Origin of the sequence: Bradyrhizobium sp. NBAIM14, assembly GCF_020193895.1 — a bacterium.
GTDB classification, from domain to species: domain Bacteria; phylum Pseudomonadota; class Alphaproteobacteria; order Rhizobiales; family Xanthobacteraceae; genus Bradyrhizobium; species Bradyrhizobium yuanmingense.
Genome location: NZ_JADYVQ010000011.1, coordinates 1 through 211166 on the forward strand (window position 1 = coordinate 1; position 211166 = coordinate 211166).

The 211166-nt window shown below is 65.1% G+C and carries 197 protein-coding genes, 1 pseudogene and 3 riboswitches; of the genes and pseudogenes, 128 read left to right on the top strand and 70 right to left on the bottom strand.

Going from position 1 to position 211166, the window contains the following annotated elements; translation table 11 throughout:
• The first annotated feature begins 364 nt into the window (after nt 1-364).
• From I6F28_RS23560 to I6F28_RS23575, 4 genes are all read left to right on the top strand, one after another.
• The gene (locus I6F28_RS23560) at nt 365-1087 is read left to right on the top strand and encodes a hypothetical protein (RefSeq protein WP_225128827.1); all 723 of its coding nucleotides are present in this window, start codon (nt 365-367) and stop codon (nt 1085-1087) included.
• 661 nt (nt 1088-1748) lie between these two features.
• On the top strand, nt 1749-2135 hold the full coding sequence (locus I6F28_RS23565) for an alpha/beta hydrolase (protein WP_050995893.1): 387 nt from the start codon (nt 1749-1751) through the stop codon (nt 2133-2135).
• 245 nt (nt 2136-2380) lie between these two features.
• Nucleotides 2381-3253, top strand: a complete 873-nt coding sequence (locus I6F28_RS23570; RefSeq protein ID WP_225141312.1) for an ABC transporter substrate-binding protein — start codon at nt 2381-2383, stop codon at nt 3251-3253.
• Between the two features lie 204 nt (nt 3254-3457).
• A complete protein-coding gene (locus tag I6F28_RS23575; RefSeq protein WP_225141313.1) occupies nt 3458-4021 on the top strand; it encodes a group I truncated hemoglobin in 564 nt (187 codons plus the stop codon).
• 432 nt (nt 4022-4453) lie between these two features.
• Here the strand turns inward: I6F28_RS23575 and frc are convergent, their stop codons facing one another.
• The 3 genes from frc to I6F28_RS23590 all read right to left on the bottom strand — a co-directional run bounded on the left by frc (nt 4454) and on the right by I6F28_RS23590 (nt 8297).
• Entirely contained in the window at nt 4454-5731 is a 1278-nt protein-coding gene (gene frc / locus I6F28_RS23580) for a formyl-CoA transferase (RefSeq protein WP_036005670.1), read from the bottom strand.
• Between the two features lie 62 nt (nt 5732-5793).
• Nucleotides 5794-7527, bottom strand: coding sequence for an oxalyl-CoA decarboxylase (gene oxc, locus I6F28_RS23585; RefSeq protein ID WP_225111776.1), 1734 nt, complete (start codon nt 7525-7527; stop codon nt 5794-5796).
• A gap of 74 nt (nt 7528-7601) precedes the next feature.
• Nucleotides 7602-8297, bottom strand: coding sequence for a GntR family transcriptional regulator (locus I6F28_RS23590; protein ID WP_157282741.1), 696 nt, complete (start codon nt 8295-8297; stop codon nt 7602-7604).
• Nucleotides 8298-8648: 351 nt separating this feature from the next.
• On the opposite strand from I6F28_RS23590, the gene I6F28_RS23595 reads away from it, so the two are divergent.
• The 10 genes from I6F28_RS23595 (at nt 8649) to I6F28_RS23640 (ending at nt 21014) form a co-directional block, all read left to right on the top strand.
• The gene (locus I6F28_RS23595) at nt 8649-10778 is read left to right on the top strand and encodes an acetate--CoA ligase family protein (RefSeq protein ID WP_036005664.1); all 2130 of its coding nucleotides are present in this window, start codon (nt 8649-8651) and stop codon (nt 10776-10778) included.
• 195 nt (nt 10779-10973) lie between these two features.
• Nucleotides 10974-11816 (top strand): IclR family transcriptional regulator, encoded by an 843-nt coding sequence (locus I6F28_RS23600; protein ID WP_225141472.1) that lies wholly within the window; start codon nt 10974-10976, stop codon nt 11814-11816.
• A gap of 105 nt (nt 11817-11921) precedes the next feature.
• Nucleotides 11922-12890, top strand: coding sequence for a Bug family tripartite tricarboxylate transporter substrate binding protein (locus tag I6F28_RS23605; protein WP_036023339.1), 969 nt, complete (start codon nt 11922-11924; stop codon nt 12888-12890).
• Nucleotides 12887-13372 (top strand): tripartite tricarboxylate transporter TctB family protein, encoded by a 486-nt coding sequence (locus tag I6F28_RS23610; protein WP_225141314.1) that lies wholly within the window; start codon nt 12887-12889, stop codon nt 13370-13372. Before I6F28_RS23605 ends, I6F28_RS23610 begins: the two co-directional genes overlap by 4 nt.
• Nucleotides 13372-14871: a tripartite tricarboxylate transporter permease gene (locus I6F28_RS23615; RefSeq protein WP_036023341.1), complete on the top strand. Its 1500-nt coding sequence runs from the start codon at nt 13372-13374 to the stop codon at nt 14869-14871. Before I6F28_RS23610 ends, I6F28_RS23615 begins: the two co-directional genes overlap by 1 nt.
• A gap of 120 nt (nt 14872-14991) precedes the next feature.
• Nucleotides 14992-16794: an adenine deaminase C-terminal domain-containing protein gene (locus tag I6F28_RS23620; protein ID WP_225141315.1), complete on the top strand. Its 1803-nt coding sequence runs from the start codon at nt 14992-14994 to the stop codon at nt 16792-16794.
• A 152-nt stretch (nt 16795-16946) separates the two neighbouring features.
• Entirely contained in the window at nt 16947-18731 is a 1785-nt protein-coding gene (gene gcl / locus I6F28_RS23625) for a glyoxylate carboligase (RefSeq protein WP_225141316.1), read from the top strand.
• Between the two features lie 13 nt (nt 18732-18744).
• Nucleotides 18745-19530, top strand: a complete 786-nt coding sequence (gene hyi / locus I6F28_RS23630; RefSeq protein ID WP_036005630.1) for a hydroxypyruvate isomerase — start codon at nt 18745-18747, stop codon at nt 19528-19530.
• A gap of 100 nt (nt 19531-19630) precedes the next feature.
• Nucleotides 19631-20518, top strand: a complete 888-nt coding sequence (locus tag I6F28_RS23635; protein ID WP_225141317.1) for a 2-hydroxy-3-oxopropionate reductase — start codon at nt 19631-19633, stop codon at nt 20516-20518.
• 112 nt (nt 20519-20630) lie between these two features.
• The gene (locus tag I6F28_RS23640; RefSeq protein WP_036005622.1) at nt 20631-21014 is read left to right on the top strand and encodes a DUF1236 domain-containing protein; all 384 of its coding nucleotides are present in this window, start codon (nt 20631-20633) and stop codon (nt 21012-21014) included.
• A gap of 38 nt (nt 21015-21052) precedes the next feature.
• Here I6F28_RS23640 and I6F28_RS23645 read toward each other — a convergent pair whose 3' ends face one another.
• The 3 genes from I6F28_RS23645 to I6F28_RS23655 form a co-directional block, all read right to left on the bottom strand.
• The gene (locus I6F28_RS23645; protein ID WP_036005619.1) at nt 21053-21424 is read right to left on the bottom strand and encodes a VanZ family protein; all 372 of its coding nucleotides are present in this window, start codon (nt 21422-21424) and stop codon (nt 21053-21055) included.
• Between the two features lie 77 nt (nt 21425-21501).
• On the bottom strand, nt 21502-22098 hold the full coding sequence (locus tag I6F28_RS23650) for a thiamine pyrophosphate-dependent enzyme (RefSeq protein WP_225141318.1): 597 nt from the start codon (nt 22096-22098) through the stop codon (nt 21502-21504).
• Nucleotides 22099-22106: 8 nt separating this feature from the next.
• Complete coding sequence (locus I6F28_RS23655) at nt 22107-22658, bottom strand: thiamine pyrophosphate-binding protein (RefSeq protein ID WP_225141319.1); 552 nt, start codon at nt 22656-22658, stop codon at nt 22107-22109.
• Between the two features lie 242 nt (nt 22659-22900).
• On the opposite strand from I6F28_RS23655, the gene I6F28_RS23660 reads away from it, so the two are divergent.
• Together I6F28_RS23660 and I6F28_RS23665 are read left to right on the top strand one after the other, a co-directional pair.
• Nucleotides 22901-23950, top strand: coding sequence for a hydroxyacid dehydrogenase (locus tag I6F28_RS23660; RefSeq protein WP_036035094.1), 1050 nt, complete (start codon nt 22901-22903; stop codon nt 23948-23950).
• A 116-nt stretch (nt 23951-24066) separates the two neighbouring features.
• Entirely contained in the window at nt 24067-24507 is a 441-nt protein-coding gene (locus I6F28_RS23665; protein WP_036005608.1) for a flagellar basal body rod protein FlgC, read from the top strand.
• Nucleotides 24508-24543: 36 nt separating this feature from the next.
• Here I6F28_RS23665 and I6F28_RS23670 read toward each other — a convergent pair whose 3' ends face one another.
• Nucleotides 24544-25485: an ornithine cyclodeaminase family protein gene (locus I6F28_RS23670; protein ID WP_225141320.1), complete on the bottom strand. Its 942-nt coding sequence runs from the start codon at nt 25483-25485 to the stop codon at nt 24544-24546.
• A 164-nt stretch (nt 25486-25649) separates the two neighbouring features.
• On the opposite strand from I6F28_RS23670, the gene I6F28_RS23675 reads away from it, so the two are divergent.
• Nucleotides 25650-25862: a hypothetical protein gene (locus I6F28_RS23675; protein WP_036005605.1), complete on the top strand. Its 213-nt coding sequence runs from the start codon at nt 25650-25652 to the stop codon at nt 25860-25862.
• Between the two features lie 3 nt (nt 25863-25865).
• Here I6F28_RS23675 and I6F28_RS23680 read toward each other — a convergent pair whose 3' ends face one another.
• From I6F28_RS23680 to I6F28_RS23705, 6 genes are all read right to left on the bottom strand, one after another.
• Complete coding sequence (locus I6F28_RS23680; RefSeq protein ID WP_036023349.1) at nt 25866-26441, bottom strand: GNAT family N-acetyltransferase; 576 nt, start codon at nt 26439-26441, stop codon at nt 25866-25868.
• Between the two features lie 6 nt (nt 26442-26447).
• Nucleotides 26448-28805, bottom strand: coding sequence for an Orn/Lys/Arg family decarboxylase (locus I6F28_RS23685; protein WP_036023350.1), 2358 nt, complete (start codon nt 28803-28805; stop codon nt 26448-26450).
• Nucleotides 28806-28901: 96 nt separating this feature from the next.
• On the bottom strand, nt 28902-31106 hold the full coding sequence (locus I6F28_RS23690) for a xanthine dehydrogenase family protein molybdopterin-binding subunit (RefSeq protein ID WP_225141321.1): 2205 nt from the start codon (nt 31104-31106) through the stop codon (nt 28902-28904).
• Nucleotides 31107-31113: 7 nt separating this feature from the next.
• A complete protein-coding gene (locus tag I6F28_RS23695; RefSeq protein WP_225141323.1) occupies nt 31114-32130 on the bottom strand; it encodes an FAD binding domain-containing protein in 1017 nt (338 codons plus the stop codon).
• Entirely contained in the window at nt 32127-32612 is a 486-nt protein-coding gene (locus tag I6F28_RS23700) for a (2Fe-2S)-binding protein (protein ID WP_225141474.1), read from the bottom strand. Before I6F28_RS23700 ends, I6F28_RS23695 begins: the two co-directional genes overlap by 4 nt.
• Nucleotides 32613-32752: 140 nt before the next feature.
• Complete coding sequence (locus I6F28_RS23705; RefSeq protein ID WP_025035213.1) at nt 32753-33232, bottom strand: Lrp/AsnC family transcriptional regulator; 480 nt, start codon at nt 33230-33232, stop codon at nt 32753-32755.
• Between the two features lie 143 nt (nt 33233-33375).
• Here I6F28_RS23705 and ald point away from each other — a divergent pair, with 143 nt between their 5' ends.
• From ald to I6F28_RS23720, 3 genes are all read left to right on the top strand, one after another.
• Nucleotides 33376-34491 carry an alanine dehydrogenase gene (gene ald / locus I6F28_RS23710; protein ID WP_225141325.1) on the top strand — a complete coding sequence of 372 codons (1116 nt, stop codon included), beginning with the start codon at nt 33376-33378 and terminating at the stop codon, nt 34489-34491.
• Nucleotides 34492-34759: 268 nt separating this feature from the next.
• Nucleotides 34760-34978 carry a hypothetical protein gene (locus I6F28_RS23715; RefSeq protein WP_225141327.1) on the top strand — a complete coding sequence of 73 codons (219 nt, stop codon included), beginning with the start codon at nt 34760-34762 and terminating at the stop codon, nt 34976-34978.
• Nucleotides 34979-35089: 111 nt separating this feature from the next.
• Complete coding sequence (locus tag I6F28_RS23720) at nt 35090-36148, top strand: YeiH family protein (RefSeq protein WP_225141329.1); 1059 nt, start codon at nt 35090-35092, stop codon at nt 36146-36148.
• Nucleotides 36149-36280: 132 nt separating this feature from the next.
• Here I6F28_RS23720 and I6F28_RS23725 read toward each other — a convergent pair whose 3' ends face one another.
• The 5 genes from I6F28_RS23725 to I6F28_RS23745 form a co-directional block, all read right to left on the bottom strand.
• Nucleotides 36281-37153, bottom strand: a complete 873-nt coding sequence (locus I6F28_RS23725; protein WP_036005639.1) for an ABC transporter ATP-binding protein — start codon at nt 37151-37153, stop codon at nt 36281-36283.
• On the bottom strand, nt 37150-38061 hold the full coding sequence (locus I6F28_RS23730; RefSeq protein WP_036005583.1) for an ABC transporter permease: 912 nt from the start codon (nt 38059-38061) through the stop codon (nt 37150-37152). The genes I6F28_RS23725 and I6F28_RS23730 overlap by 4 nt, the downstream gene beginning before the upstream one ends.
• A complete protein-coding gene (locus I6F28_RS23735) occupies nt 38058-39479 on the bottom strand; it encodes an ABC transporter substrate-binding protein (RefSeq protein WP_225141331.1) in 1422 nt (473 codons plus the stop codon). The genes I6F28_RS23730 and I6F28_RS23735 overlap by 4 nt, the downstream gene beginning before the upstream one ends.
• A 182-nt stretch (nt 39480-39661) precedes the next feature.
• The gene (locus tag I6F28_RS23740; RefSeq protein ID WP_036023359.1) at nt 39662-40435 is read right to left on the bottom strand and encodes a Crp/Fnr family transcriptional regulator; all 774 of its coding nucleotides are present in this window, start codon (nt 40433-40435) and stop codon (nt 39662-39664) included.
• Between the two features lie 99 nt (nt 40436-40534).
• Nucleotides 40535-40831: a gamma-butyrobetaine hydroxylase-like domain-containing protein gene (locus I6F28_RS23745; protein WP_036023361.1), complete on the bottom strand. Its 297-nt coding sequence runs from the start codon at nt 40829-40831 to the stop codon at nt 40535-40537.
• Nucleotides 40832-41036: 205 nt separating this feature from the next.
• Here I6F28_RS23745 and I6F28_RS23750 point away from each other — a divergent pair, with 205 nt between their 5' ends.
• The 13 genes and pseudogenes from I6F28_RS23750 (at nt 41037) to mmsB (ending at nt 54576) form a co-directional block, all read left to right on the top strand.
• Nucleotides 41037-41810, top strand: a complete 774-nt coding sequence (locus I6F28_RS23750) for a ferredoxin--NADP reductase (RefSeq protein WP_036035046.1) — start codon at nt 41037-41039, stop codon at nt 41808-41810.
• Between the two features lie 101 nt (nt 41811-41911).
• Nucleotides 41912-43654, top strand: coding sequence for a fumarate reductase/succinate dehydrogenase flavoprotein subunit (locus I6F28_RS23755; protein WP_225141333.1), 1743 nt, complete (start codon nt 41912-41914; stop codon nt 43652-43654).
• A gap of 32 nt (nt 43655-43686) precedes the next feature.
• Nucleotides 43687-43920, top strand: coding sequence for a 4Fe-4S dicluster domain-containing protein (locus I6F28_RS23760; protein WP_007593252.1), 234 nt, complete (start codon nt 43687-43689; stop codon nt 43918-43920).
• A gap of 2 nt (nt 43921-43922) precedes the next feature.
• Complete coding sequence (locus I6F28_RS23765) at nt 43923-44900, top strand: HEAT repeat domain-containing protein (protein ID WP_036023369.1); 978 nt, start codon at nt 43923-43925, stop codon at nt 44898-44900.
• 112 nt (nt 44901-45012) lie between these two features.
• Entirely contained in the window at nt 45013-46185 is a 1173-nt protein-coding gene (locus I6F28_RS23770; RefSeq protein WP_225141335.1) for a fumarylacetoacetate hydrolase family protein, read from the top strand.
• 332 nt (nt 46186-46517) lie between these two features.
• Nucleotides 46518-46622: pseudogene (locus I6F28_RS23775) on the top strand (sugar ABC transporter substrate-binding protein); the annotation flags it as partial.
• A 145-nt stretch (nt 46623-46767) separates the two neighbouring features.
• Complete coding sequence (locus I6F28_RS23780; RefSeq protein WP_036005559.1) at nt 46768-47544, top strand: FadR/GntR family transcriptional regulator; 777 nt, start codon at nt 46768-46770, stop codon at nt 47542-47544.
• Nucleotides 47541-48467 carry a Gfo/Idh/MocA family protein gene (locus I6F28_RS23785; RefSeq protein ID WP_225141337.1) on the top strand — a complete coding sequence of 309 codons (927 nt, stop codon included), beginning with the start codon at nt 47541-47543 and terminating at the stop codon, nt 48465-48467. The genes I6F28_RS23780 and I6F28_RS23785 overlap by 4 nt, the downstream gene beginning before the upstream one ends.
• 2 nt (nt 48468-48469) lie before the next feature.
• Nucleotides 48470-49546 carry an aldose epimerase family protein gene (locus tag I6F28_RS23790; RefSeq protein ID WP_225128864.1) on the top strand — a complete coding sequence of 359 codons (1077 nt, stop codon included), beginning with the start codon at nt 48470-48472 and terminating at the stop codon, nt 49544-49546.
• Nucleotides 49546-50424, top strand: a complete 879-nt coding sequence (locus I6F28_RS23795) for an SMP-30/gluconolactonase/LRE family protein (protein ID WP_225141476.1) — start codon at nt 49546-49548, stop codon at nt 50422-50424. Before I6F28_RS23790 ends, I6F28_RS23795 begins: the two co-directional genes overlap by 1 nt.
• A gap of 71 nt (nt 50425-50495) precedes the next feature.
• On the top strand, nt 50496-51566 hold the full coding sequence (gene chvE / locus I6F28_RS23800; RefSeq protein WP_036005529.1) for a multiple monosaccharide ABC transporter substrate-binding protein: 1071 nt from the start codon (nt 50496-50498) through the stop codon (nt 51564-51566).
• Nucleotides 51567-51811: 245 nt separating this feature from the next.
• Nucleotides 51812-53389, top strand: a complete 1578-nt coding sequence (gene mmsA / locus I6F28_RS23805) for a multiple monosaccharide ABC transporter ATP-binding protein (RefSeq protein WP_225141340.1) — start codon at nt 51812-51814, stop codon at nt 53387-53389.
• Complete coding sequence (gene mmsB, locus I6F28_RS23810; protein WP_036005525.1) at nt 53386-54576, top strand: multiple monosaccharide ABC transporter permease; 1191 nt, start codon at nt 53386-53388, stop codon at nt 54574-54576. The genes mmsA and mmsB overlap by 4 nt, the downstream gene beginning before the upstream one ends.
• Nucleotides 54577-54676: 100 nt before the next feature.
• On the opposite strand, the gene I6F28_RS23815 is transcribed toward mmsB, so the two are convergent.
• Nucleotides 54677-54844 carry a hypothetical protein gene (locus I6F28_RS23815; protein WP_085974376.1) on the bottom strand — a complete coding sequence of 56 codons (168 nt, stop codon included), beginning with the start codon at nt 54842-54844 and terminating at the stop codon, nt 54677-54679.
• A 170-nt stretch (nt 54845-55014) separates the two neighbouring features.
• Between I6F28_RS23815 and I6F28_RS23820 the strand changes: the two genes are divergently transcribed.
• The 15 genes from I6F28_RS23820 (at nt 55015) to I6F28_RS23890 (ending at nt 70044) form a co-directional block, all read left to right on the top strand.
• Nucleotides 55015-55590, top strand: a complete 576-nt coding sequence (locus I6F28_RS23820; RefSeq protein ID WP_225111792.1) for a cytochrome c oxidase subunit 3 family protein — start codon at nt 55015-55017, stop codon at nt 55588-55590.
• Nucleotides 55591-55592: 2 nt separating this feature from the next.
• Nucleotides 55593-55853 (top strand): cytochrome C oxidase subunit IV family protein, encoded by a 261-nt coding sequence (locus tag I6F28_RS23825; protein WP_225141342.1) that lies wholly within the window; start codon nt 55593-55595, stop codon nt 55851-55853.
• 95 nt (nt 55854-55948) lie between these two features.
• Nucleotides 55949-56401: a c-type cytochrome gene (locus tag I6F28_RS23830; protein WP_036005521.1), complete on the top strand. Its 453-nt coding sequence runs from the start codon at nt 55949-55951 to the stop codon at nt 56399-56401.
• A 41-nt stretch (nt 56402-56442) separates the two neighbouring features.
• A complete protein-coding gene (locus I6F28_RS23835) occupies nt 56443-57789 on the top strand; it encodes a cbb3-type cytochrome c oxidase subunit I (protein WP_036023400.1) in 1347 nt (448 codons plus the stop codon).
• Between the two features lie 63 nt (nt 57790-57852).
• Entirely contained in the window at nt 57853-58665 is an 813-nt protein-coding gene (locus I6F28_RS23840; protein ID WP_225133530.1) for a CbbQ/NirQ/NorQ/GpvN family protein, read from the top strand.
• A gap of 10 nt (nt 58666-58675) precedes the next feature.
• On the top strand, nt 58676-60592 hold the full coding sequence (locus I6F28_RS23845; RefSeq protein WP_225141344.1) for a nitric oxide reductase activation protein NorD: 1917 nt from the start codon (nt 58676-58678) through the stop codon (nt 60590-60592).
• A gap of 64 nt (nt 60593-60656) precedes the next feature.
• A complete protein-coding gene (locus I6F28_RS23850; RefSeq protein WP_225111795.1) occupies nt 60657-61319 on the top strand; it encodes an HAD family hydrolase in 663 nt (220 codons plus the stop codon).
• 6 nt (nt 61320-61325) lie between these two features.
• Nucleotides 61326-62276 (top strand): sugar-binding transcriptional regulator, encoded by a 951-nt coding sequence (locus I6F28_RS23855; RefSeq protein ID WP_057030032.1) that lies wholly within the window; start codon nt 61326-61328, stop codon nt 62274-62276.
• A gap of 216 nt (nt 62277-62492) precedes the next feature.
• On the top strand, nt 62493-63806 hold the full coding sequence (locus tag I6F28_RS23860; protein WP_225141346.1) for an ABC transporter substrate-binding protein: 1314 nt from the start codon (nt 62493-62495) through the stop codon (nt 63804-63806).
• 84 nt (nt 63807-63890) lie between these two features.
• Nucleotides 63891-64763, top strand: coding sequence for a carbohydrate ABC transporter permease (locus tag I6F28_RS23865; protein ID WP_225141348.1), 873 nt, complete (start codon nt 63891-63893; stop codon nt 64761-64763).
• A 1-nt stretch (nt 64764) separates the two neighbouring features.
• Nucleotides 64765-65595 carry a carbohydrate ABC transporter permease gene (locus I6F28_RS23870; RefSeq protein ID WP_036005504.1) on the top strand — a complete coding sequence of 277 codons (831 nt, stop codon included), beginning with the start codon at nt 64765-64767 and terminating at the stop codon, nt 65593-65595.
• Between the two features lie 14 nt (nt 65596-65609).
• Nucleotides 65610-66617 (top strand): ABC transporter ATP-binding protein, encoded by a 1008-nt coding sequence (locus I6F28_RS23875; protein WP_036005503.1) that lies wholly within the window; start codon nt 65610-65612, stop codon nt 66615-66617.
• 31 nt (nt 66618-66648) lie between these two features.
• Nucleotides 66649-67422: an SDR family NAD(P)-dependent oxidoreductase gene (locus I6F28_RS23880; RefSeq protein WP_036023419.1), complete on the top strand. Its 774-nt coding sequence runs from the start codon at nt 66649-66651 to the stop codon at nt 67420-67422.
• 34 nt (nt 67423-67456) lie between these two features.
• The gene (locus I6F28_RS23885) at nt 67457-69103 is read left to right on the top strand and encodes an FGGY-family carbohydrate kinase (protein WP_225141350.1); all 1647 of its coding nucleotides are present in this window, start codon (nt 67457-67459) and stop codon (nt 69101-69103) included.
• A 5-nt stretch (nt 69104-69108) separates the two neighbouring features.
• Nucleotides 69109-70044, top strand: coding sequence for a carbohydrate kinase family protein (locus I6F28_RS23890; RefSeq protein WP_225141352.1), 936 nt, complete (start codon nt 69109-69111; stop codon nt 70042-70044).
• A gap of 6 nt (nt 70045-70050) precedes the next feature.
• Here the strand turns inward: I6F28_RS23890 and I6F28_RS23895 are convergent, their stop codons facing one another.
• Nucleotides 70051-70938: a LysR family transcriptional regulator gene (locus I6F28_RS23895; protein WP_225141478.1), complete on the bottom strand. Its 888-nt coding sequence runs from the start codon at nt 70936-70938 to the stop codon at nt 70051-70053.
• Nucleotides 70939-71062: 124 nt separating this feature from the next.
• On the opposite strand from I6F28_RS23895, the gene I6F28_RS23900 reads away from it, so the two are divergent.
• The 8 genes from I6F28_RS23900 (at nt 71063) to I6F28_RS23935 (ending at nt 80437) form a co-directional block, all read left to right on the top strand.
• Complete coding sequence (locus tag I6F28_RS23900) at nt 71063-72484, top strand: amidase (protein WP_225141353.1); 1422 nt, start codon at nt 71063-71065, stop codon at nt 72482-72484.
• 84 nt (nt 72485-72568) lie between these two features.
• A complete protein-coding gene (locus I6F28_RS23905) occupies nt 72569-73519 on the top strand; it encodes an ABC transporter permease (protein WP_036005490.1) in 951 nt (316 codons plus the stop codon).
• Nucleotides 73516-74403 (top strand): ABC transporter permease, encoded by an 888-nt coding sequence (locus I6F28_RS23910; protein WP_036005488.1) that lies wholly within the window; start codon nt 73516-73518, stop codon nt 74401-74403. The genes I6F28_RS23905 and I6F28_RS23910 overlap by 4 nt, the downstream gene beginning before the upstream one ends.
• A gap of 2 nt (nt 74404-74405) precedes the next feature.
• A complete protein-coding gene (locus I6F28_RS23915; protein WP_225141354.1) occupies nt 74406-75419 on the top strand; it encodes an ABC transporter ATP-binding protein in 1014 nt (337 codons plus the stop codon).
• Nucleotides 75416-76420, top strand: coding sequence for an ABC transporter ATP-binding protein (locus I6F28_RS23920; RefSeq protein ID WP_225128876.1), 1005 nt, complete (start codon nt 75416-75418; stop codon nt 76418-76420). The genes I6F28_RS23915 and I6F28_RS23920 overlap by 4 nt, the downstream gene beginning before the upstream one ends.
• Nucleotides 76421-76476: 56 nt before the next feature.
• Nucleotides 76477-77973, top strand: a complete 1497-nt coding sequence (locus I6F28_RS23925) for an ABC transporter substrate-binding protein (protein ID WP_225141355.1) — start codon at nt 76477-76479, stop codon at nt 77971-77973.
• 226 nt (nt 77974-78199) lie between these two features.
• Nucleotides 78200-79840, top strand: coding sequence for an amidase family protein (locus tag I6F28_RS23930; protein WP_225141356.1), 1641 nt, complete (start codon nt 78200-78202; stop codon nt 79838-79840).
• Between the two features lie 210 nt (nt 79841-80050).
• On the top strand, nt 80051-80437 hold the full coding sequence (locus I6F28_RS23935) for a nuclear transport factor 2 family protein (protein ID WP_036035076.1): 387 nt from the start codon (nt 80051-80053) through the stop codon (nt 80435-80437).
• A gap of 136 nt (nt 80438-80573) precedes the next feature.
• On the opposite strand, the gene I6F28_RS23940 is transcribed toward I6F28_RS23935, so the two are convergent.
• On the bottom strand, nt 80574-80816 hold the full coding sequence (locus I6F28_RS23940; protein WP_051056887.1) for a hypothetical protein: 243 nt from the start codon (nt 80814-80816) through the stop codon (nt 80574-80576).
• Nucleotides 80817-81280: 464 nt separating this feature from the next.
• Nucleotides 81281-82177 carry a LysR family transcriptional regulator gene (locus I6F28_RS23945; protein ID WP_225141357.1) on the bottom strand — a complete coding sequence of 299 codons (897 nt, stop codon included), beginning with the start codon at nt 82175-82177 and terminating at the stop codon, nt 81281-81283.
• Between the two features lie 92 nt (nt 82178-82269).
• On the opposite strand from I6F28_RS23945, the gene styA reads away from it, so the two are divergent.
• The 3 genes from styA (at nt 82270) to I6F28_RS23960 (ending at nt 84419) form a co-directional block, all read left to right on the top strand.
• The gene (gene styA, locus I6F28_RS23950; protein WP_225141358.1) at nt 82270-83520 is read left to right on the top strand and encodes a styrene monooxygenase subunit StyA; all 1251 of its coding nucleotides are present in this window, start codon (nt 82270-82272) and stop codon (nt 83518-83520) included.
• A 69-nt stretch (nt 83521-83589) separates the two neighbouring features.
• The gene (locus tag I6F28_RS23955; protein ID WP_225141359.1) at nt 83590-83892 is read left to right on the top strand and encodes an EthD family reductase; all 303 of its coding nucleotides are present in this window, start codon (nt 83590-83592) and stop codon (nt 83890-83892) included.
• The gene (locus I6F28_RS23960; protein WP_225141360.1) at nt 83892-84419 is read left to right on the top strand and encodes a flavin reductase family protein; all 528 of its coding nucleotides are present in this window, start codon (nt 83892-83894) and stop codon (nt 84417-84419) included. The genes I6F28_RS23955 and I6F28_RS23960 overlap by 1 nt, the downstream gene beginning before the upstream one ends.
• 27 nt (nt 84420-84446) lie before the next feature.
• Here the strand turns inward: I6F28_RS23960 and I6F28_RS23965 are convergent, their stop codons facing one another.
• Nucleotides 84447-85466: an arginase family protein gene (locus I6F28_RS23965; RefSeq protein ID WP_225141361.1), complete on the bottom strand. Its 1020-nt coding sequence runs from the start codon at nt 85464-85466 to the stop codon at nt 84447-84449.
• 84 nt (nt 85467-85550) lie between these two features.
• Between I6F28_RS23965 and I6F28_RS23970 the strand changes: the two genes are divergently transcribed.
• Complete coding sequence (locus tag I6F28_RS23970) at nt 85551-86525, top strand: magnesium transporter CorA family protein (RefSeq protein WP_036005440.1); 975 nt, start codon at nt 85551-85553, stop codon at nt 86523-86525.
• A 40-nt stretch (nt 86526-86565) separates the two neighbouring features.
• On the opposite strand, the gene I6F28_RS23975 is transcribed toward I6F28_RS23970, so the two are convergent.
• Together I6F28_RS23975 and I6F28_RS23980 are read right to left on the bottom strand one after the other, a co-directional pair.
• Complete coding sequence (locus tag I6F28_RS23975; protein WP_225141363.1) at nt 86566-87192, bottom strand: alpha/beta hydrolase; 627 nt, start codon at nt 87190-87192, stop codon at nt 86566-86568.
• Nucleotides 87189-88127 (bottom strand): ring-cleaving dioxygenase, encoded by a 939-nt coding sequence (locus I6F28_RS23980; RefSeq protein WP_057030006.1) that lies wholly within the window; start codon nt 88125-88127, stop codon nt 87189-87191. Before I6F28_RS23980 ends, I6F28_RS23975 begins: the two co-directional genes overlap by 4 nt.
• Nucleotides 88128-88255: 128 nt before the next feature.
• Here I6F28_RS23980 and I6F28_RS23985 point away from each other — a divergent pair, with 128 nt between their 5' ends.
• Nucleotides 88256-89185 carry a LysR family transcriptional regulator gene (locus tag I6F28_RS23985; RefSeq protein ID WP_225141365.1) on the top strand — a complete coding sequence of 310 codons (930 nt, stop codon included), beginning with the start codon at nt 88256-88258 and terminating at the stop codon, nt 89183-89185.
• A 358-nt stretch (nt 89186-89543) separates the two neighbouring features.
• Nucleotides 89544-90071: a DUF3224 domain-containing protein gene (locus I6F28_RS23990; protein ID WP_225141367.1), complete on the top strand. Its 528-nt coding sequence runs from the start codon at nt 89544-89546 to the stop codon at nt 90069-90071.
• 189 nt (nt 90072-90260) lie between these two features.
• On the opposite strand, the gene I6F28_RS23995 is transcribed toward I6F28_RS23990, so the two are convergent.
• From I6F28_RS23995 to cobU, 5 genes are all read right to left on the bottom strand, one after another.
• Nucleotides 90261-92954, bottom strand: a complete 2694-nt coding sequence (locus I6F28_RS23995; RefSeq protein WP_225111816.1) for a hybrid sensor histidine kinase/response regulator — start codon at nt 92952-92954, stop codon at nt 90261-90263.
• Nucleotides 92951-93985 (bottom strand): ABC transporter substrate-binding protein, encoded by a 1035-nt coding sequence (locus tag I6F28_RS24000; RefSeq protein WP_225141369.1) that lies wholly within the window; start codon nt 93983-93985, stop codon nt 92951-92953. The genes I6F28_RS23995 and I6F28_RS24000 overlap by 4 nt, the downstream gene beginning before the upstream one ends.
• A 121-nt stretch (nt 93986-94106) precedes the next feature.
• Complete coding sequence (gene bluB, locus I6F28_RS24005) at nt 94107-94739, bottom strand: 5,6-dimethylbenzimidazole synthase (RefSeq protein WP_036034966.1); 633 nt, start codon at nt 94737-94739, stop codon at nt 94107-94109.
• A 4-nt stretch (nt 94740-94743) separates the two neighbouring features.
• Nucleotides 94744-95526: an adenosylcobinamide-GDP ribazoletransferase gene (cobS, locus tag I6F28_RS24010; protein WP_225141371.1), complete on the bottom strand. Its 783-nt coding sequence runs from the start codon at nt 95524-95526 to the stop codon at nt 94744-94746.
• Nucleotides 95523-96026, bottom strand: coding sequence for a bifunctional adenosylcobinamide kinase/adenosylcobinamide-phosphate guanylyltransferase (gene cobU / locus I6F28_RS24015; protein ID WP_036035070.1), 504 nt, complete (start codon nt 96024-96026; stop codon nt 95523-95525). Before cobU ends, cobS begins: the two co-directional genes overlap by 4 nt.
• Nucleotides 96027-96146: 120 nt before the next feature.
• On the opposite strand from cobU, the gene cbiB reads away from it, so the two are divergent.
• Both cbiB and cobD read left to right on the top strand, forming a co-directional pair.
• Nucleotides 96147-97088 carry an adenosylcobinamide-phosphate synthase CbiB gene (gene cbiB, locus I6F28_RS24020; protein ID WP_225141373.1) on the top strand — a complete coding sequence of 314 codons (942 nt, stop codon included), beginning with the start codon at nt 96147-96149 and terminating at the stop codon, nt 97086-97088.
• 11 nt (nt 97089-97099) lie between these two features.
• Nucleotides 97100-98065 carry a threonine-phosphate decarboxylase CobD gene (gene cobD / locus I6F28_RS24025; protein WP_225141375.1) on the top strand — a complete coding sequence of 322 codons (966 nt, stop codon included), beginning with the start codon at nt 97100-97102 and terminating at the stop codon, nt 98063-98065.
• Here cobD and I6F28_RS24030 read toward each other — a convergent pair.
• Both I6F28_RS24030 and cobO read right to left on the bottom strand, forming a co-directional pair.
• The gene (locus I6F28_RS24030; protein WP_225141377.1) at nt 98054-99502 is read right to left on the bottom strand and encodes a cobyric acid synthase; all 1449 of its coding nucleotides are present in this window, start codon (nt 99500-99502) and stop codon (nt 98054-98056) included. The two genes, cobD and I6F28_RS24030, sit on opposite strands and share 12 nt — an antisense overlap.
• Nucleotides 99503-99507: 5 nt before the next feature.
• Nucleotides 99508-100143 carry a cob(I)yrinic acid a,c-diamide adenosyltransferase gene (gene cobO, locus I6F28_RS24035; RefSeq protein ID WP_225141378.1) on the bottom strand — a complete coding sequence of 212 codons (636 nt, stop codon included), beginning with the start codon at nt 100141-100143 and terminating at the stop codon, nt 99508-99510.
• A gap of 40 nt (nt 100144-100183) precedes the next feature.
• Nucleotides 100184-100405: riboswitch (cobalamin riboswitch) on the top strand.
• Nucleotides 100406-100499: 94 nt separating this feature from the next.
• On the opposite strand from cobO, the gene I6F28_RS24040 reads away from it, so the two are divergent.
• The 7 genes from I6F28_RS24040 to cobJ are packed head-to-tail and all read left to right on the top strand — an operon-like array spanning nt 100500 to nt 108419.
• Nucleotides 100500-100874 carry a DUF1636 family protein gene (locus I6F28_RS24040; protein WP_036005458.1) on the top strand — a complete coding sequence of 125 codons (375 nt, stop codon included), beginning with the start codon at nt 100500-100502 and terminating at the stop codon, nt 100872-100874.
• Nucleotides 100871-101920, top strand: a complete 1050-nt coding sequence (gene cobW, locus I6F28_RS24045) for a cobalamin biosynthesis protein CobW (RefSeq protein ID WP_109144295.1) — start codon at nt 100871-100873, stop codon at nt 101918-101920. Before I6F28_RS24040 ends, cobW begins: the two co-directional genes overlap by 4 nt.
• Nucleotides 101920-105165 carry a cobaltochelatase subunit CobN gene (cobN, locus tag I6F28_RS24050; RefSeq protein WP_225141380.1) on the top strand — a complete coding sequence of 1082 codons (3246 nt, stop codon included), beginning with the start codon at nt 101920-101922 and terminating at the stop codon, nt 105163-105165. Before cobW ends, cobN begins: the two co-directional genes overlap by 1 nt.
• The gene (gene cobG / locus I6F28_RS24055) at nt 105162-106325 is read left to right on the top strand and encodes a precorrin-3B synthase (protein ID WP_225141382.1); all 1164 of its coding nucleotides are present in this window, start codon (nt 105162-105164) and stop codon (nt 106323-106325) included. Before cobN ends, cobG begins: the two co-directional genes overlap by 4 nt.
• The gene (locus tag I6F28_RS24060) at nt 106325-106954 is read left to right on the top strand and encodes a precorrin-8X methylmutase (RefSeq protein ID WP_036005374.1); all 630 of its coding nucleotides are present in this window, start codon (nt 106325-106327) and stop codon (nt 106952-106954) included. The genes cobG and I6F28_RS24060 overlap by 1 nt, the downstream gene beginning before the upstream one ends.
• A gap of 2 nt (nt 106955-106956) precedes the next feature.
• Nucleotides 106957-107688 carry a precorrin-2 C(20)-methyltransferase gene (locus tag I6F28_RS24065; protein ID WP_036023524.1) on the top strand — a complete coding sequence of 244 codons (732 nt, stop codon included), beginning with the start codon at nt 106957-106959 and terminating at the stop codon, nt 107686-107688.
• Nucleotides 107685-108419: a precorrin-3B C(17)-methyltransferase gene (cobJ, locus tag I6F28_RS24070; protein ID WP_225141383.1), complete on the top strand. Its 735-nt coding sequence runs from the start codon at nt 107685-107687 to the stop codon at nt 108417-108419. Before I6F28_RS24065 ends, cobJ begins: the two co-directional genes overlap by 4 nt.
• On the opposite strand, the gene I6F28_RS24075 is transcribed toward cobJ, so the two are convergent.
• Complete coding sequence (locus I6F28_RS24075; protein WP_225141384.1) at nt 108395-109141, bottom strand: cobalt-precorrin-6A reductase; 747 nt, start codon at nt 109139-109141, stop codon at nt 108395-108397. The two genes, cobJ and I6F28_RS24075, sit on opposite strands and share 25 nt — an antisense overlap.
• Here I6F28_RS24075 and cbiE point away from each other — a divergent pair.
• The 8 genes from cbiE to cobT all read left to right on the top strand — a co-directional run bounded on the left by cbiE (nt 109140) and on the right by cobT (nt 116335).
• Complete coding sequence (gene cbiE / locus I6F28_RS24080) at nt 109140-110321, top strand: precorrin-6y C5,15-methyltransferase (decarboxylating) subunit CbiE (protein WP_225141385.1); 1182 nt, start codon at nt 109140-109142, stop codon at nt 110319-110321. The genes I6F28_RS24075 and cbiE overlap by 2 nt on opposite strands.
• On the top strand, nt 110318-110686 hold the full coding sequence (locus I6F28_RS24085) for a cobalamin biosynthesis protein (protein ID WP_036023534.1): 369 nt from the start codon (nt 110318-110320) through the stop codon (nt 110684-110686). Before cbiE ends, I6F28_RS24085 begins: the two co-directional genes overlap by 4 nt.
• Nucleotides 110683-111465, top strand: a complete 783-nt coding sequence (cobM, locus tag I6F28_RS24090; protein ID WP_036023536.1) for a precorrin-4 C(11)-methyltransferase — start codon at nt 110683-110685, stop codon at nt 111463-111465. Before I6F28_RS24085 ends, cobM begins: the two co-directional genes overlap by 4 nt.
• Nucleotides 111465-112775: a cobyrinic acid a,c-diamide synthase CobB gene (locus I6F28_RS24095; RefSeq protein ID WP_225141386.1), complete on the top strand. Its 1311-nt coding sequence runs from the start codon at nt 111465-111467 to the stop codon at nt 112773-112775. The genes cobM and I6F28_RS24095 overlap by 1 nt, the downstream gene beginning before the upstream one ends.
• A complete protein-coding gene (gene cobA, locus I6F28_RS24100) occupies nt 112772-113503 on the top strand; it encodes a uroporphyrinogen-III C-methyltransferase (RefSeq protein ID WP_036005341.1) in 732 nt (243 codons plus the stop codon). The genes I6F28_RS24095 and cobA overlap by 4 nt, the downstream gene beginning before the upstream one ends.
• Nucleotides 113504-113548: 45 nt before the next feature.
• Nucleotides 113549-113767, top strand: a riboswitch (cobalamin riboswitch).
• 37 nt (nt 113768-113804) lie between these two features.
• On the top strand, nt 113805-114482 hold the full coding sequence (locus I6F28_RS24105; RefSeq protein ID WP_036023541.1) for an energy-coupling factor ABC transporter permease: 678 nt from the start codon (nt 113805-113807) through the stop codon (nt 114480-114482).
• 45 nt (nt 114483-114527) lie between these two features.
• Complete coding sequence (gene cobF / locus I6F28_RS24110; protein ID WP_225141387.1) at nt 114528-115277, top strand: precorrin-6A synthase (deacetylating); 750 nt, start codon at nt 114528-114530, stop codon at nt 115275-115277.
• 5 nt (nt 115278-115282) lie between these two features.
• On the top strand, nt 115283-116335 hold the full coding sequence (gene cobT, locus I6F28_RS24115; RefSeq protein WP_225141388.1) for a nicotinate-nucleotide--dimethylbenzimidazole phosphoribosyltransferase: 1053 nt from the start codon (nt 115283-115285) through the stop codon (nt 116333-116335).
• Nucleotides 116336-116341: 6 nt separating this feature from the next.
• Here the strand turns inward: cobT and I6F28_RS24120 are convergent, their stop codons facing one another.
• Complete coding sequence (locus I6F28_RS24120; protein WP_225111830.1) at nt 116342-116914, bottom strand: histidine phosphatase family protein; 573 nt, start codon at nt 116912-116914, stop codon at nt 116342-116344.
• Between the two features lie 72 nt (nt 116915-116986).
• Nucleotides 116987-117189: riboswitch (cobalamin riboswitch) on the top strand.
• Between the two features lie 113 nt (nt 117190-117302).
• On the opposite strand from I6F28_RS24120, the gene I6F28_RS24125 reads away from it, so the two are divergent.
• From I6F28_RS24125 to I6F28_RS24160, 8 genes are all read left to right on the top strand, one after another.
• Nucleotides 117303-119660: a TonB-dependent receptor gene (locus I6F28_RS24125; protein WP_225141389.1), complete on the top strand. Its 2358-nt coding sequence runs from the start codon at nt 117303-117305 to the stop codon at nt 119658-119660.
• A gap of 12 nt (nt 119661-119672) precedes the next feature.
• On the top strand, nt 119673-121109 hold the full coding sequence (locus I6F28_RS24130; RefSeq protein WP_225141390.1) for a PepSY domain-containing protein: 1437 nt from the start codon (nt 119673-119675) through the stop codon (nt 121107-121109).
• A 463-nt stretch (nt 121110-121572) separates the two neighbouring features.
• Nucleotides 121573-123582, top strand: coding sequence for a hydantoinase/oxoprolinase family protein (locus I6F28_RS24135; protein ID WP_225141391.1), 2010 nt, complete (start codon nt 121573-121575; stop codon nt 123580-123582).
• Nucleotides 123579-125159, top strand: a complete 1581-nt coding sequence (locus I6F28_RS24140; protein WP_225141392.1) for a hydantoinase B/oxoprolinase family protein — start codon at nt 123579-123581, stop codon at nt 125157-125159. The genes I6F28_RS24135 and I6F28_RS24140 overlap by 4 nt, the downstream gene beginning before the upstream one ends.
• Before the next feature lie 10 nt (nt 125160-125169).
• The gene (locus I6F28_RS24145) at nt 125170-126465 is read left to right on the top strand and encodes an aminotransferase class III-fold pyridoxal phosphate-dependent enzyme (protein WP_225141394.1); all 1296 of its coding nucleotides are present in this window, start codon (nt 125170-125172) and stop codon (nt 126463-126465) included.
• Complete coding sequence (locus I6F28_RS24150) at nt 126462-128144, top strand: long-chain-fatty-acid--CoA ligase (protein ID WP_225141396.1); 1683 nt, start codon at nt 126462-126464, stop codon at nt 128142-128144. The genes I6F28_RS24145 and I6F28_RS24150 overlap by 4 nt, the downstream gene beginning before the upstream one ends.
• A gap of 103 nt (nt 128145-128247) precedes the next feature.
• On the top strand, nt 128248-129180 hold the full coding sequence (locus I6F28_RS24155; protein WP_225141398.1) for an N-carbamoyl-D-amino-acid hydrolase: 933 nt from the start codon (nt 128248-128250) through the stop codon (nt 129178-129180).
• A gap of 4 nt (nt 129181-129184) precedes the next feature.
• Nucleotides 129185-129844, top strand: a complete 660-nt coding sequence (locus I6F28_RS24160; protein ID WP_225141400.1) for a flavin reductase family protein — start codon at nt 129185-129187, stop codon at nt 129842-129844.
• On the opposite strand, the gene I6F28_RS24165 is transcribed toward I6F28_RS24160, so the two are convergent.
• Nucleotides 129841-130503 (bottom strand): aspartate/glutamate racemase family protein, encoded by a 663-nt coding sequence (locus I6F28_RS24165; protein WP_225141402.1) that lies wholly within the window; start codon nt 130501-130503, stop codon nt 129841-129843. The genes I6F28_RS24160 and I6F28_RS24165 overlap by 4 nt on opposite strands.
• Nucleotides 130504-130559: 56 nt before the next feature.
• On the opposite strand from I6F28_RS24165, the gene hydA reads away from it, so the two are divergent.
• The 13 genes from hydA to I6F28_RS24230 all read left to right on the top strand — a co-directional run bounded on the left by hydA (nt 130560) and on the right by I6F28_RS24230 (nt 146161).
• On the top strand, nt 130560-132029 hold the full coding sequence (hydA, locus tag I6F28_RS24170; protein WP_225141404.1) for a dihydropyrimidinase: 1470 nt from the start codon (nt 130560-130562) through the stop codon (nt 132027-132029).
• Between the two features lie 16 nt (nt 132030-132045).
• The gene (locus tag I6F28_RS24175; RefSeq protein ID WP_036023563.1) at nt 132046-133020 is read left to right on the top strand and encodes an NAD-dependent epimerase/dehydratase family protein; all 975 of its coding nucleotides are present in this window, start codon (nt 132046-132048) and stop codon (nt 133018-133020) included.
• Between the two features lies 1 nt (nt 133021).
• Nucleotides 133022-133771 (top strand): SDR family oxidoreductase, encoded by a 750-nt coding sequence (locus tag I6F28_RS24180; protein ID WP_036023565.1) that lies wholly within the window; start codon nt 133022-133024, stop codon nt 133769-133771.
• Nucleotides 133768-135204, top strand: a complete 1437-nt coding sequence (locus tag I6F28_RS24185) for an NAD(P)-binding domain-containing protein (protein WP_225141406.1) — start codon at nt 133768-133770, stop codon at nt 135202-135204. The genes I6F28_RS24180 and I6F28_RS24185 overlap by 4 nt, the downstream gene beginning before the upstream one ends.
• A gap of 118 nt (nt 135205-135322) precedes the next feature.
• Nucleotides 135323-136942, top strand: a complete 1620-nt coding sequence (locus tag I6F28_RS24190; RefSeq protein WP_225141408.1) for an ABC transporter substrate-binding protein — start codon at nt 135323-135325, stop codon at nt 136940-136942.
• 28 nt (nt 136943-136970) lie between these two features.
• On the top strand, nt 136971-138005 hold the full coding sequence (locus tag I6F28_RS24195) for an ABC transporter permease (protein WP_036005288.1): 1035 nt from the start codon (nt 136971-136973) through the stop codon (nt 138003-138005).
• Nucleotides 138002-138850 (top strand): ABC transporter permease, encoded by an 849-nt coding sequence (locus I6F28_RS24200; RefSeq protein ID WP_036005271.1) that lies wholly within the window; start codon nt 138002-138004, stop codon nt 138848-138850. The genes I6F28_RS24195 and I6F28_RS24200 overlap by 4 nt, the downstream gene beginning before the upstream one ends.
• Nucleotides 138847-140517 (top strand): nickel ABC transporter ATP-binding protein NikE, encoded by a 1671-nt coding sequence (nikE, locus tag I6F28_RS24205; protein WP_057029970.1) that lies wholly within the window; start codon nt 138847-138849, stop codon nt 140515-140517. The genes I6F28_RS24200 and nikE overlap by 4 nt, the downstream gene beginning before the upstream one ends.
• Before the next feature lie 150 nt (nt 140518-140667).
• Nucleotides 140668-142272, top strand: coding sequence for an ABC transporter substrate-binding protein (locus I6F28_RS24210; RefSeq protein ID WP_225127728.1), 1605 nt, complete (start codon nt 140668-140670; stop codon nt 142270-142272).
• 17 nt (nt 142273-142289) lie between these two features.
• Nucleotides 142290-143231 carry an ABC transporter permease gene (locus I6F28_RS24215; protein WP_225141410.1) on the top strand — a complete coding sequence of 314 codons (942 nt, stop codon included), beginning with the start codon at nt 142290-142292 and terminating at the stop codon, nt 143229-143231.
• Nucleotides 143228-144151 carry an ABC transporter permease gene (locus tag I6F28_RS24220; protein ID WP_036034858.1) on the top strand — a complete coding sequence of 308 codons (924 nt, stop codon included), beginning with the start codon at nt 143228-143230 and terminating at the stop codon, nt 144149-144151. The genes I6F28_RS24215 and I6F28_RS24220 overlap by 4 nt, the downstream gene beginning before the upstream one ends.
• A 31-nt stretch (nt 144152-144182) precedes the next feature.
• The gene (locus I6F28_RS24225) at nt 144183-145172 is read left to right on the top strand and encodes an ABC transporter ATP-binding protein (protein WP_192893254.1); all 990 of its coding nucleotides are present in this window, start codon (nt 144183-144185) and stop codon (nt 145170-145172) included.
• Nucleotides 145169-146161, top strand: coding sequence for an ABC transporter ATP-binding protein (locus tag I6F28_RS24230; RefSeq protein ID WP_225141412.1), 993 nt, complete (start codon nt 145169-145171; stop codon nt 146159-146161). Before I6F28_RS24225 ends, I6F28_RS24230 begins: the two co-directional genes overlap by 4 nt.
• Before the next feature lie 249 nt (nt 146162-146410).
• Here I6F28_RS24230 and I6F28_RS24235 read toward each other — a convergent pair whose 3' ends face one another.
• The 11 genes from I6F28_RS24235 to I6F28_RS24285 form a co-directional block, all read right to left on the bottom strand.
• The gene (locus I6F28_RS24235; RefSeq protein WP_036005205.1) at nt 146411-146698 is read right to left on the bottom strand and encodes a YciI family protein; all 288 of its coding nucleotides are present in this window, start codon (nt 146696-146698) and stop codon (nt 146411-146413) included.
• A 76-nt stretch (nt 146699-146774) separates the two neighbouring features.
• Nucleotides 146775-147749: a sugar ABC transporter substrate-binding protein gene (locus I6F28_RS24240; RefSeq protein ID WP_036005202.1), complete on the bottom strand. Its 975-nt coding sequence runs from the start codon at nt 147747-147749 to the stop codon at nt 146775-146777.
• A gap of 41 nt (nt 147750-147790) precedes the next feature.
• Complete coding sequence (locus I6F28_RS24245; RefSeq protein ID WP_036005199.1) at nt 147791-148768, bottom strand: ABC transporter permease; 978 nt, start codon at nt 148766-148768, stop codon at nt 147791-147793.
• The gene (locus tag I6F28_RS24250) at nt 148765-149715 is read right to left on the bottom strand and encodes an ABC transporter permease (protein WP_109144269.1); all 951 of its coding nucleotides are present in this window, start codon (nt 149713-149715) and stop codon (nt 148765-148767) included. The genes I6F28_RS24245 and I6F28_RS24250 overlap by 4 nt, the downstream gene beginning before the upstream one ends.
• Complete coding sequence (locus I6F28_RS24255; protein ID WP_109144268.1) at nt 149708-151231, bottom strand: sugar ABC transporter ATP-binding protein; 1524 nt, start codon at nt 151229-151231, stop codon at nt 149708-149710. The genes I6F28_RS24250 and I6F28_RS24255 overlap by 8 nt, the downstream gene beginning before the upstream one ends.
• Before the next feature lie 10 nt (nt 151232-151241).
• Nucleotides 151242-152636: an FAD-linked oxidase C-terminal domain-containing protein gene (locus tag I6F28_RS24260; RefSeq protein ID WP_225141414.1), complete on the bottom strand. Its 1395-nt coding sequence runs from the start codon at nt 152634-152636 to the stop codon at nt 151242-151244.
• 55 nt (nt 152637-152691) lie between these two features.
• Complete coding sequence (locus I6F28_RS24265; RefSeq protein WP_225127740.1) at nt 152692-153576, bottom strand: intradiol ring-cleavage dioxygenase; 885 nt, start codon at nt 153574-153576, stop codon at nt 152692-152694.
• 14 nt (nt 153577-153590) lie between these two features.
• Nucleotides 153591-154493 carry an NAD(P)-dependent oxidoreductase gene (locus I6F28_RS24270; protein WP_225141416.1) on the bottom strand — a complete coding sequence of 301 codons (903 nt, stop codon included), beginning with the start codon at nt 154491-154493 and terminating at the stop codon, nt 153591-153593.
• Nucleotides 154494-154513: 20 nt separating this feature from the next.
• Nucleotides 154514-155878, bottom strand: a complete 1365-nt coding sequence (locus I6F28_RS24275; RefSeq protein ID WP_225141418.1) for an amidohydrolase family protein — start codon at nt 155876-155878, stop codon at nt 154514-154516.
• Nucleotides 155879-155882: 4 nt separating this feature from the next.
• Nucleotides 155883-156962 (bottom strand): maleylacetate reductase, encoded by a 1080-nt coding sequence (locus I6F28_RS24280; protein WP_225141420.1) that lies wholly within the window; start codon nt 156960-156962, stop codon nt 155883-155885.
• Nucleotides 156959-157282, bottom strand: a complete 324-nt coding sequence (locus tag I6F28_RS24285) for a Dabb family protein (RefSeq protein WP_036005173.1) — start codon at nt 157280-157282, stop codon at nt 156959-156961. Before I6F28_RS24285 ends, I6F28_RS24280 begins: the two co-directional genes overlap by 4 nt.
• Nucleotides 157283-157389: 107 nt before the next feature.
• Here I6F28_RS24285 and I6F28_RS24290 point away from each other — a divergent pair, with 107 nt between their 5' ends.
• The 7 genes from I6F28_RS24290 to I6F28_RS24320 all read left to right on the top strand — a co-directional run bounded on the left by I6F28_RS24290 (nt 157390) and on the right by I6F28_RS24320 (nt 165908).
• Entirely contained in the window at nt 157390-158313 is a 924-nt protein-coding gene (locus I6F28_RS24290) for a LysR family transcriptional regulator (RefSeq protein ID WP_036023604.1), read from the top strand.
• A gap of 13 nt (nt 158314-158326) precedes the next feature.
• Nucleotides 158327-159772 carry a xylulokinase gene (gene xylB / locus I6F28_RS24295; protein ID WP_225141422.1) on the top strand — a complete coding sequence of 482 codons (1446 nt, stop codon included), beginning with the start codon at nt 158327-158329 and terminating at the stop codon, nt 159770-159772.
• A gap of 138 nt (nt 159773-159910) precedes the next feature.
• The gene (locus I6F28_RS24300) at nt 159911-161434 is read left to right on the top strand and encodes a sugar ABC transporter ATP-binding protein (RefSeq protein ID WP_225141424.1); all 1524 of its coding nucleotides are present in this window, start codon (nt 159911-159913) and stop codon (nt 161432-161434) included.
• Nucleotides 161427-162467 (top strand): ABC transporter permease subunit, encoded by a 1041-nt coding sequence (locus tag I6F28_RS24305; RefSeq protein WP_036005162.1) that lies wholly within the window; start codon nt 161427-161429, stop codon nt 162465-162467. The genes I6F28_RS24300 and I6F28_RS24305 overlap by 8 nt, the downstream gene beginning before the upstream one ends.
• A gap of 101 nt (nt 162468-162568) precedes the next feature.
• On the top strand, nt 162569-163516 hold the full coding sequence (locus tag I6F28_RS24310) for an ABC transporter substrate-binding protein (protein ID WP_036023609.1): 948 nt from the start codon (nt 162569-162571) through the stop codon (nt 163514-163516).
• Nucleotides 163517-163666: 150 nt separating this feature from the next.
• Nucleotides 163667-164134, top strand: coding sequence for a MarR family winged helix-turn-helix transcriptional regulator (locus tag I6F28_RS24315; protein ID WP_036005156.1), 468 nt, complete (start codon nt 163667-163669; stop codon nt 164132-164134).
• A 67-nt stretch (nt 164135-164201) separates the two neighbouring features.
• Complete coding sequence (locus I6F28_RS24320) at nt 164202-165908, top strand: FAD-dependent oxidoreductase (RefSeq protein WP_225141426.1); 1707 nt, start codon at nt 164202-164204, stop codon at nt 165906-165908.
• Here the strand turns inward: I6F28_RS24320 and I6F28_RS24325 are convergent.
• The 3 genes from I6F28_RS24325 to I6F28_RS24335 all read right to left on the bottom strand — a co-directional run bounded on the left by I6F28_RS24325 (nt 165873) and on the right by I6F28_RS24335 (nt 170166).
• Entirely contained in the window at nt 165873-167408 is a 1536-nt protein-coding gene (locus I6F28_RS24325) for a glucosamine inositolphosphorylceramide transferase family protein (protein WP_225141427.1), read from the bottom strand. The genes I6F28_RS24320 and I6F28_RS24325 overlap by 36 nt on opposite strands.
• Before the next feature lie 29 nt (nt 167409-167437).
• Complete coding sequence (locus I6F28_RS24330; protein WP_109144259.1) at nt 167438-168613, bottom strand: glycosyltransferase family 4 protein; 1176 nt, start codon at nt 168611-168613, stop codon at nt 167438-167440.
• A gap of 206 nt (nt 168614-168819) precedes the next feature.
• A complete protein-coding gene (locus I6F28_RS24335; RefSeq protein ID WP_225141429.1) occupies nt 168820-170166 on the bottom strand; it encodes a lipopolysaccharide biosynthesis protein in 1347 nt (448 codons plus the stop codon).
• Nucleotides 170167-170575: 409 nt separating this feature from the next.
• Here I6F28_RS24335 and I6F28_RS24340 point away from each other — a divergent pair, with 409 nt between their 5' ends.
• On the top strand, nt 170576-171793 hold the full coding sequence (locus tag I6F28_RS24340; RefSeq protein WP_225141431.1) for an FAD-dependent oxidoreductase: 1218 nt from the start codon (nt 170576-170578) through the stop codon (nt 171791-171793).
• Between the two features lie 20 nt (nt 171794-171813).
• Here I6F28_RS24340 and I6F28_RS24345 read toward each other — a convergent pair whose 3' ends face one another.
• On the bottom strand, nt 171814-172950 hold the full coding sequence (locus I6F28_RS24345; protein ID WP_225141433.1) for a GNAT family N-acetyltransferase: 1137 nt from the start codon (nt 172948-172950) through the stop codon (nt 171814-171816).
• A 313-nt stretch (nt 172951-173263) separates the two neighbouring features.
• Nucleotides 173264-173386 (bottom strand): hypothetical protein, encoded by a 123-nt coding sequence (locus I6F28_RS37530; RefSeq protein ID WP_260346694.1) that lies wholly within the window; start codon nt 173384-173386, stop codon nt 173264-173266.
• Between the two features lie 236 nt (nt 173387-173622).
• Here I6F28_RS37530 and I6F28_RS24350 point away from each other — a divergent pair, with 236 nt between their 5' ends.
• On the top strand, nt 173623-173883 hold the full coding sequence (locus tag I6F28_RS24350; RefSeq protein WP_128262436.1) for a hypothetical protein: 261 nt from the start codon (nt 173623-173625) through the stop codon (nt 173881-173883).
• A 136-nt stretch (nt 173884-174019) separates the two neighbouring features.
• Nucleotides 174020-175261 (top strand): WD40 repeat domain-containing c-type cytochrome, encoded by a 1242-nt coding sequence (locus tag I6F28_RS24355; protein WP_225141480.1) that lies wholly within the window; start codon nt 174020-174022, stop codon nt 175259-175261.
• Nucleotides 175262-175291: 30 nt separating this feature from the next.
• Here I6F28_RS24355 and I6F28_RS24360 read toward each other — a convergent pair whose 3' ends face one another.
• Complete coding sequence (locus I6F28_RS24360; RefSeq protein ID WP_225141435.1) at nt 175292-177262, bottom strand: 4Fe-4S binding protein; 1971 nt, start codon at nt 177260-177262, stop codon at nt 175292-175294.
• Nucleotides 177263-177426: 164 nt separating this feature from the next.
• On the opposite strand from I6F28_RS24360, the gene I6F28_RS24365 reads away from it, so the two are divergent.
• The 10 genes from I6F28_RS24365 (at nt 177427) to I6F28_RS24410 (ending at nt 186597) form a co-directional block, all read left to right on the top strand.
• A complete protein-coding gene (locus I6F28_RS24365; RefSeq protein WP_225141437.1) occupies nt 177427-178167 on the top strand; it encodes a biotin/lipoate--protein ligase family protein in 741 nt (246 codons plus the stop codon).
• Nucleotides 178164-178703 carry a DUF6505 family protein gene (locus I6F28_RS24370; RefSeq protein ID WP_036005125.1) on the top strand — a complete coding sequence of 180 codons (540 nt, stop codon included), beginning with the start codon at nt 178164-178166 and terminating at the stop codon, nt 178701-178703. The genes I6F28_RS24365 and I6F28_RS24370 overlap by 4 nt, the downstream gene beginning before the upstream one ends.
• Entirely contained in the window at nt 178700-179707 is a 1008-nt protein-coding gene (locus tag I6F28_RS24375) for a DUF6352 family protein (protein ID WP_036005122.1), read from the top strand. Before I6F28_RS24370 ends, I6F28_RS24375 begins: the two co-directional genes overlap by 4 nt.
• Nucleotides 179704-180219, top strand: coding sequence for a DUF3305 domain-containing protein (locus I6F28_RS24380; RefSeq protein WP_036005120.1), 516 nt, complete (start codon nt 179704-179706; stop codon nt 180217-180219). Before I6F28_RS24375 ends, I6F28_RS24380 begins: the two co-directional genes overlap by 4 nt.
• Nucleotides 180216-180839 (top strand): DUF3306 domain-containing protein, encoded by a 624-nt coding sequence (locus I6F28_RS24385; RefSeq protein WP_225133613.1) that lies wholly within the window; start codon nt 180216-180218, stop codon nt 180837-180839. The genes I6F28_RS24380 and I6F28_RS24385 overlap by 4 nt, the downstream gene beginning before the upstream one ends.
• 129 nt (nt 180840-180968) lie before the next feature.
• Nucleotides 180969-181748 (top strand): molecular chaperone TorD family protein, encoded by a 780-nt coding sequence (locus I6F28_RS24390; protein ID WP_225111858.1) that lies wholly within the window; start codon nt 180969-180971, stop codon nt 181746-181748.
• A gap of 30 nt (nt 181749-181778) precedes the next feature.
• The gene (locus I6F28_RS24395) at nt 181779-181988 is read left to right on the top strand and encodes a twin-arginine translocation signal domain-containing protein (protein ID WP_225141439.1); all 210 of its coding nucleotides are present in this window, start codon (nt 181779-181781) and stop codon (nt 181986-181988) included.
• Nucleotides 181989-182002: 14 nt separating this feature from the next.
• Complete coding sequence (locus I6F28_RS24400; RefSeq protein WP_158284415.1) at nt 182003-184945, top strand: formate dehydrogenase subunit alpha; 2943 nt, start codon at nt 182003-182005, stop codon at nt 184943-184945.
• A gap of 13 nt (nt 184946-184958) precedes the next feature.
• Nucleotides 184959-185555: a formate dehydrogenase FDH3 subunit beta gene (fdh3B, locus tag I6F28_RS24405; protein ID WP_036005105.1), complete on the top strand. Its 597-nt coding sequence runs from the start codon at nt 184959-184961 to the stop codon at nt 185553-185555.
• Nucleotides 185556-185595: 40 nt separating this feature from the next.
• Complete coding sequence (locus I6F28_RS24410; RefSeq protein ID WP_225141441.1) at nt 185596-186597, top strand: formate dehydrogenase subunit gamma; 1002 nt, start codon at nt 185596-185598, stop codon at nt 186595-186597.
• A 15-nt stretch (nt 186598-186612) separates the two neighbouring features.
• On the opposite strand, the gene I6F28_RS24415 is transcribed toward I6F28_RS24410, so the two are convergent.
• Both I6F28_RS24415 and I6F28_RS24420 read right to left on the bottom strand, forming a co-directional pair.
• Nucleotides 186613-186813, bottom strand: a complete 201-nt coding sequence (locus I6F28_RS24415) for a hypothetical protein (protein ID WP_225111860.1) — start codon at nt 186811-186813, stop codon at nt 186613-186615.
• Between the two features lie 72 nt (nt 186814-186885).
• Nucleotides 186886-187038 (bottom strand): hypothetical protein, encoded by a 153-nt coding sequence (locus I6F28_RS24420; protein ID WP_225141442.1) that lies wholly within the window; start codon nt 187036-187038, stop codon nt 186886-186888.
• A 108-nt stretch (nt 187039-187146) separates the two neighbouring features.
• Between I6F28_RS24420 and I6F28_RS24425 the strand changes: the two genes are divergently transcribed.
• Both I6F28_RS24425 and I6F28_RS24430 read left to right on the top strand, forming a co-directional pair.
• A complete protein-coding gene (locus I6F28_RS24425) occupies nt 187147-188226 on the top strand; it encodes a HoxN/HupN/NixA family nickel/cobalt transporter (protein ID WP_225141446.1) in 1080 nt (359 codons plus the stop codon).
• Complete coding sequence (locus tag I6F28_RS24430) at nt 188207-190519, top strand: TonB-dependent receptor (RefSeq protein ID WP_225141447.1); 2313 nt, start codon at nt 188207-188209, stop codon at nt 190517-190519. The genes I6F28_RS24425 and I6F28_RS24430 overlap by 20 nt, the downstream gene beginning before the upstream one ends.
• A 48-nt stretch (nt 190520-190567) precedes the next feature.
• Here the strand turns inward: I6F28_RS24430 and I6F28_RS24435 are convergent, their stop codons facing one another.
• From I6F28_RS24435 to I6F28_RS24505, 15 genes are all read right to left on the bottom strand, one after another.
• A complete protein-coding gene (locus tag I6F28_RS24435) occupies nt 190568-191632 on the bottom strand; it encodes a UDP-glucuronic acid decarboxylase family protein (protein ID WP_036034790.1) in 1065 nt (354 codons plus the stop codon).
• A gap of 11 nt (nt 191633-191643) precedes the next feature.
• Nucleotides 191644-192768, bottom strand: coding sequence for a CgeB family protein (locus I6F28_RS24440; RefSeq protein WP_225141449.1), 1125 nt, complete (start codon nt 192766-192768; stop codon nt 191644-191646).
• A complete protein-coding gene (locus I6F28_RS24445) occupies nt 192765-193853 on the bottom strand; it encodes a CgeB family protein (RefSeq protein ID WP_225141451.1) in 1089 nt (362 codons plus the stop codon). Before I6F28_RS24445 ends, I6F28_RS24440 begins: the two co-directional genes overlap by 4 nt.
• On the bottom strand, nt 193850-194980 hold the full coding sequence (locus tag I6F28_RS24450; RefSeq protein ID WP_225141453.1) for a CgeB family protein: 1131 nt from the start codon (nt 194978-194980) through the stop codon (nt 193850-193852). The genes I6F28_RS24445 and I6F28_RS24450 overlap by 4 nt, the downstream gene beginning before the upstream one ends.
• A complete protein-coding gene (locus tag I6F28_RS24455) occupies nt 194977-196089 on the bottom strand; it encodes a glycosyltransferase family 4 protein (RefSeq protein ID WP_225141456.1) in 1113 nt (370 codons plus the stop codon). Before I6F28_RS24455 ends, I6F28_RS24450 begins: the two co-directional genes overlap by 4 nt.
• The gene (locus tag I6F28_RS24460) at nt 196086-197372 is read right to left on the bottom strand and encodes a TIGR04295 family B12-binding domain-containing radical SAM protein (protein WP_225141458.1); all 1287 of its coding nucleotides are present in this window, start codon (nt 197370-197372) and stop codon (nt 196086-196088) included. Before I6F28_RS24460 ends, I6F28_RS24455 begins: the two co-directional genes overlap by 4 nt.
• Nucleotides 197369-198430, bottom strand: coding sequence for an SDR family NAD(P)-dependent oxidoreductase (locus I6F28_RS24465; RefSeq protein ID WP_225111869.1), 1062 nt, complete (start codon nt 198428-198430; stop codon nt 197369-197371). Before I6F28_RS24465 ends, I6F28_RS24460 begins: the two co-directional genes overlap by 4 nt.
• The gene (locus I6F28_RS24470) at nt 198430-199542 is read right to left on the bottom strand and encodes an NAD-dependent epimerase/dehydratase family protein (RefSeq protein WP_036023669.1); all 1113 of its coding nucleotides are present in this window, start codon (nt 199540-199542) and stop codon (nt 198430-198432) included. The genes I6F28_RS24465 and I6F28_RS24470 overlap by 1 nt, the downstream gene beginning before the upstream one ends.
• Nucleotides 199543-199751: 209 nt before the next feature.
• Nucleotides 199752-200957, bottom strand: a complete 1206-nt coding sequence (locus I6F28_RS24475) for a phosphopentomutase (RefSeq protein WP_225128989.1) — start codon at nt 200955-200957, stop codon at nt 199752-199754.
• Entirely contained in the window at nt 200945-201895 is a 951-nt protein-coding gene (locus I6F28_RS24480) for a glycoside hydrolase 5 family protein (RefSeq protein ID WP_225141460.1), read from the bottom strand. The genes I6F28_RS24475 and I6F28_RS24480 overlap by 13 nt, the downstream gene beginning before the upstream one ends.
• A complete protein-coding gene (locus I6F28_RS24485; RefSeq protein ID WP_074448197.1) occupies nt 201892-202659 on the bottom strand; it encodes a TIGR04290 family methyltransferase in 768 nt (255 codons plus the stop codon). Before I6F28_RS24485 ends, I6F28_RS24480 begins: the two co-directional genes overlap by 4 nt.
• Nucleotides 202656-203456 carry a nucleotidyltransferase family protein gene (locus I6F28_RS24490; protein WP_036023674.1) on the bottom strand — a complete coding sequence of 267 codons (801 nt, stop codon included), beginning with the start codon at nt 203454-203456 and terminating at the stop codon, nt 202656-202658. The genes I6F28_RS24485 and I6F28_RS24490 overlap by 4 nt, the downstream gene beginning before the upstream one ends.
• A gap of 2 nt (nt 203457-203458) precedes the next feature.
• Nucleotides 203459-204562 (bottom strand): CgeB family protein, encoded by a 1104-nt coding sequence (locus I6F28_RS24495; protein ID WP_225141462.1) that lies wholly within the window; start codon nt 204560-204562, stop codon nt 203459-203461.
• The gene (locus I6F28_RS24500; RefSeq protein ID WP_225141464.1) at nt 204559-205155 is read right to left on the bottom strand and encodes a histidine phosphatase family protein; all 597 of its coding nucleotides are present in this window, start codon (nt 205153-205155) and stop codon (nt 204559-204561) included. Before I6F28_RS24500 ends, I6F28_RS24495 begins: the two co-directional genes overlap by 4 nt.
• Nucleotides 205155-206255 carry an inositol-3-phosphate synthase gene (locus I6F28_RS24505; RefSeq protein ID WP_225111874.1) on the bottom strand — a complete coding sequence of 367 codons (1101 nt, stop codon included), beginning with the start codon at nt 206253-206255 and terminating at the stop codon, nt 205155-205157. The genes I6F28_RS24500 and I6F28_RS24505 overlap by 1 nt, the downstream gene beginning before the upstream one ends.
• A gap of 340 nt (nt 206256-206595) precedes the next feature.
• Between I6F28_RS24505 and I6F28_RS24510 the strand changes: the two genes are divergently transcribed.
• The 5 genes from I6F28_RS24510 (at nt 206596) to I6F28_RS24530 (ending at nt 210510) form a co-directional block, all read left to right on the top strand.
• Nucleotides 206596-206883, top strand: a complete 288-nt coding sequence (locus tag I6F28_RS24510) for a hypothetical protein (RefSeq protein ID WP_057029924.1) — start codon at nt 206596-206598, stop codon at nt 206881-206883.
• Between the two features lie 10 nt (nt 206884-206893).
• A complete protein-coding gene (locus tag I6F28_RS24515; protein ID WP_225141466.1) occupies nt 206894-207811 on the top strand; it encodes a glycosyltransferase family protein in 918 nt (305 codons plus the stop codon).
• 87 nt (nt 207812-207898) lie between these two features.
• Nucleotides 207899-209665, top strand: a complete 1767-nt coding sequence (locus I6F28_RS24520) for an SDR family oxidoreductase (RefSeq protein WP_225141468.1) — start codon at nt 207899-207901, stop codon at nt 209663-209665.
• A 126-nt stretch (nt 209666-209791) separates the two neighbouring features.
• On the top strand, nt 209792-210010 hold the full coding sequence (locus I6F28_RS24525) for a DUF6894 family protein (protein ID WP_036005044.1): 219 nt from the start codon (nt 209792-209794) through the stop codon (nt 210008-210010).
• A 14-nt stretch (nt 210011-210024) separates the two neighbouring features.
• Nucleotides 210025-210510 carry a metallophosphoesterase family protein gene (locus I6F28_RS24530; RefSeq protein ID WP_225141470.1) on the top strand — a complete coding sequence of 162 codons (486 nt, stop codon included), beginning with the start codon at nt 210025-210027 and terminating at the stop codon, nt 210508-210510.
• Here the strand turns inward: I6F28_RS24530 and I6F28_RS24535 are convergent.
• A complete protein-coding gene (locus I6F28_RS24535; RefSeq protein WP_036005037.1) occupies nt 210507-210695 on the bottom strand; it encodes a hypothetical protein in 189 nt (62 codons plus the stop codon). The genes I6F28_RS24530 and I6F28_RS24535 overlap by 4 nt on opposite strands.
• 184 nt (nt 210696-210879) lie before the next feature.
• On the opposite strand from I6F28_RS24535, the gene I6F28_RS24540 reads away from it, so the two are divergent.
• Nucleotides 210880-211053, top strand: a complete 174-nt coding sequence (locus I6F28_RS24540) for a hypothetical protein (protein ID WP_192893250.1) — start codon at nt 210880-210882, stop codon at nt 211051-211053.
• The last annotated feature ends 113 nt before the right edge of the window (nt 211054-211166 follow it).

Genomic DNA, 211166 nt, shown 5'->3' on the forward strand with positions numbered 1-211166 from the left:
GCTGGACGTTCAAGGCCGAGTACATCTACATCAATCTCGGAAAGTCGAACGGCAATGCTCTTGCATTCCCCGGCGCGTCCTTCACGGACACCGAGGTTCAGCTTCATACGGCCAAGGGCGGCATCAATTATCGGTTTTGACTGAATGGATTTTGTGGTGCTTAGTGGTGGTAACGCAGGCGCGGCCAGTAGCGAACCACGGGCAGGGCAGAGCAAGTCTGCTCTGCCCCGAACTCAGACGTCAACTTGTTCGGCTATCGCGAGGGCGTCATCGACCCCGATGTCGAAATAATCGAACGGTACTCTCGGTCTTCCGAGACTAGCCGCTGAGCAAAAGAGGAGTCCGAGTCAATCGGTGGTGCCGGATGAACGAGTTATCAAGCACTTTCGACGGCCTCTTCAAAAGTGAATTCTCGATCAATCAAATGGTTGGCCGGAGCGTCACGTATGTGCGCCGGGGCAAGTTGCTGGGCGGCAATTCAGGGTTTGCTCATATCGGGAATTACCATGTCGAGGGGGACTCAATCCGTGTCGATGTGACCAGCCGACGACACAATTTTGGCGCTGATCATCAGTCTTTGCTGGGTTCCGATGTCTCGTCAATTTCCGTCGTTGGAAGAGCCGTTGGCAAGGCGTTTCACTTCGAGGGCAGTTCCCCGCAGGTGCCGGGTGCCGTCTTTCGATCCATCATGACCCCGCTGGATGAAAGCGACCTTCCGGCGCCCGGGATGATTGGTGAAGGTGGCATTTCCAACGGATTGTACTCCATCCATCTCAAAATCTTGGACGGCGTCCCCGGCGGCCTGACTGGAGTGATGCTATTGAACAACGGCCGTATCCTGGGTGGCGATGCCTTCTTCTACTATCTGGGGTCATATTCCTCCTCCAGCGGTCGATGGAGAGGGCAGATGGTCAATCAAGAGCATACGCCGGCGCGAGGGGAAGACCCGGTATTCGGCGGACACGAGATTGGAATTGGTTTTTCCGGGACGTGCGATGCCGAGGGCGGTTTCCTCGAGGGCACGGCGCTTGCGGGCAAGCGCAGCATCAGGTTCGAAGCTGATCTGAAATTGATCTGCGCTGCTTAGGGAGCGCGAAAGCCGAGGGCGCAGTTGCCGGGCGACGCTAGAAGATCGGTTTCGCTCGGAGTTGGTCCGTCCGCGTCAATAGCACTGAGCCCTGCAAGGGAGGCGAGAAGTGCACTCAAAGAAAAAACGAGCACTACTCTATGGACGCTGATCTTAATACTCGTCTCAATCTGGGGGGGCGCCTGGATTGAGGAGAAGCTGTTCGGCCACACGACCCACTTAGGCACCTTTATCGGGTGGATTGTCGGACTGACGATCCACTATGGCATAGATCACTTCCGAAATTCGAAACGGGACGCCATCGAGGGGGAGCGCCGGGGAGCCGGAGAGCAATGAACGTCAGGCTGAAGGGAATGCATCAGCTCCCCTGAGAGGAGTGACGGCGAGTGAAAATCGCCTATGGGCTCGTCGCTGACGTCCTTGCGCCTCGCGAGCCTGCGATGCCGCCGCCAAAGCTCGCGGCGATCCGGCACTGGCTGCGCAGCATGCAGAGATGATGCGGCATCATCTTTGTCGACCAGGGTGTCGGCGCATTGAGCCGGTCGAGATAGCCAACGAGCACGGACGCCGATGAACCTCATCCTGAGGAGGCGCGTGAGCGCCGTCTCGAAGGACGAGGCGTGCGCGCAGGCCGGCACCAGTCAATGCGAAGGACAGGGCCGTGATCGATCCTGCAAGGGTCGGCTTTGTCGGTTTCTCGCTCGGCGGGGCGACCGGCCTCGTGCTGATGGGGATCAAGCCGGATTTCGCCAGGGTCGCCAGCCTCTGCAAGGAGACGACCGGCATGTGCGCACAGCTTCACAACGGCGAGACGCCGCCCGAGCCGATACAGGACGCGCGCATTCGCGCCGCCGTCATCGTTGATCCCGCACCGGCGACCCTGACGCGAGACACCGCGGACGGTGTAATGCTAAGGGACACGACGAGCGACCATGGTGCGAGCTACGATCTGATTGCAATTAAGCCGGACCGCGCCCCAGTTGACCTCGCCTCCGTGCTGCCGCCGGCCCGTTTATTTGTGCGTGCCACCTGGGGAATACCTGATTAGTTCGGCTGTACTTCTTCCGCTTCTGGCCCTTGGCAGACCTATTGCGGCTTCGTGTTCGACAGCAGCTTTTGACCCGAAGCAGTCATTGCACCCGGTATAGTCTCACGAAAAAAGTGCTAAGCTGATCTTCCCACAGGCGTGATCCCTAGAGGGGAGCGACGCATGCGACGGCGGGAATTCATAGCCTTCAGCGGTGCCGTAGCAATCCTCCCATATACTGCGGGGCTCAGGCCCAAGTCCGCCGCGTGGGTGCGCTCCTAGCTAGCCCTCTAAGCAGGCCAATTCTCGAAAGAGTATTGAAGGAGAAAGGATGGCTGTTGGGTCAGAACCTGCTCATAGACTATTGCATAAGCGATGGCGATACTGAGGAGAGCCGCAAGTGCGCGCGCGAATTGATCTCGTTGAAGCCTGATGTCTTGTTCGCGGTTACCAACCCGTCGATGGCGTCACTGCAAGCTGAGGGGTCTAACATCCCGACCGTATTCGCGATGGTCAGCGATCCGATTGGAATGCGCTATGTCGAGACTTTCGCGCGGCCCGGTCGTAATGTTACCGGCTTCACTGCCTTTGTACCATCTCTCGGGGGTAAGTGGGTCTCCCTGCTGAAGGAAATCGCGCCGCAGATTGAGCGGATCGGCGCGATCTACAACCCAGAACCAGGGAATAACTCTGCTGCGTTTCTCGCTTCGATAAAGGCCGCCGCACAAACCTCCGGAGTGGTTTCGGTGGAGACGCCCCACGGCGATAGCTCCAGCATCGAACGGCTAATCGTATCTCTCCAAGACACGCGGAACGCTGGTCTTGTTTTTCTACCTGACGCACTGACTGCCGCACGACGGAAGGAAATGACCGCGCTTGTTGCTAAGTGCAGGTTGCCCGCGATCTACTTCCTACGACTATTCTGCGATGTAGGGGGTCTTGTTTCGTATGGAGTAAACCTCAATAAAATATATGCAGGCGCGGCATCCTACGTTGATCGAATTTTGCGCGGCGCCAATCCGGCAGACCTGCCAGTGCAAGCTCCGACCGAATTCGAATTCATCATCAACACCGCGAGAGTGCTCGGCTTGGAATTACCCGAAAGCCTCCTAGCCCGCGCCGATGAAATTATCGAATAGAGAGCCGACTTCCGCTTGTGGCCCATCGCAGACGTCCCGAGCGGCCATACGCGCCAATGTGCGGTGAATCGTTCTTAGCGTGTAACCCCGACGCTTCCATCTTAATCCATCGACCTAAAATTTAATGCCGGAAGAAAGTGACGAATTCTGACCGGCGGCATGCTCCCAACGGATTATCCTGTTGCCTCACCAGAGGAGGTGACCATGGTACAATTTATTCCGACTTCCATCACACGACGAAGCATGGTCGCAGGAATGGCGCTGACCGCCGCCCCGACGACTGCATTGCAGGGAGCGAGTAAGGCATACGCGCAGGCCCAGCAAACCTCGCCTGAGAAAAGTCTGTATGAGCGGCTGGGCGGCGTTTTTGCTATTGCGGCCGTGGTGGATCACTTCAGCGACGCTGTCGTGAAGAATCCCGTCGTGGGCCAGAAGTCCAAGAATCCGCAACTACGAGAATGGCACACCAAGAACCTGACAAGGTTGCCGGGCCTCAAGTTCATGCGGACGCTGTGGGTCTGCGACGTTTCGGGCGGGCCCCTTAAGTTCGCGGCCACCAAGCCTGGCGCGACGCCGCTCGGACTTGAGGAAGCGCACCGCAATCTCAGAATATCGCCGGCAGAGTTCGATGAGGTCGCGGCGGAACTCGGGCGGAGCCTCGACTTTGCCAAGCTCCCTAAGCGCGAGAAAGCCGAGGTGCTGGCTGCGTTTGCCGCGCACAAGGACGAGGTTACCGCCGGGTCTGCGACGGTCGGCAAGCGCGGCTGAAGGGTGATCTTCCCGGTCTTCGCTAGCACCGACTGGCTCCGGCTGGGCGGGCACGTTGGATCGCGCCGCGATCCGTCCAGTTGTGGCCCATGCTGACGTCCCTCAGGCTGACGTCCGATAAGCGCCCTTGGACTCCAGATCTCTGCAGCCCCTTCCGCGAACAGCGTGTGGTCGGGATCCGCTCCGATGTGCAGCAGCCAGCGCCTGATGTGCGCTCCCGGCATGATAGCCACGATGGCATAATACCCCTGTTTTGCCCGACGGGTCAGAAGTGTTTCGTCGAATCAGAAATATCGTTGCGTGCCAACGGGATGGCTACTGTGCATGGGGTTGTTTTCCAGTTTTGATTTTGAGCCTGCGATTGCACGCCTTCACAAGCAAAAGGGGCCGCCCCTTCGGACGGCCCCTTTGGTCTCGTGAAATGTGGTCCGCTTACTCCGCGGCCTGCTTCTGCGGCGGGTCGAGCGCGCCCGACTTGTGGATCTCGGCGACCTGGTGATCGCTGAAGCCGAGCACCGAGCGCAGGATCTCGTCGGTGTGCTCGCCGAGCAGCGGCGATCGCGTCACGTCTGCCGGGCTATCCGACAGCTTGATCGGGTTGCCGACCGAGACGTACTTGCCGCGGGTGGGGTGGTCGACCTCGACCACCGTGCCGGTGGCGCGCAGCGACTGGTCTTCCGCGATCTCCTTCATCGACAGGATCGGGCCGCACGGGATGTCGTCCTTGTTGAGGATCTCCATCGCCTCGAACTTTGTCTTCGTCATCGTCCACTGCTCGATGCGGGCGAAGATCTCGTTGAGGCGCGGCAGGCGCGCCGCCGGCTTGGCGTAGTTCGGATCGGTCTTCCAGGTGGGTTCGCCGATCACATCGCAGATCTTCTCCCAGACCGGGGCCTGGGTGATGAAGTAGATGTAGGCGTTGGGATCGGTCTCCCAGCCCTTGCACTTCAGGATGCGGCCGGGCTGGCCGCCGCCGGAATCGTTGCCGGCGCGCGGCACGGCGTCGCCGAACGGCACGCCTTCGCCGAACTGGCTGTATTCCTTCAGCGGGCCGTGGGCGAGGCGCTGCTGGTCGCGCAGCTTGACGCGGCAGAGGTTGAGCACGCCGTCCTGCATCGCGGCAGTGACGCGCTGGCCCTTGCCGCTGTGGGTGCGCTGGTAGAGCGCGGTGACGATGCCGAGCGCGAGGTGCAGGCCGGTGCCGCTATCGCCGATCTGCGCGCCGGTGACGAGCGGGACGCCGTCGCGGAAGCCGGTGGTGGAGGCGGCGCCGCCGGTGCACTGGGCGACGTTCTCATAGACCTTGCAGTCTTCATACGGTCCGGGGCCAAAACCCTTGATCGAGGCGACGATCATCTTCGGGTTGATCGCCTGGATCTTCTCCCAAGGAAAGCCCATGCGGTCGAGCACGCCGGGGCCGAAATTCTCCACCAGCACGTCGCACTTCTTGATCAACTCGGTGAGGACTTCCTTGCCCTTGGGGTTTTTGGTGTCGAGCGTGATCGAGCGCTTGTTGTGGTTGAGCATGGTGAAATACAGGCTGTCCACGTTCGGGATGTCCTGCAGCTGGCCGCGGGTGATGTCACCCACGCCCGGGCGTTCCACCTTGATCACGTCGGCGCCGAACCAGGCCAGCAGCTGCGTGCAGGTCGGTCCTGACTGGACGTGGGTGAAGTCGAGAATGCGAACGCCCTCGAGCGCTTTGGTCATCGTATTGCTCCGTACTCTGTCTGCCCCTGCACCCGGCAGGGAATAAGGGTTGAGGGGTGGACTTACTTCTTCTTCTGCAGAACGCTCTGTGGATTGAGGTTGCCGATGCGGCCGCTCTCCGAGCCGGCGGCCGGATCGATCACGGCGTTGATGAGCGTCGGCTTACCGGACTTCATGGCGTCGTTGACGGCACGCTTCAGCTCGTCCGGCGAGGTCGCGTTGACGCCGACGCCGCCGAAGGCTTCCATCATCTTGTCGTAGCGCGCGCCCTTGACGAACACGGTCGTTGCCGGATCGGAGTTGGCGCCGTTGACGTCGGTGCCGCGATAGATGCCGTCATTGTTGAAGATGACGACGCAGATCGGCAAATTGTAGCGGCAGATGGTCTCGACCTCCATGCCGGAGAAGCCGAACGCCGAGTCGCCTTCCACGGCCAGCACGGGGTGACCGGTCTCGAGCGCGGCCGCGATCGCCTGGCCCATGCCGATGCCCATCACGCCCCAGGTGCCGACGTCGAGACGCTTGCGGGGCTTGTACATGTCGATGACGCCGCGGGCGAGGTCGAGTGTGTTGGCGCCTTCGTTGACGAGGATCGCCTCGGGATAGTCCTTGATGACGTTCTTCAGCACACCGAGCGCGCCGTGATAATCCATCGGCGATTTGTTGTTCATGAGCTTCGGCGCCATCTTGGCGACGTTCTCTTCGCGCTTGGACGAGACCGCCTTGGTCCATTCGGCCGGCGGGGCGGTCCAGGATGATCCCATCGCCTGGTTGAAGGCGGAGACGACCGAGCCGATGTCGCCGACGACGGGCGCGACGATCTCGACGTTGGAATCCATCTCCTTCGGCTCGATGTCGACCTGGATGAACTTCTTCGGCGCCTCGCCCCAGCTCTTGCCCTTGCCGTGCGACAGCAGCCAGTTCAGCCGCGCGCCGATCAGCATGACGACGTCGGAGTCCTTCAGCACCGTCGAGCGGGCGGCGCCGGCGCATTGCGGATGGGTGTCGGGGAGCAGGCCCTTGGCCATGCTCATGGGCAGGAACGGAACGCCGCTCTTCTCGACGAAGCTCTTGATCTCCTCATCGGCCTGCGCGTAGGCCGCGCCCTTGCCGAGGATGATGAGGGGGCGCTTGGCGCTCTTGAGCACGTCGAGCGCGCGCTTCACGGATGCGGGCGAGGGGATCTGCGCGGGCGCCGCGTCTATCACCTTGACCAGCGACTTCTGGCCGGCCTCGGCGTTCATGACTTGGCCGAACAGTTTTGCCGGCAGGTCGAGATAGACGCCGCCCGGACGGCCTGAGACCGCAGCGCGGATGGCGCGGGCGAAGCCGATGCCGATGTCCTGGGCGTGCAGCACGCGATAGGCCGCCTTGCACAGCGGCTTTGCGATCGCAAGCTGGTCCATCTCCTCGTAGTCGCCCTGCTGGAGGTCGACGATCTCGCGCTCGGAAGAGCCGGAGACCAGGATCATCGGATAGCAATTGGTGGTGGCGTGGGCGAGGGCGGTGAGACCATTGAGGAAGCCGGGCGCCGACACCGTGAGGCAGACGCCGGGCTTCTTGGTGAGATAGCCGGCGATGCCGGCGGCGTAGCCGGCGTTCTGCTCGTGACGGAACGAGATCACGCGAATACCCGCGGCCTGCGCCATGCGGCCCAAATCCGTGATCGGGATGCCCGGCACATTATAGATGGTGTTGATGCCGTTCAGCTTGAGCGCGTCGATGACGAGATGGAAGCCATCCGTCAGTTCCTGCTCGGTGCCCGGTGCTTCGGACTTGGTCGCGGTATTCAGCATGGGCCTTGTCTCCCTGGTCTCAAGGTGCGGGGCGAATTGTTCGCCCTTCTGGTGAACGTTGCTTAAGTGAACAGTTACGTAAACAGTTCTTGGCCGTGCGCTTCGACGTAAGCGGCAAGGCCGAGGGTGTGATCGCGGGCGCGCTTCTCGGCAAGCTCGGTGTCGCGCGCTTCCAGCGCTTCGATAATGCCGAGATGCTCGGGCAGTGACGTCGCGGTGCGGTCCTTGCGTCCGATGGTCAACTGGCGATAGCCGCGCACGTGCAAGAGCAGGTCGTTGGTGAGATCGACCAGCACGGGGGATTCCGACAGCGAGATCAGCGCCTGGTGGAAGGCGATGTTGGCGCGCGAATATTCCTCGACGTGATCCTCGGGCAGTCGGTCCTTGCCGAAATCCTTGAAATAGTCGCGCAGCGCCGTGATGTCCTTCTTGCGCGCGGTGGTGGTGATGAGGCGGGCGGCCATGCTCTCCAGCGCCGCCCAGGCGCGGATCATGTCGACGATCTCGCTCTTGGTCCTGCGCACCACCATGATGCCGCGGCGGGGCACGGTCTTCACGAAACCGTCCTGCTCCAGCATCGCGATGGCCTCGCGGATCGGCGTGCGGCTGACGCCAAGCCTCTCAGACAATGCGCGCTCGTCGAGCATCACCGGCTCGGGCGTCGAGTAGATGTCCATCTTGAGGATGGCTTCCTTTAAGGCGTCATACGCCTTGTTCTTGAAGCTGCTCTCCGGGGCAATACGAACGATTGCGATGTCTGCCTCGGCCATGTTCGGCAACGCCTTGGTTGGTTTCCGTAGTGACACGACGAATCTCCTCCAGTGGGGAGTCGTCTTTTACAGGAATATTAACTGGAAAGTTTTTGGCATACCACATGCCAGAATGTCAAGCTGCCTATTTTTTGCGGCCTTCTAGGCCATGCACCAGCTTGACAAGTTGGCTTCTGGCATACCAAATGCCATCGCCAGCCATTTTTGATCCATGCCGGCGGAGTAGTCTTGAGGCTTATGCCACTCCGTACCGCCGCATGGAACAGAGCGCGGCGAATGGCAAGCATCATGGGCAGCCGCAAACACGCGCGCGCTTTGAAAAGAACGAACTGAGGTCAAGGGAGAAGCCACATGTCCAATTCCAAAGATGCCGTCCGCAAGGTGCTTGACCAGGTCAAGGCGGACAATCGCACCAGCCTGACGGCCCCGGAAGGCAAGCTGGTCTGCGACGCCTACGGCATTCCGGTGCCGAAGGAGGGCGTGGCCAAGTCGGCGGGCGAGGCCGGCAAGATGGCTTCGTCCATGGGCTTCCCCGTCGTGATGAAGATCGTCTCGCCGGACATTCTCCACAAAACCGAAGCCGGCGGCGTCATCGTCGGCCTCAAGACGACCGAGGAGGCCGAGAAGGCCTACGAGACCATCCTCGGCAACGCAAAGAAATATAAGTCCGATGCCAAGATCGAAGGTGTGCAGGTGCAGCAGATGTTGGCCGGCGGAACCGAGGTCATCGTCGGCTCGATCACCGACGGCTCGTTCGGCAAGCTGGTCGCCTTCGGCCTCGGCGGCGTGCTGGTCGAGGTGCTCAAGGACATCACCTTCCGCCTCGCGCCGGCGACCAAGGAAGACGCGCTCTCGATGCTCGACGGCATCCAGGCGCACGAGATCCTGAAAGGCGTGCGCGGCGGCGAGCCGGTGAACCGCAACGCGCTCGCCGACGTCATCGTCAAGGTCTCGCAGCTCGTCACCGATTTCCCTGAGATCGTCGAGCTCGACCTCAACCCGGTGTTCGCGACGCCGAAGGATGCCACGGCCGCAGACGTCCGCATCGTGGTCGACTTCGCCTACAAGCCCAAGCCGAAGCCGCGTCCGACCGATGAGATCGTCGCGGCGATGAACCGCATCATGCAGCCGAAGGCGGTCGCCGTGGTCGGCGCCTCCGCGGAGGACGGCAAGATCGGCAATTCCGTGATGAAGAACCTCATCAACGGCGGCTACAAGGGTGAGATCTATCCGATCCATCCCAAGGCCGCCGAGATCCTCGGCTACAAGGCCTACAAGAGCGTCAAGGACGTGCCTGGTGTGATCGACGTCGCGGTGTTCGCAATCCCCGCGAAATTCGTCGCGGCCGCGCTGACCGAATGCGGCGAGAAGAAGATCCCCGGCGCGGTGCTGATCCCGTCGGGCTTCGCTGAAGCCGGTGCGCCGGAGCTGCAGGCCGAGATCGTCGAGGTCGGCAAGAAGTACGACATCCGTCTGATGGGGCCGAACATCTACGGCTTCTATTATACGCCCGCCAATCTCTGCGCGACCTTCTGCACCGCCTATGACGTCAAGGGCCATGCGGCGCTGTCGTCGCAGTCGGGCGGCATCGGCATGGCCATCATCGGCTTCTCGCGCTCGGCCAAGATGGGCGTGTCCGCGATCGTCGGCCTCGGCAACAAGTCCGATATCGACGAGGACGATCTGCTCGCCTTCTTCGAGCAGGACCCGAACACCAATCTGATCGCCCAGCACTGCGAAGACCTCAAGGACGGCCGCGCCTTCGCGGAAGCCGCAAAGCGCGTGTCCAAGAAGAAGCCGGTGGTGGTGCTCAAGGCCGGCCGGACCTCGGCCGGCGCGAAGGCGGCGTCGTCCCACACCGGCGCGCTCGCCGGCAACGATCGCATCTATGAGGACGTGTTCAAGCAGTCCGGCGTGATCCGTGCCCGCTCACTTCGCCAGTTGCTCGAATTCGCCCGCGGCGTACCGGTGCTGCCGACGCCGAAGGGTGAGAACGTTCTCATCATCACCGGTGCCGGCGGCTCGGGCGTGCTGCTGTCGGACTCCTGCGTCGATAACGGCCTGTCGCTGATGTCGATGCCGCCGGATCTCGATGCGGCCTTCCGCAAGTTCATCCCGCCGTTTGGAGCGGCCGGCAATCCCGTGGATATCACCGGCGGCGAGCCGCCGATCACCTACGTCAACACCGTGAAGCTCGGCCTGTCGGATGAGCGCATCCACGCGCTGATCCTCGGCTATTGGCACACCATCGTCACGCCGCCGATGGTGTTCGCTCGCAACATGGTCGAGGTGAAGAAGGAGATGGAGGCCAAGGGTTTTGTGAAGCCGATGGTTGCCTCGCTCGCTGGCGACGTCGAGGTCGAGGAGGCCGCCGAATATCTCTATCAGAACGGCATCCCGGCTTACGCCTATTCGACCGAGCTACCGGTCGAGGTGCTTGGCGCCAAGTACAAGTGGGCGCGCGGGGCAGGGCTGCTCTGAGCTTGCGTTCACCTCTCCCCGCTTGCGGGGAGAGGCCGGAATTTGCACAGCAAATTCCGAGCGAGGGGGAGCTTCCGCGAGTCCAATTGCCACTGTCCTTGCGGAAGCTCCCTCTCACCCTGACCCTTTCAGAGCGAGCGTTGCTCGTCTCGGCCCCGCAAGCGGGAGAGGGGAAGAGAAGAAATGCAGGTCGCGATGAGCAAGAACGTGATCCGGCGCAAATCGCTCGAGCCCAAATCGGCCTCGGAGGCCGATCACGAGAGCCGCGAGGGTGGCGTGCAATCGGTCGACCGCGCGCTGTCGATCATCGAGACGCTGGCCGAGGACGACGAAGGCTATCGTCTGAGCGATCTCGCGATCCGCACCGGCCTGTCGGCGTCCACCGTGCACCGGCTGCTCGCAACGCTCGAAAGCCGCCGCTTCGTGCAGTTCGACCGTGGCGAATCCAAATGGCATGTCGGGGTGCGCAGCTTCACGGTCGGCGCCAGCTTTGCGCGGCGACGCAATTTCTCCGCACAGGCGATTCCATATTTGCGCAAGCTGCGCGATCTCACCCGCGAGACGGCCAATCTCGCCGTGGTCGACGATGAGTTCATCATCGTGCTGACCCGTATGGAAAGCCGCGAGATCATGCGCTCGCTGACCAAGGTCGGCGGCCGCGTCCCCATGGTGACCTCCGGCGTCGGCAAAGCGGTGCTCGCAACCTATTCAGACGAGGATGTCGGCGCCGTCATCCGTCATCACGGCATGCCCCGCCTGACCGAGAAGTCGATCGTGCGCCCGAGCGACCTGTTCAGGGAGCTCGAGAAAATCCGCAAACAGGGCTTTGCCGTCGACGATGAGGAGGCGCAGATCGGCCTGCGCTGCGTCGCCGCGGTGGTATACAACGCGCTGGCCGAACCGCTTGCGGCGATCTCTGTTTCCGGCCTGACGAGCCGCGTCACCGACGAACGGTTGCCGGAGATCGGCCAGATCGTCCGGGACGTCGCGGCGGAACTGACTGCCGCGCTCCGCGGGGTGATCCCGGCGCCCCGCTGACCAAAAACCCTGAGGCATGTCACTGGACAGCATCGGCCGTTTTGGTTGATATGCGACCAAACGACACAATGCGGCAAACGTCCGCATGAGCCTGGAGATGCCCTAATGTTCCGATTTCCCGTGCGCCTTGTCGGCGCAGCCGTCGCGTTGACTCTGGCGGCAGCCAATCCGGGCTTTGCCCAGCAGCTCGAGCTCAAGTTGATGGCGCCGGCGGCTCCGGGCGGAGGCTGGGACCAGACCGCGCGCTCGATGCAGCAGGCGCTGGTGGCTGCGGGCGTCGCCCGCAGCGTGCAGGTCACCAATGTTCCCGGTGCAGGTGGCAGCGTCGGCATCGCGCAGTTCGTCAACGGCGCCAAGGGCGACGGCAACCAGATGATGGTCAACGGCTTCGTCATGGTCGGCGCGCTCGCCATGAACAAGTCGCCAGTGACGCTGGAGCAGGTGACGCCGATCGCGCGCCTGACCGAGGAAATCCAGGTGATCGTGGTTCCCGCGAACTCACCGATCAAGACTGCGCAGGATCTGGCCGCCGCGGTGAAGGCCGATATCGCCAAGGTCACCTTTGCCGGCGGTTCGGCCGGCGGCGTCGACCATGTGATGGCGGCCTTGTTCGCTGGCGCCGTCGGTGCCGACGCCAAGAAGATCAATTACATCCCGTTCTCCGGCGGCGGCGAGTCGCTGGCGGCGATCCTCGGTGGCAAGGTCACCGCGGGCATTTCGGGGCTCAGCGAATATGAAGGGCAGATCAAGTCCGGCAAGCTGCGCGCGATCGGCGTGACCTCGGAGAAGCGCATCGCAGGCAGCGACATCCCCACGTTCAAGGAGCAGGGCATCGACCTCGTGATCGCCAATTGGCGTTCGGTGGTCGCGCCTCCCGGCATCACGCCGGAGCAGCGCAAGACCTTGAGCGATGCGGTCGAGAAGATGGTGAAGTCTGACGCCTGGAAAGAGATCCTCAAGCAGAAGGGCTGGGAGGATGCCTATCTCGGCGGCGATGCTTTTGCCGACTTCCTGAAGAAGGAAACGGCCCGTGTCACCGACGTGCTGAAATCGGTCGGCTTGGTCAAATCATGACCTCGGGCGATCCCGTCCAGCCGCCGCGGCGCGTCGACCGCGCCGGTCTCGTCATCGCGGCATCGCTTGCGGTGCTCGCGGTCGTGCTGGTCTGGGACGCGCGCGGCCTGCAATCTGCCGCGATGTACGGGATGGGGCCGGAGGCGATGCCGGTCGTGGTCGCCTGCGGCCTTGCGCTGCTTGCGATCGGCAATTTCGTCGATGCACTGCGCGGCAATCTGCCGGCACGCGAAAGCGCCGATCCCGTGCCTGTGGTTCTGATCCTCGTCGGTCTGGCGCTGCTGATCGCCATCATCGGCTTTGGCGGCGGCTTCATCCTAGCGACCTCGGCCCTGTTCGTGACGACCTCGACGGCCTTCGGGCGCCGTGCCATCCTCATCGACGCCATCATCGCTCTCGTGATGTCGACCCTCATCTATCTCGCGTTCGACCGGTTGTTGACGCTGAGCCTGCCTGCCGGCCCGCTGGAGCGACTGCTGTGATGGATACCTTTGCCGCGCTGGCTCACGGCATGGCGGTCGCCGTCCAGCCGATGAACCTGCTTTACGCGCTGATCGGCGTGTTCCTCGGCACGGCCGTGGGCGTTCTGCCCGGCATCGGCCCGGCATTGACGGTCGCGCTGCTGCTGCCAGTGACCTACAAGCTCGACCCCGGCGGTTCGCTGATCATGTTCGCCGGCATCTATTATGGCGGCATGTACGGCGGATCGACCACAGCGATCCTCATCAACACGCCGGGTGAAAGCGCCTCGATGGCGACCGCGCTCGAAGGCAACAAGATGGCCAAGGCCGGCCGCGGCGGGCCGGCGCTTGCGACCTCCGCAATCGGTTCCTTCGTCGCCGGCACCATCGCCACCATTGGCTTGGCTTTCCTTGCGCCATGGCTGGTCGATGTCGCCGTGCGCTTCGGTCCGGAGGATTATTTCGCGCTGATGTGCGTTGCCTTCGTCACGGTGTCGGCGACCTTCGGCGATTCCCCAATCCGCGGCCTGACCAGCCTGTTCATCGGTTTGACGCTCGGTCTCGTCGGCATCGACAAGTTGACCGGTCAGGCGCGGCTTGCGTTCGGCGTTCCTGAATTGCTCGACGGCGTTGAAGTCACAACGCTCGCGGTCGGCCTGTTCGCGGTGGGCGAGGCACTCTACGTCGCATCGCGCCGCCACCACACCGAGGAGAAGCTGGAGCCGGTGCGCGGCTCGCTGTGGATGACCAAGGAGGACTGGAAGCGGTCTTGGAAGCCATGGCTGCGCGGGACCATGTTCGGTTTCCCGATCGGTGCGCTCCCGGCCGGCGGCGCGGAGATCCCGACCTTCCTGTCCTATTCGACCGAGAAGCGGCTGACGAAGCATCCCGAAGAATTCGGCAAGGGCGCGATCGAAGGGGTCGCCGGCCCCGAAGCTGCCAACAACGCCTCCGCTGCCGGCACGCTGGTGCCGCTCTTGACGCTGGGCCTGCCGACCTCGGCGACCGCCGCGATGATGCTGGCGGGCTTCCAGCAATATGGTCTCAATCCGGGCCCGCTGCTGTTCGCCGAGCGGCCCGACCTCGTGTGGGGCCTGATCGCAAGTCTTTTCATCGCCAACATGATGCTGCTGGTGCTCAATCTGCCGCTGGTCGGCCTGTGGGTGCGGCTGCTCGCGATCCCGCAGCCCTGGCTCTATGCCGGCATCCTCGTGTTCGCGACCATGGGCACCATCGCGGCAAAGCCGTCGGTGGTGGAACTGTCGATGCTCGCCGGTTTCGGCGTGCTCGGCTTCCTGATGCGCCGGTTCGATTTCCCGATCGCGCCCGTCGTGGTCGGCCTGATCCTGGGCCCGATTGCCGAAAGCCAGCTGCGCCGCGCGCTCGCGATCAGCCTCGGCGATCCCATGACGCTGCTGCAGAGCCCGATCTCGGCAACGCTCCTCGGCGTCGCGCTGATCGCGCTGGTGGCGCCCTTCGTCTTGAAGGGGCTCGGGCGGTTCAAGGCGAATGAGGACTAGCGGAACTCATCAACGGCCAGTTTGCCCAATGCGTAAGCAAAGGTGCCGTTTTATTTGAGTTGCCCCTGCCGCCGTCGGGGGCAACCATCGCTGGGCTGTCCAATATCCGTGAGAGCCCCGATGACCAAACTCACCCGCTTCACCGTTGCTCCCCTGCACAGCATGACGCGGCGCTTGGCCGATGTTGCGTCGGCCCGCGTCGCGCCGGATCTCGTCGTCACGGGGGCGCGGGTGCTCTCGACCTATTCGGAGCGCATTCATCAGGGGCGGGAAGTCTGGATCACAGGCGGCCGCATCGCGGCGGTGAAACCGGCAGGCACAGCCAAGAAAGCCTGGAGCGATGTTCCGCTGTATGACGCCGCCGGTGGCATCATCGCGCCCGGCCTCGTCGATCCGCACATCCACATCGAATCCTCGATGGTGACGGCCTGCGCCTATGCCGAGGCTGCGTTGCTGAACGGCACCACCACGATCTTCTGCGACAGCCACGAGATCGGCAACGTCATGGACGTCGCCGGTGTGGAGGCGATGCTGGAAGATGCGCGCGAGGCGCCGCTGTCGATCTTCTTGACCGTGCCGAGCACGGTTCCCGCGACCTCGGCTGAACTGGAGACGGCGGGCGGCGACCTCACGCCGGACAAGATCGCCGGTCTGTTCGATCGCTGGCCCGAAGCGGTGGCGCTTGGCGAGAAGATGGATTTCGTGCCTGTCACGATGGGCGACGAGCGCAGCCATGCCATCCTCTCCGCAGCCTTAAAGCGGGGGCGTCCCGTTTCCGGGCATGTCTACGGCCGCGAATTCGTTGCGGCCTATGCAGCATCCGGCGTCACCGACACCCATGAGGCGATCGACCGCGACATCGCCGATGACCTGCTCGATGCCGGCGTTTGGGTGTTTTTGCGCGGGGGACCGCCGACCACGCCCTGGCATTCGCTGCCGCAAGCGATCCGAACGATCACCGAGCTCGGGGCCTCGCACAAGCGCACCACCGTTTGCACCGACGATCGCGATGCCGACGATCTCCTGCTGTTCGGTCTCGACTGGGTGGTGCGCGAGGCCGTGAAGGCGGGGATGTCGCCCGAGCAGGCCTGGTCAATGGGCTCTCTGCATGGAGCGACCCGCTTCGGGATGGAAGGCGATATCGGCGGGCTTGGCGGCGGCCGCCGCGCCGATCTCGTGCTGATGGACGATCAGCTCGAGCCACAATGCACCTGGTATGGTGGCGAGCTCGTGGTCGAGCACGGCAAGATCACCCCGCGTCTCGATCAGGCGCTGTCGCATCGCTACCAATATCCCAAGGGAGCCTATGCGACCGTCAAGCTGCCGCAGACGATGAAGCTGACGCCCGAATTGCCCGCGAAGGCCTGCACCGTCAACGCCATCAAGACCGCGCTGCCTGGCATCACGCTGATCCACGAGAAAGTGGAGATCGAACCCGCAAAAGACTGGCCGTCGCTGTTCGCGCGCTACGGTCTCTGCTTCGTCGCCGTGGTCGAGCGTCATGGCAAATCCGCCGGGAACGTTGCCCATGGGCTCCTGAAGGATTTCGGCCTGAAGCGCGGCGCGGTCGCCTCCAGCGTCGGACACGACAGCCACAATCTCATCGTCGCTGGCACCAACGAGGGCGACATGCAGGTCGCCATCGCCGCCATCAAGGAGCGGCAGGGCGGCGTCTGCGTCGTCGCCGACGGCGAGGTGAGGGCGCTGGTTCCGCTGCCGATCGCAGGACTCCTGTCCGACAAACGTGTCACCGAAGTGGCGGAAGAGGTGAAGGTGCTGAAGAAGGAATGGGCCGAGGCCGGCTGCACCATCCCGTACATGGGCTTCAATTTGATTCCGCTATCGGTCATTCCGGAAATTCGCATCACCGATAAGGGACTCGTGCTGGTGCCGCAGATGCAGCTGGTGCCGCTGTTCGAGTGAGCTGCTTTCACGCATCTGTTGATCTAACCGATTGACACGTCCACGATTTTCTCGTGGTTGCCGCATCGTGGAAAATAAAATCGGTCTCGTTGAGATCGGCTTCTGCGTATCTGATGATCTCGCTCGCTGACGCAATTTGAGCGAGGTCCGATATGGCGAAGATGCGAGCTGTCGATGCGGCCGTGCGTATCCTGGAGAAGGAAGGTATATCGACGGCCTTCGGTGTTCCCGGCGCTGCAATCAATCCGCTTTACTCGGCGCTGAAGAAGCGCGGCTCGATCCGCCACATCCTGGCGCGCCATGTCGAGGGCGCTTCGCACATGGCCGAAGGCTATACACGCGCCAAGGCCGGCAATATCGGGGTCTGTATCGGCACCTCCGGGCCGGCTGGCACCGACATGATCACCGGTCTTTACTCCGCGATCGCCGATTCCATCCCGATCCTCTGCATTACGGGGCAGGCGCCGCGCGCGCGGCTCTACAAGGAGGATTTCCAGGCGGTCGACATCGAGTCGATTGCAAAGCCTGTCACGAAGTGGGCACTGACGGTACGTGAGCCGGCGCTGGTGCCGCGTGTGTTCAGCCAAGCCTTTCACGTGATGCGCTCAGGCAGGCCGGGGCCGGTGCTGATCGACATGCCCCTCGACGTACAGCTCGCCGAGATCGAATTCGATGACGAGACCTACGAGCCGCTGCCGGTCTATAAGCCCGCCGCGACGCGCAAGCAGGTCGAGAAGGCGCTGGAGATGCTCAACGCCGCCGAACGGCCGCTGATCGTCGCGGGCGGCGGCATCATCAACGCCGACGCCTCGGACCTGCTGGTCGAGTTCGCCGAAATCGCCAACATACCCGTCGTGCCGACGCTGATGGGATGGGGCGCGATCCCCGATGATCACGTGCTGATGGCCGGCATGGTGGGTCTCCAGACCAGCCACCGCTATGGTAATGCCACGCTGCTGGAGTCCGACTTCGTGCTCGGCATCGGCAATCGCTGGGCCAACCGCCACACCGGCTCGGTCGAGACCTACACCAAGGGTCGCAAATTCGTTCACGTGGACATCGAGCCGACGCAGATCGGGCGCGTGTTCAATCCCGATCTCGGCATCGTCTCGGACGCAAAGGCCGCGCTCGAACTGTTCGTCGCCGTCGCCAGGGAGTGGCGGCGGTCAGGCAGGCTCCGCGAGCGCCAGGCGTGGCCTGCGGCCTGCCGCGACCGCAAGAAGACGATGCTGCGCAAGAGCCATTTCGACAACGTCCCGATCAAGCCGCAGCGCGTCTACGAGGAAATGAACAAGGCGTTCGGCCGCGACACCACCTATGTCACCGTGATCGGCCTGTCGCAGATCGCCGGCGCGCAGTTCCTCGGCGTCTACAAGCCCCGCAACTGGATCAATGCCGGGCAGGCGGGGCCGCTCGGCTGGACGCTGCCGGCCGCGCTCGGCGTGCGCGCGGCGTGCCCGGAGCGCGAGATCGTCGCGCTCTCCGGCGACTACGATTTCCAGTTCCTGATCGAGGAGCTCGCGGTCGGCGCGCAGTTCAATCTGCCCTACATCCACGTCGTCGTGAACAATTCCTATCTCGGCCTGATCCGACAGGCCCAGCGCGGCTTCGACATGGACTATCACGTCCAGCTCTCCTTCGAGAACATCAACGCGCCCGAGATCGGCGTCTACGGCGTCGACCATGTCGCGGTCGCCGAAGGCCTCGGCTGCAAGGCCATCCGCGTCACCGACTCGAAGGACACGCAGGCAGCGTTTGCGACCGCCCGCGAATTGATGGCCAAGCACCGCGTGCCTGTGGTGGTCGAGTTCATCCTCGAACGGGTCACCAACATCGCGATGGGCACGGAGATCGACAACATCGTCGAGTTCGAGGAGGTGCTGGACCTTCCGCTCGACGAAGTCGAGACCACGCGCGTGCTGCAGCCGGCGGAATAGGGGAAGAAGCACCATGCCGAAATTTGCCGCCAATCTCACCATGCTCTTCAACGAGATGCCGTTCCTCGACCGCTTTGCGGCGGCGAAGGCGGCGGGCTTTGCCGGGGTCGAATATCTCTTCCCCTATGATTTCGACAAGGCGCAGCTGCGCGAGCAGCTCGAGGCGCATGGCTTGACTCAGGTGCTGCACAATCTCCCCGCCGGCAACTGGGCGGGGGGCGAGCGCGGCATTGCGATCCTGCCCGACCGCATCGCCGAATTCCGCGACGGCGTGTTCCGCGCGATCGATTATGCCAGGGCGCTCGATTGCGAGCAGCTCAACTGCCTCGTCGGCATCGCCCCTGTCGACGCCGATCCGCACGAGCTTCGGGAGACGCTGGTCGGGAATCTGCGTTTTGCAGCTTCGTCGCTGGCGCGAGAGAACATCAAGCTATTGGTCGAGCCCATCAACACGCTCGACATTCCCGGCTTCTTCCTCAACGGCACCGAGCAGGCGGTGCAGCTGATCTCCGAGGTGAGATCGAACAACCTCTTCATCCAGTACGACATCTACCACATGCAGATCATGGAAGGCGATCTCGCCCGCACCATGCAGGAATATCTGCCTCAGATTGCTCACGTCCAACTTGCCGACAATCCCGGCCGTCACGAGCCCGGCACCGGCGAGATCAACTATCCCTTCCTGTTCCGCCACCTCGACGCGATCGGCTATCGCGGCTGGATCGGCTGCGAATACAAGCCGCGCACCACGACGCTGGAGGGCCTGTCGTGGCATGCGGCACAGACGTTTGAGACCTGAGAATATTGCCACGTCGGCGGTGCGCTCCCTCTCCCGCTAGCGGGAGAGGTGCACCGAGTGCGCGGATGAATTTTGCTACTTCAACTGTGAGAAATCAAACATGACCAACATCGGCTTCATCGGACTTGGCACCATGGGACGGCCGATGGCCGGCCATCTCCTGGCCGCGGGCCATCGCGTTCTCCTGCATGACGTTGCGCCGATCGCGCCAGAGCTGATGTCCGCGGGCGGCATCGCCTGCACATCCGCCAGCAAGGTCGCGGAGCAGGCGGACGCGGTCATCATCATGGTGCCGGATACGCCGCATGTGGAGGCCGTGCTGTTCGGCAAGGAGGGTGTCGCTAGCGGCATCTCCAAGGGCAAGATCGTCGTCGACATGAGCTCGATCTCGCCGCTGGCGACGAAGGAGTTTGCGAGGAAGATCGAGGCGCTCGGCGCCGATTATCTCGATGCGCCGGTGTCGGGCGGGGAGGTCGGCGCCAAGGCGGCGAGCCTCACCATCATGGTCGGCGGGCCCGAGCGGGCCTTTGGCACCATGAAGCCGATCTTCGACAAGATGGGCAAGAACGTCACGCATGTCGGCGCCAACGGCGACGGGCAGACGACAAAGGTTGCCAACCAGATCATCGTCGCGCTCACCATCGAAGCCGTGAGCGAGGCCCTGTTGTTCGCATCCAAGGCCGGTGCGAATCCCGCGCTGGTGCGCAAGGCGCTGATGGGCGGCTTCGCGTCCTCGCGAATTCTGGAGGTGCATGGCGAGCGCATGGTGAAGCGCAATTTCGATCCTGGCTTCCGCATCGAGCTGCACCAGAAGGATCTCAATCTCGCGCTCGAAGGTGCGCGTGCACTCGGCCTGTCGCTGCCGAGCACGGCGGTGGCGCAGCAATTGTTCTCGTCCTGCACTGCACATGGCGGCAAGGCCTGGGATCACTCCGCCATGGTGCGGGCGCTGGAACTGATGGCGGGGCATGAGATCGCCAGGGCCTGAACTGTTACGCGGTAACACTGTCCAGTGATGCATCTTTCGTCGCAGGGGAACCGGAACAATGCTCCGGCCCCGCGGGTTGAAGGCGCAGGACAATCACTGGAGACAAAACACCATGAAAACCCGTCTTGCGATTACGTTGGCTGCAGCGTCGCTGCTGGCGTCGAGCGCAGCCTTTGCTCAGTCGACGACCGAACAGGGCGCCAGGGACGGCGCGCGTGCAGGTGGCGACATCGGCGGCCCGATCGGTGCAATGGTTGGCGGCACCGTGGGTGCAGCCGTCGGCGCCGGTCTCGAAATTCCGAATGCGGTCCTCGGCGGAATTCCTCGCAGCGACTCCGTCGTGGTCCAGGAGCGCGTCGTGGTCGGCGAGCCGCTGCCTCCGACCGTGGTGCTGCGGCCCGTGCCGAACTACACCGAATATCGCTATGCGGTCGTGAACGATCGCCGGGTGATCGTCGAGCCGCGCACACGCCGCGTGGTCAAGATCATCGACTGATCGACGCAATTTTGTGCTGAGCAGGGCCCTGCGGAGCATCACTCCGCGGGGCCTTCGCTTGTCATGGCGGAGCTGGTGCGAAAGCGCGAGAGTAGCCGGTCTGCGGCGGCGGCGAGTGCAAAGCCGAGGCACGCGGTGGCAGCATCGACCAAAAAATCCACCAGCCGCGCGTGACGGCCGGGTGCCCAAAATTGCATCAGCTCGAGAACGCCGATCAGGACGACCGCGGCCGCTGCGCTCAGCAGGCGCCGGCGTGGATAGGCGAGGCCGAAGGCCAATCCCACCATGACGAAGGCAAGCGCATGTTCGCCGTCCTGACCGAGGTCGGAATGGGGGCGAAGGCCGGGAGGACCGAGGGTGGCGAACGTAACGGCAGCGGCGAGCAGCCAGGCAAAGGTACGAATGAACATCCGGGTCGCTTAGCACGAATTTGGTCGGGTTGTCGCGAGGCTCGTATCAGATCGCCGTGTAGTTAATGACAAAAATGTTAAAGCGGATAGCGCACGCCGAGGCCATGCATGAAGCGTTCCCGGATCTGCACGGGGTCGCGCCGGGTGGTGCCCACGCCGGGCTTGTCGTCAATCCTGACCGCGATCAGGCTCGGCTCGGAAGCGGCCATGGCGTCGTCGACCAGCCGCTCGAAATCTTCCTCGTCCGCGGCCCAGGCGCTGCTCGCAAGACCAGAGCCAATGGCAATGGCGACGATGTCGGCAACGTTCGCTGCCGGCGTCGGCTGCGCCCCGGTGATTTGGTAGATGCCGTTGTCCATCACGATCATCGTGAGGTTCTTCGGCTTCAAGGCTGCAATCGTCGAGAGCGCACCGAGCTGCATCAGGAGCGAGCCGTCGCCTTCCAGCGCGAAGACGCGGCGGTCGGGCTGCGCCAGCGCGACGCCGAGCGCGATCGGAAAGGCGAGTCCCATGCTGCCCAGCATGTAGAAGTTCTGCGGGCGGTGGCCGGCGGCCCACAGGTCGAAATTGGTGTTGCCGATGCCGCCGATCACGGCTTCCTCGTGCTTCAGCTTCGCGATCAGCCGCGAGGTGACGTCGAAACGGTTCATCACCTTGGTGTTGCCAGTGTTCATCGCCGGCCTCACTTGTCGAAGACCTTGCCGCCCGTCAGCAGCGGGTTGAGGATCAACGCCACCGGCGCCTGCGTGGTGACGGCCTGCTTGATCGAGCGGTCGGTGATGAATTCGAGCTCGTCGAGCCGGGTGATGGTGTGATGCTCCAGCGCCAGCGAATTCAGCACCGGTCGCATGGTGCGGCAGACCAGGGACTGGCCGTAGTTGAATTCGCCGAGCGTGCCGCGCTCAGAGACGAGCATGATCAGCGGAATCTGGTAGGGCACTGCGAGCGAGGCCAGCACGTTTGCGAGCGTCGCAAAGCCGGAGGTCTGCATCAGCACCGCGCCGCGCCGACCGCCCATCCAGGCGCCGGCGACGATGCCGACGGCCTCTTCCTCACGGGCGGTCGCGAAAGTGGTGAAGAAGGGATCGGCGTGCAGGTTCTTGATCAGCGGCGTCAGCACGCGGTCCGGCACGTAAGGGATCAGGTTGATCTCGTTCCGCTTCAAGGTTTGCAGGACGATGCCGTGCCAGCTTCCGTCGCTGCTCCCCTGCGGCTGCTGTTCCGCAATCGCCATCGCGCTCTCCCTAGGGCCGCGCATACTTCTTGGTTCTTGCCGTCGCGGCGGTCTGCCGAACTTGACGCGGGCAGCGGGATTGTCAACATGTCCGCCCCGTCACCGTGATCTGCGCCAGCAGGCCTGCCGTGGCCGGCACCGCCATGGCATAAGCGGCGACAACCAGAACACGGGAGGGGCATAGGAGGGCGCGCATCGCGCTGACCTTGCGGATCTCCCGCGAACGAGCCGGAAGGGTCCTGATGTCCGTCAACAACAAGCGCGTCGTCTACTCCAATTATTTGGCCAATCCGATCTATATCGATATCCTGAAGGCCCGGCCCGACGTCCGGCTCGATCGCATCGAAAATGGAAGCCCCGAGGATGTTTATGGCCCGCTCCTCGGCGCTGCCCACGTCTACCAGGTCGGCGCCGCCCGCGATGAGCTCGCCCCGCATTTCCATGTCGATGCCGCCTTCCTGAAGCGGACGCCGAATTTGCTGCTGGTCTCCAGCAATGGTGCCGGCTTCGATCCCGTCGACGTCGAGGCCTGCACGGAGGCAGGCGTCGTAGTCGTCAACCAGTCCGGCGGCAACGCCCATTCGGTCGCCGAGCACGCGCTGGCGATGATGCTGACGCTGTCCAAGCGCATCATCCAGTCGGATCGCCGGCTGCGCCGCGAGCGCGACGTGAACCGCAACGATCTCGTCGGCAACGAGGTCGAGGGCAAGACCGTCGGCATCATCGGCCTCGGTAATGTCGGCCGGCGCATCGCCGCCTTGTGCAAGGGCCTGCTCGGCATGACAGTGCTTGCCTACGATCCGTATTTGTCGGCTGAGGTGATGGCCGAGCGGGGCGGGGAGAAGGTCGAGCTCGACGAGCTGTTGCGCCGCGCCGATTTCGTCTCGATCTCATGCCCGCTCAACAAGGGCAGCCGCAACTTGATCAGCACACGCGAATTCGCGCTGATGCAGCCGCATGCCTATTTCATCACCACCGCACGCGGCTTCATTCACGACGAGGACGCGCTGCTGCAGGCGCTGCGCGACAAGCGCATCGCCGGTGCCGGCCTCGACGTCTGGTCCAAGGAGCCGCCGCCGCCGGAGCATCCGCTGCTCCAGTTCGACAACGTGCTGGCGAGCCCGCACACGGCAGGCGTCACCATCGAGGCGCGCCAGAACATGGGCCGGATCGCCGCCGAGCAGGTGCTGGATGTGCTCGACGGGAAGCGCCCGCCGCGCATCATCAATCCCGAAGCCTGGCCGCGCTATGCCGAGCGCTTCAAGCAGGCTTTTGGCGTGACGCCGGGGTAGGGCGCGCGAAGCCCAGTCGCGCGCCGATACTTGGTTATCAGGATGAAAACGGAGCGCGGTGGATTTTACTGATGGCGTGAATGAACGCGTATGACCTCTCCTGTAGATCAGGGAGCATGAGCATACTTTCGATTGCGACATCCGGACTTTCTGCGGCGAGTTTGCGCGTGAACGTGGCGGCGAGCAATATCGCCAACATCAGCACGACCGGCCCACTACCCGCGTCAGGCGGGTCGAGCGCATCGGCCGGTGCGGGCATTGCTCCAACGTTTCCTGCAGCCTACGTGCCCTTGCGGGTCGATCAGGTCTCCCAGTCGAGCGGTTCGACGCCGGGCGGTACGGTTGCGACCGTATCGACGGTATCGCCGAGCTATACCGCGCAATCCGACCCGAGCGCTCCCTTCGCAAACCAGGACGGCCTGGTGGCAGCGCCGAATGTCGATCTTGCTAGCGAATTCGCTCAGCTGGTGACCGCAAAATACAGCTTCGTTGCCAATGCGAAGGTCATTCAGGCCTACGCCGAGACGCAAGACACGCTCCTCGACATCAAGGCGTGAGGGCTGACGTCGGCCGTGTCTCGCCAGCCTGGGCCACTACCCCAGCTTTGCGCCGAGCTGCTGGAACACGGCCTCGCAGGTCATGAGGTCGAGATGGCCGCCGCCCGCGTTCTTGAAGAACGTGATGTCGGACGGTGACGTTCGCCCCTGCACAAGGCCGCCGACGAGGTCGTAGAGGTCGCCGAGGACGTCTGCCTCGCTGATCGCGCCGCTCGCGATCGGCTGCAGGATGTCGCCGACGCCGTGGAAGGCGGATTCCCGCCGGTCCACGAAGACGCGGGAGCGCTTGGCCGCCTCGTCATCAGCCTCCCGGGTTTGCGGTGTGTAGCCGCCGACGAGGTCCAGATGCGTGCCCGGCCGCAGATTGAGGCCCTTGATCAGCGGCTGATGCGCGCGGGTGCAGGTGGTAATGACATCGGCCTCGCGCGTCGCGGCGTCGAGATCCGTGATTGCTTCCGCCTTGATGCCGGCCTTCGCCAAGCGCTGAGCGAGATCCACGCCCCGGTCCGGGCTGCGATTCCAGATCAGCACGCGCTCCAGTGACGGCCGCACGGTGCGATGACCCCGGATCAGCCATTCGGACATCTCGCCGGCCCCGACGCAGAGCAGCGTCTCGGGATTGGGCGGGGCGAGCAGTTTCGTGGCCAACGCGGAGTCGGCTGCGGTGCGCCAATGCGTGATCTCGGTCCCGTCCATCGCCGCCAGCGGCCGGCCGTTGGTGCCGTCGAACAGCACGCACACGGCCTGCACCGCCGGCATCCTGCCTTCGGCCAGATTGGCTGGAAAGCTGGTGAACATCTTGCTGGCCATGTATCGGCCGGGATCGACGGCGCTGCGGATGACGTATTGCCCCCTCTCGTCTCCAAGGAAGGCGTCCAGCACCTCCATCTTCGGCCGGCGATGCGCTTCTTCGAGGGCCTCAATCAGGATCGGAAAGGTCAGAGCCTTCGTGACTTCGGTATCGGAGAAAAAGTGCAAGGCAAGTTCCTCATTGGCGACCGGCATTTGCCCATAAACCCGCGCGGCAGGTTCCGCAACGAATCTTCCGCCGGGACTGGACAAGCCTTGATCCGCGTCAAAATCTCCTTTCCCCGTCCGGCCTAAATGGGACTAGAGTGCCGGCGGGCAGGCAGGGAGGTCCCATGTCAACTTATGTCGTCAGGTTCATGAAGGACGTGCTCGGCGAATACGGCCGGCAATGCGAGGTCTGCCAAGGCACGCTCGAGATCGACGCCGCCGACGAGGACGAGGCCAGGGAACGGGCGAAAGCGAGGTTCTGCAAGGACCAGGCGTTGCATCACTGGTCACTGCATGCCGACCGCATCCATGTCAGACCCGCCGACTTCCCGTCGTAGCGACTAGCGCCCGGGTGCCGTGACGGGCGGGGGCGTCGTCGTCCCCGCGCCGAGCGAGCGTTGCACCATGACGGTGTCGGACCAGCGGCCGTGGCGGTAGGCAACGCCGCTGAGCAGGCCGGCGCGTGCGAAACCGAACCGCTCGTGCAGCGCCAGCGAGGGCGCGTTATCTGCATCGATATAGCCGATCATCTGGCGGAAGCCGGCCGCCGCGCAGGCGTCGATCAATTCCTGCAGCAACAGCCGTCCGACCCCGCGGCCGAGATGGGCGTGGTGGACGTAGATCGAGTGCTTGGCGGTGTAGCGATAGGCCGGCCTTTTGCGGAACAGCACGGCATAGGCATAGCCGACGACCTCGCCGCGCCAGGTCGCAACCAGATGCGGCAGGCGGGTCTGCTTCAGGTTCTTGCGCCGGTCGCGCAGATCGTCCGGCTCCGGCGCACCGGTTCCTTCGACATCGCGCGGCACGCCGCTGCGGACGTGATGGCGGTAGATCGCCAGCATCGCCTCGATGTCGCTTTCGCGTGATGGCCGAACCAGGACGGGTTCATCGCTCGCGCGCGCAGCTGCTTCGTTCATCGGCACCTACTCGGTCACGACATAAGTGTAGAGCCCGATGCGCCCATTCGCATCGACCTCCTTGTAGACGCCCTGGATCTCGACGTCGAAGCCCGGAAATGTGTTGAAGCAGGTCTCGAACATCTTGAGATAATCGATCATGGGCTTGGCTCGTTCCGTCAGCCGCTCGCCGGGCACGATGGTGGCGATGCCGGGCGGGTAGACCACGAACGGCGTGGTCGCGATTCGGCCGGCGATCGCCTCGATCGGGAGGTAGTCGACGTCGTTCTTGAACAGATAGCGCGCGGCATCGCGGGGCGACATCGCGATCTCGGGCATATGCTCGGGCATGAACTGCCGCGCCTGGAGCGCGCTGACATCGGCGGTGCGGAAGAAACGGTGCATCTCGCCGCAGAGGTCACGCAGCCGTGCACCGGCGTAGCGCGCCTGCCGCCTCTGATAGAATTCGGGGATGACGTCGGCGAGCAGCGCATTGTCGTCGTGCAGTCGCTTGAACGCGACGAGGCCGGAGATCAGCGTGCCCGCCTTGCTCGCCTCGACGCCGGGCGTGAGCAGGAAGAGCAGGGAGTTGAGGTCGTTCTTCTCGGGGACGATGCGGTTCTCGCGCAGATATTGCGCGACGACCGGCGCGGGAATGCCGTGCTCGGCATAAGCTCCCGTCGCACGATCGAACCCGGGCGTGAGCAGCGTCAGCTTGTTCGGATCGGTCATGGCAAAGCCTTCCGCGAGATCGGGAAAGCCGTGCCAGTTGGTATCCGGGGAGAGCTGCCACAGCGCGGGGTTGGTGGCGAGCTCGTCGGTCGAGAGGGTCTCCCAGGCGACGTTATGCGCCGCGCCGGGACGGCTGACATCGGCAATGGCGACGCGATCGGGAACGAAGGGCTCGAAGAACCAGCGGCGATCCGGGTTCTGCTCCTTCTCCTCGAACTCCTGGCGCATCGCGCGGATCTTCTTGCGCAGCTCGATGCCGAGCCGGATCGTGTCGTCCCACAGCACTTCGCCGGAGCGGCCCTTCATCATCTGTGCGCCGACGTCGAGCGAGGCGAACAGCGGGTAGAACGGCGAGGTCGAGGCGTGCTGCATGAAGCTCTCGTTGAAGCGGCGGTGCTCGACGCGACGCTTCTGGCCGCGGATATGGCGGTCCTTGATGTGGATCTGCGAGGCCTGCGAGAAGCTTGCCAGCTGCTTGTGGGTCGACTGCGTCGCGATGATGCCGGGGGCGTCGGGCGAGAGATTTACCAGCCCCATGGCGAAGCGGCCGGCATAAAGGGGGTGGAATTTCATGAAGCCGGCCCAAGCCTCGTCGAACAGGATGTAGTCGCAGAGATGGCCGATACGCTTGATGATCATCTCGGCGCTGTGGATCGAGCCGTCATATGTGCACTGCTCGACCACGGCGACACGGAACGGCCGCTCCTTGCGCCAAGCGTCGCGATCGTTCACCAGGGGATGGTTGCGGATCGCCTCGCGCAAGCTCTTCTCTTCGAGCCGGTCCCAGCGCATCGGGCCGATCAGTCCCCAGGCGTTGCGAACGGTCGGCACATAGACCGGGATGCCGCCATTGATCATCAGCGCGCCGTGATGGGCGGCCTTGTGGTTGTTGCGGTCGAACAGCACGAGATCGCCGTCGGTGACGAGGGCGCCCAGCGCGACCTTGTTCGAGGTCGAGGTGCCGTTGAGCACGAAATAGGTCTTTTCCGCCCCGAAGATCGCCGCCGCTTCTTTCTGCGCCCTCAGCGCCGGGCCCTCATGGGTGAGGAGGTCGCCGAGGTCGAGCACGGAATTGTCGAGGTCGTCGCGGAACACGGACTCGCCGAGATGCTCGACGAACACGCGCCCGATCGGGCTGCGGTTGTAGAACACGCCGCCATTGTGGCCCGGGCAGGTCCAGAGCTGGTTGCCTTCCTCGGCATAGTCGACCAGCGCGCCGAAGAACGGCGTCTTCAGCGTCTCGGCATATTGCTTCAGCCGGCTGATCAGGTTCTTTGCGATGAAGGTTGGCGTCTCCTCGGACAGGAAGACATAGCCATCGATGAAATCGAGCACCTCGACCGGCAAATCCTCGAACCGCTTGCGACGGATCAGCAGGATGATCGGGAAGTCGAGGCCGCGGCGGCGCATCAGATTGATCAGCGCCGAGGTCTTGCCTTCCAGGCCCTTCTTGCCCCAGTCCACCACCATGCAGCCGATCGCGGCATCGGTCTGCACCGCCATCTCGGCATCCTCCAGCTTGCGGGCCCGGACCACCTCGAAGCCGGAGCGCTGGATCTCCTCGATGATCTGGTTGAAGCGGACGCCTTCGAGATCGTCGGCATCGAACACAGGGGCGGCGAACAGGAAGTTGAAGCGCTTGAAATAGTCCATGGCAGGTCCCGAATGTGCAGGAAGATACAGCTCTCTGCACATTCGATGACATCTGGATGACATGCCCGAGTGCTGCGGCAAGGTTAGCCTGACGCTTCACTCCAGCAGCTTGTCCAGTGTGATCGGGAAGCGCCGGATGCGCTTGCCGGTGGCATGATAGACGGCGTTCGCAATTGCGGCCGGGACGCCGACGATGCCGATCTCGCCGAGCCCCTTGATTCCCAACCGGTTGATGCGGTCGTCGGGCTCGTCGACGAAAATGACGTCAATGTCGTGGACGTCGGCGTTCACGGGAATGTGGTATTCGGCAATGTTCGCGTTCATGATGCGGCCGAAGCGGTGATCCATCACCGTTTCCTCGTGCAGCGCCATTCCAATACCCCAGACCACCCCGCCCATGATCTGGCTGCGGCCGGTCTTGGTGTTCAGGATGCGCCCGGCCGCGACCGCATTCACGATCCGGGTGACGCGGATAATTCCCAGCTCCTCGTCGATCTTCACCTCCGCGAAGACCGCCGAATGTGTGTTGCGGGCATGCGATTTATCCTCCGCGAATTGGTTGAGCTTCTCCTTTTCGATCCGCTCGAGCTTGCTGTGGCGCATGACATCCGCAATCGAGACAGCGGCCCCGCGACCGTCGCTGCTGGCGATCATGCCGTCAGTCAGGGTGACGTCGGCGGCGTCGAGGTCAGCGAGCGGTGTGCCCGGCATGGCCTTGGCAAGACGTGCGAGTTCCCAGCGAATTTCTTCGGCCGCTCCCAAGACCGCATGCGCGCTTGATGCCGCCATCCAGGAGCCGCCCTCGACGGGGGCTTGCGGCAAGGTCGAATCGGCGAGCCGGACGCTGATATTCTCGATCGGCAGCCCGAGAGCATCGGCCGCGACCTGCGCCACGATGGTGTAGGTGCCGGTGCCGATATCGGACGCGGCGCAGGAGACCTCGGCATGGCCGTTGGCCGTCAGCACGATGCGGACGGCGACCGGCATCTGCAGCGCCTCCCACACCCCGGTCGCCATGCCCCAGCCGACCAGTTCCTTGCCGTCTCGCATGGAACGCGGCGCCGGATTACGCCGGCTCCAGCCGAACGCTTCGACGCCGCGGGCGTAGCATTCGCGCAGCTGCTTGCTGGTGTAAGGCAGGCCTTGGCTCTGGTCGCGATCCGAGTAGCACCTCAGGCGCAGCTCGACCGGATCGAGCTTCAGCGCGACGGCCAATTCGTCCATGGCGCATTCGAGCGCGCAGACGCCCGTGGCCGCACCCGGCGCGCGCATGTCGCAGGGTGTCGAAACGTCGAGGTCCACCAGCTTATGGGAAAAGTTGCTGTTAGGACTCTTGTAAAGCTGCTCGGCCCAGCCCGTATCGTTGCGCGAAAAATCCTCATAACGTGAGGTCACGGCAACGGCTTCGTGGGTGATCGCATCGAGCGTGCCGTCCGGCTTTGCACCGAGCGCAACGCGCTCGATGGTCATGGGACGATAGCCCAGGCCATACATTTGTTGCCTCGTCAGCACGACGCGGACGGACCGCTTCAGTGCGAGCGCGGCAAGGGTTGCCAGCACCACCTGGTGCTGCGGCCGCAGGCCCGAGCCGAAGGCGCCGCCGACATAAGGCGAGATCACGCGGATGTCGTCCGGTTCCTTGCCGAAAACACTGCAGAGAAACTTCTGGACGTTCTGGACGCCCTGCGTCTTGTCGTAGACCGTGAGCCCGCCACTGCCGTTCCAGACGGCTGTCGTCGCGAAGAGCTCCATGGGGTTGTGGTGCTCGGTCGGAATGACGTAATCCGCCTCGTGGCGCACGGCCGCGCGCGTCAGGGCTGCTGCGGCATCACCACGCGGCTTGTGCGGTTGATCCACTTTTTCGGCCTTGCCGCGTTCGGATTCAAGATCGGTCGAAAACGCCTCCTGCTCATATTCGACGCGAACGCGGGTTGCGGCGAACTTGGCGATCTCCCAGTCCTCCGCGACGACCAGTGCGATCGGCTGGCCGTTGAACTTGACCCTCTCATCATAGAGCGGCCGGAACGGCGAGCCCTTCTCCGGCGCCACCTCATCCTTCCAGGCTTCGTCCTTGTCGGCGAGGGGCGGCCGATGTTCATGCGTGAGCACGTCGACCACGCCCTTCACCTTCAGCGCCTCGCTGGTATCGAGACGAGCGACGCGCCCACGCGCGATGCTGGCCTCGACGACGAAGCCGTGAAGGAGACCGTCTGCTGCGAATTCGCCAGCATATTTGGCGGCCCCGGTGACCTTGGCGCGGCCGTCGACGCGCGACGTTGGTGTTCCGACATAGGCGTTCATCGGGTCCTCATGCGATCTTCTTGTGAGCTTGTGATTGCGGCGTGGCGCTTGCGGCCTGCATCAGCGCACGCACGACGGCTCGGCGCGCCAGGTCGATCTTGAACCCGTTGTGGAAGCGTGCCGTCGCTCCCTGCAGCAGCAGGTCGGCGGCGCGCCCGAAATGATCCGGTGTTGCCGCCTGACCGCGCAATGCGGCTTCGGCCTCGAGGCTTCGCCAGGGCTTGTGGGCCACGCCACCGAGCGCAAGGCGCGCTTCGCTGATCGCGTTGCCCTCCAGGTCGACCGCGGCCGCGACCGAGACCAGAGCAAAGGCGTAGGACAGCCGGTCGCGGATCTTCAGATAGCTGTAGTTCCGGGCAAAGCCGTTCGGCGGCAGCTCGATGGCGATAATGATCTCGCCGCTGCCGAGATTGGTATCGAGATGAGGCTTGTCCTCGGGAAGCCGATGGAAATCCGTCAGCGCGATGGTGCGCTGCCCCGAGGGGCGTGCGATATGTACGAGCGCGCCGAGCGCGGCCAGCGCCACGCTCATGTCGGATGGATTGGTCGCGATGCAGGAGTTGCTGGTGCCGAGGATGGCATGGTTGCGGTTGAGGCCATCGACGGCCGAGCAGCCCGTGCCGGGGCTTCGCTTGTTGCAGGGTGTCGTGGTGTCATAGAAGTAGGGGCAGCGCGTACGTTGCATCAGATTGCCGCCGACCGAGGCCATGTTGCGCAGTTGCGCGGAGGCGCCGGCCAGGATGGCGCTGGCAAGGAGGGGATAGCGCTGCTCGATCAACGGATGGTAGGCGAGGTCCGAATTCGGCACCAAGGCGCCGATGCGCAGACCGCCGTCCGCTGTCTCCTCGACGTCGCGGAGCGGAAGGCGAGAGATGTCGATCAGCCGGGAGGGCCGTTCGACGTTCTCCTTCATCAGATCGATCAGGTTGGTGCCGCCGGCGATCAACTTCGCACCGGGATCGGCGGCGAGCAGGCGGATGGCGTCGGCAACATCGCTTGCGCGGGAATATTGGAAGTTGTTCATGACCGGCTCATTGCCTGCTCGATCGCAGCCACGATGTTGGTGTAGGCACCGCAGCGACAGAGGTTTCCGCTCATCAGCTCCCGGATCTCATCCGCATCGCGCGCACGGCCTTCGGCCAACAGGCCCGCGGCAGAGCAAATCTGCCCCGGCGTGCAATAACCGCACTGAAAGGCATCGTGGTCGATGAAGGCCTGTTGCAGGGGATGCAGCGCGCCGTCCCTGGCCAAGCCTTCGATAGTCGTGATCTCGGCGCCATCCTTCATGACGGCCAGGGTCAGGCAGGAATTGACCCGTCTTCCGTCGATCAGCACGGTACAGGCGCCGCATTGGCCGTGATCGCAGCCTTTCTTGGTGCCGGTCAGCTGCAGACGGTCACGCAGCGCATCCAGAAGCGTGGTCCATGGCACGACCTCGAGCGCGCGGCTTTCGCCATTGACGACGAGGTTGATCGGAATGCGTTCGGGGATCGTAAGGTCGGCCATGGTGTATTTCCCTGCGGAAAGGCCGAGCCGGGCAAATTGTGCAAATGACGCGAGACTGCGTTGCCGCCGCTGGCCGATAGCGCCCAACGGATGACGAGTTGCTTGGTTCCCAATCGGTTCTCCCGATTGGATTTACGAGATCAGCGCTTGGTCTCGCCGAACACCACGGTCGGCACCGCGCGGTTGACGATCTCGCGCAGCGCGAAGCTCGATTGCACCCGCGCGACGCGGGGCAGGCGGGACAGCTCGGTGCGATGGATGCGCTCGAAATCCTGGATGTCGCGGGCGAGCACGATCAGGATGTAGTCGTCCGTCCCCGACATCAGGAAGCAGCGCACGACAGAGGGGCATTTCGTCACCTCTGCCTCGAACGCCTTCAGTGCCTCGTCGCTCTGGCTCTCCAGCGCGATGCGAACCAGCACCGTGGTGGTGAGGCCGAACTGGGCCAGGTCGAGCGCGGCCTGGTAGGCCTGGATGTAGCCGTCATCCTCCAGCGCCTTCTGCCGCCGCGCCAGCGCCGTGCTCGACAAGCCGATCTTGTTGGCAAGCTCGGTGTGGCTGGCTCGCGCATTGGTCGTGAGTTCCGCGAGGATGGCGAGGTCTTTCCGGTCGAGGGCCAAGGTTTCGTTTCCAGCGTCAAAGGACCATTTCGCGCCGGAAACCGGCGCGGGCGCTGCCAAGGTAGCGGATATTTGCACGAAACCAAACCGACCCTCTCGCTACGATCAACAATGGAATCAAAGCATTGGCGAGGGAGATCAAGATGCGCGTCGGAGTCCCGAAGGAAATCAAGGTGCAGGAATATCGGGTCGGGCTCACCCCAGGTGCGGTCCGCGAATACGTTGCCGCCGGGCACCAGGTGACGGTCGAGAGCGGCGCCGGCAGCGGCATCGGTGCGTCCGACGAGGTGTACCGGCGGGCAGGGGCGTCCATTGCCGAGACCGCTCCCGAGATCTTTGCAAAGTCCGACATGATCGTGAAGGTGAAGGAGCCGCAGAAGAGCGAATGGGCTCAGCTTCGCGAAGGCCAGATCCTTTTTACTTACCTTCATCTTGCGCCGGATCCCGACCAGGCCAAGGGCCTGCTTGCTTCCGGCTGCACCGCAATCGCCTATGAAACCGTCACGGACGCGAGCGGTCACCTCCCGCTGCTCGCCCCGATGAGCGAAGTCGCCGGCCGCCTGGCCATCGAGGCCGCCGGCGCCGCGCTCAAGCGTTCCAGCGGCGGCCGCGGCCTGCTGCTCGGCGGCGTGCCCGGCGTGCAGCCGGCACGCGTCATCGTGCTCGGCGGCGGCGTGGTCGGAACGCAGGCGGCACGCATGGCCGCCGGCTTAGGTGCCGAAGTCACCGTGATCGACCGCTCGATCCCGCGCCTGCGCGAACTAGACGATCTGTTTGTTGGACGCGTACGCACCCGTTTCTCCACCATCGAGGCGGTCGAGGACGAGGTGTTCGCCGCCGACGTCGTGATCGGTGCAGTGCTGGTGCCTGGCGCCAGCGCGCCGAAGCTCGTCACCCGTGCGATGCTGAAATCGATGCGGCCGGGAGCCGTGCTGGTCGACGTCGCGATCGACCAGGGCGGCTGCTTCGAGACCTCGCACCCGACCACGCACGCGGAGCCGACCTACGAGGTCGACGGCGTCGTTCACTATTGCGTCGCCAACATGCCGGGAGCCGTGCCGGTGACCTCGAGCCAAGCCCTGAACAACGCCACGCTGCCGTTCGGCCTGATGCTCGCCAACAAGGGATTTGCGGCCATCTTGGAGAATCCGCATCTGCGCAACGGGCTCAACGTGCATCGCGGCCGGGTGACGAACAAGGCGGTGGCGGAGAGTCTGGGGCTGGAGTTTGCGCCAGTAGAGAGCGGACTGGCGGCGTAGCGAGATGGGCCATCGTCGGTGCGGCGCCATCAACCGACTGGAAGATGGCGCTGCCGCCGTGCTCCCGAGCCCTCGGGGAATCCCGACGCGGTGAAGGCGTTGTGACCGGAGCGGCGGTGTCCAAATAGGCGGAAAGAAGAAAACTATTGCCGTGGTCCTGTCAGGAGGAAGGAGTTTCCCCTTCCGAGCGCAAAAACGCCAATCGCTTCCATTGCTGTTTGCAGCCGAAACGACGACATTTCCGCCAGAAATTGGTGGATCGGCAGCCATGGAACGCACTGGATTTGAGCCCTTCGGCGAGCAACTGGTGTCCGCAACGGACACACAGCCGAAGTCGCGCGCCTCGAAGCTCCTGCTGCGGGCCGGCACCACCGTGTTCTGGTCGCTGGTCGCGGGCATCGTGCTGGCCCGTGCAGCCTTTTTCGAGCCCGGCATCTATGACGGTTTCAGCCGCGTCGCCTCGCTGGCCAAGAACCTGATCTTCTGAGGCCGTTTATTCCGGTCCGAGGACAGAACTTCTCTCGGCCCTGATATGTCGAAAACATATTTCCCAATCGGGTCGTGGTGCGTATAAATCTTTCTCCTTGGGGAGAGATTTGTGTCGCAGAATCAAGCATCCAGCCCGGCCGATTCCAAGCCGGTCACCACCGCGGGCCGTATTGCGGCGCTGATTCCGGGCATCCTCCTCTGCGTTCTCGTGGCCGGTGTGTCGGCCCTGCTCGAGCGGGCCGAACTGGGCATGTTCGAGCACCCCTATGTCGAGGCGCTGGTCATGGCGATTCTGCTCGGCATGGCGGTGCGCAGCTTCTGGAAGCCGGCCCCGCGGTGGCAGGCCGGCATCGCCTTCAGCGCCAAGCAACTGCTGGAAGTCGCGGTGATGCTGCTCGGGGCCTCCATCAGCTTTGCCGCGATCGCGGCTTCCGGCATTGCGCTGCTCGCCTCCATCGCCGCGGTCGTCGTGGTCGCGCTCTGCGTCTCCTTCGGCCTCAGCCGGCTACTCGGCCTGTCGACGCGGCTGTCGATCCTGATCGCCTGCGGCAACTCGATCTGCGGCAATTCCGCCATCGCCGCGGTGGCGCCCATCATCGGCGCCAGCAACGACGAGATTGCATCCTCGATCTCCTTTACGGCGATCCTTGGCGTGATGATGGTGCTGGGCCTGCCGCTGCTGATCCCGCTGCTCCAATTGTCCGCAACGCAGTACGGCATTCTCGCCGGGCTCACCGTTTACGCAGTGCCGCAGGTGCTCGCCGCGACGGTGCCGGCAGGTCTCGTCTCAACCCAGATCGGCACGCTGGTGAAGCTGATGCGTGTCCTGATGCTCGGCCCGGTCGTCGTCGGCCTGTCGCTGGTCGCTTCGCGCTGGCAGAGCGATGCCAAGAAAACCAGCGTCGGCTTCTTCCGCCTGGTCCCCTGGTTCATCCTCGGCTTCCTTGCGCTTGCGACCCTGCGCTCGCTGGAGATCGTGCCGGCGACGGTGGTTGGCCCCGTGACGACGATCACGAGCTTTCTCACGGTGGTCTCGATGGCCGCCCTCGGCCTTGGCGTCGACGTGCGCGTGCTCGCCAATGTCGGCGGCCGGGTGACGGCGGCCGTGACGCTGTCGCTGCTGCTGCTGCTGGGGATCAGCATCGCGCTGGTGCACTGGTTCAAGTGATCAGGGCAAAGCTGCAGTAGGGTGGGCAAAGGGGCGCAAGCGCCGTGCCGACGGTTCTATAAGAGACGGAGAACCGTGGGCACGCTTTCGCTTTGCCCACCCTACGAGACCGTCATTGCTGCGAGCGGTAAGCTAAATCACGTCCGCGAGCGAGTGGCCGTGCAGCTCGATGTTCAGCCCCTGCATGCCCAAGTCGTTGATCTCGCCGCCCATCGCCTTCAGGCTCTCTTCGCGGATCAGCGACATCAGCCCGCGGCGGAGCGCCAAGAATTCCGACGACATCATCATCGATTGCTGCCGCGGCCGCTCCAGCGGGATCGGGATCTCCGCCTTGATCGAGCCCGGCCGCGCGGTCATGCAATAGACGCGGTCGGACAGGAAGATGGCTTCGTCAATGTCGTGGGTGACAAACAGCACCGAGATCTTCAGCCGCTGCCACATATTGGTGAGGATCTGCTGCATGATGACGCGCGTCTGCGCGTCGAGCGCGCCGAAGGGCTCGTCCAGCAACAGCACTTTCGGTCCCGTCGCGAGCGCGCGGACGATGCCGACGCGCTGCTTCATGCCGCCGGAGAGCTTTTCCGGATAATGCTTTTCGAACGCTTCGAGTCCCGCAAGCCCCAACAGCGTGCGCGCGGCGCGTTCGCGCTGCGAGCGCGGCATGCCGCGCATCTTCAGGCCGAACTCGACGTTCTCGCGCACGGTTTTCCACGGAAAAAGAGAATATTGCTGAAACACCATGCCGCGTTCGGCGCTCGGACCGTTTACCCGCTCGCCGTCGACGGTAACTACACCGGTCGTCGGCTTGAGGAAGCCTGCGACCGCATTGAGCAGCGTCGACTTTCCGCAGCCGGACGGGCCGACGATCGACACGAACTCGCCGGGCCGCACATGGATCTGCGTGTCGGTGACAGCCTGCACCGCGCCCTCGATGGTCTCGTAGGCGAGGGAGAAGTTCTTGACTTCGATGTGGCCTTTTGGGCTGTTCGCTAGCACCTCGCTCATGTCGATCTCCACGGCATCACCAATTGCCCCGCGCCCCGGATCAGCAGGCTCGATCCGAGGCCGAGCACCCCGATCGCGATCATGCCGAGCGCGATGTCGGCATATTGGACCAGCGAATAAGCTTCCCAGGTGAAGTAACCGATGCCGTACTGACCGGAGATCATCTCGGCCGCGATCAGCGACACCCAGGCGACGCCCATGCCGACGGTGAGGCCGGTGAAGATGTGCGGCAGCGAGGCTGGGAAATAGACCTCCCGAAAGATCGAGCGTTCGCGCGCGCCGAGACATTGTGCGGCGCGTACCAGCACGGGGTCGACCAGCGACATGCCGTGCAGGGTGTTGACGAGAATCGGGAAGAACGAACCGAGGAAGGTGATGTAGACGATGCTCTGCTCGTTGGTCGGCCACAGCATGATCGCCATCGGCACCCAGGCGATTGCCGGGATCGGCCGCAGCACTTCGGCGACTGGGAAAATCACCTCATGCACCAGCTTGAAGCGCCCCATGATCAGGCCGAGCGGCACGCCGACGATCGCCGCGAGCGAGAATCCGATGAAGATGCGCCGGCAACTGAGCAGGATGTGCATCAGGAATTTAGGATCGTGAATCGCCTTTATGAAGCTGTCATAGACCGCGAGCGGCGAGGGCACGTTGGTGAAGCGCACGAAGAACACGACCCGATAGGTCGTGAGCAGATGCCAGACCAGCAGAAAGGCGAGCAGCGAAATCACGCCGATTGCCGCCGCGCGCAGACCTGCCCGATTGAGCCGGTACCAGCGCAACCCCAGTGTGGCGAAGGAAGGCGGCGTCGAAGGCCGGATGATGGCGGCGGGCGCGGAGCCCGCCTCAGCAAGTGCTGTTGCCGGCATGCTGTCCTCGGGCTGTCTGACGAGGGCGGGGCTGCTCACGTCTTGCCTCCGCCGACGGCGGCCTTCATCGCTTCATCGAAGCCGAGCACCTTGCCGCTGATCTTGGCAGCGTAGGCTTCGGCGTCCTTCTTCAGCAGGAACGGGGCGACCTCGCTATTGCCGACCGCGAAGAAGGCCTGATCGGCGAACAGCTTGATGCCGCGCGTGGTGTCGAAGACGTAGGCGACGTTGATCTTCTTGCCCTTGGCCTTGTAGTCGGCATAGGCGCCGAGCGTGCAGCTGGCGGACGAGAAGGGCATGATGCCGGCACCGTCGACCCAAACTTCGCCCGCCTTGCGCGGATCGGTGATGGGCTTCTTGCAGAAGCTGTCCTCGCCCGAGATCTCATAGTTGCTGGTGCTCGCGAGCTGGGCGTCGTAGTCGAGCTTCATTTCGGCATAGGCCTTGCGGATGTATTTGTCGTCGACCCATTTCTTCGGATCGAACTCCTTCATGCGGCCGAGATTCTGTAGCACCTTGACGTCGGTCGTGGCCGCATCGATCAGCGCTGGCTTGATCGTCGGATCGGTCGTCATATTGCCGCTGGGCCCTAAGAAGATGTAGACGACCTCCTTGTTGATGCCGGTCCATTCCTGGATCTTCTCGGCGGCCAGCTTGGGATCCGCGCGCAGCCACTGATTGGCGGCGATTAGCGCCTTGAAATAGGCGACGACGACCTCGGGATATTTTTCGGCGAAGTCGGTGCGAACCACGATGCCGTGGAAGGTCGGCAAGTTCGTTTCGACGCCGTCGAAGATCTTCCGCGCGAAGCCGCGGAACGGCAACAGCTCGGCGAAGGGGACGAAATCGGCGTGCCCGTCGATCTTCTTCTCCTGCAGATTGGTCGAGCCGACCTCCGGGCTCTGGCTGACGAGCTGGAAGAAATCGGACGCATAGCCGCGATCCTGCATCGCTTTCAGCACCATGCCGTGCGCGGCGGAGCCGAAAGGCACGCTGACGAGCTTACCCTTGAGATCGGCGAGGTCGTAATAGGGTGAGTCCTTGTGGACGACGAGGCCGTTGCCCGAGCCGGACAGGCTGTAGGCGGCGATGCCGACGAGGCGGCTCTTGCTCTCCGGATTGCTCTCGAAGGTGAATCCGTTCACGATGAGCGGGTAGTCGCCCATCATCCCGATCTGCAGCTTGTTCGCCATCATCGCGTTGGTGACGGGCGGACCGGAGGTGAAGTTCTGCCATTCGAGCTCGAACTTGATGTTGGCGTATTTGCCGTCCTTCGGCAGGTACTTCTCGAGCAGTTGCAATTGGCGGATGACGACGCCTGCGGTGACCGTGTTGGTCGTGGTATCCTGCGTTCCGATGCCGAGCTTGACGGTTTCCGCAGAAGCCGGCTGCGCGACGAGCAGCGCCAGCGACGTCACCGACATCGCGATCGAGAGCGTGGGAAGATGGCGGACCATTCTCATCCTCATTCGGTTGGATGTGCTGTGGGTGCCATGATTGGGGGAGGGCGCAAGCAGGGCAAATCCGGAGTGGCCGCCGCAGTCGATTAGTTGCCGGGAAAAGCTGATTGCATACTCCTTGGGCAGTCCTGCACTATAAAGCCGCTTGCCTGTGCATCGGCCATGGTCGCGGGCCCCCTTCAATCCGTCGCCTGGCCGCGCATCTCCTCGAGAATGTCGGTCCGGCAGACCACGATCTGCGACCGTTTGGTCAGCACGATTCCCTTCTCCTGCATCCGCTTCAGGCTGATCGTGACCCATTGCCTGGTGGCGCCGACCATGTGGGCGATGTCGGCGTGGGTGAAGGCCGCGGCGATCACCGTGCCGTCGGCATCCTCGACGCCGTAGAGCTCGACGAGATGCAGCAAGAGATGGGCGAGACGTTGCGTGATCGAGCGCGTCCCCAGCATCTGGGCCAGCGCCGAATAGCATTTGCCCTTGAACGTCAGGCCTTCGATCAGGCCAATCGCGAGGTTCGGGATCTCTGTAGCAAGGGACCGCAGTTCCTTTCCGGGCAGGTGCACGACGCTGCAATTACTGGAGGCAACGCCGGACCATTGATGTACGGTGCCTTCGAACACTTCGGGACCGCCGACGAAATTGCCAACATGCCAATAGGCCAGCGTGATTTCGCGTCCAAGTGGCGAGGTGTAGAACACGCGGATGCGGCCGCTCTCGATCAGCCAGATGCCGTCATGCTTGCCGCCCTGGCTGAACAGCGTCTGGCCGCGGTTGAGGACCTTGCGGCGGCCCTGCTTTAGCACCAACTCGCGCTCGCGAGGTGAGAGCTTGTCCATCAACGGTGGTGGACCGCCGATCCATTGCTGGTTCTCGGTGAGCAGTAGCGAGGAGCTGCCGGCAGGCCGTATCGCTGCGGGAACAGCCCCGCGCACCGCATTCGCCGCCTGCAACATCGCCTGCCTCCCGAACGTTCAAATCGTTCTAAAGAGGAGCAATGTCCGTGCCAGATGGGGGCAGACGCCTCGCGCGGGGAAATGACACCGAAGACCGGGTCACCGCCCCGCCAAGTTCAGCAGATACGACTTCGGATATATTCCCCGGTTGTGCCCATCCGAGAACGAGATGTTCAGCCCATAGCCGAGATCGCCGATGTCGGTGATCGCAATTCCCGGAAACGCTTTGGGGAAGCGGCCGTCGAAGCGGGCGCGGGTGCAATGGGCGCATTTGCAGGAGAGGCGGAGTGTTTCGGCAGAAACGCTGAGCGCGTCGTCCTGCGCCGTGCGGACCAGGAGCGAAGCGAGATCGGCGCTGGCTTCGTAGCCGGCAACGGTCGGTGCCACCAATGTCATTATCATGACGAACCTCTGACTTCATTCTACGTCGAGACGGGAACGCACGAATAGCAACTAATTGCCGGTGCGGGCGGGATCGCGAGCCTGTTCTTCGAGCAACCCACGCGAAATGTGAAACTAATCCACCGGGAATTTCACTTCAGAATTGCCGGACTCTCCTCTCTCCGAAACCTTGCGCGTCATCGATGACCAAGGAGAGACGATGAGTGCATTTCAGAAGGAAACGGTTCTGTCGGTCAGGCACTGGACCGATTCCCTGTTCAGCTTCACCGCGACGCGCGATCCCGGCTTCCGCTTCCAGAACGGCCAGTTCGCAATGATTGGTCTGGAGGTCGGGGGCAAGCCGTTGATGCGGGCCTACAGCATGGCCAGCGCCAATCACGAGGAGGCGCTCGAATTCTTCTCGATCAAGGTGCAGGACGGCCCGCTCACCTCTCGCCTTCAGAAGATAAGGGAAGGCGACATCATCCTGGTCGGTCGCAAGGCGACGGGCACGCTGATCACCGGCAACCTCATTCCGGGAAAACGCCTGCTGCTGCTTTCAACTGGAACGGGCCTGGCGCCCTTCGCCAGCCTGATCAAGGACCCCGACGTCTATGAGAATTACGAGACCATCGTGCTCGCCCATGGCTGCCGCCAGGTCTCGGAACTCGCCTATGGCGAGCACCTCGTCGAGGACCTGCGCAATCACGAATTCTTCGGCCCCTTGATCCGCGACAAGCTCGTCTACTACCCGACCGTCACCCGCGAGCCGTTCCGGAATCGCGGCCGCATCACCGACCTGATCGCCTCGAACCAGCTCTTCGAGGATATCGGACAAGCGAGCCTCGACATCGAAACTGACCGCATCATGCTGTGCGGCAGCCCGGCGATGCTCGAGGAACTCCACGCGATGTTCGCGGCGCGCGGCTTTGTCGAGGGCAACCATAGCCAGCCCGGCCATTTCGTCATCGAAAAAGCCTTCGTCGAGCGCTGAGCTACAAATCGCGTCCCAGCGACAACTAATTGCTATCGCGGCGACGCCCCCTGAACAAATCTGACGCAAAGGCGCCGGGATCGGCGAACCAGGAGCAAGCGATGGCACTAGATCAGATCGTCGACGGACTTTCGGAAGTTTCCTGCGATGTGCTGGTGATCGGCGGCGGCACAGCCGGCCCGATGGCGGCACTGAAGGCGAAGCTGAAGAACCCGAAGGCCAATGTCGTCCTGCTCGAGAAGGCGAACGTCAAGCGCTCCGGCGCGATCTCGATGGGTATGGATGGGCTCAACAACGCCGTCATCCCCGGTTACGCGACGCCCGAGCAGTACACCAAGGAAATCACCATCGCCAATGACGGCATCGTCGACCAGAAGGCGGTCTATAAATACGCGCAGAACTGCTACAGCATCATCGAGGAGCTCGACAGTTTCGGCATCCGCTTCCTGAAGAACGAGAACGGCGACTATGCCGTCAAGAAGGTGCACCACATCGGCACTTACGTTCTGCCCATGCCGAACGGCGAGACCGTGAAGAAGGCGCTGTACCGTCAGCTCCGCCGCGCCCGCATCCTCATTTCCAACCGCTACATGGCGACGCGCCTGGTCAAATCGGCCGACGGCCGCATCGCCGGGGCCATCAGCGTCAATACGCGGACCGCCGAGATGCTGGTGATCAAGGCCAAGGCCGTGATCCTCTGCATGGGCGCCGCCGGTCGCCTCGGTCTGCCGACGTCCGGCTACATGTTCGGCACCTACGAGAACGCCGCCAATTCCGGCGACGGTTACGCCATGGCCTATCACGCCGGCGCAGCGCTCGCGAACCTCGAATGCTTCCAGATCAACCCGCTGATCAAGGACTATAACGGCCCGGCCTGCGCCTATGTCGCCGGCCCGTTCGGCGCATATACGGCAAACAACGAAGGCTCGCGCTTCATCGAATGCGACTACTGGTCCGGCCAGATGATGCTGGAGTTCTACAACGAGCTCCTCTCGGGCAAGGGTCCGGTGTTCCTCCAGCTCAAGCATCTCCACCCCGACACGATTTCCGAGATCGAATCCACGCTGCACAAGGTCGAGCGTCCGACGCGCGGCCTGTTCCAGCAGGGGCGCGGGGTCGACTACCGCAGTGAGTCCATCGAGATGCATATCTCCGAGATCGGCTTCTGCTCCGGCCACAGCGCGTCAGGCGTGTTCGTCGACGACAATGCCCGCACCACCGTACCCGGCCTCTATGCCGCCGGCGACATGGCGAGCGTCCCGCACAATTACATGCTCGGCGCCTTCACCAACGGCTCGGTCGCAGGCATCGACGCGATGGAGTTCGCCGACAACCATGATTTCGCGGAGTTCGACGCGGCCGAGGTCGCCATGGAACGCGACCGCGTGATGGCGCCGACCAAGCGCGAGGACGGCATTCCGCCGAACCAGATCGAGTACAAGACCCGCCGCCTGGTCAACGACTACCTCCAGCCGCCAAAGGTCACGCGCAAATATGAGCTCGGCATGCGGCGGCTCGCCGAAGCGCGTGAGGATATGCAGGAGCGCATGATCGCGCGCAACGCGCACGAATTGCTGCGCGCGCTCGAAGTGCAGTCGATCCTGGACTGCGCCGATATGGCCGCACACGCTTCGCTCTATCGCGAAGAGAGCCGCTGGGGTCTCTATCACTGGCGGACGGACTTCCCGGAGAAGGACAATGAGAACTGGTTTTGCCACACGCTGCTGTCCAAGCAGGACGGCAGGATGACCAGCGAGAAGCGCGCAGTCGAGCCCTATGTCGTGCCGATCGCGGACGACGAGAAGGACCTCTACGACAAGCAGCGCATTCGCGCCTCGGCCTGATCCACCAGAACATAGCCAACAGGAGACATCACATGCCTCTCGCGTCCTATCAGACATCGGTTCCGGTGGTGGTCGACGACGCCAAATGCATCGCGGACAAGGGCTGCACGGTGTGCGTCGATGTCTGCCCGCTCGACGTGCTGCGCATCAGCGACATGACCAACAAGGCCTACATGGCCTATGACGAGTGCTGGTATTGCATGCCCTGCGAAGCGGATTGTCCGACCGGCGCCGTCACCGTCAACATTCCCTATCTGTTGAGGTGATCATGTCGAGCCCGTTCGAATCCTATGACGATCTCGAAGACGCCGACGAGCGGCTGCAGGCGGCCGATCCCGCCGAACGCCGCGTCGCCATCATTGCACTCGGTCATTCCGGCGATCCCGCCGCGGTCGCACATCTCGCCAAAATGGTCACCGATCCCGATGCCGGTGTGCGCCAGCAGGTCGCGATGGCGCTCGGCGAGTTCGACGGACCGGAGGCAGCAAGCGCGCTGGTGAAGCTGCTCGTCGATCCCGAGAGGATCGTCGCGGCGGCTGCGGCCGACAGCATGGCTGAATTCAAGGATCCCGCCTGCGCCGACGCGATCCTGCCGCTGGTCAGGCATACCCACGCTTTCGTCCGCATGGGCGCTCTGCGCGCGCTGAAGGAACTGCGCCGCAGGGATACACTCAAGCCCGCGCTGGAAGCGCTCCAGGACCCTGACGCCGCCGTCCGTGTGCAGGCGATCGGCGTGATCGGCTTTCTCAAGCTGGAAGAATCCATTCCGGCGCTAACCGCGCTGATCAACGATCCCGATGCCCATGTGCGCCGCGCCGCCGTGAGCGCATTGGCCTTTTCGCAGATGAAGCCGGCGGCGGAGACCATCACCCGCGCGCTGAAGGATGCCGACTGGATGGTCCGCGAGATGGCAGCGGAGACGCTGGGTCTCAACGTGAATGGTGCAATCGCGGCTGATCAGCTCGTCGGCTGCCTCGCGGACGAGTTCTGGCAGGTGCGGCTGAAGGCGATCCGCAGCCTTGGCAAGATGAAGATCGAACGCGCGGTGCGGCCGATCGGCAATTGCGTCAATCACGACCAGGCGAATTTGCGCAAAGAGGCCGCCGCCGCGCTAGGTGAGATCGGCCACCCTGACGGCGAGGCATTCCTGGCCGTGATCGCCGACGATCCTGATCCTGATGTCCGCAAGAATGCGCGCTGGGCACTGCACCAGATTGCAGCGCGAAAGGCGCGGGCAGGGGCATAATTGCACGGCGCGTCGCCGCTCTGGACTTCCAGCGCCAGACGTTTATTGGTCTTCGCTCACGGGAACGGCCGCTGCGAATGCGGCCGTTCCTTAGAACAGCGAGGACGCGGCCATGACGACATTGACTGTAAAGGACCTTCTCCCCGAGGACGGCACGAAGGGAACGCTGGTCGGCCGCGTCTGGCTGCCGCAGGTCAACGGTCCGGCCATCGTCGCCGTGCGCGGTGACGGCGTGTATGACGTCACAGCAAAATTTCCGACCATCAGCGCGCTCTGCGAGATGGACGATCCCGCCAAGGCGCTTGCCGCCACCAAGGGCGAGCGCATCGGTGATCTCGAGGCGATCGTGGCCAACACCCCGCCGGACGGGCGCGATCCCCAAAAGGCCTGGCTGCTCGCGCCCGTCGATCTCCAGACGCTGAAGGCCGCCGGGGTCACCTTTGCGATCTCGATGCTCGAACGTGTCATCGAAGAGCGCGCCAAGGGCAATCCGGCCTCGGCCGAAGCGATCCGGAAAGAAGTGACGCGCCTGATCGGCGACGATCTGTCAAAGCTCAAGCCGGGCTCGGATCAGGCGATGCACCTGAAGCAAGTGCTGATCGATCAGAATGCCTGGAGCCAATATCTTGAGGTCGGCATCGGTCCGGATGCCGAGGTTTTCACCAAGGCGCCCACCTTGTCGTCGGTCGGCACCGGCATGGATGCCGGCCTGCACCCGAAATCGACCTGGAACAATCCCGAGCCCGAGCTCGTGCTGTTCGTGTCGAGCCGCGGCGAGATCGTCGGGGGCGCGCTCGGCAACGACGTGAACCTGCGCGACTTCGAGGGCCGCTCGGCGCTGCTGTTGTCGAAGGCCAAGGACAACAACGCGTCCTGCTCGATCGGCCCGCTGCTGCGCCTGTTCGACGACACCTTCACGCTCGACGACGCGCGCAGGCTGGACATCAGCCTGAATGTCACGGGCGCGGACGGCTTCGTTCTCGACGGCCATTCCTCGATCAGCAAGATCAGCCGCGATCCGACCGATCTCGTCGCGCAGACCATCGGCAAGGTGCATCAATATCCTGACGGCTTCGTGCTGTTCCTCGGCACCATGTTCGCACCCGTGAAGGATCGCGATGCGCCGGGGCAGGGATTCACCCACAAGCGCGACGACATTGTCACTATCGCAGCGCCTCAGCTCGGCAAGCTCGTCAACCGCATGCGCACCAGCGACGAGTGCGAGCCCTGGACGTTCGGCATCGGCGCACTGATGAAGAACCTGGCGCAGCGGAAGCTGATCTAGCGCTGCTGCCCTTCGCCTCCCGCAAGCGGGGGCGCACCTTCGCCCCGCTGACAGCTGAGGCTCCATCGCGCCGCCTAATTTTTTCATCCCTCCGTTGCATGAAGGGAGCAAAATCGCGCTGAACGTGTCATAACTCAGCTCGCCCCACCTCGCCTGCTTTGCTCCAAATAGTCAAATAATATGACTAGTCGGAACTCAACTTCCGTGAAATAGTGCCCGCCGCTGGTGCGAAGGCCGGCCTGTGGGTGCCATGCTACCAATCGGCGCCCCCGGATAAAACATCTTGGGAGACGCGCCTGATGCCCCCTAAAGCTCTCTGTGCGGCCAGCGCCATGGCCGCCTTGTTGCTCGCGACGCCGGCCAGCGCCCAGCTCACGATCGGCTTCTCGCAGATTGGATCGGAATCCGGCTGGCGCGCGGCCGAAACGTCCGTCTCAGCATGAAGTCGACCTCCTGCACCGCGCCAAAGCTCTTGCTGATCCCCCGCACCTCGGGCGTGCTTCTATTCGCCTTCATTGTCCTGCTGCAGGGGCTGGTCGCGCTTGCGCGCCGGCCGGCGGCGAAGCATGCGGGAGCGGCGTCATGACCTCGCGGATCGTCGTCATCCCGACGCGGCGGGCCCATTCCAACCATGCGGAGGTGGCGCGTTCGATCGGCGTCGACATCATCGCCGGCCGCTATGCGGAAGGCACGCGCCTGCCGGGGGATGCCGAGATGATCGCAATGTTCGGCGTGTCGCGGCCGGTGCTGCGCGAGAGCGTCAAGACGCTGGTCGCCAAGGGCCTGCTCACCACCAAGGCGCGGGTCGGCACCGTCGTGCGCGAGCGAGGTGCCTGGAACATGTTCGACGCAGACGTGCTGGCCTGGCACCTCGATGCCGGCATCGACAAGCGCTTCCTTGACGACCTCGCCGAGATCCGTCTCGCCGTGGAGCCGCGCGCGGCGATGCTGGCGGCAACACAGCGATCCGAGCAAGACATCAGCGAGCTGCGCCGCAGCATGGATCGGATGCGGCATGAAGCGTCCGACTCGGTCGGTTTTGCAGATGCAGATCTCGCGCTTCATGTTGCCGTGGCGCGTGCCTCGGGCAATCTGTTCATGCGCTCGATTGGGCATGTCATTGAAGCAGCGCTGCGCGCCTCTTTCCTGCTCAGCGCTCCGGTCGAGCCGGAGGATCGCGATACCGTGCTGCTCTGGCATCAGAAGATCGTCGATGCCATCGTCGCGGGCGATGCCCATGCCGCATCCGAGGCCATGGTCTATGTCATTCACAACGGCATGCGCCGCCATGACAGTACGGCGATCGAAACCGCCCCGGCCGAGCCGCCACCGTCGGCCGACACTGGAGAACAAGCGTGACAGACCTTCGCATCGCCATCGTCGGCTTCGGCAAGATCGCGCGGGACCAGCATGTGGCGGCGATCGCCGCCACACCGGGCGCAACGCTTGCCGCCGTGGCGAGCCGCAACGCCTCGCTGCAGGGGGTGCCGCATTTTGCGACCATCGAGGAATTGCTTCAGAAGGGGCCGCCGATCGACGCGGTCTCGCTCTGCACGCCGCCGCAGGTGCGACGGGCCCAGGCCGCGGCGGCGCTCGCCGCCGGCAAGCACGTCATGCTGGAGAAGCCGCCGGGCAACGGCGTTGCCGAGCTTGATCCGTTGATCGCGATGGCGGCGGGTGCGAAGCGGACATTGTTTGCGACCTGGCATTCGCGCTATGCGCCGGCGGTGGAGCCGGCCCGGCAATGGCTCACTGATCGGCACATCAAATCCGTTCACATCAGCTGGAAGGAAGACGTGCGTGTCTGGCATCCCGGGCAGGGCTGGATCTGGGAGCCCGGCGGCCTCGGCGTGTTCGATCCGGGCATCAATGCGCTGTCGATCCTGACCAGGATTCTGCCGAAGCCCGTGTTCGTCACCGCGGCCGAGCTGGCCTTTCCAGCCAATTGCCAGGCGCCGATCGCGGCGAACGTGAACCTGACGGATATCAGCGGCCTGCCCGTGACCGCCGAGTTCGACTTCCGCCAGACCGGGCCGCAGAGCTGGGATATCCTCGTCGAAACCGATCAGGGCCGGCTGACGCTGTCCAGCGGTGGCGCGCGCATGGCCGTCGACGGCAAGGTGCTTGTCGAAGGGCCCGATGAGGAATATCGCGGGCTCTACCGACGCTTCGTCGCGCTCGCAGCAACCGGCGCAAGTGACGTCGATCTGACGCCGCTCCGTCTCGTCGCCGACGCCTTCCTGCTCGGCAAGCGCACGATCGTCGAACCGTTTGTGGATTGAGCATGGCCGCATCAACAATCACAAGAGACGTGTTCGGGACGCTGCCCGACGGCCGCGAGGTCGAGCGCGTCGTGCTGCGCGGGGAGGGCGGCTTCGAGGCGCGCATCATCAGCTACGGCGCGGTGCTGCAGGCGTTGATCGCGCCGGATGCCAACGGCGGATATGACGACGTCGTGCTTGGCCATGATGCCTTCGCCGGCTATCTCGCCGAACGGAAGTTTCTGGGCGCCACCGTCGGCCGCTATGCCAACCGCATCGCCAAGGGACAGTTTTCGCTTCAAGGCGAGACGGTGCAGCTAGCGGTCAACAACGGTCCGAATGCGTTGCACGGCGGGCTCGAGGGTTTTGATCGCAAGCTCTGGGAGATCGCGGAGATCGACGGAGGCGCCGAGCCCGCGGTGACGCTCACCTATGTCAGCCCGCACGGGGAGGAGAGTTATCCCGGTAGGCTCGACGTTCGCGTGACCTATCGCATCACCGGGCCGACCGAGCTGTCGCTGCTGATGGAAGCGCGGACCGACCGGCCGACCGTCGTCAATTTGACCAACCACAGCTTCTTCAATCTCGAGGGTGCGACGTCAGAGACGTCCATTCTCGACCACCGCCTGATGGTCGCCGCCGAGCAATTCCTCGCCATAGATGCCACCGCCATTCCGCTGCCGGAGTCGCCGCGCAGCGTGGCCGGCACGCCGTTCGATTTCCGCAAACCGTGGCCGGTGGGCGAGCGCATCCGCGAAGGCGACCCGCAATTGCAAAACGGCAGGGGCTACGACCACACCTATTGTCTCGGGCGCGACGGCAAGCTTGCGCTCGCGGCGCGGCTGGAGGCGCCGCGCTCCGGGCGCATCATGGAGCTGCTCACCGATCAGCCCGGACTTCAGGTCTATTCGGGCAATTATCTCGACGGTACGATGTCCGGCAAGGGCGGCAAGCTGATCCGGCAATCGGACGCCATGTGCCTGGAGCCGCACATCTGGCCCGACGCGCCGAACCGGCCGGATTTCCCGAGCCCGCGCCTCTATCCCGGAGGGGTCTATCGCCATCACACGGTCTATCGCTTTTCAGTGAGGTCGCCATGATGGAGCAGGTGCCAACGACTGTCCTCTCGGATCATCCTTGCCATCTCGGCGAAGGTCCGACCTATGACGTGACCACCGACACGGCCTGGTGGTTCGACATTCGCGAAGGCAAGCTGTTCGAGGCGCAACTCGGCACCGGCACTGTCCGCAGCCACGCGCTCGGGCGGATGGCGAGCGCGCTGGGGCGTATCGACGCCGAGCGGCAGCTGATCGTCGCCGAAGATGGCCTCTACATTCGCAAGCTCGCTGATGGTTCGATGACGCTGTTCTGTCCGCTCGAAGCGGACAATCCGATGACGCGCTCAAACGATTGCCGCGTGCATCAATCGGGTACGTTCTGGATCGGCACTATGGGCAAGAAAGCCGAGCCGAAGGCGGGCGCGATCTACGCGCTTCATCGCGGCAAGATCTCGACGCTGTTTCCCGGCATCAGCATTCCCAATTCGATCTGCTTCTCGCCCGACGGCGCCACCGGCTACTTCACCGACACGCCGCGTGCGGTGCTCTATGCCGTGCCGCTCAACCCCGCGACCGGCCTGCCGCGCGGCGAGCCGGAGGTGCTGTTGCGCCACAGCGGCATCGGCGGTCTCGACGGTTCGGTATGCGACGCCGACGGGCAGATCTGGAATGCGTGCTGGGGCGCGAGCCGGATCGACGTCTACTCGCCGCAAGGCGAGCGCCTGCGTTCGCTTAGCGTGCCGGCGAAGCAGGCGAGCTGCCCCGCCTTCGTCGGCCCCGACCTGTCGCGCCTGCTCGTCACGTCGGCCTGGCAGGATATGGACACGGCGGCACGCGCTGCCGATCCGCAAGCCGGCTGCACCTTTCTGCTCGAAGCAGCCGCGCGCGGACGCGCGGAACCCGACGTCAAGCTGGCATAGGAGGCCCAAGCCGTACACGACCGTCGTTCTCGACACCACGAAGAAAGTCTGACACCCAAAGGGAGTGAAACATGCTGAAACTGAAGACAACATTTCTCGCGCTGGCGTTGGCCAGTGCCGCCACGATGGCCACAGGCGTCGCTGCCTTCGCCCAGAAGGCGACGGTCGGCATCGCCATGCCGACGAAGTCCTCGGCGCGCTGGATCGACGACGGCAATAACATGGTCAAGGTGCTGAAGGAGCGCGGCTACAACACCGACCTGCAATATGCCGAGGACGACATCCCGAACCAGCTCTCCCAGGTCGAGAACATGGTGACCAAGGGCGCCAAGGCGCTGGTGATCGCCGCGATCGACGGTACCACCTTGTCCGACGTGCTCAAGCAGGCGAAAGCAAAAGGCATCACCGTGATCGCCTATGACCGCCTGATCCGCGGCACGCCGAACGTCGACTATTACGCGACCTTCGACAACTTCCAGGTCGGCGTGCTCCAGGCGGAGTCGATCGTGCAAGGTCTCGGCCTGAAGGACGGCAAGGGCCCCTTCAACATCGAGCTGTTCGGCGGCTCGCCCGACGACAACAATGCCTACTTCTTCTACAACGGCGCCATGAGCGTGCTGAAGCCGTATATCGACAGCGGCAAGCTCGTCGTCGTGTCCGGCCAGATGGGCATGGATAAGGTCGCGACCCTGCGCTGGGACGGCGCCACGGCGCAGGCCCGCATGGACAACCTGCTCAGCGCCTACTACGGCAACAAGAAGGTCAACGCCGTGCTGTCGCCCTATGACGGCCTCTCGATCGGCATCATCTCCTCGCTGAAGGGCGTCGGCTACGGGAGTGCCGGCCAGCCGATGCCCATCATCTCGGGCCAGGATGCCGAAGTGCCCTCGATCAAGGCCATGCTGCGCGGCGACCAGTACTCGACCATCTTCAAGGACACCCGCGACCTCGCCAAGGTGACCGCTGACATGGTCGACGCCGCGCTCGCCGGCAAGCAGGTCACCGTCAACGACACCAAGACCTACGAGAACGGTGTCAAGACCGTGCCGTCCTATCTGCTGAAGCCGGTTGTGGTCTACAAGGACAATTGGGAGAAGACCCTGGTCGACAGCGGCTACTACAAGAAGTCGCAGTTCCAGTAAGACTCTCTCTTTTTCCCCTCTCCACGCTTGCGGGGAGAGGGTTAGGGTGAGGGGCCTCTTTCCATACGGGCAGTGGTTGGTATGCACTCCGTCATTGCGAGCGCAGCGAAGCAATCCAGTCTGCCACCGCGGAAATTGTCTGGATTGCTTCGCTGCGCTCGCAATGACGATGTGGATGCAGCGATATCAGTCAACCTCTCCCCGCACGCGGGGAGAGACGAAGTAACGCAAGGGACACCAAAGCCATGACCGCCATGCTGGAGATGCGCAACGTCAGCAAGAGCTTTGCCGGCGTGCAGGCATTGCGCGACGTCAACTTCTCGGTTCGCGCCGGGCAGATCCATGCGCTCGTCGGCGAGAACGGCGCCGGCAAGTCGACGCTGATGAAGGTGCTGAGCGGGGTCTATCCGCACGGCAGCTACGAGGGCACCATCGTCTTCGAGGGCGAGGAGCGCCGCTTCCGCGACATCAATGATTCCGAGGCGCTGGGCATCATCATCATCCATCAGGAGCTGGCGCTGATCCCGCTGATGTCGATCGCGGAGAACATCTTCCTGTCGCATCCGCCGTCGAAGTTGGGGGTGATCGACCGCGACGAGGTCTACCGGCGCACGCGCGAGCTGCTGGCGCAGGTCGGCCTGAAGGAATCGCCGGATACGCTGATCACCGATCTCGGCGTCGGCAAGCAGCAGCTCGTCGAGATCGCCAAGGCGCTGTCCAAGCGGGTGCGGATGCTGATCCTGGACGAGCCGACCGCGAGCCTTAACGAGGCCGACAGCGCCGCGCTGCTCGAACGCCTGATGACCTTCCGCGAGCAGGGCATCGGCTCGATCCTGATCTCACACAAGCTGAACGAGGTCGCCAAGGTCGCCGACCACATCACCGTGCTGCGCGATGGCCGCACGGTGGACAGCATCGACTGCCATGCCGAGCCGATCCAGGAAGACCGCATCATCCGCAGCATGGTCAACCGCGATATGGCGCACCGCTTCCCGGAGCGCAACGTGAAGATCGGCGAGCCCGTGCTCGACGTCGAGAACTGGTCGGTCTATCACCCCATCCATCCCGAGCGGCAGGTGATCAAGAACGTCAGTTTCGGTGTCAAGCGCGGCGAGGTCGTGGGCATTGCCGGGCTTATGGGGGCAGGGCGCACCGAGTTCGCCATGAGCCTGTTCGGCCGCTCCTGGGGCACCAATATCAGCGGCACTATCCGGCTCGAAGGCCGTGAGATCGCGCTGCCGAGCGTCGCCGCCGCGATCGACGCCGGCCTAGCCTACGTCACCGAGGACCGCAAGCAGCTCGGCCTGATCCTTGCCGACGACGTCCGCAAGAACATTACGCTGGCGAGCCTCGACCAGGTTGCACCTGGCAGGGTGATCGACGACATCGCCGAGCTCAAGGTCGCCAGCGACTACCGCAACCGCATGCGCATCCGCTGCTCCGACGTCTACCAGGAGACCGGCCAGCTCTCCGGCGGCAACCAGCAAAAGGTCGTGCTGTCGAAATGGCTGATGACCGACCCGAAGGTCCTGATCCTGGACGAGCCGACCAGGGGTATCGACGTCGGTGCCAAATATGAGATTTACTGTATCATCAACGAGCTTGCGGAAGCCGGCCGCGGCGTCGTGGTGATCTCCTCGGAGATGCCCGAGCTGCTCGGCATCTGCGATCGCATCTGCGTCATGAACGACGGCGCCTTCGTCGGCGAGTTCAAGGGCTCAGAGGCGACACAGGAAAAGATCATGCGCGCCATCATGCGCAACGAACGAAGCATTGGGAACGCCGCGCCCGCGGCCGCGGAGATGGGAGGATCGCAGCTATGACCGACAAGACGGTTTCGCTGCCCGAGGAGCGCCGGCACGGCAGCTTCATCAAGAACAATTTGCGCAATTACGGCATGTTGATGTCGCTGGTTGCAATTATGCTGTTCTTCCAGGTCGTGACCGGCGGCACGCTGCTGCAGCCGCTCAACCTCACCAACTTGGTGCTGCAGAACAGCTACATCGTCATCATGGCGCTGGGCATGCTGCTGGTCATCGTCACTGGCCATATCGACCTTTCGGTCGGCTCGGTCGCAGGCTTCATCGGCGCCGTGGCGGCCTTGCTGATGGTGACCTACAAGGTCGATTATACGCTCGCCTTCATCGCTTGCCTCGCGCTCGGTGGCGCGATCGGTGCGGCGCAGGGCTATTGGGTGGCCTATTTCAAGATCCCCTCCTTCATCGTGACGTTGGCGGGCATGCTGGTGTTCAAGGGCCTAGCGCTCGCGGTGTTGCAGGGCCAGTCGCTCGGGCCGTTCCCGGCCACCTTCCAGAAGCTGTCCTCGGGTTTCATTCCGGAACTGCTGCCCGAGGCCGGCACGCTGCATCCGACCTCGATGCTGATCGGCGCCGTTCTCGCGCTCGGGCTCGTCTATGCCAGCGCCAAGGGAAGGTCGCGCGAGCAGTCGCACGGCATCGAGGTCGAACCCTATGCGTTCTTCCTCGGCAAGAGCATCTTGCTCGCCTGCGCCGTGCTGTATTTCACCTATCTGATCGCCTCGCATCGCGGCCTGCCGAACGTGCTGGTGATCATGACCGCGCTGATCGCGCTCTACGGCTTCGTCACCCGCCGCACCGTGATTGGCCGGCAGATCTACGCCGTCGGCGGCAACGCCAAGGCGGCGAGCCTGTCGGGCATCAAGACGGAGCGCCTGACCTTCCTCACCTTCGTCAACATGGGCGTGCTCGCCGCGCTTGCCGGCCTCGTCTTCGCCGCGCGGCTCAACACGGCGACTCCGAAGGCCGGCCTCGGCTTCGAGCTCGACGTCATTGCCGCCTGCTTCATCGGCGGCGCCTCGGCCTATGGCGGTGTCGGGCGAGTCGGCGGTGCCGTGGTCGGCGCCATGATCATGGGCGTGATGAACAACGGCATGTCCATCCTCGGCATCGGCATCGACTATCAGCAGGTCATCAAGGGCCTGGTGCTGCTGGGCGCGGTGTGCATCGACGTGTACAATCAGCGGCGGTAGCGCTTCGTAGCCCGGATGCAGCGCAGCGTAATCCGGGTCTCTGCGCTTGGTGAGATTTCCCGGATTGCGCTGCGCTGCATCCGGGCTACGGTCCTAAGCACTACGGCAGCGGTGATTGCGTCGTGAACAGCACGGTCGCGATCCCGATCGAGAGCCCCACCGCCGATACGGTTCCCACCGTCGACAGCACGCCCATGCGCCTGAGCGCGATGGCGAAGGCAATGATGATGGGTGTTGCGGTCATCAGCCCGATCTGTGCATCGCTCATGGGATCGTCCGGCGCTCCGTGAAGCTCTGAGCCGGTTCGTACCGCGAAACGGCTGGCTGAACGTTGTGTCGGCGCAAACAGGAGCCCTGCAGTCCTCCAGTTTGTCCGGCAACAAATTCGGAACCGGGTGGCCGAGCTAAGTCTGACCGGTGTCCTGATCCGGAAAGACGATGTCGACGGCCGAGTGCGAACAGCAGGAAACAGGCTGGGGAATCCTGCAGGATCTCCCCGGCGATCCCATGATCTGGGTGCTGATCTTCAGCGAACTCGTCGCCTTCGGCCTGCTCCTCGGCGCCTTCTCTGTCGCCCGCGCGATTCACCCCGCGATGTTCGCGGCCGGGCAGGCCACGCTCGATTCGCATCTCGCCGGCCTCAATACCGTCGTGCTGGTGACCAGCGGCTGGGCGGCGGCCCGGGCGACCAAGGCCGTGCGGAATGGACAACGGGCAACGACACGATACTGGCTTCTCGGCGCCATGGCGCTCGGCTGCCTTTTCATCGCGATCAAGCTCGCAGAGTACGCCGAAGAAACCGGGCGCGGGGTCGGGCTTGAGACCAATCCCTTCTTCACGCTCTACTTCCTGCTGACCGGCTTTCATCTCCTGCACGTTGGCCTCGGCATCATCATTCTCGCCGTGGTCTGCCGCCGAGCCGGGATATCAGGCGTCGAGACGGGAACGGCCTTCTGGCACATGGTCGATCTGGTCTGGATCGTGATGTTCCCGATCCTGTATCTGGTGAAATGACGATGCCAGATCGTGTCGACGTCACCTGGATCGCCTTGATCGGCCTTGCGCTTGCGACCGTCCTGCTGCCGCCGCTGATACCACGGACGCTGCTCGGCAACGCTCTGCTGCTTGCCTTCGCCGCGCTCAAGGGGCATCGCATCGCGCTCGACTTCATGGATCTTCGCGCCGTCCTCGCACTCTGGCGTGGTCTCGTCGCGAGCTGGATCCTCATCGTGCTGCTGCTTGCCTGGCTCGCCTCGGCGCTCGTCGCCCTGATCTGACGCGCTCATTGCGCCCTGACAAAGAACGGGCCGGGCAAAGCGGCAATAAATCACACCATCGCAATTTCGCAGGAATCAACCGGAAAGGATTGGCAATGGCTGAACGCCTGACCAAGTCGGCCGCTCGAAACGTCTTCTACGGCGGCTCGGCCTTTTTCTTCGCCATCTTCATAGGGCTAACGGCGCACAGCCATTACTACATGGCCACGACATCGACCGACGCAGCCACGCTGACGTCTTCGGTTGCCCGCGGCAAGCACGTCTGGGAGAAGAATTCTTGCATCAACTGTCATACCCTGCTGGGCGAGGGCGCCTACTTTGCGCCTGAAGTCGGCAATGTCTGGGATCGCTGGGGTGGCAACGAGGATCCGGCCGCCGCGCGCGAGACATTGAAGGCCTGGATGCAGTCGCAGCCTTCGGGCGCACCGGGCCGCCGGCAGATGCCTCAATTCAACCTCACCGACCAGGAGCTCGATGATCTCGCCGACTTCCTGCAATGGACCAGCAAGATCAAGCGCCAAGAGTGGCCGCCGAACAAGGCGGGCTGAGCGCATCGCTTCCTGAAATCCCTCAAGACAGAGAGCCTGAGATGAAATATCAGACCCAGAAAGTCGCGATGCTGTATTTCTACGGCGCGCTGACCCTGTTCGTGGCGCAGGTCCTATTCGGCCTCGTCGCTGGAACGATCTACGTCCTGCCCAACACGCTGTCGACCCTGCTGCCGTTCAACGTCGTCAGGATGATCCACACCAACGCGCTGATCGTGTGGTCGTTGATCGGCTTCATGGGCGCGACCTACTTCCTGCTGCCCGAGGAAACCGAGACAGAGCTCTACAGCCCGCTGCTGGCCAAGATCCAGTTCTGGATGTTTTTCGGTGCTGCGGGTGTAGCTGTGGTCGGTTATCTCTTCCAATACCACGAGGGCCGCGAATTCCTCGAACAGCCCTTCATCATCAAGGTCGGCATCGTCGTCGTCTGCCTGATGTTCCTGTTCAACGTCACCATGACGGCGCTGAAGGGCCGTAAGACCACGATCACCAACATCCTGCTATTCGGGCTGTGGGGCGTTGCGATCTTCTTCCTGTTCGCCTTTTACAACCCGGTAAATCTCGCGGTCGACAAGATGTACTGGTGGTATGTTGTTCATCTCTGGGTCGAGGGCGTCTGGGAGCTGATCATGGCCTCCGTGCTCGCTTATCTCATGATCAAGCTCAACGGCATCGACCGCGAAGTGGTCGAGAAGTGGCTCTACGTCATCATCGGGCTGGCGCTGTTCTCCGGCATCCTCGGCACCGGCCATCATTTCTACTGGATCGGCGCGCCCGGTTACTGGCAGTGGATCGGCTCGCTGTTCTCCACGCTCGAGGTCGCGCCGTTCTTCACCATGGTGATCTTCACGGTGCAGATGACCTGGAAGGCCGGCCGCAAGCACCCGAACCGCGCTGCATTGTTGTGGTCGGTCGGCTGCTCGGTCATGGCGTTCCTCGGCGCCGGTGTCTGGGGTTTCCTGCACACCCTGTCCTCGGTCAACTACTACACCCACGGCACCCAGGTTACCGCCGCGCACGGCCATCTCGCCTTCTTCGGCGCCTATGTGATGCTGAACCTGTCCGTGATGGCCTATGCGATCCCACAGATCAGAGGGCGTGCGCCCTACAATCAATGGCTCTCCATGGCGAGCTTCTGGATCATGTGCACCGCCATGATGGTGATGACCTTCGCGCTGACCTTCGCCGGCGTGGTCCAGGTCCATCTCCAGCGCGTGCTCGGCCAGGGCTACATGGACGTGCAGGACCAACTCGCGATGTTTTACTGGGTCCGGCTGGGGTCCGGCGTGTTCGTCGCGATCTCCGCGCTGATGTTCGTGTGGGCCGTGCTTGTGCCCGGTCGCGCCCGTCAGCCGGTCATCCCCGGCGCGTTGCAGCCGGCCGAGTGAGCGCCCAAAGGCGGCCGTGGCTCGCTGCGGCCGCCGTCACTATGTGAATTCCGGAGAAAGACCATGAATGCAGCACTTCTCGCCGTGGCGAAGCCCGAACCTCAGCCGCCCGCCTATATTGCCAGTGGCAACGAATGCGCGCTGTTCGAGCACGCTTGGCGCAATCAGCTGCCGGTGCTGCTGAAGGGGCCGACCGGCTGCGGCAAGACGCGCTTCGTCACGCATATGGCGGCGCGGCTGGGATTGCCGCTGCACACCGTCGCCTGCCACGACGATCTCACCGCGGCCGATCTCACCGGCCGCTATCTGCTCAGGGGCGGCGATACCGTGTGGAGCGATGGCCCGTTGACGCGGGCGGTGCGCGAGGGCGGCATCTGCTATCTCGACGAGGTCGTGGAGGCGCGCAAGGACGTAACGGTGGTGCTGCATCCCCTGACCGACGATCGCCGCATCCTGCCTCTGGAGCGTACCGGCGAGCAGCTTGCTGCGCCGAACAGCTTCATGCTCGTCGTCTCCTACAATCCAGGCTATCAGACGCTGCTCAAGGCGCTCAAGCCGTCGACGCGGCAGCGCTTTGTCGCGATCGAGTTCGGCTTCCTGCCGCCGGAGCAGGAGATTGCGGTGGTCGCCGCCGAGAGCGGACTATCGCCGGAGCGCGTGCGGCCGCTGGTCGGGCTGGCTGGCCGGCTGCGCGCGCTGAAGGGCCACGACCTGGAGGAGGGTGTCTCGACCCGGCTCGTCGTCTATTGCGCGACCCTGATTGCGGCCGGCATGCCGACGGCCGATGCCGTGCTCGCTGGCATGATCGAGCCGCTGACCGACGATGCCGATGTCAAGGCGGCGCTGCTGGACGTCGCGCGTGCCGTGATCGGCTGAGGCGGCTCCGATGCTCGATTTCCTCGAACTGGAAGAGACCGTCGGCCGCGCCTGGCACCGCATGGTCGGTGGCACCGCCAGCTATCCGGTTCATGCCGAGCATGCGGTCTCGCTTGCGGAAATGAGAAACAGGCTCGCGGTGATGTTCCGCGCGCTGGGCGGTGAGGCGGGTGTGCAGATCGCCGGTGCCGGCGCGCGCAAGTCCGGGCATCGGCTCGGCTGGCGGCAACGCATCGGTCTCGGTGACGAGCGCCTGGAGCAGCCGGGCCGCGATGCCACCTCCATCTTCCTTCCTGAAAGCATCGCGATCTTTCCCGACAACGCGCTGAATGCAGCGCTCTATCGCTGGCTCGCGACATGGTTCGCAGCCGCGCCGATCGAAACCATCACCGAATCCGATCCGCTGCGGCGGGATCTTCTGGTGTTGCGCCGGGCCAGCGAGACGGCGGTCTTCGTGCTCGCGCAATTTCCCGGCCTCGTCGACGACTATGCGCAACTCGCCGCAGCAACTGCCGAAGCCAGGCCGCGTCGCCCCTTGCCGCGCATCGAGCAGGAGGTCGAGCAGATCGTGCTGGGGCTACTCGGAACCGGAAAGGCGCCTGCGGGCAAGCTGTGGCCCGCGATGATGGGAACGGAGCCGCTGCTGGTCAAGGCGCCGCCTGGCTATCGCTCGATGCTTCCGTGCCGGCTGTGGGGCGATTGCTGGACCCGCGAGCTGTCGCCTGCGCATGCGGGCGTGGATGAATGCGCCGATGGTGCGGAGGCCGCGAGCGAGGACAATCGCAAGCACTTTGCCGTGCGCGAGCGCGAGGACGGCGCCAATCGCCGCGATCCCTTCGTACTCAACCGCTTCGAGAAAATTCTCGCGATGGCCGAGATGGTCAATGTCGACCGCCCCACCGATGACAGTGAGGAGGAGGATGCGCAGAAGGCGGCGGACGATCTCGAGGAGATAACGCTCAGCCGCCGCAGCGGCAAGCCGGCGGGCCGGTTCAAGTTTGATCTCGACCTCCCGCCGGAGGCCCTCGATGCCTCGCGCTTGACTGCGGACCTGACCTATCCGGAGTGGGATTATCGCAGCGGCTCCTATTTGCCGGATCATTGCCGCGTACTCGCATCTGCCGCCCCCGAGAATGGGGAAAGCTGGACGCCCAACGAGACCATGCGCCGGCACATCCGCCAGGTGCGCCGCCGCTTCGAGGTCCTGCGGCCGCGCCATGAGTTGATGCGGGCTCAGGCCGACGGGCATGATCTGGATCTAGACGCGCTGGTGCGTGCGCGGTGCGATCTCCGCGCCGGCAGCAGCAGCGGTCTTGATCGCGTCCATTTGGCGATGCGCCCGCAAGGTCACGATCTCGCTGTCACGCTGCTGGTCGACGTCTCGCTCTCCACGGACGCCTGGGCCAATGGCTACCGCGTGCTCGACGTCGAGAAGGAGGCGCTGCTCGTGCTTGCCCACGGCCTATCCGCCTGCGGCGATCACCACAACATCCTGACCTTCACCTCGCGCCGGCGCTCCTGGGTGCGGCTCGAGACGGTTAAGGCGTTCGGCGAGCCGATGAGTGACGTGGTCGAGCGCTGCATTGGCGCGCTCAAGCCCGGCTATTACACGCGGATCGGTGCGGCGGTACGGCATGCCGCCGCCGAGCTTGCACGCCAGCCGCAGCGCAAGAAGCTGCTGCTCGTCCTCACCGACGGCAAACCGAACGACGTCGACCACTATGAAGGGCGCTTTGCGGTCGAAGACACCAGAAAGTCCGTGCAGGAAGCGCGCCGGCTCGGGATCACGGTGTTCGGCGTAACGATCGACGCGGGGGCGCAATCCTATTTTCCGGCCCTGTTCGGGCGCAGCGGCTATGCGATCGTCGGCAACATCAAACGATTGCCCGCGGCACTGCCGGCGATCTACCGGCAGGTGGCACACTGATGCGGTTCATGCAACTGGGCGTTGGGCTATTGCTCAAGGCTTGGGTATATGATCGAATGGCCGGATGGAGCAGGGCCGGCCAAATCCCGATCTGATCATCTTCGACTGTGATGGTGTGCTCGTCGACAGCGAACTCTTGAGCTGCCGCTGCCTGTCCGAGGTCCTGGCGGAATTCGGTCTCGTGCTCAGCGAGGAGCAGGCGCTCGAGCTGTTTCTCGGACGCAGCACCAAGGCCGTCGAGCAGCATTATCGCGATCTCGGGCACTCGCTGACGGACGCCTTCCCGCCCCGACTGAAGTCGCGTGTGCTGGAGAATTTTGCCGCCTCGCTCGCGCCGATTCCCGGGGTGGAGGCGGCGATCTCCGGACTGACCGTGCCGTTCTGCGTGGCCTCGTCGAGCGATCTCGACCGCGTCTCGCTCTCGCTCGACGTCACCAGTCTTCGGGCATATTTCGGCGATCGGATCTACACCGCGCAGATGGTCAGGCACGGCAAGCCGGCGCCTGATCTCTTTCTTCATGCGGCCGAGAGCATGCGCACGCCGCCATCGCGCACGCTGGTGATCGAGGATAGCGTCAGCGGCGTGCAGGCGGGTAAGGCGGCCGGCATGACCGTCTGGGGATTTGTCGGCGGCGGCCATTATCGCAGCCGCGATGGCCGGGCTATATTATCGGCCGCCGGGGCCGATCGGGTCTTTACACATATGAGCGATCTCTGGGAGGTGTGAGCGCGCATGGCCGCCGAGAACGACAAGTCGAGACTCGACGACGCCGCGCGCGCCGGCTGGCTCTATTTCATTGCCGGTCACACACAGGACGAGATCGCAAAGATGCTTCAGGTGTCGCGGGCTTCGGCGCAGCGGCTGGTCTCGTTGTGCCTCGCCGAGCGGCTCATCACCTTCCGGCTCGAGCACCCCATCGCAGCCTGCATGGAGCTGGCGGCGCGCTTGAAGCAACGGTTCGACCTCGTTCATTGCGAGGTGGTGCCGGCCGATCCGGCCGCGCCGCAGGCGGTGGCTGGAATCGCCGAGCGCTGCGCCAATTTGCTCGATTCCACGCTGCGTTCGGAGACGCCCGTGATCGTCGCGCTCGGCACGGGCCGGGCGGTGCGTGCCGCCGTCGAGCGCGTCACGCCGATCGAGCGGCCCAATCACCAGATCGTCTCGCTGGTCGGCAATATCTCCGCCGACGGCTCGGCGAGCTTCTACGACACCGTCGGCCGGCTCGCCGACCGCACCGGCGCGCGGCACTATCCGATGCCGCTGCCGTTCCTGATGTCGTCGGAAGACGAGCGCAACAGGATGGTGCGCATCGAGCCGATCGCGAAGGTGAAGGCGGTCGCGGCAAGGGCTGACTTGCGCCTCGTCGGCATCGGCCAGATGGATCAGAAGGCGCAGGTGCACGTCGACGGCTTCGTCACCCGCGACGAATTGTTCGAGATGATGCGGCTTGGCGCCATCGGCGAGATCACCGGCTGGGCCTATGACGCCAAGGGGCGCCTGCTCAAGGCCGGCACCAACAAGCGCCTCACCAGCATTCCGCCGGAAGTGCCGGCGAAGACCACGACCATCGGTGCGGCGGTGGGCGCAGCCAAGGTGGCGGCGATTGCAGCCGCGCTGAGCGGCGGGCTGATCAACGGATTGATCACGGACGAGGCGACGGCAAGAGCGATTCTGGAGCGGTAAAGCGCTCACGCTTCGCGTGCCTACCACACTGGATGCTCCGCGTTCGCGGAGCACGACAGCCGTGGGTGAAGCAAAACCTCCCCATCCTTCCCGCACCGCAGCACTCACAAGTTGCTGGAATGCCCACGCGCCTGCTTGACAACGTGCCGCCCTTGCGCTGAACATACGCCCAACGCGTGGGCATATGCCCAAAACGCGAATTGAGGGGAGGTCACCGTGAAACATGTCCTGGGCGCCGTCTGCGGCGCGTCTTGCCTGCTACTGGCCGTCCCGGCGATGGCCGAAACGACCCTGACGATCGCCACCGTCAACAATGGCGACATGATCCGCATGCAGGGGCTGACGGGTGAGTTCACCAAGAAGAACCCTGACATCACCGTGAAATGGGTGACGCTGGAGGAGAACGTGCTGCGCCAGCGCGTCACCACCGATATCGCCACCAAGGGTGGCCAGTTCGATGTCCTCACCATCGGCACCTACGAGGTGCCGATCTGGGCCAAGAAGGGCTGGCTGGTACCGCTCGCCAACCTCGGCGCCGATTACGACGTCGCCGACCTCCTGCCCAAGATCAAGGACGCGGTCTCCGCCGACGGCAAGCTCTACGCCGCGCCGTTCTACGGCGAGAGTTCGATGGTGATGTACCGCACCGATCTGTTCGAGAAGGCCGGCCTGAAGATGCCGGAAAAGCCGAGCTGGGATTTCGTGATCGATGCGGCCAAGAAGCTGACCGACAAGAGCGCCGGCACCTACGGCATCTGCCTGCGCGGCAAGGCAGGCTGGGGCGAGAACATGGCGTTCCTCTCGGCAATGGCCAATTCCTATGGCGCGCGCTGGTTCGACGAAAAGTGGCAGCCGCAGTTCAACACGCCGGAATGGAAGACGACACTCACCACCTACGTCAACCTGATGAAGGAAGCCGGGCCTCCCGGCGCCAGCTCCAACGGCTTCAACGAGAATCTGGCGCTATTCAACGCCGGCAAATGCGCGATGTGGATCGACGCCACGGTCGCGGCGTCCTTCGTCACCAACCCCAAGGAGTCCAAGGTCGCCGACAAGGTCGGCTTCGCGCTCGCGCCCAACACCGGGCTCGGCAAGAACGCCAACTGGCTGTGGGCCTGGAATCTCGCAATCCCTGCCGGCTCCAAGAAGACGGAAGCAGCCGAGAAGTTCATCGCCTGGGCCACCAGCAAGGACTACACCAAGCTGGTGGCCTCGAAGGAGGGCTGGGCCAACGTGCCGCCGGGCACGCGTACCTCGCTCTACCAGAACGATGAGTACCTGAAGGTCGCGCCGTTTGCGAAACTGACGCTGGCCTCGATCAACGCCGCCGATCCCAACAAGCCGACGGTGAAGCCCGTTCCCTACGTCGGCGTGCAATACGCCGCCATCCCTGAATTCCAGGGCATCGGCACGCAGGTGGGCCAGCAGTTCTCGGCGGCGCTTGCGGGATCGATGACGGTCGATGCGGCGCTCACGGCTGCGCAGTCCGCTACCGAGCGCGAGATGAAGCGCGCCGGCTACATCAAGTGAACCCGGGCTCTCCCTGAGCTCAAACTTGCGGCCATCCATCCTTGCTGGATGGCCGCCCTTCTTCCTCCGAGCGGAGCGCCAAGAATGGCAACCCGGCAGACGCAGCTTCTTGCGCGGTCGCTCCTGACCCCGGCCGTCGGACTGCTGTTCATCTGGATGATCGTCCCGCTGGCGCTGACGATCTACTTCTCGACGCTGCATTACAGCCTGCTCGATCCCGGCTCGGAATCGTTCGTCGGCCTTGAAAACTTCCGCTACTTCCTCACCGATCCTGCCTTCCTCGCCTCGCTTCAGAACACGCTGGTGCTGGTCGGCTCGGTGCTGGCGCTGACCATCCTGCTCGGCATTCCCCTGGCGCTGCTGATGGACCAACCCGTGGTCGGCCGCAATTTCGTGCGGCTGATGGTGATTGCGCCGTTCTTCGTGATGCCCACGGTGAGCGCGCTGGTCTGGAAGAACCTGTTGATGCATCCGGTGTCGGGATTGTTCGCCTGGCTCGCTTCGCTGTTCGGCCTGACGCCGATCGATTGGTTCAACGACGTGCCGCTGTTTGCGGTGATTTTGATCGTGACCTGGCAATGGCTGCCGTTCGCGACCCTGATCCTGCTCACCGCGCTGCAATCGCTCGACGAAGAGCAGAAGGAAGCCGCCGAGATGGACGGCGCCAGCGCCGTCTCGACCTTCATCTACATCACGCTGCCGCACCTCGCGCGTCCCATCACGGTGGTGATCCTGATCGAGACCATCTTCCTGCTCACGGTGTTCGCCGAGATCTTCGTCACCACCGGCGGCGGGCCGGGCCTGCAAACCACCAACATCGCCTTCCTGATCTATTCGCAGGCGCTGATCCAGTTCGACGTCGGCAGCGCCTCGGCGGGCGGGCTCGTCGCGGTGGTCATCGCCAACATCGTCGCCTTCTTCCTGGTCCGCATCGTCGGCCGCAACCTGGAGGCCTGACATGGCACGGATGGCGACGACGCGGCGGGTGATGATATCGACGGCGGCGGCCTGGCTGTTCGGCTTCCTGATCTTCTTTCCGATCCTGTGGATGGGGCTGGCGAGCTTCAAGACTGAGCTCGAGGCCTTCGCGATCCCGCCATCCTTCCTGTTCTTCCACTGGACCACCGAAAACTACGCGACCGTGCAGGAACGCAGCGATTATCTGCACCACGCGATGAACTCGATCATCATCGCCGGCGGCTCGACGCTCATTGCGCTGCTGATCGCCATTCCGGCGGCCTGGTCGATGGCGTTCTCGCCAACCAAGCGCACCAAGGACATCCTGCTCTGGATGCTCTCGACCAAGATGATGCCGCCGGTCGGCGTGTTGGTGCCGATCTACCTGATCTACAAGAGCCTCGGGCTGCTCGATTCCCGCATCGGCCTCGTCTTCATCCTCTGCCTCGGGAATCTGCCGATCGTCATCTGGATGCTCTTCACATATTTCAAGGAGATCCCGCGCGACATCTTAGAGGCCGCGCGCATGGACGGCGCCACGATCGGCCGCGAGCTGGTCTATGTGCTGACGCCGATGGCGATCCCGGGACTGGCGTCCACGCTGTTGCTCAATCTGATCCTGGCCTGGAACGAGGCGTTCTGGACGCTGAACCTGTCCACCTCGAGCGCTGCGCCGCTCACCACGTTCATCGCCTCCTATTCGAGCCCCGAAGGGCTGTTCTGGGCAAAACTGTCGGCGGCGTCCACGCTGGCGATCGCGCCCATTCTCGTCCTGGGTTGGTTCAGCCAGAAGCAGCTCGTGCGCGGGCTCACCTTTGGCGCGGTGAAATAGGGGGCTGCCGGATCATGGGTCAGATCACACTTCAGGGCGTGCAGAAATCCTTCGGCCCCGTGCACATCATCAAGGGCGCCGACCTCGAGATCGCCGATGGCTCCTTCGTGGTGTTCGTCGGTCCCTCCGGCTGCGGCAAGACCACGCTGCTGCGGCTGATCGCGGGGCTCGAGGACGTCAGCGGCGGCAAGATCCTGATCGACGGCAAGAACGTCGTCGATACGCCGCCCGCCAAGCGCGGGCTGTCGATGGTGTTCCAGTCCTACGCGCTCTATCCGCATATGAGCGTGCGCGGCAATATCGGCTTCGGCCTCAAGATGGCGGGCTTGCCGAAGGACGAGATCAACCGCAAGGTCGAGGCGGCCGCCGCGACGCTGAATCTCACGCCCTACCTCGACCGCAAGCCGCGCGAGCTCTCCGGCGGCCAGCGCCAGCGCGTCGCGATCGGCCGCGCCATCGTCCGCGAGCCCAAGGCATTCCTGTTCGACGAGCCGCTCTCCAACCTCGACGCCGCGCTGCGCGTGCAGATGCGCATCGAGGTGACGCGACTTCAGAAGCAGCTCGGCACCACCGCGATCTACGTCACCCACGACCAGGTCGAGGCCATGACCATGGCAGACAAGATCGTCGTGCTCAACGGCGGCAAGATCGAGCAATATGGCTCGCCGCTGGAACTTTACGAGCGACCCGCCAATCTCTTCGTCGCCGGCTTCATCGGCTCGCCCAAGATGAATTTCGTCACCGGCGAGCCCGCTTTGCAGAAGGGGGCAGCGACGATCGGCGTCCGGCCGGAGCATCTGAAGATCGAGCGCGACGGCGGTGGCGGCTGGCAGGGCACCATTGCGGTGGCCGAGCATCTCGGCAGTGACACCTTCCTCTACGTCGACGCCGGTGCGCTCGGCATGCTGACGGCGCGCTACATCGGCGAATTGAGCCTGCATGCCGGCGACCGGGTGTCGCTGATGCCCGACCCTGCACGCATTCACCGCTTCGACGAGAGCGGCAACGCTCTTCGGGGCTGACAAGAAACGGCAAGAAGACGGAAAGACGACCATGTATCTGGAAAAATTCAGGCTGAGCGGCAAGACCGCGTTCATCACCGGCGGCGGCCAGGGCATCGGCCTCGCCTGCGCGGAGGCGCTGGCCGAGGCCGGCGCGAAGGTCATCATCGGCGACCGCGACGGCAAGGTCGCCGACGGCGCCAAAGCCAGCCTGAGGGCGAAGGGCTACGACATCGAGACCGCAATCATGGACGTCACCAACACCACACGCGTGGCGGAGGTGGCAAATGATCTCGTCGCCCGCCATGGCAAGGTCGACATCCTCGTCAACAATGCCGGCATCGCGCGGAGCGAGACGCCGGCCGAGACCGTTACCGACGAGCACTGGCTCAACGTCATCGACGTCAATCTCAACGGCACCTTCTGGTGCTGCCGCGAGTTCGGCAAGCACATGTTGAAGGCTGGAAGCGGCGCCATCGTCAATGTCGGCTCGATGAGCGGCTTCATCGTCAACAAACCGCAGGAGCAGTGCTTCTACAACGCCTCCAAGGCCGCCGTGCACCATCTGACCAAGTCGCTGGCCGCCGAATGGGGCGCGCGCGGCATCCGCGTCAACGCGGTGGCGCCGACCTATATCGAGACGCCGCTCAACGCCTTCGTGAAGAGCAATCCGAAAATGTATGACGCCTGGATCGGTGGAACTCCGATGGCGCGCATGGGGCAGGTCGAGGAGATCGCCTCCGTCGTGCTGTTCCTCTCGTCCGAGGCCGCGAGCCTGATGACTGGCAGCATCGTGCTGGTGGATGGCGGCTACACTTGCTGGTAGGCTCACCGTCAAAACGGACGGACCGGGAGAGACCATGCCGCGAGCGTATATCGGCGTCGACGTGGGGACCACGAGCACGCGGGCAGGGGTGTTTGACGAGGCCGGCACGCTGCTCGCGACGGCCCGGCATCCGATCAGGATCTGGCACGAGGCCGGCGACATCGTCGAGCAGTCGTCGGAGGACATCTGGCAGGCCTGCGCCAAATCGGTGCGCGCGGCGATGTCGGAAGCAGCGATTACGCCGGGCAGCATCGGCGGCATCGGTTTCGACGCCACCTGTTCCCTCGTGGTGCTCGATCCGCAAGGCGTGCCGCTCACCGTCAGCACCTCCGGCGAGGCGCAGCGCAACGTCATCGTCTGGATGGACCATCGCGCCACGGCCGAAGCGCGGCTGATCAACGAGACCGAGGATGCCGTGCTGCGCTATGTCGGCGGCTCGATCTCGCCGGAGATGGAGATGCCGAAGCTGCTATGGCTGAAGCGGCATCTGCGCGCGAGTTTCGATGCCGCCGGTCACTTCTTCGACCTGGCCGATTATCTGACCTGGCGGGCGACCGGCGCGCTGCAGCGCTCGACCTGCACCGTCACCTGCAAGTGGAACTATCTCGCCCATGACGGCGGCGGCTGGAGCGCGCCGTTCTTCAAGCGCATCGGCCTGTCCGACTTCGTCGCCGAAAAATATGCGCGCATCGGCACCGAAATCGTTGCGCCCGGTACGCGCCTCGGCGTCGGGCTCACGCCGGCAGCAGCATTCGAGCTCGGCCTTCCTCCCGGCACCCCGGTCGGCGCCTCCCTGATCGACGCCCATGCCGGCGGTATCGGTGCGATTGGCGGCCGTGACGGGGCAGGCGGCCCGAGCGATGTCGGCGATCGTCTCGCCTACATCATGGGAACGTCGGCCTGCATCATGGCGACGACGAAGGAGCCGTGCTTCGTGCCGGGCGTGTGGGGTCCCTATTATTCCGGCATGGTGCCGGAGTTCTGGCTCAATGAAGGCGGGCAGTCCGCCGCGGGCGCTGCGATCGATCATCTCCTCAAGTCGCATCCCGGCCATGGCGAGGCGAGCGCGGCGGCACGCAGCGAAGGCCTCGATCTCATCGATTTCCTCGAGCGCCGCATCATCGCGCGCGCCGGCGGTGCCAGCCGCGCCGCGCTGCTGGCGCGCGACGTCCACGTGCTGCCGGAATTCATTGGCAACCGCTCGCCCTATGCCGATCCCGACACGCGCGCGGTGATCGCGGGCCTTGATCTCGACACCGACATCGCCGCGATGGAACGGCTGTTCGTCGCCGGCCTCTGCGGTCTTGCCTACGGGCTTGCGGAGGTCATCGAGGCTTTTGCCGCGCATGGGGTCCGCTCCAGCATCATGATCATGGGTGGCGGTGCCAGCCGCAGTCCTTTGGTGCGGCAGATCATGGCGGATACCACCGGTCTCACGGTCGCGTTGCCGCAGACGAAGGAGCCGGTGCTGCTGGGCGCCGCGATGCTAGGGGCGGTCGCCGGTGGCGCCTATGCCTCGATCGGTGAGACCATGGCCAAAATGTCGGCGCTGGGACGCAAGAGCGAGCCGACCGCGCCTGATATGGCCGCGTTTCACGCCCGCAAGCGCGAGGTCTACAAGCTGCTGCGCGAGCTCGATCGCGGCAGCCGTGCCGCGATGCGCAGCGTCGCGAGAGGTTGAAGGACATGCTGATTGCCTGCGGCGACGCGCTGATCGATTTCGTGCCGATGCGAAACGTCGAAGGGCGCGAAGCGGTGATGCCCGCGGTCGGCGGCTCCTGCCTCAACGTCGCGATCGGCATGGCGCGGCTGGGCGCGCCGACTGGTTTCGTCGGCGGCATCTCGACCGACCTGTTCGGGCGCATGATCGCCGACCATGCCTCCGCATCGAAGGTTGCACTCGATCTCGCCACCCGCAGCGACCACCAGACCACGCTCGCCTTTGTCCGCATTGTCGAGGGCGAGTCGCACTACGCCTTCTACGATGCCGAGACCGCGACGCGGAACTGGACTTACCGGCATGGGTCCATTCCGTTCGATACTGTCGAGGCCGTCCATGTCGGCTCGACCACGCTGGTCAACGACCAGGGTGCGGCCGAGACCAAGGCGCTGATCGCAGACGCGCGGGCGTCGTCCACGATCTCCTTCGATCCGAACTGCCGACCGAACCTCGTCAAGGACAAGCCAACCTATCTCGGCCGAATGGCCGAGTTCGCCGGAAGCGCCGATCTCATCAAGATGTCGGACGTCGATTTCGCCTATCTCTTCGGCGAGGAGCCGTATCAGCAGCGCGCGAGCACATTGCTGGGGCAGGGGACGAGCCTCGTCGTCATCACCCGCGGCAACAACGGTGCCATAGCCTGGCATGCGCAAGCAGGGCAGATCGAAGTGCAAGCACCGAAGGTCGAGGTGGCGGACACTATTGGCGCCGGCGACAGCTTTCAGGCGGCGCTGCTGTTGGCACTTTACAAGCAGGATCGCATCGCCCGGCCGAGATTGAAGGACATCGGCGCGGACGAGCTCCGCCGTGCGCTTTCCTTCGCCGCCAATTGTGCCGGCCTGACCTGCACCCGTCCGGGCGCCGATCCGCCTTGGAGCCACGAGATCAATTGGGACTGGTAGCCCACGTCACATCCGCGCGACGGCCTTCTCGGCACATTTGAGGAAGGTTCCGATCAACGGACTGTGGGAGTCCCGCCGCCAACAGACTGCGATGTCGAGGGAATCGGCGACGTCACGCAGGGGTCTGAACACGACTCCGCGTGGCGCGCCGAGCTGTGCGCAGGCCGGCAGGATGGCGAGACCTTCGCCGGCCAGGACCAGGCTCATCGCCGAATGCACCGTCTCCACCCGGCTGGCGATCGGCATCACCACCTGGTGCCGACGCAATAAAGGGACGACCGCGGAGGAGGCGGGCCCATGGTCCGGATGCGGGAGTGCGATCAGCGGGCGGCCCTGCAGCCGGGCCATCGGCACCGAACTCAAGCGGGCGAGTGGCGAGCGGATCGGCATGGCCAGCATGAAAGGCTGTGCACCGATCTTTGCCACCTGTATCTCGGGATGATTGATTGCGGGCATACACAGCGCGACTGTGACGCTGCGGTCGAGCACGCGGGCCTCGCGCGTCGAGGCGCTCAGCTCAACGAAGCTGAGATCGACGCCGGGAACTGCGCGGCGCAGTTCGGGGATGAGTCGCGGCAACATCGCATTCGCCAGCACGAACATGTAACCGACTGACAGCCGGCCGCGCCGTCCCGAAGCAACCGCGCGTGCGGCTTCGGCGCCGTCCGCTGCCAACGCCAGCGCTTCGCTGGCGCGCGCCAGCAATGCCTGGCCGGCCTCGGTCAGATCCATGCCACGGGTGCCGCGGCGGAACAGCGGCGCGCCGATCTCGGCCTCGAGCTTGCGGATCTGGACCGAGAGCGGCGGCTGCGCCATCCGGAGCTGCTCGGCCGCCTTGCCGATGCTGCGCGCCTCGGCGACGGCGACAAAATAGCGGAGCCGGCGAAGATCCATTGGCATACCGAGAGCGTATGGGTTGGCGATAAAAATGGTATTGGACGGCGAGTTAACAAAACTGTCATTCTCGCTGTCAATGTCTTCGGGCCAATGGCGGCCCGCTTCGGAGCGTGATGTGACGATGAACGGCGATCCCTGTCTGTTGTCCGCGACCGAGCTGCTCGGTCTCGTCGCGGCAAAGCGGATTTCGCCAGTCGAGCTCACCCGCGCTGTGCTTGCCCGCGCCGAGGCCCTCCAGCCCGAATTGAACTGCTTCATCACGTTGTGCGGCGACGAGGCGACCGCAGCGGCGCGCGAAGCCGAGCGCAAGGTGATGGCGGGCGAACCGCTCGGCCTGCTGCACGGCATCCCCGTAACCGTCAAGGACATCGTCAATACCAAGGGGGTCAAGACCACCTTCGGCGCCGTTCCCTACAAGGATAATGTGCCGGCCGAGGATGCCGTCGCCGTCGCGCGGTTGCGCAGCGAAGGCGCGATCCTGATCGGCAAGACCACGACGCCGGAGTTCGGCAGCAAGTGCCTCACCGATTCACCCTTGTTCGGCCGGACCCGCAATGCGTGGGACGCCTGCCGTTCCTCCGGCGGCTCCAGCGGCGGCGCGGCGGTCGCTGTGGCGAGCGGCATCGCGCCGCTCGCTATTGCGACCGACGGCGGCGGCTCGACACGAATTCCGGCCGCCTGCAACGGCGTGGTGGGCCTGAAGCAGAGCAACGGCGTGATCCCGCACAGCCAGGCGCTCGACGTGTTCGGCAACCAGACATATGTCACGCCGACCACCCGGACCGTCGCCGATACTGCGCTGATGATGCAGGCGATGGCGGGCGAAGATCCTATCGATCCCTGGTCGATCGGCGTGCCCGTGCCCGACTTCATCGGCACCGCCGCCCCGCATGGTGATTTGCGCGGGCTGAGGATCCTGTACTGCCTGACGCCGCCGGGCCGTCCGGTATCCGCCGAAGTCGCCGCCAATTTCAAGGTGAGCCTCGACCGGCTGGCCGGGTTAGGGGCCGAGCTCGAGGAATTCTCCGGTGAGGGGTTCGACATCGAGCCGATCTGGCGCGCCATCAACCACACCGTCTGGCGCACGCGCTTTGCCAAGCTTGCGGCCGAGCATCGGGACGAACTGAGCGAGGCCTTCCTCAAGCAGCTCGCGCTCGCCAGCGAAGTCAGCGGCATCGACTATCAGGAGGCGATGTTCGCGCGCACCGCGTTGTTCCGCCGCGTGCAATCGCTGCTTGCGCGCGGTCACCTGCTGGCGATGCCGACGCTGACGCGCACCGCGCTGCCGATCAAGCAGGACCTGTTCGGCAATATCGAGATCGACGGCAGGCATTACGACAGCGTCCGGCCGCATTGGTTCCCCTGGACAATGCCGTTCAACATGACCGGTCACCCCGCGATCAGCCTTCCCTCGGGCTTTGCCCGCGACGGGCTGCCGATCGGGCTCCAACTGGTCGGCCGTTTCCGGGCCGATGCGGAATTGCTGCGCGTGAGCGCTCTGTTCGAGGCGTCAAGCGACCTTCTGTCCCGCTGGCCGTCTTGAGGAGATGGAGATGCAGCAAAGAGCTTGCTTAAGGCGTCCGGACATGTTGATCGTGGCCTGGGTGAGCCCTGAAGCCGAGCGCGCATGAGCGTCTTTGTCCTCCGACGTCTGTTGACTCTGCTGGCGACGCTGGTCGGCGCATCGCTGATCATCTTCCTGGTGCTGGACGCGCTGCCCGGCAACGCAGCGCAGATGCTAATGGGCGCCGATGCTTCGCCCGACGCGGTGCGCGCGCTCACCGTCAAGCTCGGGCTCGACCAGCCGCTGGCGGTTCGCTATTTGCAGTGGATCAAGGGCCTCCTCGTCGGCGATCTCGGCAATTCCTACGTCTACGGCACCCCGGTCGGCAGCCTGATCGCCGAGCGGCTGGTGCTGACCATTCCGCTCGCGATCATGGCCATGACGATCACGGTGACGCTGGCGCTCTCGGCCGGTATCTACACCGCCGCCAACCACAACAAGCTCGGCGATGTCGGCGTGATGTCGTTGACCCAAGTGGGCATCGCGCTGCCGAATTTCTGGTTCGCGATTCTCCTGGTGCTGCTGTTCTCGGTGCGGCTGCAATGGCTTTCGGCCGGTGGCTTTGCCGGCTGGGAGGACGGCATCTGGCCGGGGATCAGGTCGCTGCTGTTGCCTGCGATCTCGCTCGCGGTGGTGCAGGCCGCGATCCTCGCGCGCGTCACGCGTTCGGCCGTGCTCGAAGTGCTGCGCGAGGATTTCGTCCGCACCGCCCGCGCAAAGGGCCTCGGCAAGCGCGAGGTGCTGTGGAGCCACGTGCTGCGGAATGCCATGATCCCCGTGATGACCGTGATGGGCCTGCAATTCGCCAATCTGCTCGCCGGCACCATCGTGATCGAGAACGTGTTCTACCTGCCGGGCCTCGGCCGCCTGATCTTCCAGTCGATCGCCAACCGCGACCTGATCGTGGTGCGCAATTGCGTGATGTTGCTCGCCGCGATGGTGGTGATCGTCAATTTCGTGGTCGATGTGCTCTATGCCTTCATCGATCCCCGCATCAAGGTGCACGACCTGTGAGCGCGCCCATCACCATCGACGCGCCCGTCGCAACGCGTCCGCTGCCGGCGCGCACGTTCTGGCGCCGCGCGCTGCGCCACCGCAGCTTCGTCCTCGGTGGCACGCTGAGCCTTCTGGTGCTGGCTTCGGCACTGTTGTCGCTGGTATGGACGCCGTGGTCGCCTTACGAAATCGACATCGCCGCAAAGCTCCGCCCGCCCTCGGCGGCGCATTGGCTCGGCACCGATTCCTTCGGCCGCGACATCGTCTCGCTGCTGCTTGCGGGCGCCCGATCCACCATCATGGTCGGTGTCATCGCCGTCAGCATCGGTCTTACCTTCGGCGTCACTCTGGGTCTGATCGCCTCGGCCCGGCGCGGCTGGACGGAGGAGATCATCATGCGCTTTTCCGATTTCACCTTCGCCTTTCCGGCCGTGCTGTCCGCGATCATGCTCGCCGCCGTCGTGGGGCCGGGCATGGTGACCTCGATCGTCGCGATCGGCATCTTCCAGATCCCGACCTTGACCCGGCTGACGCGCGGCTCGGCCAATGCGATCTGGGCGCGTGAATTCGTGCTGGCGGCACGGGCGGCGGGCAAGGGGCGCTTCCGCATCACCATCGAGCATGTGCTGCCGAACATCCTGTCGATCCTGATCGTGCAGGTCACCATCCAGTTCGCGCTCGCCATTCTCGCCGAGGCCGCGCTGTCCTATCTCGGCCTCGGCACGCAGCCGCCGCAGCCATCCTGGGGACGGATGCTGAACGATGCGCAGACGTTGCTGTTCCAGTCGCCGATGCTCGCGGTCTATCCGGGCGTTGCGATCGCAATCTCGGTGCTCGGCCTCAACCTGCTCGGTGACGGATTGCGCGACCTGCTCGATCCCCGGCTGGCGCGGGAGCGATGACGATGGCCGAGCGCTCCAACATGCCGCTAATCGAGGTCGACAATCTCGGTGTCCGCCTCAACACCAGCCGCGGGCCGGCGCAGGCCGTGCGCGGTGTCAGCTTTGCGCTGACGCGCGGCGAGACGCTCGGGCTCGTGGGCGAGTCCGGCTGCGGCAAGTCGGTCACGGCGTTGTCGTTGATGGGGTTGCTGCCGGACAGTGCCGTCGTGACCGGCAGCATCAAGCTGGACGGCGATGAACTCGTCGGACTTCCGGATTCCGACTATTGCCGCCTGCGCGGCAACCGCATCAGCATGATCTTCCAGGAGCCGATGACAGCGCTCAATCCGATGCACACGATCGGCACCCAGGTCGCCGAGCCGCTGCGCCGTCACAAGAATTATTCGGCGGCGCAGGCTCGTCGGGAAGCAATCGCCTTGCTCGACCGCGTCGGGCTGCCCGACCCCGCGCGTCGTGTCGATGCCTATCCGCATCAGTTCTCCGGCGGCCAGCGCCAGCGCGTCACCATCGCGATGGCGCTCGCGTGCGAGCCGGACCTGTTGATCGCGGACGAGCCGACCACCGCGCTCGACGTCACCATCCAGGGCCAGATCCTCGACCTCATCGCCGATCTCGTCGAGGAGCGCGGCATGTCCATGATCCTGATCTCGCACGATCTCGGCGTCATTGCAGAGAACGTCCAGCGCATGATGGTGATGTATGGCGGCACCGTCGTCGAGAGCGGCCCGACCGACGAGGTGTTCCGTCGCATGGGCCATCCCTACACGCAGGGCCTGTTCCGTGCCCGGCCCAAGCTCGGCGCGCGTAAGGGGACGCGGCTGAAGACGATCGCGGGCACGGTGCCGGAGCTCGCCGATCTGCCGTCCGGCTGCACCTTCTCCGATCGCTGCCCGCTGGTGATCGACCAATGCCGCGTCGCGCTGCCGCCGATGGTGGACGTCGGGCCCGGCCATTTTGCGCGCTGCATAAGAACGGACGTGTCGATGGCCGAACGCGTCGGAGCGCTGACCGCATGAGCACCGCGCCGCTTCTCGACGTCAGGGATCTCGAACAGCGCTACACGCTCCCGCGCGAGAGCCTGTTCCGTCCGCCGGGGCAGGTGCGCGCGCTCAACGGCGTCAGTGTGCAGGTCCGAGCCGGCAAGAGCCTCGGCATCGTCGGCGAGTCCGGCTCCGGCAAGTCCACCTTCGCGCGCGTCGTGATGGCGCTGGAGCGGCCGACCGCAGGACAGGTCGCGCTGCTCGGGCGCGATCTCAACCGCTTGCCGGCCGACGAGCTGCGCCGCGCCCGGCGTGATTTCCAGATGGTGTTCCAGGATCCCTACGGCTCGCTCGATCCGCGGCAGACCATCGCGCGGATCGTCGCCGAGCCGCTGACCGTGCTGGAAGGTGCCGACCGCACCACGTTCCGCGACCGCGTCGCCGCGGTGCTGCGCCAGGTCGGCTTGCGCGATGCGGACATGGAAAAATATCCGCACGAATTCTCCGGCGGCCAGCGCCAGCGCATCGCGATTGCGCGTGCGCTGATCACCCAGCCGAAGCTGATCGTTGCCGACGAGCCGGTCTCGGCGCTCGACGTCTCCGTGCAGGCCCAGGTGCTGAACCTGATGCAGGACCTCCAGGAGCAGTTCGGCCTGAGCTACATCCTGATCAGCCATGACCTCGCCGTGGTCGACTATCTCTGCGACGAGGTCGCGGTGATGTATCTCGGCCGCATCGTCGAGCAGGGGCGGCCAGAGGATTTGTTCGAGCGCTGCGCCCATCCCTATACGCGGGCGCTGCTGGAGGCGGTGCCGCGGGCTCGCGCCGGGGGTGGCCGCCGCCGGCGCGGGGCCCAGGCGATCGCCTCGCACTCGGCGGTGACGACCGGATGCCCCTATGCATCGCGCTGCCCGCTTGCCGACCAGCATTGCCGCGAGGTTCCGCCTGCGTTACGCAAGGTGGGCGAGGGGCACCTTGCCGCCTGCCACAAGGCCGAGGCTGTGATGGCGTTGCCGCAGGCGGCCATGGAAGGTTAGTGTCCGGGGCAGGATTGGCGTTAAGCTGGAAACAGGATTGGCAGGGGAGTTTGCGCATGTTCAGGAAACTATCGATCGTCGCCTTTGCCGCTGCGCTCGTCGCGGCGCCCTTGCCGGTGCTGGCGCAGAGCAAGAAGGACAGCGTCGTCATGGCGATGGCGCTGGAGCCGCCGGGGCTCGACCCGACCAATGCGGCCGCCGCCGCGATCGCCGAGGTCACGCTCTACAACATCTATGAGACGCTGACCAAGATCAACGAGGACGGCTCGGTCTCGCCGCTGCTGGCCGAGAGCTGGACCGCTTCGCCCGATCTGAAGACCTATACGTTCAAGCTGCGCAAGGGCGTCAAATTCCACAATGGCGAAGCGTTCGATTCCGCTGCGGTGAAGTTCTCGTTCGAGCGCAACGCGGCGCCGACCAGCACCAACAAGGACAAGAGCCTGTACCAGGCCTTCGAGAAGGTCGAGACGCCCGATGCCGACACCGTCGTGATCACCGTGAAATATTCCGAGCCGAACCTGCCGTTCCTGCTCGGGCAGGCGGGCGGCTCGATCGTCGAACCGAAGAGCGCGGGCACCAATGTCACGCAGCCGGTCGGGACCGGACCGTACCAGCTTGGCGGCTGGGCTAAGGGCTCTTCGCTCACGCTGACCAAATGGGCCGACTACCGCAACGCCTCCGCGATCAAGCTGTCCAAGGTGACGATTCGCTTCATCTCGGATCCGGCGGCGCAGGTGGCGGCGCTGCTGTCGGGTGACGTCGATGCATTCCCGCGCGTCGCCGCGGCGCGCGCCTTGGCACAGTTCAAGGCGGATCCGCGCTTCACGGTGCTGGTCGGCGGCTCCCGGGCCAAGACCATCGTCGCCATCAACCACCGCAAGAAGCCGCTGGACGACGTCCGCGTCCGCCGCGCCATCCTTGCCGCGATCGACCGCAAGGCCATGATCGACGGCGCCGTCGACGGCTTCGGCACGCCGATCGGCAGCTTCTACGTGCCGGGCGCGCTCGGCTATGTCGACACCACCGGCATCAACCCCTATGACCCCGAGAAGGCCAAGAAGCTGCTCGCGGAGGCCGGCGTCACCACGCCGCTCGAATTGTCGCTCAAGCTGCCGCCGCCGTCCTATGCGCGGCAGGGCGGCGAGATCGCCGCGGCCCAGCTCGCCAAGGTCGGTATCATCGCCAAGATCGAGAACGTCGAATGGGCGCAGTGGCTGTCGCAGGTGTTCGCCGGCAATGGTCCGCACAATTTCGATCTCACCATCGTCAGCCATGTCGAGCCGTTCGACCTCGTCAAGATCACCGAGCCGGACTACTACCTCGGTTACAACAACGAGAAGTTCAACGCGCTCTACAAGCAGATCGTCTCGACGCCGGACGAAGCCGGCCGCGCCAAGCTGCTTGGCGATGCCCAGCGCATGCTGGCGACCGATGCGGTCTCCGCCTACCTGTTCCAGCCGCAGCTCATCACCATCACCAACAAGAAGCTGAAGGGCGTCTGGAAGGAAGTCCCGCAATTCGAGAACGACTTCTCCGCCTGGTATTGGGAATAGGCGGCGTCCATTGCTGTGCCCTCTCCACGCGTTGGAGAGGGCAGCTCCAAACAAAACCTGAAAAACAACCCCATGCACAGTAGCCGGGGTCAGTCATTTCAATGGTTTACACGTCGCGCCTGTACGATCGACGCGATTCGCCTAGAAGTTGACCCGTCGGGCAAAACACTGGCATGATGGCATGCTCGCGTCTCGTGGTGGAGATGCGCCGTCGGGCGAGGCAGAAGTGCAGAAATCATCCCGCCGCGATGCAGGCATTGCCGCGGCGGCCATCACCGCCGAGGCGCCGATCTCCTTGAAGCTCGATCATGCGCCGATGAGCGATATCACTCATGCCTTGGCCAGTGGGCATGTCACGGCCACGGCGCTGGTCGAAGCCTATCTCGCGCGCATCGAAGCCTACGACCGCGACGGGCCCAAGCTCAACGCGGTCCGCGCGCTCAATCCCGACGCGCTCGCGATCGCGGGCAGGCTCGACGGCGCCGAGCCGTCGGCCGAGCGGCCGCTGGCCGGCATCTCGATCCTGGTGAAGGACAACATCGCAACCGGCGACGCGCAGCCGACCACGGCGGGCTCGCTGGCGCTGGAAGGCGCACGCGCACGCGACGATGCGACGCTCGTCAAGCTGCTGCGCGAGGCCGGCGCGGTGATCCTCGGCAAGGCGAATCTGACCGAGTTCTCCAACATGCTCGCGGTCGACATGCCTTCCGGCTATTCGTCGCTGGGCGGTCAGGTCAAGAATCCCTATGCGCCGGCGCTGGCCGACGATCACGGCATCCCCGTCGTGTCCCCGGGCGGCTCGAGCGCGGGTTCGGCGGTCGCGGTGGCGGCGGGCTTGTGTGCGGCCTCGATCGGCACGGAGACCTCGGGCTCGCTGCTCTTTCCCGCCAGCCAGAATGGCCTCGTCACCGTGAAGCCGACGGTCGGGCTCATCAGCCGTGCCGGCATCGTGCCGATCTCGCATAGTCAGGACACCGCGGGGCCGATGACGCGGACCGTGCGCGACGCGGCGCTGCTGCTCAACGCGCTCGCGGCCAAGGACCCGCTCGATCCGGCGACGCAAAAGCAGCGGCGGCCGGCCGATTACACCGCCGGTCTGACGCGCGATGCGATGAAAGGTGCGCGCATCGGCGTGCCGAGCGATCCCGCCGATCCGCTGAATGATCCCTTCTTCCGCAAGCTGCCCCCCAAAGGAGCGAAGGTGGTAGGGGAAGCGATCAAGGTGCTGGAGGATCTCGGCGCCGTGATCGTGCGCGCCAGCATTCCGACAGCCGGCTGGATGAGCGGACCGGGTACGATCATGGCCGTGCTCAACCGCAATCCGCTGAGCGCCAACAGGGGCAATGCGGTCCCGCAGCGGATCGTCTTCATCTACGAGTTGAAACGAGATCTCAACCTCTACCTGAGGGATTGGGCGACCAACACCACCATCAAGACCATGACCGACATCGTGGCCTTCAACGAAGCCAATGCGGGCAAGGCGCTCCGCTTCGGCCAGGACAACTTCCTCGCAGCCGACCTCACCCGGGGCGACCTGAGCGAACGCGAGTACAAGGCGGCACTCGCCATGGACCTGCTCAGCGCCAGGACCCGCGGCATGGATGCCTACATGAACCAGCACAAGCTCGACGCCGTGCTGTTCCCGGGCAGCGAAGGCGCCGCGATCGCCGCCAGGGCGGGCTATCCCAGTGTCCTCGTGCCGTGCGGCTTCGTCGCCGGCGTCGACGGCAAGGATACGCCCGATTATCCGTTCGGCGTCACCTTCGCAGGCCGCGCCTGGAGCGAGCACAAGCTGCTTCGCCTGGCCTACGCTTATGAGCAGGCCTCCGCCAAGCGCAAGCCGCCGCCTGGCTTGCCGGCGCTTTAGAGTGCACTGTGCATGTGCCGGTTGGTGGCGGTGGCATGCGCTGACAAATCCGTTGTCTGTTCTCACCGATATGGCGGACGTGCCGTCCTGCCCTGGGGAGGGCGCTTTGTGACCCGAAGGCGCCATCGACCAGACGTCTAATCGGCCCTTCAACTCACCTGTGTGCCCTTGTGTTATTGTATCCCTTCCGGGAACTCGATGGAGGGAAGGATGGACATTCGATCGAAATTGACGGCGCTGTGTGAAGCGTTCAACGCGCACGACTTGGATTCCATCATGGAGTTCTTTGCTGACGATTGTGTCTTGGAGATGCCGAGGGGAAGCAAGCCTTGGGGCTCCCGCTTCGAGGGCAAACGCAACGTACGAGACGGGCTCGCGACGCGCTTTGAAGGCTTACCGGATGTTCACTACGGCGACGCCGAGCATTTTGTGGATACGATGGCAAACACGGGCATTTCAAAATGGACGCTAACGGGCACTACAGGCGAAGGAAAAAAGATCGAGGTCCGAGGATGTGACTTTTACACTTTTCGCGCGGACGAGGTGATCCGCAAGGACTCGTATTGGAAGATTGTTGAAGGACCTTCGTCAGCCTAACGACGCACATGTCCGAATGTGGCCCAGAGGTGCAGGTCCAGGCAGCGTCTCTGTTCTCGGCTCATCGCGGAAATCGGAAGTAACCTGCGTGCCGACAATTGGCGCTCGGACGGCAGAGCGCGCAGGCAGAACGCTTTCATACATTTCCTTTCCAGATCAGCCATCGGTAGACGCCGAACACGTTGATAAGTGTCACCACCACGTTTTGCACCATCAGCGCATATTCCGCTGTTAGATAGCCGACGACGATCCAGATCACCGATGCACCGCTCAGTACGACGAAGGCCCAGCCGGTAATGAGTGGCCGCGCCCGGGCAGCTAGGATCAGCCCGGCGCCGATCGTGCCGACTGTCGCCACCCAACGCAGGATTTCATCCATGACGCGTGTGCTCCCCGAAAACCGACGTCGGAGCGTCGTTCCGCGATTTGCCTATACGGACGCAGTCACAGGCAGGCCGTCGGAGTGGAACTTTCCGTCTCGTGCCGACCACCATGCGACCCACCGCCCGAGCGACTTGGCTCCACAGTGGCGGCGGAAGGTCAGGCGCCAGTGTGGTGATCCCGTGCGGTATCAACTCCGCTGCGCCGAAATCGGAAGCTCCTTTTTTCTCATCCCCGAACTGCGTTTCCATCAACCGGCGTGCTGGCACATTGCCCCGGGCTGCCGAAATGAAATCTGAGCCGAGGACTTATCTGCACAACGAGCTGATCGAATGAGCGCGACTTCCGCGTTTGCTCAACCTGAGTTCTTCGCGTTGTGACCCTTTACAGACGCCGAACACTCAACGGAACGAGCCAGTTTCCCTGGTTGCCGAAGGGGCGAGATCGGCGTTTCGAACGCGATCAGGCGAGCGCAAAGACGTCCGCACGTTCGATGATCAGATCGCGGAACAGTCGCGCCCGGTGTGACATCCATTGCGGGTCGGGATAGACGATGTGCATGGGCAGCGGCGGCACGACGAAGTCGGGCAGCACATGGACGAGACGGCCGGCCGCGATGTGCTCGGCGGTGCACCAGTTCGGCAGCACGGCGACGCCTATCCCCTCCAATGCAGCCAGCGTCATCACGTCCGCATCGTCGCAGGTCATCGCCGGCGCGATGTCGACGACGTAACGGCCGGTTTCGGATTCGAACGTCCACTGGTTCTTCTGCGACAGGCGTGAGTAGGTGACGCAGGGCATGCGGCGCAGATGATCCGGCAACGAGGGTACCTGATGACGCGCAAGCAGCGCGGGCGCCGCCACCAGCAGGCGTTTAATGGTGCCCACCCGCCGCGCCACCAGCGAGCTCGAATTGAGGCTGCCGATCCGTATCGCAAGCTCGGTCCCGGTTTCGATGAGGTCGACGAACTGTTCCGTAAAACTGACGTCCAGCCGGACATCAGGATAGCGGCGGGTATATTCGGCGAAGATCTCACGGAAGAAGAAGCGGCCGAACGACGTCGGCACCGTCATGCGCAACGTCCCTGACGGATTGCCAATCCGGCTTTGCGTCGGCGCGCCGGCGCTCTCGAGCAGCGCGACGATGTCCTTGGCGTATTTCAACACGCGGTCGGCTTCCGGGGTCGGCCGCAGCTTGCGCGTGGTGCGCACGAACAGCCGGCAGCGAAACTCGGCTTCCAGCAGCGCGATGCGCTTGCTGATCGCCGGCTGACCCAAACCGAGGTCGTCGGCGGCCTGGGTGAAACTCCCTGCCTCCATCACCCGGATGAAGGTCTGCAGCGCCTCGATCCGGTCCATTCATTCCTCGCCGGAATTTATATTATTCTGACCATTCCATATACGGCATGGCTGGTCCGGTCTAGCCTTCCTGCGTTCAGGGGAGGACACGAATGAGCAAATCGATCGGCATTCTCGGGGCCGGCATCGGCGGCCTGCATCTGGCGCTCTACCTGCAGAAGCAGGGCATTGCGGCAACCGTGCTGACGGACCGCGCCCCGGAGCAGTATGCGGCGACACGGCTGATGAACACCGTCGCGCATCACAGCGTCACCATCGCGCGGGAGAACGAGCTTGGCGTGAACCACTGGGATGATCCCCAAGTGGTCTATCACCACCACGATCATTTCTTCAATTTCCCCGACGGCGGGCTCCTGTTCCGCGGTGCATTTCAGCGGCCGAGCCGCGCGGTGGATTATCGGATCTACCTGCCGGCACTGATGAAGGACTTCGAGGATCGTGGCGGCCTGATCGAGTATGCGAGCATTCAGGATGACGACATCCCCGCGCTGGTCTCGCGCTTCGACCTTCTCGTCGTCTCCACCGGCAAGGGCGCCCTCGGGCGCATGTTCGCTCACCGGCCCGAACTCTCTCCGTACACGCGGCCGCAGCGCCTGCTTTGCGTCGGCCTGTACGATGGCGTCGATCACGGCAGCCCCGATGGTGACGATCCACGCGGTGTCACCCTGTCCGTCTCGCCCGGCCATGGCGAGATGATCGTCATTCCCACGCTGAGCTTCGGCGGGATGAAAACGGCGCTGTTGATGGAAAACATTCCAGGCGGCGACATGGCCGACCTGGTCTCGCTCAGCTACGATGCCAACCCGGCAGCATTCCGGCAGACCCTTCTGGACAAGCTGGAAAAGCATCATCCGCACACCTACAACCGGATCGACACGCACCGCTTCGGGCTGGCCCAGCCGCTCGACCTGCTGCAAGGCGCGGTGGTGCCGACGGTGCGGCAGTCCTGGGTAGCTTTCGACGGCGACAAGCTCGCCATTGCCTTGGGCGACGTTCACTCCGTCGTCGATCCCTTGATGGGCCAGGGCGCCAACATGGCCTCATATGCGGCCTTCGAGCTCGGCAAGGCGATCGCCGATGCGGTGGCATTCGATGCGCGCTTCGTCGAGGACGTCGACCGTGCGCGCGAGAACCGCGTGCTTGCCGCTGCCCGCTGGACCAACATGATGCTGCAGCCGCCATCGGAAGCCATGGGCCGGCTGATCTTCGCCATGTCGCAGGACCGGGAGCTTTGCGACGAGTTCACCGAGAACTTCAATTATCCGGAGCGCCAGTGGGATCGTCTGGCGAGCGACAAACGCATCCACGCCTGGATCGATAGAAGCGGCAGGATCGCCGCCTGACGACGAACCGCCGTACGGACTCAGTTCCGCTCCTGGGCGGATGCTGAACCATGTCTGAGAGGAACACCAATGCATTGCCTGACCGTTCTTTACCCGACGCCCGACGATCCATCGGCCTTCAGGGCCTACTACGTCGACAAGCATGCCCCCCTGGCAGCGACGCTCCCTGGTCTGGTGCGTCATCATTACGCTTTCCCCCAACGACTCGGACCGGGGGAGGCGCCGTTCTGCATCTTCCAGGCATTCTTCTCCGATGCGGCTGCGATGGACGCGGCGCTCGGCTCAAGCATCGGCCGGAAGGTCGCAGCCGACGTGCCGAACTATTCGCCCAAGGGTGCGACGCTCTGCCATTTCAAGATCGAAGGCGCGTAATGGGTCACGTTGCCGAACCGGCCGGTTTTCGGGCAGCCGCATCGCGGTTCGCGACGGGCATTACGGTCGTCGCGACCGTCGATGAGGATGGCGCGCCGCTCGGCATGACCGCCAACAGCTTCACGACTGTTTCGGCGGATCCGCCAACTGTGCTTGTCTCTCTCATGCACGGGCGGACTTGGCAGGCTGTGGCCAAGTCCGGCATCTATTCCGTCAATGTCCTGCATGCGGAAGATGCTGCGCTCTGCGCGCACTTCGCCGGAAGGCCCTTGTTGCGCGACGCTCCGCCGCTCGTCGCTCGCCAAGGATTTTTCGTGCTCCCGCAGGCGATCGCGCAGTTCGCCTGCGAGGTGGTCCAATCGATCGATATCGCTGACCACACGCTCTTCATCGGCGAGGTGCGCTGGTGCCGGCACAACGAGGGAACACCTCTCGCATTCTACGCCAGCCGTCTTCGAAGGGGCGTCGGGATGGAAATCTCTTCCGCGGATCGTGTTGCCTATCCCGGTGACGGATGGTGGACCTGAGACGACTGTGCTCGGAAGGGTGAACCACTATACCTTCCGTCTCCCAATGCAACCCAGCGCATTGCATATGATCCGCGCGATCGCAATCGCTCCAAGATTCTGCACATCGCGCTCGGGAACGAATTCGACGATGTCCAGGCCGACTATTCTGGACTTTGCCGCGACACCCCGTATGAGATCGACAACGTCGAAATAGGACAGGCCGCCGGGCTGTGGGACGAGCACGCCGGGGATGACCGATGGATCGAGACCGTCGCAATCGATGGTCATCAGGCACTCGCCGTCATCCTCGATCGCGTCGAGCACGCTTGCGATCCCGTGATGCTGGACATGTCTTGCCGTGAAGATCTTCGCGCCCCACGCCTTTGCATCGTCGAATTCGGCGCGACCGGAGCCGCCGATGCCGCGCAAGCCGACCTGCACGATGCGCTTGACCCAGGGCAATTCGCTGGCGCGCCGCATCGTGCTGGAGAAGGTATAGCCCGATCCGTTTCGCTGATCCCGCCAATCAAGGTGGGCGTCGATCTGCACGACTGTCAGTCCCTTGCAGTCCTGGAACGCCTCGAAGAAAGGAATGGGGACGGAATCATCACCGCCCAGGAGGATCGGAACGGCGCCGACCGAAAGGACGGCCTGCGTGGCTGCTCTGATGGCATCACGGTTGCTCTCCGGAGTCATTGGGTCGGTCGGGACGTTTCCACCGTCCAAGACCGTCATTTTGCTCGGATCGAGCAGCTCGGCGTCCTGATCGAAATCCCAGCGGGTGAGATCGCTCTCATAGTGACGCAGCGCGCGACGGATGCCGTCGGGCGCTCTTGCGGCATGGCTGGTCTGACCTGCGAGGTACGGGGTGGCATCCGACGCGCCGAACAGGATCGCGTCGGCCGCCGGCGGTGGGGCGGTCAGGTCGCAGGCCTCAACACCCAGGAATGTCGTCATGTCGGGATGCACTACGCGTATCCATGGATCACCCGCGCGTCCGTCAACGTGCATCGCTCGACCGTGTTCCGGTCGGTATCTCGTTGTCCCCTGGAATGCCGCTGTCACTTGGAGGGTCTTGAACGTCTGGAACTCTCATGCGTTAGTCGGCGGCGCCATCCGGCATGACGATGCGGCCACGGAGTTCGGTTCTTGCTCAGACTTTACAGGTGGCCGTCCGACGACTGGCACGGCATCGGCGCGGAAATGCCCACGGAGGTCATCTGGGCCGATCTTCTAAACGGTACCGACGAGGAAAAGCAGTTCGTCGAGCGGCTGCTCGGCATCCGCATTCCCTCGGAAGACTCGCTCAGCGAGATCGAGGCGTCGAGCCGCCTGATCTTCGACCACGGCACGCTCTATCTCAGTTCGCCCGCGGTCCGGGTCACCGAGGCCGACGAGGCCGAGATCACGCCGGTGGGCTTCGTCATCGGTCCGCATGTGCTGGTGACGGTGCGCTTCGCAGAGCTGCCGATCTTCGACGACATCGGCAAGCGCATCGGCTCCGATGACAGCCTGGAGAACGGCATGTGCGTGTTCGTCAGCCTGCTCGAGGCCATGATCGATCGCGGCGCCGATGTCCTGGAGCATCTCGGCGGCAAGGTCGACCAGCTCTCGCGCGGTGTCTTTAGGGGCGGGCTGGTGCGCACCCAGCGCCCGGTGCGCTCCAGCCGCAGGATGCGGGAGGCCCTGGAGACTGTCGGCGAGCTGGCCGACCGGCTCGCCAAGGCGCGCGATGTCCTGCTCGGGGTGGGCCGCGTTGCCGCGTTTGCCGGCGACGTCGGCAGCGAGTGGATCACGGCATCCTCGAAGAAGCGTCTGGAAGCCGTGTCCAAGGACGTCGTCTCGCTCAGCGATTACGAGACGCGATTGTCGGACAAGATCCAGCTGCTGCTCGATGCCGTGCTCGGCTTCATCAACATCCAGCAGAACGAGCTGTTCAAGATCCTGACGATCGTCTCAGTCGTCGGCGTGCCGCCAACCATCATGGTCGGCGTCTGGGGCATGAACTTCAAGCACATGCCCGAATTGGACTGGAGCTTCGGCTATCCGCTGGCCTGGCTCGCAATCATCGCCAGCGGCCTGTTGCCGCTGATCTGGTTCAAGCGGCGCGGCTGGTTCGAGTGATGGCAGCGGCGCATCGTTCAAACGATGCGCCGCTGCTCGATCATGCGGCCTTGGCGTCCGCCTTGCTGATCCAGTCGCGGGCGAGCGTCACGTCAGCTTGCGACAATAGATGGCCTGCCGGCAGCACCTTGTGGGTGACGCTCGCACCTGCCTGCGACAGCAGTGCGGCGAGCCGTGCCGAATTGCTCGCCGGCACGATTGGATCAGCCTGCCCGGAGAGCAGCAGCACCGGCTTGCCGCCGAGCGCAGCCTTGGGCGGATCCGACAACGGCACCATCGCGCGCAGCAGGATTGCGCCGGCCAGCACGTCCGGCTGCAGCAGCAACAGCGCGGCCGCGATGTTGGCGCCGTTGGAGAATCCGACTGCGATCGGCGCGGCGAGGCCGTAGCGTTGCCGCGCCTCTGTGACGAACTCGCCCAGCTCGTGCGCGCGACGGCGCACGTCCTCCTCGTCGAACACGCCTTCGGCGAGACGGCGGAAGAAGCGCGGCATGCCGTGCTCGAGCACGCGGCCGCGGGGTGAAAGCAGGGCGGAGCCCGGCGAGATCATCTTGCCGAGGCCGAGCAGGTCGTTCTCGTCGCCGCCGGTGCCGTGCAGCAGCAGCAGAGGTGGAGAGCCCGCGTCGCCTGCGGGCTCGAAACGATGGATGAATGCAGTCTCCGTCATGACGCGGTCTCTTCCAGATTCGGCAGAACGCCCTCGATCTGCTTACGGTGCGGTTCGAGGAAAGCAGGCAGCTTCAGCTCGCGCCCGAGGCTCGCCACGGGCTCGTCGACCGCGAAGCCGGGGATGTCGGTCGCGATCTCGAACAGCACGCCGCCAGGCTCGCGGAAGTAGATCGAGCGGAAGTAGTTGCGGTCGCGCTGCTCGGTCGGGTGCAGGCCGTGATTGCTCACGAGCCTCTCGGCCATCTGGCCCTGCTCGGCATCGTCGGCCGCGCGGAAGGCGATGTGGTGCACCGAACCGCCGCCCTGGTGCCCGCGCAAGAAGCCCTTGGCCTCGTAGATGTCGACGACGCTGCCCTCTGCATCGCCGGGTGCCTTGAAGCGGATCACCGAGCCCTCACGCCCGCTCTCCTTGAAGCCGAACACGTCGGTGAGGATGGCCGCCGTCTTCGCCGCGCTGTCGAGCAGCAGGGTCACGCCGTGGAAGCCGCGGATCGCATGCTCGGCCGGCACGTCGCCATTGCTCCAGCCCGGCTCGTTTTCGGCACCGGGAATGCCGACCAGCGCGAGCGCCATGCCATCAGGATCGGTGAACGGCAGGACGGACTCGCCGAAGCGCTTCTCCAGCGCCTCGTACCGAATGCCCTTCTCGGTGAAGCGCTGCGTCCAGTAGCCGAGCGAGCGCTGCGGAACGCGGAAGGCGGTCTGATGGGTCTCGCCGACGCCGCGGCGGCCGGCCGAGACGCCGGCCCACGGAAAGAAGGTCAAGATGGTGCCGGGGCGGCCGGTCTCGTCGCCATAATAGAAGTGGTAGGTGCCGGGATCGTCGAAATTGACCGTCTTCTTGACGAAGCGCAGGCCAAGATCCCGCGTGTAGAAGCCGAAATTGCGGATGGGATCGCCAGCAATCGCGGTGACATGGTGCAGTCCAGACATTGTCGTCCTCCAAATTCGGGGAGCGGTCTTGCTCTGGCCGGAAATATCGTTCCGCTTTGGATTGGAGACAATCCATGCAAATATGACGGCTATGTCTACGATTTGGAAACAGTCGACGGGGCGATCCCTTGGATAAGCTCGGCAGCCTCCGGGCCTTCGTGAAGGTGGTGGAAAGCGGCAGCTTTGCCGAGGCCGGCCGGCAGCTGCGGCTGTCGCGCTCGGCGATCAGCAAATACATCGCCGACCTCGAGGAGAGCCTCGGGGTCCAGCTTCTGAACCGCACCACAAGGCACGCCAGCCCGACCGAGAACGGCCAGCGCTATTTCGAGCGCGCGGTCGTGATCCTCTCGGAGATCGAAGCGGCGGACCAGGCGGTGACGCAGGCGCAATCGGCGCCGCGGGGACTGCTCCGCGTCAACGCGCCGATGTCGTTCGGCACGATGCGGCTCGGGCCGGTCCTCGCCGATTTCATGACGCGCTTCCCGGAGCTGCAGCTCCAGATCGTGCTCAGCGACGATCTGCTCGATCCCGTGCAGGACGGCTTTGACGTGACGTTGCGGATCGCGGAGCTGGAATCGTCGAGCCTGATCGCGCGCAAAATCATGCCGGTGGGGCGCATGATCTGCGCGTCGCCGGATTATCTCGCCCGGCACGGCACGCCGAAGCATCCGCAGGATCTGCGCGAGCATGCTTCGCTGACCTACGGCTTCCTGCTCACGGGTAATCAGTGGAAGCTCACCGGCCGCGACGGCGACCACTGGATCCAGCCGGCCTGGTCGCTCTGCGTCAACAATGCCGAGGTGCTGCGCGATGTCGCCATCAAGGGCAGGGGACTGGCGCTGCTGCCGGAGTTCATTGCGGCCGATGCGTTGCGGAAAGGCGAGTTGCGGACAGTGCTGGATGATTATTCCGCGCCGCCGCTGGCGCTCTATGCGGTCTATCCGCCGACGCGGCACCTGTCCGTGAAGGTGCGGTTGTTCATCGACTTCCTGGTCGAGCGGTTCGGGCGGGAGGATGAGGAAGTTGGCGGGCGCAGACGTGCGGAGGCTGGGTCGTGAAGCCACGAATCTGCCGGGGCAACGGCTCGCAGCGCCAGTCTAGGGACTCTGCCGCTGAAATTGTGAGTGGCATGGGTTCTCCCATTGTCAGCGTTGTTGACAGTGATTCCTCGGAATTACTCTAGCGCGAATGATAAGATGAAGTCCGGCAACCAGCAGAGGCCATGATGATTGTGCCTCTGCTGAGAGTCCCGCGCAGTGGCTGGATAAGATTATATCGCAACGGAGACTTGAACTTTCTTCCCGTGGCTTGGGACTCATATTCGCGTCCCGACTTCGCCTCAGGACAGAGAGAGTTCAGCCGCTGTCGGGCGTTGCCGAGGGCTCTCTTCCGTGCCACCGCGAAGAGCCTGGCTCGATGAGTCGCCCGCACTTCTCGACTTGGTTTCAACAAGCGCAGGAGGAAGCTATGCGGAAGTCTCTCACCTTTTTCCTTTCTGGTGTGGCATTGGCCGTCGCGGCGTCAACCGCCGTAGCCGGTGAGCGGGTGCTCGAGTTCAAGCTCGTCACCAAGCCGCTCGACCTCAAGGTCATAGAGGCCGCAAACGTTGAAGGACAGACGGTCGTGTCCGGAAAATTCTTCGGAGTGGCCGTCTTCAGCGATGGCCGTATCGGCGTGAAAGAGTTCGTCAATAGTTCGGACCAGCTCAAAGGGTCTGGCCCCTTCTTCGGCTATAGCACTTACACGTTCGAGGAAGGCTCGATTACGGCGCGCTACACCGGATCGGCCAAAGACGGCAAATCGACGGGCGAATACACGATTCTGTCGGGCACTGGTGCCTACGCGAATGCAACGGGTACGGGAACCATCGAAAGCGCGCCGAACCCATTCAAGGGTGTCAACCTGCTCAACATAAAGCTGGTCGTTAAAACTTCGGGCTCGTGATAGCGAATGCTAAACAGGTCCCGCACGAAGGTAGTTGATCTCTTGGGGGGCGCGCTGGCCCGGCCGGAAACACAGCGCCGGCCGGGCGACCTGCTGAAGAACCGGCTGGAGTCGTGGGATTGATCTTTCCGCTTGGCCAGCCGCTGGTGCCGCAGGAGAGAACGCTTGGGAGCTCCGACCTGCGCAAATCTAGCTGACAGATTGCTGTCCGGCAGGTTCAAGCAGATCATTCAGCGCTTGCATCGACGCCTGTCGAATCTCGGCGAGTTCGCGTGCGGCACTGTCGAGTTCGGCAGGTGACATCGCGGGTGCCGCCAGCTCGACGTCGCGGCTGCGCTCGAACAGGCGGACGAGGCCGAGCGCACTTGCCGCGCTGCCAAGTTGATGCGCGGATCGTGCGAGGTGCTTGTGATCGCCCGCCGCCGCGGCGTCGGCGATGTCGTGGATCAATCGTTCTCCCGTCTGCTGGAGCAGATGGTGGAGCTTGTCGATTTGCGCGGCGCCCAGCAGCTCCCGCTGGTCGTCGAGGAAAGGCCGATCGATCAGTTCGGTCGCCGGGCGTTGCGCGGCTGCCGGCTCGGCCACCAGATCATCCTCGATCGCCTCGCGCAGCGCGTTGACCAGGATCGGCTTGCTGACGACCTTGGCGATGCCGGCGCCGGCAAGCCGATCGCGGGCGCGGCCGGAGACGTCGGCGGTCACGGCGATGAGGCGCGGCATCTTGGCAAGTCCGAGCTCGCCGATCCGGAAGGCCGCCTCCACGCCGTCCATGTCGGGCATGTGCAGATCCATCAGGATGACGTCGAAGGCCTGATCGCGGGCGAGCTCGACGGCTGCGGCGCCGTTCCTGGCGATCGTCGTGTGGTGGCCGAGCCGGTGCAGGATCGCTGCGCCGACCTCGCAATTGACGGGGTCATCGTCGACCAGAAGCACGCGGAGCTGCCGCGACGGCGGCGCAAGCGCGCCTTGCGCCACGCTGCTTCCGGCAAGCCCGAGCGGCACTTCGAGCGTGAACGTGCTGCCCGCGCCGGGCGCGCTCTCGACCTTGAGCTCGCCGCGCATCAGGCGGGTGAGACGGCGCGCGATCGCAAGGCCGAGGCCGGTGCCGCCGAAGCGACGCGCGATGCTGTCGTCGGCCTGGACGAAATCCTCGAAAATCCGCTCGTGCAGCCCGGGCGCGATGCCGATGCCGGTGTCGCGCACGATGATGCACAGCAGGAGGTGATCGCCGCGCCGCTCGGTTGCCGCGCTCACGCCGATGCCGCCGCTCGGGGTGAACTTGATCGCGTTGCCGATCAGGTTGAGCAGGATGCGGTTGAGCCTGACGGGATCGCCATGCGCGGCGGTGTCGACCGTGTCATCGCAGGCGAGATCGAAGCTCAGGCCCTTGTCGAGGGCTTGCGGACGCATCAGGTCGCCGGCGGCTTCGATCAACTGGTCGAGACGGAAGTCGCGCGTCTCCAGCATTTCCGTGCTGGCCTCGAGACGCGCATATTCCAGCACCGCATCGACCAGCGCGATCAGCGTTTCGCCCGACGCCGCCGCGGTGGCAAGATGGCGGCGCTGGGCCTCGCTGAGGCTGCCGTCGTCCAAGAGTTGCAGCACGCCCATGACGCCGTTGAGCGGCGTGCGCAACTCATGGCTGACGACGGCGAGGAAGCGCGACTTGGTCTCATTGGCCGCGACCGCCGCGCGGCGCGCGCGCTCGGCGGCGTCGTGCTCGGCGAGCGCGTGGTCGCGGGCCTTCTCCAGCTCGGAGGTGCGCTCGATCACCTTGCGCTCGAGCGTGGCGTAGGATTCGCGCAAATGCGCCGCCATGCGGTTGAACTGCTCGCCGAGCGCCTCCAGCTCGTCGCCGGTCTTGATCGCGAGCCGCGAGTTGAGGTCGCCGCTGCCGATCCGCCTGGCTCCTTGGGTCAGCAGCTGGATCGGCACGGTCATGCGCCGGCTGAGAATGAGCGAGACCAGCACCGCGCAGGCGAGCAGGATCACGAGCAGGAAGGTCGAGCGGCCGATCGAGGCATAGATCGGCGCGTAGGCTTCGGTAAGCGGCAGCTCGACGAACACCAGCCAGCCGAGCGAGGGCACGGTCGCATAGGTCGACAGCACGCGCTGGCCGGAGAGATCCTCCTTGACGAGGCCGCCCGAAGGCGGCCCGATGCCGTCGAGCGCGGCGCGGACGTCGGCATGGCCGGAGAGATCGCTGCGCTGGAGCGCCCGCCATAAATCGGGATGCGCGATCAACACGCCCATGCGGTCGACGACATAGGCCTTGCCGGTGTTGCCGACCCTGATTCCCGTGACGAGGTCCCAGATGAAGCGCAGATTGACCTCGGCGACGATCACATCGGGAGCGCGCCCGGTGCCGCGCGTGGCGAGCGTCATGAAGGGCTCGGTGTCGCCGAAGAAATAGACGGGACCGTAATAGGCCCGGCTGTCATTGGCACCGCGGAAGGCGGCTGAAGCGGAGAGATCGGCGTTGCTGCCGACCTTGTCGGCGATCCGGCGCGATACGCGCAGCTGCTCGCGGCCTTCCGAATTGAGCTGGGCGATCTCCGCGATCGCAGGCGAGAGGCGCAGGAGGCGGATGGCGTTCAGCCGCTCGTCCTCGTGGGTCGACAGCTCCGGCGGCAGGCGCGCGAGCCACCTGATCTGGTTCTCGATCTGGCCGATGAACTGGCCGATCTGAATCGCTGCGGAGGCGGCCTGTTCGCGCTGGGTCGCCGCCAGCAGCTGCTTCTGCTCGCGATAGGAGAACCAGACGTCGAAGCTGGTGTTGATGGCGAGCGCGGCGAAGGCGAGGGCGACGATCGAGTAGAGATATTTCCTGAACAGCCGGCCGGAAGGCGTGCGCGAAGGTTCCTGGTCGCCGGGATCGTTCACTCGCGGATCTCGTCGGCGCGCGCGAGCAGCGTGAACGGGATCGTCAAGCCGAACGAGCGGGCGACCGTGCGGTTGATCAACAGCTCGTATTTGCGCGGCGATTGCACTGGAAGGTCGCCGGGCTTGGTGCCGCGCAGGATCAGGTCGACGTAATCGGCCGAGCGCACCTCGAGCGTTGGGCCGTAGCTCATCAGCCCGCCGGCATCGATGAAGTAATGGAACGGATAGATCGTGGGCACGCGGTAATTGGCGGCGGCCGCGACCACCGCCTTGCGGTTGACCACGAGGAAGCTGTCGACCAGCGCCACCATCGCCGCCTTGGGCAGTTCGGAAAAGCGCTTGACGGCGTCGTCGATCTCCGCGGGCGCGTTGACGGGCGCGGGGATCACGGAGACGCCGGATGCGGCAGCCTCCTGCTCGATCGATTCGAGGAAGAAGCGTCCGCCGCGCGGCGTGGTCGCGGGGTTGAACAGGATGCCGACGCGCGCGACGTCGGGCACGGCCTCGCGGATCAGCTGGAGCCACTTGCCGCCCATCTCGGCGCTGCTGTTGGTGAAGCCGGTGGCGTTGCCGCGGGGATGCGCGAGGCTTTCGACGAAGCCGTTGCCGACCGGATCGTTCGCGGTCGCAAACACGACCGGGATGGCCTTGGTGGCGGCAAGGACGGCGGCGGTCTCGATCGTCGACCCCGTCAGGATCACGTCCGGCTTGAGGTCGAGCAATTCCTGGACGGCCATCTTCAGCCGGTCCGGCGCGCCGAAGGTGGAACGGAGCTCGAGGCGGAAGTTGACGCCTTCGACCCAGCCGCGCTGCCGCAAGCCGGCGACGAGGTTGCCCAGGCGAGAGCTTGCGCTGTCGATCATGCCGCGTCTGGTCAGCTCGTCGTCGAGCGGCAATGCGGTGAGCGAGGCGACGATCCGCACGCGATTGTCGGTTGCGCCGAGCGCGATCGATCCCGCGACCGACGCAGTCGCGAGGCGAATGAAGCCGCGGCGATTGACCGCCGAGGAAACGAAAGATCGCCCCGTCATGGACTAAGTTGCACGATCGCCTTGCTTTGCTCGATGCTTAGCGCGAAAGCGGGGTGCCCACAATCGGCGAAAGGCGCATGTGAATGTTCGTTCGCAGGCTTTCGATCTGGTGCCCGGCGGCCTAGCGCCGCAGCGTGAACGCGTCCGCGCTGCGCCGTTGCTCCCATTTCGCCTGCTCCAGCTCGGGCCGGTCGCACTCGATCTCGGGATAGCCGATGCAGAGATAGGCGATGAACTTCCAGCTGTCAGGCACGTCGAGAACAGCGTGCATGCGCGCAGGGTTCAGTATCGACACCCAGCCGAGGCCGATGCCCTCGGCGCGGGCGGCGAGCCACATCGCGGTGATGGCGGCGACCACGGAATATTCCGTCGTTTCAGGCATGGTCGCGCGGCCGAGGCCGTGGCCGATGTCGCTGCCCTTGTCGGCGAACACGGCAAGATGGCCGGGCGCCTGCTCGAGGCCGGACAGTTTCAAGGTGGCATAGCGTGCGGCGCGGTCGCCGGAGTAGCAGCTCAGCGCGTCGGCATTGCACGTCCTGAAATCTTCGACCACGGCGCGGCGCGTTGCAGTATCATTGACGATCACGAAGCGCCAGGGCTGGCTGAGGCCGACCGAAGGCGAGAGGCAGGCGGTCTCGATCAGGCGATCGATCGCCCCCTCCGGCAGCGGATCGCTGCGGAAGCGGCGCACGTCGCGGCGCCACACGAACAGCTCGCGTAAGTGCTGGCGGAAGCTATCGTCGAACTCGACCATGAGGTCATCGCCCCATTTGGAAGGACGCCGCCACCAGCAGGATCAGGATCTCGCCCGTCTGCTCGAACGCGCCGAGGATGTCGCCGGTCTGCCCCCCGATTTGGCGGATGGCAAGCCGCGCCAGCAGCAGGCCGGCCAGTGACAGCAGGATCAGGCCGACCAGCGCCTTGCCCGGCCCCAACGTCAGGGCAAGCGCAAGCGTTCCAAGCGCGAAGGCTATGGCCACGCTGCGCCCGGGCGGCGCCCCGGCGCCGGCAGAGAGGCCATCAGGCCGCGCCGACGGGACTAGCGACATGAAGGCCGGCAGGCCGGCACGGGCAGCAACGTGCGCCGCGCACAGCGCGAGCATGACGGCCCATGGATTTGCGATCGTCGCAAGCGCGCTCCAGCGCAGGCCGAACGATAGGATCAGGGCGCAGACGCCATAGGTCCCGATCCGGCTGTCGCGCATGATCTCGAGCTTGCGCTCGCGCGTGCGGCCGCCGCCGAGGCCGTCCGCGGTGTCGGCAAGTCCGTCCTCGTGCAGCGCGCCGGTGATGAGGGCGGTCGTGGCTAGCACGAGGAGGGCGGCAAGGCTCGGCGTCAGTCCGAAGCGAATGGCGATCTTGTAAGTGAGGGCGCCGGCGAGGCCGACCAGCAGCCCCGCGACCGGCAGCGCCCACGTTGCCCGCGCAACGGCGCCGTCGCCCGCAGGCTTCGAGGATGCCACCGGCAGGATCGTCACGAACGATGTCGCCATCTTGAGATCGGCGAGGATGTCCTTGAGAAGCTCGGCGCGCGGGATCATTTCAGCTTCAACGGCAGGCCGGCGACGACGAACTCGACCTCGTCGGCGGCACCGGCAATGATCTGGTTCATGATTCCGGCGGCATCGCGGAAGCTGCGCGCCAGCGCATTGTCGGGCACGATGCCGAGGCCGACCTCGTTGGTGACGAGCACGACGGGGCTGTTGAGGCGGGGCAGCGTGTCGGCGAGCTCTCTTACGTCTCGCTCCCAATCGCGCGCCGCATGCATCAGGTTGGAGAGCCACAGCGTCAGGCAGTCCACGAGCCTTGCGCCGCCGCCTTCGGTCGAGAGCAGCGCGGGCACAAGATCGAGCGGCACCTCGCGCTCGATCCAATCGGCTCCGCGCCGCGCGCGATGTCTTGCGATGCGTTCCTGCATTTCGCCATCGAGCGCCTCGGCCGTCGCGACGTAGACGGGCTGGCCGGCAAAGCTGCGCGCGCGCGCTTCGGCCCGGGTACTCTTGCCCGATCGCGCCCCACCGGTGATCAAGATGACGGCCATGAAGGTCTCCTGCGGCAGCACTAATCATCAAACGCGGCCAAAGACAAAGCCGAAATCAGGCGGCGAGGGGCTTGCGCTCAGCCGCCGTCTTGCGCAACAGGGGCGGGACAGGAGCTAGATGTGGACTTTGCGGGCGCGATGGTGGTGGCGATGGCGGTGGATGCCCTTCTGGGCTGGCCGGCCTGGCTGTTCGCGCGGATCGGGCATCCCGTCACCTGGCTGGGCGGGCTGATTGCCGGCATCGACACCGCCTTGAATCGCGCGTCCGATCCGCCGGCGTTGCGCCGAGCCGCGGGCGTCGCCGGCGCGCTTGCGGTGATCGCGCTCTCCGTAGCGCTCGGCTGGGCGCTGCAATCACTGCTTCCTTCGGGTTGGGTCCAGATCGTGCTGATTGGCATCCTGGCCTGGCCATTGGTCGCGCTGCGCTCGCTGCATGATCATGTGGCTGCCGTCGCCATGCCCTTGCTGGCCGGCGACGTTGCCGCCGCGCGCGAAGCGGTCTCGCGCATCGTCGGCCGCGATCCCGCAAGCCTCGATGACGCCGGCATCGCGCGCGCGGCGATCGAGAGTCTTGCCGAAAACACTTCCGACGGCATCGTCGCGCCGGTGTTCTGGGGCGCGCTGTTAGGCTTGCCCGGTATCCTCGGCTACAAGGCGATCAACACGCTGGACTCCATGATCGGCCACCGCAGCGAACGGCACGAAGCCTTTGGATGGGCGGCAGCGCGCATCGACGATGTCGCCAATTTCATCCCGGCGCGGCTGACCGGATTTCTGGTCGTGCTGCTGGCGCCGCGAAGATCGGACGCGCTGGCGTGCATGACGCGCGATGCGCGCCGGCATCGCTCGCCCAATGCCGGCTGGCCGGAAGCGGCGATGGCGGGCGGACTCGGCGTGCGGCTCAGCGGCCCCCGCATCTATCACGGCAACGCGACCAACGAGCCCTGGCTGAACGAGGGTGCGCGCGATCCGCGCGCCGCCGATATCACCGAGGCGCTGACAGTCTATCGCCGCGCCATGCTGCTGGTCGGCGGCGTGCTTGCGATCCTGGCTTTCGCGTGAAACAACGGGGCATGCGCGAGCACGGTGGAAATCTCGATCTGGCCCAGCGGCGTTTCGGCGGACGCGCAGAGGATTGGATCGATCTGTCGACCGGGATCAACCGGATGCCCTATCCCGTGGGCGAGGTAAGCGCACGCGCGTGGAGCGCGCTGCCGTCACGCGCCGAGATCGAGGCATTGCATCAGGCGGCGCGGCACGGCTACCGCACGAGCGCACCGATCGTTGCGATGGGCGGTGCTCAGGCCGCCATTCAATTGCTGCCGCAACTCGCGGCGCCCGGGCGCGCGCGTATCCTCGCGCCGACCTACAATGAATATGCCGGCGTCCTGTCGGCCGCCGGCCGGGACGTCCAGGAGGTTGCCGAGCTCGATGCGCTGGCGGGTGCGGACCTCGCCATCGTCGTCAATCCCAACAATCCCGACGGGCGGTGCCATTCGCGCAAGGATCTGCTCGCGCTGTTGCCGCGCGTCGGCCGTCTCGTCGTAGACGAGAGCTTTGCGGACCCGATTCCGCAATTGTCGCTTGCACCCGACGCGGATCGACCGGGACTGTTGATCCTGCGGTCGTTCGGAAAGTTTTATGGCTTGGCCGGCCTGCGGCTCGGCTTCGCCATCGGTCATGCCGCCGACATCGACAAGCTTGCCGCCGTGTCGGGTCCATGGCCTGTTTCGGGCGCGGCGATCGAAATCGGCTGCCGTGCCTTGCGCGATGAGGCCTGGACCGAGGTTACGTCGGCGCGGCTCGCGCGCGACTGTGTTCGCCTCGACGCATTGGCGCATGCGCAAGGCTGGCGGCTCATCGGCGGCACGTCGCTGTTTCGCTTGTACGAAACGCCTGACGCACTGGCTGCACAGGAAAGGCTCGCGCGCGTCCACATCTGGTCCCGCGTCTTCGCGCAACAGCCGACATGGCTGCGCCTCGGGCTCCCCGGCAGCGAAGCCGAATGGACGCGCCTTGCCGAGGCCCTAGCGCGCTAGCGCGAGCAGGCCTTCGACGTCGAGATGCTTTTCGATGTGATCGGCCAGCGCCTCGAGCGCGCTCTCGACCCTGGCGTGATAGGGCTCGTCGCCCGCGGGAATGTCGAGCTTGGCGAGGTAGGCCTTGCGGAAATCATCCGACGTGAACAGGCCGTGCAGATAGCTGCCCTGCACACGGCCGTCGCGCGAGATCGCGCCTTCAGGCTCGCCGTCCAGCCTCGCGAAGGGACGGGCGCGATCCGGGCCGTCGGTGCGGCCGATGTGGATCTCGTAAGCCTGGATCGGCTGATCCGTCGCGGCATGCACGGCCGCGACGCGCGTGAGGGTCTTTTGCGGGCTCATCACCGTCTCGACATCGAGAAGCCCGAGGCCCGGCGTGTCGCCCGCAGGCCCTTCGATGCCTTCGGGGTCGGCGACGCTGCGTCCCAGCATCTGATAGCCGCCGCAGAGGCCGAGCACGTGGCCGCCGCGGCGGTGGTGCGCGAGCAGGTCGATGTCCCAGCCCTGCGCGCGCAGGAATGCGAGGTCGCCGCGGGTGGATTTGGAGCCAGGAATGATGACGAGGCGCACGTCGCCCGGGATCGCCTCACCGGGATGCACCATCACGAGATCGACACCAGGCTCGAGCTTGAGCGGATCGAGATCGTCGAAATTGGCGATTCGCGACAGCGCAAGGCAGGCGATCTTGCACTGGCCCGGCCTGCGGGCGTCGCGCAGGCCGAGCGCATCCTCGGCCGGCAGCTCACCGGCGCGCGGAAACCAGGGCAGCACGCCGAGGCCGCGCCATGCGGTCTTTTGCTCGATCAGCCTGTAGCCGTCGTCGAACAGCGTGGGATCGCCGCGGAACTTGTTGATGACGAAGCCAGAGATCATCGCGGCATCGTCGGGGTCGATCACCGTCCTGATGCCGACCAGCTGGGCGATGACACCGCCACGGTCGATGTCGCCGACCAGCACGACCGGCGCATTCGCCTTGCGGGCAAAGCCCATATTGGCGATGTCGGACTTGCGCAAATTCACCTCGGCCGGGCTGCCGGCGCCTTCGACCAGCACCAGATCGGCGCGCTCCTTCAGCCGTTCGAAACTCTCCAGCACCGCGCCCATCAGCGACGGTTTCATCGCCGCGTAGTCGCGCGCGCGTGCGGTCGCGATGCGCTTGCCGTGGACCACGACCTGCGCGCCGACATCGGTCTCGGGTTTGAGCAGCACCGGGTTCATGTCGGTGTGCGGCTCGACACCGGCGGCGAGGGCCTGCAGCGCCTGGGCGCGGCCGATCTCACCGCCATCGACGGTGACCGCGGCGTTGTTCGACATGTTCTGCGGCTTGAACGGCAGCACGCGCAGACCACGGCGCGTAAAGGCGCGCGCGAGGCCGGCGACGATGAGCGACTTGCCCACGTCCGAGCCGGCGCCCTGAATCATCAATGCGCGTGCCATTGAAGCTAGAACTCGACGCCGGCCTGCGCCTTGATGCCGGAGCGGAAGGGATGCTTGACCAGCGTCATCTCGGTGACGAGGTCGGCGATCTCGATCAGCTGGTCCTTGGCGTTGCGCCCGGTGAGCACGACATGCGTCATCGCAGGCTTTTGCGTCGTCAGGAAATCGACGACTTCGGCGATGTCGAGATAGTCGTAGCGCAGCGCGATGTTGATCTCGTCGAGCACGACCATGCGCAGCCGCTCGTCGAGGATCAGCTCCTTGGCTTTCTCCCAGCCGGCGCGCGCGGCAGCGATGTCGCGGGTGCGGTCTTGGGTCTCCCAGGTGAAGCCTTCGCCCATCGCGTGGAACTGACAGAGTTCGCCGAAATGGTCGGTGAGCAGGCGCCGTTCGCCCGTATCCCAGGCACCCTTGATGAATTGCACCACCGCACAAGGGAAGCCATGCGCGACGCAGCGGACGATCATGCCGAAAGCCGAGGAGGATTTGCCCTTGCCGGCGCCGGTATGGACGATGATCAGGCCCTTTTCGCCGCTCTTGGTCGCCATGATCTTGTCGCGAGCGGCCTTCTTCTTCGCCATTTTGGCGGCGTGGCGGGCGTCGGTTTCCTCGGTCGTGTGGGTTTCCGGTTCAGGCGTCATCGGTCCCGGTCCTTCGGCTTGACAAGTGGCGGCCACCGGCAAATGGTGGCCTGGCGTTGGTTCCTGTCCTATGACAGGCGAAGAGGGAATGCGATAGGGTCCGAATCCGCAAAGATTTGGGTCCAAACTGCAGCCGCCCCCGCGACCGTGACCGGAGAGATGCCCGAAGCCACTGATTCCTTTTGGGATCGGGAAGGCGGGGATCGAAGGGCCAAAACCCTGCTCCGCAAGCCGGGAGACCTGCCAGCGCGGACGAGTTTTGGACCGGCGGACGGGGTGTTCCGCGACGGGGAAGCGGGCCTTCAGGAGAATGGTCCGTGCGCCTCATCGCCTCCCGCTGTTATCTGGAAGAGGCGATGACCGTCACACTTCATGTCTGCATCACCTGCCGCGCCGGCCAGACGCTCGGCGAGGGCGAGACGACGCCCGGCAAGCGCCTGCATGGCGCGATCCTCGAGGCCGGCGTGCCCGAGGGCGTCAGCGTGGTTCCCGTCGAATGCCTGTCGGCGTGCAGCCAGGGCTGCTCGGTCGCGCTCAGCGCGCCCGGCCGCTGGTCCTATGTCTATGGCCGCCTGTCCGATGCGAATGCGCAGGACGTGGTCGCAGGTGCTGCGGCCTACGCGGCGGCGCCCGACGGAATCGTGCCCTGGCGCAGCCGTCCCGAAATCTTCCGCAAGCAGTCGCTTGCCCGTATTCCCCCTGTTACCGTCGTGCCGGAGGCCGCTGAATGAACTCGCTCGCAAAAGTCCCGGTTACGGTCGTCACGGGTTTCCTGGGCTCCGGCAAGACGACGCTGATCCAGCATCTGCTCAGCAATGCCGGCGGCAAGAAGCTCGCCGTGCTCGTCAACGAGTTCGGCAGCGAAGGCGTCGACGGCGAGATCCTGAAGTCCTGCGCCGATGCGAATTGCCCGGAGGAGAACATCGTCGAGCTCGCCAATGGCTGCATCTGCTGCACCGTCGCCGACGATTTCATTCCGACCATGGAGCAACTCTTGGCGCGCCCGGTGCGGCCCGATCACATCCTGATCGAGACCTCGGGCCTGGCGCTGCCAAAGCCGCTGCTGAAGGCGTTCGACTGGCCGGAGATCCGCTCGCGCATCACGGTCGACGGCGTGATCGCGCTGGCCGACGCCGAGGCCGTCGCGGCCGGCCGCTTCGCGCCGGATCCGGCTGCGGTGGAAGCGCAGCGCGCGGCGGACGACAATCTCGATCACGAGACGCCGCTGTCAGAAGTGTTCGAGGACCAGATCGCCTGCGCCGACATCGTGCTGCTGACCAAGGCCGATCTTGCGGGCGCAGCCGGAATCGAAGCCGCAAAAGCGGCGATCACCGCCGAGATGCCGCGCCGCGTGCCGATGCTGCCGGTCACCGACGGTGCGATCGATGCGCGCGTCATTCTCGGCCTCGGCGCTGCCGCCGAGAATGATCTCGCCGCGCGGCCATCGCATCATGACGGCGAGGAGGAGCACGAGCACGATGATTTTGCCTCGGTCGTGATTGATCTTCCGGAGGTCGCCGACATCGACGCGCTGGTCGCATCGGTCCAGAAACTGGCGCGCGAGCAGAACGTGCTGCGGGCGAAGGGGTACATCGCGGTCGCTGGCAAGCCGATGCGCCTGTTGTTGCAGGCGGTCGGCGAGCGGGTGCGCCATCAGTTCGACAAGCCCTGGGGCGCGGGTCTCAGACAGTCGAAGCTCGTCGTGATCGGCGAGCATGGCGATATCGACGAGGCCGCCATCAAGGCAGGACTTGGTCTTTCAGGATCTGGCATCTGATGCACGTCGTCTTCCGCGAGAGCCGCGGTCTCGAGGAGACCGCGACGCCAAGAGACATCGGCCAGGACCCGGCCGATCTCGTGGTGCTCTCGTATTCGGATTCCGATTTGGCCGCGTTTGCGGCCGGCTGGCGCCGCGGTCGGGGCAGCCTGCCGTCGCTGCGGCTGGCCAATCTCGCGGAGCTGCGTCATCCGCTGTCGGTCGACACCTATATCGAACGGACGCTGTCGCAGGCGCGGGGCATATTGGTGCGCCTGATCGGCGGGGAGTCCTATTGGGCATACGGGCTCGCGGCGCTCCAGCAACTCGCGCAAGAGCGCAACATCGTGCTCGCCGTGCTGCCGGCGGACGGCCGCGACGACGCGCGGCTGGATGCGTACTCGACCCTGCCGGTCTCGACGCTGCGGCGGCTCAAGGTGCTCTGCGACTCCGGTGGCCCGGTCGCCGCGCAAGCCGCGATCGCGCAGCTCGCGCTGGCCTCAGGCCTTTATGCCGGCCCGGTCATCGGCGAGATGACCGTGCCCGAGATGGGATTCTATGATCCCGCGCGCGGTGTCATTGCCGCGCCAGTTGGCGAGGGCAAGCCGCGCGCACTCGTGACGTTCTATCGCTCCTATCTCACCGCCGCCGATACGGGGCCCGTCGACGCCTTGATTGCGGCGCTGCGCGAGAAGGGATTTGACGCCTACGGCGTGTTCGTCACCTCGCTGAAGGCGCCGGGCGCTGCCGACTGGCTGCGCGCGCATCTGGCACAACATCCTGCGGCGGCGATCGTCAATGCGACGGCGTTCTCGGCCCTTGGCGACGACGGCACCACGCCATTCGATGCCGCGTCCTGTCCGGTGTTCCAGGTTGCGCTCTCCACGGCGCGGCGCGAGGATTGGGCGGAATCACTGCGCGGCCTGTCGCCCGGCGATCTCGCGATGCATGTCGTGCTGCCGGAGGTCGATGGCCGCCTGTTCGCAGGCGTGGTGAGCTTCAAATCGGCCGGTCAGCGCGATCCCGATCTGCAATTCGCGCATCTAGCGCACAGGCCCGACGAAGAGCGCGTCAACGCCGTTGCCACGCGCGTCGCGGCTTGGCGTCGCCTCGCGGAGAAGCCCGCCGGCGAGAAGCGGCTGCCGATCGTGCTGTCGAACTATCCGGGCCGGCCGCATCAGATCGCGCACGCCGTCGGGCTCGACGCGCTGGCGTCGGTCGAGGCGTTGATCTCCGATCTCGCGGAGGTCGGCTTCGACGTTGCGCCGGTCGATGCGCTCGGCGCAAAACTATTGAAGCAGAGCTTGACCTGGAGCGTCGCCGAATATCGCACGGGGCTGGCGCGCCTGCCGCAATCCTTGCAGGACGATCTCGTGCAGGCCTGGGGCGCACCGGAGAACGATCCGAGCTGCCGCGACGGCGCGTTCTACTTCGCTGCGATCCAATGCGGCCGGTCGATCATCGCAGTCCAGCCCGAGCGCGGCGACGCGGCCTCGCGCGATGCCGATTATCACGATCTCGCCTGCACGCCGCGCCACGCCTATGTCGCGTTCTATCTCTGGCTCCGGCAGCAAGGCTGCGATGCCGTCGTGCATATGGGCGCGCACGGCACGCTGGAATGGCTGCCCGGAAAATCCGTGGCGCTGTCGCAAGCGTGCTGGCCGGAAGCGCTGATCGGCGATCTCCCCGTCATCTATCCCTTCATCGTCAACGATCCCGGCGAGGCCGCGCAGGCCAAGCGGCGCATCGGCGCGGTCACGATCGGCCATCTGCCGCCGCCGCTTGAGACATCCGCGGTGCCGGAGGGCCTGCGCCGGCTCGAACGCCTGCTCGACGAATATTCGACCGCCGATGGTCTCGATCCCGCGCGCCGCCAGCGGCTGATCGCGGCGATCCGTGACGAGGCGCGGGCGGCGGGTCTCGAAGACGATCTCGGCCTCGATGCAATGGCCGCACCGGCCGAAGCCATCCCGCGGATCGACCGCTTCGTCTGCGACCTCAAGGAGAGCCAGTTCGGCGATGGCCTGCACGTGTTCGGCCGCGGTGCCTGCGGCGAAGCGGAGCGCGATGCATTGCGTTCCGTGCTCGCCGGAAAACGCGTTGCCCCCGGGCCGTCGGGCTCTCCGTATCGCGGGCGTCAGGATGTGCTGCCGACAGGGCGCAACCTCTTCGCCGTCGACCCGCGTGCGGTGCCGACGCCGTCGGCGCATGCGCAGGGGATAAAACTCGCCGAAGAGCTGTTGCGCCGTCATCTGCAGAATCACGGCGACTGGCCGAAGGGCCTCGTGGTGGATCTCTGGGGCTCGGCGACGATGCGCACCGCAGGCGAAGAGTTCGCGATGGCGTTGCATCTGGCCGGCCTCGCGCCGCGCTGGGATCACGCTTCCGGCCGTGTCACCGGTTACGACATCATCGCCCCGGCCGAGCTCGGCCGTCCGCGCATCGACGTCACGCTGCGCGTATCCGGCCTGTTCCGCGATGTCTTCGCAGGGCTGGCGCAATTGTTCGAAGCCGCCGCCGAGGCGCTCGCCGCGCGCGAGGACGAGGGCGATGAGAATCCCTATCGCCAGCGTGCGTCCCGCGTGTTCGCGCCGCGGCCGGGACAATACGGCGTCGGCCTCTCGGCTATCCCGGATGCCTTCACGCCGGACACGCGCGAGGCCGCAGGCGAAGCGTGGCTGTCGGCATCGTCCTGGGCGTTCTCTGCCGATGGCGCGATGCAGCCGGATCGCGCTGGTATCGAACAGCGTCTCGCGTCCGCCGATGCTTTTGTCCATGTCCAGGACTTGCCCGAAACCGATCTGCTGCTGGCCGCCGACTATGCCGCGCATGAGGCAGGCATCGCCGCGGCAGCCGCGAACCTCGGCGCAGGCGTGCCGTCGCTCTATCACCTCGATGCGACGCGGCCCGGCGAGCCGCATGCGCGCACGCTGACGGAAGAGATCTCGCGCGTCGTTCGCGCACGGGCGGCCAATCCGGCCTGGATCTCCGGCATGATGCGCCACGGTTTCCGCGGCGCCGCCGAGATCACCGCGACGCTGGAGCACATGGCCGCCTTCGCGCATCTCGCCGGCGCGGTGCCGCCGCATCTGTTCGACCTCTATTACGACGCGACACTCGGCAACGACGACGTCCGCGCCTTCATGGCGCACGAAAATCCGTCCGCACTCGCCGCGATGGAAACCTGCTTCACGCGCCTGCGCGAAGCCTCGCTCTGGCGAACCCGCCGCAATTCGATTGCAGCGGCGCTGCGGGAGGCCTCATGAGCGCGACCACGGTCAAGGGTTGGTGTCCCGGCGCGCTGCGCCCGATGCAATCGGGCGACGGGCTCGTGGTGCGCGTGCGTCCGTTCGGGGGACGCCTTGAAGCACCACAAATCTCCGGGCTTGCGGAACTCGCCGAGCGCTTCGGCAACGGTCTAATCGACGTCACGAGCCGGGCCAATCTGCAGATCAGGGGCGTTCAGGAGGACGGCCATCGGCCGTTGCTCGATGGTCTGGCGCAACTGGCGCTGCTCGATCCCGACGCCGACATCGAAGCCAGGCGCAACATCCTGGTGACGCCGTTCTGGAGCAACGGCGACGAAACGCAGTCGCTCGCCGCGGAGCTCGAGGAGGCGCTTGCCGATTCTGGCCTGGCGCTTCCCACCAAGTTCGGCTTCGCCATCGATGACGGGCGGTCGCGTGTTCTCGCCGGCGATTCCGCCGACATCCGCATCGAGCGCGACCGCTCGGGCGGTCTCCTGGTGCGGGCCGATGGCGCCAAGCTCGGTCGTTCCGTTGAACGCGGACAGGCCGTGAGCGCGGCGCTGGCGCTCGCAAGCTGGTTCATCATCTCCGGCGGTGCAAACGGCGGGCGAGGGCGCATGGCAGCCCACATCGCATCCGGCGCCGTGTTGCCTCAATCCTTGCGCGGCGAGACCGAGCCTGCGCCGGTGATGGCCGCGGTGCGTCCCGGGCACTATCCGCAAGGCGCAATGGTCGGGGTGGCGTTCGGGCAGATGCTGCACGCGACGCTGCATCAATTCTCTGCTTGCGGCCATGCGCTGCGCATGACGCCCTGGCGGATGGTGCTGAGCGAGGGCAAGCGCGAGATGCCGAGCGCGGCGGGGCTCATCACCGAGCCGTTCGATCCGGCGCTGCGCGTCATCGCCTGCAGCGGCGCGCCGCGTTGCCGCGAAGCCCATGCCGATACGCGCGCGCTGGCCGCGGCGCTGGCGCCGCGCATCCCCGCCGACGCGCGGCTCCATGTCTCCGGCTGCGGCAAGGGCTGCGCCCATTCCGGCGCGGCTGCAGTCACGCTGATTGCGACGCGCGCCGGGTTCGATCTCGTCCGCGACGGCTCGACCCGCGACGCGCCGGTGCTGCGCGGGTTGAACGGCGCCGACATCGTCAGCGATCCCTCCATCCTGGTCGGAGGGAACTGATGCCGCACACCTACGAGACCGACGGCGCTGTGATCTACCGGCAATCCTTTGCCACCATCCGGGCCGAGGCCGATCTCGCGCGCTTCACGTCGGACGAGGAGCAGGTGGTGGTGCGGATGATCCATGCCGCCGGGATGGTTGGCCTCGAGGCGCATATCCGCTTCACCCCTGATATGGCGATTGCCGCGCGCGCGGCCTTGCAGAAGGGGGCGCCGATCCTGTGCGACGCGCGCATGGTGTCCGAAGGCATTACGCGGGCAAGACTGCCCGCGGCCAATGCCGTGATCTGCACGCTCGGCGATCCCGCCGTGCCCGCGCTGGCGCAGTCCATGCGCAACACGCGCTCGGCCGCGGCTCTGGAGCTGTGGCGGCCGCATCTTGATGGCGCGATCATCGCGATCGGCAATGCACCGACCGCGCTGTTTCATCTGCTCAACATGCTGGAGGATCGCGACTGCCCGCGGCCGGCTGCGATCATCGGCTGTCCGGTCGGCTTCGTCGGCGCGGCCGAATCCAAGGCCGCGCTGATGGCCGATCCGCCGGCACCGGCGCTCACCGTCGAAGGCCGCCTCGGCGGCTCCGCCATCACGGTTGCTGCCGTGAACGCGCTGGCAAGCCGGAGCGAATAGCCATGGGACGCATCATCTGCTGCGGTCTCGGCCCCGGCGATCCTGATCTGATGAGCGTGCGTGCCGATCGTACGGTGCGGGGCGCCAGCCACGTCGCCTATTTTCGCAAGAAGGGCAGGCCCGGTCAGGCGCGCCGCATCGTCGATGGCATGCTGGCTGCGGGCGTTACCGAATATCCCATGGAATATCCTGTTACGACGGAGATCGCTTTCGACAGCCCCGAATATGTCCAGCTGCTCGCCGGCTTCTACGACGAATGGGCCGAGCGCCTGGCGCGGCTTTCGCGCGCCGTCGACGTCGTCGTGCTCTGCGAGGGCGATCCCTACTTTTACGGATCGTTCATGCATCTGCACACGCGCCTGCAGGGCCGCGTCGAGATCGAGGTGATCGCCGGCATCCCCGGCATGGTCGGTTGCTGGAACGGCGTCGGCCGGCCGATCGCGCTCGGCGACGACGTGACGACGGTGCTGATGGGCACGCTGCCCGAGGCCGAGCTCGAACGCCGCATGCGCGATTCCGATGCACTGGTCGTCATGAAGACCGGCCGCAATCTCGCAAAAGTGCGCCGCGCGCTCAGCTCCGCCGGGCGGCTCGCCGATGCCTGGCTGGTTGAGCGTGGCACCATGCCAGGCGAGCGCGTGGTGCGGCTCGCCGAGATCGATGCGGCCGACTGTCCCTATTTCGCGATCGTGCTCGTGCACGGCAAGGGCCGGCATCTGGATGCCGCCGAATGACAGGCACACTGACCATCGCGGGCCTCGGGCCGGGCAGCGACGCGCTGGTGACGCCGGAAGTTTCCGCCGCGCTTGCGACGGCGACCGACATTCTGGGCTATGCGCCCTATGTCGCGCGCGTGCCGCCGCGGCCTGGGCTCACTCTGCATCCATCCGACAATCGCGAAGAGCTGCAACGCGCGAGCGAAGCCCTGCGGCTTGCCGCCGAAGGCGGTCAGGTCGTCGTCGTCTCTTCCGGCGATCCCGGCGTGTTCGCGATGGCATCCGCCGTGTTCGAGACGCTCGAGCAGGCGCCGGAATTTCGTGAACTTTCGATCCGTGTGCTGCCCGGCGTCACCGCGATGCTGGCGGCCGCCGCGCGTGCCGGCGCGCCGCTCGGCCATGATTTCTGTGCGATCAACCTCTCCGACAATCTCAAGCCGTGGGCGGTGATCGAGAAGCGCCTGCGCCTCGCGGCGGAAGCCGATTTTGCCATCGCGATGTACAACCCGCGCTCGGCCAGCCGCCCGGAAGGATTCGGCCGTGCGCTTGCGCTGCTTCGCGAAGCCGGCTGCGGCGAGCGTCTCATGATCTTCGCGCGCGCGATCAGCGCGGCTGATGAAAAGATCGAGATCGTGACGCTGAACCAGGCGACGCCCGAGATGGCCGACATGCGCACGCTTGTCATCGTCGGCAATTCGCAGACGCGCCGCATCGGCCGCTGGGTCTATGCGCCGAGGCGCGCAGAATGACCGAGCCATTGCATCACGTCAGTGACACTCTCGACCCTTTGGCGCTCGGGCAGCTCTGGTCGCGAGATCATGATTACGGGAAGGCCGAGCCTGCGCGCCGCGTCGATCTTGGCGCGCGCGCCGTCGCCGCCGGAATTGCGGGCGACGATCCAGGCGATGCCGCGCGTGTGCAGCATCTCCAACTCGCCGTCGAGGGTGAAGGGGCCACGCGATACGATCACATCGGCCGCGAAGGGCAGCGACGCTTCGGGCGGATCGACGAAACGCAGCGTGTAGGCATGTTGCGGCTTGGCCGCGAACGGCGCGATGTGCTGACGGCCGATGGCGAGGAACACGTTTGCCGGGGCGTCGGGCAGTGCGGAGACGGCAGCATTGACATCCGCCACCTCGATCCAGTTGTCGGTGGACGCCTTGATCCAGGGCGCGCGCTCCAGCGCAAGCAACGGCGTGCCCGTCTCGGTGCAAGCCGCAACGGCGTTGCGGCTCATTTCCGCGGCGAAGGGATGCGTTGCATCGATCACATGCGTGATGCCTTCGGCGCGGATGTAATCCGCAAGTCCGCTCACGCCGCCAAACCCGCCGATGCGCGTCGGCAGCGGCTGATCGGCGGGCGCGCGGGTGCGGCCGCCATAGGAATAGATGGCATCGATGCCGGCGCGCGCGATCTCCGCGGCGAGCAGGCTCGCATCGGCCGTTCCGCCCAGAATGAGGGCGCGAATCATGTCTGATCCCTGGCTGACCATCATCGGTATCGGCGAAGATGGCCTTGCCAGGCTGTCGGAGGCAAGCCGAAAGGCGCTTGCCAAGGCCGAAACCGTGTTCGGCGGCGAGCGCCATCTTGCGCTTGCCGAAATTGGCAGCCGCGGTCGTCCATGGCCGGTGCCGTTCGATGCGGATGTCGTGCTGAGCTGTCGCGGCAGGCCGACGGTGGTGCTCGCCTCCGGCGATCCGTTCTGGCATGGCGCCGGCGCGAGCCTTGCCGAGAAGCTCGGTGGCGACGAGTGGATCGCGCATCCTGCTCCGTCCACCTTCTCGCTCGCCGCCGCGCGGCTGGGCTGGCGACTCGAATCCACCGTCTGCCTCGGGCTTCACGCCGCACCGTTCGAGCGTCTCGGTCCGCATCTGGCGCGAGGGGCGCGCATCATCTGTCTCGTGCGCGATGGGAAAGCGGCTGGCGATCTGGCTAGGTGGTTGAGCGAGCGCGGGTGGGGCGCCTCGGCCTTCTGGATGCTCGCCGCCCTCGGTGGCCCGCGCGAAAGCGTCACAGAATATCGCGCCGATAGTCTTGCCGGTGATCTCGCCGGAAACCTGGTCACCGTCGCCGTCGAGGCGAAGGGCGGACAGGGGATGCCCCGCAGTTCGGGATTATCGGACGACCTCTTCATGCATGACGGCCAGATCACCAAGCGGCCGGTACGTGCGCTCGCGCTCTCGGCGTTGGCGCCGCGGCCCGGCGAACGGTTGTGGGATATCGGCGCAGGTTCAGGCTCGATCTCCGTGGAGTGGGCGCTGTGTGGTGGGACGGCGAGTGCAGTCGAAGCGCGCGAGGATCGCGCCGCGAACATCCGCAAGAATGCAGCCGCCTTCGGTTTGGCACATCGGATCACAGTCGTCACGGGCAGGGCACCGGAAGCTCTTGCCGGGTTGGAAGCGGCGGATGCCGTCTTCATTGGCGGTGGTCTCGACGAAGTGTTATTTGATGCGATCTGGCCGCGGTTCTCGCCGGGTGCGCGGCTCGTGGCGCATGCTGTGACGCTGGAGACGGAAGCTCTGCTCGGCGAGCTGCATCGGCGTCACGGCGGCGAACTGATGCGGGCCGAAATTTCGCATGCCGCCCCGCTCGGCCGCTATCGGTCGTGGGAGGCAGCACGCCCCGTGGTGCAGTGGAGTGTGGTGCGATGAAGGTCGCCGGACTCGGCTTCAAGCGCGATGTGACGCTGGCTTCGCTGCGTGAAGCGCTGCTCGCTGCGGGCGGTGCGGAAGGGCTTGCGGCGATGGCAACCGTCAGCGATAAGGCCGACATCGAGGCGCTGAAGCAACTCGCACGTGAATGCGGCGTGCCGATCAGGGCCGTTCCGGCCGCGACACTGGCCGGCATCGACACGCCCACGCAATCGAAGCTCGTCGCGGAGAAATTTGGCACCGGATCTGTAGCCGAGGCTGCGGCGCTCGCGGTCGCCGGTCCGCGCGCGCGGTTGATTGCAGCACGGGTTGTCTCGCAGGATCGCACCGCGACCGCCGCGATTGCCGAAGGAGACGGCCCATGACGGTGCATTTCATCGGTGCCGGGCCGGGCGCACCCGATCTGCTGACGTTGCGCGGCCGCGATCTGATCGCGGCCAGTCCGGTTTGTCTCTATGCCGGCTCGCTGGTGCCGGAGGGCGTGCTGGCGCATTGCCCGCCCGGCGCACGTATCGTCAACACCGCGCCAATGTCGCTCGACGAGATCATCGCCGAGATCGCAGGCGCGCATGCGGCAGGCCTGGATGTCGCGCGGCTGCATTCCGGTGATCTCTCAATCTGGTCGGCGATGGGCGAGCAGCTCCGCCGTTTGCGTGCGCTCGGGATTCCCTACTCGGTGACACCCGGCGTTCCCTCGTTCTCGGCTGCCGCGGCCGCGCTGGAGGCCGAGCTGACGCTGCCCGGTCTTGCTCAGACGGTCGTGCTGACGCGCACGCCGGGCCGTGCCAGCGCGATGCCCGAGGGCGAGAAGCTCGCCGCGTTCGCCGCGACCGGCGCGGTGCTCGCGATCCACCTGTCGATCCATCTGCTCGACCAGGTCGTCGCCGAGCTGACGCCGCACTACGGCGCGGATTGCCCGGTCGCGATCGTCTGGCGCGCGAGCTGGCCGGAGCAGCGCATCGTGCGCGCGACGCTTGCAACGCTCGGTGCGTTCGTGGGTGGCGAGATGGAGCGCACGGCGCTGATCCTGGTCGGCAAGACGCTTGGCGCTGCCGATTTTGACGAGAGCCGCCTCTATGCCGCCGACTACGACCGCCGCTACCGGCCGGTCGGTGCCGAGCCGCGCTTTCCGGAGGCGTCGTGATGCCGGCGAGCCTTGTCATCTCCGCGCCGGCCTCCGGCGTCGGCAAGACCACGCTGACGCTGGCGCTCGCCCGCGCCTGGCGCAAGCGCGGCCTGAACGTGCAGTGCTTCAAGAGCGGCCCCGACTATATCGATCCCGCCTTCCACGCCGCAGCCACGGGACGCGCCTCGGTCAACGTCGACAGCTGGGCGATGGATCGCGGCACCATCGCGCATCTCGTCAGCCGTGGCGGCAATGCAGATGTCGTTCTCGCCGAGGGATCGATGGGCCTGTTCGACGGTGTCGCCGCGCGCGGTGTCTCCGGCACCGGAGCGACCGCTGATATCGCGGAGATGCTGGGCTGGCCAGTGGTTCTGGTGATCGATCCCTCCGGCCAGGCGCAGACTGCGGCAGCGATCGCCGCCGGCCTTCGCGATTACCGCGCCGGCGTGCGCCTTGGCGGCGTCGTGCTCAATCGCGTCGCCAGCCCCCGCCATGAGGATCTGGTGCGGCGCGCGCTGAACGAGGCCGGCATCAAAGTGTTCGGCGCGCTGCCGCGCCATGCCGAGATCAGCCTGCCGAAGCGGCATCTCGGTCTCGTGCAGGCCGAGGAGCAGGCCGAGATCGGCAAGCTGATCGACGAGGCCGCGCGCTTTGTCGCCGAGCACGTCGATCTCGATGCGGTGCTCCACTCGGCAGGCCAATGGTCGCCGCAAGCTGCGGCGAACGGATTGAACGTGACGCCGCCCGGCCAGCGCATCGCGCTGGCGCGCGATGCGGCGTTCTCCTTCGTCTATCCGCATATGCTGGAAGCTTGGCGCGCCGCGGGCGCCGAGATCGTGCCGTTCTCGCCGCTGGCCGATGAAGCGCCCGATGCGAGCGCCAACGTGTGTTGGCTGCCCGGCGGCTATCCCGAGCTTCATGCAGGAAAGATCGCGGCCAATGCGCGCTTTCGCAGCGGCTTGCGCGCTTTCGCCGAGACGCGGCCGGTGCATGGCGAATGCGGAGGCTATATGGTGCTGGGCGCAGGCCTGACCGACGCCGACGGTATCAGCCATGAGATGGCGGGGCTGCTTGGCCTCGAGACCAGCTTTGCCAAGCGCCGCATGCATCTCGGCTATCGTCTTGCTGAACTGGCTGCGCCGATGCCGGGGCATCAGCCTGGCGCGCGCCTGCGCGGCCACGAGTTCCACTATTCGACCATCCTCGCCCAGCCCGATACGCCGCTCGCGGTCGTGCACGATGCCACCGGCGCGGTCATTGCCGAAACCGGCTCGCGCCGTGGCCATGCCACCGGCACGTTCTTCCATCTGATCGCGGAGGACCGGTGAGCGGTTTTGTCTCTTTCGTTTCCGCCGGTCCGGGCGATCCCGAGCTCCTCACGGTGAAGGGCGCCACGCGGCTGCGCGAGGCCGACGTCGTGCTTTATGACGATCTTGCCTCCGGCGCGATCCTCGATCTCGCACGGCCCGGCGCCAATCTCGTCGCGGTGGGAAAGCGGGCCGGGCGTCCTTCGACCAAGCAGCACCACGTCAACCGTCTCCTGGTCGACTATGCCGCAACCGGCGCGCGCGTGGTGCGGCTCAAGTCCGGCGATGCCGGCATTTTCGGCCGGCTGGAGGAGGAGATCGAGACGCTGCGCGAGGCCGGCATCGGCTACGAGATCGTTCCCGGCGTCACCTCCGCCTGTGTCGCCGCCGCCCAGGCCGGCATTCCCCTGACCCGCCGGTATACCTCCCGCCGGGTGCAGTTCATCACCGGCGCTGACGTCACGGGCGAGCTGCCGCCCAATCTGAATTGGGCGGCACTGGCCGACCCCGAGGCCACGACCGTGGTCTATATGGGCCGGCGCACCTTTCCGGCGCTTGCCGCAAAATTGATCGCGCACGGCCTCGCTCCCAGCACTCCGGCGCTGTTCGCCGAATCTCTCGGGCGTCCCGACGAACGGCTGGTCCGCACCACGATTGCCGAGCTCGCCGAGCAGCTTGGGCGCGGCGGCGCCGCTTCCACTGCGGCCGTCATCCTGTTCGGCGCGCTGGCGGGAGAATATCCGGCATGACGGCTCCGGCAGCGGTTCGCCCCTTGACGCCCGCGATACGAAAGGGGCACACAAGAGCGGCATGGTGCTCGACGCGGCGCAAAGCGCCGGAGCATAATCGGGAATGGGGATGGGCGGACCCAGTTGCGGCGCCCAAAACCCCAGCCGCCCCCGCGACTGTAAGCGGTGAGGGCCTCCGAACCGCCACTGGACCGCAAGGTCCGGGAAGGCCGGAGAACCCAGTGAACCGCGAGCCAGGAGACCGGCCGTGCACGTTTTGAGGCCAAGGCCGTCGGGTGTGACGGCGGAAAGGAATTGAGCCATGCATATCGAACCCGGGATCGTGACGGGCGCCAAGCTCGTGTTGAGTTACGCAACCGGCATCGCCGCAGGCGGCGTTGCCTTGAAGCTCGCGGTCGAGACCGTGCGCGAGCAGGGCGCCGGCTCGTTCGCGGCGCGGACACTGGCCACCACCGCTCTCGTCTTCGTCTTCTTCGAAATCCTGCCGCACTTTCCGGTTGGGGTATCAGAGGTGCACTTCATCCTCGGCTCGACCTTGTTCCTGCTCTTTGGTGCTGCGCCCGCCGCCTTCGGCCTTGCATTTGGCCTGCTGCTTCAGGGCATGCTGCTGGAGCCAGTCGATCTGCCGCAATACGGCATGAACGTCACCACGCTTCTGGTGCCGCTGTTCGCGATCCAGGCGATCGCCAAGCGGATCATTGCCCGCAACACCGCCTATGTCGATTTGAAGTACGGTCAGGCGCTGGCGCTTTCGACGACCTACCAGGCCGGCGTGATCGCATGGGTGGCGTTCTGGGCGCTCTATGGCTCCGGCTTTGCGATGAGCAATCTCGCCAGCGTCGGGACGTTCGCTGCCGCTTATGCGCTGGTGATCGTGATCGAACCGCTCGCCGATCTCGCGGTGCTGGCGCTGGCGAAGTCGCTGCGCGGCGTCACCGCGCCCGGCCTCGTCACCCCGCGCCTGCACAACGCGGCGTAAGAGATCAGCGATGGGCCGCCGGTGTGGCCGCCCATCGCGCTCGCGATGCTAACGCTCTCCCTGATCGGCATCGGTTGCGGCGATCCCGCGCAGCTCACGCGCGCCGCCGTTGACGCCATCAACGCCGCCGATCTCATCCTGATCCCGCGCAAGGGAACGGCGAAATCCGATCTCGCAGATCTCAGGCGAACGATCTGCGCCGGTGTGCTCACCAACAAAACGACGCGCATCGCCGAATTCGATCTTCCCGTGCGCGATGCGACCGAGGCGGACTACCGCAAGGGCGTCGACGATTGGCACGATGCGGTGGCCGCGATTTGGTCGCAGACGATCGCTGGGCATCTCGAAGATGAGGGCAAGGTCGCGCTGCTGATCTGGGGCGATCCTTCGCTCTATGATTCTTCGCTGCGCATTGCGCGGCGGCTCGATCCATTGCCGACAATCGAGGTCGTGCCGGGGATCACCTCGATCCAGGCGCTGTGCGCGGCGCATGCGCTGCCGCTCAACGACATCGGCGAGCCGTTCCTGGTCACGACAGGGCGGCGCTTGCGCGAAGGCGGCTGGCCGCAGGGCGTCGACACCGTCGTCGTGATGCTCGATGGCGGCACGGCGTTCCAATCGCTGGATCCAGAAGGCCTGCAGATCTGGTGGGGTGCCTATCTCGGCATGCCCGATCAGATCATCATGTCCGGCGCGCTGGCTGAACTGGGCGCGCGCATTGCCGCCGTGCGGCAGGACGCACGCGAGCGGCACGGCTGGATCATGGACAGCTACATCATCAAACGCAGGCGTTGAGCAGCATGCTTCCCGAATGGGTTACCCAGAACTGCCCAGAGGTCTCCGCTGTTCATCGTGAGGCGGCCATTGCGCGGCAGGCGCAACTGACGAAGCCGACCGGTGCGCTCGGCCGGCTCGAGCAGCTCGCAATCGAGCTTGCGGGCTTGCAGGCCACCGAGCAGCCGCGCGCCGCGCGGGTGCCGATCATCATCTTCGCCGGCGACCACGGCATCGTCGCGCAGGGCGTGTCGGCCTATCCGCAAGCCGTCACCATCGCGATGATGGCGAATTTTGCCGCCGGTGGCGCCGCGATCTCGGTGCTGGCGCGCGAGCTGGGTTCGAGCCTCGAGGTGGTCGACGCCGGCACGCTGGCCGAGGCGCAGATCGCGGGAATCGTCACCGACAAGCCGCGCAGCGGCACCCGCGATTTCAGTGTCGAGGCCGCGCTCACGCCGGCGGAATTGGCCTTCGCCTTCGAGGCCGGGCAGCGCGCGGTGGTGCGCGCCGAGGCCGGCCGGCCTGATCTCTTGATCTTCGGCGAGATGGGGATCGGCAACACCACGACCTCAGCAGCGATTGCTGCGAGCCTGCTCGGTGTGAGTGCCGACGAGATCGCGGGCAGCGGCACCGGCGTCGATGCGTCGGGCCGCGCGCACAAGGTGCGGGTGATCGATGCGGCGATCGCGCATCACGGCGTTGCGGGGGCGTCACCCGAAAAAATCCTGTGCGCGGTCGGCGGCCTCGAGATTGCGGCGATCTCGGGTGCGATCATCGCGGCCGCGCAACGCCGCATCCCCGTGTTGATCGACGGCTTTATCGTCTCGGTGGCGGCGCTGACGGCGGTGCGCCTCAACCCGTCCTGCCAGCCGTTCCTGTTGCCTTCGCATCAATCGGCCGAGCAGGGACATCGGCTGGTGTTGCGCGCGCTGAACGTGCAGCCGCTGATCAGCCTCGATCTCAGGCTCGGCGAGGGATCGGGCGCCGCCATCGCGCTGCCGCTGGTGCGCTCGGCGTGCGCACTTCACAATGGCATGGCGACGTTCGCGCAGGCCAATGTGCCGGATCGGTCTTCTTGATGCGGCTCAAGCCACGCGCTGGTTGACCGACACGACGCGCCAACCGCCCGCCAGCCGGTCGATCCGGGTCAGCGACAGCGGATCGACGACGAAGCGCAGCGCGGCTTCCGGTGTGAGATCGAGCGCGATGCAGAGCGCAGCGCGTATGGTGCCGGAATGGACGACCAGTGCTGCGGAGCCTGCGCCAATCTGGGCCAGGCCCAGGCGGACGCGGGCGACCTGATCCGCAAAGCTCTCGCCATTCGGCGGCCGTCCGTGCGCCGGATCGCGCCAGACCTGCGCGTAGGCCTCGCCACCGGTCGCGGCGAGCTCGTCATGCCGATGGCCGGTCCAGTCGCCGAAATCCTGCTCGCGAAACTCGCTGATCAGCTCCGGTTCGAGCCCCAGCGCGCGCGCCGTCTCGACCGTGCGCCGCGACGGGCTGGCATAGCCGGCGAGATCCGCGGGCAACAGCTGCCTTAGGGCCGCCAATGCAGCGTGATCGCCGAGGTCGGCCCGCGCATCGGCCGCATGGATCGTCCCGGGCACGCCCGCGACGGCCGCATGCCTGATCAACCAGAGGAAGGTCTCGCCTTCCATGCTCATCTCCAAGGAAGTTGGTTGCTGTGGCCCCAACGCCGCAACTGGCACATTGACTCTGTCTTGGTGGTAATCCTAGATGCTCGCGACGGTTTTCCCGAGAGGGAATGAAAAGGGAATGCGGTGCGGGGAAAATTGTCCCCAATGCCGCGGCTGCCCCCGCAACTGTAAGCGGTGAATCCTTCGTCACGAGCCACTGGGTCCTCGGTCCCGGGAAGGCGACGAAGCGGTCACGACCCGCGAGCCAGGAGACCTGCCGTCAGCCGTGGTCACACGCGAAGATGTCGGTCGGGGAGTACAGACATTGCTTCATCGGACGGCTGCAAGGCCAAAGGTGAGACCTCGTTCGCTGTGACGTGCCACTGACGTCATACCGAGGTTTTCACCTGTGTCTTCCATCCGTATCGCACGACCGCGCCGCGTCCTGCTTGCCTCCGCCGCGTTCACGTCCTTTGCCGCTCTTGGTCTGCCGGCCGCTCTGGCGCAGCAGGCCCGAGAGCCGCTGCCACCCGTCGAGGTGTCGCCCGCCCAGGTACGCAAGCCGGCCAAACCGGCAGCAGGAACGGCGCAGGGCGCGCGCCGCGCGGCAGCGCGCAGGCCGGCGGCTGTATCCGCAGCGCCAAGACCCGTCACGCCGGATTCGACGCCGCAAACGCCGCTCAACTCCAACGCCGTTGCCGAAAGCGCCTCGCGGCTCGGCCTGACGGTGCGGCAGACGCCCGCGACCGTCGAAGTTGTCTCCGCCGAAACCATGCGCGAGCAGGGCTATCGCACCGTGTCCGAGGTGGCGCAGGGCGCCGTCGGCGTCACCTCCGGCGACAACCCGGCCGAACCTTCCGCCTTCTCCATGCGCGGCTTCACCAACAGCCAGATCAACACGCTCTACAACGGCATCAAGATCGGTCCGCAGAACATGACCTCGCGGATCGTGGATACCGCCAATCTGGAGGCTGTGGAATTCCTCAAGGGCCCGGCCTCGCTGATTTCGGGCGAGGGCGCCGCGGGCGGTGCCATCAACTTCGTCACCAAGCAGCCCCACACCGGACCTGTCCGTAACGATGCCAATTTCTCCTGGGATTCGCTGAACTCGTTCCGTGCCCATTACGGCTCCGGCGGCAGCACCAATGTGCAAGGCCTGGACTATCGCTTCGACATCAGCCGTTCCGCCCTCAACGGCTTTGCCGATGACACCAATGTCAAGACGTTCGGCACGTCCGGCCAGCTCAACTACCGTGTTTCCGACAGCCTCAGGATCTGGGGTGCGGTCGAATATCGTGAAGACCGCTCGAAGGCCTATTGGGGCGCGCCGCTGGTGCCGGTGGCCTTCAGCGGTTCGCATGCGACGACGGGGATCGTCTCCGGCAATTACGTCTCGAATTACAACGGAACGAATCTCGGTGCCGTCACCATCGACGACCGCACCTTCAACACCAATTACAACGTTCTCGATAACCGCAACGTGGCGCAGGAAGTGTGGCTGCGTGGCGGCTTCGAGCTGAAGCTCGCGCCTGACCTCACGCTGAAAAGTCAGGCCTATGGCTATGGCGCGGAACGGACCTGGTTCAATAACGAGATCGAGGCGTTCAATTCCACCACGAACCTGGTCGATCGCGAGCGTTTCTATGTCGCCCACAGTCAGCGACTGGTCGGCAACATCACCGACCTGATCTGGGATACAAATATTGCGGGCTTCGACAACCGGCTGGTCACGACGCTGTCGTCGAGCTATCTCGATTTCGTCAGGCCCGGCGCGGCAAACTTTCCCGGCGATTCCGTTTCGCTGGTCGACCCCAACCGCGGTTTCTACGGCCTGCTCACGACGCAGCAGCAGACCGCGCGCATCGACAACGAGGCGCTGTCATTCGAGGACAGGCTCAAGCTGACGCGCAGCTTCGCGCTGATCGGCGGTCTTCGTGTCGAGCATATCGGGCTCGACCGCAATTCGACCGACAAGAACGGGATCGTGAAGGCGGGCTTTCCATTCACGAAAGACTGGGCGCCGGTCACGGGGCGCATCGGCTACACCTGGGAGGCCGTTCCCGGCCTGACCTTCTTCAGCCAATACGCCACCGGCGCCGACGTCGCAGCCAACAACATCTTCCTGCTCTCGCCCACCCAGCCGCTCGATCTGACCACCGCGCGCACCTATGAGACCGGTGTCAAGCACTTGTTCTGGGACAACCGGGCGGAATGGTCGTTCTCGGCCTACGACGTCCTGCGCAAGAACGTCTATGCGGCCGCCGGCGGCATGCAACTCAACATCGCCGGACGACAGGAGTCGAAAGGCGTCGAGCTTGCCGCCTCGATACGCCCGATCGAGCCGCTGCGGCTGTGGGGCAACATCGCCTATGTCGATGCGCGCTATGCCGACTACAATTTTGCCGGCGGCTCGTTCTCCGGCAACACGCCGCCAAACGTGCCGCGTATCGTCGCCAATGCCGGCGCGTCGTATCGCTTCTTCACACCATGGCCGGTAGAGCTTGGCATCACCGGCCGTCATGTCGGCGACCGCTACAACACCGACGCCAACGTCGTGACGATGAAGGCTTACACCGTGGCCGACGTCTACGCCTTCGTCGACATCCCCAAGACGGCGTTCAATGCGGTCGACCAGGCCCGCCTGACCTTCCGTGTCCGCAACATCACTGATAAGCGCTACGCGATCTGGGGCGATCCGTTCTATCCGGACCAGATCCTCCTGGGCGCGCCGCGCACCTATGAAATATCGGCCGCGTTCAAATGGTGAGACCTTGAGCGCATGATGAGCGCGATCGTCCTCACGCATCGCTGGCTCGGCATCGCGTTCTGTCTGCTGTTCGCGATGTGGTTCGCGAGCGGGATCGTCATGCACTTCGTCCCGTTTCCGTCGCTGACGGAAGCGGAGCGATTTGCCGGACTTGTGCCGGTCGATCGCGACGGGACGAGGATCTCGGTCGCGGACGCCGTTGCGGCGAGCGGGATTGCCGATGGCAGGCGTGTTCGGCTGATCCAGCGGAGCGATGGACCGGTCTACGTCGTCTCGGGCTCCATAGGTTCGCGAGCGGTTCGCGCCTCCGATGGAGGAGACGCGTCGGTGACATCAGCCGATGTCGCGCTCACCATCGTGCAAGCTTATTCACGTCAGCGCGGGCTTGAGGCGGTGCGCGCTGCGATCGTCGCGCGGTCGGATTACGATCAATGGAGCGTGCCGAACGGTTTTGATCGCCATCGCCCCTTGTTTCGCGCCGCTCTCGGCGATGCCCCTGGAACGGAGGTCTACGTTTCGTCGCTGACCGGCGAAGTCGTCCTGGATACGACGCGCAGCGAGCGCGCGTGGAACTGGGCCGGCAGCGTGCTGCACTGGATCTATCCGACAATTCTGCGCAGCAGCTGGGCGCTGTGGGATGGCGTGGTCTGGACGCTGTCGCTGCTGGCCCTAATCGCGGCATTGCTTGGTGCGGTGCTCGGAATCGTGCGTGTGAAAATGCGGGGACGCCAGCTCTCGTCGCCCTATCGGGGCTGGCACGCCCTGCATCACATCATCGGTCTCGTCGCGACCGTGTTCGTGCTGAGCTGGATCTTCAGCGGCTGGCTGTCGATGGATCACGGCCGCCTGTTCTCGCGCGGGCAACTGACTCCGACAGAGGCCGGCGTGGTCGATGCCGCCCCGGATTGGCGAGACGCGTCGTCGCTCGATCCGCAGCCAATATCGCCGTTGGCCCGCGAGGTCGAATGGTTCGCCTTCAACGGCCATGTCTATCGGCGCGACCGGGTTGGTCTCGGCCGTCAGGCGTTGATCAGGGCAGGGGACGCGCCGCGCGATGGACCGGCGGCATACCTGGATAGGCAGGAGATCGGCGGCCTGACGGCGCGCCTTGGCACCGGCTGTGCCGCACCGTTCCTGCTCGCCGGCAACGACGACTATCCGGCGCAATCCGCACTTCCGGGGGCCCCCGTCTACCGGACGACCTGCGGCGATCTCTGGTTCGATGTCGATGCTGCCGATGGCAAGCTGCTGCAAAGACTGGACCCGTCGCGCCGCGCCTATCGCTGGCTTTACAGTGCGCTGCACACGCTTGATTTCCCGATTCTGCTGGCTCATGCGCGGCTGCGTGACGCTCTCATTGTCGGGCTCTGTACGCTCGGGCTGATGTTCTCCATCACCGGCATCGTCATCGGTTGGCGGCGCTTGCGGGCATGGCTGGCGAGCGCATAGCCAGTCGCGAAATCTCCGTACCCGGCGCGACCCGTTCGGCGCGCCGGGTTATCGACCAGCGGCCGGTGATGTCCTCGCTTACCGACCGTACAATAAAGAGAGGCTGAGCCGACCTGCGTGCATAGCTCTTGGTCAGTGCTGTCTCCCGCACCGCCGACCGATCGCCTGCAAATTAGACAAACGGCCTTGTGCGATCCGATTGCAGTGCAACGGGCGCTTCTATTTGCCTCGAAGAATCCAAGGGTGCGCTGCACATTTTGACTTCGCGGCCTTCTGCTCTCTGCGCGAGCAGCGCTGCACGGAAACGTGCAGCCGATGCTGCGCCGCGCAAGGCCGGTGGCTTGCTAGCGCTTTGGTTTGCGACAACTCTGACCCTATCCCGCGGCCATCGCTCTGTCGCACGCTCGCACGTGATGGCATGACAGGGAATGATGATGAACGTCACGCGTAGCTGATTGTGCAGATGAGCGATCCCGGCAATCATTGGGAGGTCGGCACCGATATCGGTGGCACCTTCACCGACATCATCGCGATACGGCGCGATTCCGCGGAGGCGCGGATTGCGAAGGTGCCTTCGCGCCCCGTCGCACCGGTGCAGGCGATGTTGGAGGCGATCGAGGCGGTCGGCCTGCGCAAGAGCGAGGTGAAGCGCTTCGTCCACGGCACCACGCGCGTGACCAACGCGATCGTCGAGAACCGGCTGCCGAAGGTGGCGCTGGTCGCGACCGAAGGCTTTGCCGACGTGCTCGAGATCGCCCGCTATCGCCGACGCGATCTCTATCGGCTCGACATTCCGCCGAAATCGCCGCCTTTGGTGCCGCCTGAACGCTGCTTTGGGCTCGCCGAGCGCCTCGATCATGAGGGGCGGGTGCTGAAGGCGCTCGAGGAAGCGGAGGTCGAACGTCTGGTGGCGTGGGTGAAGGGGACCGGCGTGCAGAGCGTCGCGGTTGCCCTGCTTCACGCCTATGCCAATCCGGTGCATGAAAAGATGCTGGGCGAGCGGCTCAGGGGCGTCGTCGCCCACGTCTCGCTCTCGCACGAGGTCAATCCCGAGGCGCGCGAATATGAGCGAACCTCGGCAACCGTGTTCAACGCGGCCGCGATGCCGATCGCGGTGGAATATCTCAGCGAGCTGGAGCAGCGGCTGCCGATCGGGCCCGGCCTGCAGGTGTTTCACTCCGCCGGCGCCATGGTGCCGATTTCGGCGGTGAAGCAGCGTCCGCTGGTGATGGCGATGTCGGGCCCGGCGGCCGGCGTCTCGGCGTCGGTCAGCATTGCGCGCCAGCTCGACTGCGCGCGGATGCTGACCTTCGACATGGGCGGCACCACGACGGACGTGTGCCTGATCGTCGACGGCCAGGCCGAGATGACCGACGGCCGCATGCTCGGCGACAAGCCGCTGCGCCAGCCGATGCTCGCGGTGCACTCGATCGGTGCCGGCGGTGGATCGATCGTGCGCAACGGTCCCGGCGGGCTGACGGTCGGGCCGGAGAGCGCCGGCTCCGAGCCGGGCCCGGCCTGCTATGGCCGCGGCGGCACGGAGCCGACCATCACCGATGCCAATGCGGTGCTCGGCTATCTCAATCCTGAGACCAAGCTTGGCGACCGCATCGGCATCGACATCGCGGCCGCAAAGCGCGTCATCGCGCCGATTGCCCGCGCGCTCGGGCTGAGCCTGACGGAGACGGCGCTCGGCATCATCAAGGTCGCGAACGCGACCATGGCCCGCGCGCTCCGCCGCGTCACGGTCGAGCGCGGCATCGACGGGCGCGATTGCACGCTGCTGGCCTTCGGCGGCGGCGGCCCGATGCATGCCGCGGGCCTTGCCGATCTCTACGGCATTGCGGAGGTGGTCGTGCCCAGTGCCTCGAGCGCATTCTCGGCGCTGGGCTGCCTCACCGCCGATTTCAGCTTCCTGCAGCAGCAGACCCTTCGCGCCGCCCTTGACGGCATCGATCTCGCGCGCGTCTCGGAACGGATCGAGGCCCTGATTGCCGATGCCTCGGCGCCGCTTCTCGCCAACAATGTTGCGAAGGCCGAGATCCAGGTCGAGCCGGTGGCCTTGATGCGCTACGCGGCGCAGAACGACGCCATTCCGGTATCCTTCACGCTGCCGCTCGACGTCGCCAGGCTGAAGCAGGACTTCCTGACGCGGCATCATGAGCTGTTCGGCTATGCGACCGGCGAGCCCTGCGTCATCGAATCGGTGCGGGTGCAGGCGCGTCGCCCGTCGACGACAATTGTCAGCCGGCCGGCGACTGCGGCGAGGGCAGTGTCTATGAGCACGCGCACCTGCTCGTTCGACGGCTTCCACGATATCGCAACCGAGATCGTCGACCGCGCCTCGCTCACCGAGACCATCAATGGTCCCGCCATCATCGAAGACGCCTGGTCGACAGTGGTGGTGCCGCCGGGCTGGCAGGCAAAGCCCTATACATCAGGCAATTTGTTCCTGACGCGGAGGGCGGCATGAAGCTCGATCCGTTCGTCGTCGAGGTCATCAGGCACGGGCTCTCCGCCGCGGCCGAGGAGATGAGCCTCGTCATGACGCGCTCGGCGCGCTCGCCGCTCTTGCGCGAGGCGGGCGACCTCTCGTCGGCGATCACCGACGGCCACGGCGGCCTGGTCGGGCAGGGCCGCGACATTCCGATTCATCTCGGCGCGATGGCCTACACCATCCCCGAACTCTTGAAGGTGATGCCGCGCGATGGCCTGAACGACGGCGACGTCGTCATCTACAATGTCGGCGCGCTTGGCGGCAATCATCTCAACGACGTCAAGGTCGTGCGTCCCGTCTTCTTCGACGGCGAGATCGTCGCCTTTGCAGTCAGCCTCGCGCATTGGCCAGACATCGGCGGCACCTGGCCTGGCAGCTATTTCGCCAAGGCGGTCGATACGTTCCAGGAGGCGATGCGGATTCCGCCGGTGCTGATCGCAACCGCAGCCGGCCTCAACGCGCCGATCGTGCAGCTGCTCAAGGCCAATGTCCGCGATGCCGAATCCTGCGAGGGCGATCTTCTTGCCCAGATCGCGGCGACCAAGGCCGGCGAGAAGCGCATCGTCGAGCTCTGCCGCGAGCATGGCAAGGCGGTCTTCATGGCGGTGCAGTCGCGTCTGCACGACCTCTCCGAAATTGAGATGCGCGAGGCGCTGCGCGATCTTCCTGATGGCGTTTACGAGGGTGAGGATTATCTTGACGACGGCAGCGCGAACAACGCACCCGCACGGATCCATGTGAAGATCACCATTCGCGGCGATGAAGCGACCTTCGATCTCTCCGGAAGCTGCGATCGCGTCTCCAATTTCTGCAACACCACGCCGTTCATGGCGCGCTCGGCTGTCGCCTATGCCGCGCGCATCATGAGCGGACGCGACATGCAGCAGAATGCCGGTGCGCTGCGCCCTCTGACCATCATCACGCGCCCGGGCTCTATCCTCGAGCCCGGCTGGACCGCCTCCGTTGCCGCCGGCAATCACGAGACCTCCATGCGCATCGTCGATGCGATTTTCCGTGCCATGCAGGACACCATTCCCGAGCGCCTGTCCGCGGGCGGGGCAACCACCGCGGGTGTGCTGTTCTTCGCCGAGCCGCGGCCGAACGGGTCGTGGAAGATGCTCTATGAAGTCCATGGCGGTGGCGAAGGCGCGCGGCACGATCGGGCCGGCACGTCCGCGACCCGCGTGCATCTGTCCAACACCTCGAACACGCCGGTCGAGGTGATCGAGGCGAATTACGCGATCCGGCTCGAGCAGCAGGCCATCCGCCGGAATTCCGGCGGCGCGGGCGCGCATCGCGGCGGTGACGGCTCGGTCCGCACCTACCGCATCCTGGCGCCCTCGATGCACCTGACCACCTGCGTCGAACGCATGGTGATGGCGCCGTGGGGCATGCAGGGCGGCTCTCCCGGCAAGGCCTGCCGCATCTCGCTGGTCCGGCAGGGCGCCAACGTCGCCATCGACGGCAAGTCGAACCTGGTGTTGCAGCAAGGCGATCTCGTCACGATCGAGATGTGCGGTGGCGGTGGCTACGGCGCCGTTCCGGCGGAGTGAGGCAGTGGCGATGAGCAGATTGTTGCGAACCGGGCTGAATGCGGGCGAGGCCGCGCCGATGGCCGTGGTCGGCGGCGAGGGCGTCTACTTTCATCTTGCGGATGGCCGCAAGCTGATCGACGGCAGCAATACCGGCGGCGGTCTCGGCCATCGCCATCCTGCAATGGTGGAGGCGATCCGCCGCGCGGCCGATACGCCCGTCGTCAACGAAGGCTGGACCTGGGTCGGCCGCGAGCAGGCCGCCGACGATCTGATGGCTATCGCCTTCATGGGCGAAGAGGACTGGGTCGGCGCGGTGCGCTTCTGCATCAGCGGCAGCGAGGCCAATGACATGGCGCTGTCGCTCTGCCAGGCGCTGACACAGCGCTCGGCGCTGGCAACGCGCGAGCGCGCCTATCACGGCATCACCGGGCTGTCGCGCAGCATGACGGTGCAGCCGCAATGGCACGGTGGCCTTGCGGTGCACGCCGGCGGCTCGAAACTACCGGCACCGATGGCGCCGGTGCGGATCCTGCCGGCGCCGGATGGGGCGATCTATGGCGCGCCGGCCATCAACACCCCGCCCAGCGAATATCTCGCGGACGCCCCGCGCCTGCTCTCGGACACGGCGGCGACGATCATCGACTATACGCAAGGCGGCATCTATTACGACGGGGCCTATCAGGACGAGGTCGCGCGCTGCGCGCGGCAGGCCGGCTCTTACTGGATCGCGGACGAGGTCGTCACCGGCGCGGGCCGCGCGGGGCGCTGGTTCGCGTTCCAGGGCGCGCAGAGCCGGCCCGATATCGTGACGCTCGGAAAGTCGCTCGGCGGCGGCGCGGCGGCCGTGGCCGCTGTCGTGGTGTCCAAAGACATCGTCGAGCGGCTGAAGGGCACGAGCTGGCAGAACTACGGCACGCTGCGTGGCCATCCGATTAGCATGGCGGCGGTGAGCGCTTATCTGAAGGTCATCAGTGAGGACAGGATTCTGGACCACGTGCACAATCTAGAGAAGCTGTTCACCCGCCGCCTCCTCGCAATAGCGCAAAAGCACCCCAGCGTGCAGCGCGTGGCCGGGCAGGGGCTGCACTGGACGGTGGAGCTGCATGGCCCGGATTGGCGCAGCTGGCATGCCGACACCACCGAGGTGCCGATCGCTTCGCGCGTCGCGGAGCGCGCACTGGAAGCCGGAGCCGTGATCGGCACCAGCGGCGAGCAGACCTCGCTGTTCCTGGCGCCGCCACTGGTGATCTCCGAGCGCGAGGCGACGCTGCTGCTCGATGCGCTCGACCACGGCCTCGAAATTGCCGATAAGGAGCACGGGTGATCGCGGACCACGCAGCACCTCGTCGTTCGCCGGCCTGGCCGGCGGATGAGCCGTGGCATCTCGCGATGCCGGAGGGGACGCTCTACGACGCGCTGGCGCGCGCTGCAGGTGAACGGCCAACGCATCCGGCCACAATGTTCTACGGGGCGAGCCTGAGCTACGCCGAGCTGCGCGACCGGGTCGATGCCATGGCCGGCTTTCTGCAAGGCGTTTGCGGAGTGAAGCGCGGCGACCGCGTCATGATCGCGCTGCAGAATTCGCCGCAATACGTCATCGCTTACTATGCGACGATGCGGGCGAACGCCGTGATCGTGCCGGTCAATCCCATGAACAAGACCGCCGAGATCGCGTATCTCGCCGTGGACAGCGGCGCCAGGGTTGCAATCATCGGCAGCGAGCTAAGCGATGTGTTTGCACCGCTGGTGGGCGAGGCGATTACGCATGCGATTGTCGCGCAATACCGCGACGAAGTTCCAGCCGCGACGCCCGACACACTGCCATCATGCGTGACCGAGGCGCCGTTGGAGCCGCCGTCATCGCCGGGCTGGTATTCGTGGTCGCCCGCGATAGTGCAGGGCCTGCAGCCGGGTGCGATGGAGGCGGGGCCGGCGGATCTGATGATCCTGCCCTACACGTCCGGCACGACGGGTAAGCCCAAGGCGTGCATGCACACCCATCGCAGCGCGCTGTTCACCGCCGTGTTGCAAGCGCGCTGGTATGGGCTCAACGGCAGCGACGTGATGACCGGCTTCATGCCGCTGTTCCATGTCGCGGGCATGCAGGGCTCGATGAATGCCGCCATCGTCTCCGGCGCCACGCTGCTGCTGATGGCGCGCTGGGACAAGGATCTGCTGCCGGATTTGTTCGAGACCTATGGCGTCACGTTCTGGAACGCTGCGCCGACCATGATCGTGGATGTGCTCGCCAGCGCCAGCTTCCGCGACAAATGTTTTGCGAAGCTCAAGGTGCTGACTGGTGGCGGCGCGGCGATGCCGACAGCCGTCGCGGAACGGCTGAAGGGGCGGTTTGGGCTCGATTTCGTCGAGGGCTACGGCATGACCGAGACGATGTCTCCGACGCACCTCAATCCGATGGCGGCGCCGAAGCGGCAGTGCCTCGGCATCGCCGTGCACGAGATCGACGCCAGGGTGATCGATCCCGAGAGCCTGATCGAGCTCGACGACAATGTGGTCGGCGAGATCATCGTGCACGGGCCGCAGGTGCTGCAGGGTTACTGGAATAGGCCGGAGGCGGATGCCGAAGCCTTCATCGAACGGGACGGCAAGCGGTTCCTGCGCACGGGCGATCTCGGCTATCGCGATGCCGACGGCTATTTCTTCGCCGTCGACCGCCTCAAGCGCATGATCAATGTCAGCGGCTTCAAGGTGTGGCCGGCCGAGGTCGAGGCGGCGATGTACCAGAACCGCGCCATCCGGGAATGCTGCATCGTTTCCGCGCCGGACGGCTATCGCGGTGAGACCGTCAAGGCGCTAGTGGTGCTCGATGACGCCGCGCGCGCGACGACGTCGGAGGGCGACATCGTCGGCTGGGCGCGCAGCGCGATGGCGAGCTACAAGGCGCCGCGCGCCGTCGTCTTCGTCGAGTCCCTGCCGCGCACCGCCAGCAACAAGATCAACTGGCGGCTGTTGCAGGATGCCGAATGGGGGCGGACGGCATGAAAGCTGCTTGGCTGGAATATCGGCACGGAGCCGCGTTATGCTCGGCGCCGCGGAAGATCCTGCAAGCCGACGCTTCCCCCCAGACATCACCAGGAACTCGCTGATGCGCATCGTCAATGTCGCCGCCGCCCAGATGGGCCCGATTCAGAAAGCCGACAGCCGCGAGGCGGTGGTCAAGCGCATGATCGCGCTGATGGACGAAGCCAAGAGCAAGGGTGCCGACCTGATCGTCTATCCCGAGCTGGCGCTGACGACGTTCTTCCCGCGCTGGTACGTCGAGGACCGCGCCGAGTTCGACATCTGGTTCGAGCGCGAAATGCCGAACGCGGCGACCAGGCCGCTGTTCGAGCGCGCGGCGCAGCACGGAATGGCGATGAATTTCGGCTATGCCGAGCTGACGCCCGATGGCCACCACTTCAACACCGCGATCCTGACCGACAAAACCGGCAGGATCGTCGGCAAATACCGCAAGGTGCATCTGCCTGGCCATGTGGAATACGACAGCAAGCGCTCGCACCAGCACCTGGAGAAGCGCTATTTCGAGCCGGGCGATCTCGGCTTCAAGGTCTGGCGCGAGCTCGGCGGCATCATCGGCATGGCGATCTGCAACGACCGCCGCTGGCCCGAGACCTATCGCGTCATGGGCCTGCAGGGCGTCGAAATGGTGCTGATCGGCTACAATACGCCGTCGGTGAATGCCGAGAAGAGCGAGGAGGGCGTCGAGAAGCGCCTGTTCCACAACCGCCTCTCGGTGCAGGCCGGCGCCTATCAGAACGCGACCTGGGTGGTCGCGGTGGCCAAGGCCGGAAATGAGGATGGCCACCCGCTGTTCGGCGGCAGCCTGATCGTCGATCCCAATGGCGAGATCGTTGCCGAGGCCAAGACGGAGGACGACGAGGTGCTGGTCCACGCCTGCGACCTCGATGCCACGGCTTTCGGCAAGACCACGATCTTCGATTTCGCCCGGCATCGCCGCATCGAGCATTACGGTCTGATCACCAGCCAGACCGGCGCGGTGCCGCCGCCGGAGAAGTGACGCCATGGCTGACAAGGGCATATCCCTGCGTGAACTCGATCCGCGCGATCGCTACAAGCTGCTGTGCGGCGTGGTGGTGCCGCGGCCGATCGCGCTGGTGACGACGCTGGATGAGAACGGGGCGGTGAATGCCGCGCCGTTCAGCTTCTTCAACGTGTTCTCCGAAAGTCCGGCGCTGATCGTGCTCGGGCTGCAGCACAAGCCGGATCACTCGCCGAAGGACACCACCCGCAACATCCATCGCGACGGCGAGTTCGTGGTGCACATGGTCGACGAGGCGCTGTCGGGCGCGATGAACGACTGCGCGGTCGATTTCCCCTCCGGCGACAGCGAGGTCGCCGCGACGGGCCTGGCGACGCTACCTTCGGTCGACGTGAAGGTGCCGCGTCTCGCCGCGGCGCCCTTCGCGCTGGAATGCCGGCGCCATGTCGTGCTGACCTTCTCGCCGGAACGCGAGCTGCTGGTTGGCGAGGTCGTGCGGGTTCACGCCCGCGGGGGGCTAGTCGACACCGCCAACATGTATGTCGATCTCGACGCCTATCGGCCGATCGGCCGCATGTTCGGCAATCTCTACACCACGCAGCGGGACACGTTTGCTCTTGTCCGCGAGAGCCATGCGCAATGGCTCGCGCGCCAGGATTCCAAAGAGCTGAAGGACGCCTAGTGAGCCGAGAACTGCACCGTACCCAGCGCCATCGTGACGGCCGCCTGCGTCGGGTCGATCACGGGAATCCGCAGCGCGTCTTCCAGCGCACGGCGGTGGCGGGCCATGCCGGCGCAGCCCATCACGATGGCGCGGGCGCCGTCCTCGTCGCGCAGCGTGCGGCCGATCTCGATCATCTTGGCGAGCGTGCCTTCGCCCGAGGCGGTTTCGGCGACGCTCATGTTCAGCGGCCGCTCGCCGGAAAAGCGGTCGGTCAGGCCCATCTGCCTGAGATAGCGCATGTGACGCGGGATCGAACGCTGGGCGATCGCGATGACGCCAAAAGTCTCCGCGCGGGAAAGCGCCGTCAGCACGCCGCACTCGGCGATGCCGAACACCGGGCGGTCGGTGCCTTCGCGGCAAACCTGCAGTCCGGGATCGCTGTAGCAGGCAATGACGAAGGCGGCCGAGCTGTTGTCGCTTTCGACCAGCTTTCGCAGCGGGATCGCAACGCTATCGGCGTCCGCCTGGCTTTCAATGCCGAACGGACCCTCGGCCAGCGTCTGGCAGACCACCTCGGGCCCGCCCTCGAAATCGAGCGGCTTCAACGCGTCCTCCAGTCCCTGCGTGACCTTGTGGTTGGAGTTCGGGTTGATGACGAGAATGCGCGGCCGGGACATGATGATCTTCCTGCGAGATTTAGCGAACGTGCCTTGAGCCTATCACGGAGTGCCTCATGACTGAACCCGCTTACGACCTGATCATCCGCGGCGGCCGCGTCGCCACCACGGCCGACGTCTTCGAGGCCGACGTCGCCATCTCCGGCGAGACCATTGCGGCCATCGGCCGCGGGCTTCCGCCCGCAAAGCGCGAGATCGACGCGCGCGGCAAGCTGGTGCTGCCCGGCGGCGTCGACAGCCACGCGCATATCGAGCAGCTGTCGGCCGCCGGCATCATGAACGCCGATACGTTCGAGAGCGCCACCGTCTCCGCCGCCTTCGGCGGCACCACCACGGTGATTCCGTTCGCGGCTCAACATGTCGGCATGAAGCTGCCTGAGGTCGTCGCGGATTATCACGCCCTGGCAAAGAAGGGCGCCGTGATCGACTACGCTTTTCACATGATTATTGCGGACGCGACCAAGGAGACGGTCGAGGAGCACATTCCCGCGCTGGTGAAGCAGGGCCATGCCTCGATCAAGATATTCATGACCTATGACCGCCTCAAGGTCGATGACGAGCCGCTGCTCGACATCCTGCTGGCGGCGCGCCAGTCCGGCGCGATGCTGTGCGCCCATGCCGAGAACCACGGCATCATCGCCTGGATGGTGAAGCGGCTGCTCGCACGTGGCTACACCATGCCGAAATACCACGCCGTCAGCCACGCCCGCGTGTCGGAAGCCGAAGCCTTCACCCGGCTGATCGGCATGGCCGCGCTGATCGACCAGCCGATCATGATCTTCCACGTCTCGACCGCCGAAGGCGCCAAGGTGATCCGCGACGCGCGCGGGCAGGGGCTCAAGATCTTTGCCGAGACCTGCCCGCAATATCTGTTCCTGACCGCTGGCGATCTCGACAAGCCCGGCTCGGAGGGTGCCAAGTGGATGTGCAGTCCGCCGCCGCGCTCGCATGCCGACCAGGAGGCGCTGTGGCAGGCGCTCTCGCTCGGCGATCTCCAGACCATCTCGTCGGACCACGCGCCGTATCGCTACGACGAGACCGGCAAGCTGCGCGCCGGCCCCAATCCGAATTTCAAGCAGGTCGCCAACGGCCTGCCGGGCCTGGAGCTGCGGCTGCCGCTGTTGTTCGACGCGATGGTGTCGAAGGGCCGGCTGGGCCTGGAGAAATTCGTCGAGCTGACCGCGACCGCCCCGGCAAAGATCTACAACCTGCACCCGCGCAAGGGCTCGATCGCCGTCGGGGCCGACGCCGATATCGCGATCTGGGATCCCAACCGCGAGGTCACCATCGCGGACGAGATGATGCACGACCTCGCCGGCTACACGCCGTTCGCGGGTCGCAAGCTGAAGGGCTGGCCGGTGTCGGTGCTTTCGCGCGGCCGCGTGATCATCGAGGGCGACAAGTGCCTCGCGAGCGCCGGCAGCGGAAAGTTCCTCGCGCGCAGCGGCGGCGAGGCGGCCAGGCCGACCGGCCGGCTCGTCGCCGACATGGATCCCGAACGGAATTTTGGGGCAGAGCTGCTGTGATGGTGGATCGCGCGCGATGAGGATCGTCATCTTCGGCGGCACCGGCTTTGTCGGCCTCAATCTCGCCGAGGTGCTGCTCGCGCGCGGGCATGAGGTGACGCTGTATGATCGTAAGCAACTGCCGGCTGGAGCGGAGCGATCCTTTGCCGACTACCGGGAGCGGCTCACGATTATTCAGGGCGAGATCTCGGACGTCGAGAGGATCGAAACGCTTGTAAAGCAGGGCTTTGACGCGATTGTCCTTGGCGCTGCCATAACTGCCGGGGATCAGCTCGAGCGGTCCACGACCTCGAGCATTCTCGAGATCAATGTGATGGCTCAGTTCCCGATTCTGAGCGCTGCGATCCGCCGCGGTGTTCGGCGTGTGATCAATCTGTCGTCAGCATCTGCCTATGGAGCCGCGGGGCAACGCTATCCGATATTGGACGAGGAGACGCCGTGCGATCCCGTCTCCTTCTACGCCGTCAGCAAATTCACGTCAGAGAGATCCGTGGCGCGGCTTGCCGAGTTGTGGGGAGGCGATTTTCTGAGTGTGCGCTTAAGCGCAGTGTTCGGTCCGTGGGAACGCATCGGGAAGGTGCGCGATACGCCAAGCCTCCAGTTTCAGATTCTAGCCGCATTCGCGCGCAGCGAGCCGGCGCTGCTGCCGGCGCCAGGCATCAAGGATTGGACCTACGCGCCGGACGCCGCCGAGGCCGTGGCTGTGCTGATCGAAGCCGAGCGGCCGCGCCATCGGCTCTACAATATCTCCAGCGGCGCGGCCTGGTCGGCGCTGCAATGGGGCGAGGCTTTTGCGGCCCTGCATCCCGGGCTGGAGTGTCGGCTGGCGGAGCCGGGCGAGAAGACCTTCATCAAGCTTCATGGAGGCGATCGCGCGCCGCTCTCAGTGAGGCGAATGGCCGACGAATTCGGCTGGCGCGCGCGGTTCGGCTGTGCGGAGTCAGCTGCCGCGATGAGCGCCTGGTGGATGCAGCACAGGGAGGGGATCTGACATGCGGCTGCAGGGGCGCACGGCCATCATCACCGGCGCAGGCTCGGGCATCGGCCGCGCCAGCGCAAAACTGTTCGCGGAGGAGGGCGCGCGCCTTGCTTTGGTCGATCGTGACGCCGCGGGCCTCGAGGAAACGCTGAGCCTTATCGGCGAAGCGACGACGCATATCGGCGACGTCGGCGATGGCGCATTCGCCGAAACCGTCGTCGGCGACGTCGTGGCCCGGCATGGTCGGCTCGATATCCTCATGACCGCGGCTGGCTTCTCCTGTGGTGGCACGGTGCTGACCACGAGCCTGGACGACTGGGATGCGGTGTTCCGCGCCAATGTCGGCGGCACCTGGCTGTGGGCGCGGGCTGCGGTGCCGCAGATGCAGCGGCAGAACAGCGGCTCGATCATCACGCTGGCATCGCAGCTCGCCATTGCCGGCGGCAAGGGCAACAGCGCCTATATCGCGGCCAAGGGCGCGATCATCAGCCTGACGCGGACCATGGCGGTGGATTTCGCAACGGATGGCATCCGTGTCAACGCGATCGCGCCCGGCGCAATCGACACGCCGATGCTTCGCCGCAGCTTTGCCCGGCACGCCAATTCCGAGCAAGTGCGCGAGGCCTCGCGCAACCGCCACGCCATGAAGCGCTTCGGCGTGCCTGAGGAGATCGCGCAAACCGCACTGCATCTCGCGAGCGATGCCTCGTCGTTCACGACCGGCACCGTGATGGTGGTCGACGGAGGCTGGCTCGCCGCATGAGTGAGACGCTGACCCAGCTCGAAGCCGACATTCACGCCGATCTCGCTCGGATCGCGCATCCCGGCGCGGCGTGGCTCGAACCGAAAGCGGGGCCAGACGGCAAGCCGGCGCTGGATGTTCTCATCGTCGGCGCCGGCCAGTCCGGCATCGCCATCGGCTTCGGCCTGCTGCGCTCGCGCGTCAGCAACATCCTGCTGATCGACAAGGCCGAAGAGGGCAAGGAGGGCCCGTGGCTCACCTACGCCCGGATGCCGACGCTCCGCAGCCCGAAGGACTACACCGGGCCCGACCTCGACATCCCCGGCCTGACGTACCAGTCCTGGCACGAGGCCCGCTTCGGCAAGGCGAGCTGGCAGGAGCTCGGCCTGATCGCGCGCGAGCATTGGGCGGAGTATCTGCTCTGGCTGCGGCGCGCGGTCGGCTTGCCGGTGCGCAACGCTTGCGAGCTCAAGGAGATCGCGCCGGCGGCTGACGGCCTGCTCGCTGCGCGCGTGAAACGGGCAGCAGAGGTCGAAACGCTCTATGCCCGCAAAATCGTGCTGGCGACAGGGCAGGAGGGCATGGGCGGCTGGATGATTCCGGAGCAGCTGGTGCATCTGCCGGCGAGCTCTGTTGCAACCGTCGCCGACGACATCGATTTCGAAAGCCTGCGCGGCAAGCGCGTCGCCGTGATCGGTGCCGGCGCCTCCGCTTTCGACAATGCGGCGACTGCGCTGGAGGCCGGTGCCGCTGAAGTGCGCCTGCTGTGCCGACGCGCTCAGATCCAGGTGATCCAGCCCTATCGCTGGCTGACCTTTCGCGGCTTCCTGCGCCATCTCAGCGATCTCGACGATGCCTGGCGCTGGCGCTTCATGCGCAAGATCCTCGAGATGCGGGAAGGATTTCCGCAGCCGACCTATGACCGCTGCGCGCGTCACGCCAACTTCACACTGCACGAGGGCGCGCCGGTCGAAGCCGCGCGCAAGACTGATAACGGCGTTGAACTCCAGACGCCGCGCGGCGCCATCACCGCCGATTTCGTCATCTGCGGCACCGGCATCGACATGGACTTTGCCGGCCGCGGCGAGCTCGCCCAATGTGCCGGCAACATCGCGACCTGGGCCGACCGCTACCAGCCGCCGGAAGACGAACGCAACGAACGGCTCGGCCGCTTTCCCTATCTCGCCGACGACTATGCCTTCACCGAGCGCGAGCCGGGAACGACGCCGTGGATCGCCGACATCCATCTGTTCGCCATCGCCTCCACCATGAGCTTCGGTCCGTCGGGGTCGTCGATCAATGCGATGACGACCGCCGTTCCAAAGCTGGTCCACGGCCTGACGCGCGGCCTGTTTCGCGCCGATGTCGAACGGCACTGGGATTCGCTCAGCGCCTATGACGTGCCGCAGGCCGTGGTGACGCGTCATGCGCGAGAAATGGGGGAATCGCTGTGATCACCCATGCGCCGTCGCGACCTCGCGTCCCTCGAAATGTCCGATCGGACTGGCGCGCAACTTGCTTCCTTCTGAACCTGCCTTGCTGGCGTTCTCGTTCGAAATTCAGGAAAAACCAATGCGTTTTGTGTCTTTCAGACTGGCGACCTCAGTTCTCGCTACCACTGCGCTGCTGCTCATCGCCACTGCGCCGTCGCAAGCGCAAACCAGGGCAGAGACCTTGCGCTACGTCACCGGCGCCTCCGTCAACACGCTCGATCCCAACATCCCCGGCTCGACCCGCGAATCCTTCGCGTTGAGCATGAGCACCTATGACCGGCTGGTGGCATTCGGCCGCAAGCAGCTCAACGGCAAATGGGTGTTCGACCTCGACACGATCACCGGCGAGCTCGCCGAATCCTATGACGTCAGTCCTGACGGCCTTAAGATCACCTTCCGCCTGCGCAAGGATGCAAAGTTCCAGGACGGCTCGCCTGTTACGGCCGAGGATGTCAAGTGGTCGCTCGACCGCTGCGTCACGGCGCCGATCCTCGGCAAGGCGCAGTTGCTCACGGGCTCGCTGACCTCGGCCGATCAGTTCAAGGTGATCGATCCCCTCACCATCGAGGTGACGCTGCCAAAACCCGACAAGCTTGCGCTGCCTAATCTTGCCACCGTCTATCCGATGATCATCAACTCGAAAGTGGCGAAACAGCACGCCACGCCTGACGATCCCTGGGCCACGGCTTGGCTGAAGGAGAACACCGCCGGCAGCGGCGCCTATGCGGTCGAGAGCTTCAAGCCGGGCGAGCAGGTGATCATCAAGCGCAACGAGGCCTGGAACCGCGGATCGCCGGGCAAGCCGGCGTTCTTCAAGCGCGTCATCGTGCAGTCGGTGCCGGAGCCGGCGACCCGCGCGAACCTCGTCGAGCGCGGCGATGCCGATCTCGTGCTCGACCTGCAGGCGAGCGACGTGCAGTCGCTGGAGGCCAAGGGCAAGCTCAAGGTAATCTCGACGCCGCAATACAATGCGGTCACCTACGTCTCGATGAACAACCAGATCCCGCCCTTCGACAACGTCAATGTCCGCCGCGCCATCGCTTCCGCGCTGCCCTATGAGGACATGTTCAAGGCGGCCCTGTTCGGCCGTGGTGCCCCGCTGTTCGGTGCGACCTGGCCGGACGGCAAGCCGCTGAACGGCATCTATCCGTTCCAGCAGCCGCTGAAGCTCGATCTCGACAAGGCCAGGGAGTACCTCAAGGCCGCCGGTCTTCCCGAGGGATTCTCGACCACCTTCAGCTTCAATGTCGGCCAGGCCGCGACGGCCGAGCCGATGGCCGCTCTCGTCAAGGAGTCTCTTGGCAAGATCGGCATCAAGGTCGACATCCAGAAGCTGCCGGACGCGCAGATGTCGACGCAGATCAACGAGAAGAAGCTGCCGTTCTTCACCGAAGGCATCGTCGCCTGGCTGCCGTCGACCGACTATTTCTACCGCAACTTCTACACCGGCACTCAGCGCTGGAATTACTCTTCGATCAACAATCCGGACCTTGCCGCGATTGCGCAGGAGGCCCGCTTCGAGCCCGATAAGGCCAAGTACGAGGCAGCCGGCCGCAAGCTCAACGCGATGCATGTCGACCTGATGCCGCAGATCATGCTGTGGCAGCCCAATCAGGACGCGGTGATGGCGCCGTCGATCGAAGGCTACACCTATGAGTTCCACCGCCAGGTGGACTATCGCGATGTCAGCCGCAAGTGACATCCGCGGCGAGCAGGGACGCTGAATGGTGACGACCGGTCTTGGTGCAACGATGGTGCGGGCGGGCAGGCGGCTCTTGTCGTCGCTGCCGGCACTGTTCGGTGTGCTGGTCTTCACCTTCCTGTTGATGCGCGTCCTGCCCGGCGACCCCGCGGTGTTCTTCGCCTCGGGGCCCAATGCCGGCAAGGAGGAGATCGAGCAGATCCGCAAGCAGATGGGGCTCGACAAATCCGTGCCGGAGCAGCTCGTGTTCTATCTCTCCGACATCGGCCACGGCAATCTCGGCCGCTCGATGATGACGGGACAGCCGGTGCTGAAGGACCTGCGCGAGCGATTGCCGGCTTCGCTGGAGCTCACCTTCACCGCACTGCTGATCGCGCTCATCGCGGCAGTGCCGCTTGGGGTGCTGGCGGCGCTGCGGCCGGGATCGATCATCGATCACGGCGTTCGGCTGTTCTGCGCACTCGGCGTCTGCGTGCCGACTTTCGTTTCGGGTCTGCTCTTGATCTATGTCTTCTATTATCTGTTCGGGCTGGCCCCTGATCCGACCGGGCGCATCGACGTCTTCACCTCGCTGCCGCCGCAGCGCACCGGCTTCCTCTCGATCGATTTCCTGCTCGCCGGCGACGTCGAGGGCTGGTGGGCGGCCTGCAGGCAGTTGATCCTGCCGGCGGTGAGCATGGCGCTGTTCGTGATCGCGCCGCTGGCGCGGATCACGCGGGCCTCGATGCTGGTCTCGCTCGGCAGCGATTTCGTGCGCACTGCGCGCTCGGTCGGATTGTCCTGGCGCAAGGTGGTCGTCACCTATGCGCTCCGCAATGCGATCCTGCCCGTCATCACCATCGCCGGCATCGTGTTCTCGACCATGCTGGGCGCCAACGTGCTGGTGGAGAAAGTGTTCTCCTGGCCGGGCGTGGCCTCTTATGCGCTCGACGCGTTGCTGTCCTCCGACTATGCGCCGGTGCAGGGTTTCGTGCTGCTGATGGCCAGCCTGTTCGTGCTGGTCAATCTCGTCGTGGACATCTGCTACGGCATCGCCGATCCCAGGGTGTCGATCGAATGACCAGCGCCACACTTCGCCATTCGGTCTGGATCCTGCGCGGCAATCCGCTCACGGCGGTGGCCGCGGCCGGGGTGACGCTGTTCGTCTTGGTCGCGATCTTCGGACCGTGGATCGTGCCTTACGACCCCGTGGCCTCGAACGTGTCGGAGGCCCTGCTGCCGCCGAGTGCGGCGCACATTGCCGGCACGGACCAGCTCGGCCGCGACGTGTTCAGCCGTCTCATCATCGCTGCACGGCTCGACCTTGCCATCGCAGTCTCCGCGGTTGGCATCTCCTTCGTGATCGGGGCCGTCGTCGGCGCGTTCTGCGGCTATGCCGGCGGGCGGCTCGATCGCGCCGTCGGCCGCTTCGTCGACGTGATGATGGCCTTTCCGCTGTTCGTGCTGGCAATGGCGATGGTCGCCGCGCTCGGCAACCGGATCGAGAACATCGTGATCGCGACCGCGATCATCAATCTTCCGTTCTACATCCGCTTCGCGCGCGCCGAGGTCAATGTCCGCCGCAATGTCGGCTGGGTCGAAGCCGCGCGCGCCTGCGGCGAGAGCCATTTCTCGGTGGTGCTGCGCTTCCTGCTGCCGAACATCCTGCCGGCGATGGCTGTGCAGATCTCGCTCAATCTCGGCTGGGCCATTCTCAATGCCGCCGGCCTGTCGTTCATCGGTCTCGGCGTCAAGCCGCCGACGCCGGAATGGGGCATCATGGTCGCGGAAGGCGCGCGCTTCATCTCCACCGGACGCTGGTGGCTGGTGGCCTTTCCCGGCCTCGCACTGATGCTGGCCGTGCTGTGTTTCAACCTCCTCGGCGACGGCATGCGGGACATTCTCGATCCGCGGATGCGCACATGAGCGAGGACCTGCTCAGGATCGACGACCTCCACGTCGCGTTCTCGACGCGGCGGGGCATGGTCGAGGCCGTGCGCGGCGTCACGCTCACGGTGAAGGCCGGCGAGATGCTCGGCCTCGTCGGCGAGAGCGGCTCGGGCAAGTCGGTCACCGGCTTTGCGACGACGCGGCTGCTCGATGCAGCCGGCCGCGTCACCGGCGGCAAGATTCTGTTCCGTGGGCAGGACGTCACCAAGCTCCGCGGCGATGATCTGCGACAGCTGCAGGGCGCCGCGATGTCGATGATCTTCCAGAATCCGCGGGCGGCGCTCAATCCGATCCGCGCGATCGGCCTGCAGATCGCGGACGCGATCCTCACCCACAAGCGTATCTCGAAAGAGGCCGCGCGTGCCGAGGCGCTGGACCTGCTGCGCGCCGTTCAGATCCGCGATCCCGAGGCGCGGATGAACGCCTATCCGCACGAGCTCTCCGGCGGCATGTGCCAGCGCGTCATGATCGCGATCGCGATCTCCTGCAATCCTGCGCTGTTGATCGCGGACGAGCCGACCACCGGCCTCGACGTTACCACGCAGAAGGTGGTGATGGATCTGCTGGCAGACATTGCCGCCGCGCGAGGCATGGCCACGATCCTGATCACGCACGACCTCGGCCTTGCGGCACGCTACTGCCGCCGCATTGCCGTGATGGAGCGCGGCCGCATCGTCGAGGAGGCGAGCCCCGGCATTCTCTTCAGCGCGCCGCAGCACGCCTATACCAGACGCCTGGTAGCGGCGTCGCCGACGGCGACGTCACGGATCGAAGATCTCGTGACGGAGGAGGACAGAGAGCGTTACGCCAACGTCGTCACCAGACCCAGGCAGGAGCGAGCGCACGGCACGCCGCCGCTCCTGGAAGTGCGCAAGCTCGCCAAGCGTTTCGATCAGGGCTCCGCTGCGGTTGCCGACTTCTCGATGACGATGGCGGGCGGCGAGAGTGTCGGGCTGGTTGGCGAGTCCGGCTCGGGCAAGAGCACGACCTCGCGCATGATCTGCCGCCTGATCGATCCGAGCGAGGGCGACATCGTGTTCGACGGGCAGTCGATCGGGCACGTGGCGGCGCGCGATTTCCACCGCTCGCCGTTGCGCAAAGACATCCAGATGGTCTTTCAGGACCCGAACGAAAGCCTCAACCCGCGCTTCACGGCGTTCGATTGCATTGCCCATCCCTTGATGCGGCTCGACGGCATGCGCGCGGGCGAAGGCTTGCGCAAACGGGTGGAAGAATGCGCCGAGCGAGTCGGGCTGCCGCTCGATCTGTTGCCGCGGTTTCCGCATCAGCTCTCCGGCGGGCAGAAGGCCCGCGTCGGCATCGCCCGCGCCATCGCCTGCCGGCCGCGGCTGCTGGTGCTGGACGAGCCGACCGCCGCGCTTGACGTCTCGGTGCAGGCGGTGGTGCTGCAACTGCTCGATCGCCTCAGGCGCGAGAACGACATTGCGCTGCTGTTCGTCAGCCACGATCTCAACGTCGTGCGCATGCTGTGCGACCGCACCATCGTGCTGCGCAACGGCGGCATCGTGGAGCAGGGCGAGAGCCGGGCGTTATTTGATAATCCAAAGACCGACTACACGCGCAAACTGGTCGAGGCGATCCCGCATATCGAGACCGGGCCGACGCTGGCGGCCGCTCTGTGAGCCCCGAACTCGCATTCCTGGCCCGCCAAATGGCGAGATCCCGCTGGCGAAGCCGCATTTAGTGGCATACCATTTGCTTGCAAATGGGCTCGGTTTCACTTGCCCTTTGCCAATGAACAGCTGGCATCACGGCATTTCTGGGAGGACTTCATGGATCGCAGGACGGTATTGAAGGGACTGGCTGGCGCGGGCAGCCTGGCGTTGACGGGTGGCCTGTCGGCCCCGGCGATCGCCCAGGGTGCGGCGGCGCGCACCCTGCGATTCGTGCCCCAGGCCAATCTCGCCAATTTCGACCCGATCTGGGGCACGCAATATGTCGTGCGCAATGCCGCCGCGATGGTTTGGGACACGCTCTACGGCATCGATTCCTCGTTCCGGCCGCAGCGGCAGATGGTCGAGTCCGAGGAAGTGACCGACGACGGCACCACCTGGACGTTCAAGCTGCGGCCCGGCCTCAAGTTCCACGATGGCGAGCCGGTGCTCAGCAAGGACGTCGTGGCAAGTCTGACGCGCTGGTCGGCGCGCGATCCGATGGGCCTGATGATCAAGGCGCTCCAGCAGGAGCTCACGGCCGTCGACGACCGCACCTTCAAATGGGTGCTGAAGCAGCCCTTCCCGAAATTGCTCTACGCGCTCGGCAAGAACAATTCGCCTTGCAGCTTCATCATGCCGGAGCGCATCGCGCAGACCGATCCGTTCAAGCAGATTTCCGAATATATCGGCTCCGGTCCGCTGAAGTTCGCCAAGAGCGAGTGGGTCCCCGGTGCGAAGGCCGTGTTCGAGAAATTCGCCGACTATTCACCGCGGCAGGAGAAGGCGTCCTGGCTTGCTGGCGGCAAGCAGGTGATGGTCGACCGCGTCGAGTGGGTGATCATGCCGGATCCGGCAACCGCGGCGGCCGCGTTGCAGAACGGCGAGATCGACTGGTGGGAGAACCCGATCGCGGATCTCGTTCCGGTTCTGAAGAAGAACAAGAATATCAGCGTCGATATCGGCGATCCCCTCGGCAATATCGGCTCGTTCCGCATGAACTTCCTCTATCCGCCGTTCAATGACGTCAAGGCGCGGCGTGCGGTGCTGATGGCGCTCAGCCAGGAAGACTACATGCGCGCGATCGTCGGCGACGACAATTCGCTGTGGAAGCCGCTGCCCGGCTACTTCACGCCGGATACGCCGCTCTACACCGAAGTGGGCGGCGAGATCCTGAAGGGCAAGCGCGATCTGGACGCCGCCAAGAAGCTGCTCGCCGAGAGCGGCTATTCCGGCCAGCCGGTGACGTGCCTCGTCGCGCAGGACCAGCCAATCACCAAGGCGATGGGCGACGTCACCGCCGATCTTCTCAAGAAGCTCGGCATGAATGTCGACTTCGTCGCAACCGATTGGGGCACGGTCGGCTCCCGCCGCGCGCAGAAGACACCTCCGGGACAGGGCGGCTGGAACATGTTCCACACCTGGCACGCCGGCGCGGATTGCGTCAATCCGGCTCCCTACACCGCCATTCGTGCCAACGGCGACAAGGCCTGGTTCGGCTGGCCCACCAGCGCGGCCACCGAAAAGGAGGTCGCCTCGTGGTTCGAGGCCAAGAACGTCGACGAAGAGAAGGCCGCCATGGGCCGCCTCAACAAGGCGGCGATCGATGACGTCGTCTACGCGCCCACGGGCTTCTTCCTGAGCTACACCGCGTGGCGCAAGAACGTCTCCGGCGTTGCCAAGGGACCGCTGCCGTTCTTCTGGGGCGTGTCGAAGTCCGCATGATCCTGCGCTGAGGCCAGATGCTCTCTTACATCCTCCGTCGCATCGTCGCGACCTTGCCAGTCATGGCGATCGTCGCGCTGTTCGTGTTCAGCCTGCTTTATATCGCGCCGGGCGATCCGGCCGTGGTGATCGCGGGTGATCAGGCAAGCCCGGAGGATGTGGAGCGCATCCGCCAGAGCCTCGGGCTGGACCGGCCCTTCCTGGTCCAGTTCGGAAGCTGGGTCTGGCGCATCCTGCACGGCGATCTCGGCACCTCGATCTTCACCAACCTGCCGGTCTCCGCGATGATCGGGCAGCGTCTCGGACCGACGCTGTCGCTGATGATCGTCACGCTGCTGCTGACGATCGTGGTGGCGGTGCCGCTCGGCGTGGTGGCGGCATGGAAGGCCGGCAGCCTGATCGATCGCGTCATCATGGGCTTTGCCGTGTTCGGATTCTCGCTGCCGGTCTTCGTGGTCGGCTATATGCTCGCCTACATCTTCGCGCTGGAGCTGGAATGGCTGCCGGTGCAGGGCTACACGCCGCTGGCCCAGGGTTTCTGGCCATGGCTGGAAAACCTGATCCTGCCGGCGATCGCGCTCGGCTGCGTCTACATCGCGCTGGTCGCCCGCATCACGCGGGCAGCCATGCTCGAAGTGCTGCAGCAGGACTATATCCGCACCGCCAAGGCCAAGGGCCTCGGGCAGGGCGGCATCCTGTTCATTCACGCCCTGAAGAACGCGGCGGTGCCGATCGTCACCGTGATCGGGATCGGCATCGCGCTCCTGATCGGCGGCGCGGTCGTCACCGAGAGCGTGTTCGCGATCCCCGGCCTTGGCCGCCTCACCATCGATGCCATCCTGCGCCGTGACTATCCGGTGATTCAGGGCATCGTGCTGCTGTTCAGCTTCGTCTACGTCCTCGTCAATCTGATGATCGACGTCGTCTACACGCTCGTTGACCCGAGGATCCGCTATTGACCGACACCACCGTCAATCCGCATTCGCTTCCGGCCGGCCTCGTCCTTGCGCCGCAACTGCCCGAGATCCTGCGGCCGGTCAGGATACGGCGCGGCTTCGTCGGCCTCCTGCGCGGCCACCCGACGGTCGCGATCGGCGGCGCGCTGCTGCTGATGCTGGTGCTGATCGCGATCTTTGCGCCATACCTCGGCACGGTCGATCCGACCGCGCTTGCGCCCGCCAAGCGCACCCGCGCGCCGTCGGCCGATTTCTGGTTCGGCACCGACGTGCTCGGCCGCGACATCTATTCGCGCGTGCTGTTCGGCGCGCGCGTCTCGCTCACGGTCGGCCTCTCGGTCGCGATCTGCGCCTCGGCGATCGGCCTTGCCATCGGCATGGTATCCGGCTTCATCCGCTGGGCCGACGGCATCCTGATGCGGTTCATGGACGGGCTGATGTCGATCCCGCCGATCCTACTGGCGATCGCGCTCATGGCCCTGACGCGCGGCAGCGTCGGCAACGTCATCCTGGCGATCACCATCGCCGAGATTCCGCGCGTCTCGCGCCTCGTCCGCAGCGTCGTGCTGTCCTTGCGCGAACAGCCCTATGTGGACGCGGCCGTGGCCTGCGGCACGCGCACGCCGATGATCATCCTGCGCCACATCCTGCCCAACACGGTTGCGCCGATGCTGGTCCAGGCAACTTACATCTGCGCCAGCGCCATGATCACGGAGGCGATCCTGTCCTTCATCGGCGCCGGCACGCCGCCGACCATCCCGTCCTGGGGCAACATCATGGCCGAGGGCCGCGCGCTTTGGCAGGTGAAGCCCTACATCGTGTTCTTCCCGGCGGCGTTCCTGTCCGTCACCGTGCTCGCCGTGAATCTGCTCGGCGACGGCCTTCGCGATGCGCTCGACCCGCGCATGGCCAAAAGCCTGTGATGTTGTCTGTGATGGATCGAGGCTGATTGCGATGGCTTTGCTCGAAGTCGAGAACCTCCAGACCCATTTCCGCACGCCCGGCGGCATCAACCGCGCGGTCGACGGGGTATCCTTCCATGTCAACGAGGGTGAGACGCTCGCCATCGTCGGCGAATCCGGTTGCGGCAAGTCGGTGACGTCGATGTCCTTGATGCGGCTGATTCCGGAGCCGCCGGGCCGGATCGCAGGCAGCATCCGCTTCGCGGGCAGGGATCTGCTGAAATTGTCCGACCGCGAGATGCGCGCGATCCGCGGCAACGACATCTCGATGATCTTTCAGGAACCGATGACGAGCCTGAACCCGGTGCTCACCGTCGGCCGCCAGATCCGCGAGACCTTGATGATCCATCAGGGCCTCGACAAGCAGGCGGCGGAGGCGCATGCGGTGGAGATGCTGACACTGGTCGGCATTCCCGAGCCGAAACGGCGCGTCGGCGAATATCCGCACCAGCTGTCCGGCGGCATGCGCCAGCGCGTGATGATCGCGGTTGCGCTGGCCTGCAATCCGAAGCTTCTCATTGCAGACGAGCCGACAACCGCCCTCGACGTGACAATCCAGGCGCAGATCCTCAAGCTGATGTTGGACCTGAAGCGCCGGGTCGGCGCCGCCATCATCCTGATCACCCACGATCTCGGCGTCGTCGCCGAGATCGCCGAGCGCGTTATGGTGATGTACGCCGGCCGCAAGGTCGAGGAGGCGCCGGTGGCCGAGCTGTTCCGATCCCCGCGTCATCCCTATACGCAAGGCCTGTTGGGCGCGGTGCCGAAGCTCGGCTCCTCGCTCGCGGGCACCGCGACCCGCCTTGCCGAGATCCCGGGGCAAGTGCCGGATCTCCGCAAGCCCATTATCGGCTGCGTCTTCGCCGGCCGCTGTGCGCTCGCGACCGACGTCTGCCGGCAATATGCGCCCGGACTTGAAGAGAAGGGCCCGCGCCACGTCGCCGCCTGCCATTACGCCGCCAAGGGAGCCGTCGCGGCATGAGTCCTCCGCTGCTCCAGGTCAACGACCTCAAGAAACATTTTCCGGTCAAGAGCGGCCTGTTCGGCCGCAAGTCCGAATTCGTCTACGCGGTGGACGGCGTCTCCTTCGAGATCGCGCGCGGCGAGACGCTGTCGCTGGTCGGGGAGTCCGGCTGCGGAAAATCGACGGTCGGCCGCGCCATCCTGCGGCTGTTCGAGATCACCTCGGGCCAGGTCATCCTCGACGGCCAGAGGATCGACGACGCAGCACCTGGCACGATGCGCCAGATGCGCCGCCGCGTGCAGGTCGTGTTCCAGGACCCGTTCTCCAGCCTCAATCCGCGCATGCGTGTGCGCGACATTCTCGCCGAGCCGATCCGCAATTTCGGCCTCGCCAAGTCCGCAGAGGATCTCGAGGTCCGTGTCACATCACTGATGGACACGGTGCGCCTGCCGCGCGAGGCGCTGAATCGCAGGCCGCACGAATTCTCCGGCGGCCAGCGTCAGCGCATTGGCATTGCGCGGGCGCTGGCTGCCGAGCCCGAGCTGATCGTCTGCGACGAGGCGGTCTCCGCGCTCGACGTTTCGGTCAAGGCGCAGATCGTCAATCTACTGCAGGATCTGCAGCGCGAGTTCGGCCTCGCGCTGCTCTTCATCAGCCACGATCTTGCCATCGTCGAGCACATGACCCATCGCGTCGCGGTGATGTATCTCGGTAAGATCGTCGAGGTCGCCCCGCGCCGCGAGATCTTTGCCGCGCCAAGGCATCCCTACACCAAGGCGCTGCTTTCGGCCGTGCCGCTGCCGGAGCCCGGAGCCCAGCGCAATCCCATCATCCTCAAGGGCGACGTGCCGAGCCCGATCAATCCGCCGAAGGGGTGTCGCTTTCACACCCGTTGCCCGTTCGTGTTCGATCGTTGCCGGACCGAGGAGCCGACGCTGCGCGCGGCCGGAGCCGAGCAGTGGGTGGCGTGTCACCTGGAAGAGGCTGCGCCGGCAGTCAGCGGTTAAGGACCTGACTCCAGTCCGCGTCGCACACCGCGCCGACGCTGGGCAGGTGCCTGGATGGCGGGCGCAACTGACATCGGGTGATGATTACATTATGCCCCTGTTTTGCCCGACGAGTCAAAATCCACCGCCGATCCGGGTCGGCATTGGCCTCGGATGCGAGGTCGCGCGGTGCATCGGAAATTCGTAAGCGAAAACAAGCCCCGTTGTACTGTGCATGGGGTTGTTTTCGCACTTTGTCGTGGCGGACCCTCAACCCTGCCGGCGCAGGAAGCCGGTGATCGTCACCTTGTCCCAGATGCCGGCCGCGGCAAACGGATCGGCGCGATTGAAGGCCTCGACCTCGCTACGGCTAGGGGCCTCGATCAGGAACAGGCTGCCGATCATGGTCTGGCCGTCGTCGGAGACGAGCGGACCGGACATCACGATCTTGACGCCGAAGCGCGAGGTGTCGCTGAGGAAAGCCTTGTGGGCGTCGTAATTGGCGAGCCGCGTCGGCAACGCGCCGGTGCGGTCGAGGGCGTGAATGGCGAACAGCATGCTGTCTCCGTTTCTTGGCTTCATTCTTGGGACGGCCGCGGGCTGCGGCCGTCCGGTCTTGATGTGGGGGGATGGCCTACTTCGCGCTGAGCTTGCCGGCGTCCTCGAAGGTGGGGCAGGTCCGCTGCTCCAGCGGCACGTCGAACGGCCCGTAATTGTCCTTGGTGATCACCGTCGGCTTCAGCACGATCTCGCTGATGACAGGCTGGCCCCGCAAGGAGCGGATCGCCATCATGGTGCCGAGGCAGCCTTGCGCAAAGCCGTTGTAGTCGCCGCTCGCCAGCAGCTTGCCGGACTTGATCGCGTCGATCGCCTCCTTGGTGCCGTTGATGCCGATCACCTGCGCCTTGCGGTTGGCACCGTCGAGCGCCTCGATCGCGCCGACCGCCATGGCATCGTTGGCGGCTAACACGCCGTCGATCTGCGAATTCGACTGCATCAAGTTCTCCATCACCTGGAGCGCCTGGAGCCGCTGGTAGTTGCCGGGCTGCGAGGCCAAAAGCTTGGCGCCGGGGGCTTCCTTCAGCGCGTCGTTGAAGCCGCGGACGCGGTCGACATTGGTCAGCGAGCCCTTGACGCCTTCGATGATGACGATGTTGCCCTTGCCGCCGAGCGTCTTGAGCAGGAAGCGCGCGGTCTCCAGCCCAAGGCTGTAATCGTCGGCGCCGACGAAGGACAGGAACTTGCCGCCGGCCGAACGGTCGGTGATGTTGACGACCGGGATCTTGGCTTCGTTGATCTTCTCGACCCCGGGGACCATCGCCTTGTAGTCGACCGGCGTGAACACGATCGCGCTCGGCTTCTTCACCACGACGTCCTCGATCTGGCTGAGCTGCTCGGGGATCGAGTCCGGCTTGGTCGGGATGTATTGCAGCGTCTTCGCGTTCAGCACCTTCGCCATGTTGTCGGCGCCGACCCGCACCGTCTGGAAGAACGGATTGGTCTGGTTCTTGGTGAAGACGGCGATGGTCTCGCCGTCGGCACGCGCCGCAGTGGTGAGCGCGGTCGCCATCAGCAACGGCAGCGCCACATAGCCAATTGTCTTTCTCATATTGCCTCCATCCCTCATTTTGCTTGTTGGATTGCTGGAACTCATTGCGCGCGGCGGCGGGTCTTCATGTCGAGCCAGACCGCGAGAATGACGATGACGCCGGTGACGAGCGGCTGCCAATTGGCGCTGACCGCGAGCAGGTTCATGCCGTTCAGCACCAGGGTCAGGATCAGCGCGCCGATGAAGGTGCCGAACACGGTGCCGACGCCGCCGAACAGCGAGGTGCCCCCGATCAGAACGGCCGCGATCGCCGGCAGCGTCAGGCTCTCGCCGATATCGGCCTCGGCCGAATTGAGCCGCGACAGGAAGATGATCGAGGCAAGTCCCGCCATGGTGCCTGAGACCGCGTAGACCAGCAGTAGGCGGCGCGCGACGGGAATGCCTGATAGTCGTGCGGCGACAGGATTGGCGCCGATCGCGTAGATCTCCTGGCCCCAGACCGTGCGCTGCGCGAAGAACGTCCCGATGCCGAGGAACACCAGGAGCAGGTAGACCGGAATGGGCAGGCCGAACAGATAGCCGCTGCCGATCTGGCGGAAGCCGGCCGGGAAGCCGTGCAGGGTCTCGCCCGCCATGTACCAATAGGTGAGGCCGTTCAGCACCCAGAGCATGCCATAGGTGGCGATGAAGGAGGGAATGCGGAGCGCCGTGACCATGACGCCGTTGATCAGGCCGACGAGCCCGCCGCAGGCAAGTCCGGTGAGGATGCCGAGCGCAGGCGAACCGGTCGTGTGGATCACGGTACCGGCGAGGCAGGCGGACAGCGCGACATTGGCGCCGACGGAGAGATCGAGGCCTGCGGTCAGCACCACCAGCGTCAGGCCGGAGGCGATGAAGAAGGTCAAGCTTGCCTGCCTCAGCACGTTGAGGATGTTGCCGAGGCTCAGGAAGGAATCGCTGAGCACGGCCAGCACCGCGCAGATCAGGAAAGCCGCGAGCAGGCGATAGAATAGCTGGACCGCGTCCTGCGACAGGAAGGAGCGGGGCGGCGCCATGGCGCCCTTGGTGATGTCGGTCATGTGCGGCTCCTGAGGCCGTCGAGGAACAGGGCAACGATGACGAGCACGCCGACGCTGGCGACCTGCACCGAGGAGGGGAGCGAGATCAGGTTCAGCCCGTTGCGCAACACGCCGACGGAAAGGACTCCGAGCAGCGTACCGAGTAGCCAACCATTCCCGCGCTCGAACGAGGTGCCGCCGACGGCAACGGCCGCGATGGCATCGAATTCCAGGCCGAGGCCGGCGGTGGGATGGCCGGAGTTCATGCGTGCGGTCATCAACAGGCCTGCGATTCCGGCCATGGCGCCGCCGATCGCGTAGACCGCGATCAGCAGCCTGTTGGGGGATAGCCCGGCATAGCGCAGCGCCTCGCGGTTGCCGCCGAGGGCGAAGATGTAGGTGCCGAAGCGGGTGTGATAGAGCAGGCCGTGAAAGGCCGCATATGTCACCAGCGCCATCACGATCGGCACGGGAATGCCGAGCAGCGTCGCCGAGTAGATGTCGCGCACGCTGTGGGGAATGCCGACCACGCTCTGGCCGTCGCTGACGATCAGCGACAGGCCCTGCGCCATGCCGAGCGTGCCGAGCGTCGCGACGAAGGGCGGTATGCCGAGAATCGCGACCAGCCAGCCGTTGGCGAGGCCGAAGGCGGTGCCGACCAGAAGGCCGGCGCCGAGGCCCAGCAGCATCGACTTGGTCGCAAGCGACACGATCGCGACGCAGAGCGAGGTCAGCGTCAGCACCGCGCCCATCGACAGGTCCAGCCCCTCCGTCATGATGATCAGGGTCATCGGCAGCGCGAGCATGGTCAGGATGGTCGACTGCACCAGCACGTTGGAGAGGTTGGCGACCGACAGGAAGCCGGGCGCGATCACGCTGAACAGCACGATCAGCAGCACCAGCACCATGGCAACGCCGGGAATGCGCTGCAGCGGATTGGGCTCTGAGACGATCGCGGCTTCACGCATGATGCATCCCCAGTCGCACGATGTTCTCCTCGGTCAATTCGTTGCGTGACAAATGTCCCGCGATGCGCCCCTCGCGCATCACATAGGCGCGGTCGCAGACATGGCAGATCTCGACCTGCTCGGACGAGATCATCAGGGCCGCGGCGCCGTCCGCGACGAGGCGGTCGATCAGCGCGAAGATCTCCGACTTGGCGCCGATATCGATGCCGCGCGTCGGCTCGTCGAAGATGAAGAGCTTCGAGCCGGCTGCCAGCCATTTGCCGATCACGACTTTCTGCTGGTTGCCGCCCGAGAGCAGTCCGACGGTCTGGCGTGCGCTCGGTGTCGCGATGCGGAGCTGCCGGATCAGGCCGTCGGCGGTGCGCTGTGCCGAGCGTTGGTCGAACAGCCCGCTCGGAAACAGCTTTTTCAGCGCCGACACCACCAGATTGTCGCTGACGGATCGCAGCAGCGCGAGGCCTTCGCTCTTGCGGCTCTCAGGGATCAGCGCGATGCCGCGGCGGGCGGCGAGATCCGGCTCGCCGGAAATGCTCTTGCCGTCGAAGATGATCTCCCCCGATGTCACGGGATCGGCGCCGAAGATGGCGCGGGCGACCTCGCTGCGGCCGGAGCCGACCAGCCCGCACAGCCCAACGATCTCGCCGCGGCGCACCTCGATGTTGATGTCGGAGATGCCGGTGGACGCGGAGAGGCCCTTGACCTCGAGCAGCACCTCGCCGGGCTTGTCGGCGAAATTCCGCGGATAGGTCATGTCAACGTTGCGGCCGACCATCATGCGGACCAGCTGGTCCGGCGTGACGTCGGCAGGCCGGACACCGTCGATGCGGCGGCCGTCGCGCAGCACGGTGATGCGATCGCCGAGCGCGAACACCTCGGCCATGCGGTGGGAGATGTAGACGATGGCGACGCCATCGGCCTTCAGCCGCGCGATCAGCGCGAACAAGAGCTCGGTCTCGCGATCGGACAGGGCTGCGGTGGGCTCGTCCATGACGAGGATGCGGGCATTCTGGCTGATCGCCTTGGCGATCTCGACCATCTGCTGCTGGGCGACGCCAAGCTTGTCGACGGTGGTGGCGGGATCGATGTCGAAGCCGATCGTGTCGAGCACGCGCTTTGCGTCGGCCAATATCCTGCGGCGGTCGATGGTGCCGGGAATGCGGCCCTTTGGCTCGCGGCCGAGGAAGATGTTCTGGGCAATGTCGAGATAGGGGACGAGCGAGAATTCCTGGAAGATCACGGCGATGCCGAGCTTCTGCGCATCGGCGGTCGAGGAGATCGCGACTCTTTCGCCATTGTAATAGAACTCGCCGGTGTCGGCGCGATAGGCGCCGCACAGCACTTTCATCAGGCTCGACTTGCCGGCACCGTTCTCGCCCAGCAGCATATGGACTTCGCCGGGGTAGACGGCAAAGGACACGTCGTCCAGTGCCTTGACGCCCGGAAACTCCTTGCTGATGCCGCGCAATTCCAGCAGCGGCGTGGGCGAGGTGACCTCGATCGGGAGCGCGTCGCTCATGGCTTGTTGCTCATGTTTTGGCTCTGCCAGCAAAGATCTTTCCGGGGTTCATCAATCCGTCAGGATCGAGCGCCGTCTTGATCGATCGCATCACATCCACGGCCTCGCCGAGCTCGTCGGTGAGATAGCCGATCTTGCCGAGCCCGATGCCGTGCTCGCCGGTGCAAGTGCCGTCCATGGCGATGGCGCGCGCGACCATGCGGGCCTGCAGCGCCTTGGCGCCTTCGGCCTCCTCGGGCTTTGTCGGGTCGATCAGGATCAGCATGTGGAAATTGCCGTCGCCGACATGGCCGACGATCGGTGCGGTGAAGCCGTGCTCGTCACCGTCGCGACGCGTCTCGATCAGGCATTCCGCCAGACGCGAGATCGGCACGCAGACGTCGGTGATCACAGCGCGCGCGCCGGGCCGCAAGCCAAGGCCGGCGTACAGGGTGTTGTCGCGGGCATGCCAGAGCCGGCTGCGGTCTTCCGGCGCCTTGGCCCAGGCAAAGCCATGGCCGCCATGCTCGGCCGCGATCGCCTGCGCGGCTTCGGCCTGCTCGGCGACGGAGGTCTCGGAGCCATGGAATTCGAAGAACAGGGTGGGGGCCTCGCGATAGCCGAGCTTGGCGTAGGCGTTGATGCCGCGCATCATGACATCGTCGAGCAGCTCGATGCGGGCCACGGGGATCGCGGACTGGATCACGGAGATCGCGGTGTCCACCGCATCGTGCAGGGTGTCGAAGCTGCAGACTGCCGCCGAGATCGCCTGCGGCACCGGGTGTACCTTCAGCGTGATCTCCGTGATGACGCCGAGCGTGCCTTCCGCACCGACGAACATGCGCGTGAGGTCGTAGCCGGCCGCCGATTTGCGCGCGCGCCGGGCGGTACGGATCACGCGGCCGTCGGCCAACACCACCTCCAGCGCCATGACATTGTCCTTCATGGTACCGTAGCGCACCGCCATCGTGCCCGAGGCGCGCGTCGACGTCATGCCGCCGATCGAGGCATCGGCGCCCGGATCGATCGGGAAGAACAAGCCGGTGTTGCGCAGCTCCGCATTGAGCTGCTTGCGCGTGATGCCGGGCTGCACCACGACGTCCATGTCGCTGTCGTGCAGGCTGAGCACCTTGTTCATGCGCGCGAAGTCGAAGCAGACGCCGCCGGCGACCGCGGCCGCATTGCCTTCGAGCGAGGTCCCGGCGCCGAACGGGACGATCGGCATGCCCGCGCCGGCGCAGAGCTTGACGATTTCAGCGACCTCCTGCGTCGTCTCAGGGAAGACGACGATGTCCGGCGGCAGGCTGCGATAATGCGACTCGCTCTGCCCATGCTGATCGAGCACGCCGCGCGCGACGCTCGCGCGCGGTCCGATCATGCCGGCGAGGCGCTCGGCCAATATGTCCGTGCTGACCCGCGGTCCCATCCGTAAGCTCCCGTTTGCTCCCTGTCTCCGGACTCTTGTTGGTCCGTCGTTCAGCTTAAGCGGCTCTTGCGTTGCTTGCGACCTGCTTCAGGCCGAAATCATAGTTGAGATGAAAATAGTCGCGCTCCACCATGCGACCATCCGGCGCACGGCCGGCGGGATGACGGACGAATTCGCGGATCAGGCTGTCCTTGACGCCGAACACCACGTCGCTGTCGAGATATTGGTCGCCGGCAACGAACACGTGCGTCACCAGCTGCTCGAAACCGGGCGCTGAGATCATGAAGTGCACGTGCGCCGGGCGCCAGGGATGGCGTCCCTGCACCTCCAGCATCTCGCCGACCGGTCCATCATGCGGAATCGGGTAGGCGGCCGGCTTGATCGACCAGAAATGGAAGCGGCCGTTGGCGTCGGTATGGAAGCGGGCGCGCATCGCGAGATCGCCGATCTCATCGAGCTGCTGCACGTCGTAATAACCGTCGTCGTCGGAGTGCCAGACGTCGACGATGGCGCCGGCGAGCGGCTTTCCGTCCACGGCCGAGACCGAGCCGGTGACCAGCATCGGATCGCCATCCATCGGCCCGGAGATGTCAGCGCCGCTGTCCTTCTCCGGCGCGGCCTGGACGAAGAACGGCCCGAGCACCGTGGTCTCGGTCGCGCCTTCGGGCACCGGATGGTTGATAGCGTCGACCAGCATGGAGACGCCGAGCGTGTCCGACAGCAGGATGAACTCCTGGCGCTTGTCGTTGCACATGTGCCCGGTGCGGGTCAGGAAGTCGATGCCGTATTCCCACTCCTTCTGGGTCGGCCGCACCTCGCGGACGAAGGCGTGAAGATGCCGCACCAGCGCCTCGCTCACCTGCTTGATGCGTGGATCGGTCGCGCCCGCGATCCGCTCCAGAACGGCGTCCGTGATCGTGTTTTCGTTGAAGTTACGCATGTGTATCTCCGCGATCAGGGTTTTGGTTCGCCGAGGCCGGACAGCCGTTCGAGATGCTTGACGGTCGCGATGAAGTCGGTATCACCGTCGCCCTGCGCGACCAGCGCGCCATAGGTCTCGCGCACTTGCGCGGCGAGCTGCAACGGCACGCCGACGGCGTGGCCGGCGCCCAGGATTAGGTCGAGATCCTTGGCCATCTGCCTGCAGGAGAAGGTGGACTCGAAGTCGCGAGTCCGCAGCGGCGCGGTCTTGTACTTCACCATGGGGGAGGCGACCGCGCTGTCGTCGAGCACTTTCAGGATGTCCTGCCAGGCGATGCCGCCCTTGCGCGCCAGCGCCAGACTCTCCGCCATCATCGCCGCCGACACGGCGATCATCAGATTGACCGAGAGTTTTGCAAAGCGCGCTTCCTCGGCGGAGCCGAGATAGGTCTGGGCGCGGGTGAAAGCTGCGAACAGCGGCTTGACGCTCTCGAAGGCGTCCTTCGGCCCCGACACGAAGCAGGTCAGCGCGCCTGTGTGCACGATGCTGGCATTGCCGGAGACCGGCGCGCGCAAATAGGCAATGCCACGCGCCTGCGCGGCGGCCGCAACCTCAGCCGAGACGTCGACACTCACGGTGCTGGTTTCGATCAAGACGGCACCTTGTGCCATCGCGGCGATCAGGCCGGCGGAGCCGAGCAATGCGCCGCGCAAAGCGGCGTCGTCGGGCAGGGACGTGATCACAGCGGCCTTGCCGCTCACGGCCTCGGCCGGCGAGGCGGCAATCGCAATGCGCTGCGCGCGTGCCTCGTCGATGCGCGCCGCGCTCTGGTCGAACGCGGTAACGGCGAAGCCCGCCTTGGCGACGAGCACCGACATCGGCAGGCCCATCTTGCCGATCCCGATGAAACCAACTGTTTTCAGAGCGTCAGTCATTGTTCTTGTCCATTGGCGCCTCAGGCGGCGCGTCCCTGTCGTTCAATATCCTGCACCAGCCGCCGGCCGGATTGCGCCAGCAGCTCCTTCTTCGTCTCGAGTCCCTCGATCAATAGCCGCCCGTTCTGCTTCTTCCAGGCACCGCCGATCATGACGGCCTCGATGTTGGCGAGGCTCGTCTGCATCACGACGGTTGCGACGGGATCATGCACTGGATGGAGATTGAGGTCGGAGGCGTTGATGATGACGAGGTCGGCGAGCTTGCCCGGCGTCAGCGAGCCGATCTGGTGCTCGCGGCCGAGCATGCGGGCGCCTTCCGTCGTGATCCAGCGCAGCGCTTCGCGCACGGGAATCGTGGTCGTCGCCGGAATGGCGCCACTTGCTTTGCGCGATTCCACATTGTCCAGTGCCCGCTGCATCGACAGCGCAACGCGCGCGGCGGAGAGGAGATCGCCGGCCAGGACGGACTCCAGGTCGATGCCGATGGTCGGCCGCACGCCGCGCTTCAGAAGGCGGCCGGTGATCGGAAAGCCATGGCCCTGGATCATCTCGTTCTCGGGCGTCACCGAGAACGATACGCCGAGATCGACGAGACGATCGAGCAGATCATCCGGCAGATCGTTGCCGTGGATGATGTTAATGCCGGGACCGACGAGGCCGGCCTCGAGCAGCTTCTCCCAGCCGCCGGGCGTCTTGGCCGGACCGCCGCCCTGATGCATCGATGCGATCAGCTTCAGCTCCCGCGCCAGGCGGAAATCGTGCATGGCGACGTCGAGCGTCGAATAATGCGGACCGAGGATGGCGAGCCCGAGCGTGACGAGGCCGTCGCGGTCGGCGAGGGGCCCGGCCAGCAGCCGCTCGACCTCGCGGCGCGGATGCGGCACTTCCGAGAAATGCGGCTCGCCCGGCTTCGGCTCGGGCTTCGGCGAGCCGTGGAAGAACGCGGCGCGGACGCCGCTTTCGATCAGGCCGCGCACGGCTGCGTCGGTATGATCCGGCGTCGGGTTGTTGTGGCACCAATCGACCAGCGTAGTGACGCCGTGATTGATCTGGTTCAGCGCGCCGACAAGCGTCGCGATGTAGATGTCGTCGGGCCGGAACACGGTGGCAAGGCCCGCATGCATGCGGCGGAAATATTCCAGCAGCGTCCAGTTCGCGGCGAAGCCGCGCAAGCCCGTCTGCCAAGTGTGCATATGTGCGTTGATCAGGCCGGGAATGACGATGCGGCCCGTGCCGTCGACGACCGCCGTGTCGGCCGCAGCGTCGATCGACGGGCGCACCTCGGCGATCCGGCTGCCCTCGACCAGCACATCGCCGGTCGAGAGATCGCCGATCGCGTCATCCATGCTGATGACGGTCGCGGATCTGATCAGGGTGCGCCGCATCGCTTCAAGCTGCCGCTTTGATGGTGCCGGGTGGTTCGCCGGCGAAGGCGCGTGCAATCAAGTCGCGAATGGCGCCACGCTCGAGCGGGCGCGGGTTCCAATAGGCGTTGGTGACGGCGAGATCGGCCGCCTTGTCGATGCCGCCCTCGGGCATGCCGACATCGCGTAGCGCGACCTTCGCACCCAGCCGCTTCGCAAGTTCGAAAAGCCCCCGAGCTGCATCGGCTGCCCCGATCGCGCGCGCGATCCGCACCATCGCGTCGGGCACGGCCGGCGCGTTGTAGGCCAGCGCATGCGGCAGCACGATGGTGTGGGTTTCGGCGTGCGGCAGGTCGAAGGTGCCGCCGAGCGTATGGCAGAGCTTGTGATGCAGCGCCATGCCGACAGTGCCGAGGCAGACACCGCACAGCCAGGCGCCATAGAGCGCCTCGGTGCGAGCCTCGCGATCGTCGCTCCTGGCGGCAATGGCGGGCAGGGCGCGCGCCAGCGCGCGGATGCCTTCTTCGGCCATCAGCGAGGTGACAGGGTTGGCATCGCGCGCGTAAAGCGCCTCGACGGCATGGGCGATCGCGTTGATGCCGGAGGTCGCTGCGAGGCCTGCCGGCAGCGTCAGCGTCAAGTCGACGTCGTAGATCACCGTCTCCGGCAGCACGGCGGCATCGCGCACCGTGGTCTTCAGCCCGTTCTCGGTCTGGCCGACGATCGGCGTCATCTCCGAGCCGGCATAGGTGGTGGGAATGCAGAGCTGGTTGACGCCGGTGCGCAAGGCCAAGGCCTTGCCGAGCCCGGTGGTCGAGCCGCCGCCGAGCGAAACGACGCAATCGGCTTCGCATGCCTTCATTGCCGCGAGCGCGCGTTCCGTGACCTCGACCGGCGTGTGCATGGTGGCGCCGGAAAAGATGCCGGCATAGAGCGGGCCGAGCGCGGCTCCCAAGCTCTTGCCTTGTGCCTCCTGCTGCGGCGTCGTCAGCACCAGCGCACGCTTGCCGCCGAGCCGCTCGACCTCGGCCTTGGCTGAGGCAAGCGTGCCGCTGCCGAACACGACGCGGCAGGGCAGGTTTTCGAAGGTGAACGAACCGATCATGCGCCGGTCTCTTTGATGGGATAATCGACCTGGAAGCGCCCGATCCGCAAGTCGCCCAGCGCCTCGCGCACGCGCAGATGCTCCGGGTGGTTGGCATAGGCGGCGAGCGCCGCCTGGTCGGTGAATTCGGAGAACAGCACCACGTCGCAGGCATAATCGACCGCGCTGACGTCCATGCCGACTTCGATATGGGTGAGGCCGTCGATCCGGCCTTTAAGGCCCTCGAACAGGGTCTTGACCTTGAGCCGGGCGGCCGAGCGCTCCTCAGGGCTCTCCCCGCGCAGTCGCCACATCACGATGTGCCTGATCGGGCCCGACATTTCCTGATTTCCTCGCCTGCTATGGTGCTTTGTTGGCGCCATTTTGCCTTGCAGAAAACGGAAATAAAGGTCAAAATTTGTAAGTCTCTTTTCCTCTTTATGCAAAAATGGACCGGCTGCTTCAACTCGAGGTGTTCTCCAAAACCGCTGAGCTCGGCAGCCTTTCCAAGGCCGCCGAAATCCTGCGGATGTCGAACGCCGCTGCGAGCCGCCATCTCAGTGCGCTGGAGGAGCGGCTTGCGGTCCGGCTGATCGAGCGCAACACGCGCCGGCAATGGCTGACCGAAGCGGGACAGGAACTGCTGCAGCGGTGCAGCACGCTTCTGAACGAGCTCGCCGAAGCCGAGGACGCCGTCTCCGATCGCGCGCTGTCGCCGAAGGGCATGCTGCGCGTCACGTCTTCGCTGTCCTTTGCGATGATCTACCTCGCGCCGATGCTGCCCGCCTTCCGTGCGCTCTATCCTGATCTCAGCGTGCAGATCATCAGCGCGAACCGCTACCTCGACTTCATCGAAGCCGGCATTGACGTTGCGATCCGTACCCGCGAGCACGAACCGGATTCCAACATCATCGTGCGCCGCATCGGGCAAATGCACCGCGTGCTCGCGGCCGCTCCGTCCTATCTGGAGAAGCACGGCCGGCCCGAGCATCCCGCCGATCTCGCCCGGCACAACATGCTGATCTACAATCTCGCCAATGATCCCTATTCGCTACGGCTGAGCCAGGGCAGCACGACGCAGACGATCCGGATCGCGCCGACGCTCGACAGCAACGACGGCCAGATCATCTGTGGTGCGGCGCGCGCGGGGCTCGGCATCCTGATCCAGCCGCTCTATATCGTGCAGGGCGATATCGCGGCCGGGCGGCTGGTGCCTGTCCTGAGCGATTGGCAGCTGCCGTTGCTCACCATGAACATCGCCTATCAGAACCGCGTCAGGCTGCCTGCCAAGATCAGGGTGTTCTCCGACTTCCTCGTCAGCTACATCCGGGAGCATTCAGAGCCGGGGATCTGGATCGACGCGGCGAAGTGAGCGGGAAGCAGCCATGTATCTCGGCATCGATCTCGGCACGTCGGCGGTCAAGACGGTTCTCGTCGATGATGCCCAGCGCGTGATCGCAAGCGAGAGCCGGTCGCTCGCGACCGTCTCGCCGCAACCGGGCTATTCCGAGCAGGATCCGGCGCAGTGGATCGATGCGACCTTCGCCACGCTGGATGCCCTCAAGGCGTCGCATGCCGATGCGTTGGCGGCGGTCGCAGGCATCGGGCTGTCCGGCCAGATGCATGGCGCCACGCTGCTCGATGCGAGCTCTAGGCCGCTGCGGCCCTGCATCCTCTGGAACGACGGACGCTCTGCGACTGAGTGCCGTGTCCTGGAGCAACGCTGGCCCGCCTTGCGCGAGGTGACGGGCAACAAGGCGATGCCGGGCTTCACCGCGCCAAAACTGCTCTGGATCGCCGCGCACGAGCCCGAGATCTTTGCGGCGACGAAACTCGTTCTTCTGCCAAAGGCCTATCTGCGACTAGTGCTATCGGGCGAGGCCGTCGAGGATGTCTCGGATGCCTCGGGATCCCTGTGGCTCGACATCGCGCGCCGCGATTGGTCGGACGCAGCGCTGGCAGCGAGCGGCTTGTCGCGCGAGCACATGCCGCGCCTGGTCGAGGGATGCGCGCCCGCAACCACGCTGCGCAGCGAACTCGCGCGGCGCTGGGGGATGATCAGGCAGCCGGTGATCGCGGGTGGGGCCGGCGACAATCCCGCGGGCGCCATCGGCATCGGCGCAATCCGGCCGGGAGCCGCTTTCGTGTCGCTGGGAACCTCGGGTGCGCTCATGGTCCCGACCGACCGGATCGCCGCCAATCCCGACCGTGTCGTGCACACGTTCTGCCACGCCATTCCAGGGATGTGGATTCAGGCCGGCGCGATCCTCTCGGCCGCTTCCTGCCTTGCCTGGCTCGCGCGCCTGTTCGGCGCCGCCGAGGCCGAGCTGCTGGCGCCGCTTGGAGCACGACCGCAGGCGCCGTCGCCCGTGAGCTTCCTGCCTTATCTCGCCGGTGAGCGGACGCCGCACGACGATCCCGTTGTGCGCGGCATGCTGGATGGCCTGAGCCATGGCACCGATCGCGCGGCGATCGTGCGGGCGGTGCTCGAAGGCGTTGCCTTCGCGCTTGCCGATTGCCGCGATGCGCTCGCGGATGCCGGCATCGGGATTGCGGAGGCCGACGTGATTGGCGGCGGTTCACGCTCTACCTTCTGGCTCTCGGTGCTGGCGAACGTGCTGAGCATTCCGATCCATCGCTTTGCCGGAGGTGAAACCGGCGCCGCGTTCGGTGCGGCGAGATTGGGGCGGCTTGCTGTCACGGGTGAGGCAATCGGTGACGTATGCATGCAGCCGCAGCGCATCGAAACATTCGAGCCCGACGCTGCACTGGTCGATGCCTACGCTGAACGGCTTCCCGCCTGGCGCGACCTGTATCGGCCGCGCCACTAGCTGGCCCAATCTGGTTTGCATACTTCGGTATATTCGCCTTCGGTATTGCCCTGCGTCACCCGCTTTTGTTTAATGACCAAACCGCGTTGCCGAGAAACGAGACGCGGGTGGGAAACGCATTGTGCGCCGGGAGGCACGATGAACGATCCGATCCTCGAGATGCGCGGGGTCTCGAAGACCTTCTTCGGCATCAAGGCGCTGCGGGCCGTCGATCTCACCGTCTATCCCGGCGAAATTCACGCCCTGATGGGTGAGAACGGCGCCGGCAAGTCGACGCTGATGAAGATCCTGTCCGGCGCCTACCGGCCCGACCCGGGCGGCGAGATCCGCATCGAGGGCAGGGCGGTGCGGATCGAAGGCCCGCTCGGCGGCCGCGCGGCGGGCATCTCCATCATCTACCAGGAGCTGTCGCTCGCTCCCAATCTCAGCGTTGCCGAGAACATCTATCTGGGACGGGAGATATCGCGGTCAGGCTTGCTGGCGCGCGGCACAATGCGCGAGGGCGTCGGCCCGATCCTGAAGCGCCTGGGCGCGGACTTCCTGCCCTCGACGCTGGTGGCGCATCTGTCCATGGGGCAGCGGCAGCTGGTCGAGATCGCCCGTGCGCTGCACGTCAGATCGAAAATCCTCATCATGGACGAGCCGACCACCTCGTTGTCGGCCGCCGAAAGTGAGCGGCTGTTCGCGTTGATCCGCCAGCTTCGCGCCGAGGGCCTTGCCATCATCTACATCTCGCATCGCATGGACGAGGTCTATGCGCTCGGCGATCGCGTCACCGTGCTGCGCGACGGCCGCCTGGTCGGCTCGCTCGACAAGCCCGAGATCCGCGCCGACACCATCGTGCGCTTGATGGTCGGTCGCGACGTCTCCTCGTTCTACAAGAAGGACCATGATCCGGAGGCGGGGCGGGGGCATCCCGTGCTCGCGGCGATCGACATGGCCGATGGCGGGCGCGTCAAGGGCTGCTCTCTCACCGTGCATGCGGGTGAGGTGGTCGGCCTCGCCGGCCTGATCGGCGCCGGTCGCACCGAGCTTGCGCATCTCATCATCGGCGCGTCGCCAAAAACCTCCGGCCGGCTCGAGCTGGAGGGGCGTCCGGTCGAGATCCGCACGCCGGGCGAGGCGCTCGAGGCCGGCATCGCCTATCTGACCGAAGACAGGAAGGCGCTCGGCCTGTTTCTCGACATGTCGTGTCTTGATAACATCAACCTCGCCGTGCTCGGCCGCGATGCGAAGCTCGGCTGGTTTCTCGATCGCGACAAGGCCCGCGAGCGCGCCGACCGCGCCTTTGCAGGCCTCAGCATCCGCGCCGCCAATCCCGGCGTTCCCGCCGGCGGCCTGTCAGGGGGCAACCAGCAGAAGGTGCTGCTGTCGCGGCTGCTCGCCATCGCGCCGAAGGTCCTCATTCTCGACGAGCCGACGCGCGGCGTCGATGTCGGTGCCAAGTCGGAAATCTATTCGATCATCGACAATCTCGCCAAGGCCGGCACCGCGATCCTCGTCATCTCGTCCGATCTGCCCGAGATCATCGGCATCTGCGACCGCGTCATCGTGATGCGTGCCGGGCACATTGCCGGCGAGGTCAGCCGCGGTCCGAATTCGCCGCTGGCGCAGGAAGACATCATGGGGCTTGCCACGGGGATGGAGCATCTCGATGCCTGACAATGGTGCTGCGGAGGCAAAGCCGGCATCGACGACGACCAATGGCGCTGCCGCGGAGACAAGACGCCAGCGGATGAGGATGCTGATCAGCGCGCTCGGCATGTTGCCGGTGCTGCTGATCCTCTGCATCGGCTTCAACGTGCTGTCGGAAGGCCGCTTCTTCACCGGACAAAATCTCGGCATCGTATTGCAGCAGGCCGCGGTGAACACCGTGCTCGCCGCCGGCATGACCTTCGTCATCCTCACCGGCGGCATCGACCTGTCGGTCGGCTCGATCCTGGCGGCCTCCGCGATGGCGGGTTTGACGCTCTCCAAGATGCCGGAGCTCGGCTTGCTGTGGCTGCCGGCCGCACTGCTCACCGGCCTCGTCTTCGGCATCGTCAACGGCGCGCTGATTGCGCTGCTGCGCCTGCCGCCCTTCATCGTCACGCTCGGCTCGCTCACCGCAGTGCGCGGCCTGGCGCGGCTGCTCGGGGCTGACACCACCGTGTTCAATCCCTCCATTCCCTATGCCTTCATCGGCAACGGCTCGTTGACGCTCATTCCCGGAGTCGCGTCGATCCCATGGCTCTCGGTAATCGCCTTGCTCGTCATTCTCGTCTCCTGGCTGGTGCTGCGCCGGACCGTGCTCGGCGTGCATATCTATGCCGTGGGCGGAAACGAGAGCGCAGCGCGGCTTGCCGGCATCAAGGTCTGGGCCGTCCTGATCTTCGTCTACGGCATCTCCGGACTTTTCGCCGGGCTCGGCGGCGCCATGCAGGCGGCGCGGCTCTACGCAGCCAACGGACTCCAGCTCGGCCAGTCCTATGAGCTCGATGCAATCACCGCGGTGATCCTCGGCGGTACCTCGTTCGTCGGCGGCATCGGCTCGATCTGGGGCACGCTGGTCGGTGCGCTCATCATCGCCGTGCTCTCGAACGGGCTCATCCTGATCGGTGTCTCCGACATCTGGCAATATGTGATCAAGGGCCTGGTGATCATCGGTGCCGTGGCGCTGGACCGCTACCGGCTGCAAGGCTCCGCGAGAACGTGAAAGGTCTGGCCCGCAACGGCGTGCGCATGGCTTGAGACGAGATTCCGTTGCGGCAACTGGTCTGCCGCGCCGGGGACGAAGACAGACCAGGGAGGAAGTCCATGTTGAAGACGATCATGCTCGCCGGCGCCGCCATGGCGCTTGCCCTCACCACCGCACCATCCTTCGCCAAGGAGCTCAAGTCGATCGGCGTCTCGCTGGGATCGATGGGCAATCCGTTCTTCGTCGCGCTGTCGAAGGGCGCCGAGTTCGAGGCCAAGAAGACCAATCCCAACGTGAAGATCACGACGGTCGGCTTCGAATACGACCTCGGCAAGCAGGTCACCCAGATCGACAATTTCATCGCCGCTGGCGTCGACCTGATCCTGCTCAATCCCGGCGATCCCAAGGCGATCGGGCCGGCCATCAAGAAGGCGCAGGCCGCAGGCATCGTCGTCGTCGCTGTCGACACCGCGGCCGAAGGCGCCGATGCCACCGTGACCACGAACAACGTGCAGGCCGGCGAGATCTCCTGCCAGTACATCGTCGACAAATTGGGCGGCAAGGGTGACGTCATCATCGAGAACGGGCCGCAGGTCTCCGCCGTGATCGACCGTGTGGTCGGCTGCAAGAACGTGTTCGCGAAGAATCCCGGCATCAAGGTGTTGTCGAGCGACCAGGACGGCAAGGGCTCGCGCGAGGGCGGCCTCACCGTCGCGCAGGGCTATCTGACCCGCTTCCCCAAGATCGACGCCATCTTCGCCATCAACGATCCGCAGGCGATCGGCACCGACCTTGCGGCACGCCAGCAGAACCGAACCGGCATGATCATCACCGCCGTCGACGGCGCGCCCGATATCGAGGCCGCGCTGAAAGATCCGCAGTCGCCGCAGATTCAGGCGTCCGCGTCGCAGGATCCGTTCTTCATGGCGCGGCGGGCCGTGCAGGTCGGCGTCGGCATTCTCAACGGCCAGAAGCCGGCTTCGACCGTCGAGCTGCTGCCGTCCAAGCTGGTGACCAGGGACAACGTTGCCGCGTACAAGGGCTGGACCTCGGATCGCTCGCAGTAAGGCATCGGGGCGTTCGAAGCACGAGAGATGGCGGGTGGCGGTTCGATCGCGCCGCCCGCCGCCGATACCTCGCGTGCTCACCAGTAGCACGCAGCAATGCCTGTGCTAGCTTTCCACGATCTCGTTCGGTCGATTCGGAAAGCAGATCCGGTGAAATCCACGACGTCAGGCACCGCGTGGCGGCATGCCAATATCGGCCGCCTGCTCAATAACGCGGTGCGGCGCTTCGAAGGCCGTGTGCTCGAATTGATGACCGAGCGGGGCCACGACGAGACGCGCATCGCCCATGTCAGCCTCACGCGCAATCTGGACGTGGAGGGGACGCGGCTCACCGAGCTCGCCCGCCGCGCCTCCATGAGCAAGCAGGCGATGGGCGAGCTGGTCGACCAATGCGCCGCGCTCGGCCTCGTCGATCGCATCGCCGATCCGACCGACCGGCGCGCGCGCATCGTCGTGTTCACGCCCACGGGGCGCAAATGGCTCGATGCGTTCCGTGATGCCGTCGACATCGCCGAGCGGGAGATGCGCGTCGAGCTCGGCAAGGCCACGATGGATGCAATCCTGAAGGGGCTCGCGGTGTATGGCACGGAATTCGACACGCTCGATGACCCGGATTAGTCAGGCAGCTTGACGAAATAGTCAGGTGTCCTTACCATGCAGGTTGGCGTTGGTAGGGAGAAGCAGCTTGGAAATTCGTCTGACGGCCGCGGTGCTCATCGTTGGCGGGGGCCCTTGCGGGCTGATGCTGGCCAACGAGCTCGGCCGCCGCGGCGTGTCCGCGATCCTGGTCGACGAAAAGCCGGGCACGGCCTTCAACCCGCAAGCCAATGCGACGCAGGCGCGCTCGATGGAGCATTATCGGCGGCTGGGCTTTGCCGACGAGATCAGGCGCGAAGGTCTGCCCGCGGACTACCCGACCGATGTCGCATATTTCACGCGCTATACCGGATACGAGCTGGCGCGGTTCGCGCTGCCGTCAGCGTCGCGGGCGGGTGAGCTGATCAAGGGCATGTCAGGCTCCTGGAGCGCGGCGGAGCTGCCGCATCGGGTCTCGCAGAAATATGTCGAGGCGGTGCTGCGCCGCCACGCCGAACGGCTGCCCGGAATCCAGCTCAACTACAGTCACCGGCTGATCGGCTACACGGAAAGTGATGACGGTATCGCCGGCAATATCGAATGTCTCGACGATGGCAGCCGCTTTCGGGTCCGCGCCGACTTCCTGGTCGGGGCCGACGGGCCGCGCTCGATGGTCCGGCAATCGCTCGGGATCGTCTATGGCGGCGAGAGCGGGACGCAGCGCGACTTCATGGGCGGCCGCATGCTGGCGGTCTATCTCCGCTCGCCCGATTTCTACGCGCGCGTTCCCCACGCGAAAGCGTGGATGTACAATTGCTTCAACGGCGACCGCCGCGCCTTCATGGCCTCGGTGAACGGTCGTGATGAGTTTGCATTCCACACCCAGTTGCGACCGGGCGAGGACGAAACTGCGATCACGATCAACCAGGCCAAAGCCGCGTTCCAGCGCGCCTGCGGTGCGCCGATCGATTGCGAAGTTCTGTCCTTCCTGACCTGGACCGCCGGTCACGCATTGGTGGCAAGCGGGATGCAGCGGGGCAGGGTCTTCCTCGGCGGCGACGCGGCGCATCTGTTCACGCCGACCGGCGGGCTCGGCTACAACACCGCCATCGAGGATGCGGTCAATCTCGGCTGGAAGCTCGCAAGCGTCGTCAAGGGCGTGAGCCCGGCGGCACTGCTCAATAGTTACGAGGTCGAGCGGCGTCCGGTGGCGCTCCGCAACACCGATCATGCGCGCTGCTTCGCCGATTCGCTTGGCCTCTTCGCGCCGGCGCCGGAGATCGAGGATGCCACGGAGGCCGGCCACAAGGCGCGGCGAATCGCGGGTGCCTATCTCAATCAGCACGCCCGTGCCGAGTTCAACATCCCCGGCGTCACCTTCGGCGGACGCTACGACGGCTCCCCAATCATCGTCCCCGATGGTAGCGAGCCGCCGCCGGATGCTGCCAACGTCTACGTTCCCACCGCCTCTCCCGGTGGCCGCCCACCGCATGCGTGGCTGGAGGACGGCATGTCGCTATACGACCAGTTCGGATTCGAATGGACCTTGCTTCAGTTTGGGGACGTCATGTCGGCCCATGCGTCATTCGCTGACACCATTCGCGCGATCGGGGCCGACGTAAAGCTCGTCACGCTACCCAGATCGTTGCGCGATCTCTATGAGGCGGATCTCGCCCTGATACGTCCCGACCAGATCGTGGCTTGGCGCGGCAACGCATCGCAGGCCGGAACGATCGCACGCGTTCTTAGCCGCGTACTCGGGCGCGAAGACGCGCGGCTGCTAGCCGGCGGTGGAGGGATTGGTTCGCGCAGGTGACACGGCCGATGGAATTGCGCTCGTAAAGAGACTGGTCTTGGGCTGGACGCGCGATCCGTCGATCAGCTCGAGCCGCCCGCAGCGATTCAAGGTGTGCAGCTTCCTGCCCGGCCATGCCGGGCCGGGTTTCAGAGTGTGGCGGACGACCTGCTTGAATACCGTCGGCGACAGCTCGACCACTTCCGCCAGGGCAAGCGCTGCGCCGTATCCGTCGGTGCAATCCTGGACCGGTCGCCACAGTTTGTCATCGAGCGTGACGAAGTTTCCTGCCGGCCGCGTGCTGGCGCGGTCGATCAAGACGGGATGGCTGGCGTGGGGAAGCCAAGGCCCCAAGAGCCGATCGGCGTAATAGATCGCCAGCGAATCCGAATAGCCACCCGTTCCGTCGCGCCAGGCGCCAAACAGATAATACAGGCCGTTGTGGCGCGTGATCGTGACGTCGGCCAGCTCGAGGCCGGAAAGGAGCGTTGCGTATCGCTCCCATTTGTCCGGAAACCGAGTGCATTTGTAGAGAGCGACGTCCCCGCGGGTCGAGCTCTCCGGGATCATCCACAGCTCGCCATCGTCCTCGATCAGGAACGGATAGGAGAGGTGACAGGGCTCCTCCAGCACCGGCATCACCTCGCCGATCGGCCCCGCGTCGTTGAACGCGATCGCGGAAATGATACCTTTTCCGACACGGTGATCGAGATCCTCGAAGAAGGCGAAGGTCCGTCCCTGCCACGTGACGGGAAAGGGATCGGCGTAGAAGTGGTTTCCAGGATCTCCCAGAACGTTCCAGCTTGGACCTGACAGGTCTCCGGTCTGCCAGACGCCCGGGCCGTCGTTGAAGCGCCATCCGATATGCCAATGCGGGGCATAGCAGCAGAGGCGATAGATCTCCTTGGCGATCGATACGGCAAGGCCGCGCGCCACGTAGCCAACGGGTCCGCGGTGCGGGACAGTTGAAGCGGGGCGCGGCAGGTGCGGCACGATGCGCGGCCTTCCCGACAGGATCGCCGCCAGCATGGTGAGGGTCCGCGCCATGATCGTTTCGAGCGCACCACTGAGGCCCGCAGCAATCTCACCGGACGGATGGCCGCGGTCGAGGACCGAACCGTCGATCTCGTTGACGATCTCGATCACGGGCAGGTCGCCGGCGAGGATGGCGGCGAGCGCGGCATTTTCGCCTGCGACGCCGTTGAACAGCGGCCGCAGATACAGCCGGGCCGGGCTCGCCGGATCGCGCGGGGCATTCGTGAAATCGACGATTACGTCGGCGGTGCCGATGCTGACCCGTGCTGGTTCGGAGCTGATCGTCAGCCTGTCGGCGGCGCTGTGCTTGCCCTTGTGCAACACGATGCGTTCGAGCTCGAACAGCGCATCGAGACCTGCCGGCCGCGGCTCCGCCGTTGCCGTCCATGCAACTTGCACCGACATGTCCCGGCCGTCGACCGACAGCGTCCTGCGGTCCATCCAGCGCCGCGCATAGTCACGTTCACAGCGAAACTCGATGATCATGTCGAGCCAATCTGTTCCGACGTATCAGGTCAAACGACCCGGTCGAGAATCCGGACGTATTCCTCGACCATGGCATCTACCGAATAGCGCAGCCGCAGGCCTTTGGCGTTTTGTCGCAGCTCGTCACGTAATTGCTTGTCGGTTACCAGCCTGGAGACCGCCGCGGAGAGCTTCGCATGATCGGAGGCATCGACGAAGAGCGCCGTCGGTCTGCCCTCGTAGGACAATACCTCGCGCAGGACGGGAAGATCGGTCACGACGGAGGGAACACCGGCGTTGGCGGCCTCGACCGCGGCCAGACCGAAGGTCTCGGCCTGGGTCGGAAAGACGAACACGTCGAGACAAGCAAGGAAGTCCGCCATCCGGCCAGGAGGAATCTCTCCCAGCAAATGCAGACGGTCCGCGACGTTCAAGTCGTTCGCGAGCTGCCTCAGCCGGGCCTCGTCGGCTCCCTGGCCGGCCAGCGCAAGATGCCAGGACGGTTGATCCGGCAGCAGACCGATCGCCAGATCGAGCCGCTTATGCGGATGCAGCCGTGCCGCGCAACCGAGCAGGACGCGGTCCGGTGGCAGGTTGAATTGACCTCGTGCCGCCTCCTTCGACAGGGTAAGGGCCTTGTCGTCGAAGCCGTGCGGCACATGCACCATGCGCGACCGGTAAGCCGCGGGGTAGCGCGAATATTCGCGCTCCATGTCCTGCGAATTGAGCGTGATGCAGTCGAAGAAGCCGAGGCTGCCCATGGCGATGTCGGCGGTGCGGACCGGCCAGCTCATCGCCAGCGCGGATGAAACCTGATTGGCGACGACGGGTGCACGGCTGACGAGGCGCGTGACGCCGGCGCCGATGACGTTGCCGAAATGCTGGAAGGTCAGGACGGCGTCGGGCCTGGTGGTTCTGATGTGGCGGCCGAGCGTCCACAGCATCCGCAGCAGCGCCAGCGGATTGCCCGGCCGGCTCGGCGCGCAGTAGAGCGTGGCGGGCGGTTCGTCAAAGGAGTCCGATTTGCGGAAGAAGAACAGATTGGTGACCCGGTGACCGCGCGCGGTCAGCCCGGCGCCGAGCAGCCGCGAGATCTCCTGTGCACCGGCGTTCTCGGCCTGGGTTTGCGCAAGAAGCACGTGGAGTTTTCGCCCACTGCCGTTCGGCCGCGCAGGTGCCGTCGCGCTCGTCTCGTCCAGGTCCTTGTTCGGCTGATAATGGAGCACGGATCCCGACCCGCTAAAGCAACGAAATCTTCACCTTCTTAACTCCGTACCTATCATGCGGGCATCCCGCGGACACCGGCTAGCAACAAACGGAGTTAATGCGGCGCGATGGCCACGGTGTCGTTGGCGCAGCATTTCCGCTGGTTCCCGGCTGGCGCGTTAACCAATCGGTCCTGCGCGTTCACCCCGGCGGCGCGTGCTGACACCTAGTCACGCGAGTCCGCGCTACGAACGGCATAATTGCCGCGCCTCGATGCTGGGAAGCGCAAGAGCACCAGAACGGAAGGATCCACCCCGCTGCGCCGGCGGCAGAGGACGTTCAGGGCGATGGTCGCGAGCGCGAGCGACACGGTCGTCGAAATCGCCGCGCCAAGCACGCCGAGGAAGGGGACCAGGACGAGAAATCCGACGAGCCGCAGCCCGACGTTGGCAGCGACCACCGGCACATAGATTCGTTCATGACCGGTCAGCTGCAGGATCGCAGCAGCCGGGCCGCCCGCCGCCTGGATGGCGGTTCCGATTGCAAGCACGATCAGGACCGAATGCTGCTCGGCGAAATGAGGTCCGAACAGGTTGAGGAGATAGGGGCCGCCGATCCAGATCGTGGCGAGACCGGCGACGACGCAGAGCCCAGTCACTTCCGCCATCAAGCGCGAGGTCCGCTCGAACTCCCCGTGGTTCTTGCTGAAATAGAGCGACGGGAGCCGGCGCGCACCGAACGTGTAAAGCGCCGCGGACACCATGGCGAAAATGTTGGCGAGGCGCGAGGCGGCAAAGTAGATTCCCGCGGTCGTCGGATCCAGCATCCAGTAGACCAGAATGACGTCGAGATACTGATTGGCGACTTCGAGGATCGATGCGAGCCAGAAGTGCAGGGCACTTGATCGCCAGCGTGACGTCTCCGAGCGCGCCGGCGTACTGCGCAGATCCGGCAGCACGCGCGCGACGGATACGATCTGCGCAACAAGGCCAACCGACATGGCGACCGTCATCGCCGCGAACAGCTCGGCCGGATCGAGTTGGCGATGGGCGAGCAGCATGACGAGCAGGAACACGACCACGAGGGCCCGCCAAAGGAACTCGCGGTTTCCTTCGCCCATGAGAATGCTGACCAGCGAGCGCGCGATTTGGCTGCCGAGCATCAATCCGGCATTGACGGCCGTGTAGGCCGACACCGCAAGGATCAGCAGCCACCAGTCGCCTCTCATGCTCGCGACGATCGCGATCCCGCCGATCACGATCAGCATTGCGACCGAGGCGATCTTCAAGCTCGATTGCAGCACGCCTTTGGTAAGGTCCGGCCTTTCGCCGACCTGATATTCGTTCAGGAATCGCACCAGCAGGGATTCCTGGCCGACCAGTCCCACGACGGCTGCGATCTGCGCGACCGACAGCCAGGTCGCAAAGATGCCGAAGCCGTCAGGCGACATCGTCCGCGCAGCCAGCGAGAACAACGCGAACGCGAGCACGCCGCTGCCGACCTTGAGCAGGATGGTCCCGGCAACGCCGCGCGTGACGTCGCGCCGCATGAACTGGAGAATGGATGCGATCATGGAAGGGTTAAGGGAGCCGCGCTCCCCTGACGAGACATGTTCCGATACCGGCGAGAACCTAGCATGTCGAGCAATCGCGAGTGTTAATGGACGAGTTGGAGGATTTCGGCGATCGCGGTGATACGGGTTGCTTCGTTCTGGAACATCGCTGTCTCCATTGTCCAACATCTGCGAGTTTCAACTCGCGCGACGGACGGCATAACGCCGCATCGACGACTGAGAAGGCGAGATCCGGGGCTCGCGTGCAGAATGGTTTCGGGACAGCAAGACGCGTGCCGCGGCGAGTCGGCGAACTGGGCACCTGCGGTCATTAACCTCAATCTCAGGAAATGTTCGCACCCGGCCCTGCGATGCGACATCAGGCGAGAGAATTGCACTGCAGACGCTGTTAACCGTGGGAGCCGGAGCCATGACGAGAACCGTGACCGAGCCGGTCGACGGGGACGAGACCGCAACCATCGACTCGGACGTCGCCATCGTCGGTGGCGGTCTTGCGGGATCGCTTGCGGCGGCCGTGCTGGCGCGGGCAGGGCGTCGCGTCGCTCTGATCGACAAGCGGGCAGTCCATCCGGATGAGTTTCGGGTCGAGAAGATCGGCGGCCATCAGCTGGAGCTGTTCGGCAAGCTCGGCTTTCTCGATGCGCTCGAAGATGTCGCGTGCCGATATGATCAAGTGCTCAACATCCGTGAGGGCAAGGTGGTCGATGTCAGCGTCGGCAGGGCTTACGGATTTGCCTATGCCGATCTCGTCGCAATGGCGCGTCGCCAGCTTCCGGATCCTTCCAACCTGATCGTCGACGAGGTCACAGCGATTGGCAGCAGCGGCGATGTCCAGCATCTCGAGCTCGCCTCCGGACGGCGCGTGGCGGCGCGCCTCGTCGTTCTGGCCACCGGCATGGCGGGAGCCCTGGGCTACAAGCTCGGCATCAGGCGGCGCGTGCTTGCCGAGCGCCATTCGGTGTCGTTCGGTTTCACGATCGCTCGCCAGGATGGCACCCCGTTCGATTTCGAGGCGTTGACCTGTTACGGCGAACGCACCGTCGATGGCATCGACTATCTCAGCCTGTTTCCCGTCCACGCCGGAATGCGTGCCAATCTCTTCATGTTCCGCGATCCGACCGATCCTGTTATGCGCGAGTTGCGCCGCGAACCGGAGGCGACAGTTTTGCGCCTGCTGCCGGGATTGCGGAGCTACCTCGGCGATTTCCGTGTGACCGATCGCGTCCAGAACTGGGTGATGGATCTGACCGTCGTCGAGGGGCATCTCCGGCCCGGAATCGTGCTGATCGGCGATGCGTTCCAGACCAATTGTCCCGCGGCCGGAACGGGTGTCGCCCGCCTGCTCGTGGACGTCGACCGTCTCTGCACCGAATATGTGCCGCGATGGCTCATGACTGCAGGCATGGGCCTGGAGAAGATCTCGCAATTCTATGCCGATCGCGACAAGATCGCGGCGGATCAGCAATCGCTGAAGATGGCACGCTTCCGCCAGGCGCTGACCTCGCGCAACGATATCGGCTGGGACGTGCGGCGACGGTTGCACTTCCTGCGGCGCAGTCTTGCACACCGCGTCGATCAGATGCATCCGGGCTGGCTTGGCCGCGTCCGCGGCGTATTGCGCGCCTGATCTCTGCGACCCCCCGCCGGTCAGCGCGTGGGCCTCGCGGTGTGGGCGGGCTGAACCTTCAAATCGGAGAGCCGCTTGGCCGCCAGCTTGAGCCAGGGCGCCTGCTTCAGCGCGAAGAGGGCGATCGCGCCTACGGCGCTGCCGACCTGCGTGACCTCCCACATCGGTGAAGCCTGTGCGCCGAACGATTTCTTGTATGGCTCGTCGCCGATGGTGAAGTCGAGCATCTGATCTCCGCGCTCGATACAATCCCGCGCCACTTGTTCGAACATCAGCGCGCCGATGGACTGGCTCTTGTAGCCGGCGATGTCGAAGGCGCTCATGATGACGAGGAAGCTGTCGCGGTGGCACAATCCGAGCACGGCGGCGATCACTTCGCCGTCCATCTTCATGGCATAGAGGCGAACGAAGGAGCCAAGGCCCCGAAGGGCGACGTCGGAATAGAAGCCGTAATATTCGGGCCGCTGCAGCAGGTCTCCGTCGCCTTGTGCGTGAAAGCGCGGGCCGCGAAACTTCCTCATCACCTCCATCGTCTCGAGCACGGCGGCGCTGTCGCTGCAGCATGAGAAGCTCAGCGCGCCCTTCTTCTGCAGCTGACGATATTTCTTGGCGAGTTCCTTCTGATAGGAGCGATCCATCGCACTGGCCCGCCATTGCTCGTAAGGCGCGACCAGAACCGTGGCATAAGCATTGGTGTTCATCGAGACACGGCGGGACGTGGCCAGGAGGTCCTCGATCGGAAGCCGTCCGTCGGGCAGCTTGGCCATCCGGAGCAGATCGAAGGGGCGGACAAGGCGCCGAATCTGCGCGCATGCGGCCGCATCATCGAGCAATCGTGAAAACACGTCCGGGCTGCAAACCGGTGCCAGATAATCGGAGACGCGGAGGTCGGCGAACTCGATGGTTCGTATCGGACCGCGCCGGATTCGGAGCAGCGGTAACACCATCGCAAGCGTGCCGGTGTCGCGGTCGCGCACGATGACGACCAGGGCCGTTGCACCCGTTTCAGGCGCGAGCCTGGTGTAGAGGCTATGCAACCAGACCGGATGCTGGAAGGCTGTGGCAGCCGAACGATCGAACAGCTCTGCATATTCCGGAGACAGAAAGTCGAACGACGGCTCGATGGCGATGTCGAACGTGTTGCTGGGCTTATTCATGCGCACAAGGAAACCGGATCATCCGCGAACGTCGTTCGAACCGTAGCTGCGCTTATACCAAGGCCGTTACAGGTCAGACACTGCCGCTGCGCGATTTGCGCCAATGCGTTCAACCATGCTCGTATGGTTACCAAATTCTGAAGCCGGAGGCGGAAATGGCGCATGGAGCGCACCTTGCGCGGCGCCATCGTCTGCATGGCGCAGGCAATGATCTACGATCCTCGGCTGCAGGAAAGCTATGGTTCGCAAGGTCGAGCTCGTTCCCTCCGCTCCGATCCTCGGGCCGATCGGGCTCAAGCGCGAGTGAGACTTCTTAGAGCCGCACCCCGGTGGTGGCAAACGCGTGCGCGGCGGGCTCCTGCACGCGATCGAGGATCACCATCCCACCAACCGCGATCACCACGGCCGCGACGCAGCCAAGCAAAAAAGCCTTCATCCTCAGCCTCCCTCGATTGGACCACGCCATCTATACGACAGGGCCTGCGGCGAGCAAGCTCGTCGATCGCATCAGCCATCCGCCCGCTATGGGCTTTTGAACACGGGATCGGCGGAAAGACGCATCGCCCATCGAGCCAAGGGACCGGAGCTCGGCGCTGCTGCGCTGCACGATCCGGAACGGATGCGGGTCTTGCAAGTTTTCTGCAGGCCTGGTGAGCGCATCGGAGGCTTGGCGTGAAATTACCGAGAACGATCCTGTGCTTCGCAGCACTTTGCATTGTCGAGGGCGCCCTGGCCCAGCCGGCGCAAACCAACTCGCCGACGGGGCAAACGCCTCCCGAGGACAAGGGCCAGCTCCAGCCGCAAGGTTGGACGGGTCCGATCAATACCGGCTCGGGTGGTGCGCCGCCCGAAAGCCCCCAGGGCCAGAGTCCGCCCGGAATGCAGCCCGCGCCGGAGGGGTCGTCCAAGACCACGACGGCACCGGCCAAGTAGACTGTTTCAAGTAGACCGTTCCAGGATATTCATTTCCGTTGCCTCTTCTGGCAATCTCGAGCGGGTGAATGTCAGCAGGCGGCCAGGAATGAACAGATCGGCTCTGTGCACGAAGGTGGCCGCATTGCTGTGGACCATGTTTGCCGCATCGACGGTGCATGCCGACATGGTCGGACACGGCGGCCCGATACGGGCACTCGCCGTGTCGCCCGATGGCGACAGCCTTCTTTCCGGCAGCTTCGACACCGCCGTCATCCGCTGGTCGCTGAGGACAGATACGGCAGAGCACGTGCTGCGGTATCATGCCGATGGCGTCAACGCCGTCGCCTTTCTCAAAGATGGCCGCATGATCACGGCCGGAGCCGATGCGCGCATTGCGGTGTGGACGGCGGGCCGGCCCGAGCCGGACCGGGTGCTGGAGGGACATGTCGCACCGATCGCGGCGCTTGCTGTGTCGTCCGACGGGACGCTTCTCGCATCGGCGTCATGGGACCAGACAGTGCGGCTCTGGTCGCTGTCGGACGGCACATCCCGCGTGCTCGAAGGGCATACGCAGAACGTCAATGGGGTCGCTTTCCTGCCGGACGGCAGGCTCGTCAGTGTCGGCTACGATCTTGCGCTGCGCATCTGGCGTTTGCCGGATGGCCAACCTGACATCGTGACTTTGCCGGCGCCGCTGAACGCGGTGGCTGTCGCGCCGGATGGTGAAATCGTCACGGGCGCGGTCGATGGCAGGCTGCGCATGCTGACAACGGACGGCAAGGTCAGCAGCGAGGTCGCGGCCAGTCCGACGCCGGTGGTGGCCTTGGCCATGTCGGCGGACGGTGCGCTGGTCGCTGCGGCCGGGATCGGCGGCACGGTGGCGATCATCGATCGCAAGTCGCGCAACTTGCTGCGCACCCTGGTTGGGCCCGGGCTGCCGGTGTGGGCGGTCGCCTTCCTTGCCGATCGCGAGACACTGATGACGGGTGGTGCGGACGGCAGGATCAGGCGCTGGAATGCCCGCACCGGCAATCCCATCGGTTCAAGCCTGGTCGGCACACCGGCCGACCCGCTTGCGGCCTATGCCGGCGATCACGGCGCCGATGTGTTTCGGGCCTGTGTTGCCTGCCACACGCTCTCGGACAAGGAGGTGCAGCGCGCGGGTCCCACACTTGCGGGACTCTACGGCCGCAAGATCGCTTCGGTGCCGGGATATCGCTTCTCTGATGCACTGAAGACGATGGACATCGTCTGGACGCCGGAAACCGTCGCACGATTGTTCGAAATCGGGCCGAATGCCTACACCCCCGGCACCAAGATGCCGGAGCAGCGCATCGGCTCGGCCGAGGACCGGCGCGCGCTGACCGACTTTCTGGGCCGCGCGACGTCGCGATGATTGCCTTGCGCCGATTCGACGGCGTCCGCTTTAGTCCTTGCCGTTGCGTTCGCGGAGATAATCATCCGTCGTTCGCGGCGGCGTTCGTTCCGGAACGCCCTTGAACGGATCGAATTGTTGTTCGCTCATGACCACGACGCGGCAGTCCGCGCACATCCTGAGCGCCTCGATTCGCTTGTCGCCGGCCGGATACATCCAGTGCCGGCCTTCGAGCTTGGCGGCGATGCGGTCGATCGTGCTCTTGACGCCGAAGGGCGTGCCGCAGCGGACGCAGAGCGCGGGCTCCTCTTCCTTGATGACAACGGCGGGCGCGCGCGCCGCCCGGAAATCGATCTGCGGCTTGAGGCTGATCACCTTCTCCGGACAGGTGCTCTGGCACAGGCCGCACTGGACGCAGGCATCCTCGATGAATTTCAGCACCGGCCGCTCGGGATCGTCGCGCAGCGCGCCGGTCGGGCAGGCCGAGACGCAGGATAGGCACAGCGTGCAGCCATCGGTCTCGACGCTGATTGCGCCGACGGGCGCACCTTGCGGCAGCGCGATGACGTCGACGGGCTGCGGCGCCAGCCGGTGCAACTCGCTGAGGGCGAACCGCAAGAGATCGCGCCGCTTGCCGACGGTCTTGAAAGTTGCCGGCGTCGGTACCGCGGCGAGCGTGCCGATATCAGTCAAATGCGCGCCGAGCGCGTCGGGATCGTCGGTTTCCATCGTAGCGAGGCGACGGCCCGCAAATCCAAGGCCGCCGAGGATCGCCTCAGCCATCGCGATCGTCTGCGTCAATCCGGTCACGTCGTGGCGCGGCTTGCCACGGAGCAGGAAGCGCACGGCAGAGACGCCATAGGCGAAGGCGCCGACGATCGCCTCCAGCCCGACCTGCGTGAGCTCGTTGACGGCAAAGGGAAGCACGTTCGCCGGCAGGCCGTCGCCATGCCGCGCGAGGGCGTCGATCAACCGCGTGCCGTGCGGGCTGTCGTGAAAGAGCAGCACCGCATTCGCGCCGCCGGCCTCGCGATAGGCGAGCAGCATGGCGCGAAGTTTATGGAGCAGCGTATCGGCGGGCGGCAGCGCGTAGGAGACCGCGCTGGTAGGGCAGGCCGCCGCGCATTGGCCGCAGCCCGCGCAGATATTCGGATCGATTGCGATATGATCGCCGACGGGCGTGATCGCCCCGGTCGGGCAAAGATCGAGACAGCGATGGCAGCCCGTACGCTTCGAGCGCGAATGGGCGCAAAGCGCCGGCGCAACCTCGACATATCTCGGCTTGTCGAAGCTGCCGACGAGATCGCGCGCGGTCAGCACCGCGCGCAGCACCGCGGCGGGATCTTTCGTGTCGGCGCGGAGATAGCCGTCGCGCAGGTCGTGGGCGGGAAACATTGGCAGACCGCCGGAAAGATCGAGCACGATATCGCAGCGCGAGGTGACCCCGCTTCGCGGCGAGTCGAGCACGAAGCGATCGCGCGAGGAGGGGCGGGGACGCGCATAATCGTCGATGACAAGCTCGAACGCGCCGAAATGTCCCTTCGCGGAGCGGATCGTGCCCTTCACGATCGGGAACACCGTGGCAACCGGCGGCACCGTGTCATCGAGCTGCTTCAGCATCACGGTGACGTCGAGGTGATCGGCAAGCAGGCGGCCGGCCTCGATCGCGGCCTCATCGCGCCCGTAGATCAGGATGACGCCCTCGCTCGACAAGGTGACGAGCGGATAGTCCGGGGCGGGGATGGAGGCGGATGCGAGCAGGGCGGCCATTTTTGCGCCGGCGTGCGCGCCGTCGCGGGACCAGCCAGCCGTCTCGCGGATATTGACGAAGCCGATCGCGTCAGGCCGCTCGCCGGCCTCGTCCGAAAACTGCGCCGCCTGCTGCGTGCAGGCGACCGTCAACACGCCTTCTGTCGCGGCCATGTTGCGGAAATGATCGAGCTCCGCCCCGCAGAGGTGGCGGAAGCTCTTGACCTCGCTGTTCGGACATGCGCGCCGGATTGCAGCCACGTCGAGGCGCATCGTGTCTTCGCACGAGCAGATCAGGATGGTCTTCGACGGCTGCTCCAGGTTAACTCCTCCGCCTTTCGGACGACGACGACGGACTCGCGCGGGCCCTTCGCCTCGTATAGACATTATCCATCGGGAAGAAAAGGAAAGCGGAGGACGGTCTGCCGTCGATCCCAGTGAGCCATGTTTCCACGGCGGAACCGATCCACCTGCCGCCGCCGTTCACATTGGTGCGATTGCGCGAGAGCGGCGACGCTTTTGCCCATGCATGCCGCATCGCACCGGAGAGCGGCGCCGGAACGCTCGTCTATGTCGGCCGCTTCGACCTCGCCGAGTTCGCCGTGGTGCTCGAGCCGGCCGAGCCGTTGCGCAGCGCGCGGCGTGCGTTCTACGCAGGCATGGTCGCGCTCACCGACGCGCTTCGCGCCTATGCACCGCCGAGCAAGCCGATCACGATCGGCTGGCCGGATGCGGTCAGGATCGACGGGGGGCTGGTCGGCGGCGGACGGATGGGTTGGTGTTCCGGAGCTGACGAGGACGCGCCGCCGCCCTGGCTGGTCTTCGGCGCGATGATACGGACGGTTGCCATGAATGATGACGATCCAGGCGTCCACCCGCTGGCCTCGGCGCTTGACCAGGAAGGCTTTGGCGAGGCGGGCGCGGCGCAGATCACGGAAAGCTTCGCCCGGCATCTGATGCTGGCGCTGGACGGCTGGCGGGTCGACGGCTTCGACAGCGTCGCGCGCGACTATCTCACGCGGATGCCGCGTGAAAGGCGGACGATACAGCGCATAGATGATTGCGGCGACCTCCTGACGCGCCGCATCGGGACGGAGACGATCGAACGAAGCGACCTGGTCCGGGCGCTCGCGGTGCCGTCCTGGCTCGATCCGGCCCTCGGAGGACCGCGCCTGTGAAACTCCTGCGCACGATCGCGCTCGATCCCTCGGACACTTTCGTGTTCGACGTGGCGGCAGAGCCGGGCGAATGGGCCGTTTCCGGCGCCTTCCGCTTCTGGGATTGCGATGGCGCGAAGCTCGAGGGCAAGGCCCGCGCGGCGTTTCGCGGTGGGTTCCTCGGGGTGCAATCCTGGGGCTGGTCGACGCTGGCGCAGATCGTTCCGGCGACCGCGGACGATTACCACGGCCTGGTCGATCTGCTGGCGAGGCAATTGGTCGATCGTTTCGGCGCGCCGGATATGGCGGCGGCGAAAACGGCGGCCGAAGAGGAGGTCGCTTTTGCCCAGTCGCTCTGCAGCCATCCCATCAGCTCGCTTATTGCAGTGCACCGTACCTCGAGCGACGGGGAGGTCCGCGAGTCGTTCCGCCGGCTGCAGCTTCGGGAAGGCCAGGGGCATGGCAAGGCGTTCTCGTTCATCGAGATGGAGGACGACGTCGAGCCGGACGGCGATCTCAGGCTTGCAGATCTCGGCCGGGAGCCGACCGTCCGATGAACGATTTCTGGATCTCCTGTGGTCACCACCTGCTCGATCGCGACGAGGGCGGCGGCCTGCGTGTCACGGACGAATTTCTCAAAGCCTATTTTGCCCGTCCCGAGCTGATGCCGCCGGACGACGCGTGCCCGGTCGAACGCCGGCTGCATCGCGATCTGCTCGCCGACCCGCGCCAGGCCGTCGGCGCCGGCGAGATCGCCGCGATTGCCGATGCTGATGCCAGGGAGAATTGGCAGTTCGTGCTGGCGTTCCGCGATCTTCTGCTGCGGCATCCGACGCTCGAAGCGGCCTATCTTGCCTGGCTCCGCTCAGGGGCGAACGATCTGCCGCCGCTGTTCGTCAACCAGCTCGTGCACGTCATCCTGCGCAACGCGCTCGACGGCTGCGACGACCCGTTCGTGCTGCGCGCGGCCGAATTGTTCTTCCGGATCCAGCGCGTTCTCCCACATGAGCACGCTTTGTTGCTGGGAGACGAGGAGGTCGTCGGCGGCCGGAGCCCGACCCCGGTGCTCTCGCTGATGTCGATGCTCGGCGCCACCACCGATGCGGTGGTCGAGGTGTTGGGCGAGGAGAATGCCGAGGCCTATTGGCACCGGAGCGACCAGTTCGACATGGCCCTCGACCTGACCGCCGACGGCCGCGGACCTGTAGCGCTGGCGCAGGCGATGACGCGTTGGGTCTCCCATCTGCTCGGCATCGATGTCGTGATCGAGCCGCTACGGGCGCTGCACGAGGCGAAGCTGAGCTGGTATGTCGGGCTCGATGCCGATGCCACGAGGCTCGGCGACCGTCTGTGGCACGGCGAAGAGCTCGGCGAGCGCGACGCCGATCGCGTGCTGGCGCTGTTCCGGCTGACGTTTGCGGATTCCAGCCGTGCCCTCGACGATGTCGGGGATGAGCCGGTCTACCTGATCCTGTCGATGACGGCGGATCAGAAGCTGCGGATGAAGCCACAGAATCTGCTGACCGGGTTGCCGGTGAAGCGGCTGGAGATGGCGACGTGAGCCCCGCGGCATTGCCGTCCCTCTCGATTGCCGTCGGCGTCGTAGTCGAGCGGCGCAAGGCCGACTCGCCTTGGGTCGATTTCATCTGGCGCGGAATTGCTGTCCTGCCGGACGAGCCGTCGACCGAGCCATGGACCGTGCTTCGCGAGCAGGACGGCACGACCCTGTTCTATGCCGGAAGTGCGACCATCGATCTCTATCCGTCGGAGACGGCGCGCTATCGCGACAATCTCGCCTCCGGCGGTCCGAGCATCTGGGTCGTGTTGTCGCCTGCGGAAGGCGTCTGGCCCTATGCAGTCACCGCGGTGACCGCCGACCCCGCCGAGGGCGAAGGCTTTACCGAAGCCGCCGACAATCTCGTCGAGGCCGTGCCGATGCCGGAAGTGCTGCGCGAGGCGATTGAAAGCTTCGTGGCCGAGCACCATGTCGAGCGCGAATTCGTCAAACGCAAGCGGCGCCGTGCCGATCCGGAGGCGCTGGCGCGGCGCGAACATGAAGGCGGAAAGGAATGAGTGAGGAGGACTTCCTTGCGCGTTGGTCCCGCCGCAAACAGCAGTCGCGAGCGGAGCCGGCGAAACCTGCCCCGGCGCAGCCGACGCCGCCGTCCGAGGACAAAGAGGACGAGACGGAGTTCGATCTGTCGAGCCTGCCGTCGATCGACGAGATCAATGCTGCCACCGACATCACGGCCTTCCTCGGCAAGGGGATTCCTCGCGAGTTGAGCCTTGCGGCTCTTCGCCGCGCTTGGGCGACCGATCCCGCGATTCGCGACTTCGTCGGGCTCGCGGAGAATGCATGGGACTTCAACGACCCGACGGCGATGCCGGGATTTGGCCCGCTGGATTGTTCCTCGGAGGAGCTGGCCGCACTGGTCGATCGCATTGTCGGCGGCGTGCGCGAGGCGGCCAAGTCTGCGGCCCAGACTCTTGCTGAGGCGTCGATCGAAACGGCGGATTCTCCGGCGGAATCGCATCAAGCCGATGTGGCACTTGTTTCCAATGTCGTCGAGCCGCCCGATGAGACGCAGCACCTGGCAATCCCTGCTGCAGTGCAACCGACAGTGGGTGAAAGACCTGCGGATTCTGCAGAGCCTGTGAGGTCCCGCACGCATGGTGGTGCACTGCCGCGCTGAACCACGACCAAAGACTATAGGTACAGGCTATGGCAGGCGATTGACCGTTGCTGGAACCCGGATTACGCTACCTACTGCTTTGTAACAAAAGCGATAATCAAGCAGACGGGACTGGGATGGGAGGTCCACGTGCGCGATGACGGACTTGATCGAGCGATCGATGCCGCAGGCGGCATCGCTCAGCTTGCACGCAAAATAGGCATCAGCCAGCCCTCCGTCTCGAATTGGACCCGTGTGCCCGCACAACGGGTGGTTGCAGTCGAAACGGCGACCGGCGTCTCCCGAAACGATCTGCGGCCCGATCTTTACGGTGAGCAAGCCGGCTCCGCCGAGCTCGTCGATCCCATCGATGCGGCGCGCGCGCAGGAATACGTCTTGCTCGCGGCGCTGCTGTCTGCGCCTCCGTCGAAGCGCCTGCTCGATCAGCTCGCCGCGCTCAGCGGAGACGCGACGCCGCTCGGTCGCGCGCATGCGGCGCTTGCCGAGGCCGCCTCGAACGCCGTCCCAGCGAAGGTCGAGCGGGAGTATTTCGATTTGTTTGTCGGGCTCGGCCGCGGTGAATTGCTGCCCTATGCTTCCTATTATCTCACGGGCTTTCTCAACGAACGGCCTTTGTCGCGCCTGCGCGGCGACCTGATGACGCTCGGCATCGAGCGTATCGCCAACGATTCCGAACCCGAAGATCACGCTGCCATCCTGTGCGAGATCATGTCGGGCCTTGCCGATGGCCGCTTCGATGCCTCACACGAGGCGCAGCGCGCCTTCTTCGAAAAGCACGTGTCGCCATGGATGGGGCGGTTGTTCGCCGACATCGAGAACGCGGGGACTGCCCGTTTCTATCGCGCAGTCGGCGCGCTCGGCCGCACTTTCATCGAAATCGAGACGGAAGCATTTACATTCGCCAGCTGACCGAGGGCGCTTCGGTCCGGGAGAGATGCGATGAGTGACGAGACGAGAGCAAAGGTCGGACGCCGCGATTTCCTGCGCAAGGTCGGCTTGGGTACCGCCGGTGCCGGCGCGGCGCTTGCAACACCGTTGGTCGGGTCCGCCCAGGCCGACAGTGAAACCAACGATGAGAAGCGCAAGGCGCGCTACAAGGAATCCGATCACGTGAAGACGTTCTACCGCGTCAATCGTTATCCGGCCTGAGAGGGAGGCTGCCCGTGCTTATCAAGCGAACACACCAGCGTTCCGATCGCCGCGGTTCCGTCGCCGAATCCCTTGCGGGGCAGGGCGGGGGACTTGATCGCCGCACGTTCCTGCGCAAGTCCGGCCTGGCCGGCGGCGCGCTCGCCGCGCTCGGGGCCATGCCGGTGGGCAACGTGCGAAAGGCGGAGGCGGCCGCCGCCGGCCCGCTCGCGGCCGGCGCCACCGTCAAGAAGAGCATCTGCACGCATTGTGCCGTGGGCTGCACGGTGACGGCGGAAGTCCTCAACGGAGTCTGGATCGGGCAGGAACCGAGCTGGGATTCGCCGATCAACCGTGGCTCGCATTGCGCCAAGGGCGCCTCGGTGCGCGAGCTCGTGCACAGCGATCGCCGCCTGCGCTATCCGATGAAGCTGGTGAACGGGCAGTGGACGCGCGTGTCGTGGGACACGGCGGTGAACGAGATCGGCGACAAGCTGCTGCAGGTTCGCGAGAAGTCGGGCAGCGATTCGGTCTATTGGCTCGGCTCGGCCAAGATGACCAACGAAGGAGCCTACCTGTTCCGCAAGTTGGGCGCGTTCTGGGGCACCAACAACACCGATCACCAGGCGCGGATCTGCCACTCCACCACCGTCACCGGCGTCGCCAATACCTGGGGCTACGGCGCGATGACGAACAGCATCAACGACATGCGCAACTCCAAGACGATGCTGTTTATCGGCAGCAACGCGGCGGAAGCGCATCCGGTCAGCATGCAGCACCTGCTCGAATCCAAGGAGCTCAACAAGGCGAATTTCATCGTCTTCGATCCGCGCCTGACCCGCACCGCGGCACATGCCACCGAATATGTCCGCATCCGTCCCGGCACCGACATTCCCGTGCTCTACGGCATGATGTGGCACATCCTGAAGAACGGCTGGGAGGACAAGGAATTCATCGCCCAGCGCGTCTACGGCTTCGACGACCTGCGCAAGGAGGTCGAGAAATGGAATCCGCAGGAGGTCGAGCGCGTCACCGGTGTGCCCGCCGCGCAGCTCGAGCGCGTCGCCAAGACATTCGCGACGGTCAAGCCCGCGACCATCATCTGGTGCATGGGCCAGACCCAGCACACGGTCGGCACCGCCAACGTGCGGGCGAGCTGCATCGCGCTGCTGATGACGGGCAACGTCGGCAAGGCCGGGGCCGGCGCCAACATCCTGCGCGGCCATGACAACGTGCAGGGCGCGACCGATGTCGGCCTCGATATCGTGACGTTGCCGTTCTATTACGGCCTCGCGGAGGGCGCCTGGAAGCACTGGTCCCGGGTCTGGGAGGTCGACTACGACTATCTCGTCTCGCGCTTCGACGAGAAGAAGCAGATGGAGACTCCAGGCATCCCGCTGACGCGCTGGTTCGATGCGGCGCTGTTGCCGAAGGCCGACGTCGCACAGAAGGACAACGTCAAGGCCGTGTTCGTGCAAGGCCACGCCAGCAACAGCATCACGCGCATTCCCGAATCGCTGAAGGGCCTGAAGGCGCTGGAGCTGCTGGTGATCGCCGATCCGCACCCGACCACCTGGGCGTCTCTGGCGGTCGAGGCCGGACGCAAGGACGGCGTCTATATCCTGCCCGTGGCGACGCAGTTCGAATGCGCGGGATCGCGCGTCGCCTCCAACCGCTCGATGCAATGGGGCGAGCAGATCGTCAAGCCGATCTTCGAATCCAAGGACGACCTCGAGATCATCTATCTGCTGGCGAAGAAGTTCGGCTTCGCCGACAAGATGTTCAAGAACATCAAGGTCGAGAACAACCTTCCGGTCCCCGAGGACGTGCTGCGCGAGATCAACCGTGGAAGCTGGTCGACCGGTTATTGCGGCCAGTCGCCGGAGCGCATCAAGGCGCACATGAAGAACCAGCACAAGTTCGACCTGGTGACGATGCGCGCCCCCAAGGACGATCCGGAAGTCGGCGGCGATTATTATGGCCTGCCTTGGCCGTGCTGGGGCTCGCCCGAGGTGAAGCATCCCGGCTCGCCGCTGCTCTACAACAACAATCTGCACGTCATGGACGGCGGCGGCGCATTCCGTCCGCGCTTCGGCATCGAGCGCGAGGAGAAGCTGCCCGACGGCACGACGCGGAAGGTGAGCCTGCTCGCCGACAAGTCCTTCTCCAAGGGCTCGGAGATCGAGGACGGCTATCCCGAGTTCACGCTGGCGAGCCTGAAGAAGCTCGGTTGGGACAAGGATCTCACCGAGGCCGAGATGGCGACGATCCAGCGGGTCAACCCGGCCAATCCGGATGCGGTGTCCTGGGCGCTCGACCTCTCCGGCGGCATCCAGCGCGTCGCGCTGAAGCATGGCTGCGTGCCCTTCGGCAACGGCAAGGCGCGCATGAATGCGTTCGGTCTGCCGGATCCAATCCCGGTGCACCGCGAGCCGATCTACACGCCGCGCGTCGACCTCGTCGAGAAGTATCCGACCTTGCCCGATGCCAAGCAGTTCCGTCTGCCCAACATCGGCTTCTCGGTGCAGAAGGCGGCGGTGGAGAAGGGGATCGCCAAGCAGTTCCCGCTGATCCTCTCCTCCGGACGTCTCGTCGAATACGAAGGCGGCGGCGAGGAAACCCGCACCAATCCGTGGCTCGCCGAATTGCAACAGGACATGTTCATCGAGATCAGCCCGGCTGATGCCGCCGATCGCGGCATCAAGGACGGCGGCTGGGTCTGGGTGAGCGGCGCTGAGAACAACTCGCGGGCCAAGATGAAGGCGATGGTGACCGAACGCGTCGGCAAGGGCGTCGCCTGGATGCCGTTCCATTTCGGCGGCTGGCTCGGCGGTAACGACCTGCGCAAGAACTATCCTGCCGGCACCGATCCGATCGTGCTGGGCGAGAGCGCCAACACGATCACGAGCTACGGCTACGATCCTGCAACCGGCATGCAGGAGCCGAAGGTCACGCTTTGTCAGATCGTCGCAGCCTGAGAGGAGCACGCACATGGCTCGGATGAAATTTCTCTGCGACGCTGATCGCTGCATCGAGTGCAACGCCTGCGTCACCGCCTGCAAGAACGAGCACGAGGTGCCCTGGGGCATCAACCGGCGGCGTGTCGTCACCATCAACGACGGCAAGCCGGGCGAGCGCTCGATCTCGATGGCCTGCATGCACTGCACGGACGCGCCCTGCGCGGCGGTCTGTCCGGTGAACTGCTTCTACACCACGGCCGATGCCGTGGTGCTGCACTCCAAGGACCTCTGCATCGGCTGCGGCTATTGCTTCTACGCCTGTCCGTTCGGCGCGCCGCAATATCCAAAGGTCGGAAACTTCGGCTCCCGCGGCAAGATGGACAAATGCACCTATTGCGCCGGCGGCCCGGAGGCCGACGGCAGCAAGGAGGAATACGCGAAATACGGTGCGAACCGGCTGGCCGAAGGCAAGCTGCCGCTCTGCGCGGAAATGTGCTCGACCAAATCCTTGCTTGCGGGCGACGGCGAGATCATCGCGCAGATCTACAAGGAGCGCGTCATGAAGCGCGGCTATGGCTCGGGTGCATGGGGCTGGAAGACCGCTTATCGCGAGGCGATCGAGTCCTGAAGTGGCAACAGAAGGGCGCGCAAATACCGGGGAGGACGTGATGGCGTCATTTGGAAGGTTCATTCGCCTGGCGTTCGGCGTTTGCACGCTGCTTCTCTTGGCGATGGCGGCGCCTGCGAGTGCTCAGCAGGTCAATCCGACTGCAAGCTCGGTCAAGGAGCAGCAGCTTCTGCAGGAGCTGAACCGGATTCAAGGGCGTGTCAGCATTCCGGATCAGCGGTCCGGCGTTCTCGAGCAGCCGCAGGGGCGGGAATGGCGGGAATTCCGCATGGTGACGCTGCCCTGGATCGGCGGCGTTGCCATCATCGGCGTGATCGCCCTGATCATGATCTTCTATCTCACCCGCGGCATGGTTCGGCTGGAAAGCGGCCACTCGGGCCGCACCATCGTGCGCTTCAACGGTTTCGAACGTTTCGTGCACTGGATGACGGCAACCTGCTTCATCATCCTGGCGATCTCCGGCCTCAACGTCACCTTTGGCCGGCAACTGCTTTTGCCGCTGATCGGTTTCGAGGCCTTTTCCGAATGGTCGCAATGGGCCAAATACGCCCACAATTATCTGAGTTTCCCGTTCACGCTGGGGGTCGTGCTGATCTTCCTGATGTGGATCGGCGGCAACATTCCCAGCAAGGTGGATATCGAATGGGCCAAGCGGGGTGGCGGCCTGATCGGGCATGACCATCCGCCGGCCAATCGCTTCAATGGCGGCCAGAAGATGATCTACTGGATCGTCGTGATCGGTGGTGGGCTCGTCGCGGCGAGCGGCTATGCGCTGATATTCCCGTTCTACGGCACGGGTATCGAAAGCATGCAGATGGCCCAGATCGTCCACTCCATTGTGGCGGTCCTGTTCGTCGCGGCGATGATCGGGCACATCTATATCGGCACTATCGGCATGGAAGGTGCGTTCGCCGCCATGGGCTCGGGCGAAGTCGACGTCAACTGGGCGCGCGAGCACCACAGCCTCTGGCTCGACGAGCAGATGGCGCGAACGGGACCGAACGATGGGCAGCGGCAACCTGCGACCGCAGCGGCCGAATAAAGCGAGCCTGCCGGCCTACCGCAGCTCTTTCGCAAACAAGACGGAGCGGTCCTGCAGCTCCTGCTCGGGAAGCTTGTCGGCTTGGCCCGTCTGCATGTCTTGAATGGACGCCATGCCGGGCTGACCGAAGTGAGGTACTGCATGCGGCCTGAACACGCTATTGGCCGCACCGGCGAGAAGCATGGCTGCGATTAGCGAGAGCATGAGGAATTTCATGCGCGTCTCCGTCTGCCATCTCCACCCGGCACGATGAATACATCGGGATCGTCGAATCGGATGTGAGCGGCTTCACAGCAACGGGTTCCAGTTGCGTGGGTCGAGCTCCCCCTGACGACCGTCAACTTCGGCGTCAAACTGGATATCTGCTTGCCAATGCGAGCGCCCATCCCGCATCGGCGCCGTGATCCCGCTGACGCGGAATTCCTTCATCAGGCCCGCCATTTGGCTCGCATTCCGTCGGCTCGTCAGGGGGCAGACCGAAACTGGTCCGGCTCTTGCTCTTGCCAGTATGAGAAATTTTGATAAACGTCATACTGTAAGGGCGAGCGAATGGAACGAGCAGCGATGCGGACTTTGCGGGCGGTCGAGCCCGGAACGGTGGCGCTGCTTGGCGGGCTCGTCGCCGCCAACATCGCCGCATGGGCCTGGGCCTTCACGCTGTTCGGCGACCGGCCGACGGTGATGGCGACGGCCTTGCTGGCCTGGGTGTTCGGCCTGCGTCATGCCGTCGATGCCGACCACATTGCCGCGATCGACAACGTCGTGCGCAAGCTGATGCAAGGCGCCGAGACGCCGCGCAGCGTCGGCCTCTATTTCGCGCTCGGCCATTCCACCGTCGTCGTGGTGGCGACCATGCTGCTGGCACTGGGCGTCGTGAGCCTCGGCGGCGACAGCCTGCTCAAGGAGATCGGCGGTCTCATCGGCACCTCAGTCTCGGCGCTGTTCCTGCTTGCGGTTGCCGCGATCAACCTCGTCATTTTCGTCGGCCTGTGGCGGACGTTTCGCGCGGCGCGGGACCAGGGCGTTCACGATGCTGCGCAGCTCGATGCGCTGCTTGCCAGCCGCGGTATTCTGGCCCGGCTGCTCGGCCCGATGTTCCGCCTGGTGACGAAGCCCTCGCACATGTACCCGCTCGGCTTCCTGTTCGGCCTCGGCTTCGACACCGCGACGGAGATCAGCCTGCTCAGCATCTCCGCCAGCGAAGCCGCGCGCGGCGCCTCGCTCGCCGATGTGCTGGTTTTCCCCGCGCTGTTCGCTGCAGGCATGGCGCTGGTCGACACTGCCGATTCCGCGCTGATGGTGAGCGCCTATCGCTGGGCCTTCGTCGATCCCTTGCGCAAGCTCTGGTACAATCTCACGATCACCGGCGCCTCCGTCGCGGTTGCACTGTTCATCGGCGGGATCGAAGCGCTCGGCCTGATCGGCGAGCGGCTCGGTCTCTCCGGCGGCGCATGGGTGCTGGTCGAGGACCTCAACGAGTCGCTTGCCAATGTCGGCTTTGTCGTGATCGCGCTGTTTGCGGTCGCATGGCTCGTCTCGGTCGTGCTCTATCGCCGCATGTTCGGGAACGAGCCTCGCCGCGCCGGCACGAAAGTTTTGGAATGCACCGATGCGACCGAGGCGGCCTGAGCACGGTCGTCGCGGCGGCGCTTTGACGGCACTCTCGGTCCTGGCGCTGCTCGCGGATGACGGCCGCGCCCTCGCACAGAGCAATGACACCTCACGCGAACTGCCGCCGGTCGAGGTCAGTGGCGGCGCCACGCCCGGGCGCAAGATGACGGCCGCATCGCGCCGTGCCGCCAGATCGCCCGCGGCCGGCCGCCGCATCTTCGTGTCTCCCGCGACGACGCAGGCGTCCGATCCGCGCAGTGCCGGCTCGGGTCCAAGGGCCGCAGCCGGCATGGCCAGCGAGATCACTGTCTCCGGCGACGAGATCAACGCGCGCCCTTTCACACGGCCGGGCGAGGCGCTCGAAGCCGTGCCCGGTCTGATCGTGACGCAGCATTCCGGCGAGGGCAAAGCCAACCAGTATTTCCTGCGCGGGTACAATCTCGACCACGGCACCGATCTGGCGATCATCGTCGACGGCGTCCCCGTCAACATGCGCACCCACGCGCATGGTCAGGGCTATGCCGATCTCAACTGGCTGATCCCGGAAACCATCGCCGCAATGGACGCGCGCAAGGGACCTTACTTCGCCGACGAAGGCGACTTCGCCTCGGTCGGAAGCGTTCACATCGGCCTGATCGACAGCACCCGGCGGCTGGCGCAGGTGAGCGCCGGCAGCTTCGGTTACCGCCGTCTGCTCGGCATGGATTCCGCGAAAGTCGGCGACGGTTCGCTGCTGGTGGCCGGCGAGATCGGGACCTACGACGGCCCGTGGGACAATCCGGACAAATTGCGAAAGCTCAACGGCCTCGTGCGCTACAGCCAGGGCACCGCGACCGACGGCATGTCGCTCACCGGCATGGCCTACGTCAACAAATGGAACGCGACCGACCAGGTGCCGCAGCGCGCCATCACCAGCGGCTTGCTCGGCCGGTACGGTTCGGAAGATCCGAGCGACGGCGGTCATGCCAACCGCTTTGCGCTGTCCGGGCGCATCGCGCAGACCGACGACATCGGTTCATGGAAGGTCAACGCCTATCTGGTGAAGAGCCAACTCGACCTCTTCAATAATTTCACTTACTTCCTTGACGATCCCGTGCTCGGCGACCAGTTCCACCAGCACGACGACCGCTTGATGGCGGGCGCCAATGTCTCGCGCACGCTGGACGGCTCCTTGGCCGGCCTGCCGATGCAGACCACCTTCGGTCTGCAATCGCGTTATGATGCGATCGACCTCGCGCTCACCAATACGTTCCGTCGCGGCTTCATCGGCAATATCCGCAGCGACAAGGTCGGCGAGGGCAGCGTCGGGGTCTATGCCGAGAACACGGTGCGCTGGACCGACTGGCTCAGGACGACGTTGGGCTGGCGCGGCGATTATTACGCCGCCGACGTCATCTCTCTGTTCAACGCCGCAAATTCCGGTCGCGCCGATGCCGCGCTCGGCAGCCCGAAATTCAGGATGGTGCTTGGTCCGTTCAATCATACGGAATTCTTCCTCGGCGCCGGCTACGGCATGCACTCGAACGATGCCCGCGGTGCGACCACGACGGAGGATCCCACCGATCCCGCGACAAGGCTCACGCCGTCGCCGCTCCTGGTGCGCACCAGAGGCGCGGAGGTCGGGGTTCGCAGCAGGATCGTTCCCGGCCTCGAGAGCTCTCTCAGCCTCTTCATCCTGGACCAGGATTCCGAGATCCTGTTCTCCGGCGATGCCGGCGATACCTCGGCAACCCGCGCCAGCCGCCGCTACGGCTTCGAGTGGACCAACCATTACCGGCCGCGGTCCTGGATCGACATCGATGTGGATCTTGCAATGACGCATGCGCGCTTCCGTGGCCATGACGGCGAGCAGGCCGCGGTCTATGCCTCGCTCGCCGGCTATCCCGAGGCGCAAATCGGCAATGCGCCCGGCAACTACATTCCCAACGCCCCGGCGATGGTGGCATCGGCCGGAATAACGCTTGGCGAAAAGACGGGGTGGTTCGGCAGCGCGCGCTGGCGCTATATCGGCGCGAGCCCGTTGACCGAGGACAATGCGTTCCGCTCGCGGCCGACCGGCATCGCCAACGCGCGGCTCGGCTACCGCAGCGAGAACGGCTGGCGCATCCAGTTCGACGTGCTCAACCTGTTCAACAGCAAGGCGAACCAGATCACCTATGCCTATGGCTCGCTGTTGAAGACCGACACGCTCTACAATCTCTGCACATCAGGTACCGCGCCGGCGGCCGTTTGTCAGAACGGCGTCATGGACTACGTGCTGCATCCGGCGGAGCCGCTGACGTTCCGCGTCACTGTGGCCGGGACGTTCTAGGTTCATTGCGGGAGCGGTTCACCGGGCGAGCCTGCCAAGCAATGACCTTCACGGTTGCTCGGACATCGTCAGGCGGCCGCGTGCTGGAGGGCGTGTCCTGCGCGTGGCGATGGCCGGCACGAGCGTGGGCGATTCCCCGGCGAGACGGAGCGCAAAATAGGCAATGGTCGCTTGAAGGCCGTCCTTCAATGCCACCCTCGGACGCCATCCCAGAATCTTCTCGGCGGCATCGATCACGGGCTTGCGCCGTCTGGGATCGTCCTTCGGCAGGGGCTCGAAGCGCAGCGGGGACGCAGATTCGGTGCATGCCAGCACCTCACGGGCGATGGCCTCGATCGTGACCTCGTGCGGATTGCCGAGATTGCACGGACCGCTGACCGAGGCGGGGCTCTCCATCAGGAGCTGAAGCCCCCGCACGAGATCGTCGACGAAGCAGAAGCTGCGGGTTTGCGTGCCCTGGCCGTAGATCGTGATCGGCTCGCCACGCAGCGCCTGCACGATGAAGTTGGACACGACGCGGCCGTCATTCTCGAGCATGCGCGGGCCGTAGGTGTTGAAGATGCGCGCGACCTTGATCTCCGTCCCGTGCATCCGCCGGTAGTCGAACATCAGCGTCTCCGCGGCCCGCTTGCCTTCGTCGTAACAGGCCCGCGGCCCGACGGGATTGACGTTGCCGAGATAGGATTCCGGCTGCGGATGCACCTCCGGGTCGCCGTAGACCTCGCTGGTGGAGGCCTGAAGAATCCGGGAGCCCTTCTGCCGCGCCAGTTCGAGCAGGTTGATCGAGCCGAGCACGCATGTCTTCATCGTTCCGACCGGATCGACTTGATAATGGCGGGGCGAGGCTGGGCAGGCGAGGCTGTAGATCCGGTCGATCTCGCCCTCGATCTCGATGGAATCGCGCACGTCATGCTCGATGAAGCGGAAGTTCGGATGGTTGAGCAGGGGCCGGATGTTGTCGGTGGTTCCCGTGAACAAATTGTCCAGGCAGATCACCATGCTGCCGCGTTGCAGGAGCGCGTCGCAGAGATGCGATCCGATGAAGCCGGCGCCGCCGGCGACCAGGACCGTCGGCGAGCGGCGGGACGCGTGGATGCGGGTCTGGAGCGTCATGACGTGGCCTTTCAGAGTTGGGCGACCTGCATAGGGCGAACGACGGGGAGTGGCGCCGTCTTGCGGCGGCGCCGCGCGGCTGCCTCGGTGTAATAGGTCTCCAGCTGCCGTGCGCGATGGTCGGGCGTGTGATCGGCGAGAACCCGCCGCCGCGCGTTGTGGGCGATCGTGCGCCGTTGCTCTTCCGGCATGTCGCGCAGGATCTCGACGACCTCGCGCGGGCTGGCTGCCAGCAGGATTTCCTTCGAGGGCGCGAAGATCGTCTCGATCCCGGGCCACCGGTCCGAGATCACGGGCGTGCCGCAGGCGGCGGCCTCGAACAGCCGGACGCTGGGGGAGAAGCCCAGCGCCTTCATGTCGGCGCGGGTGGCGTTCAGCGTGAAACGCTGCGCCGCGTAGAACTCCGGGTGCTGCTTCGGCGAGAGGTGCTCGATCCGGGCGACGTTGGCGGGCCAGGCGATATTGCCCGGATATTGCGCGCCGGCGACGACGAATTGATCGCTCGGCAGCGTGCGCGCCGGAGCCAGCAGCAGCTCCTCGAGAACGGGCTGCCGGTCCTCGCTGTAGGTCCCGAGATAGCCGAGCGCCCATTTCGGCGGCGCCTGCTTCGGCGCGTAGATCTCCGCGTCTGCGCTGCAGTAAAGCACACGCGCGAGCGGACTGCCGTAGCTCTGCTCGATCAGGCCGGGCACCGGTCCGCCGGTGAACGACAGATAGAGATCGAAGCGCGGGATCATTGCCGCCGAGAGATAGTCGAGGCCTTGCTCGAGCCGCGCCAGAGTGACTGGCGTGTCGATGTCGTAGAACGCGGTGATGCCCCTCGCGTGCGTCGTGGTCCATTCGGCGAGCGCGATCCCGTCAGGAACATAAGAGCCGATGATCACCAGATCGGCATCGCGGATCAGCTTGCCGAACTGGCGCGGAACATCTTTCGAAGATTGGTACAATTCGACAGTCCAGGCAGAGGGCTTGGTCAGGTCGCGGTGATCCCGATACCAGGGCACGTCCCGCTCCAGGAACGTGACGCGGTGACCTCGTCGCGCCAGCGCTTCGATCAGGGCGCGGTAGGTCGTGGCATGACCGTTGCCCCAGGACGACGTGACCGAAAGACCGATGACGACGATGGAGAGGTTCATTCTGCTGCCTCGATTCGGGAACTGTGGGCGACGAAGAGATCGTTGAACTGGCGGGCGCGCTGCCGGTAGGTGTGCTGGCTGAGAATGCGGGCGCGGGCGCGGCGGGCGATCGACCGGGCCCGCTCGGGATCGAGCGCGGTGAGGTGCTCGGCCACCTCGGCGCCGTCGGCGGCGACCAGCACCTCGCGGCCGGGTTCGAGGAAATGATCGATGCCGGCCCACTCGTCGGTGATCAGGCAGGCACCGGCGCCGATCGCTTCGAACACCCGTGTCGGCGGCGAGAAGCCATAGCGCGCCATGCTGTCGCGATTGACGTTGAGCGTGGCGAGCCCGGAGCCGAAGAACGCGTTGTGATCGGCGGTGCCGACATGGCCGACCTTGCGCAGATTGGCGGAGGCGTCCTTGTCGTCCCAGCCGGAGCCGCCGAGCACGAAGGACTTTCCGGGCAGATGGCGTGCAACGTCGAGGAAGAAATGCTCGACGCGCTTCTCGCGGTCGGGCAGGCGGTTCGCCAGCAGGCTGAGATCGCAGGCGAAGCGCGGATTGGGCGGCGACGGAAAATGCGTGGCCGGATCGAGTGCGTTGTAGATAGGCACGCAGTCCCGCGCGCCCACGGATCGATACGCGGAGACGACGGGCTCGCCGCCGCCATAGGTCAGGACCATGTCGTAGTATGGGATCGCGCGACGCAGATGATGCTGCGGATCGCTTTCCATCGCCTCGAGCGTGGCGGGAGCATCGACGTCCCAATAGATCCGCGTCAGCCGCGAGGGCAGCGCGGCGACGGCGTTCTCCAGCTCGAGATCAAAGACGCCGACGCCGCTGGCCTTGACCAGCATGTCGGCCGATTGTGCGGCTGTGTCGAGCGAGCGGCGCCAGCCGTCGGCGGTCGCGGGATAGACCACCACCCTGGCCCAATCCGGCTCGTCGATGTCGCGATGCGACTGGCGGTCGAAGGCGTCGGGCTCGTAGAAGGTGACCTCATGGCCCAGCGCCGCGATCTCCTTCAGCATGCCACGGTAGTAGGTGGCAGCGCCATTCCAATAGGACGAGACGAGGCTGGATCCGAAGAAGCAGATCTTCATGCGACGGCTCCGATGTCGTGCTGAGGCCGTGCCGAACGGCTGGAATCCCTGAGGTCGGTGACGATGTCGATGAGCTGCTCGGCGCGGTGGCGGCAGGTATGACGATCCCTGATGACCTTCAGGCCGGTCTCCACCATCGCGGCAGAGAATTCCGGATCGTCGATGACGGACCGAAGCGCATGCTTCATCTGTTGGCCATCGCCAACGCTGAGATAAGCGCCCTCGGGGAACAGGCCTTCCTCATCCGACCAGGGTGCCGAAACCAGGGGAATGCCGCAGGCCAGCGCCTCGAACACGCGGATGGTCGGGATGCCCGGCAGCAGGGCGACGTAAGGCCCGCGCGGCACGTGAATGGTTGCGCGCGCGCCGGCGAAGGCGACGGGGGCCCAGTACGCCGGCAGCCAGCCGCCATAGCGGATGCCTGCGCTCCTGATGGTGCGGAGCGCATCATCCGAATAGCGCACGCCATGGACGCTGGCGCGGAGCTTCATCTCCGCCACGGGCTCGACCAGGAACTCGTTCAGCTCGGCGCTGCGCTCGCCGTCGCCCCAATTGCCGATCCAGACCAGATCGTCGGTCCGCTCGACCTGGGGCAACGGGTGATACAGCGCAACGTCCGCTGCCTCGTGCCATGTGAAGACCCGGTCTGCCCAGCCGAGCTTCAGATAGATCTGCCGAAGCACCTCGCCGAAGGCGAGCACGCCGTCGAATCCGTCGAGATCGAATTGCGCAAGCTCGTCGGGCGCGCTGACCGCACGGTGATGGGTATCGTGAAAGAGCAGGGTGAAGGACCCGCCTTGCACCCGCCTGCGCCCGATCTGCGCGATGAGATCGGGCGAATTCCATTCATGCACGATGACGAGATCCGCGCCATCAAGCGCCCGCTCGAGATCGAGGCTGGTGTCGTAGCGGCGGATGTCGATGCCGGGGAAGAGGGCGGGAATGTCCTCCATCGCATGACTCCCGCCTTCCCGGATCGCGTTCAGCCGGCTCCAGCCGTCGATGGGTTCGAACACGACGACCTCGTGTCCGAGCGCATGGAGCTCGCGCGCGTAGCCACGCAGGAAATGCGCGTTGCCGTTGTTCCAGCAGGAGGTGAAGGCATGATAGAACAGGACGCATTTCATGCGCGCACCTCGATTTGGCTGGCCGCCGCGCTCGTGCGGCGCGATGCGATCAGGTCCTGGTAGAGACCGAGATAGGCGCTCGTCATGCGCGTCAACGAATAGGTCAGGGATTGCTCATAGGCGGCGCGCTGCAGCTTTGCCCGGCCGATATCGTCAGCGCAAAGCTCTGCCAGAGCCCGATGCAGCGCGTCGCTGTCGGCGGGATCGACGAACAAGGCGGCGCCGCGCCACAATTCCCGGAACGTCGGGATGTCGGAGAGGACCAGCGCGCAGCCCGCGGCGGCGGCTTCCAGCACCGAGAGGCCGAACGGTTCATAGAGCGCAGGGCTGACGAAGATCGCTGCATGCTGCAAACGCGCCTCCAGCGCTGTGTGCGGCAGCTCCCCGAGCCAGCTGACACCCGCTGGCGGATGTGCGTCGATCGGACCAGCCACCTCGACCGGCCATTCCAGCCCGGGCGCGGCGCCGGCGAGCGCTTCGATGTTCTTGGCTCGGTCCCACAGCCGTCCTGCCGCGAAAATCAGGTCCTGCTTTCGCCCAGACGGGGCGCGTGGCGAAATTCCGTTCCAGATCACCGCGCCGCGCGATCGCGGCTGGTAGATCGCCGTGATGTCGTCGTGGAAGGCCCGGCTCGGACAGACCCAGGCCTGCGCCGCGTCGAGCGCGGCGGCGACCCGCTCGCTGTAGCGGCGCCATTTGGGCTCGCCAAGCCAGGCCGTATCGTGGCAGGCGAGTGCCCACGAATTTACGCAGGAATGCGCCACCAGCACTGTCGGGGCCTGCCAGGCAAAGGTCGCCTCGCGGAAGCTGTTGAGATGCACAACGTCGGGCATCAATCTGGCTTCCAGGTTTGCAAGCACGCGCCTTCCGTCGGAAACGTTTTGGCCCTCCGGGTCCTGCCATTCGAGTGCGAGGTCCGTCTCGATCAGGTGAACGCTGGTCTCGTGCAGCATCTGACGCTGATCGACGCGCGCCCGCGGGCCCAGCGTCACCAGCGTGACGTCGGCCCCGGACGCAGCGAGACTTGTGGCGAGGGCGCAGGAATAGGTCCACACGCCGCCAACCGTGTCGGTCGTCATCATGATCCTGATGTCGGCGCCACGGTTCATGAGGCCACCTGGAGTTCGAGGCTGTCGAGTGGCATCGGGCGACCGTTCTGCACGTCGCTGAACTGGTCGAACATCGCGAGATAGTGCCGGTGTGCGCGCTCCCAGGCGACATCGTCGGGCTCGCCCCAGAGCTTGCGGTAGTCGGGAGAGCCGGGATAGGGGTAGAGCGGCACGGGATCGTTGGCCCAGACGCCGGCATCCTGCATGGTGCGGCGCCAGCGCTGCACCACGGGATCGTCGTCCTCGGGCACCTCGATCAAATTGGCCTGCACGAAGGGGACGTGGCGGCGAGCTTCGACCAGCCGGTCGGCGAGCTGATCCGTCGTCATCTTGCAATTCTTGGCGAGGGCCGCGCGCCCTTCCACGGTGAGGCTCTCGATGCCGGCTTCGATCGAGACGCAGCCGGCGCGCCCGAGCAGGGCGAGCATGTCGGGCTTCCAGAGGTCGATCCGCGTCTGCACGCCGAACTTCAGCCCGCGCGTCGTCAAACCTTCCAAAAGTTCGCGATTGGGAAGAAAGATCTCGTCGATGAAGTAGACGTACTCGATGCCATGGCGGCGCAGACGATCGATCTCGTCGAGAATGACGGCGGGCGGCCGCTTGCGATAGGCGTTGCGGAAATTCTCCTTGGCGCAGAACGTGCAGTTGTAGGGGCAGCCGCGCGAGGCCTCCACCTCGGCGCCCGGTGCGGTCGGCGCGGCCTCGAAGCGGTGATGGTGGTGATGGTGACGCCTGATCATCTCGTCAGGCCAGTCGAGCGCGGGCTGATCGCTGAACGCGACCGCCTGCGGGCCGCCATTGGCCCGGAGCGAAGCACCGTCGGCGAAGCACAGGCCGGGAAAGTCTCGCTCGCCATTGGCGAGACGCAGCAGGGACGCCTCGCACTCGCCCATCACGACGATATCGACGCCAAGCTTCCTCAGGGCGGTCTTCGGCGTACTCGAACCATGCGGGCCGACCGCGATCAGGGTCGGCGCAAGGTCCCGCACCGCGATGGCGAGTTGCTGCGGCACGCGCAGCTCGGGCGGCGCGCAGCGCCAGAACAGATAGGTCGGTGCGGTGGTGAAGACGATCTGGTCGGGATCAAAGGCGCGCAGCTCGGCCTCGATCTCAGCGAGGGAGAGATCGAACATATGCGCATCGAGCAGCAACGTTTCGTGGCCGGCCGCCTTTAGATAGTGTTGGGAGATGCCGAGCTCGAGCGGCAGGTGAGGCGAGCGGCAGCCGAAATAGATGCTGCCCGAAAAATCCCAGTTCGGATTGATGAGGGCGACCCGCGTCATGCCAGGGCCTCGCTTCTATTCTGTGATCCGAAGCGGCTGTCGAGCCAGGTGTGGAGCGAGCGCAGGCCATCGGCGAGAGGCATTTGCGGCGTCCAGCCGAGCGCGGTGGCGAGCGCCCGCGTGTCGGTCACGTACCAGGGCTGATCGCCCGGTCGCCAGTCCGCAAAGCGATAGCTGACCTTGCGGCCCGTCAGCTCTGTGATGCGGTCGATCAACTCGAGCAGGCTGATCGCATTCGCAGGACCGCCGCCGAGATTGAAGACGCGCCCGCGCGCCAGCGCGATGTGGTCGAGCGCCGCGAGCCAGGCGCTCACAGCGTCCGACACGTGCAGCGCGTCGCGGACCTGCTTGCCATCGCCATAGATCGTCAGCGGATTGCCGCTTATGGCGCTGAGCAGGAAGTGTGCGATCCAGCCCTGGTCCTCGGTGCCGAATTGCCGCGGCCCGTAGATGCAGCTCATGCGCATCACCACGGTCTGCAGCCCGAACACCCGGGCATAGTCGTGGACGTATTGATCGGCGGTGCCCTTTGAGCATCCATAGGGACTGTAGAAGTCCAACGGCGCGTTCTCCGAAATGCCGCCGGCGAGCAGATCGTTGACCGGCGTGTAGCGACGGCCGGTGAGCGCGATCTCGCTGTCCTCGATCAGGCGCCCGTAGACCTTGTTGGTCGAGGCGAAGATCACCGGGGCCGAGGCGTTGTGCAGGCGGACGGCTTCGAGCACGTTCAGCGTGCCACGGGCGTTGATCTCGAAATCGGCCGAGGGATCGCTGACGCTGTCGGTGACGGCGACCTGGGCCGCGAGGTGCAGCACGGCGCGTGCCTCGCGCACGGCGTCGATCACCGGAATGGGGTCGCGGATATCGGCCACCGTGATCGCGACGCGCTCGCCATGCCGGGATTTCAGCCATTGCGCGTTCTCGCGCACGCCGGCGCGGGCGAGATTGTCCAGCACCAGCACACGGTCGCCGCGCTCGGCCAGACGGTCGGCGAGATTGCAGCCGATGAAGCCGCAGCCGCCGGTGACCAGGACAGGTCTGTTGTCTTGTTCACTCATCACGCGACCAACCCTCGTTGCAGCAGCTCACGGGTCGCCCGCTCCGCCTGATCGTCGGCGATCTGGTCGGCGAGGTACCCGGCGAGCTCTTCGAGCCCGTCCTTGAACGCGACATGCGGCTCGAAGCCGAGCAGGTCGCGTGATTTGCCGATGTCGGCGAAGCAGTGCCGGATGTCGCCAGCACGGTATTTCCGTGTGATCTCGGCAGCGATCTCGCACCGTCCCATCACCTGGGCAAGATCCTCGGCTACCGACAGAATGGTGCGGCTCTGGCCCGAGCCGACGTTGAAGACGTCCTGGGCGTGGTCGGATTCGAGCGCCATGCGGCAGGCGCGGGCGACATCGTGCACGTGGACGAAGTCGCGCCGCTGCAGGCCGTCTTCGAAGACGAGCGGCGGCCGGCCATTGAGCAGCCGCGCGGCGAAGATGGCCAGCACCCCGGTATAGGGATTCGACAGCGCTTGCCGCGGACCGAACACGTTGAAGAAGCGCAAGCCGACCGTCGGAATGCCGTAGGCCTTGCCCGTGATCAGGCACATCCGCTCCTGCGCATATTTGTTCAGCGCGTAGATCGAGCTCAAAGACGGCTGCTTGGTCTCAGGCGTAGGCACGGGATCGAGCGCATGGCCTGCATGATCCCGCAGTTCCCACTCTCCTTGGCGAAGCTGCCCGATCGGTCGTTCGTCGCAAGCCACGACGTTGCCGACGGCATCACGATACAGGCCCTCGCCGTAGATGCTCATCGAGGACGCCACAACCAGCCGTGCGACCGGTCGCTTCGCCAGCGCCTGCAGCAGCACGGCGGTGCCGAGCTCGTTCGTCCTGACATAGGGCTCGATGTCGTACATGCTCTGGCCGACGCCGACGGCGGAGGCGAGATGCAGGACCATGTCGGCGCCGCGCAAGGCCTGTTCGACGGCGACGCTGTCCGTGACGTCGCCGACCACGAGCTCGGCATCGTCCGCGAGATAAGCGGGCCGCTGACGGTTGCCGCCATGGACCTGCGGAGAGAGATTGTCGAGAAGGCGGACCTCATAGCCAGCCGCAAGCAGCACGTCGGCCGTATGCGAACCGATGAATCCCGCGCCTCCGGTAATCAATACTCGCGTCATTCACCGCTCCGTGCCGCATGGGACCGATCCGTTCGGGACCAGCCGATGATGAGAGTTGAAGCGCGCCTTTGCTTGGTCGGGCGACCTGCGCGCCAGTCACGTCTGGGAGTTAGAAGCGGTGCAAGGAATGTTCGTTCCTGCGAAACCTACAAACGAAAATTTCTCTAACCTGGATCAATAACCCAAGTGAATCCCAGCTAGAATCCCGGCTAGAAATGCGCGCCATGAAGTGGCGCCGGCAGGTCGAGATGTCTTGCAACCGTCGCGCCGATGTCGGCAAAGCCGGCGCGTCGGCCGATCGGAGCCGTTGACTGCGCGGTCCACGCCAGGATCGGGACCTGCTCGCGCGTATGATCGGTGCCGCTCCAGGTCGGATCGCAGCCATGATCGGCGGTGATGATGAGGAGATCGTCGCTTCGCAGCCGGCTCAGCAGCTCGGGGAGGCGGGCGTCGAAAGCTTCGAGCGCCGCTGCGTAGCCGGCGACGTCGCGGCGGTGGCCGTAGAGCGTGTCGAAATCGATGAAGTTGGCGAACAAAAGCCCGCCTTCTGCAAGGCCTCCAAGCCCATCGAGCGTGGCATCGAACAGCGCTGCATTGCCGTCGCCGCGCAGGTTTCTCCCGGTGCCGCGATGAGCGAAGATGTCGTCGATCTTGCCGATCGTGACGATGTCGCGGCCGGCAGTTTCTGCAAGGTCGAGGATGGTTCGCTCGGGCGGCGGAACCGAGAAATCGCGCCGGTGCGAGCTGCGCTTGAAATTGCCTGCGTCCGTTCCGACGAACGGACGCGCGATGACGCGGCCGATGTTCAGGGGATCGACCAGCCGTCTCGCGATCGTGCAAACGTCGTAAAGCCGCTCAAGCCCGAACGTCTCCTCGTGCGCCGCGATCTGGAACACGCTGTCGGCCGAGGTGTAGCAGATCGGCTCGCCGCTGCGCATGTGGCGCTCGCCGAATTCGGCGATGATGTCGGTGCCGGAGGCGTGGCAGTTGCCGAGGATGCCGGGCAGTCCGGCTTGTTCGCACAGCTTTGTTACGAGATCGCGCGGGAAGCAGGGCTGGATCTTTGGAAAATAGCCCCAGTCGAACGCGACAGGCACGCCGGCGATCTCCCAATGGCCGGATGGCGTGTCCTTGCCCCTCGATATCTCGCTGGCGCATCCATGGCGCGCACCCTGAACCCGGCCGTCGAGCCCGGGCGGGACGCGCCCCGTCGCAAGGCGGCAGGCCTCGCCGAGGCCGAGCACCACGAGATTTGGCAGGCACAGCGGCCCCTCCCGCTGCGGACTATTGGCACGCCCGGCCATGCATGCATCCGCAATGTGGCCGATGGTGTCGGCACCTTCGTCGCCGTAATTGGCGGCGTCGGGCGCGGCGCCGATTCCGACGGAATCCATCACCAGGATCAGGGCACGCATGTCGGCTCCCTGATCGGCGGGGAGACGCCACTAGAGGAGGCGAGACCGGTCTTCGTGCAATAGCGCTCGACCATCTGCGCGGAGAAATCGGCGAACTCGTTCACGTCGAGCGGCGGGCTGGTGTGATGCGGTTCGAGACCGCGGTGCTCCGGCGTGAAGCAGAACGTCACAGTGATCTCGAACTCGGCCAGCGCATCCATCTGGCGGTCGAACCAGTCCAGTGCGTTGGGGCGGAAGCTGTCGGCCCATGACAGGCCGGTCCGCAAGTGCCGCACGCCGAACCGTCGCATCCAGCGCACGGCATCATCGAGACGATGGTCCTCGAAATGAAACCACTGGCAGAGGCCCATGTCGGCGGCGTATTGGCCGAACAGCTCCGCCGCGGCTTTCGGCGTTCCATCCTCGCGCAGCAGGCCCATGTGGAAATGCCGGTAATAGGAGGACCCCTCGGCCTCCTTGTGCCGCGTGGTCGCCTCCCAGGCCGAAGGGAGATCATAGAGGCTGTACCAGTGGATGCGCGGCGCGCGGCCGATCAGAAGGTCGGCGGTGCGCGACAGGCCCCAGGCTTGCACCTCCTCGGCGCCGAACGAGGAGACGCCGACCTCGGTCACCCAGACCGGGAGCGAGGTGACGGCCTTGATCTCCTCGATCTTGGCCGGCCATTCTCCGATCTGCCATAAATTCCAGTCGAGCGGAAAGCCGTGCACGGCGACGGCGTCGACGTGGTCGAGCACGCCGCGCGCCTGCATGCTGCGCATGAAGGACGGGTCGATCGGCGAAATGCCGCCGAGCACGCGCGGCAAGGTCGGATGCGCGCTGCGCATAGCCTTTCCCGCCGCGAGGGCAAGATTCGCGAACATCGCCCAGTCCGGGTCGATCAGCAGGTCCCAATGCGACTTGTTGTTGGGCTCGTTCCAGATCTTGGCAGCCTCGATCATCGGCTCGCCTCCCGTGACGGATAAACCGGCCCGTCGACCTGCGGCCGCGTCGTGCGCTTGCACAGATAGACCTCCTCTTCCGGATGGGCCGCGATGGCAAAGCCGGCGCTGCGCAGCATGGCCTCGACGCAGGCGCGATTGGGCACCCACCAATTGGTGGGGTCGTCGGCATATTTGTGCTCGATGAAGTGCAGCTTCGGGTAGCCGGAGGAATCGAACTGATCGGTAGTCCAGAAGTCGTAATTCTTCTCGATCGCATCGACCCGGCTGTCGCCGCGCAGCATCGACTGAAACAGGAGGAGATCGCCGGCGACGTGCTCATGGATCAGGTCCAGCGCCAGCAGCGGGTGTCGCAGATGATAGAGCACGCCCATGAAGATCACGAGGTCGAACTTTTCGCGCAGCTGCCCGACATCATAGGCCGACATCTTGCGGAATTCGATCCTGAGCCCGTTCACCTCGGCCGCGAAGCGGGCCTGGGCCAGATATTCTTCGTCGGTGTCGAGGCCGAGCACGCGTTCGGCGCCGCGCCGCTTCATCTCCATTGCGTAGAAGCCGGCATTGCAGCCGATATCGAGCACGGTCTTGCCTTCGAGCCGGTCCGGAATGATGCCGGAGAAGCGCTGCCACTTCACATTGGGGTAGTCGCCGAGAAAGTGCGACGGCGCTGTCGGCACGCCCTTGAGGTCGAGATTGTGAAACCATGGCCCCAGCGCATCGACGCGCTGGCGGATTTCCTCGCGGGAGAGGGCGCCTCTGGTCATGCAATCGCTCCGTTATTCATTGAGACCGGCCGGGCCCCGTCCGATGAGGCGCGGGTCCGCGACTTGGAACGGCCCTCGACGCCCTCGGCGAGCAGGGCCATTGCCGTGCGATAGCCGTCGATGGTGCCGACATCGACGTAGGATTCGCCGGCCTTGACCCCGATGCCGTTGCCGCCGGCCGAAAGGTACGCATTGACCAGCGTCCCGAAATATTCGTCGCGGCGTTCGCGTGCGTGCCACAGCGCCTGGAGCTGGCGGAAGCCGTGGGCCGACATCTTGAAAGCACCCCAGATCCAGCGCGAGGCTGCATTCGGCTGCTTGACCTGGATCTCCGTCACCTGCTCGCCGTCCAGCACCACCGCATCGAAGAATTCGGGGTGCTCGACCGGGAACAGCAGGAACGAGAGGTCTGCCTCGGGCAGGGATTGCAGGGCCGCCTTGGGAAACCACACCGTGTCGGGCAAGCCGACCATGACGTCTTCGTGCCGCCCGACGACGGTGCTTGCCCTGAACACCGCGTCGCACAGGCCGGAGGCTTCGGGCTGCACCACATAGGCGAGCTCGGCGCTGCCGTAATGGTCGCCGAAATATTCGAGGATGTCGGACTTGCCGGGCGAGATCACGAAGCAGATCTTGTCCGCGCCGCCGAGGATGAGGCGCTCCAGCAGATATTCGGAGACCGCGCAGGGACGGTCGGTACCGTCGTCATGCCGGCTGCCGACCGGCAGCAATTCCTTCGAGAACGCAAGCGGCTGGATACGGCTGCCGCGGCCCGCGGCCGGAACGATGCCCCACATGATCAGGCCTCCTCGATTTGTTGCCGGCTGATGCGGCTCGACGCAATCTGCTCGAGCATCGAGATCAGTTCACGCGCCCGCTTGTCGGATGTGTGCTGGTCCATGGTGCGCTCATAGGCGCGCAGGGCCATGCGCCTGAGCTCGGCATCCGGCATCGCGAGTGCGGCAAGCGCGTCGTGCTCGTCGCGTGCGATCAGGATCTCTTCTCCGGGCGCGAAGAAGTCCGCTATTCCGGGCCAGTCGTCGCTCAGCAGCGGGGCACCGCAGGCCGCGGCCTCGAACAGCCGGCCGGACGGGCACCAGCCCATCTCCGCCATGGCCCGGCGGGTGACGTTGAGGGTCAGCCGCGATGAGGCAAAGAACGGCGCGTGCTCGGACGGCGGCAGGTGCCGCACGAAATAAATGTTGGGCGACCATGGGAAATCGTCCGGGTACTGCGCGCCGCCGATCAGGAAGCGGAGATCCTGGCGCGCCCGCGCGGGCGCAACGAAAAGCGCCTCGAGCGTGTGCTGGCGGTCTTCGGAGTAGGTGCCGAGATAGGACAAATCGGCGCGATAATGCGGCTGCGGCGCGACCGGATGGTGGATGTCTGTGTCGACATGCCCATAAAGCGGCCGCGTGTCGCGCGCGCCGAGCCTGTTGCGGAATTCGTCCGCAACGTGAGGCCCGCCGGTAAAGCTGAGCACCAGCGCGAAGTCCCGCAGGCCGCGCGGGCCGATATAGGGAACGGCCTCGCCGGCGATGAGCCTTGCCAGCGTGACCGGAGTATCGAGGTCGTAGAACACGGGAACGGCACGATCCTCAGCAAGGATCAGCTCGGTCGCGGCGATCGCATCGGGGCAATAGGAGGTCACGATCGCAACGTCGGCGTCACGGACCTCCGCGCTTGCCGCCTGCCGCACATCGTCCCAGTTCGCGAACAGTCGGAGCGCGCCGCCCGGCAGCTCGTAGAGATCCCGGGCACCGGAATAATAGGGCACGTCGCGCTCGAAGAAGACGACGCTGTGTCCCGAACGCGCGAGATGCTTGCAGAGGCCGCGCCACAAGGTGGCGTGACCGTTGCCCCAGGAAGACGAGATTGTCAGGCCGAAGATGATGATCTTCACGCCGTCACCCGTTGGTTGATCCTGGTGATCTTCATGCCGCTTCTGTCGGCGCGGAGCGTGCTGATGCTGGCCGGATCGATCTCGATCGAAAGAAACTGGTCGAGCGGCGTGCGCGAATAGTGCAGCAGCGCGGCGCGGATCGGCTCGGCGTGGCTGACGAGGACCACGGCGTCGAGATTGCGATCGCCACGCAGCTGCTCCAGATGAGCGACCATGCGGTTCTGAAGCGACCGCATGCTCTCGCCACCGGGCGGACGGCTGGTGCCGCGGCGCCCATTCCAGCGCGACCATCTGGGATCCGGCGCCAGCTCATCGAACGATCGTCCGGTCCATTCGCCATAATCGATTTCGTCGAGGGCGGGAACGATCTCGACCGGCAGCCTGAAATGCGCCGCGAGGATGCAGGCCGACTGCATGCAGCGCCGTTGCGGACTGGACTGAATGAGCGATGGCCGCGGCGCGATGGTGCCGGCACAGCGCGCCATTTCCGCACAGCCGAGATCGTCGAGCGCGACGCCTTTCATCCGGCCGCACAGGATGCGGCCGAGCAGGGCATGATGCCCGTGCCGGACGAGATGGATGATCCCAGCCATCACGCAAACGCCTTGTCGTCGATGAAGGCGCGTGTCCGCCGTCCGGCCTCCTCGTCGGTGAACTGCTGCGGCGGCGATTTCATGAAATAGCTCGAAGGGCCGGTCAGCGCTCCGGCCTGGCCGCGGTCCATGGCGAGCTTGGCACAGCGCACCGCGTCGATCACGACGCCTGCCGAATTCGGGGAGTCCCAGACCTCGAGCTTGACCTCGGCGCTCAGGGGAACGCCGCCAAAGGTCGTTCCCTCCAGGCGGATGAAGGCGAGCTTGCGATCGGTGAGCCACGGCACGTGGTCGCTCGGTCCGACATGGATGTTGTCGGGGTCCATGGGGACGTCGAACTGGCTGGTCACGGCCTGGGTCTTGGAGATCTTCTTCGAGGCCAGCCGCTCGCGCTCGAGCATGTTCTTGAAATCGGTGTTGCCGCCGACATTGAGCTGGTAAGTGCGGTCGAGCCGCACCCCGCGATCGCGGAACAGATTGGCGAGCACGCGATGCAGGATGGTGGCACCGACCTGGCTCTTGATGTCGTCGCCGACGATCGGCAGGCCGGCCTCCTCGAAGCGGCGCTGCCATTCGGGATTGGAGGCGATGAAGACCGGAATGCAATTGACGTAGCCGCAGCCGGCCTCGATGGCGCGCGCCGCATACCACTCGCTGGCACGCTGCGAGCCGACCGGAAGATAGGAGACCAGAACGTCGGTGCGGGACATCGCCAGCACTTCGGACACGTCGGCCTCCGGCACCTCCGCAATCGGAACGTCGTCGGTGAGATAATGCCCGATGCCGTCCAGGACCGGTCCGCGCTGCACGATCACGCCTGTCGGCGCGACGTCGGAGAAACGGTGCGTGTTGTTGGGCGCGGCGAAGATCGCATCGGCGACGTCGCGGCCGACCTTGTTGGCGTTGACGTCGAACGCCGAAGCGATCTGGATATCGCTGATATGGTAACCGCCGAGGTCTGCATTCATCAGTCCCGGGACCGGCTCGTTCGACTTGGCGTTCCGGTAGTAGGTGAGGCCCTGGACGAAGGAGCTCGCGCAATTGCCGACGCCGACGAGTCCGACGCGCACGCGGCGCCTGTGTTGGAGACGAGAATGCATGGAATGAAGCCCTCCGGAAGCATGCGGCGTCGGTGCAAGAGTCGGTGTAAGTACGTCGGCGAACGTGTGGAAGGTATGTTCGTTCCTGGGAAGGAGATGCGAGCGGCACGCCGTGGGCCGATTCATCGCGACAAAATGCGACGCGCTTAACATGGGATAAAGTCCCGTACCGCCAGCTCGGAACGAACGACTTTCATGATGAAGATGAAGAAGATGATGCTCGCCTCACGCGGACCGTTTCGTATCTGCCGCGAAGAACCAATCACTGCGGCCCGCGTTTGTCGGCCAATGGTTCGATGCGGTGCGGCGTTCATCGCACGCCTAGTGAACGAGGTGTGACATGACATCCAAGGCACAGAACAGCGAAGCCCACGAGACCACCGATCACAACGTCATCCAGAAATGGGCCGAAGAACGCGGCGGGAAGCCGGCGACCGTGAAGGCGACGGAGGAGGGTGGCCACGCCGGAATCCTGCGTATTGATTTCGATCCGCCGGATGAAGCGTTGGATCGCATCAGCTGGGATGCGTTCTTCGAGAAGTTCGATGAAGCCGGCATCGCGTTCCTGCATCAGGATCGAACCAAGGACGGCAAGCTCAGTCGATTCCACAAGTTCGTGCGACACTAGCGACCGCGACATGGCGGGCGGCTGGGCGGAAGCGATCAGGGCGGGCGATTTTGGGCGCGCCTGGCGGATCAACGATCGAGATTTGCTGGAGATCGCGCATCCGCCCAAGCACACTGGCCCGCGCCATCTCCAGCGGATCTGGCGCGGCGAGGACCTGCAAGATAAGCACGTGCTGGTGCGCTGCTATCACGGACTCGGCGACACCATCCAGTTCCTGCGCTTCATGAAGCCGCTTCGCGCGATTGCGCGCAGCGTCACCCTGTGGTGTCAACCCGAGCTGCTGCCGATGGTCGAGGGCGCAGCGGGCGTCGATCGCGCCATCCCGCTGCATGATGGTGCGCCCGAGAGCGCTTTCGAGGTCGACATCGAGATCATGGAGGTGCCGCACGCTATCAGAGCGCGCCGCGATGAGGTCGAGATGCGCGTTCCCTACCTGATGCTCCCTCCTGTTGCCGTACAACCGCTTCGGCTGCAAAGTCTGGCCGTCGGCCTGGTCTGGAAAGTCGGTGAGTGGGACAAGCGGCGGGAGGTTCCGGCCGTCTTGCTGCGCAATCTCGCTGGATCCGGCGTGACGCTCCATTCGCTCCAGCGCGGCGCCAGCACCGAAGAGCTCGCGGCGATCGGGGCACGGGACATCAGCACGCCTGATATCGTCGCTCTCGGCCATCGCCTGCGGCAGCTCGATCTCGTCGTCTGTGTCGACACCATGGTGGCACACCTTGCGGGCGCGCTGGGATGCGAGGCCTGGGTCTTGCTGCATGCCGATTGCGACTGGCGCTGGCCCCAATCCGGTGCGCGTTCGTTCTGGTATCCGAGCCTGCGGCTGTTTCATCAAACACGGCCGGGCGATTGGGTCGATGTCATCGCCGACGCCCGCAACGCGCTACGGGTGCGGCTCGAAGGAGGTCGAACGACCGCGGCGATGTGATTTCCAGACGTTCTTTCCAAGACATTGATGAGGAACGAGCGCCGCCCACGCGCTTTGGTGCAACGCCCTCGCAATGGAAAGACGCTCATGCAAAGTTCCGACGCCGGTGTGTCGACTGCCAGCCTGTCGCAGGTGACCGACGATATCTGGATCGTGAACGACAAGCCGATCAACGCCGCCGGCCTGCAACTGCCCGTGCGGATGACTGTCATCCGCCTGTCGAACGGCGACCTCGTGCTGCATTCGCCGGTGAGATATTCGCCGGCTTTGCGCGAAGAGCTGGAGCGGCTGGGCACGATCAGATACCTGCTGGCGCCGAATATTGCGCACTGGATGTTCCTGCCAGAATGGCAAAGGCAGCTGCCGCAGGCCGCGATCTTTGCTGCGCGCGGCCTTGCGGCGCGCAGGCAGGTGCGGGCGGCCGGCCTCCGCGTCGATCGCGAGCTTGGAGACACGACGCCGGAGGAATGGGCCGCCGACCTCGAAACGGTGTCGGTGAATGCTCCGATGTTCTCGGAGGTCGAGCTGTTCGACAGGCGGAGCCGGACGCTGGTTCTGACGGATATCGTGCAGAACCTCGATCCCCACCACCTCAGCGCCTCGAATACAGCCGCGGCGAGTCTGCTCGGCATTGCCAAGCCGGACGGGAAGGCCCCGGTCTATCTGCGGCTGCTGCTCCGCCTCGGCGGCCGTTCGGCGCGGGCTGCGGGCGAGCGGCTCGTGAAGCTGGCTCCGGAGCGGGTGATCTTTGCGCATGGCGACTGGTTCGAAACACAGGGAACGGCACGCCTGCGGCGATCCCTGCGCTGGCTGCTTCCCGCGGACGTCTCGGGACGCGAGCACGGGCAGATGGTCGGCACGCGCGTCGTCATCACCGGCGCCTCCAGTGGAATCGGCCGCGCCGCGGCGCTGGCCTTTGCCCGCGAGGGCGCAAGCGTGGTCCTCGCCGCACGCCGCGGCGAGGTCTTGATGCGGCTTGCTGCCGAGTGTGAGGCGCTCGGAGGCCGGGCCCTGGCCGTGCCAACCGACGTCACTGACGCGGAGGCGGTGCAGCGTCTGGCCGGTGCGGCGGACGAGTCCTTTGGCGGCATCGACGTCTGGATCAACAACGCCGGCACGGGCGTGTTCGGGGCCTATCAGGACGCAGACATCGCGCTTCATCGCCGGACCATCGAGGTCAATCTGCTCGGCACCATGCATGGTGCGTTCGCGGTGCTTCCGATCTTCCTTCGCCAGAACCGCGGTGTCCTGATCAACAACATCTCGCTCGACGGCTGGGCGCCGACGCCCTTTGCCGCAGCCTACACCGCCAGCAAGTTCGGCCTGCGCGGCTTCACCGCAAGCTTGCGTCAGGAGCTCCGGGCTCATCCCGACATTCACGTCTGTGGCGTCTTTCCGTCCATGGTCGATACGCCGGGCTTCGTCCACGGCGCCAACGTTTCCGGACGAAGGCTCGATCCTGGCCCGCTGCTTTATCAATCCGAAGATGTAGCCCAGACCCTCCTGAGCCTCGTCCGCGCGCCGCGTGACGAGATGGCCGTGGGGTGGCCGGCGCGCGCCGGGCAACTGGCCTATGCGATTGCCCCTGAGATCACCGAGAATATCCTAGGAGCTGCATTCCGCTGGCTGCTGTCGCGCGCGCGTCCCGCAGCAAGGAACGAAGGCACCTTGCTCGAAGCGGGTCCGCAGGGCACGTCCGTCGACGGCGGCTGGCTGGTGCGGAAGCAGGTTCCGCCGGCCGCTGTGCTCAGCAAGGGGCTCGTGGTGCTCGGGATCGCTGCCGGCTTGGCATTCGCGGCATCGAGGGCGGGCCGTTCCAGACCCCGCGCGAGGACGCGGCGGCGCCGCTCCTGAGGCCCGCGGGCAGTTCCCTCGCCGAGGATCGACGGCGATGCCCGCCCGCCGGACCGCAGATGGCTCCGGCGCCGGAACGAAGCCCTGAGACCGCGCGTTCCTGCGGGAACACCCGAGGACCAGACGTTGCCGCGCTATCATTTTGATTTGGTGGATTCTGAAACCGTAGCCGACGAGGGAGGTGCCGATTTGCCGGACGACATCAAGGCTCTGGATGTCGCCGAAGAGATTGCGCGGCGCCTGCTCGAGGAGCGTCCCGAGCTCAAGGGCCGCCACCTCTCGATCCTCGTCACGAATGAGGATGGTGAGGAAATCGGCCGGATGCCGCTGGATGTAGTGCACTGAAGCCGTGATCTGACATGACGTTCATGATTGGGGTGATCGCCGACACACATGGACTGCTGAGGCCCGAGGCGGAGCGCTGCCTCGCCGGCGTCTCGCACATCATCCACGCCGGCGACATCGGCGCCCAGGCGGTGATGGACGGGCTTTGCCGCATCGCACCCGTCACCGCGATCAGGGGAAATGTCGACCGGGGCACGTGGGCTGAACGCTTTCCCGAAACACAAACGCTGCGCCTCGGCGGCCGCAGCTTCCACGTCCTGCACGACCTCAACGAGCTGACGATCGATCCTGCCCAGCTCGGGATAGATGTTGTGGTCTCAGGGCATTCCCACCGCGCGCGGATCGAAACCATCAACGGCGTGCTCTATCTGAATCCAGGCAGCGCAGGGAAGCGCCGCTTCAAGCTGCCGATTACGCTGGCAACGATGGAACTGCACTCCGGCGGGCCGCTGCGGCCGGTCATTCACGATCTCGACACGCCAGCAGGCCTCCGCTGCTAGTGCGTCTTCGATTTCTGCCACCGCTCCAGATCCAGCGGCGGCCGTTCCGGATCGATCTGTTCCTTCTCGGGATTGCCTTGCCAAGGCTTATCCGTCTGCCGGTGCGTCGGCATATCGGTCTTCCGGCGCGGATCGTCGAGCGGTGTCTCTCGCGGATCGGTTTCAGGTTCAGTCGCCTTTGGCATGTGTTTCCCCGTCGAGAGTTTCCCTGTCGAGCTCGCAGGATGGGCTGCGGCAGCACCCTCTGATCAACCCGGGACGCAGCGCGGTGTTCCCTGTCTCGCGCTGCGGCGATCGGCGCAGGAACGACCCCTGCGACAACTCATTGTTCTATTTCGACATTGCGAACCATCGACACAGGAGCAGCACATGTCAAAGATGCCTCCAGTCCCCGAAGAACAGCGGAGCAACAAGGGACCCGGTTCCGATCCGGCCGTCGAGCCGACAGAACGGGAGCCGGGCCGCGAGAATTTCGATACCCAGGGCCGCCACGGCAACATCAAGCAGAACACGACCAACCAGGGCTACCAGCAGGATCGATGATGCTCGACCTCAACAGATGCACCAAGAGACAGTCGATGAGCAGGACAGGTCTGGTGCTGCTCGCCGTGCTGGCGACCGCCTCCGCCGGAGCGGCATTCGGGCAGGGAGGTGGC

What these genes read in the sequence shown, in the direction of transcription:
- I6F28_RS23795 (WP_225141476.1), top strand. Translation starts at nt 49,546, where the DNA reads ATGGAGCAGGTGCCAACGACTGTCCTCTCGGATCATCCTTGCCATCTC.
- I6F28_RS23610 (WP_225141314.1), top strand. Translation starts at nt 12,887, where the DNA reads ATGACCTCGGGCGATCCCGTCCAGCCGCCGCGGCGCGTCGACCGCGCC.
- I6F28_RS24335 (WP_225141429.1), bottom strand. Translation starts at nt 170,166, where the DNA reads ATGATCGCATCCATTCTCCAGTTCATGCGGCGCGACGTCACGCGCGGC.
- I6F28_RS24340 (WP_225141431.1), top strand. Translation starts at nt 170,576, where the DNA reads ATGACGAGAACCGTGACCGAGCCGGTCGACGGGGACGAGACCGCAACC.
- I6F28_RS24425 (WP_225141446.1), top strand. Translation starts at nt 187,147, where the DNA reads ATGGAACGAGCAGCGATGCGGACTTTGCGGGCGGTCGAGCCCGGAACG.
- I6F28_RS24225 (WP_192893254.1), top strand. Translation starts at nt 144,183, where the DNA reads ATGGCTTTGCTCGAAGTCGAGAACCTCCAGACCCATTTCCGCACGCCC.
- I6F28_RS23615 (WP_036023341.1), top strand. Translation starts at nt 13,372, where the DNA reads ATGGATACCTTTGCCGCGCTGGCTCACGGCATGGCGGTCGCCGTCCAG.
- bluB (WP_036034966.1), bottom strand. Translation starts at nt 94,739, where the DNA reads ATGGTCGAGTTCGACGATAGCTTCCGCCAGCACTTACGCGAGCTGTTC.
- I6F28_RS24180 (WP_036023565.1), top strand. Translation starts at nt 133,022, where the DNA reads ATGCGGCTGCAGGGGCGCACGGCCATCATCACCGGCGCAGGCTCGGGC.
- I6F28_RS23665 (WP_036005608.1), top strand. Translation starts at nt 24,067, where the DNA reads ATGAGCATACTTTCGATTGCGACATCCGGACTTTCTGCGGCGAGTTTG.
- I6F28_RS23955 (WP_225141359.1), top strand. Translation starts at nt 83,590, where the DNA reads ATGCATTGCCTGACCGTTCTTTACCCGACGCCCGACGATCCATCGGCC.
- I6F28_RS23990 (WP_225141367.1), top strand. Translation starts at nt 89,544, where the DNA reads ATGAGTCGCCCGCACTTCTCGACTTGGTTTCAACAAGCGCAGGAGGAA.
- I6F28_RS24445 (WP_225141451.1), bottom strand. Translation starts at nt 193,853, where the DNA reads ATGAAGATCTGCTTCTTCGGATCCAGCCTCGTCTCGTCCTATTGGAAT.
- I6F28_RS23880 (WP_036023419.1), top strand. Translation starts at nt 66,649, where the DNA reads ATGTATCTGGAAAAATTCAGGCTGAGCGGCAAGACCGCGTTCATCACC.
- I6F28_RS24105 (WP_036023541.1), top strand. Translation starts at nt 113,805, where the DNA reads ATGCATATCGAACCCGGGATCGTGACGGGCGCCAAGCTCGTGTTGAGT.
- cobN (WP_225141380.1), top strand. Translation starts at nt 101,920, where the DNA reads ATGCACGTCGTCTTCCGCGAGAGCCGCGGTCTCGAGGAGACCGCGACG.
- I6F28_RS23560 (WP_225128827.1), top strand. Translation starts at nt 365, where the DNA reads ATGAACGAGTTATCAAGCACTTTCGACGGCCTCTTCAAAAGTGAATTC.
- I6F28_RS23875 (WP_036005503.1), top strand. Translation starts at nt 65,610, where the DNA reads ATGGGTCAGATCACACTTCAGGGCGTGCAGAAATCCTTCGGCCCCGTG.
- I6F28_RS23915 (WP_225141354.1), top strand. Translation starts at nt 74,406, where the DNA reads ATGGCCGAGCGCTCCAACATGCCGCTAATCGAGGTCGACAATCTCGGT.
- I6F28_RS24200 (WP_036005271.1), top strand. Translation starts at nt 138,002, where the DNA reads ATGACCAGCGCCACACTTCGCCATTCGGTCTGGATCCTGCGCGGCAAT.
- I6F28_RS23865 (WP_225141348.1), top strand. Translation starts at nt 63,891, where the DNA reads ATGGCAACCCGGCAGACGCAGCTTCTTGCGCGGTCGCTCCTGACCCCG.
- I6F28_RS24535 (WP_036005037.1), bottom strand. Translation starts at nt 210,695, where the DNA reads ATGCCAAAGGCGACTGAACCTGAAACCGATCCGCGAGAGACACCGCTC.
- I6F28_RS23660 (WP_036035094.1), top strand. Translation starts at nt 22,901, where the DNA reads ATGTCCGTCAACAACAAGCGCGTCGTCTACTCCAATTATTTGGCCAAT.
- I6F28_RS24485 (WP_074448197.1), bottom strand. Translation starts at nt 202,659, where the DNA reads ATGACCAGAGGCGCCCTCTCCCGCGAGGAAATCCGCCAGCGCGTCGAT.
- mmsB (WP_036005525.1), top strand. Translation starts at nt 53,386, where the DNA reads ATGACCGACAAGACGGTTTCGCTGCCCGAGGAGCGCCGGCACGGCAGC.
- I6F28_RS23900 (WP_225141353.1), top strand. Translation starts at nt 71,063, where the DNA reads ATGAACGGCGATCCCTGTCTGTTGTCCGCGACCGAGCTGCTCGGTCTC.
- I6F28_RS23735 (WP_225141331.1), bottom strand. Translation starts at nt 39,479, where the DNA reads ATGGTCCGCCATCTTCCCACGCTCTCGATCGCGATGTCGGTGACGTCG.
- styA (WP_225141358.1), top strand. Translation starts at nt 82,270, where the DNA reads ATGAGCAAATCGATCGGCATTCTCGGGGCCGGCATCGGCGGCCTGCAT.
- I6F28_RS24435 (WP_036034790.1), bottom strand. Translation starts at nt 191,632, where the DNA reads ATGACGCTCCAGACCCGCATCCACGCGTCCCGCCGCTCGCCGACGGTC.
- I6F28_RS24430 (WP_225141447.1), top strand. Translation starts at nt 188,207, where the DNA reads ATGCGACCGAGGCGGCCTGAGCACGGTCGTCGCGGCGGCGCTTTGACG.
- I6F28_RS23650 (WP_225141318.1), bottom strand. Translation starts at nt 22,098, where the DNA reads ATGAACACTGGCAACACCAAGGTGATGAACCGTTTCGACGTCACCTCG.
- I6F28_RS24215 (WP_225141410.1), top strand. Translation starts at nt 142,290, where the DNA reads ATGCTCTCTTACATCCTCCGTCGCATCGTCGCGACCTTGCCAGTCATG.
- I6F28_RS24480 (WP_225141460.1), bottom strand. Translation starts at nt 201,895, where the DNA reads ATGATCGAGGCTGCCAAGATCTGGAACGAGCCCAACAACAAGTCGCAT.
- I6F28_RS23885 (WP_225141350.1), top strand. Translation starts at nt 67,457, where the DNA reads ATGCCGCGAGCGTATATCGGCGTCGACGTGGGGACCACGAGCACGCGG.
- I6F28_RS24210 (WP_225127728.1), top strand. Translation starts at nt 140,668, where the DNA reads ATGGATCGCAGGACGGTATTGAAGGGACTGGCTGGCGCGGGCAGCCTG.
- I6F28_RS24285 (WP_036005173.1), bottom strand. Translation starts at nt 157,282, where the DNA reads ATGTCGGGCCCGATCAGGCACATCGTGATGTGGCGACTGCGCGGGGAG.
- hydA (WP_225141404.1), top strand. Translation starts at nt 130,560, where the DNA reads ATGACTGAACCCGCTTACGACCTGATCATCCGCGGCGGCCGCGTCGCC.
- I6F28_RS24060 (WP_036005374.1), top strand. Translation starts at nt 106,325, where the DNA reads ATGCCGCACACCTACGAGACCGACGGCGCTGTGATCTACCGGCAATCC.
- cobJ (WP_225141383.1), top strand. Translation starts at nt 107,685, where the DNA reads ATGACAGGCACACTGACCATCGCGGGCCTCGGGCCGGGCAGCGACGCG.
- I6F28_RS24470 (WP_036023669.1), bottom strand. Translation starts at nt 199,542, where the DNA reads ATGACGCGAGTATTGATTACCGGAGGCGCGGGATTCATCGGTTCGCAT.
- I6F28_RS23635 (WP_225141317.1), top strand. Translation starts at nt 19,631, where the DNA reads ATGACCAACATCGGCTTCATCGGACTTGGCACCATGGGACGGCCGATG.
- I6F28_RS23725 (WP_036005639.1), bottom strand. Translation starts at nt 37,153, where the DNA reads ATGAGCGAGGTGCTAGCGAACAGCCCAAAAGGCCACATCGAAGTCAAG.
- I6F28_RS23770 (WP_225141335.1), top strand. Translation starts at nt 45,013, where the DNA reads ATGACGACATTGACTGTAAAGGACCTTCTCCCCGAGGACGGCACGAAG.
- I6F28_RS23750 (WP_036035046.1), top strand. Translation starts at nt 41,037, where the DNA reads ATGAGTGCATTTCAGAAGGAAACGGTTCTGTCGGTCAGGCACTGGACC.
- I6F28_RS23925 (WP_225141355.1), top strand. Translation starts at nt 76,477, where the DNA reads ATGTTCAGGAAACTATCGATCGTCGCCTTTGCCGCTGCGCTCGTCGCG.
- I6F28_RS23855 (WP_057030032.1), top strand. Translation starts at nt 61,326, where the DNA reads ATGGCCGCCGAGAACGACAAGTCGAGACTCGACGACGCCGCGCGCGCC.
- I6F28_RS24030 (WP_225141377.1), bottom strand. Translation starts at nt 99,502, where the DNA reads ATGGCACGCGCATTGATGATTCAGGGCGCCGGCTCGGACGTGGGCAAG.
- I6F28_RS24465 (WP_225111869.1), bottom strand. Translation starts at nt 198,430, where the DNA reads ATGAGTGAACAAGACAACAGACCTGTCCTGGTCACCGGCGGCTGCGGC.
- I6F28_RS23640 (WP_036005622.1), top strand. Translation starts at nt 20,631, where the DNA reads ATGAAAACCCGTCTTGCGATTACGTTGGCTGCAGCGTCGCTGCTGGCG.
- mmsA (WP_225141340.1), top strand. Translation starts at nt 51,812, where the DNA reads ATGACCGCCATGCTGGAGATGCGCAACGTCAGCAAGAGCTTTGCCGGC.
- frc (WP_036005670.1), bottom strand. Translation starts at nt 5,731, where the DNA reads ATGACCAAAGCGCTCGAGGGCGTTCGCATTCTCGACTTCACCCACGTC.
- I6F28_RS24310 (WP_036023609.1), top strand. Translation starts at nt 162,569, where the DNA reads ATGTTGAAGACGATCATGCTCGCCGGCGCCGCCATGGCGCTTGCCCTC.
- I6F28_RS24475 (WP_225128989.1), bottom strand. Translation starts at nt 200,957, where the DNA reads ATGCGTGCCCTGATCCTGGTGATGGATTCCGTCGGAATCGGCGCCGCG.
- I6F28_RS24345 (WP_225141433.1), bottom strand. Translation starts at nt 172,950, where the DNA reads ATGAATAAGCCCAGCAACACGTTCGACATCGCCATCGAGCCGTCGTTC.
- I6F28_RS23690 (WP_225141321.1), bottom strand. Translation starts at nt 31,106, where the DNA reads ATGAACGCCTATGTCGGAACACCAACGTCGCGCGTCGACGGCCGCGCC.
- I6F28_RS23620 (WP_225141315.1), top strand. Translation starts at nt 14,992, where the DNA reads ATGACCAAACTCACCCGCTTCACCGTTGCTCCCCTGCACAGCATGACG.
- I6F28_RS24415 (WP_225111860.1), bottom strand. Translation starts at nt 186,813, where the DNA reads ATGAAATTCCTCATGCTCTCGCTAATCGCAGCCATGCTTCTCGCCGGT.
- cobG (WP_225141382.1), top strand. Translation starts at nt 105,162, where the DNA reads ATGAGCGCGACCACGGTCAAGGGTTGGTGTCCCGGCGCGCTGCGCCCG.
- ald (WP_225141325.1), top strand. Translation starts at nt 33,376, where the DNA reads ATGCGCGTCGGAGTCCCGAAGGAAATCAAGGTGCAGGAATATCGGGTC.
- I6F28_RS23700 (WP_225141474.1), bottom strand. Translation starts at nt 32,612, where the DNA reads ATGGCCGACCTTACGATCCCCGAACGCATTCCGATCAACCTCGTCGTC.
- I6F28_RS24040 (WP_036005458.1), top strand. Translation starts at nt 100,500, where the DNA reads ATGACCGTCACACTTCATGTCTGCATCACCTGCCGCGCCGGCCAGACG.
- I6F28_RS23595 (WP_036005664.1), top strand. Translation starts at nt 8,649, where the DNA reads ATGTCCAATTCCAAAGATGCCGTCCGCAAGGTGCTTGACCAGGTCAAG.
- I6F28_RS24325 (WP_225141427.1), bottom strand. Translation starts at nt 167,408, where the DNA reads ATGATCATCGAGTTTCGCTGTGAACGTGACTATGCGCGGCGCTGGATG.
- I6F28_RS24235 (WP_036005205.1), bottom strand. Translation starts at nt 146,698, where the DNA reads ATGCTGTTCGCCATTCACGCCCTCGACCGCACCGGCGCGTTGCCGACG.
- I6F28_RS24440 (WP_225141449.1), bottom strand. Translation starts at nt 192,768, where the DNA reads ATGAACCTCTCCATCGTCGTCATCGGTCTTTCGGTCACGTCGTCCTGG.
- I6F28_RS24265 (WP_225127740.1), bottom strand. Translation starts at nt 153,576, where the DNA reads ATGCGTAACTTCAACGAAAACACGATCACGGACGCCGTTCTGGAGCGG.
- I6F28_RS24145 (WP_225141394.1), top strand. Translation starts at nt 125,170, where the DNA reads ATGAGCAGATTGTTGCGAACCGGGCTGAATGCGGGCGAGGCCGCGCCG.
- I6F28_RS23980 (WP_057030006.1), bottom strand. Translation starts at nt 88,127, where the DNA reads ATGTCTGGACTGCACCATGTCACCGCGATTGCTGGCGATCCCATCCGC.
- I6F28_RS24540 (WP_192893250.1), top strand. Translation starts at nt 210,880, where the DNA reads ATGTCAAAGATGCCTCCAGTCCCCGAAGAACAGCGGAGCAACAAGGGA.
- I6F28_RS24255 (WP_109144268.1), bottom strand. Translation starts at nt 151,231, where the DNA reads ATGAGCGACGCGCTCCCGATCGAGGTCACCTCGCCCACGCCGCTGCTG.
- cbiE (WP_225141385.1), top strand. Translation starts at nt 109,140, where the DNA reads ATGTCTGATCCCTGGCTGACCATCATCGGTATCGGCGAAGATGGCCTT.
- I6F28_RS24275 (WP_225141418.1), bottom strand. Translation starts at nt 155,878, where the DNA reads ATGCGGCGCACCCTGATCAGATCCGCGACCGTCATCAGCATGGATGAC.
- I6F28_RS23715 (WP_225141327.1), top strand. Translation starts at nt 34,760, where the DNA reads ATGGAACGCACTGGATTTGAGCCCTTCGGCGAGCAACTGGTGTCCGCA.
- I6F28_RS24155 (WP_225141398.1), top strand. Translation starts at nt 128,248, where the DNA reads ATGCGCATCGTCAATGTCGCCGCCGCCCAGATGGGCCCGATTCAGAAA.
- I6F28_RS24460 (WP_225141458.1), bottom strand. Translation starts at nt 197,372, where the DNA reads ATGACGCGGGTCGCCCTCATCAATCCGAACTGGGATTTTTCGGGCAGC.
- I6F28_RS24185 (WP_225141406.1), top strand. Translation starts at nt 133,768, where the DNA reads ATGAGTGAGACGCTGACCCAGCTCGAAGCCGACATTCACGCCGATCTC.
- I6F28_RS23740 (WP_036023359.1), bottom strand. Translation starts at nt 40,435, where the DNA reads ATGTTGCAGGCGGCGAATGCGGTGCGCGGGGCTGTTCCCGCAGCGATA.
- I6F28_RS23845 (WP_225141344.1), top strand. Translation starts at nt 58,676, where the DNA reads ATGCTCGATTTCCTCGAACTGGAAGAGACCGTCGGCCGCGCCTGGCAC.
- I6F28_RS23755 (WP_225141333.1), top strand. Translation starts at nt 41,912, where the DNA reads ATGGCACTAGATCAGATCGTCGACGGACTTTCGGAAGTTTCCTGCGAT.
- I6F28_RS23905 (WP_036005490.1), top strand. Translation starts at nt 72,569, where the DNA reads ATGAGCGTCTTTGTCCTCCGACGTCTGTTGACTCTGCTGGCGACGCTG.
- I6F28_RS23835 (WP_036023400.1), top strand. Translation starts at nt 56,443, where the DNA reads ATGAAATATCAGACCCAGAAAGTCGCGATGCTGTATTTCTACGGCGCG.
- I6F28_RS23940 (WP_051056887.1), bottom strand. Translation starts at nt 80,816, where the DNA reads ATGGATGAAATCCTGCGTTGGGTGGCGACAGTCGGCACGATCGGCGCC.
- I6F28_RS23820 (WP_225111792.1), top strand. Translation starts at nt 55,015, where the DNA reads ATGTCGACGGCCGAGTGCGAACAGCAGGAAACAGGCTGGGGAATCCTG.
- xylB (WP_225141422.1), top strand. Translation starts at nt 158,327, where the DNA reads ATGTATCTCGGCATCGATCTCGGCACGTCGGCGGTCAAGACGGTTCTC.
- I6F28_RS24135 (WP_225141391.1), top strand. Translation starts at nt 121,573, where the DNA reads ATGAGCGATCCCGGCAATCATTGGGAGGTCGGCACCGATATCGGTGGC.
- I6F28_RS24120 (WP_225111830.1), bottom strand. Translation starts at nt 116,914, where the DNA reads ATGGAAGGCGAGACCTTCCTCTGGTTGATCAGGCATGCGGCCGTCGCG.
- I6F28_RS23685 (WP_036023350.1), bottom strand. Translation starts at nt 28,805, where the DNA reads ATGGACTATTTCAAGCGCTTCAACTTCCTGTTCGCCGCCCCTGTGTTC.
- I6F28_RS23850 (WP_225111795.1), top strand. Translation starts at nt 60,657, where the DNA reads ATGGAGCAGGGCCGGCCAAATCCCGATCTGATCATCTTCGACTGTGAT.
- I6F28_RS24360 (WP_225141435.1), bottom strand. Translation starts at nt 177,262, where the DNA reads ATGCGCCTCGACGTGGCTGCAATCCGGCGCGCATGTCCGAACAGCGAG.
- I6F28_RS24270 (WP_225141416.1), bottom strand. Translation starts at nt 154,493, where the DNA reads ATGACTGACGCTCTGAAAACAGTTGGTTTCATCGGGATCGGCAAGATG.
- I6F28_RS24490 (WP_036023674.1), bottom strand. Translation starts at nt 203,456, where the DNA reads ATGTGGGGCATCGTTCCGGCCGCGGGCCGCGGCAGCCGTATCCAGCCG.
- I6F28_RS23645 (WP_036005619.1), bottom strand. Translation starts at nt 21,424, where the DNA reads ATGTTCATTCGTACCTTTGCCTGGCTGCTCGCCGCTGCCGTTACGTTC.
- cobW (WP_109144295.1), top strand. Translation starts at nt 100,871, where the DNA reads ATGAACTCGCTCGCAAAAGTCCCGGTTACGGTCGTCACGGGTTTCCTG.
- I6F28_RS23605 (WP_036023339.1), top strand. Translation starts at nt 11,922, where the DNA reads ATGTTCCGATTTCCCGTGCGCCTTGTCGGCGCAGCCGTCGCGTTGACT.
- I6F28_RS23680 (WP_036023349.1), bottom strand. Translation starts at nt 26,441, where the DNA reads ATGAACGAAGCAGCTGCGCGCGCGAGCGATGAACCCGTCCTGGTTCGG.
- cobD (WP_225141375.1), top strand. Translation starts at nt 97,100, where the DNA reads ATGCGCGAGCACGGTGGAAATCTCGATCTGGCCCAGCGGCGTTTCGGC.
- I6F28_RS24515 (WP_225141466.1), top strand. Translation starts at nt 206,894, where the DNA reads ATGGCGGGCGGCTGGGCGGAAGCGATCAGGGCGGGCGATTTTGGGCGC.
- I6F28_RS24000 (WP_225141369.1), bottom strand. Translation starts at nt 93,985, where the DNA reads ATGACGGGGCGATCTTTCGTTTCCTCGGCGGTCAATCGCCGCGGCTTC.
- I6F28_RS23975 (WP_225141363.1), bottom strand. Translation starts at nt 87,192, where the DNA reads ATGACGGAGACTGCATTCATCCATCGTTTCGAGCCCGCAGGCGACGCG.
- I6F28_RS23745 (WP_036023361.1), bottom strand. Translation starts at nt 40,831, where the DNA reads ATGACATTGGTGGCACCGACCGTTGCCGGCTACGAAGCCAGCGCCGAT.
- I6F28_RS24230 (WP_225141412.1), top strand. Translation starts at nt 145,169, where the DNA reads ATGAGTCCTCCGCTGCTCCAGGTCAACGACCTCAAGAAACATTTTCCG.
- I6F28_RS23675 (WP_036005605.1), top strand. Translation starts at nt 25,650, where the DNA reads ATGTCAACTTATGTCGTCAGGTTCATGAAGGACGTGCTCGGCGAATAC.
- I6F28_RS24385 (WP_225133613.1), top strand. Translation starts at nt 180,216, where the DNA reads ATGAGTGAGGAGGACTTCCTTGCGCGTTGGTCCCGCCGCAAACAGCAG.
- I6F28_RS23840 (WP_225133530.1), top strand. Translation starts at nt 57,853, where the DNA reads ATGAATGCAGCACTTCTCGCCGTGGCGAAGCCCGAACCTCAGCCGCCC.
- I6F28_RS24075 (WP_225141384.1), bottom strand. Translation starts at nt 109,141, where the DNA reads ATGATTCGCGCCCTCATTCTGGGCGGAACGGCCGATGCGAGCCTGCTC.
- I6F28_RS24410 (WP_225141441.1), top strand. Translation starts at nt 185,596, where the DNA reads ATGGCGTCATTTGGAAGGTTCATTCGCCTGGCGTTCGGCGTTTGCACG.
- I6F28_RS23655 (WP_225141319.1), bottom strand. Translation starts at nt 22,658, where the DNA reads ATGGCGATTGCGGAACAGCAGCCGCAGGGGAGCAGCGACGGAAGCTGG.
- I6F28_RS24095 (WP_225141386.1), top strand. Translation starts at nt 111,465, where the DNA reads ATGCCGGCGAGCCTTGTCATCTCCGCGCCGGCCTCCGGCGTCGGCAAG.
- I6F28_RS23600 (WP_225141472.1), top strand. Translation starts at nt 10,974, where the DNA reads ATGAGCAAGAACGTGATCCGGCGCAAATCGCTCGAGCCCAAATCGGCC.
- I6F28_RS24395 (WP_225141439.1), top strand. Translation starts at nt 181,779, where the DNA reads ATGAGTGACGAGACGAGAGCAAAGGTCGGACGCCGCGATTTCCTGCGC.
- I6F28_RS23765 (WP_036023369.1), top strand. Translation starts at nt 43,923, where the DNA reads ATGTCGAGCCCGTTCGAATCCTATGACGATCTCGAAGACGCCGACGAG.
- I6F28_RS24520 (WP_225141468.1), top strand. Translation starts at nt 207,899, where the DNA reads ATGCAAAGTTCCGACGCCGGTGTGTCGACTGCCAGCCTGTCGCAGGTG.
- I6F28_RS24300 (WP_225141424.1), top strand. Translation starts at nt 159,911, where the DNA reads ATGAACGATCCGATCCTCGAGATGCGCGGGGTCTCGAAGACCTTCTTC.
- I6F28_RS23825 (WP_225141342.1), top strand. Translation starts at nt 55,593, where the DNA reads ATGCCAGATCGTGTCGACGTCACCTGGATCGCCTTGATCGGCCTTGCG.
- I6F28_RS23960 (WP_225141360.1), top strand. Translation starts at nt 83,892, where the DNA reads ATGGGTCACGTTGCCGAACCGGCCGGTTTTCGGGCAGCCGCATCGCGG.
- I6F28_RS24130 (WP_225141390.1), top strand. Translation starts at nt 119,673, where the DNA reads ATGATGAGCGCGATCGTCCTCACGCATCGCTGGCTCGGCATCGCGTTC.
- hyi (WP_036005630.1), top strand. Translation starts at nt 18,745, where the DNA reads ATGCCGAAATTTGCCGCCAATCTCACCATGCTCTTCAACGAGATGCCG.
- I6F28_RS23780 (WP_036005559.1), top strand. Translation starts at nt 46,768, where the DNA reads ATGACCTCGCGGATCGTCGTCATCCCGACGCGGCGGGCCCATTCCAAC.
- I6F28_RS24530 (WP_225141470.1), top strand. Translation starts at nt 210,025, where the DNA reads ATGACGTTCATGATTGGGGTGATCGCCGACACACATGGACTGCTGAGG.
- oxc (WP_225111776.1), bottom strand. Translation starts at nt 7,527, where the DNA reads ATGCTGAATACCGCGACCAAGTCCGAAGCACCGGGCACCGAGCAGGAA.
- I6F28_RS23890 (WP_225141352.1), top strand. Translation starts at nt 69,109, where the DNA reads ATGCTGATTGCCTGCGGCGACGCGCTGATCGATTTCGTGCCGATGCGA.
- I6F28_RS23590 (WP_157282741.1), bottom strand. Translation starts at nt 8,297, where the DNA reads ATGGCCGAGGCAGACATCGCAATCGTTCGTATTGCCCCGGAGAGCAGC.
- I6F28_RS23895 (WP_225141478.1), bottom strand. Translation starts at nt 70,938, where the DNA reads ATGGATCTTCGCCGGCTCCGCTATTTTGTCGCCGTCGCCGAGGCGCGC.
- I6F28_RS37530 (WP_260346694.1), bottom strand. Translation starts at nt 173,386, where the DNA reads ATGAAGGCTTTTTTGCTTGGCTGCGTCGCGGCCGTGGTGATCGCGGTT.
- fdh3B (WP_036005105.1), top strand. Translation starts at nt 184,959, where the DNA reads ATGGCTCGGATGAAATTTCTCTGCGACGCTGATCGCTGCATCGAGTGC.
- I6F28_RS23945 (WP_225141357.1), bottom strand. Translation starts at nt 82,177, where the DNA reads ATGGACCGGATCGAGGCGCTGCAGACCTTCATCCGGGTGATGGAGGCA.
- I6F28_RS23870 (WP_036005504.1), top strand. Translation starts at nt 64,765, where the DNA reads ATGGCACGGATGGCGACGACGCGGCGGGTGATGATATCGACGGCGGCG.
- cobM (WP_036023536.1), top strand. Translation starts at nt 110,683, where the DNA reads ATGACGGTGCATTTCATCGGTGCCGGGCCGGGCGCACCCGATCTGCTG.
- nikE (WP_057029970.1), top strand. Translation starts at nt 138,847, where the DNA reads ATGAGCGAGGACCTGCTCAGGATCGACGACCTCCACGTCGCGTTCTCG.
- I6F28_RS23760 (WP_007593252.1), top strand. Translation starts at nt 43,687, where the DNA reads ATGCCTCTCGCGTCCTATCAGACATCGGTTCCGGTGGTGGTCGACGAC.
- I6F28_RS24500 (WP_225141464.1), bottom strand. Translation starts at nt 205,155, where the DNA reads ATGGCTGGGATCATCCATCTCGTCCGGCACGGGCATCATGCCCTGCTC.
- cobU (WP_036035070.1), bottom strand. Translation starts at nt 96,026, where the DNA reads ATGGCCGTCATCTTGATCACCGGTGGGGCGCGATCGGGCAAGAGTACC.
- I6F28_RS23790 (WP_225128864.1), top strand. Translation starts at nt 48,470, where the DNA reads ATGGCCGCATCAACAATCACAAGAGACGTGTTCGGGACGCTGCCCGAC.
- I6F28_RS24160 (WP_225141400.1), top strand. Translation starts at nt 129,185, where the DNA reads ATGGCTGACAAGGGCATATCCCTGCGTGAACTCGATCCGCGCGATCGC.
- I6F28_RS24375 (WP_036005122.1), top strand. Translation starts at nt 178,700, where the DNA reads ATGAACGATTTCTGGATCTCCTGTGGTCACCACCTGCTCGATCGCGAC.
- I6F28_RS24305 (WP_036005162.1), top strand. Translation starts at nt 161,427, where the DNA reads ATGCCTGACAATGGTGCTGCGGAGGCAAAGCCGGCATCGACGACGACC.
- I6F28_RS23695 (WP_225141323.1), bottom strand. Translation starts at nt 32,130, where the DNA reads ATGAACAACTTCCAATATTCCCGCGCAAGCGATGTTGCCGACGCCATC.
- I6F28_RS24510 (WP_057029924.1), top strand. Translation starts at nt 206,596, where the DNA reads ATGACATCCAAGGCACAGAACAGCGAAGCCCACGAGACCACCGATCAC.
- gcl (WP_225141316.1), top strand. Translation starts at nt 16,947, where the DNA reads ATGGCGAAGATGCGAGCTGTCGATGCGGCCGTGCGTATCCTGGAGAAG.
- cobS (WP_225141371.1), bottom strand. Translation starts at nt 95,526, where the DNA reads ATGATCCCGCGCGCCGAGCTTCTCAAGGACATCCTCGCCGATCTCAAG.
- I6F28_RS23935 (WP_036035076.1), top strand. Translation starts at nt 80,051, where the DNA reads ATGGACATTCGATCGAAATTGACGGCGCTGTGTGAAGCGTTCAACGCG.
- I6F28_RS24165 (WP_225141402.1), bottom strand. Translation starts at nt 130,503, where the DNA reads ATGTCCCGGCCGCGCATTCTCGTCATCAACCCGAACTCCAACCACAAG.
- I6F28_RS24250 (WP_109144269.1), bottom strand. Translation starts at nt 149,715, where the DNA reads ATGCGTGAAGCCGCGATCGTCTCAGAGCCCAATCCGCTGCAGCGCATT.
- I6F28_RS23920 (WP_225128876.1), top strand. Translation starts at nt 75,416, where the DNA reads ATGAGCACCGCGCCGCTTCTCGACGTCAGGGATCTCGAACAGCGCTAC.
- I6F28_RS23830 (WP_036005521.1), top strand. Translation starts at nt 55,949, where the DNA reads ATGGCTGAACGCCTGACCAAGTCGGCCGCTCGAAACGTCTTCTACGGC.
- I6F28_RS24175 (WP_036023563.1), top strand. Translation starts at nt 132,046, where the DNA reads ATGAGGATCGTCATCTTCGGCGGCACCGGCTTTGTCGGCCTCAATCTC.
- I6F28_RS24085 (WP_036023534.1), top strand. Translation starts at nt 110,318, where the DNA reads ATGAAGGTCGCCGGACTCGGCTTCAAGCGCGATGTGACGCTGGCTTCG.
- cobT (WP_225141388.1), top strand. Translation starts at nt 115,283, where the DNA reads ATGCTTCCCGAATGGGTTACCCAGAACTGCCCAGAGGTCTCCGCTGTT.
- cobF (WP_225141387.1), top strand. Translation starts at nt 114,528, where the DNA reads ATGCTAACGCTCTCCCTGATCGGCATCGGTTGCGGCGATCCCGCGCAG.
- I6F28_RS24290 (WP_036023604.1), top strand. Translation starts at nt 157,390, where the DNA reads ATGGACCGGCTGCTTCAACTCGAGGTGTTCTCCAAAACCGCTGAGCTC.
- I6F28_RS24190 (WP_225141408.1), top strand. Translation starts at nt 135,323, where the DNA reads ATGCGTTTTGTGTCTTTCAGACTGGCGACCTCAGTTCTCGCTACCACT.
- I6F28_RS24450 (WP_225141453.1), bottom strand. Translation starts at nt 194,980, where the DNA reads ATGAAATGCGTCCTGTTCTATCATGCCTTCACCTCCTGCTGGAACAAC.
- I6F28_RS24065 (WP_036023524.1), top strand. Translation starts at nt 106,957, where the DNA reads ATGGGACGCATCATCTGCTGCGGTCTCGGCCCCGGCGATCCTGATCTG.
- I6F28_RS24420 (WP_225141442.1), bottom strand. Translation starts at nt 187,038, where the DNA reads ATGGCGGGCCTGATGAAGGAATTCCGCGTCAGCGGGATCACGGCGCCG.
- I6F28_RS24240 (WP_036005202.1), bottom strand. Translation starts at nt 147,749, where the DNA reads ATGAGAAAGACAATTGGCTATGTGGCGCTGCCGTTGCTGATGGCGACC.
- chvE (WP_036005529.1), top strand. Translation starts at nt 50,496, where the DNA reads ATGCTGAAACTGAAGACAACATTTCTCGCGCTGGCGTTGGCCAGTGCC.
- I6F28_RS24245 (WP_036005199.1), bottom strand. Translation starts at nt 148,768, where the DNA reads ATGACCGACATCACCAAGGGCGCCATGGCGCCGCCCCGCTCCTTCCTG.
- cobO (WP_225141378.1), bottom strand. Translation starts at nt 100,143, where the DNA reads ATGACGCCTGAACCGGAAACCCACACGACCGAGGAAACCGACGCCCGC.
- I6F28_RS24505 (WP_225111874.1), bottom strand. Translation starts at nt 206,255, where the DNA reads ATGCATTCTCGTCTCCAACACAGGCGCCGCGTGCGCGTCGGACTCGTC.
- I6F28_RS24140 (WP_225141392.1), top strand. Translation starts at nt 123,579, where the DNA reads ATGAAGCTCGATCCGTTCGTCGTCGAGGTCATCAGGCACGGGCTCTCC.
- I6F28_RS24280 (WP_225141420.1), bottom strand. Translation starts at nt 156,962, where the DNA reads ATGATCGGTTCGTTCACCTTCGAAAACCTGCCCTGCCGCGTCGTGTTC.
- I6F28_RS24355 (WP_225141480.1), top strand. Translation starts at nt 174,020, where the DNA reads ATGTTTGCCGCATCGACGGTGCATGCCGACATGGTCGGACACGGCGGC.
- I6F28_RS24260 (WP_225141414.1), bottom strand. Translation starts at nt 152,636, where the DNA reads ATGGGACCGCGGGTCAGCACGGACATATTGGCCGAGCGCCTCGCCGGC.
- I6F28_RS23815 (WP_085974376.1), bottom strand. Translation starts at nt 54,844, where the DNA reads ATGAGCGATGCACAGATCGGGCTGATGACCGCAACACCCATCATCATT.
- I6F28_RS24455 (WP_225141456.1), bottom strand. Translation starts at nt 196,089, where the DNA reads ATGAACCGTGGCGCCGACATCAGGATCATGATGACGACCGACACGGTT.
- I6F28_RS23575 (WP_225141313.1), top strand. Translation starts at nt 3,458, where the DNA reads ATGGTACAATTTATTCCGACTTCCATCACACGACGAAGCATGGTCGCA.